Below are 225,956 nucleotides of genomic sequence, written 5' to 3' on the forward strand. Positions count from 1 at the left end.
GGAGGAACGTCTGGTTGGGGGCGAGGACGATGCCCCTCAGCAGGGCCTTCCAGTGCAGGCGCGGGCCGACCGGGCCGGGCGGCGGGGCGGCCGAGCCGGCGCGGTAGGTGTCGCCCTGGCTGTAGGGGTCCTCGCCGACCGAGAAGGCCTGGGTGTGGCCCGGGTTGTTCGCCGCGTACGGGTCGTGCGGGCCCTGCGGGCCGGGCGGGTACGCGCCGTCGCCGAAGTACTCCGGCTCGCCCTGGTCGCCGTAGCCGCCGCCCGGCCGCCCGGCGTTCGGCTGCGGCCAGGTGGGGCCGCCGCCGTTGCCGTAGGGCGGCTGCTGCGGGTACGGCTGCGGCGCCGGCGGGTAGCCGTACGACGGTCCGTGCGGCGTCTGCTGCCCGTTCGGAGGGTTGTGCGGTCGCGTCTGAGGAGCGCCGTTGTTCCGGCCGCGTCCGATCCTGAATCCAGCCACGTCTTCGAACGTACCTGGTCCCGGGCGGTGGCGTGCCGGGCCCGGGCTTCCGGGCCCGGCTTTGCGGCCGAGCTGTGACATCCCCTAGGGGGTAAGGGCCTTTGGGTGTCCGTGGGTTGTAGGGGTTCGGCCGTACGGGTATCTCGCCCCGACCTCACCCGGGCGTCAGCCCGCGAGCACCTCACCGAAGTACGCGTCGCCCGCCGGGCCACCCACGGTCGCGGCGCCGAAGGACTTGGACCCGGTGGCCGTGACGCCGGACGCGGTGGACTTCAGCAGCCAGACCGCGCCGTCAGCGGTGTTCTCGGCGGAGGCGCTCGCCGCCAGCTCCGCGCGGCCGTCGCCGCTCGCGTCGGTGAGCCGCACGGCGTAGCCGAAGGAGTCGTACGCCTCGACGGTGCCGGGGACGCCCGCGGTGTCCTGGGAGAAGGACTTGGCGCCGCTGCCGGTCAGGCCGGAGGCCGAGCCGCGCAGCACCGTGACCGTGCCCGCCTGCTTCAGCGAGCCGATGACCTCGTACGGGGCGCCGACCGCGATGTCGGCGTAGCCGTCACCGTTGGTGTCGCCGGCCGACAGGCTCCAGCCGAAGCGGTCGTTGCGCTCGGCGGCGCCGGGCACGCCCGTGGTGTCCTGGGTGATGCGGACGGGGGTGCGGGTGCTGAGGCCGCCGGCCGCGCCGTACGTCACCGTGATCGCGCCGCCGGGGCCGCCGTTCGGCTCGCTGGTCGACTTCTCCATGAAGTTGCCGGTGACGATGTCGCCGAAGCCGTCCTTGTTCACGTCCGCGATGACGGCCGCGTAGCCTCCGGCGAGCTTGCCGCCCGCCGTCAGGCCCGTCGCCGTGCCCTTGTACAGCACGCTACGGGTGCGGTAGCCGTCGCCGGCCTCCTCCTGGCCCATGACCAGCAGGTCCGCCTTGCCGTCGCCGGTCACGTCACCCGCGACGAGGTTGTCGGTGTTGATGCCGGTCTGGCCGGCGGTGTCGATGCCGACGAGCTCGGTGGCCTTGCCGGTGCGCGAGACCGGGCCCTTGAAGACGTTCAGCTCGGGGTAGGCGAGGTTGGCGGCGGCCAGGTCGGTGTCGCCGTCGCCGTCGAAGTCGCCGGTGGTGACGGACCAGCCCAGCTCGTTGCGGTTCTCGGGGAGCGGCGCGGACAGGTCGGTCGCGGTCTTCAGGCCGCTCGCTCCGCCCCAGACGACGGTGAGTACGCCGGAGTCGCCGGTGGAGCCGATCTGCTCGGCATGTACGCCGACGATCAGGTCCGTGTAGCCGTCGTCGTCCAGGTCGCCGGTGGTGAGACGGTCGCCGAAGTAGTCCTGCGATTCCGGGACGCCCGGGATGCCGTCGGTGGCCTGGCTGATGATCTGGTGCTTGGAGCTGTCGAGGCCGTTCGCCGTGCCGTAGACGACGGCGACGTAGCCGGCCGCGGTCTTGCCGCCGATCTTGCCGAGCGGGGCGCCGATCGCGAGGTCGCGGTGGCCGTCGCCGTTGAAGTCGCCGGAGAGGCCGGAGGGCGCGGCGGTGGCCGGTGTCGCGGGCAGGGCGGTGAGGAGGCCGGTCGTGAGGGTCGCGGCCAGGAGGAGGGTGCGCTTGCGCATCTGTCGAGTCCCAGGTGTCGTGATCAGGAGTTGAGTGCCGTGCCGTAGCCCGGCGTGCCGGCCGTGGAGACGCCGGTCGTGCCCGGGCCGAAGCTGACGGAGCCGGTGGCCGTCGGGCCGGTGGTGGTGGAGCGCAGGGACCAGACCGCGCCGTCGCCGGCGTTCTCGCCCGGCGCGGAGACGGACAGGTCGGCGCGGCGGTCGCCGGTGTGGTCGGTGAGGGTGACGCGCTCGCCGAAGCGGTCGCCCTTCTCCGAGCCGCCGGGCACGCCCGCGGTGTTCTGGGTGTATGACGTCGCGCCCTTGGTGGTCAGGCCGGACGCCGAGCCGTACAGCACGGTGACGGCACCGGCGGCGGAGTTCTCGCCCGCCGTGCCGATCGCCAGGTCGGCGAACCCGTCGCCGTTGATGTCGCCGAGGCAGACGTCGCTGCCGAAGCGGTCGCCCTTCTCGGCGGCGCCGGGCACACCGGCGGTGTCCTGGGTGAGGACGAGTGGGGCGCGGCTGGTGTCGCGGCCGCCGGGGCCGCCGTAGACGACGGTGACCTTGCCGCCGAGGGCTCCCGCCGGGTCGGCGGAGGTCTCGCGGTCGTTGCCGACGGCGATGTCGGCGTAGCCGTCCTTGTCGATGTCGCCCACGGACGAGACGTGTCCGGCGGGCAAGTCCTGGAGCCAGTCGTTGTAGTTGCCGATCTCCAGGTCGGCCAGGGAGGTGGTCGCGTCGTCGGTGCCGGCGGTGCGGCCGTGCAGGACCACCCGGGGGTGGCCGTCGCCGGTGATGTCGCCGGACGAGACGTGGGTGATCCCGTACGAGGTGGACCACGAGTCGTTGCGGGAGCCCGAGCCACCGTTGTGCGGGCCGGACTTGGTCAGCGGTCCGGCGACGAGGGAGAGGGTGACCGGGCCGGTGGAGCCGACGGCCACGTCGAGGTCGCCGTCGTGGTCGAAGTCGCCTGCGGCCAGGGACTGGCCGTAGCGGTCGTAGTCGGTGCTGAAGAAGCTGAACAGCGAGCGGGTGCCGGACAGTCCGGACTTGGACCCCCAGACGATGGTGACGGTGCCGTCGTTGGTGTCGCTGCCGTCCTCGCCGGGCGTGCCGATCAGCAGGTCGGCGTAGCCGTCGGTGTTCAGGTCGGCGGAGGCGAGCGCGGAGCCGAAGGCGTCGTCGGCCTCGGCGGCGCCGGGCAGGCCGGCCGTGTCCTGGGTGAGGAGCGTGCGCGTCGAGCTCTTCGGCCCGCTCGTGCTGCCGTAGACGACGGACACGGCACCCGCCTTCGCCTTCCCGGCGACCGTGGCCCCCGGCGCACCGATGGCCAGGTCGACGCGGCCGTCGCCGTTGAAGTCGTACGGGGCGGCGGCGGTGGCGGCGTGGGCGCCGGGTGCGGACAGGGTCAGGGCGAGCGGGGTGAGGGCCGCCGCGAGGACGGCGGCGGTGACACGGGTGCGCATGAGGGCTCCGCGAGTGAGCTGGAGGGAGGTCACTGGGCGATCACCGAGCCGAAGCCGTTGCCGTGCTTCAGCGAGACGCCGGCGGCGGTCAGGCCCGTGGAGCCCTTGGTGGTCGGGCCGGTGGAGGTGCCGCGCAGGGTCCAGACGCCGCCGGAGCCGTTCTCGCCGTCGACGCCGATGACCAGGTCCGCCTTGCCGTCCTTGGTGAGGTCGGTCAGGTCGACGGCGGAGCCGAAGCGGTCCCAGGCCTCGGCGGTGCCGGGGACGCCGCTGGTGTTCTGCGTGTAGGACGTGGCGCCGCTGGTCTTCAGGCCGGAAGCGGAGCCGAACAGGACGGTCACGGAGCCCGCCTCCGCCACGTTGCCGAGGTCCTCGCCGTGAGCGGTGACCGCGACGTCGGCGTAGCCGTCGCCGTTGATGTCGCCGGTGCTGACGGCCGAGCCGAAGGCGTCGTCGGTCTCGCCCGCGCCGGGCACGCCGGTGGTGTCCTGGTGCACGACGGTCGGCGTCTGCGCCGGGGCGGGGCCGTTCGGGCCGCCGTACCAGACGGTGATCTGGCCGCCCTTGTGGCCGCCGGGCTTGTGGCTGGACGGGTCCGTGGGGTCACCGAGGACGAGGTCGCCGTAGCCGTCGCCGTTGATGTCGCCGACCGAGCCGGGGAAGCCGTCGGCGTTCGGCAGCTCGGCGAACTTGTAGCTCGTGCCGGTCCAGCGGTAGTACCAGATCTGGCCGCCGGAGTCGCCGTCCACGGCGTGCGGGTGGATGCGCTCGGCAGCGCCGTCGCCGGTCATGTCGCCCGCGATCACCTCGTACCCGCCGCCGAGCTCGCCGGCGCGGTAGTGGCTCAGGGGGCCGCCGGTGCGGGTGAAGGGGCCCAGGTACAGGCGGATGTGGCTCTGGCCGGTGAGCGTCACGTCCGTGTCGCCGTCGCCGTCGAAGTCGCCGGTCGCGATGCCCCTGGAGAAGCCGCCCCACTCGGAGAGATCGGTCGGCTGCGGCAGGCCCTTGCCGCCGGACAGGCCGGACGCGCCGCCCCACAGGACGGTGCCGGAGCCCACGCCGTCCCGGTCGCCGATGCTCTCGCCGGTGGCGCCCACGACGAGGTCGGAGTAGCCGTCGCGGTCCAGGTCGGCGGCGGCGAGGGCGGAGCCGAACAGGTCGGTCGACTCGGCGGTGCCCGGGACGCCGGGTGAGTTCTGGGTGATGATCGCCTTACGGGTGGCCGAGACGCCGGACGACGAGCCGTAGAGCACGACGACGGCGCCGGCGCAGGACATCGTGCCCACGTCGGTGCACGGGGCGCCGACGGCGACGTCCCGGTACCCGTCGCCGTTGAAGTCCCCGGCGAGGCCCGAGGGCGCGGCGGCGGCCGGGGTGACGGTGAGCAGGCCGGTGGTGAGCGTGGCGGCCAGGAGGAGGGTGCGCTTGCGCAAGAGGAGGCTCCGGGTGGGAAGGGGCCGGACCTGGAAGGCCCGCCCCGGGGATGCGGGGTGGCTCAGTCGGCGAAGTTCGCGCCGAAGTTCGGGTAGCCCGTGGTCGAGACGCCCGAGGCGCTGGGGGAGACGGTGCGGGAACCGGTCGCGGTGATCTTCGTGCCGCTGGACGGCAGGTAGAGGACCGCGCCGTTGCCGTCGTTCTCGTACGAGCCGGCCATCAGGTCGGCTCGGCCGTCGCCGGTGACGTCGTCGAGCTTGACGTCGGTGCCGAGGAAGTCGCCCTTCTCGTCGGAGCCGGGGACGCCCGCGGTGCTCTGCGCGAAGGACTGGGCGCCGGTGGAGGTGTTGATGCCCGAGGCCGAGCCGTACAGCACGACGAGCTGGCCGGCGTCGGCGACCGACCCGATGTTCTCGCCCGCCACGCCGACCACGAGGTCCTGGTAGCCGTCGCCGTTGATGTCACCCAGGTCCAGCTCGTAGCCGAAGTAGTCGTTGCGCTCCGAACTGCCGGGGACGTTGCCGGTGTTCTGGGTGATGCCGGTGGTGGAGCCGACGCCGTCCGGGGCGCCGTAGGTGACCCACACCTTGCCGCCGTCGGAGGCCTCGGGGAAGGACACCCCGTCGTCGGTCCGGTTCCAGTGCATGCCGGTGACGATGTCGCCGTAGCCGTCGCCGTTGATGTCGCCGATGCCGGTGATGACACCGGCCTTCAGCGGCCGGGCGCCGGCGGCGGACAGTCCCGAAGACGTGCCGGAGAGGAGGTAGTTGGCGTTCCAGTACCGGCCGGTCGCGGTCTCGAAGCCGTCGACGACCAGGTCGGTGCGGCGGTCGCCGTTGACGTCGCCGGCGGTGAGGTTGAGCGGGCCGGATCCGTCGCCCGACGCCTGGATCGGCGCCTTGACGCTGTACCGGCCTTTGACCGCCGCACCGGAGGCGCTGATGCCGCCCTTGTACACGTGGATGACGTCGGAGGTGGCGCCGACGGCCAGGTCAGCCTTGCCGTCGCCGTCGAAGTCTCCGGCGGCGAGGTTCCTGCCCCAGCGGTCGTGCCGGGTGGGGGCGGGGTCCGCGATCGAGACGCCCTTGCCGGTGATGCCCTGGGCCGAGCCCCACAGGACGGCGACACCGCCGCCGTCCTTGTCGCTGCCCACGTCCTCCAGCGGGGAGGAGACGGCGAGGTCGTCGTAGCCGTCGCCGTTGAAGTCGGCGTAGGCGCTGTCGGCGCCGAACACGTCACCGCTCTCGGCCGTGCCCGGGTTGCCGGCGGTGTTCTGGCTGATGACGGACCGCTTCGCGGAGGACACCCCGGTCTTCGTGCCGTACAGGACGACGAGCTGCCCGGCGTCCTTCTTGCCGCTCACGTACGCACCGGAGGCGGAGAACGCCACGTCGCCGAAGCCGTCGCGGTTGAAGTCGGCCCGCGGGGCCTGCGTCGGGTCCGCGGCCGCCGCGGTACCGGCCGTGACCGTGAGCAGCGTGCCGGTGAGGGCGGCCGCGACGGCGGTGGCCAGGGCGAGGCGCAGGCGGGGGCGGGGGTGGAGGCGGGGGCGGCGGAACGGGTGCGTGTGCGGGTGCGCGTACGAGGGCGCGTGCGCGTGCGGGCGCCCGGAGGGGCGCTCGTGCTGATGCATGCGAGGTCTCCTGCTGCATGCGGGGATGCCTGGCGGACATCCACAGTCGATGAAGAGCCGTACTGTCCGTGTTCGCCGGGGGTTGTCCGGGCGTTCACGGGCGGTCGGCGATCAGGAGACCTGTGTCGGGACGTAAGGGTTGTACGTGAGTTCGGTTAATTTCCGAGGCCGCGGAGCTCCGCCCCAAAACCCGTTGGCGGGCGAGGGCGGCCGCTGCTACGTTTCCGGAGGCCGTGCGAGAGATCGAGGAGGTGGTACCCGTGAACGCAGTATCGACATGGGTGCTCCCCTCCGGGGTCACGGTCGGGCGATAGGCAGGTCGTCCGGGAGCGCCGTTCCGGTGCACTCCCGAAAGGCACGACCATGCATGTCATTTCCGAGCAACGCCTCGACGACGGCGTCCTCGAACGCGAATTCACCCTCGGTGAGATCCCCGGGATCCTGTGGACACCCGCGTCCGCGTCCGCATCCGCACGGGTGCCGCTGATCCTGCTCGGCCACCCTCCCCTCGGGCTGCGCAAGATGTACCCCCGGCTGGTGGCCCGGGCCCGGCACTCCGCCGCAAAGGGCTTCGCCACGGCCACCATCGAGCTCCCCGGAAGCGGCGACCGGCCCCGTTGGCCGGCCGTCGAGCAGGCCCGCGCCGACCTGCGCCGGGCGATGGAGGCCGGCGAGCCGGTCGGCGACGAGATCGTCGACGCCCTCGTCCTCCCGCTGGTCGAGAAGGCCGTCCCGGAATGGCAGGCCGCGCTGGACGCCCTCCTGTCGCTGCCCGAGATCGGCGGCCCGGTCGGGTACTCGGGGGGAGTGATCTCCATCGGCATCCGGCTGGCGGTGGTCGAGCCGCGCATCGTGGCCGCCGGTCTCTTCGCCGGGAGTTTCGTGCCTCGCGCCATGTTCGAAGAGGCCCGGCAGGTCACCATTCCGCTGCATGTCCTGCTGCAGTGGGACGACGAGGGGAACGACCGGCAGGCGGCCCTGGACCTGTTCGACGCCTTCGGCTCCAAGGAGAAGTCCCTGCACGCCAACATGGGGGGCCACACCGGCGTCCCCCAGTCCGCGGCGGACGCCGCGGTCCAGTTCTTCACCCGGCATCTGAAGTGAGGCCGGGCCGTTAGAAGTCCGTTGTGCCTGTTCGGCACCGGGTCACCGGACATGGAACCGCAGCAGGTGGTTCAGCCGTTTTGTGCTCACAGAGCATCGCGAATTCCTACGCTAGGTCACCCCGCAGAAGCGCGGTGACCCGTAGTGGCGCACAGTCAGGAGCCCTCGTGAGCACGGAGATTGTCGAGCTGGTGGAGCGGGCGACACCGTATGTGTCGGCCGCGCACACGGCTGCCGAGGAGCCGGGCGACACGGACGCGACAGGGGCGTTGCGGCATCAGCTCAAGAGCGCGCTGTGGGAGGACGCGGATTTGGTGCGGGAGCTGGCGGTGCTGCTGCCGGGGCAGGGCGCAGTGACAGTGCACGTGTCGGGGACCCGGGCCATCGGCGCGCAGCACATCGGCATCGCGGCTTCCGGCGACAACGCCACCATCCACCCGCCGCAGCGGTGAACGCGCAGGGCCCGCAGGAGCGGGTGCGGGTCGAGGTGACCGGTGACCGGCCGATGGGGGCCGGGTCGATCGGGGTGGCCATCAGCGGTGACAACGCGCGGCTCGTGGTGCTGCCGAAGGAGGCCGTGCACTGGGCCCACACCGTTCAGGCCCCGCCGGAAGCCGGGTTCCTGCCGACGTCGGCGTCGGGAGTCTTCGTCGGCCGCGAGCAGGAGCTGACCGGGCTGCGGGAGATGCTCACGGGCGAGGGGTCGGCTGCGGTGGTGCAGCCGGCCCAGGCACGGGCGCGGGCGATCCACGGGCTGGGTGGCGTGGGAAAGAGCGCCCTGGCCCTGCACTACGCCGACCGCTACCGCAGCGCGTACACGCTGGTGTGGTGGATCACCGCCGAATCCCCCGAAGCGATCGTGAACGGCCTCGCCGGCATCGCGGTGCAGCTGTGCCCGGAATGGGCGCGGACCGCCGGGCCGGACGAGCGCGCGGCGTGGGCGATCACCTGGCTCCAGGCCCACCCCGGCTGGCTGCTGATCTTCGACAACGTCGAGGATCCCGCTCACTTGCGCCCCTACCTGGGCACCCTGAACCGCGGCCACCACCTCGCCACCAGCCGGAGAGCCACCGGATGGCACAAACTGGCTCCCAAGATGGCCCTGGGCCTGCTCCCCCTGGAGGAGGCCACCGACCTGCTGTGCGCCATCGCCTTCCAGGACTGCGCCCCCACCGGTGAGCAGCGGGACGCGGCGCGGAAACTCGCCGAGGACCTCGGATGCCTGCCACTGGCACTGGAACAGGCCGGCGCCTACGCCTACCGGACCGGCACCGACCTCGACACCTACCGCCAGTCCCTCGGACTCGTCCTGGACGAACACGATGACGTCGACGACCCCGAACGGACCATCGCCCGTATCTGGGGCCAGACCCTCACCGCGATCAGAACCCGAAAGCCACTGGCGGTCACCCTCCTGCACACCATGGCGTGGCTCGCCCCCGACGACATCCCGCGCAGCCTCCTCGCCCCGCTGGCCCCCGACACGATCGCGTTGGCCAGCGCCCTGGGCGAACTCCACGCCTACAACATGATCGCCTTCACCGACGACCGCCAGGGCATCAGCGTCCATCGCCTCGTACAGACCGTCCTCCGCACGAGCACGACACCCGAATCGGACACCGGCGTCCCTGGGCCGGCCCCCGGTCGTGCCGAGGCGGAAGAGGTGGTGAAGCAGGCTTTACCCGTCCCACCCGACAACGCCCAGCCCGAACCGACCGCTCCATGGGAGCGCCTGCTCCCTCACATCCTGGCCCTGGCAGAGTCCATACCACCCCAACACCCCGCCACCGCCGAAGCGGTCGACACCTATTACCAGGCCGCGCAGTACCTCTACCGGCAAGGCCGCGACGCGCACACCATCATGCTGCGCACCACCACCCTCACCCTCTCCGAACAGGCTTTCGGAGGCACTCACCCCGACACCCTGACCCACCGCCACAACCTCGCCAACGCCTACCAGGCGGCGGGTGACCTGGGCCGAGCCATTCCCTTGTACATGACCACCCTCGCCCAGGGCGAGGAGGTCCTGGGGGACACCCACCCGCACACCCTCGCCAACCGTCACAACCTCGCAAGTGCCTACCAGGCGGCGGGTGACCTGGGCCGAGCCCTTCCCTTGTACATGGCCACCCTTGCCCAGCGTGAGGAGATCCTGGGGGACACTCACCCCGATACCCTCGCCAGCCGCAGCAATCTCGCCACCGCCTACCTGGGTGCCGGGGATTTGGGTAAGGCTATTGCGCTGATGGAGGCCACCCTTGCCCAGCGTGAGGAGATCCTGGGGGACACTCACCCCGATACCCTCGCCAGCCGCAGCAATCTCGCCACCGCGTACCGGGAAATCGGGGATCTGGGCAAGGCTGTTCCGCTGCTGGCGACCACCCTTGCCCAGTGCGAGGGGGTCTTGGGGAGCACTCACCCCGATACCCTCGCCAGCCGCAGTAAACTCGCCACCGCCTACCTGGGTGCCGGGGATTTGGGTAAGGCTATCCCCCTGATGGAGGCCACCCTTGCCCAGCGCGAGGAGATCCTGGGGGACACTCACCCCGATACCCTCGCCAGCCGCGGCAATCTCGCTGTCGCCTATCGGGGTGCCGGGGATTTGGGTAAGGCTGTTCCGCTGCTGGCGACCACCCTTGCCCAGTGCGAGCGGGTTCTGGGGGACACCCACCCTCACACCCTCACCAGCCGAAACAACCTCGCAAGCGCCTATCAGGCAGCGGGTGACTTGGGTAAGGCCATTCCGCTGCTGGCTGCCACTCTTGCTCAGCGCGAGGAGATCCTGGGGGACGCTCACCCTCACACCCTCGCCAGCCGAAACAACCTCGCCACCGCCTACCTGGGTGCCGGGGATCTGGACAAGGCTATTCCCCTGCTGGAGGCCACTTTTGCCCAGTGCGAGCGGGTTCTGGGGGAGACCCACCCTCACACGCTCAGCAGCGGAAACAACCTTGCCAGCGCCTACGGGGACATGGGGGACTTGGGTAAGGCCATTCCCCTGATGGAGGCCATCCTTGCCCAGCGTGAGCGGGTCCTGGGGGAAAGCCACCCGCACACCCTCGCCAGCCGCAACAACCTCGCCGCCGCCTATCGTCACGCCGGGAAACTCGGTAAGGCCATTCCCTTGCTGGAGGCCATCCTTGCCCAGCGTGAGCGGGTCCTGGGGCAGAGCCACCCGCACACCGTCACCAGCCGCAACAACCTCGCCGCCGCCCGTCAAGAGGCCGAAGCGCAGCAAGGAAGTACAGCCACCGAAGTGCCCAAGGCCGTACCTCAAAAGCCGTCCACGACCACTTGAACAGCCTGAGGTGCCTCGATGACCTTCAGCCCGGAGCCGCGGGCGGGCGTAGGGCCCCGCCCATGGCGGTTGGGTCCCGGGCTGGTTACCGGCCGCTCCCGACAGATCCGGACACGGCCCCAACTGCCGTGCTGAGCAAGGTGATCCCCTGCATAGTAGGGATCATGACAACGCCGTTACCGCACCCCACCGGCCTTGCCTACCACCGCATGGGCCACTCCACCGGCCATCACCGCTGGTGGCGGCCCCTGCTCGGCACCCTGCTGTTTCTCGGCGCCTACGCCGTACTCAACGTCGTGCTGTTCGCCCTGTCCTACGGCATCGGCGCAGCGGCCGGGCTCCGTGAACTCCCCGACGGAGGCCACGACTTCGGACCGCTCCTCGACACGGCCCTGGCCCTGACGTCCATCGCGGTCGCCCTGCCCCTGATCCTGTCGGCCGTGTGGTGGCCGGGGCGGCGACCGCCCGGCACCCTGTCGTCCGTCGAGGGACGGCTGCGGTGGCGCTGGCTGGCCTGGTGCCTGCTCGCCGCGGTGCCCCCCGTGGCCGTGCTGGCGCTGACCGCCGCCCTCCTGCCCGACGACGGAGCCGACTCGGGGGAGCTCGGCGCGTGGGTGGGCTGGCGATCGTTCCTCGGCGCGCTCGCCGTGCTGGCCGTCCTCGTCCCGGTGCAGGCCGCGGCCGAGGAGTACGTCTTCCGGGGCTGGCTGACACAGGCGGTCGGCGCTTTCGTCCGTTCTCCGTGGTTCGCGGTGCTCCCGCAGGCCGCGCTGTTCGCCGTCGCCCACGGCTGGGGCACCTCGTGGGGTTTCCTCAGCCTGCTGTTCTTCGGCCTGGTCGCCGGGTGGCTGACCATCCGTACAGGTGGCCTGGAGGCTGCCGTCGCCCTGCACGTCCTCAACAACCTGCTGGCCTTCGGCGTCGCCGCCGCGGTCGTCGACGGGCTGTCGTCCGACGAGACCGCCGCCGACTCGCCCTGGCAACTCGCCCTCGCGGACATGGCGACGACCCTGATCTACGCCGTACTCGTGCTGTGGCTCGCCCGGCGCCGCCGGCCTCAGCGCCTCGCACCGCCGGCGGCCGCGCCCACCCCATGGCCCGCACCGCACCTGCCACCGCAGAGCGCTGCGACGCCCGGGATCATGTCCGCTCCTGGACTTGCCTCGTCTTCACCAGGCGGCGCGGACGACCTGCCCGGACGCGGACCGCACTCGGGCGGGCCCACGGCCTGAGAGGAGCGAGGATCCCCGCCCATGCGATACGTACGCCATGTCAAAGGCGCCGTCACCGTCACCGCCGCGACCGTGGCCTGCCACACCCTCATGTCCGCCGGCTTCGCGGGAGCACGCGACATCGCAGCCGAGAGCGACGACGACATGTGGGCCGGCAGCTTCGAGTTCCTGCTCACCACAGCCGCTTCCTGGGTTCTCATGCCCCTTTTGCTGTGGGCCGGCATGCGGATGATGGGGGAGACCCACAACGCCGTGCTGGTGGCCGTCGGTGGGTTGTTCTGGTCGGGGGTCTCCGGGTATTTCACCGACGACATCGACAGGGCGGGCGGGCACATACCGTTCCTGGCCCTCGCGGCCTACATCCTTCTCGGGACGGGGCTGGCGGGGGTCGGCTCCGGCCACCGCGACTGAGACCCCCTCCCGGCGGCTGAGACCCCCTCCCGCGCTGACCGGCGGCGTCCGGCGGCATCCGGCGGGGGAACGCCGACGCCCCCCGCCCGACAACTCGGACAGGGGGCGTCGAGAACAACCCGTGGTAACCGGCTACTTCACCGGCTCCGGCTCCGGTGCGTTCTCCGAGTCCGTCGTGCCCGCCGGCGGCTCGTCGTCATCGTCCTCGCCCTCCGCGGGGACCGGCGTCTTCACCGAGTCCAGCAGGAGCTGGGCGACGTCCACGACCGTGATGGACTCCTTCGCCTTGCCGTCGTTCTTCTTGCCGTTGACGGAGTCCGTGAGCATCACGAGGCAGAAGGGGCAGGCCGTCGACACGATGTCGGGGTTCACCGACAGCGCCTCGTCGACACGCTCGTTGTTGATGCGCTTGCCGATGCGCTCTTCCATCCACATCCGCGCACCACCCGCGCCACAGCAGAAGCCCCGCTCCTTGTGGCGGTGCATCTCCTCGTTGCGGATGCCGGGGACGCTGGCGATGATCTCGCGCGGGGGCGTGTAGATCTTGTTGTGGCGGCCCAGGTAGCAGGGGTCGTGGTACGTGATGATGCCCTCGACCGGGGTCACCGGGATGAGCTTGCCCTCGTCCACCAGGTGCTGGAGCAGCTGCGTGTGGTGGATGACCTCGTAGTCGCCGCCGAGCTGCGGGTACTCGTTGCCGAGCGTGTTCAGGCAGTGCGGGCAGGTCGCGACGATCTTCTTGGAGGACTTCGGCTTGGCCGACTCGGGCGTCACCTTGCCCTCGTCGTCCATCTCCTCGCCGAACGCCATGTTCAGCGCCATGACGTTCTCCATGCCGAGCTCCTGGAACAGGGGCTCGTTGCCGAGACGCCGGGCGGAGTCACCGGTGCACTTCTCGTCGCCGCCCATGATGGCGAACTTGACGCCCGCGATGTGGAGGAGCTCGGCGAAGGCCTTCGTGGTCTTCTTCGCGCGGTCCTCCAGGGCGCCCGCGCAGCCGACCCAGTACAGGTACTCGACCTCGGACAGGTCCTCGATGTCCTTGCCGACGACCGGGACCTCGAAGTCGACCTCCTTGAGCCACTCCAGGCGCTGCTTCTTCGCCAGGCCCCAGGGGTTGCCCTTCTTCTCCAGGTTCTTGAGCATCGTGCCCGCCTCGGACGGGAACGCGGACTCGATCATCACCTGGTAGCGGCGCATGTCGACGATGTGGTCGACGTGCTCGATGTCCACCGGGCACTGCTCGACGCAGGCACCGCAGGTGGTGCAGGACCACAGGACGTCCGGGTCGATGACGCCGTTGTCCTCCAGCGTGCCGACCAGGGGGCGCTCGGCTTCCGCCAGCGCCGACGCCGGAACATCCTTGAGAGCCTCGGGAGACGCCTTCTCCTCGCCCTCCATCGTCTTGCCGCCGCCGGCCAGCAGGTACGGCGCCTTGGCGTGCGCGTGGTCGCGCAGCGACATGATCAGCAGCTTGGGGGAGAGCGGCTTGCCCGTGTTCCACGCCGGGCACTGCGACTGGCAGCGGCCGCACTCGGTGCACGTGGAGAAGTCCAGCAGGCCCTTCCAGGAGAACTGCTCGACCTGGGAGACACCGAAGACGTCGTCCTCGCCCGGGTCGGTGAAGTCGATCGGCTCGCCGCCCGACGTCATCGGCTGGAGGGCGCCCAGCGCCGTCCCGCCCGACGCCTCGCGCTTGAACCAGATGTTCGGGAACGCCAGGAAGCGGTGCCAGGCGACACCCATGTTGGTGTTCAGGCTGACCGTGATCATCCAGATCATGGTCGTGCCCAGCTTGATCATCGCGAAGAAGTAGACGAGGTTCTGCAGCGCCGCCACGCTCAGGCCCTTGAAGGCCAGGACCAGCGGGTACGAGGCGAAGTACGCGGCCTCGTAGTGGTCCACGTGGTGGAGCGCGCCCTCCAGGCCCCGCAGGACGTAGATGGCCAGGCCGATCGTGAGGATGACGTACTCGACGAAGTACGCCTGGCCCATCTTCGAGCCGGCGAAGCGGGACTTGCGGCCCGGCCGCGACGGCAGGTTCAGCAGGCGGATGACCATCAGGGTCGCGATGCCCAGGGTCGTCATCGCGGCGATGAACTCGATGTAGAGCTCGTAGGGGAGGAAGCCGCCGAGCACCGGCAGCGTCCAGTCGGCCTGGAACAGCTGGCCGTACGCGGTGATGATCGTGGGCGGCAGCGTCAGGAAGCCGATCGCCACGAACCAGTGGGCGATACCGACGATGCCCCACCGGTTCATCCGGGTGTGGCCGAGGAACTCCTTCACCAGCGTCACGCTGCGCTGGTAGGGGTTGTCGGTCCGGGTACCGGCGGGCACGGGCTGGCCCAGCTTGAAGTACCGGACGAACTGGCCGATCGCGCGTGCGAGCAGCGCGACGCCGACCACGGTCAAGACCAGCGACACGATGATCGCGGCGAGTTGCATGGGGGCTCCTCGGGCCTGCGAGGGTTTGTCGGGGGAACCGGTCGTTCTTCAGGGTTCCCCGAGATTACTAAGCGGTAACTTATGCAGTCCGTCTGAGACTACCCCTATCTTCCGCCGCACTGTAGCCGGGTGGGCAGTGATCTGAATCGCTGAGGGTTGCCTCAGAAGCGGTGCGGAATCCGGTCGCGATCCCGTCGTGTTATTCGTACCGAATTGTCATAGTGACGCCTAACTTATATCCGTGCTCTACGGGATCGCTGCCGCCGCCACCGCCCTCCTCCTCACCGCCCTGCTCGCGGCCGTCCTCCGGGGCCCCGCGCTGCGGCTGCGGCTGGTCGGGCGGCGGCGGCAGCGGGAGGTGCCGTTGTCCGGGGGTGTGGCCGTCGTGGTCGTCACCGCAGCGGTGGTGGGTTTCGAGGAGTGGGGCTCGGCCGGGGGCGGGATCGGCGGGCTGCTCGTCGCCGGCGGTGTCGTCGCCCTGCTCGGGCTCGTCGACGACGTGTGGCGACTGCGGCGGCGGGTGCTGGCCGCCGGTACCGCTGTGGCGGCCGCGTGTGTCGTGCCGTACGCGGAGGCCGGGGTGGGGACCGGGCTGCTCGGGGTCCTGTGGATCGTGGGGGTGACCCTCGCCTTCCGGGGCATCGATCACGCCGACGGACTCGCGGGTGCGGTCGGGGTCGTCACCGCCTTCGGGGTGGCGGCCTGTGCCGCCGTGGACGTGATGGACGGGATCGCGGGGCTGATGAGCGTGCTGGCCGCCGCGCTGACCGGGTTCCTGCTGCACAACTGGCACCCCGCGCGCGTGGCGCTGGGCAGTTGCGGGGCCATGTCCGCGGGGTTCGTGATCGCCGTGGCCGCCGTGCACGTCCGCGCCGGGTTCGGCCTGGGGGAGAGCGCCGGGGTGCTGTTCGCGCTGACCGCCGTGGTGTGTGCCGACGCCGTACTGGTGCTGTGGTCGCGGCGGTCGGTCGGGCGGGTCCTGCTGCGGAGCGGGCCGGATCATCTCGCGCACCGGCTGCGGCGGCTCGGGCTGACCGTGCCGGGGGTCACCCTGCTGCTGGGCTTCGGGGCGTTCTCCGCCGTCCTCGCAGGGGTACTCGCGCACGCCGGCCGGGTCGGGGGCGACGCCCTGTGGTGGGTGGCGGGTGGGGCGCTCGTGGTCGTGTTCGCACTCTCCCGTGTCCCTGTGTACGCCGATCGACGCTCAGTACCTCCGCAGGTCAGAGCCTCATTGCGTGTAAGGAGCAGATAAGAGTTGAGCCTGTTCGACTCAGGTCTGTTGACCGCTGGGGAGCCGTCGTGCACACTTGAGTCCGTTCCACTCAAGTCAGCTGGAGGAATCAACCATGGCACGTGCGGTCGGCATCGACCTGGGCACGACTAACTCCGTCGTCAGCGTTCTGGAGGGCGGCGAGCCCACCGTCATCACCAACGCCGAGGGCGCCAGGACCACGCCGTCCGTCGTCGCCTTCGCCAAGAACGGTGAGGTGCTCGTCGGAGAGGTGGCCAAGCGTCAGGCGGTCACCAACGTGGACCGGACCATTCGCTCGGTCAAGCGGCACATGGGCACCGACTGGAAGATCGAGCTGGACGGGAAGCCCTTCAACCCGCAGCAGATCAGCGCCTTCGTGCTCCAGAAGCTGAAGCGGGACGCCGAGTCCTACCTGGGCGAGAAGGTGACCGACGCGGTCATCACCGTCCCGGCGTACTTCAACGACTCCGAGCGCCAGGCCACCAAGGAGGCCGGCGAGATCGCCGGCCTGAACGTGCTGCGCATCGTCAACGAGCCCACCGCGGCCGCGCTGGCGTACGGCCTCGACAAGGACGACCAGACCATCCTGGTCTTCGACCTCGGTGGCGGTACGTTCGACGTCTCGCTGCTGGAGATCGGCGACGGTGTCGTCGAGGTGAAGGCCACCAACGGTGACAACCACCTCGGTGGTGACGACTGGGACCAGCGCATCGTCGACTACCTGGTCCAGCAGTTCCAGTCCGGCCACGGCGTGGACCTGGGCAAGGACAAGATGGCGCTGCAGCGTCTGCGCGAGGCCGCCGAGAAGGCGAAGATCGAGCTGTCCTCGTCCACCGAGACCTCGATCAACCTGCCCTACATCACCGCCTCCGCCGAGGGCCCCCTGCACCTCGACGAGAAGCTCACCCGCGCCCAGTTCCAGCAGCTGACCGCGGACCTCCTGGAGCGCTGCAAGACGCCGTTCCACAACGTCATCAAGGACGCCGGCATCTCCATCAGCGAGATCGACCACGTCGTCCTGGTCGGCGGCTCGACCCGTATGCCCGCCGTCGCCGAGCTCGTCAAGGAGCTGACCGGCGGCAAGGACGCCAACAAGGGCGTCAACCCGGACGAGGTCGTCGCCATCGGCGCCGCCCTGCAGGCCGGTGTCCTCAAGGGCGAGGTCAAGGACGTCCTGCTCCTCGACGTCACCCCGCTGTCCCTCGGCATCGAGACCAAGGGCGGCATCATGACCAAGCTCATCGAGCGCAACACCACGATCCCGACCAAGCGGTCCGAGATCTTCACGACGGCCGAGGACAACCAGCCGTCCGTGCAGATCCAGGTCTACCAGGGCGAGCGCGAGATCGCGGCGTACAACAAGAAGCTCGGGATGTTCGAGCTGACCGGTCTGCCGCCGGCGCCGCGCGGCGTCCCGCAGATCGAGGTCTCCTTCGACATCGACGCCAACGGCATCATGCACGTGACCGCGAAGGACCTGGGCACGGGCAAGGAGCAGAAGATGACCGTCACCGGCGGCTCCTCGCTGCCGAAGGACGAGGTCGACCGCATGCGCCAGGAGGCCGAGCAGTACGCGGAGGAGGACCACAAGCGCCGCGAGGCCGCCGAAGCCCGCAACCAGGGCGAGCAGCTCGTCTACCAGACGGAGAAGTTCCTCAAGGACAACGAGGACAAGGTCCCCGGCGACATCAAGACCGAGGTCGAGGAAGCCGTCGGTGAGCTGAAGGAGAAGCTCAAGGGCGAGGACACGGCCGAGATCCGCACCGCCACGGAGAAGGTCGCGGCCGTCTCGCAGAAGCTCGGACAGGCGATGTACGCCGACGCGAACGCCGCGCAGGCCGCCGGTGGCGACTCCGCCGGAGCCGGCGCGGGTGCCGGTGCCGGTGACGCGAAGGCCGACGACGACGTCGTCGACGCCGAGATCGTGGACGAGGACCGGAAGGATGGTGCCGCGTGACGGAGGAGACCCCGGGCTTCGACGAGCAGCAGCCCGACGTCCCTTCCGGCGCCACCTCCGACGACGCCGAGCCGAAGGCCGCCGACTCCCCCTCGCAGGAGGAGGGGGCGGCCCCGGCCGGGGACACGGGCCAGGACGTGGCTCTGGTGGCACAGCTGGACCAGGCCCGCACGGCGCTGGGCGAGCGCACGGCGGACCTCCAGCGCCTCCAGGCCGAGTTCCAGAACTACCGCCGCCGGGTCGAGCGTGACCGGATCGCGGTCAAGGAGATCGCCATCGCGAACCTCCTGACCGAGCTCCTGCCCGTGCTCGACGACATCGGCCGCGCGCGTGAACACGGCGAACTCGTCGGCGGCTTCAAGTCCGTCGCCGAGTCGCTGGAGAGCACGGCGGCCAAGATGGGCCTTCAGCAGTTCGGCAAGGAGGGCGAGCCCTTCGACCCGACGATCCACGAAGCCCTGATGCACAGCTACGCACCGGACGTCACCGAGACGACGTGCGTCGCGATCCTGCAGCCCGGGTACCGGATCGGCGAGCGCACCATCCGCCCCGCGCGGGTGGCGGTGGCCGAGCCCCAGCCGGGGGCGCAGACGGTCAAGGCGGACGAGACCGCCGAAGCCGACGACAAGGAGAGCGGTGGCCCGGAAGAGGGCTGACGTCATAGCGGACGAAGGGAAGGAGGGGCGTCGAGGATGAGCACCAAGGACTTCATCGAGAAGGACTACTACAAGGTCCTCGGCGTCCCCAAGGACGCCACCGAGGCCGAGATCAAGAAGGCGTACCGGAAGCTCGCCCGCGAGTACCACCCGGACGCCAACAAGGGCAACGTCAAGGCGGAGGAGCGCTTCAAGGAGATCTCCGAGGCCAACGACATCCTCGGCGATCCCAAGAAGCGCAAGGAGTACGACGAGGCACGCGCCCTCTTCGGCAACGGCGGCTTCCGCCCGGGGCCCGGCGCGGGCGGCGGCTCCTTCAACTTCGACCTGGGCGACCTCTTCGGAGGCGCCCCGGGCGGCCAGGGAGCCGGCGGTTTCGGCGGTGGACTCGGTGACGTCTTCGGGGGCCTGTTCAACCGTGGCGGCGCGGGCGCGGGGACGCGCACGCATCCGCGGCGCGGCCAGGACATCGAGTCCGAGGTCACGCTGAGCTTCACGGAGGCGATCGAGGGCGCGACCGTCCCGCTGCGGATGTCCTCGCAGTCGCCCTGCAAGGCCTGCTCGGGCACCGGCGACAAGAACGGCACACCGCGCGTGTGCCCGACCTGCGTCGGCACCGGGCAGGTCGCCCGCGGCAGCGGCGGTGGCTTCTCCCTCACCGACCCCTGCCCGGACTGCAAGGGCCGCGGCCTGATCGCGGAGAACGCCTGCGAGGTCTGCAAAGGCAGCGGCCGGGCCAAGTCCTCGCGGACCATGCAGGTGCGCATCCCCGCGGGGGTCAGCGACGGCCAGCGGATCCGGCTGCGCGGCAAGGGAGCACCGGGCGAGCGCGGCGGCCCGGCGGGCGATCTGTACGTGGTCGTGCACGTCGACTCCCACCCGGTGTTCGGCCGCAAGGACGACAACCTCACCGTCACCGTCCCGGTGACCTTCGCCGAGGCGGCCCTCGGCGGCGAGGTCCGGGTGCCGACGCTGGGCGGCCCGCCCGTCACGCTGAAGCTGCCGCCCGGCACGCCGAACGGCCGTACGATGCGCGCCCGGGGCAAGGGCGCGGTCCGTAAGGACGGCACCCGCGGCGACCTTCTGGTCACCGTCGAGGTGAGTGTTCCGAAGGACCTGACGGGGAAGGCTCGTGACGCGCTCGAGGCGTATCGCGAGGCGACCGCGGGTGAGGATCCGCGGGCGGAGCTGTTCCAGGCCGCGAAGGGAGCATGACTCAGATGGACGGTCGTCGACGCAACCCGTATGAACTGACCGAGGAGACCCCGGTCTACGTCATCTCGGTGGCGGCCCAGCTGTCCGGCCTGCACCCGCAGACCCTGCGCCAGTACGACCGCCTGGGGCTGGTGTCTCCGGACCGCACCGCGGGCCGGGGCCGGCGCTACTCGGCGCGCGACATCGAACTGCTGCGCACCGTCCAGCAGTTGTCGCAGGACGAGGGCATCAACCTGGCGGGCATCAAGCGCATCATCGAACTGGAGAACCAGGTCGCCGCGCTCCAAGCCCGGGTGGCCGAGCTGGAGGACGCCCTCGACGGCGCGGCGGCGGCCATGCGGCAGCGCGAGGCGGCGGTGCACGCTTCGTACCGCCGTGACCTGGTGCCGTACCAGGAGGTCCAGCAGACCAGCGCGCTGGTGGTGTGGCGGCCGAAGCGGCAACAGCAGTCGGACTGAGTCGGACTGTCGCGCATACGCCTGTGAAGGGGCCGGGAGGAGACTCCCGGCCCCTTTCACGTGTCTTGGGCGGTCTTGGGGCGCTTTCGCCGAGCCCCCTGTGGATGACCGGATGGTGCATGTCACTTGGAGGTGATTCCGCAGAGTCTTCACAACTGCTGCGGAGCGTGGTGTTGTCATCTCGTTAAGTGGTTCCGCTTGACGCTGGGGGCGCACCCGCGTTGGCTTTTCAGTCACATGGGCCACAAAGTGCGCCCACGTCCGAATCACACGCGAAGTGAGCTCCCGCATGCGCCGTCGTATCTCCATATCCGTGGCCGCGGCCGCGATGTCCGTCACGCTCGCCGGCTGCGGCGTGCTCAACGCGACCGGGAGCAGCGACGAGGCGAGCCCGACCAAGGGCAACGACATCACCGTGGGCCTGCTGCTCCCCGAGAAGGCGAACACCCGGTACGAGAACTTCGACTACCCCATCATCAAGAGGAAGGTCGAGTCCCTCACCAACGACCGGGGCCGCGTCGAGTACGCCAACGCCGAGGCGAGCGCGGACACGCAGGCGGCCCAGCTGCAGCAGATGATCGACGACCGGGTCGACGTGATCCTGCTGGACGCCGTCGACTCGCACGCCATCGCCGACGAGGTGCAGAAGGCCAAGGACGCCGGCATCCCGGTCATCGCCTACGACCGGCTGGCCGAGGGCCCGATCGACGCGTACATCTCCTTCGACAACGAACTGGTCGGCGAGGTCCAGGGGCGCACCCTGCTGGAGGCGATCGGCGAGAAGGCGAGCCTCTCCGACAAGATCGTCATGATGAACGGCTCGCCGACCGACCCGAACGCCAAGCAGTTCAAGGCCGGTGCGATGTCCGAGCTGAACGGCAAGGTGACGATCGCGAAGTCCTTCGACACCAAGGACTGGAAGCCGGAGAACGCCGAGGCCAACATGGTCGAAGCGATCCGGAAGATCGGCAAGGACGACATCGCCGCGGTGTACTCCGCCAACGACGGCATGGCGGGCGGCATCGTCAAGGCGCTTCAGGCCGCGGGCGTCACCGACCTGCCGCCGATCACCGGCCAGGACGCGGAGCTCCCGGCGGTGCAGCGGATCATCGCCGGTGACCAGTACATGAGCGTGTACAAGTCGTATCCGCAGGAGGCCGAGAACGCGGCGGAGATGGCCGTGGCCAGGGTCCAGGGCCGTGACATCCAGTTCGCCGCCCTCACCCGCGACAAGGTCGACAGCCCCACCCACAAGGGCATCCCCGCCCAGCTCGTGCCGGTGGTCGCCCTGACCAAGGAGAACATCAAGGACACGGTGGTCGCGGACGACGTCTACAAGCTGTCGGACATCTGCACCGCGAAGTACGAGGCGGCTTGCGAGGCGATCGGGCTGAAGTAGGCGGGCCCATCGCCACGGGGCTGACGTGCGGACAGAAACGAGCGTGACCGACCGGACCGGTGCCGGCCAGCCGGCCCCCGGCCCTTCATAGAGGCGCGGGAGACGGTCACCCGGCGGCTCCGGGCGATCGTCGACGTCAAGGAGGCCGAGGACCCCGGTCCCGGTCCGTCACTGCTCGCGCCCGACGGCGACGGCGCTTGGCCCCGCCCAGCCGCCGGCCGGGACTGCGGCGGCCTCGGTGGAGCCGTGTTGCGGAGCCGGAGCAGGCCGCGCATAGTTGCCGCTGCGGCAAGGCGGCGAAACCGGGGGTGGGCTGGGCGATGGCCGGGCACGGGGCGGAGGAGCATCCACATGGTGCCGACCGACTGTGCGAGGCCGGGGATCGCGTGTATTCCCGGGCCGTACGGCGGGGCCGCGTGCCGCGCCGGGACGCGGATCCGGTGCCGTGCCTGCTGGAACTCGCCCTGCTGCACCCTGACCCCGACGACATGGACTGGCTGGTGCCGACCGCCCCGCAGGAGGTCATGACCCGGCTGCTGCGCGGGATGTACGACGAGGTCAGCGCGAGCCAGCGGCGGGTGGGTTCGGCCGTGGCGGCGTTCGAGTGGTACGCCGGGCTGGGACGGCACGTACAGTCGGCCCCCTCGGCGGCCGAGGGCTCGGCGATCCGGGTGCTGGACGGCCTCGCCCGGATCCAGACCGCGATGGACGAGGCGACCCAGGCGTGCACGACCGAGGTGCTCACGGTGCAGCCGGGCGGCATCCGGCGCGAGGCGGAACTCTCCGAGGGGCTGCACCGGGCGCTGGCGCTGCGCGGCCGGGGCGTGCGGATGCGGGACCTGTACACGCATGTCGCCCGGCACGGGCAGGGCCTGTTGAACTATCTGGAGCTGATGGGCGACGCGGTGGAGGCGCGCACGCTGGACGAGGTGATCGACCGGCTGATCCTCTTCGACCGGACGGTGGCCTTCATCCCCGCCAACACCGACCGCACGATGGCCCTGGAGCTACGGCACCCGGCGATCGTCGAGTACCTGGTCACGGTGTTCGAGCGGCTCTGGCGCCTCGCCATCCCGCTGACCGCGCCGCTGCCCGACACCGGCATCGAGGGCATCTCCCACCGGGAGCAGTCGATCGCGGCCCTGCTGGCGGAAGGGCACCAGGACGCGGTCATCGCGGAACGCCTGGGCATCAGCGTGCGGACGTGCCGGGCGCACATCGCCCGGCTGTCGGAGACGCTGGGGGCGGCGAGCCGTACGCAGTTGGGAGTGCGGATCGCCCAGGCGGGCCTGGACGGCCGGCCGCACTCGCCGGCACCCCTCAGCATCCCTGGTCAAGAATCCCCGAGCGCGCGATGAGAAACCCGAGCTGCGCCCGGCTCTGACTGCCCAGCGTCGCGGCGAGCTTGGCGATGTGGACGCGGGCGGTGCGGATGTTCATGCCGAGGCGATCGGCTATGACGGCGTCGGTGTGGCCTTCGGTGAGGAGGGCGGCTATGGCTCGTTGGCGGGGGGTGATGCCGTTGTGGGAGGGCTGAGGGGCGGCATCGGGGTACATGGGCGTGGCCAGGCGCCAGAGGCGGTCGAAGGCCGTGGCCAGGTATCCGGCGATGGCCGGGTGCCGGATCTCCAGGGCGAGTTCGCCTTCCTTGTCGCCAGGGACAAAGGCCACTGTGCGGTCGATGAGGATGAGGCGGTCGGGGACTTCGTCCATGGAGCGCACCTCGACGTCGCCCTTCAGTCGCTCGCAGCGGGCGGTGATGGTCGGGAAGTGGCGCAACGTGTGCGGGTACAGGGTGCGTATGCGGCAACCGCGGTCCAGCGCGGCCTGGTCGCGGTCGAGCGACGTGGTATCGGCGACCTGGCCGCGTTCGCCGGTCAGTCCGGCGCGGGGCTGGACGGTGACCAGTTCCTCCGAGGCGTCGGCCATCGCGTCGGTGATGGCCCGGTTGATCTGCTTCGTGCCGGTGAGCAGCCGTATCGTGGGCGTGTCGGTGGCTGAGGTGCGTGGCCCGGCGATCCGCATGAGGGAACCGAACGTCTCGGCGAGCCGCGCCTCTCGCTGCCGTTCGCTCGCGATCCGCTCCTCGGAAGTCCGCAGCAGCCGGTGCAACGCGACGAGCGGAGCGACGGGCTCCCACCTGAGTGGGTCGTCGACGGCGGGGTGCAGCAGACCGAGGTCGACGAGGCACGGGACGGTCCGCGCGTCCCCGGCGGGCAGGTGCCCCTCGCGCAGGGCCCGTTCGTACAGCTCCATACCCGCGGAGCAGAGGTCCTCCACGCCGTGCTCGTGGTGCGGCGCGCTCACTGGGGCGCTCCCTCCCGCTCCAGAATCCCCGACTGTGCGATGAGGTAGCCGAGTTGGGCCCGGCTGCCACTGCCCAGGAGCGAAGCGAGCTTCGCGATGTGGGCCCGGCACGTGCGCACGTTCATGCCCAGGCGGCGGGCGATGGCCTCGTCGACATGACCCTCGACGAGGAGCTTGGCTATCGAGTACTGGATCTCCGTGATGCCGTCTTGCGCGATCTCGTAGGGAGTGGTCGCGCTCAGCGGAACGGCCCGGTTCCACATGAACTCGAACACCTTGATCAGGTACCGGATGATCCCTGGGTGCCGCAGCTCCAGCGCGACTTGCTGGTCGTCGCGAGTGGGGATGAAGGCGACGGTCTCGTCGCAGATGATCAGCCGTTCCACGAGTTCGTCGATCGTGCGGTACTCCGCCTTGCCGTCGGCGAGCCGGGCGGAGTAGGCCAGTTGCTCCGGGTTGTACCGGGCTGTGTGCTGGTACACCGTACGTATCCGCACACCGCGTTCTATCAACGGCCTGTCGCGCTTCATCCCTTGCAGGAGGCTCCGCTCGGACAAGCGATCGCTCGGCTGGAGCGTGAGCATCTCGTTCTGGCACTGGGACGTGGCCATGTTCAGCGCGGCGTTGATCCGCTCGCCGCCCTCCAGGACGGTGATGGAGTCGCTGGTGGTGGCCATCTGGGCGCCGAGGGCCATGAACGGCTGAAAGCTCTCCGCGAGATCGATCGCCCGTCGCCTGCGGTCCGCTATCTCTTGTTCCAGGGGGTTGAGCTGCCGGGAGAGGGCCACCACGGGAGGAACCGGGCGAAGCCAGGCCGGGTCGTCGGGATCGGGGTGGAGCAGCGCCAGCTCGATCAGGCAGGGTGCGGGGTCGGCGTCCTCGCGCGCCAGACGTCCGGCACGCAGTGCGATGGTGTAAAGGCGACCACCTTCCTCGCACAACTCCGTAATCGGATGGGGATGTGTCTCATTAGTCTGATTTGATCCCAAATCTCCACCCCCCAGGGTCCTGAACATGCAGGAACATGATGCATCGATTCTGTGGCCATGACGTGCCCGAATGAGCCATCGTCGTACTCGACGGGGGAAAAGGGGACCTTCAAGTGAGGACGAAGCCGACTATGTTCAGCAAAATGCTTCGCTCGGTGCTTGTCGCCGCCTTCTCCGTCGCCGCGACCCTGGGCGTGCTCGGGGGCTTCTCCGATGCGAAGGACGAGGTGCGGGCGAACAGTACCTGGCCTTCGGTGGCGGTGAACGCCGACGCCGGCAGCAGTGGAAGCTCCGCGAGTTCCGGTGCTGACGAGGTCGGGAGCTGACGTGACCACTCCACCCGACGACCGCTCCTTCCGCCGCGAAATGGCCACCGCCTACCGCTCCGGCTGGCACTTCATCGACCTGGTCACCGCCATCCCCCACAGCGGTGACTCGTTGATGGTGACCGTATTCGGCGAGCCGGTGGTCGTCACGCGGGACGAGGACGAGGACGTACGGGCTTACCGGTGTCTGCGGCGGCCTCGGGGGGCGCCGCAGCCCGTGCGGTGTGCCGTACGGTACGGAATGATCTTTGTGAACCTGGACCAGAGGGACCACGAGCAGGTGGAAGCCGAATCTCCCGTCCCCAGGGCCATCTCTGCCACCCCCCGCAGTGCCTGACGCGATTCCCCCGTCGTAAAAGATCGCTCAGGTGCTTCCCCCCGCAGCGGCGTCACCGTGACCTGAACACGGTGACGCCGCTGCAGTTTCTGGGGACATTTCCGGGTATCGCCCGAGTCACGCCGTGGCCGGATCCAATCGATCACCGGTGTGGATTTTCACTCCGCTCAACCTCTCTCACCCTCGCCCCATCGCGCGCGTCAGCTCGATCTCGATCACCACGCGCGCGGGATTCGGCGAAGGGGTCCGTCCGTAGCGCTCGGCGTAGCGGCGCTCCGCCTCCGCGACCCGGTCCGGTTCCGTGCGGACGAAGGCCCGGCCTTCCAGGGTCGCCCAGCGCTTGCCCTCCATCTGGCAGACGGCGACCGCCGCCCCCCGCTCCCCGGCGGCCAGGACGTGCCGCGCCTTGGCGCTCGCCTTGTTCGTGATCACCCGTGCGAGCCGGGCCTCGGGATCGTATGTGACCCCGACGGGAACCACGTGCGGAGTGCCGTCCGGGCGCGGAGTCGTCAGCGTGCACACGTGCCGCTCCCGCCAGAAGGCGAGATACGGCGGGTCCGGGGCACCCGGATCGACGGAGTACTTGGTCGCCATGCCCCGGAACTTAGCCCCTGTCTCCTCCCCGAACCGGCCTTGAGTGGACTAGACTCAACTTTGTGCAAGTCGTTCGGGTCAGTGCAAGGAGGAGAACGCGAACGTGGACGCCGAGCTGACCAACAGGAGCCGGGACGCCATCAACGCGGCCAGCAACCGGGCCGTGACCGAGGGCCACCCCGACCTCACCCCAGCCCACCTGCTGCTGGCGCTGCTCCAGGGGCAGGACAACGAGAACATCACCGATCTGCTCGCCGCGGTCGACGCCGACCAGGCGGCCGTACGCGCCGGAGCCGAGCGCGTGCTCGCCGGGCTGCCCAGCGTGACCGGGTCCACCGTGGCGCCGCCCCAGCCCAACCGCGAGATGCTCGCCGTCGTCGCGGACGCGCAGGCCCGTGCCAAGGACCTCGGGGACGAGTACCTCTCCACGGAGCACCTCCTCATCGGCATCGCCGCGAAGGGCGGCGCGGCCGGCGAGGTGCTGTCCCAGCAGGGCGCCGACGCCAGGAAGCTGCAGGACGCCTTCCAGAAGACGCGGGGCGCCCGGCGCGTGACCACGGCCGACCCCGAGGGGCAGTACAAGGCCCTGGAGAAGTTCGGCACCGACTTCACGGCCGCCGCGCGGGAAGGAAAGCTCGATCCCGTCATCGGGCGGGACCAGGAGATCCGGCGCGTGGTGCAGGTGCTGTCCCGGCGGACCAAGAACAACCCCGTCCTCATCGGTGAGCCCGGCGTCGGCAAGACCGCCGTCGTCGAAGGGCTCGCCCAGCGGATCGTCAAGGGGGACGTGCCCGAGTCGCTGAAGGACAAGCGGCTCGTCGCCCTCGACCTCGGGGCCATGGTCGCCGGGGCCAAGTACCGGGGCGAGTTCGAGGAGCGGCTGAAGACCGTCCTCGCCGAGATCAAGGAATCCGACGGGCAGATCATCACCTTCATCGACGAGCTGCACACCGTCGTGGGGGCCGGTGCCGGCGGTGACTCCGCCATGGACGCGGGCAACATGCTCAAGCCCATGCTCGCGCGCGGTGAGCTGCGCATGGTGGGCGCCACCACGCTGGACGAGTACCGGGAGCGGATCGAGAAGGACGCCGCCCTGGAGCGGCGCTTCCAGCAGGTGCTGGTCGCCGAGCCGAGCGTCGAGGACTCCATCGCGATCCTGCGCGGACTCAAGGGACGGTACGAGGCCCACCACAAGGTGCAGATCGCCGACAGCGCGCTGGTCGCCGCCGCCGCCCTCTCCGACCGGTACATCACCTCCCGCTTCCTGCCGGACAAGGCCATCGACCTCGTCGACGAGGCGGCCTCGCGGCTGCGTATGGAGATCGACTCCTCGCCCGTCGAGATCGACGAACTCCAGCGCGCCGTCGACCGGCTGAAGATGGAGGAGCTGGCGATCGGCAAGGAGACCGACGCGGCCTCCCGCGAGCGCCTGGAGAAGCTGCGCCGCGACCTCGCCGACAAGGAGGAGGAGCTGCGCGGTCTCACCGCCCGCTGGGAGAAGGAGAAGCAGTCCCTCAACCGCGTCGGTGAGCTGAAGGAACGCCTCGACGAACTGCGCGGCCAGGCCGAGCGCGCCCAGCGCGACGGCGACTTCGACACCGCCTCCAAGCTGCTCTACGGCGAGATCCCCGCTCTGGAGAAGGAGCTGGAGGCCGCCTCCGAGGCCGAGGAGGAGGTCGCCCGGGACACCATGGTCAAGGAGGAGGTCGGCGCCGACGACATCGCCGACGTCGTCGCCTCCTGGACCGGCATCCCCGCCGGGCGTCTGCTGGAGGGCGAGACGCAGAAGCTGCTGCGCATGGAGGACGAGCTGGGCAAGCGCCTCATCGGCCAGACCGAGGCGGTGCGGGCGGTGTCCGACGCCGTACGGCGGTCCCGCGCCGGGATCTCCGACCCCGACCGCCCCACCGGCTCCTTCCTCTTCCTCGGCCCGACCGGTGTCGGCAAGACGGAGCTGGCCAAGGCCCTCGCCGACTTCCTCTTCGACGACGAGCGGGCGATGGTCCGCATCGACATGTCGGAGTACAGCGAGAAGCACAGCGTGGCCCGGCTGGTCGGCGCCCCGCCCGGATACGTCGGCTACGAGGAGGGCGGCCAGCTCACGGAGGCCGTGCGCCGCCGTCCGTACTCCGTCGTCCTGCTGGACGAGGTGGAGAAGGCCCACCCCGAGGTCTTCGACATCCTGCTCCAGGTGCTCGACGACGGGCGTCTCACGGACGGCCAGGGCCGCACGGTCGACTTCCGCAACACCATCCTGGTGCTGACGTCGAACCTGGGCAGCCAGTTCCTGGTCGACCCGCTCACCAGCGAGGCGGAGAAGAAGGAACAGGTCCTGGAGGTGGTGCGCAGCTCCTTCAAGCCGGAGTTCCTCAACCGCCTGGACGACCTGGTCGTCTTCGCCGCCCTGACCAGGCCCGAGCTGGAGCGCATCGCCAAGCTCCAGATCGAGCGCCTGGCCAAGCGGCTCGCCGAGCGGCGCCTCACCCTGGACGTCACGCCGGAGGCCCTGGCCTGGCTCGCGGAGGAGGGCATGGACCCGGCGTACGGCGCCCGCCCGCTGCGGCGGCTCGTCCAGACCGCCATCGGCGACCGGCTCGCCAAGGAGATCCTCTCCGGCGAGATCAAGGACGGCGACACGGTCCGGGTCGACCGGGGCGGCGACGGACTGCTGGTGGGCCCGGCGACGGGCAAGACACTGTAGGACCGTCGATCACATCGGGGACCGTCGATCACATCGTGAACGCCGAGAAGCGCACCCGCGCCGTCTCGGCGTTCTCGTATTCCACGCGCACCTGCACCACGTGGGCCCCGGCCGTGGCGGGCAGGCCGTCCTCGTGGCTCACGTCGAGACACAGCGCCCCGCAGGAGGCGTCCGAGCGGGCCTCTGGCGCCTTCGGATACGTCTCGCGCAGCCAGTCGCGCACGTCCTCGCGCGGCATCCGCAGCACCGCCGTGTAGGCGGTGTCGATGCCCTGCTGCAGGGTGCAGTTCCCGACGTGGGCGTGCGCCGGGGCCGAGGCACCGCCGAAGGCCAGCGCCTCGGCGCAGGTCACCTTCTGCATGGCCCCGGCGCGCGGGTCGTCCTCGTCCGACAGGGCCCAGGCGAAGAGGCCGACGATCAGGAACCCGAGGACGAGCACCGGCACGGCCAGCACGGGCAGGATCAGCCGCCACCGCGTGTGACCCCTGCCCGGTTCCGCCACCGTGACCCCCTCCCGTCCGTCATGCAGGAGGACGGCGTGCGGCACCTGGAGGTTGCGGTTGACCGGATCGTGTCAGCCATGGGCTTAGCGGGGTAGTCGGGGCTTGCCACCCCCCTCCCCGCATGGGGGAGGATGGCGGGATCCGTACGAAGGGAAATTCACGGTGACCATCGACCCGTCCTCGATTCCGAACTTCGGGGGCCAGCCCGAGCCGCAGCCGCAAGGACCGGCGGGCCCCGTCGTCCCGGATCAGGACCTCGTGAAGCAGCTCCTCGACCAGATGGAGCTCAAGTACGTCGTCGACGACGAGGGAGACCTCGCGGCGCCGTGGGAGCAGTTCCGCACCTACTTCATGTTCCGGGGTGAGGGAGACCAGCAGGTCTTCTCCGTGCGGACGTTCTACGACCGGCCTCACGAGATCGAGGCCAAGCCGCAGATCCTGGAGTCCATCGACGACTGGAACCGCCGCACCCTGTGGCCCAAGGTCTACAGCCACACCCACGACGACGGCACGGTCCGCCTCATCGGCGAGGCCCAGATGCTGATCGGCATGGGCGTGAGCCTGGAGCACTTCGTCTCCTCGACGGTCAGCTGGGTGCGGGCCGCGATCGAATTCGACAAGTGGCTCATCGAGCAGCTGGGTCTCGAGGAGGAGATCAACGAGGCGGAGAAGCCCGAGGACGAGGAGTAGGACCGGCAGGCCTCCGCACCGGCGGCGCGTCGGCGCGTACGAACAGGTACGTGCTGTACGCGCCGTATGCCTTTTCCGGGGCCGCGTCGGCCTCCCCACCGGCAGTTTCCCGGAGGTGGGAATTCCGGGGGTGCGTTGGTATCAACGGTGATGGAATCGTGCAGGGCCTCGCTGAGGAGAATCGTTGAGCGCGCGCATCCTGGTCGCCGAAGACGACGAAAAACAATCTCGTCTCATCCGGATTTATCTGGAACGGGAAGGCAACGCCGTGCAGGTCGTGGCCGACGGCAGGGCAGCGCTGGACCGGGCGCGTTCGACGGGGCTGGATCTCATCGTTCTCGATGTGATGCTGCCGCTCGTCGACGGCCTCGACGTATGCCGCATTCTGCGGGCCGAGGGCTCCGAGGTACCGATTCTGCTGCTGACCGCCCGCAGCACCGAGGAGGACATGCTGCTCGGCCTCGATCTGGGGGCCGACGACTACCTCACCAAGCCCTACAGTCCCCGCGAACTCACCGCGCGGGTACGGGCGCTGCTGCGGCGCTCCAGGAAGGGCGGCGCGGCCGGCAACGAGGTGCTGCGGGTCGGCGCGGTCGAACTGGACACCGCACGCTTCGAGGTCCGGGTGGCGGGCCGTCCGGTGGCGCTGACCTCCAAGGAGTTCTCGATCCTGGAGGCTCTGGCCCGCAAGCCGGGGCGGGTGTTCACCCGGGCCCAGATCATCGAGTGCGCCTTCGGCTTCGACAGCGATGTACTCGAGCGCACGGTGGACGCCCATGTGCGCAACCTGCGCCGGAAACTGGGGGACGACCCGGCCCGGCCACGCCATCTGGAGACCGTGTACGGCCGGGGGTACCGCCTGCTGGACGGCTCGGCCCCCACCCGAGCGCTCCCGGGATCCTGACCGGGGTCGATCAGTCGGCGTCGGCCGGCGGCCGGGCCGTGGAGAGCGTGACGGTGAAGGTCGTGCCGACGCCGACGGCGCTCTCCACGTCGATCGTCCCCTGGTGATCGGTCACGATCTGGCGGGCGATGGACAGCCCCAGGCCACTCCCTCCGGTGGCGCGGCCCCGTGCCGCGTCCGCCCGCCAGAAGCGGTTGAAGAGATGCGGCAGGTCCTCGGCGGGTATGCCCTTGCCGGTGTCCCGCACCTGAACGATCGCGAGATCGCCGCTCCGGGCCAGGGCGAGTGTCACCGTGCCGCCCGGTGCCGTGGCCCTCAGGGCGTTGCCGACCAGATTGCCGACGACCTGGCGCAGCCGGTCGGCGTCGGCGACGACGTACACGGGTTGCGGCGCCTGAAGCCTCAGCGTGACACCCGCCGCGTCGGCCTGGGCGCGGTGGGCCGTGCCGGCGGCTTCGAGAAGCTCGCGCAGGTCGACGCGCGTGCGGTGGTAGGTGAGTGCGCCGGCCTCGGCCAGCGCGAGAACCTGCAGGTCGTCCACGATCCGCTGCTGCAGCAGTGCCTCCTCGTGGAGGGAATCGAGCAGCTCGGGGGTCGGTTCGACGATCCCGTCCCGCAGAGCCTCCAGATAGCCGCGCAGATTGGCCAGCGGGGTGCGCAGCTCGTGGGCGATGTCACCGGTGAGGCGGCGCTGGCGTTCCTCGCCGGCCTGTATGGAGTCCGCCATCCGGTTGAAGGCACGGCCGAGCTGGGCGATCTCGTCCCGGCCGGAGACGGGGACCCGCCGCCCCAGGTCCCCCTCGCCCAGCCCCCCGGCGGCCAGGGTCATGGCACGGACCGGGCGCAGCACGGCCCGGCTCAGGAGCAGGGCACCGGCCACGGCGGCGAGGGCGACGCCCCCGGCTACGGCCACCGTGGGTGCCGCGGCCAGGGTGGGAGGGGACTCGTCCCGCACGCCGAGACGGATCTCCAGGCGCGGCGGGGCGGCGGAGCCCACCCGCTCGTTGAACACCCGCTGCAGGCAGGCGATGAACTGCTGCTCGGACTCGCACGTCCTGATCGCCTCGAGGTCCTGCGAAGTCCGCGGGTCCGGTTCGCCTGTCGGCTCCTCGCACTGCTTCGGCCGGCGCTCCGTGCGGATCCGCGGCACGCCGGTGTCGTCCGGCCGGGCCGTCACCTCGGCCCCCGCCCGGGTCAGACAGGCCGCGTACGCCGCTTCGGCGCGGTACTGGGCGATCGCGCTCGCCGTCCGCTTCATCGAGGTCCGCGGTATCTGTCCCGCGGGGATCCGCAGGAGGGGACGCGGGTCGACCAGCACCGGCGGCTGGCTGCTCACCGGGCGGGGGGTGCGGCCCCGGAGCGCGTCGGAATCGGCGAGCAGGACGTCGTTCTCGGTGGCGACCCGGATGCGCTGGCCGGTGTCCTCGGCCAGGCGGCTCACCGTCGGTGAGAGGCCCTCCCAGGTGCCGTGCGCGACCCCGTACCTGCGGAGCTCGCCGGTGATCCGGGAGACCTCCTGCCGTCCCGCGGTGACACTCTCCTGGACCTGCCGGTTCGCCTGACGCAGAGTCAGCCAGGCGGTGGCGGCGGTTGCGGCCATCGCGACCAGCATCAGCAGGCCGAGTACCCGGAGCCGGAAGCTCATCGCGTGCCACCTCGGCTGCCTGGGGCGCCTTTGGCCAAAAAGACTGCAGAGCGGCGCATTTTCGCTCCTGACATTTTTCGGTCCCCCGTAGACAGGAATCGGACAGTTGCGGGCGGAATTCTTTCTTCAGGATTTTTGTGACTGCGATCGTACTGACGCCACTCGCACACCGATTGATGCAGTGGTCGCTGTTTTTGCTCAGGTGCCGAACAGTGCCCGGGGAAGCAGTGCCAACAGAAAAAAGTCTCGTGGGGGTACAGAAATGAAGCGTCGACTCGCGGCTGTCATACCCGCCCTCGCGGCGGTGGCCATGGCCGTCCCGCTCGCCCTCTCCACCCCGGCCTCCGCCGCCGCGTCCTGCGGCAGGACCGCCTCCGACATGGACAGCAGCTCCTGGGACAGGACGGCCAACGGCGCCAACCAGAGAAGCGGCTCCAGCACCGGCTGCGCCATCCTCGGCATCGCCTACAACACCCACAACCTCGACTACCACTGCTACACGCGCATCGGTAACACCAGTGAGACCTGGACGTACCTCCGGAACGACACGACCGGTACGACCGGCTGGGTCCGCGACGACCTGCTGAACGACGGCGGCAGCCTCACTTACTGCGGCTTCTAGTACGCTCGCCGGCACTCCCGCGGGGGTGCTGAGCAGGCCTGGATGACAGTGCGTCAGGGGCGGTCTCGTCGAGGCCGCCCCTGGACCGTACGACGGGCGGGCCGCTCAGGAGCCGGACAGGGCCTCCGTCGGTGACAGCCGGCTCGCCCGTACCGCCGGATACAGTCCGGCGATCATGCCGATGACGAGGGTGCAGCCGATCCCCGCCGCACTCGCCCACACCGGGACGACCGTCGGCCAGTCGCGGCTGAGGGCGTAGGCCGCCGTGATCACGGTCCCCAGCACCGTCCCCCCGAGGCCGCCGATGAGCGACAGCAGCAGCGACTCCGTCACGAACTGGGTCCTGATCTGGCCGCGGGTCGCCCCGAGCGCCCGGCGCAGGCCGATCTCCGGGCGCCGCTCCAGGACCGAGATGACCATCGTGTTGCCGACCCCCACGCCACCGACGAGCAGGGCCACGCCACCGAGGCCGAGCAGCAGCCCGGTCAGCGCCGACTCGGTGGCCTCGCGGGCGGCGAGCGCGTCGGAGGGCCGGGAGATGCGGACCTGGCCCGGTTTCTCCGGGTACGCCGTGGCCGGCAGCACGGCCCGTACCTCCGCGACCTGGCTGTCCTCGGCGCGGACGTAGACCGTCGACGGATGGCCGTCGAAGCGCAGGTACGTCCGGGCCGCCGGCCAGCCGACCAGCGCCGCGCTGTCGAGCTCCGGCGCGAGCGGTACGGGATCGAGGACGCCGACGAGGGAGAACCAGCGGCCGCCGAGCCAGACCCGGGTCCCCGGGGTGTACACGTCGAGCCGCCCCGCGGCCGTGGAGCCGAGCACGACCGCCGGGTACTTCTCGGTCGCGGAATCCAGCCAGCGGCCTCGGCGAACCTGGCCGCCGACTGCCGGCAGCAGATCCCTGTGGGCCGCGAGGACCTCGAGGGAGCCGGTGCGGCCGATGGCGATGTGCTCGTTGCGGTAGATGTGTGCGGCGGTCGCGCCGGTGGCGGCGACCTGCTGCACGGGCGGGATGCGGCCGATCATCGGGACGGCCTCGTGGGGCAGCTTGGCCTCGGTGCCGTCGAGCGCGTCGCCGGGGGCGACCCGCAGCAGGTTGGTGCCGAGCGCGTCGAGCCGGCGGTCCACCTCCGACCGGCCGGAGCCGGAGATTCCGACCACCGCGATCATGGCGGCGACGCCGATCGCGATCCCGAGCGCGGAGAGGAAGACCCGCAGGGGGCGAGTCCGCAGCCCGGTCCCGCCGAGTCGCACGATGTCCCGAGGACCGAGGCGGGCGGCCCGCAGCCCGCCGACCGTGCCGCCGACGGCACCCTTCGTCCGACCGCGGCCGCGGCCGGCCCGCCCGCGGGGGCCGGACGGCAGGATGGGTGGGGCGTCGTCCATGGGGAGGCCGTTCGTCGTACCGTCGGTCATCGGACCGCCTCGCTCGGCGCGCCCGTGGTCGTGGTGTCCGTGGTCGTCGCGCCCGTGGTCGTGGTGTCCGTGGTCGTGGTGTCCGCCACCACGCGGCCGTCGCGCATCTCGATACGGCGGGGCAGCCCGGCCGCGATCTCCCGGTCGTGGGTGATGATCACGACCGTGGTCCCGGCGGCGTGCAGCTCGCGCAGCAGCCCGAGTACGGCCTCCCCTGAAGCGGAGTCCAGGTTGCCGGTCGGCTCGTCCGCCAGCAGGACCGCCGGTTCGCCGATCACCGCCCGGGCCACCGCCACCCGCTGGCGCTCGCCGCCGGACAGCTGGTGCGGGAGGTGGTGGACGCGGTGGCTGAGGCCGACCCGTTCCAGCGCCACCGCCGCCCTGGCCCGGCGGCGGCGCAGCGGTACTCCGGCGTACAGCAGCCCGTCGGCCACGGAGTCCAGGACCGGAACCCCTACCGCCAGATGGAACTGCTGGAAGACGAAGCCGATCCGGGTGGCCCGCAGCGCTGACACCTCACGGTCCGTCAGCTTGGCCACGTCGTGGCCGTCGACCAGCACCCGTCCGGCGGAGGGCCGGTCGAGGCTGCCCATGAGGTTCAGCATGCTGGACTTGCCCGAGCCCGACGGGCCGACGACCGCGACGAGTTCACCACGCCCGATGCTCAGGCTCACGTCCCGTACCGCCGCCACACCGCCGGGGTACGTCTTGGAGACCCCGTCGAACTCCACGACCGCCGCCGCTCCGCTCACTCGGGGATCCTCACCTTCATGCCCTCGCGAACCGCGCTTCCGCTCACTTCCACCCGGCCGTCCGCGAAGAGCCCGGTCTTCACCGCGACGAACCGGCCGTCCGCGGTCTCCAGGCCGTGGCCGCCCTCGGCGAGGGCGACCAGCGCGGCGACCGGGACGGTGAGGACGTCCGCCCGTTCCCGCCCCACGTACTCGACGGTGACCGGCGCGCTCTCCAGCCTTCCCACGGACTTCTGGTCCTTGATGGTGATGGTCACCGGAACCGTCGGTGCCCCGGAGCCGCCCTCCCCGCCTCCCCCCTCGGGGGCGGCCGCCTTCTTCCCCACCGAGGCCACCTCGCCCTTCACGGATTTCCCGTCGGGCAGCCCGATCGTGACGGCGGCACCGCGCACGGCCCAGGAGTCCTCCGCCGCCGAGGCGTTGACGACGACCTTCCGAGACGTACCGGTGTACGTGAGGACCTCCTCGGTGACCCCCGAACCGAGCCGGACACCCGCGTGGCCGATCCGCACCTTGCCGGCGGAGTAGACGACGTCCCCGACGCCGACCGTGCCGGTCTGGGGAAGCCCGAGGGATTTCTGCCAGCGCTTGACTGCGCCGGCGGTGGCGTCGGTGAACTCCTCGTCGATCGTGAAGCCGGTGTAGCCGAGAGCGGCGAGATTGCTCTCGAACTGCAGGACGTCCATCCCGCGCAGAGTCCTCGCTGCCCCTCCTGCCCCTCCTGCCCCTCCTGCCCCTCCTGCCCCTCCTGCCCCTCCTGCCCCTCCTGCCCCCTCTGTCCCGGCGCCGCCCGGCGGCGGTGATCCGGAGGGAGCCGGGGCCTGGGAGGTGTCGTCCGTGACGCCCTGGTCACCCGTGCCCTGGGAGTCCTTCTTGTTCCCGGCGTCTTGCCGGGTGCCCTGTCCGGTCCCCGTGCCCGCGGTCAGGCCCAGATCCCGGTACATCGGCAGCGTCCCGTACAGCAGCACCACCGGCCGGTCGTCGACGCGCAGCAGAGCGCCGCCGCGCTCCACCGTCCGGCCCTCCGTGGGCAGCCAGGTCACGGTGCCCGTCGACTTGATCGGCAGCGGTATCTCGGTGCCGTAGCCCAACTGGCCGTCCACCGTGGTGCGTTCGGTCAGCGTTGCCCGGGTGACCGGGACGGTGGAGCCCGAGCGGGGCGGGGCGGAGGAGCCGTCCTCCGCCCCGCCTCCGCCGAGACCCAGCGCACCGACCACGGCGACGGCCGCCACGACGACCAGAGCCGAGGCCACCAGGACCGTACGCCGGCCGCGCCGGCCGCGCGGCGGCGGCGCGGGAGCCGCCCCGCGCTCGTGATCGGTCTGCATGACCGTCTCCGTCATCGTCAGCCCTTGCCCTCGGGCTGGTCCACCGGGTCGCCGATGATCGGAGCGCAGACACGGGTGGCACGCTTGGCTCCCGCCGACGTCTGGTCCCACTCGGAGCCCTGCGCGGTCCCGTCGGGGCCGGGATCGGGGAAGTCGGGCGCGCCGTTCTTCTGCATGCAGTCGGCGTAGTCGCGCTTGACCTTGATCTGCTCGGGGGTGAGCTCGGGCTGGTTGGCGTTCTCGAGGCTCTCGGGGACGGCCGCCACGAGCGAAGCGCACTTCTCCGAGGCGTTCAGGAACTTCGTGTCCTTCTTCAGCGCCGTCTTGTCGCCGAAGTCGACCTGCCCCTTGGCGTCCGGGTCGGGGGCGTCGACCCCGTTCTCCCGCAGGCACTTCACCCACTCGCGCTGGGCTTTCACGTACGCGGCCACGTCGTCGCCACCGCCCGGGGCGGCCGTCCGGCCGGACGCCGCGGACGTGTTGTCGCCGCCGGCCGTCGGGACCTTCGGAGCGTCGCCCTCGCCGCCGCATCCGGCCAGGGTGATCGCCATGACCGACGCCGTCACCACGGCCATCAGCACCCGGTTCGTCCTCATCGGTTCTCCCGCCTCCTGTCGGCCCGACCACGGGCGCGGCGGGCAGCCCGACCGTAGGCCGGAGGTGATGAAGAACCTTTGAAGAACCTGTTACCCGATCATGAGGGGGAAGGCGATGTCACGAAGCCAGGCGCCGCAGCCGAACGGCGGCCTCGTGGAGAACGTCGTCCCTCTTGCAGAAGGCGAAGCGGACCTGGCTGCGGCCGGCGGCCGGGTCGTCGTAGAAGACGGAGTTGGGGATGGCGACGACGCCGCAGCGCTCGGGCAGTGCGCGGCAGAAGCGGTGCGCGTCCTTCTCACCGAAAGGGGTGATGTCGGTGGTGATGAAGTAGGTGCCCTTGGGTTGGTAGACCTCGAACCCGGCCGTGCGCAGGCCGTCGCCGAGCAGGTCGCGCTTGCGGCGGAGGTCGGCGCGGAAGCCGTCGAAGTACGAGTCCGGCAGGCTCAGCGCCTCGGCGACCGCGTACTGGAACGGGCCCGCGCTGACATAGGTCAGGTACTGCTTGGCCGTCCGGACGGCGGTCACGAGTTCCGGGGTGCCGGTCACCCAGCCGACCTTCCAGCCGGTGAACGAGAACGTCTTGCCGCTGCTGGAAATGGTGACCGTACGCTCGCGCATCCCCGGGAACGTCGCCAGTGGGACGTGCTCGGCGTCGTCGAAGACCAGGTGCTCGTACACCTCGTCCGTCACCACCAGCAGGTCCCGCTCCACCGCCAGCTCGGCGATCGCGGCCAGTTCCGCGCGGGTGAGGACCGTGCCGGTCGGGTTGTGCGGGGTGTTGATCAGCAGCAGCCGGGTGCGGTCGGTGACGGCGTCGCGCAGTTCGTCGAGGTCCAGGCGGAAGCCGCCCTCGTGCGGGCGGAGCGTGACCGGCACGCGGCGCCCGCCCGCCATCGCGATGCACGCCGCGTACGAGTCGTAGTACGGCTCGAGGGCGATCACCTCGTCGCCGGGCTCGACCAGGGCGAGCAGCGAGGCGGCGATGGCCTCCGTGGCGCCCGCGGTGACGAGGACCTCCCTGTCCGGGTCGTACGACAGTCCGTAGCGCCGCTGCTGGTGGGCGGCGATCGCGGTGCGCAGCTCGGGGACGCCGGGGCCCGGCGGGTACTGGTTGCCGAGCCCGTCCCGCAGCGCCCGCACGGCGGCCTCCCTGACCTCCTCGGGGCCGTCGGTCTCGGGGAAGCCCTGCCCGAGGTTGATGGCGCCGGTGCTCAGGGCCAGGGCGGACATCTCGGCGAAGATCGTCGTCCCGAACTCGGCGAGCCGGCGGTTGAGGAGGGGGCGCGCACTGGAGGTCATGCGAGTCATCCTCCGCCGAAGCTCTGGAGTTCCTCAACTCTGCTTTGGGTCGTGCGGGGAGCGGGCATCCCCAGTTCACGCAAGAGCGAGGCGCCCACGGGGGGCCGCTTCGGGGGAAACGGAAGGAGGGTGACGCCATGGTTGTCGGCATCATCCTGGCGGTGATCGGAGTCGTCCTGGTCGGGGCGCTGGTGTCCAAGGCACGCGCGGGCGGTTCCGGGCAGCGGGCGCGTCGCGGGGCCGCGTCCTCCGGCGGCAGCAGCAGCGGTAGCGGCAGCTGGTGGGCCGGCGGGGGAGACTCCGGCTCGTCCGGCGGACACTCCTGCGGTGGCGGGTCGTCCTGCGGAGGGGGCGGTGGCGGCGGAGGTGGCTGCGGCGGTGGAGGCAGCTGACGCACGCCGTCGCCCTCCCGACGGGGAAGCCACAGACACCGACGCGGGGCCCGCACCTGGGGGCGGGCCCCGCGTTCGTGCGTGTGGTCGGAGTCCGGGGTTCCCGTCCGGCGTACGAGTCGAACCTCCGTCTGGTGGCTCCGAGTGTGTTCTGGCAACTTCGCATGCCTGTAGGGCAACCGGCGCCGCGGTGTGGCGGGGCGAGGGGTGACTCCGGCAACTGCGCGCGTCAAGTGGGGACTTCGGGAGCGCGGTCGTAGCCTGGGTGCCCGTTCCGTCCGGATCCCGGCGTGAGCCACGGCGCACCGGCGCACGCCTCCCCTGGTACCGGCGCACGCCGTAGTTGAACAGTTGAGCTGTGGAGCCCTCTGAGGGATGGAAACCCCACGAACTTGGGTAAAAACGCTGTGGCGGCGCCACAGTTCATGATTCCCTCTAAATCACCAACGCAGCCCCTCGGACGTCCTGCGGACACCTTCCTGAAACCGGCCGACTGGGCTGACCCGGGCCGAATCCCCCGGTGCGACCGGGGCGCAGCGGACCCACCTCCCTCTCCTTGTGTGCTTGCGGAGCCGATCCATGCTCACGACCCTGAACACCTCCTACACCGACACGCGCGCGGCCGATCTCGCCTGGGCCCTGGGGCGCGAGCCGCTTCCCGCACTGGCCACGCTCGACCTCGAACTGACAGGCATCAGACTTCAGTTGCGACTTCTCGGCGCGTCCCACCAGGTCCTGCTGGAGGAGGAGCGGGGCACCTGCTCGGAGACGGTGGCGTGCATCCCGGGCAGCAGCACCCCGCTCCCGCTCGGCGTCGCCAAGCGCGTGGGCGACTGGGAGTACGAGTTCGCCGCCCGGGTCGAGGTCCTCTCCCCCGGCTCCTTCGCGGGCCGCGCCCAGGAGCTGCTGGCCCTCGTCTCCGACCACCCGCACGGTCTGGTCGGCGTCTTCCCCGGCAGCCCGCACGCCTTCACGGCACTGCTGGCCCAGCACCACGAGGGCCAGGTGCACTGGCGGACCTGGCACGCGTACCCGCAGGACGGCCAGTTGGTCGCGACCCGCACGAAGGTGGGCGTACGGATGCCGGCGGCCGCCACCACCCCCTGAATCCGCCCCGCACGGCACGCACGCGGCAAACCGGATCTCGTAGCGTGATCCGCCTTCTGTAGACCAGCACCACACGTGTGGGTGACGAACCGCAGTGGAGCCGTGACGTAACGTCGCAGCGTGATCGAGCCGCACGCGCCCGCCCCGCCCGGTTCCCCGCCGCCCTGGAGCACCCCCGGCGGCCTCGGTGGCCCGGCGCGGCTGCCCGTCCGGCCCGGCACCGGACGGTTCCTGGTCCTCGCCGGCGTGTTCGTCTGCGCGGCCTGCGGACTGGTGTACGAACTGGAACTCGTCGCCCTCGCCTCCTACTTGATGGGCGACTCCGTCACCCAGGCGTCCGTCGTGCTGTCCGTCATGGTCTTCGCGATGGGCATCGGCTCCCTCGCCGCGAAGCGGCTGCGCGGGCTCGCCGCCGCCGGCTTCGGCGCGGTCGAGGCGACCCTCGCCCTCGTCGGCGGGTGCAGCGCGATGGCCCTGTACGCGGTCTTCGCCTGGACCGGCGACTGGGGCGGGATGTGGGCCAGCGGGCCGCGCTGCCTGCTGGTCGCCTTCTCCCTCGCGACCGGCCTGCTCATCGGCGCCGAGGTCCCGCTGCTGATGGAGCTCATCCAGCGCATCCGCCGCCAGGACGCGGGCGGCGCGGTGGCCGACCTGTTCGCCGCGGACTACGTCGGCGCGCTCGTGGGCGGACTCGCCTTCCCCTTCCTGCTGCTGCCGTTCCTCGGCCAGCTGACCGGAGCGCTGCTCACCGGCGCCGTCAACGCGGTCGTCGGGGGCGCGCTGGTGCTCGGCCTGTTCCGCCGGGACCTGACCCGGCGCGCCCGCTGGCTGCTGCTGTCCGCCAACGTGTTCGTGCTGGCGGTCCTCGCCTCGGCCGCCGTCCTCGTCGACGACTTCGAACGGGCCGCGCGGCAAGCGGTGTACGGCGGGGACGTACGCGTGGCGCTCCAGACCGGCGTGCAGGAGGTGGTCCTCGCCGGCGGTACGGACGGCCGGCCCCTCGGCCTGTTCCTCGACGGCCGGCTCCGGGTCAGCGGGCGCGACGAACTGCGCTACCACGAGGCCCTCGTCCACCCGGCCATGACCGGGCCGCACGCGCGCGTGCTGGTCCTCGGCGGCGGTGACGGACTGGCGGCGCGGGAGGTGCTGCGGCATCCCGGGGCGGAACGGGTGGACGTCGTCGAACTCGACGGGGAGGTGCTGCGGCTGGCCCGCACCGACCCGGCCCTGTCCGCGCTGAACAAGCACGCGTTCGGCGACCCGCGCGTGCGGGTGACCACGCAGGACGCCTTCGGCTGGCTGCGCGGAGCGCCCCCGGGGACGTACGACGTGGTCGTGTCGGATCTGCCGGACCCGGGCATCACGGCCAGTACGAAGCTGTACTCGCAGGAGTTCTACGGCCTCGCGCGGCGGGTGCTCGCCCCCGGCGGTCGGCTCGTGGTGCACGCCGGCCCCCTCGCGGCCGGCCCGCGGGCGTTCTGGACGGTGGAGGCGACCGTGCGCGCGGCCGGTTTCCGCACCGCCCCCTACGGCACAGGCGGCCGCCACGCCGGTTTCGCCGCCGGCCCCGACCGCACCCCCGCCGACCGCTCCCGGGCGCCCCGGGACTGGGGTTTCGTCCTGGCCGCCCGTACGGAGCCGCGACCGCGCCTCGACCCGGACGGCCCGCGCCCGTACCTCCTCGACGACGCGTCCCTCGCGGCGGGGGAGCGGGCGGCACGGGCCACGCGGATCGCGGGGCTGCCCGCGTCGACGCTGGTGCATCCGCGCTACTGAGCGGGCCCGGGTGGCCTGGTGAGGGCGGATGAGGCGGGACAGGGGCGCGGAGGATACGCCTGGCGGGGGGCGGATCAGGGGGGAATCCCGAAGGCGGGGGTGCGTTTCGGCGCGTGCTGGGTAGAGTCCGTCCACATGGAGCACGAGGTGTTCGTTCCGGTTCCGGCCGAGCGGCTCAGGGAGGTGCTGGACGACCCCGCGCTGGTCGCCCGGGCGGTTCCGGGGCTCCAGCAGGACGCCGGCGCCGAGCCCGTCGCGGGGCGGCTGAAGATCAGGGTCGGCAGCCACTCGGTCACGTACCGGGGTGCCGTACGGGTGTCCCGGGGGGACGACGGGGCGTACGCCGTCGAGGGCGGCGCCACGGAGGCCCGTGGCACCGGCTCGGTGAAACTCGCGCTGCGGATCGCCCTGCGGGACGCCGAGGACGGCACGACGGTCGTCTTCGACGGTACGGCCGCCGCGGACGGACGGATCAAGGACCTCCCGTCCGACGCGGTCGAGAGTGCCGTCACCCGCCTGCTGAACCGTTTCGCGGAAGAGCTGGCCGCGGCAGCCCCGGACACGACGGCGCCCCTCGTCACCCAGGACTTCGAACCCCGGGCCACGACCGACTACGAGACGACCCCGGACGCGGACGACGCGCCACCGCCGCCGCCTCCGGCGGGGGCCGAGGGGGGTGTGATGGCCGAGGCCGACGAGGAAACCGGGTCATCGGCCGGCGATGCGGGCGACGCGGACCGGACGCCCGGGACCGCCGACAAGGCATCGACGACCGCCGGGGAGGCTTCCGTTCCCGGACCCGACGACAAGACGCCGCCCCCCGGCTCCGCCGCCCACGACGAGCCCGCGGCTCCGGGCGATGCCGGCGAGCCCGCGGCTCCGGGCCTCGCCGGCCAACCCCCTGCCCCCGCCGCCGGTGACGACGCTCCCGCCTCCACCCCCGCCGAGCAATCCCCCGCCCCGGCCCCCGAGCCCCCCTCCGCCTTCGGCGCCGACCTGCCGCCGTCTTCTCTCCGGCCCTCGAACGAGGCCGACGGGGAGGACGAGGACGACGACGACATCGCCGAGGCGGCGCACGCGCGGCGGACCATGATCGGGCGGAGCGCCGAGGAGGTCGATCACGCGCCGCCGCGCGGGCGGTACGCCCCGGTGCCCGCGCCGCAGACCGTGATGCCCTCCGCCCCGCTGCGCTGGGCGGCCCCCGCGGCCGCGCTCGCGCTGGCGTCGGCCGTCGTGGCGGTCCGCGCCCTGCGCCGGCGCCGCTGAAAACGCCCCGTACCGCACGAGGCCCTCTTGATCACCCCAGTAGGGTCGTCCCGTGAGTGACGAAGACATCACGCTGACCGCGGGCGACGCGGAGGTGACCGTGCAGCCGGGCAACGGCGGCCGGGTCGGAGGGCTGCGGATCGGCGGCGTGGAGCTGCTCCGGCAGGGGCAGCGGTTCGGCTGCTTCCCGATGGTGCCCTGGTGCGGGCGGATCCGGGACGGGCGCTTCCTGGACGGGGCCGTCGTACGGCAGATGCCCCTCAACGCCCCGCCGCACGCCATTCACGGCACCGCCCGTGACAGCGCCTGGCGCACCGCCCGCACGAGCACGGCCGAGGCCGTCCTCACCTACGAGCTCGCCGACCCCTGGCCCCACCCGGGCCGCGTCACCCAGGTCGTCGCCCTCACCGAGGACGCGCTGACACTGACCATGTCCGTGGAGACGTACGAGTCGTCGTTCCCGGCGCAGATCGGCTGGCACCCGTGGTTCAACCGGAACCTCGGAGGCGAGGACGTGACCCTCGGCTTCGACCCGGCGTGGCAGGAGGAGCGCGGCGACGACCACCTGCCCACCGGCAACCGGATCGACCCGAAGCCCGGCCCCTGGGACGACTGCTTCGCGATGCCCGGCGGCGTCGACGTGACCCTCACCTGGCCCGGCCAGCTGGAGCTGAAGGTGACCAGCCGCGAGGAGTGGGTCGTCGTCTACGACGAGCAGGAGGCCGCCGTGTGCGTGGAGCCGCAGACCGGACCGCCCAACGGGCTCAACACCGCGCCGCGCCTGGTCACGCCCCTGGAACCGCTGGAGGCCACCACGACCTGGAGCTGGCGCCGCCTCTAAGCTGGGCGGCATGACGGACACACGCGGCGCGCTGCTGCAGCAGATCAAGGACAAGGCCGTGGTGCACGGCAAGGTGACCCTGTCGTCGGGTCTGGAGGCCGACTACTACGTCGACCTGCGGCGCATCACGCTCGACGGGGAGGCCGCGCCGCTGGTCGGGCAGGTGCTGCTCGACCTGACCGCCGACCTGGAGTTCGACGCGGTGGGCGGGCTCACCATGGGCGCCGACCCGGTGGCCGCCGCGATGCTGCACGCCGCCGCCGCGCGCGGCAAGCGCCTGGACGCCTTCGTCGTACGGAAGGCCGCCAAGGCGCACGGCCTGCAGCGGCGCGTCGAGGGCCCGGACATCGCGGGCCGCCGGGTGCTGGTCGTCGAGGACACCTCCACCACCGGCGGCTCCCCGCTCACCGCCGTCGAGGCCGTGCGCGAGGCCGGGGCCGAGGTCGTCGCCGTCGCGACCATCGTCGACCGGGCGACCGGCGCCGCGGAGAAGATCCAGGAGGGCGCCGGGGTGCCGTACCTCTTCGCGTTCTCGAAGGACGAGCTGGGCCTGGACTGAGCCGGGAGCGACCAGGGCGTGGACGGTGGCCTGGACCTTCCGGCCAAGTCTGGAAAGATGGGGCCGACGATGACGTCGCACCCCAAGGTCTAGGTCAGGGCCGACAACGCAGTACGCCAACCCGCAGATACAAGGAGCGGACGCATGCCCATCGCAACTCCCGAGGTCTACAACGAGATGCTGGACCGGGCGAAGGCAGGAAAGTTCGCCTACCCGGCCATCAACGTGACCTCCACCCAGACCCTGCACGCGGCACTGCGCGGTTTCGCCGAGGCGGAGAGCGACGGCATCGTCCAGATCTCCACGGGCGGGGCCGAGTTCCTGGGCGGCCAGTACAGCAAGGACATGGTGACCGGCGCGGTCGCCCTGGCCGAGTTCGCGCACATCGTCGCCGAGAAGTACCCGGTGAACATCGCGCTGCACACGGACCACTGCCCCAAGGACAAGCTCGACGGGTACGTACGCCCGCTGCTGGCGCTGTCCAAGAAGCGCGTCGAGGCCGGCCTGAACCCGCTGTTCCAGTCCCACATGTGGGACGGCTCCGCCGAGACCCTCGCCGACAACCTCTCCATCGCGCAGGAGCTGCTGGAGCAGGCCCGCGCCGCGAAGATCATCCTCGAGGTGGAGATCACCCCGACCGGTGGCGAGGAGGACGGCGTCTCCCACGAGATCAACGACTCCCTCTACACCACGGTCGACGACGCGATCCGCACCGCCGAGGCCCTGGGCCTGGGCGAGAAGGGCCGCTACCTGCTGGCCGCGTCCTTCGGCAACGTGCACGGCGTGTACAAGCCGGGCAACGTCGTCCTCCGTCCCGACCTGCTGAAGGAGCTGAACGAGGGCGTCGCCGCGAAGTTCGGCAAGGCCTCCCCGTTCGACTTCGTCTTCCACGGCGGCTCGGGCTCCTCGGAGGAGGAGATCCGCACCGCGCTGGAGAACGGCGTGGTCAAGATGAACATCGACACGGACACGCAGTACGCCTTCACGCGCCCGGTCGCGGACCACATGTTCCGCAACTACGACGGTGTCCTGAAGGTCGACGGCGAGGTCGGCTCCAAGAAGACCTACGACCCGCGCACCTGGGGCAAGCTGGCCGAGGCCTCCATGTCCGCGCGTGTCGTCGAGGCCTGCGGCCACCTCCGCTCGACCGGCACCAAGATCAAGTAAGTCCGTTCCGGACCACGCGTTCGAGCCCGGCACCCCTCCTGGTGCCGGGCTCTTCCGTATGCTCCCTGCATGCCCGATGTGCGGATCGCCTCGCCCCAGGGCCGGTGGATCCTGCTCACCACCGTCCTCGGCTCCAGCATGGCCCTGCTGGACTCGACCGTGGTCAACATCGCGCTGCCCCGCATCGGCCGTGACCTCGACGCGGACCTGGCGGCCCTGCAGTGGACCGTCAACGCGTACATGGTCACGCTGGCCGGGCTGATCCTGCTGGGCGGGGCGCTGGGCGACCGGTTCGGGCGCCGGAAGGTGTTCGTCGTCGGTGTGGTGTGGTTCGCGGTGGCGTCCCTGCTGTGCGGGATCGCGCCGAACGCCGGGGTGCTGATCGCCGCGCGCGCCCTGCAAGGGGTGGGCGGTGCCCTGCTCACCCCGGGGTCGCTGGCGCTGATCCAGGCGTCCTTCCACCCCGACGACCGGGGCCGCGCGGTGGGTCTGTGGTCCGGCTTCGGCGGGATCGGGGCGGCGGTCGGGCCCTTCGTCGGCGGCTGGCTGGTGGACGGGCCGGGCTGGCGGTGGGTGTTCCTGCTGAACGTTCCGCTGGCGCTGCTGTGTGTGCCGGTCGCCTTGCGGCACGTGCCCGAGTCGGGGGACCAGCGGGTGCACGGGCGGTTCGACGTGCTCGGGGCCGTGCTGGGGGCGCTGGCGCTCGCACTGGTGACCTACGCGCTGATCGAGGCTGGTGGGGGCGGTGCGGTGGTGGCGGTCTCGGCGGTGGCCGGGCTGGCCGCGGCCGCCGCGTTCGTGGTCGTCGAGCGGCGCCGGCCCGATCCGATGATGCCGACCGACATCTTCGCGTCCCGGCAGTTCACGGCCGTCAACCTCGTCACGCTGTGCGTGTACGCCGCCCTCGGCGGGTTCTTCTTCCTCGCCGCGCTCCAGCTCCAAGTGGTGGTGGGGTACTCCGCCCTCGCGGCCGGTACGGCGCTGCTGCCGACGACCGTGCTGATGCTGCTGCTGTCCGCGCGGTCCGGGGAACTGGCCGACCGGATCGGACCGCGGATCCCGCTGACGGTGGGACCGCTGCTGTGCGCCGCGGGGATGCTGTTGATGCTGCGGGTCGGGCCGGGGGCGTCGTACCCGGCCGATGTACTGCCGGCGCTGCTGGTGCTCGGGCTGGGCATGGTCACGCTGGTGGCGCCGCTGACGGCGACCGTGCTCGGGTCGGTGGACGTGTCCCGGGCGGGGCTGGCCAGCGGGATCAACAACGCGGCGGCCCGGGCGGCGGGCCTGGTGGCGGTGGCGGCGTTGCCGCTGCTGGCGGGGATGGGGGAGGAGGCGTACCGGGAGCCGGGGGCGTTCGATGTCGCCTTCGGTAAGGCGATGGCGTGGTGTGCGGGGGCGCTGGTGGTGGGGGCGGTGGTCGCGGCGGCGGTGGTACGCAGGCCGCCGCCGGGGTGCAAGCGGCCGGAGTGTCTGCGGCACGGAGGTGTGACGGCACCGCCGCTGGAGGGGGAGCCGGTGCGGAAGCGGTTGGCGTAGGGGTCCGGGGGGTTGGTGCTGAGGCCGAGGGCGTTGCGCAGCCCGGCGCGTCGGGGTGCCGCTGCGCCCACGCGTGCCGCCCGGGGGTAGCTCCCAGGCCCTTAAGGCACTGGGGGAGGCACGATTGCCCGCAGCTGGGTCGGCACGACTGCCCGCAGCTCACGCCTGCGGCAGACTTGGGGCATGTCCATTCACGAGAACCTCCTCGGGGGCCCGCCCCCGACCCACCTCCCCGACGACCCCGGGCCACGGGAAATGCTCGCGTCGGGTACCGCGCCGGTCGACGTCGCCGCCGCACACCCCACCTCCTCGCTCGCCTGGGCGCAGCTCGCCGACGAAGCGTACGAGCGGGGCGCCACCGTCGAGTCGTACGCGTACGCCCGCACGGGCTACCACCGCGGTCTGGACGCGCTGCGCCGCAACGGCTGGAAGGGTCACGGCCCGGTCCCCTGGGAGCACGAGCCGAACCGCGGCTTCCTGCGTGCCCTGCACGCCCTCGCCCGTGCCGCACAGGCGATCGGCGAGCAGGAGGAGTACGAGCGCTGCTCCCAGTTCCTCAAGGACTCCTCGCCCGAGGCGGCGCAGGTCCTGGGCTGACGGCGGTCCGTGTGCGTGAGGTCCGTCCGCCGAGCGGGCGGGCCTTGCGGTTTCGGGGGACGATTGCGGAGTATGCCCGTGGGGACCGGGGCCCCCGTGCCGGCATCGGCAGGGGCGGACCGCTACCCGGAGTTACAAAGCAGGAGACAGCGATGTCCCACGAGGCTCACGAGCCCGAGACCCCGCATCTCGATTTCAACGGCACGACGCCGTACGAGGACTACGTCAAGGCGGACGTCCTCACCCACCTCCAGCACACCCTCTCCGACGACCCCGGAGAGATGGTCTTCCTGGTCACGACCCAGGTGATGGAGCTGTGGTTCACCGTCATCGTCCACGAGTGGGAGACGGCGGCCCACGCGCTGCGCGGCGACGACGTCCCCACCGCGACCGCCGCGCTGAAGAGGTCCGTGCGCGAGCTGGAGGCGCTGAACGCCTCCTGGAAGCCGCTCGGCCAGCTCACGCCGGCCCAGTTCAACTCGTACCGGTCCGCCCTCGGCGAGGGCTCCGGGTTCCAGTCGGCGATGTACCGGCGGATGGAGTTCCTGCTCGGCGACAAGTCCGCGTCCATGCTGGTCCCGCACCGGGGTGCGCCGCGTGTGCACGCCGAGCTGGAGAAGGCGCTGCACGAGCCGAGCCTCTACGACGAGGTGGTGCGGCTGCTCGCGCGGCGCGGGTACGACATCCCGCAGGCCGTGCTGGGGCGTGACGTGTCGCAGCGCTACGAGCCGTCCCCGGAGGTGGAGGCCGCCTGGACGGCCGTCTACTCGGGCGACGAGAGCGACGAACTCGCCCGGCTCGGCGAGGCGTTGAGCGATGTCGCCGAGCTGGTGTGGCGCTGGCGCAACGACCACCTCGTCGCCACCCGCCGCGCGATGGGCGCCAAGACCGGCACGGGCGGCTCCGCCGGAGTGGCCTGGCTGGAGAAGCGGGCGCAGAAGCAGGTGTTCCCCGAGCTGTGGACGGCGCGGTCCCATGTCTGAACTGGAGATGCGCGCGGAGAAGCTGGACGCCGCCGACGACCTGCGCGGCAAGCGGGACGCGTTCGTCCTCGATGACGTTGTGTACCTCGACGGCAACTCGCTCGGCGCGCTGCCGGCCGTCGTCCCCGGGCGGGTCGAGGACGTCGTACGCCGCCAATGGGGCGAGCTGCGCATCCGGTCCTGGGAGGAGAGCGGCTGGTGGACCGCGCCCGAGCGGATCGGTGACCGGATCGCCCCGCTGGTCGGGGCGGCGCCGGGGCAGATCGTGGTGGGCGACTCGACCAGTGTCAATGTCTTCAAGGCACTGGTGGGCGCCGTGCGGATGGCCGGGGAGGGCCGCGACGAGATCCTCGTCGACGCCACGACCTTCCCCACCGACGGGTACATCGCCGAGTCCGCCGCCCGGATGACCGGCTGCGCGCTGCGGCCGGTGGCGCCGGCGGACGTGCCGGGCGCGCTGGGCCGCCGTACCGCCGCCGTCCTCCTCAACCACGTCGACTACCGCACCGGCCGGCTGCACGACCTGCCGGCGCTGACGGCCGCGGTGCACGAGGCGGGCGGGTACGCCGTCTGGGACCTGTGCCACAGCGCGGGCGCGCTGCCCGTGGGGCTGGACGAGCACGGAGTGGATCTCGCGGTCGGCTGCACCTACAAGTACCTGAACGGCGGGCCGGGTTCACCGGCGTACCTGTACGTGCGCCGGGAGCTCCAGGACCGCTTCGACTCCCCGCTGCCCGGCTGGAACTCACACGCCGAGCCGTTCGGGATGCGCAGCGGGTACGAGCCGGCCCCCGGTGCCCTGCGCGGCCGGGTCGGCACGCCGGACATCCTCTCCATGCTCGCCCTGGAGGCGGCCCTGGAGGTGTGGGACGGGGTGCCGGTCGAGGCGGTGCGGGCCAAGTCGCTCGCGCTGACGGACTTCTTCCTGGAGTGCGTGGCCGCGTACGTGCCCGAGGGCAGGGTCGAGTGCCTGACGCCGGTGCCGCACGCGGAGCGGGGCAGCCAGATCGCCCTGCGCTGTGACGACGCCGGTGACGTGATGAAACGGCTCGTCGAGCGGGGTGTGGTCGGCGACTTCCGGGCGCCGGACGTGCTGCGCTTCGGCTTCACGCCGCTGTACGTGGGCTTCGCCGACGTGGAGCGGGCGGCGCGGGTGCTGGCTCGGACACTGGGGTGAGGTCCCGGGACGAACGGCCCCTGCCGCCGCAGGGGCCGTTCGGTCCTCACCCAGCGTGACATCCGCGTGTCCGCCCACGTCACCTGCCTGATACCGTCCCGGCCAACGGCCGGATCCCCACCTGGTCCGCCATCTACGTTTGATCGCTGAGAGGTTGGAGCATGACGGACGACGTCGCAGCAGCACGGGCCGCCGCGGAAGAGAAGTCGGTGTTCTCGCACGCGCCCGTCGACCCCGACGTGACCGCTGCCTACGGTGACCATCCCGACCAGGTGATCGACTTCTACGCCCCGCGTCGGCAGGGCGGCCCGGGCGGGCCCGCCCCGGTCGTCCTCGTGCTGCACGGCGGTGCCTGGCGGGCTCCGTACGACCGGCGTCACATCAGCCCGTTCGCGGCCTTCCTCGCCCGGCGCGGGTTCGCCGTGGCCAGCGCCGAGTACCGGCGCGGTGGCGGTGACGACTCCGTCGCGGGCCGCTGGCCCGAGACCTTCGACGACATCGCGGCCGCGCTGGACGCCCTTCCGGCGCTCGTCCGGGAACACCTGCCGCAAGCCCACCCGCGCCGTACGGTCCTCACCGGTCACTCGGCGGGCGGGCACCTCGCACTGTGGGCCGCGTCCCGGCACGTCCTGCCGGCCGGCTCGCCCTGGCACAGTGACAGCCCGGCGGCCCTGCGCGGTGTGGTCGCGCTCGCCCCGATCGCGGACCTCGCGGTCGCCGACAAGCTCGACGTGTGCGGCGGTGCCGTACGGCAACTGCTGGGCGGGGACGAGCACTTCGCCGAGCGGCAGCCGTACGCGGACCCGGCGCTGCTGCTGCCCACCGGCATCGCCACCACCCTCGTCCAGGGGCGCACGGACCTCGTCGTGCCGCAGGCGGTCGCCGAGTCGTACGCGGACGCGGCGGCTAAGGCCGGGGAGATGGTGGGAGTGACGCTGCTGGAGGACGTGGGGCACTTCCCGCTCATCGACCCGGCGGCGGACGCGTGTGCCGTGGTCGTGGAGGAGATCGCCCAACTGGCGTGGTGAGCGGGCCTCCCCCTCAGGTCATACCCGTAGTACCTGAGAGCCAGGCCGCAGGTGAGCTCCCCGGTGTGACGCGAACGACGAGTCCTGATCCGTAACTTCCCTTCCGAGCGGACCCGATGGCCGGGTGCGCCGGAGGGGACGACCATGGGAGCGAAGTACCGCCGTGGGGACGGCGGTCGGCACCGCGGCGGCCGATGGCGTCGGGCCGCGCTCGCCGTTCTCATCACCGGCGCGGTGGTGTTCCCCCTCTCCGCGGCGGGACGCCCGGAGATCCCCGCGCCCGCCCCCGCGTCGCTCCCACCGCTCAGCGCGTCGACGCTCGACGAGGCGTACGCGGCCAACCGCGCCAACGCCGCCGAAGCGGCCAGGACTGCCGCCGCCCACCACGACCGGGACCGAGCCGCGAGGGACCGTCGACTGGCCGCCCGGGCCCGGCATCTCCTCCGCTTCGACGGCCGCGGCTCGGGCCGGGTGACGGAGGTCCTGGGCGACCTCGCCCGCGCCGACCGCATCGCCGTCCTGGTCCCCGGCTCCGACACGAGCCTCGACACCTACGGCCGGTTCCACGCGGCGGCCGCCGCCCTGTACGGGCAGCTCGCACGGGAGGCCCCCGAGGGCACGGGCACGGCGGTCGTGGCCTGGCTGGGCTACGAGACGCCGGGCACGGTCAGCGCGACGGTCACGACGACCGGCAGGGCGGAGCAGGCGGCGCCGCGGCTGCGCGCGCTCGTCGCCGACCTGCGGGCCATAGCGGGCGGCGCACCGCGCGTCTCGCTGCTGTGCCACTCGTACGGTTCGGTCGTCTGCGGCCGGGCCGCCGCCGGGCTCGCCGTCGACGACATCGCGCTCGTGGGCAGCCCCGGCACCGGCGCGGACTCCGTGGCCGCCCTGCACACCCGCGCCCGTATCTGGGCGGCCCGCGGTGGCGACGACTGGGTGGAGAACGTCCCGCACGTCAGCGCGGACCTGTTCGGCACCACCGTCGGCTTCGGCACCGACCCCGTCTCCCCGGCCTTCGGCGCCCGGGTCTTCGCGGCCGGCGACGGCGGCCACAGCGACTACTTCAGGCCCGGCTCGACCTCCCTGACCAACCTGGCCCGGATCGTCCTGGGCGAGACGAAGGCGGTGACCCATGACTGACGCCGGAGTACGCGACGTACGCGACGTGCGCGAAGTGCGCGAAGTGCGCGAAGTGCGCGAAGTGCGCGAACTGCGCGAAGTGCTCGGAGTGCGAGGTGTCCGGCATGCGGTGCTTCGCGGCGCCGAACGCGTCGGTGCGGCCACCCCGGCCGGCCGCGACCGGGCCGTGGACGCCCTGCGCGCCGCCGCGGTCCTCGGTGTGGTCCTCGGGCACTGGCTGGTCACGGCCCTGGTCGCCGACAGCGGCACCCTGCGCACGGCGAGCCCGCTCCAGCACATGCCCTGGCTGACGCCCGTCTCCTGGCTGTTCCAGACGCTCGCGGTGTTCTTCCTGGTCGGCGGCCATGTCGCCACGCGCAGCCTGGCCTCGGCCCGGGCCCGCGGCATCCCGTACCACCGCTGGCTGACGGCCCGCCTGACCCGGCTGTTCGCGCCGGTCGCCGCCGTCCTCACCCTGTGGACGGTCGCCGCGCTCGCCCTGCTGCTGTCGGGCGCCGAGTTCGGGACGGTCCGGACGCTGGTGAAGCTGGCGCTGTCCCCGCTGTGGTTCCTGGTGGTGTTCGCGGGCCTGACGGCGGCGACCCCGCTGCTGACCCGGCTCAACCCTCTCTGGCCGCTGGCCGTCGTACTCCATGTGGATCTGCTGCGCTTCGGCCGCGGCGGCCCCTCCTGGCTGGGCTGGGTGAACGTGGCCGCGGGCTGGCTGGTGCCCTACACGCTGGGCGCGGCCTGGACCCGGGGCGAGCTGGAGCGCCGCCGCGCGGGCTGGATCCTGCTCGCCGGCGGTGCCGTGGTGACCGCGGGGCTCGTCGCGTGGGCGGGCTACCCGGCGTCGATGGTCGGCGTCCCGGGCGAGGGCATGTCCAACCTGGACCCGCCGACGCTGGCCGTGGTCACCTTCGGGCTGGCCCAGTGCGGTCTCGCCCTGCTGCTGCGCGAGCGGCTGCGGCGGGCGATGCGCCGGCCCGTGGCGTGGGCGGCGGTGGCCCTCGTCAACCTCTTCGTGATGACCGTCTTCCTGTGGCACCAGACGGCCCTGATGGCCACGACGGCAACCGGCCTCCTCGCGGGCCGGCTCCCCGGCCTGCACACGGTGCCCGACAGCCTCGGGTGGGTCGGGGCCCGGCTGCTCTGGCTGCCGGTGTTCGCCCTGGCCCTCGCGGTCTGCTGGGCCGCCTTCCGGTCCTTCGAGCGGGGCGCGGGCGGCCGGGGCCGCGGTACGCGGGTGGTGCGGGCGCATCGTCCGTCGTCCGACCGGGGGACGGCGGTGAAGGCCCGCCATGTCTAGGCTGGGGCGCGTGACGGACAGGGGGGTGGGCCGCGCGCAGCGGGCGCGCGTCGGGGGCTGGCTGCGGGTGGTGCGCCAGGATCTGTGGACCGCCCGGGTGGACCCGTTGCCGCCGTCCACCTGGCTGCGCTGGCTGCCGCACGGTCTGCTGTGCCTGGCGGCGTTCGGGATCACGCTCGGCGGCACGGCCCAGCTCAACGACAACGGACATCTGGACGCCGGATACGCCTTCGTGCTGGCGTTCGGGCAGGGCGGCGCGGTACTCCTCGCGATGTGGCGGCCGGTTCCGGCCTGGTGGCTGTCGACGGTGGCGACCGTGGTGGGCGCGGTCGCGGTGTACGTCCGGATAGAACCCGACTACTCATTCACCTGGCCATGGACCGCGGCCGGGATCATCGCCCACCTGCTGGTCCTGCTGCTGCTCGCGCTGCGGGTGCCCACCCGCGTCGCCGTGGAGGCGCTGGCCCTGACCGCGCTGGCCACGTGGGTCCTGGAGGGGCTGACGGTCTCCGGGGTCCACTACCAGCCCACCGGGGTGCTGGCGCTCATCCTGTTCGCCGTCGTCGTGGTCGTCGGCACCGCCCTGCGCGGCCGCCGCGAGGCCCGCGCGCAACTCGTCGAGCAGACGACGCTCACCGCCGAGGAGCGCACCCGGCGCACCCTGCTGGAGGAGCGCAGCCGCATCGCGCGGGAGCTGCACGACGTGGTGGCCCACCACATGTCGGTCATCTCCATCCAGGCGCAGGTCGCCCCGCATCTCGTCGAGAACCCGCCCGACGAACTCAAGGAGAACCTCGCCGGCATCCGGCAGAACGCCCTGGAGGCGCTGACCGAGCTGCGCCGGGTGCTGGGCGTGCTGCGCTCGGAGCACACCGGGCCGGGGCAGCCCGCCGGCCCGGACGGCGAGGCCGCCGGCCACGCCCCGCAGCCCACGCTCGACCGGCTGGACGCGCTCGTGGAGAACACCCGGGCCGCCGGCCGCGAGGTCATCACGGAGATCAACGGCGAGCGGCGGCCGCTGCCGCCCGGCGTGGAGTTGTCGGCGTACCGGATCGTGCAGGAGGCGCTGAGCAACGTCCTGCGGCACGCGCCCGGCGCGCGAGCCACGGTCCGTCTCACGTATCAGCCGGACGGGCTGGAGGTGGAGGTCGTCAACGGCCGCCCGACCGGGCCCGCGCCGCCGTCGACGGGAGCGGGACACGGGCTGCTCGGCATGCGCGAGCGGGTCGCGATGCTCGGCGGCACCATGACGGCGCACCCGTGGCACTGGGACGGCTTCAAGGTCACCGCGTTCCTCCCGGATGTCCCGCCCGCCGACGCCCCGGGCACCCATCACCCCACGGCCCCTTAGGAGGGACCTCATGACGAGCGGTACCGGCAAACCCATCCGGGTTCTCATCGTCGACGACCAGGCGATGGTCCGGCAGGGCTTCACCGTGCTGCTCGGCACCCAGCCCGACATAGAGGTCGTCGGCGAGGCGAAGGACGGCGAGGGCGGTGTCGCGGTGGCCGCCGAGACCGCACCGGACGTCGTCCTCATGGACATCCGCATGCCCGGGATCGGCGGCATCGAGGCCACCGAGCGCATCACGTCCGCGGACCCGGACATCCGGGTGCTGGTGCTCACCACGTTCGACCTCGACGAGTACGTGTACGACGCGCTGCGCGCCGGAGCCTCCGGGTTCCTGCTGAAGGACGCCTCGTCGGAGCAGCTCGCCGAGGCGGTCCGGGTGATCGCGGCCGGTGACGCGCTGCTCGCCCCGGTCATCACCCGCAAGCTGATCGCCGAGTTCTCCCGGCTGGACGACCGGCCCCGCGCCCCGCTCAAGGAGCGGATCGGTGACCTCACCGAGCGGGAGACGGAGGTGCTCGCCCTGATCGCGCAGGGCCTGTCGAACGCGGAGATCTCCCAGCACCTGTTCGTCGCCGAGCAGACCGTGAAGACCCATGTGGGCCGGATCCTGGTGAAGCTGGGCCTGAGGGACCGCACGCAGGCGGCGGTGTTCGCGTACGAGTCGGGGCTGGTCCGTCCGTCGGGGTACTGAAGCCGGGCCCGTGGTACCCCGTAGTACCTGAGAGGGACGCTGTGGAACCCCTCTCACTGGGGACGACCGCGTCCCGGGGGGCGCATACCGTTCTGTACGTGACCGAGACGACTCACTCGCAGACCACGCCACCAGGGGGCGGGGCCAAGCCGCGCAGCCCGGAGTACCGGCTGGCCGTGGACGCCCTGCGCGGGCTGCGGCAGGACCTCATCCACGACGCGTTCGCCTACCGCCAGCTGCCGCGCATGCGCGTCGACGGCCCCCTGACCAGGAGGCTGCCCGGCCGTCTGCGGGAGCTCGCGGCCTGGACGCCGCACGCCGTGATCTGCACGGCCGCCCTGATCGCCCTGTCCATCGCCACGGTCGACCAGGGCATGGCCCTGGTGCTGGGCCTGCTCGCCGCGGTCCCGGTCCTGCTGACCCTGGTCCGGCCGGTCGGCGCGTTCTGGGTGTCCATGGCGGCCACCCCCCTGGCTCTCCCGTTCGGTGACGACTGGGGCGACTGGCCCTGGCTGCCGGGCAGCTTCGCCTGTCACCTGACGGTGCTGACGATCGTGGCCATACGCACCAGGCCGCGCACGGCCGCCTGGATGTGGGCGCTCACCGCGGCCTACGGCATCCTCGCGGAGACGCTCTTCGGCACGGCGGGCCGCTACAGCACCAATACCGGCCCCATGCTGGTCGTCTCCGCGTTCATCCTCCTCGCCGTCACCGTCTGGCACATCCGCCGCCACGCGGAGCAGGAGGTCACCGCCCAGCAGACGGTCACCGCGCACGAGCGCTCCCGTCGCACCCTGCTGGAGGAGCGCACGACGATCGCCCGCGAGCTGCACGACGTGGTCGCCCACCACATGTCGGTGGTCGCCATCCAGGCGGAGGCCGCGCCCTACCGGGTGGAGAACCCGCCGCCGGAGCTGGAGAAGGCCTTCGCCACGATCAGGGAGAACGCGGTGGCGGCCCTGACGGAGCTGCGCCGGGTCCTGGGCGTCGTCCGGGCCGAGGACTACGAGGCCCCGGACGCCCCGCAGCCCACGCTCGCCGACCTGGAGGGGCTGCTGGCCAATGTGCGGGAGGCCGGTCTGGGCGTCGAGAAGGTGGTGACCGGCGCGGTGCGCGAGCTGCCGCAGGGCGTGGAACTGTCGGCGTACCGGATCGTGCAGGAGGCCCTGAGCAACACGCTGCGGCACGCGCCGGGGGCGAGCGCCCGCGTCGAGATCGGGTACGTCCTCGGCGGCCTGGGCCTGCGCATAGTCAACGGCCCGCCCCCCAACCCCAGCCTGATCAAGCCCTCGCCGGGCGCCGGGCACGGCATCACGGGCATGCGGGAGCGCGTGACGATGCTGAACGGCGAGATGACGGCGGGCGGCACGGACGACGGAGGTTACGAGGTGGCGGTGTTCCTGCCGGTCGCCCTGCCGGACGAGGACGACGCATGACCATTCGCGTGCTGATCGCGGACGACCAGATGATGGTGCGCGAGGGCTTCTCGGTCCTGCTGAACGCGATGCCCGACATCGAGGTCGTCGGCGAGGCGGTGAACGGCCGGGAGGCCGTCGCGAAGGTCCGCGAGCTCGCCCCGGACGTCGTCCTGATGGACATCCGCATGCCCGAGCTGAACGGCATCGAGGCGACCCGCGAGATCGTCGCCGCCGACGGAGCGGCCAAGGTGCTGGTGCTGACCACCTTCGACCTCGACGAGTACGTCTACCAGGCGCTGCGCGCGGGAGCCTCCGGGTTCCTCCTCAAGGACGCCTCGGCCCGCCAGCTCGCCGACGGGGTGCGGGTCGTGGCCGCCGGTGAGGCCCTCCTGGCTCCCTCGGTGACCAGGCGACTGATCACCGAGTTCTCCAAGCTCTCCGAGACCCCGCGGCTGATGCCCTCCGCGCAGGCGGCGTACGGCGACCTCACCGACCGGGAGACGGAGGTGCTGGTCCTCATCGCGCAGGGCCTGTCGAACGCGGAGATCGCCGAGCGGCTGGTGGTCGCCGAGTCGACGATCAAGACGCATGTCAGCCGGATCCTGGTGAAGCTGGGGCTCAGAGACCGGACGCAGGCGGCGGTGTTCGCCTACGAGGCACGGCTGGTGACGCCCGGCTAGCCGGGAGGCGTCGCCCCGCAGGCCCTCGGGCCCGGGGGCGACGGTCCGGATCAGTCCAGCTGCATCGGCACGCAGTCGCTCACGTACGACTTGGAGACCCAGCCGGTGGTGCCCTTGGCCAGGCCGCTCCTGGACTTCTGGCCCAGCTTCAGCTTGATCCAGGAGCCCTTGGTGCCGACCTTCTTGCCCCAGTCGTCCTTGTGGAGGATGCCCTTGGACTTGTAGCCGGTGCCGGGGCCCGTGCGGAAGTTCACGCCGCTGCTCTTGTAGACGGAGTAGTAGACGCGCGGCTTGCACGGCATCTCGGCGGCGGTGGCGGCCGGGGCGGTGGCCGCGACCGCGCCGGCGGTCAGCGACAGGGCCAGGACGGCCGAGGCGGCCAGACGTGCGGGGACGCGGGTGCGGAGCTTGGCTCGCTGCTGTGTCATGACGTTCTTTCGTTGGGAAGCAGATGCCGCTCGGGCGGCGCGCCCAGCTTAACGATCTTGGTCGGCCCTGGTCAGACAGGGGGATGTGGAGCTAGCGTCCGTCCATGGCAGCTGCTTCCGACCTCGCGTTCGACCCCTGGGACCCGGCGTTCCTCGCCGACCCGTACCCCGCCTACGCCGAACTGCGTGCGCGGGGCCGGGTGCACTACTTCGCGCCCACGAACCAGTGGCTCGTCCCGCATCACGCGGACGTCTCCGCGCTGCTGCGCGACCGGCGCCTGGGCCGGACGTACCAGCACCGGTTCACGCACGAGGAGTTCGGCCGGACCCCGCCCCCGCCGGAGCAGGAGCCGTTCCACACGCTCAACGACCACGGGATGCTCGACCTGGAGCCGCCGGACCACACCCGGATCCGGCGCCTGGTGTCGAAGGCGTTCACACCCCGCACGGTGGAGCGGCTGAAGCCGTACGTGCGGGGCCTCGCGGACGAGCTCGCCTCGGCCCTGGCCGAAGCGGGCGGCGGCGACCTGCTGAAGGACGTCGCCGAGCCCCTCCCGGTGGCGGTGATCGCGGAGATGCTCGGCATCCCGGAGTCCGACCGGGCCCCGCTGCGCCCCTGGTCGGCGGACATCTGCGGGATGTACGAGCTGAACCCGTCCGAGGAGACGGCGGCCAAGGCGGTCAGGGCGTCGGTCGAGTTCTCCGACTACCTGCGCGAACTGATCGCGGCCCGCCGCAAGGAGCCCGGCGAGGACCTGATCTCGGGCCTGATCGCGGCCCACGACGAGGGCGACCGCCTCACCGAGCAGGAGATGATCTCGACGGCGGTCCTCCTCCTCAACGCCGGCCACGAGGCCACGGTGAACGCCACGGTCAACGGCTGGTACGCCCTGTTCCGCAACCCGGCCCAGCTGGAGCTGCTGCGCGCGGACCCCTCGCTCATCCCCTCCGCCGTCGAGGAACTGATGCGCTACGACACCCCGCTCCAGCTCTTCGAGCGCTGGGTCCTGGACGAGATCGAACTCGACGGCACGACGATCCCCCGGGGCGCGGAGATCGCCCTGCTCTTCGGCTCCGCCAACCACGACCCGGCGGTGTTCGAGAACCCGTCCGCGCTGGACCTGACCCGCCCGGACAACCCCCACATCTCCTTCAGCGCCGGCATCCACTACTGCATCGGCGCGCCCTTGGCCCGCATCGAACTGGCGGCGTCGATGGGGGCGCTGCTGAAGCGGACGCCGACCCTGCGCCTGGCCGCCGAGCCGACACGCAAGCCGAACTTCGTGATCAGGGGGCTGGAGGGGCTGGCCGTCGAGGTGGGGTGATCGGCGCGGGCGGCTGGAGGGGCCGGCCGTCGAGTGGGATGAACGGCGCGGGCGGCTGGTCCGGCAGTACGCCGGCTGCTCACGTGGTCACGTCCCGCCTCCGCAACCCCGCGAGCCCTCCAGCCACCAGCACCACCGCCAGCCCGGTCAGCACCACCACCGGCCCCCACTCCATGGATCCTCCCGGCAGCTTCGGCAGGTGCCCGAACGGTGAGAGGTCCAGTACCGCCTGCGGAACGTCCAGCGCGGGGCCGACCCAGCCGATCAGCAGGGCCGCCCCTGCCACGCCCCATGCCGCCGCGGCTGCGCGGGGCAGCACCCCGTGCAGCAGCACCGCCACCCCGCCGATCGCCCAGATCGCCGGCAACTGCACCAGGCACGCGCCCAGGATCGGGCCTGTCTCCTTGCCGTAGCCGGCGGCCAGGCCGAGGCCCGCCAGGAGCATGAGGAGCGCCGAACCGCCGAAGGCGATCACCAGATGGCCCGCGGCCCACCGCAGGCGGCCCACCGCGTTCGCCAGCACCGGTTCCGCCCGGCCGGAGGTCTCCTCGCCGTGCAGGCGGAGCACCGACGCCACGATGTACAGCGCCGCGACCAGGCCGAGCATGCCGGTCATCGAGGCGAGGAACGTGTCCGTCAGGCCGGACCGGCCGCCCATCCGCTCGAAGATCCGCCGGGCGTTGTCGTTGTCGCCGACCAGGTCGGCCGCGCCCTCGGTCATGCCGCCGTAGACGACCCCGGCCAGGAGGAAACCGGCGCTCCAGCCCAGCACGCTGCCCCGCTGCAGCCGCCAGGCCAGCGCGCCGGCGCTGCTCAGGCGGCCGGACGCCGAGCCCGGCCGGGTCGGCAGGAAGCTCATGCCGATGTCCCGGCGGCCGGCCAGTCCGTACGCCACCGCGCCCTGGAGCAGGACCGCTCCGGCGAACAGCGCCAGCACCCACCAGCGTTCGTCCGCGTAGGGCCGCAGGTTCTCCAGCCAGCCCAGCGGCGACACCCACGTCAGGACGGACGAACCGTCGTCCGTCGCCGAGTCGCCCGCGGCGCGCAGCACGAACGCGGCGCCCAGCACCGCCGCCGTCAGCCCCCGGGCCAGCCGCGCGCTCTCCGTGAGCTGGGCGACGATCGCCGCCATCGTGGCGAAGACCATCCCCACTCCGGCGATGCCGAGGCCCAGGGCCAGTGCCCCGGTCGTGCCCTGGCCGGCCAGGCCGGCGGTGAGCAGCAGCGCCAGCACCCCGTTCGCGACCGCCGCCGCCAGCAGGGCCGCCGTGAGGGAGGCCCGGCGGCCCACCATCCCGGACGCCACCAGCTCCTGACGGCCGCTCTCCTCCTCGTCCCGGGTGTGCCGGACGACGACCAGCAGGCTCATGACGGCCGCCAGGGCGCCCGCGTAGACGCCGGCCCGCCAGGCCGTCAGGGCGCCCAGCGAGTCGCCGAAGACCGGGCCGACCATCGCGCGCAGCGAGGAGTTGGCCTCCATCTGCCGGATCAGGTCGGCGCGTTCGGCCGAGGTGCCGTAGAGGCCCTCCAGGGTGTTCGGCATGGAGAGGACCATCAGGGCGTTCACCGCGATCCACACCGGGATCATCAGCCGGTCGCGGCGCAGGGCGAAGCGCAGCAGCGTGCCCGTACCGGCCAGTTGGCGTGAGCTGCCGGGCCGCACGGCGAACGTCGTCATCGGGCTACCGCCTCGTCCTGGTAGTGCCGCAGGAACAGCTCCTCCAGCGTGGGCGGCGTCGACGTCAGCGACCGCACGCCCGACTCGCTCAGGGACCGCAGGACGGCGTCCAGCCCGTCGGTGTCGACCTGGAGCCGGACCCGGCGCCCCTGCACGTCGACGTCGTGGACACCGGGCAGGTTCGCCAGCCCGTCGGGCGGGCCCGCGAGTTCGGCGACGACACTGGTGCGGGTCAGATGGCGCAGGTCGGCGAGTGAACCGGACTCGACCGTGCGGCCCTTGCGGATGATGCTCACCCGGTCGCACAGTTCCTCGACCTCGCTCAGGATGTGGGAGGAGAGCAGGATCGTGCGCCCCCGGTCGCGCTCCTCGGCCACACAGCGCTGGAAGACCTCCTCCATCAGCGGGTCCAGGCCCGAGGTCGGCTCGTCCAGGATCAGCAGGTCCACGTCCGAGGCGAACGCGGCGACCAGGGCGACCTTCTGCCGGTTGCCCTTGGAGTAGGTGCGGCCCTTCTTGGTGGGGTCGAGCTCGAACCTCTCGATCAGCTCCGCCCGGCGCCGGGGGTCCAGGCCTCCGCGCAGCCGGCCGTACAGGTCGATGACCTCGCCGCCGGAGAGGTTGCGCCACAGCGTCACGTCCCCGGGGACGTAGGCGATCCGGCGGTGCACCTCCACCGCGTCCGTCCAGGGGTCGCGGCCGAGCACCTGCGCGGCGCCCGCGTCGGCGCGCAGCAGGCCGAGCAGGACCCGGATGGTGGTGGACTTGCCCGAGCCGTTGGGGCCGAGGAAGCCGTGGACCTCGCCGGTGGCGACGTCCAGGTCCAGCCCGTCGAGTGCGTGCGTCCGTCCGAAGGACTTGTGCAGTCCGGAGACGGTGATGGCCTTCGTCATGCTTCGGAACGTACGCTTCTTTCAGAAATTTGTGAAGTTAAGGAAGCGTATGAAGCACGGATAGGATGAACCGCATGACGGAATCAGCCAGGGCCGGGCGGGGCGCGGAGGCGGTGTCGAGGTTCGTCGAGTCCTTCGCGGCGCATCTCGTCGAGGCCGGGATGCCGCGGATGCCCGCCCGGGTCTTCGCCGCGCTCCTCTCCTCGGACGAGGGCTCCATGACCTCGGCCGAGCTGGGCGAACAGCTCCGGATCAGTCCCGCGGCGGTGTCCGGGGCGGTGCGCTACCTGGCCCAGACGCACATGGTCTCGCGGGAACGGGAGCCCGGTTCGCGCCGGGAGCGCTACCGGGTGCGCGGCGACCAGTGGTACGAGGCCCTGACCAACCGCGACGCCGTCCTCAAACGCTGGGGGGAGGCCCTGCGCGAGGGCGTCACCAGCCTCGGCGCCGACACCCCGGCCGGCCGCCGCATGTCCGAGACGCTGGCCTTCTTCGAGTTCCTGGAGAGCGAACTCGCGGCGCTGATGGAACGCTGGCGCGTGCACCGGGAGAAGACGTTCGGCCCGGAATGACGCGCGGGTGCGGCTCACGGTGCCGCCGGCACCGTCAGCCCCCAGGCCCCTTCCCGGACCACCCACGTCCGGGTCCGTACCGGCCCCGACACCACCGTGTCCGCCCGGTAGCGGAAGTGGGCCCCCGACACCGTGACGGTCCGGCCCCGCGCGAGCAGGGGCGAGGCCTCCGCGCCCACCGACACCGGGCGGACCTCCACGGCCGCCACACCGGAGGCCGAGGGCGACACCGACACCGCCTCGACCGGCTGGTCCAGGTCGACGAGGGTCTCCCCGTCGACCTCGACCCGCAGCCGGGAGGGGCCGGGCTCCGGTGCGGAGGCGAGCCGGGACGGGCGGGCGGCCGGGACCAGGGTGCGCACCAGGGACTGGCAGGTGCGCAGCCAGAGGCGGCCCGGCGCGTCCTCGGTATCCGGCGCCCGGGCGTCGGCCGTCACCGGCGGTATCCGCAACGCGCCCAGCACCACCCCGTCGCTGTCGTCCACCATCAGGTCCATCCGCCGCTCGACCCCGTCGAGCACCGCCCGCGCCGCCGCCACCGTCCCCGTCGGCACCCCCAGCGACCGCGCGAGGGACAGCGCGCCCCCGACCGGCACCACCGACAGCGCGCATCCGGACAGCTCCCGATGCCGGTGCAGCAGCGACACCGCGCGGATCAGGGCCCGGTCGTCACCCACCACCACCGGGCGCCGCGAACCCCGCCGGCGCAACGCCCGGGCGAACTCCTCCGGCCCCTCCGGCAGGCACAGCTTCACGGTCGCACCCGCTCCGAGCACGTCTTTCGCGATCCGTACGGACTCGCCGTCGGACCGGCGGGCGACCGGGTCGATGACCACCAGCAGCTGTTCGGACGTCGCGAAAGTCGCCACCTCGGCCATGCCTCGCTTCCTCGGGTAGCATCTTTGTGCAAGAGCCCCTTGCGCTATTGCGCCAGGGGCTTCGTCTATTCCGGGGCATCCGGTCCGACGGTTGGCGGCCAACGGCGGTCGCGGTGTACGCGGCGTGCTACCTCCGCGTTCGCCCTCGACCATGGACATGCCCCGCCCGGAAGGGGTGTACGCGCGTGCCCGCACTTGTGCTGCTCGGTGCTCAGTGGGGTGACGAAGGCAAGGGAAAGGCCACCGACCTGCTCGGTGGATCCGTGGACTATGTAGTGCGCTACCAGGGCGGCAACAACGCCGGCCACACGGTGGTCGTCGGAGACCAGAAGTACGCACTGCACCTCCTCCCTTCCGGAATCCTGTCCCCCGGCTGCACGCCGGTCATCGGTAACGGTGTCGTCGTCGACCCGTCGGTCCTGCTCTCCGAGCTGAGCGGTCTGAACGAGCGTGGTGTCGACACCTCCAAGCTCCTCCTCAGCGGAAACGCGCACATCATCACGCCGTACAACGTCACGGTCGACAAGGTGACGGAGCGCTTCCTCGGCAAGCGGAAGATCGGTACGACCGGGCGCGGCATCGGCCCGACCTACGCCGACAAGATCAACCGCGTCGGTATCCGCGTGCAGGACCTGTACGACGAGTCGATCCTCACGCAGAAGGTCGAGGCGGCCCTCGACGTCAAGAACCAGATCCTCACCAAGCTCTACAACCGGCGCGCGATCGCCGTCGACCAGGTCGTCGAGGAGCTGCTGGGCTACGCCGACAAGCTCGCGCCGTACGTCGCCGACACCGTCCTGGTCCTCAACCAGGCGCTGGAGGAGGACAAGGTCGTCCTGTTCGAGGGCGGCCAGGGCACGCTCCTGGACATCGACCACGGCACGTACCCCTTCGTCACCTCCTCCAACCCGACCGCGGGTGGCGCCTGCACGGGCGCGGGCGTGGGCCCGACGAAGATCAGCCGGGTCATCGGCATCCTGAAGGCCTACACGACCCGCGTCGGCGCGGGCCCGTTCCCGACGGAGCTGTTCGACGAGGACGGCGAGGCGCTGCGCCGGATCGGCGGCGAGCGCGGTGTCACCACCGGCCGTGACCGGCGCTGCGGCTGGTTCGACGCGGTCATCGCCCGTTACGCGACCCGCGTGAACGGCCTGACGGACTTCTTCCTCACCAAGCTCGACGTCCTCACCGGCTGGGAGCAGATCCCGGTCTGCGTGGCGTACGAGATCGACGGCAAGCGCGTCGAGGAGCTGCCCTACTCCCAGACCGACTTCCACCACGCGAAGCCGGTCTACGAGATGCTCCCGGGCTGGAGCGAGGACATCAGCAAGGCCAAGTCCTTCTCCGACCTGCCGAAGAACGCCCAGAGCTACGTCAAGGCGCTGGAGGAGATGTCCGGCGCCCCGATCTCCGCGATCGGCGTGGGCCCGGGCCGGGACGAGACGATCGAGATCAACTCGTTCCTTTAGCCGGACTGAGCGGCAGACACCTGCGTCCCGGTGACCCTCGTGGTCACCGGGACGTCCTGCTGTCTGCTCCCGATGGAGCAGTCAAAGGAGGCTTATCGGGTAAATCGGGTCATACGCTGTGCTTGCCGAACGCGGCAGTCACACCCCGACGGGACACAAGGAGTGAGAGCCATGCGTGTGATGCTCAAGGCGACGCTGGACACGGAAAAGGGCAACGAGGCGATCCGGGGCGGCAAGATGCCGCAGATCGTGCAGGAGGCCATGGAGAAGCTCAAGCCGGAGGCGGCCTACTTCGGCCCGGCCGGCGGTCGCAGGACCTGCTTCCTCGTCTTCGACATGCAGGAAAGCTCCCAGCTGCCTCCCGCGCTGGAGCCGTTCTTCACCGACCTCAACGCCGAGGTCGAGGTGTTCCCGATCATGAACGGCGACGACCTGCAGAAGGGGCTGTCCCAGCTGCGCTGACCCTCAGCTGAACACGATCATCGACCCCTGGGCCAGACTCCGCGTCACTGCCGCGTGCAGGCCGAGCCAGACGTGGCGTTCCCGGGCGAAGGGGCTCGGATCGTACGGGGCCGGGACGGCGGGTTCCTCCAGCTCCGTGGGCACGAGCGGCGGTTGCGGCGCGGCCGGCGGGTTGGCCGGGTCGATGCCGATGGCCGGGGCGACCAGCTCCAGCTCCCGCAGCAGGGCGTGCGAGGAGCCCAGCGGACCGCCGCCCGCGAGAAGGTCGTCGTCGGCGAGCGGACTGGGGAAGTCGACGGGGACGTACGCGCCCGCGTGGTCGTAGTGCCACACCAGGTGCGACTGCTGGGCCGTCGACTCGAACATCTCCAGCAACTGCTCGTAGTCGCCGCCGAGTTCGTCCACGGGCGTCACCGGCAGGCCGCACACCTGCAGCAGGTAGGCGCGGCGCAGGAAGTGCAGCGCGTCGTAGTCGAAGCCCGCCACCGGGGCGACGTCGCCCGACAGTCCCGGCATGTACTGGTACACCGGCACCGGCGGCAGCCCGGCCTCGGCGAGCACCTTGTTGTATTGCGCGAGTTCCTCGGCGAACGGATTGTCCGGCGTGTGGCACAACACGTCGACGAGCGGTACCAGCCACAGGTCACAGGCCAAAGAAGGCTCCTCGCTCAGCTCGGTGGGTCGGTGGCGCGGTGGTCAGGGAAGGGTATCGGTGCGGCACGGAAAGCGGCTCCTGCCGTGCATGTCCCATACCCATACGGACAGCTGCGACGCAGGTCATCCTGAGGCGAGGCGCTCGATCAGGGCGATGGAGTGGGCGTTGTAGTCGGCGATGATCGACCGTGCGGTGTCGGTGTCACGGGTGCCCAGGGCGTCGACCAGCTCGGTGTGGCCGGCCCACAGCTCGCCCCGCAGGTCCCTGAGCCGGCGCAGGTGCTGCACCGCGCAGACCCAGGTCTGCACGCGCAGCCGGTGCAGGAAGTCGGCGAGGTAGGGGTTGCCGAAGAGGGCGGCGAGCTCGCGCCAGAAGCGCAGGTCGTAGCCGATGAGGACGGTGAGGTCACCGGCCGCCGCGGCCCGCTGCGCCTCCTCGCCGCGCCGCCGGACCCCGGCGAGTACGGCGGCGACCCGGGGGTCGCCGGGCTGCCCGGAGGCGTGCTGCCCGGTGGTGAGGGCGTGGAACATTCCCTCGATGACCAGGTCGCGGGCCTCGATCATGCCGCGGAAGTCCTCGGCCGAGTACTCGTGGACGCGGAAGCCGCGGTGCTGGTCGGCGTCGAGGAGTCCCTGCGCGGAGAGGTCGACCAGCGCCTCCCGGACCGGCGTGGCGGACACCCCGTACTGGTCGGCGATCTCCTTGACCGTGAACTCCTGCCCCGGCTGGAGCCGTCCCGCCAGTACCTCGTCACGGAGCGCGTCGGCGATCTGCTGTCGCAGGGTGCTGCGCGTCACGGCGCCGTTGCCGGAGCTGCGGGGCATGGTCAGGGCGTCTCCCTCGTCGCGTTCGGGTGGCGTGCACGTGTATGTCTACGGCCACGCCACCTTACGCGTTCGAACGAGGTGTGAGGTTGGTCAGCTACTGACGGGTTGTGGTCGTTTTCTGGTCGGTTTACAGCTGTTTACTTCGTGTACTCGTCCGCCACCGAGAGCGCCGCGTCCAGCACCGCGAGACCCTCCTTCAGCTCCGCCTCGGTGACGGTGCAGGGCGGCACCACATGCGTCCGGTTCATGTTCACGAACGGCCACAGGCCGCCGTTCTTCGCGGCGGAGGCGAAGGCGGCCATCGGCGCGTTCGCCTCCCCGGCCGCGTTGTAGGGCACCAGCGGCTCGCGCGTCTCGCGGTCCCGGACCAGCTCCAGCGCCCAGAACATGCCGACGCCGCGCACCTCGCCCACGCTCGGGTGCCGCGCGGCCAGCTCGCGCAGCTGCGGACCGACGACGTTCGCGCCCAGCCGGGCCGCGTTCTCGACGACGCCCTCCTCCGCCATGACGTTGATCGTCGCGACGGCGGCCGCGCACGCCAGCGGATGCCCGGAGTACGTCAGACCTCCCGGGTACGGCCGCTTGCCGAAGGTCTCGGCGATCGCACCGGAGATCGCGACCCCGCCCAGCGGCACGTATCCGCTGTTCACGCCCTTGGCGAAGGTCAGCAGGTCGGGCGTGACGCCGAACAGGTCCGCCGCGAACCACTCACCGGTCCGCCCGAACCCGGCCATGACCTCGTCCAGGACGAAGACGATCCCGTACTTGTCGCACAGCTCCCGCACCCCGGCGAGGTAGCCGGGCGGCGGGACCATGATCCCGGCCGTGCCCGGGATCGTCTCCAGGATGATCGCCGCGACGGTCGAGGGCCCCTCGAAGGCGATCGTCGTCTCCAGGTGCTCCAGCGCCCGCGCGCATTCCTGCTCCTCGGTCTCCGCGTAGAAGCGGGAGCGGTAGAGGTAGGGCGCCCAGAAGTGCACGACCCCGGCGGTGCCGCTGTCGGAGGCCCAGCGGCGCGGGTCGCCGGTGATGTTCACGGCCTGCTGCGTACCGCCGTGGTACGAGCGGTACGCCGAGAGCACCTTCGGGCGGCCCGTGTGCAGCCGGGCCATCCGGATGGCGTGCTCGACGGCGTCGGCGCCGCCGTTGGTGAAGAAGATCTTGTCCAGGTCGCCCGGGGTCCGCTCGGCGATCAGCCGGGCCGCCTCCGACCGGGCCTCGATCGCGAACGCGGGCGCGAAGGTCGTCATCCTCCCCGCCTGCTCCTGGATCGCCGCGACGACCCTGGGGTGCTGGTAGCCGACGTTCGTGTAGACGAGCCCGCTGGAGAAGTCGAGGTAGCGCCGGCCGTCGTAGTCCCAGAAGTACGACCCCTCCGCCCCGGCGACGGCGAGCGGGTCGATGAGCTCCTGGGCGGACCAGGAGTGGAACACGTGGTCGCGGTCGGCGGCCTTGACGGCGGCACCGGCTTCGGGGTTCGGCTGAGGGGTCATGCGGGCGAGCGTAGGTGCGGGGGAGAGGGCGGTGGAATCGGCGGCCTGTCTGCCGTCGGCGGCATTCCGCGACAGGTTGTCCAGAAGGCCCGGAGTGCATTGACAGCGTGCTGTCTAAATGTCAGGATGCTGTCATAGCCCTTCGGGGTGGAGCCCGGGTCCCAGGAGGAGCCATGAACGCCATCGCAGACCGCAAGCCCGTCCATCTCGCCGTCTACGACACCCTCGCCGACTGGGAGACGGGCCACGCCACGGCCCATCTCGCCCGCGCCGGGTACCGCATCCGGACCGTCGGCCCGTCCACGGACCAGGTCACCAGCATCGGCGGACTGCGCATCCAGCCCGACACGGCCCTGGACGACGTACGGCCCGAGGACAGCTCCCTGCTGATCCTCCCGGGCGCCGACCTCTGGGACACGAGCGATGACCTGGCGCCCTTCGCCCACAAGGCCCGGGCGTTCCTGGACGCGGGCGTGCCGGTCGCGGCGATCTGCGGTGCCACCGCCGGGCTCGCCCGCGAGGGCCTGCTCGACGACCGCGACCACACCAGCGCGGTCTCCTTCTACCTGGCCGCGACCGGCTACGCGGGCGGCGGACGCTACGTCGAGACCGACGCCGTCACCGACCGGAACCTGGTCACCGCGGGCCCGACCGAGCCCGTCGCCTTCGCCCGCGAGATCCTCCGGCTGCTCGGGGTGTACGAGGGCGAGGTGCTCGACGCCTGGTACCGGCTGTTCCACGACTCCGACGCGGCGGCCTACGCCGTGCTGGAGAAGGCCGGGGCGGCATGAGTCGGGAGCGTCAGGACCTGCTCAGCCGCAGCGCCCTCGGGGTGTTCAAGCTGAACGGCCAGTTCCTCGCCGTGGCCGAGGAACTGGCCCGGCCCGCTGGGCTGACCGCCGCCTGGTGGCAGGTGCTCGGCGCGGTCCTGGGGGAGCCGCTGCCCGTCTCCGGCATCGCCCGCGCCATGGGCATCACACGGCAGAGCGTGCAGCGCATCGCCGACCTGCTGGTGGAGCGCGGGCTCGCCGAGTACCGGCCGAACCCCGCGCACCGCCGCGCCAAGCTCCTCGCGCCGACCGGGCAGGGGCGGGCGGCGATCGCCCGGATCGACCCCGGCCACGCGGCCTTCGCCGACCGGTTGGCGCAGGCGCTCGGGGAGGCGGACCTGGCGGAGGCGGTGCGCGTACTGGAACGGCTGTCGAAGGTGCTCGACGAGGTGGGACCGCCTGTTACGGAACCGTAGACATCGTTCGGGCCTGCCCCGCCCGGGCCCCGCACTATTCTCGATCTGTTGCTCACGTGTGGGGGGAAGGCGGCTGAGCGATGGAGGAGCTGGGGTCCGGGGATCCGCCGCGCATCGGTGCGTACCGGCTGTTGGCGCGGCTCGGTGCGGGCGGCATGGGGCACGTGTATCTGGCGCGCTCGGAGCGGGGCCGTACGGTCGCCGTGAAACTCGTGCGCGAGGAGCTGGCCGCGCAGGAGGAGTTCCGGGAGCGCTTCCGGCAGGAGGTGAGGGCCGCGCGGCGGGTCGGCGGGTACTGGACGGCGCCGGTGCTGGACGCGGACACCGAGGCGGCGGTGCCGTGGGTGGCCACCGGATACGTCGCCGGGCCGAGCCTCCAGCAGGTCGTCGGGCACGACCACGGCGCCCTGCCCGAGCGGACGGTCCGCATCCTCGCGGCCGGGCTCGCGCACGCGCTCAAGGACATCCACGCGGCCGGCATCGTCCACCGCGACCTCAAGCCGTCCAACGTCCTGGTCACCATCGACGGCCCGCGCGTCATCGACTTCGGTATCGCCCGGGCCCTGCAGACCGTGACGGACGGCGGGCTCACCCGCACCGGCGCGCTCGTCGGATCGCCCGGTTTCATGGCGCCCGAGCAGGTGCGCGGCGACCGCATCACCCCCGCGTGCGACGTCTTCTGCCTCGGCTCCGTCCTCGCCTACGCCGCCACCGGCGCCCTGCCCTTCGGCACCGCCAACAGCGGCGTGCACGCCCTGATGTTCCGCATCGCCCAGGAGGAACCGGACCTGGAGGGTGTCCCCGAGGGCATCGCCGACCTGGTCCGCGACTGCCTGCGCAAGGACCCCGCCGCACGCCCGTCCCTCGACCGCGTCCTGGAACGCACGGGCGCGGACGACACCGTCTCCGACGGCCGCGCCCTCGACCCGTGGCTCCCGAGCGCCCTGGTCGCCCAACTCGGGCGGCACGCCGTGCGGTTGCTGGACGCGGAGGATCCGGAGGGGGCCGGCTCCGCCGAGGGAGCGGATTCTGCCGAGCCGTCCGCCGGGCAGCGGGGTTCCGGCCCCGACGCGAACCCCGGCCCCGGCCCCACCCCCGAACACGCCCCCGCCGCCGACGAGTCGTCGCAGCGCCCCGCGCTGCCCCCGGCCCCCGTGGCGGCGCCCGCCGCAGCCCTGGGCCCGCCCCCGCCGGGCCCGCCGGGCGAGGGCGCGCCGGTGAACCATCTGCCCACCATGGTCGCCGGTCAGAGCGCACCCCCGGCACCCCGGCAGCCCCCGGGCACAGGCGCCCCCATCCCGTCCCAGCCGCAGCCGCAGGTGCAGCCGCCCCCGCAACCGCACCCGGCGTACGGCTACCCCCAGCAGCACCCCCAGCCCGGCGCCCCCGGCACTCCGGGCGCCGCCTCGCCGTACCACCCCGGCTACGGCGGCCTCGGCTCCACTCCGCCCTACGGTCCGCCGCCCTACGGCACGACTCCGCCCTACGGCCCCCCGCAGGACCCGGGGCGGAGAAACGGCCGCTCCACCGCGCTGCTCGTCGTGATCGCCCTGGTCGTCGCGTTGGCCGCGGGCGGCTCGGTGTACGCGCTGATGCGGGGCGGTGACGGTGACCAGGCGGGCGGTGACCCCACCCCCACGCAGAGCACCGGTGCGCCCCCGACCACGCCGGGCCCATCGCCGACGACCTCGCAGCCGGATCCCTCCGCCTCTCCGGCGGACGGCTCGATCCCGACGGCGTACCTGGGCACCTGGACCACGACCATCGACAACGCCGACGGTCGGCACACCCGCTCGCTGACCATCCAGCAGGGCGAGCCCGGCGACACGGTCCTGTCCCTGGTGGCCGACGGCCCCACGGACGGCGGCGGCAGCTACCACTGCGTGTTCGAGGGCGACTTGGCCGACGCGCCGGACGCCGGCGGCCCGGTGAAGATCGGCCCGTCCACCGTGACCGTCGGGCAGCCGCGCACCGCCTGCACCCCGGGCGCCGCCACCGAGATCACCGTCCTGTCGGACGGCACGCTCCAGCGCGTCAACACGGGCAGCGGGGAGCGGCTGACGTACACGAGGCAGTGACCGACTCCGCGCGGACGGGACGTCGTTGAACGTCCGGCGAATTCGAGCCGACGAATCCCGGATACCCGCTCGTACAGCCGTACGGTGACCGGACGATCGCATTCGTCCGGCGGCGGGGGCACCGACGATGGAGTGGCTGAGCGCGGAGAACCTCGTGGCCGTGGCGACGGCCGTCCTCGGCATCATCGCCTCGGGCGTGATGGTCTGGTACGAGCGCCGGGTACCGCGCCGCAAACGCATCGGCTACCGGGTGCAGATGGACAACCCCATCGGCGACGACGTGCGCTCGGGCCGCGCCAACCGCCGGCTGGGGCTGTTCGACGAGGCGCCCGACATGACGGACGCGACGCTGGTTCTGCTGCGCATCGAGAACGACGGCTCACTGGCCATCGACCGTGACGACTACACCGGCCCCGAAGTCCACGGTCTCACCGCGGTGTTCACCGACCGCACCATCCGCGGGGTCTCGGTCACCCAGCCCTCCGACACCGACCACCTCATGGACCACTTCACCGCGGCCCGGGGCTTCGGCTACGAGGACAACACGCTGCGCATCCCGCGCGTCCCGCTCAACCGCGGTGACTACTTCAAGCTTCTCGTGCTGCTGTCCGGCGGCGACGTGGGCCGGGAGGTGCGGCTGACCGGGGGCCTGCGGGAGGGCGAGGTGCGCCCCAACCGCGCGGCCGCCCCGGACGACAAGCCACCGCTGTTCGGCCGGCCCGCACGGCTGATCACCATCATGCTCACGCTGTGCGTGGTCACGCTGGCCGCGATCGTCGTCGCCCAGGACGACACCCCGCCGCCGATCGGCTGCGCGAGCGGCAGGCTCACCCTCACCGGCTCGACCGCGTTCGCGCCCGTCCTGCGCGAGGTGGCCAGGAAGTACGAGCGGGACTGCGGCGGCGACCCGGACATCGACGTCGACCCGCACGGCTCGACGGCCGGGATACGGGAACTCGCGGCGGCCGGCGCGCAGGCGGCTCGGGACGGGCAGGGCTCGCCGCCGGTGGTCGCCCTGTCGGACGGCCCCAAGCCGGCCGGCCTGCCCGAACTGCGCGAGAACCGGGTGGCGGTGTCGGTCTTCGCGCTCGTGGTCAACGACGACGTACGCCTGACGAACCTGTCCACGGACGACGTACGGCGCCTCTACCGGGGCGAGATCCGCAACTGGCGGCAGCTCGGCGGCCCGGACCTGCCCGTGCACCTGGTCAGCCGCGACGCCAACTCCGGGACGAGACAGGTGTTCCAGCGCCGGGTGCTGGGACGGGGCGAGATCGCCAACTCCTCCGTCGACTGCGTCCACAAGGACGACCCGACGGCAGCCGTCATCCGCTGCGAACTCGACTCGACGGACCAGGTGCTGACCACGGTCGCCGACCTGCCGGGCGCCATCGGCTACAGCGAACTCAACCTGGCCGCCCGCGCCAAGGGCCTGCACGCCCTGCGCCTGGACGGCGACCCGGCCTCCGCCGACGCCCTCGAACACGGCACGAGCGACTACCCCTACCGCGAGATCGAGTACGCCTACACCTACGGCCGCCCCCCGGCCGACTCCCTGGCGTCGAGCTTCCTCACCTACCTCGCCCGCGGCAACGGCCAGGACGTCATCCGCACGCACGGCCACCTGCCGTGCTGGACCCCGCAGGGCCTGACCCTGTGCGCGCAGGACTGACCTTCCGTCCGTCCGCCTAAGCTGCGGGCAGTCGTGCCGCTAGGGGCGACACGGGTGGGCGCAGCGGCACCCCGCAGCGCCGGGCTGCGCACCCACCCGACCTCAGCACCAACCCCGAGCACCAGCAGACCAGGCCCCGCTCACCGAGGCTCCGGCGGCCGCTGCCGGGGCATGTTCGGCCGCGCGCCCCCCGCCGGGGGCACGGAGAACCGCCCGTTGAAACCCCCCGCCTCGCTCCCGCGCCCACCCCCGGGGAACGCCACCGCCTGCAGTCCCACAGGCGCACCCCCGCTCCGGAATTCCCCCACCCACTCCGCCGTCTCCCCCCGCACCAGCTCGCTCACGTCCTCGGAGAACCTCCGCAGCACCCCGAGACACCGCTCGGCCGCCTCACTCGCCGTCCCCTCCGCCGGGCCGAGAACCTCCCGCACGCACTCCGCCGCCCAGTCGAACTGAAGCGCCTGCAACCGCCGCTGCACGGCCTGCGCGGTGGCCACGTCCCGCATCCAGCCCGACGTCACCCCGAAGTACCGGTCGACGGCCACACAGGCCACCCCCAGCAGCAGTGCCAGGCACCCCCAGGGCGCGATCCCGGCCGCGACCCCGGTCAGATCGAGCAGGGGCAGCGCGACCCCGGTGACCGCCCCCGCCGCGGCCCCGCAGCGCAGCACCCGCGCGCACCGCCGCTTCCACACCCGGTCCTCCAGGTACCAGGCCGCCGTCCGCAGCGCACCGCGCTCCACCCACCGGTACAGCTCGTCGAGCCGGACCGCCGGCTCCCCCCAGTCCCCGAGCGGGAAGGCCCGCCCGGTCAGATCGCCCGGCCGCAGCCGGGCCGCCCCCTCGCCCCGTCCGTCCTGAGGCGGCCTCTCGGGCTGCATCTCCGGCTGACCCACCCGGCACTCCCTACTGACCACGCTGCGTGACAAGTGACACACACGACGCACACGCGCCGGACCCTTCCTACCCCCCAACGGGTGGCGAAGATGCAGCTTTCGCCGCTTTTCCGCCCGGAAGTATTCCTTGATCGGTTATAGGGCGCGAGGGGAACTCACTCGAAAGAGTGCTGGGGCGACGGCAGGCCCGACCACGTAGGCTCGTGCCGAACGGGAAAACCCGTACCGAGCAAGGAGCTGATCGTGATCCCCGGTGGTGGCCAGCCCAATATGCAGCAGCTGCTCCAGCAGGCCCAGAAGATGCAACAGGACCTGGCACAGGCGCAGGAGGAACTGGCGCAGACGGAGGTCGACGGCCAGGCGGGCGGTGGCCTCGTGACCGCGACCGTCACCGGCGCCGGCGAGCTGCGCAACCTGAAGATCGACCCGAAGGCGGTGGATCCGGAAGACACCGAGACCCTCGCCGATCTGGTCGTGGCGGCTGTGCAGGCGGCCAACGAGAACGCGCAGGCGCTCCAGCAGGAGAAGCTGGGCCCGCTCGCACAGGGTCTGGGCGGCGGCGGCATCCCCGGACTGCCGTTCTGAGACGCCCGCCGCCTTCCTCGGACAGGCGGCTGACAACTACGGTACGTACGGGAAGGCCGTACGGCGCGAACGACCTCGATGACCCAGGAAAGGCAGTCCGTTGTACGAAGGCGTGGTCCAGGACCTGATCGACGAGCTGGGGCGGCTGCCCGGCGTCGGTCCCAAGAGCGCCCAGCGGATCGCCTTCCACATCCTGCAGGCGGAGCCCACGGACGTGCGGCGGCTCGCCCAGGCCCTCATGGAGGTCAAGGCGAAGGTCCGCTTCTGCGCGACCTGCGGCAACGTCGCGCAGGAAGAGCTGTGCAACATCTGCCGCGACACCCGCCGCGACCCCGCCGTCATCTGCGTCGTCGAGGAGCCGAAGGACGTCGTGGCGATCGAGCGCACGCGTGAGTTCCGGGGCAGGTACCACGTCCTGGGCGGCGCGATCAGCCCGATCGACGGGGTCGGGCCGGACGACCTGCGGATCAGGGAACTCCTGGCCCGCCTGGCCGACGGCACGGTCACGGAGCTCATCCTCGCCACGGACCCCAATCTCGAAGGCGAGGCGACCGCCACGTACCTCGCCCGCATGATCAAGCCCATGGGCCTGAAGGTCACCCGCCTGGCCAGCGGCCTCCCGGTGGGTGGCGACCTGGAATACGCGGACGAGGTGACCCTCGGTCGCGCCTTCGAGGGGAGACGACTCCTAGATGTCTGACGCCACGCTGCACGCGACCGACCAGAACCCGGACGACTTCGCCGTCCAGATCGCGGACCAGGTCGAGAGCTTCCTGGTCGCCGTCACGGAGATCGCGAAGGGCGCCGAGCCGGAATCGGCCGTGCCCTTCCTGCTCCTGGAGGTCTCCCAGCTCCTCCTGGCCGGCGGCCGTCTCGGCGCGCACGAGGACATCGTGCCCGACGAGCGCTACGAGCCCGACCCGGGCCCCGAGCCGGACGTCGACGAACTCCGCGAGAACCTGGCCCGCCTCCTCGACCCCGTCGACGTCTACTCGGAGGTCTTCGACCCCTACGAGCCCCGCAAGGCGCCGGTCCCGGCCCGTATCTCCGACGACCTCACCGACGTCATCACCGACCTGCGTCACGGCATGGTCCACTACCGGGCCGGCCGCACCACGGAGGCCCTGTGGTGGTGGCAGTTCTCCTACTTCTCCAACTGGGGTTCCACCGCCTCCGCGACCCTGCGCGCCCTCCAGTCGGTCCTCGCCCACGTCCGCCTCGACCAGCCCCTGGCCGAACTCGACGGCCTCGACACGGACCAGGACATGGGCGACGACACCCTGGAGATCGAGGCGGGCCGGGTGATGGCGGAGGAGATCGCGGGCCCGCTGGGCCTGCGCCCGGCCAAGTAACCGCCCGCGCCTCAACGGCTTTTCGCACCACAGCCCGGCCCCGAGCGCGATGATGGCCGTATGACCGGTCAGTCGAAGGCATTGATGTGGACGGGTATCGGGCTGTGCGCCGCCGGGGCCCTGGGGCTCGTCGTCGGAGCCGTCCTGGACGTCGAGGCGGCGGATCCCTGGGCCAGCGTGGCAGGCGGTGTCGCGGCGCTGATCGGCCTGGCGCTCGCGGTGTACGCCGGGTTCCAGGGCTCGACGGGGACGTCCGGTACGTCCGGTGGTGGTACTGGTACCCCTGGTACTCCCGGTTCCCCTGGTTCCCCTGGTCCTACTGGTACGACGGTGAACGCGAGCGGCGTGAGGTCCGTCGCCGCCGGCGGGAACATCGGTACGGCGTCGACCGGCGACGGCCCGGGCACCCCCGCGCCCGCCCCGCCGGCGAACCCCTCGGCCCCGCCCCCGCCCCCGCCTGCTTCCACGCCTGCGCAGCCTCGGAACGTCACCGCCTCCGGCGAGCGTTCCATCGCCGCGGGCGGTGACATCGACTCCGCCTCCACGGGCGACACATGAGCACGTCGGCGGAGGCAACTCGCCCTGGAGCGGGTCAGCGTCGGCTCGCTGTACCACCTGAGCGGCCGGACACACAGACTCACGAACCGCCCTCTCAGAGCTCGACGGCCGTGCCGGTCACGCCGATGCCCGTGTCCAGCTCCGCCGGTACCGTCACCGTGATCGTGCTCGGGCGTCCCATGTCCGCGCCCTGGTGGATCGTCAGGGTTGTCGGCGGGGAGACGAGGCCGAACTCCCGCAGGTAGCCGCCGAACGCGGCCGCCGCCGCCCCCGTGGCCGGGTCCTCGACCACACCGCCGGGCGGGAACGGGTTGCGGGCGTGGAACACCGTGGGGGACTCCCGCCAGACCAAGTTGACGGTGGTCCAGTCCCTGTGGGCCATGAGGGCGCCGAGCGCGGCCATGTCGTAGTCCAGGTCGGCCAGCCGGTCCCGGCTCGCGGCGGCGATGACCGGGTGCCAGGCTCCGGCGAAGGCCGCGCGGGGCGGCAGCGCCGGGTCCAGTTCCCCGGCGGACCAGCCCAGGACGGCGAGCAGCTCGGCCAGATCGGCCTCCTCGATCGGTGCCGTACGCGGTGCGACGCTCACCAGGGTCGCCACGAGGGTGCCGTCCGCCGCCCGGTCGGTGGTGACGGTGACAGGGCCCGCCGCCGTGCGCAGCCGCAGGCGTCCGGTGCCGTGCCGCTGCGCGTGGGCGACGGCCGTGGCGATCGTCGCGTGGCCGCAGAACGGCACCTCGGCGAGCGGGCTGAAGTACCGGACGTCCAAGGCCCCGTCGCCGGATGGCACCACGAACGCCGTCTCCGAGTAGCCGACTTCGGCCGCTGTCGCCAGCATCGCCGTGTCGGCGGCCCCGGTCGCGTCGAGCACGACACCCGCGGGGTTGCCGCCCTTGGGATCCGTGCTGAATGCCACGTAGCGCAATATCTCCATGCCCAGACGGTAGCGTCCGGCTCCACGTCACGCTTCGTGATTTGGGGGCTCCTTGTACACCCCCTGTACGTCGGCTGCACGGCCCCTAACCGGTGAACCACGAACCTGGAGTCACTTCCACCGCAGAGGAAGCGGAGGCAAGTCAACTCCCCTCGATGTCACTGGAGATGTCATGAACCGCCACCCCGTACGCCGTCGCATAGCCGTCGTCACCGCTGTCGCCGCCTTGGCCGCCGGCACCTTCGCCGTCGGTGCCGGTGTCGCCGGAGCCGACTCGCGCGGCGCCTCCGGGAAGACGTCCGCCAAGACGGCCACCAAGGCCCAGGTGCTCGGGCTCTTCGACCAGTGGAACGCGGCGCTGCAGACCGGCGATGCGCAGAAGGTCGCCGACCTGTACGCGAAGGACGCGGTGCTGCTGCCGACCGTCTCCAACAACGTCCGTACGGACAGAGCCGAGATCGTCGACTACTTCGAGCACTTCCTCAAGAACAAGCCGGTCGGCACGAAGGTCGAGTCGGTCGTCAACGTCCTCGACCGGGACACCGTCATCGACACCGGTGTGTACGAGTTCGCGCTCACCGACCCCGGGACGGGCGCGAAGAACACCGTCAAGGCCCGCTACACGTACGCCTACGAGAAGCAGGCCGACGGCACGTGGCTGATCGTCAACCACCACTCCTCGAAGATGCCCGAGAGCTGACCGCCCGGAGGGTGATGGTCACGCACAGACCACCCCCGGGAGCGTCCGTCAGGGCCACGGTTCCGCCGTCGTCCGTCGCCAGTTGCCTGACGACGGCGAGACCGAGACCGGAACCGCCCTTCCCGGTCAGGCCCTGGCCGCGCCAGAAGCGGTCGAAGGCGCGGGACTTCTCGGCGTCCGACATGCCGGGCCCCTCGTCCAGGACCGACACCCCCACCACATCGCCCCGGGGGTCCACCCGCACGGTGATCGTCCCGCCGTCCGGTGAGACCTCCAGGGCGTTGGAGAACACGTTGTCCAGCATCTGGTCCAGATGACCCGGGCTGGACAGCACGGACGGCCGGCCGTCGGTACTCCCCCTGAGCGCGACGGTGACTCCGCGCTCGTCGGCGGCCGGTCTCCACACGGCGAGCCGCTCCCGCACGATGTCCAGCAGCGGGAGCGGCTCGGCCGCCGTCACCTTCGCCTCGGCCCGGGCCAGCACCAGCAGGCCGTTGACCAGGCGGTTCATCCGGACCACCTCGGCGGTGGCCTGTTCCACGTCCTCCCGGACGAACTCGTCGTCCACACCGTCCGCGATGTTGTCCAGGGACAGCCGCAGGGCCGTGAGCGGGGTGCGCAGCTGGTGCGAGGCGTCCGCCACGAAGTTGCGCTGGGCCCCGATCAGGGTGTCCAGGCGTTCCGCGCCCTGGTTGAGGGTGCGTGCCAGCGTCTGGGTCTCCGGCGGGCCCGTCACGGGGGAGCGGGCGGTCAGGTCGCCGTCGCTGAACTTGCTCGCCATGTCGTTGAGCTGGCGCAGCGGGCGGGTGAGGCGCCGCGCCACCCCGACACCGAGCAGGGCGGCCACCACGAGGACCAGCACCGCGAGGATCGCCCGGAAACCCCAGATCGTCCACAGGCGGTCGGTCATCTCGTCCGTCGAGTACACGATGCGCACGGCGCCGACCTGGCGGTCCTCCCCGGCCTTCTTGGCGGGGACCGTGATCACCAGGTCGGGGCCCCAGATGAAGGAGGAGCCCCAGTCGGTCGTCGCACGGTTCCGGTCGAGGGCCGCGGTCAGGGCCGCGTCCTCCCGCGCGCGGAGCAGGCCCGGGGCGCAGCCCGCAGCTCCGGTCACCTGGACGTCGCCGGGCGTCTCGGCGGCGTACGCGGTGGCCATCTTCTGGAGTGCCTCGCACGAGGTGGAGTCGCCGTTGGCCAGCAGCAGCGCCATGGTCTTGGCCTCGCGCAGCACGGAGTCCGCGGTGTCGCCCCGCAGCTGGGAGGTGAGCGAGAAGGCCACCGGCACCGTGAACAGGGCGATGGCGATCGCGACGAGGAAGATGTAGCTGCGGACGAGCTGGCGGATCATGAGGCGCCGCTGCCCGTTGTGGTGCTCGGGCCGCCGCCGTCCGTTGCGGTACGAGGCTCGCCGCCGCCGTCCTCGACGATCTCCAGCCGGAAGCCGACACCGCGCACCGCCTCGATCGTGATCGCGCCGGCCAGCTTCCTCCGCAGTGCGGCCACGTGCACGTCCAGCGTCTTCGTCGGCCCGAACCAGTTCGCGTCCCAGACCGCTTCCATGATCTGTTCCCGCGACATCAGCGCCCCGGGCTCCTCGGTGAGGAAGGCCAGCAGGTCGTACTCCTTGGGGGCGAGGGCCACCTCCGCGCCGTCGAGCCGCACCCGGGCCGCCTTGCGGTCGACGGTCAGGCGGGGGCCGTAGCGGTCGGGGCCGTTCCCGGCTGCGGGGCCGCGGGGCTGCGCGCGGCGCATGACCGCGCGGATCCGTGCGATGACCTCGCGGACGCCGAACGGCTTGGAGACGTAGTCGTCGGCGCCGATCTCCAGGCCCACCACCCGGTCCGTCTCGTCGCTGCGGGCGCTGATCACGATGATCGGGACGTCGCCGCGCTCGCGCAGCGCCTTGCAGACGTCGAGGCCGTCGGTGTCGGGCAGGCCGAGGTCGAGCAGGACCACGTCGTAGGGGCTCGTGTGGTCCAGCGCCGCCCGGCCCGTGGTGACCCACTCCACCTCGAAGCCGTAGCGCTTCAGGCCGCGTCTGAGGGACTCGGCGACCGGTTCATCGTCTTCCACCAGGAGTACGCGCACAGGCGAACCCTAGTGCTTGAAAGTTGAGGCACAGCGGACGGCCCGTGTGCGATTGTGACGCCGGGCACTTTCTCGCGTGGCCTGTGCCCAGGTGGGCATGAGCAGACCTGAACGAGTACCCCGGGAAGTCTCACCATGCGATATCGCGGAGGGGTTTTTCGGACGCTCGTTAGACTGAGCCGACCGCAGTACGAATGCGTATGAGCGGATAGAGACGGATTGAGCGAGGAGCGCACGTGGGCCTTGTCGTGCAGAAGTACGGAGGCTCCTCCGTAGCCGATGCCGAGGGCATCAAGCGCGTCGCCAAGCGGATCGTGGAAGCGAAGCAGAACGGCAACCAGGTGGTTGCCGTCGTTTCCGCGATGGGCGACACGACGGACGAGCTGATCGATCTCGCCGAGCAGGTTTCCCCGATGCCTGCCGGGCGCGAGCTCGACATGCTGCTGACCGCCGGAGAGCGGATCTCCATGGCACTGCTGGCCATGGCGATCAAAAAGCTGGGCCACGAGGCCCAGTCGTTCACCGGCAGCCAGGCAGGTGTCATCACCGACTCGGTCCACAACAAAGCCCGGATCATCGACGTCACGCCGGGCCGGATCAAGACCTCGGTGGACGAGGGCAACATCGCGATCGTGGCGGGCTTCCAGGGTGTCAGCCAGGACACCAAGGACATCACCACGCTCGGCCGCGGCGGCTCCGACACCACCGCGGTGGCCCTCGCCGCCGCCCTCGACGCCGACGTGTGCGAGATCTACACCGACGTCGACGGCGTGTTCACCGCCGACCCGCGCGTGGTGAAGAAGGCCCGGAAGATCGACTGGATCTCCCTCGAGGACATGCTCGAGCTGGCGGCATCCGGGTCGAAGGTGCTGCTCCACCGCTGCGTGGAGTACGCCCGCCGGTACGACATCCCGATCCACGTCCGGTCCAGCTTCAGCGGACTTCAGGGCACGTGGGTCAGCAGTGAGCCGATTCAGCAAGGGGACAAGCAGGTGGAGCAGGCCATCATCTCCGGTGTCGCGCACGACACCTCCGAGGCCAAGGTCACGGTCGTCGGCGTGCCGGACAAGCCGGGCGAGGCGGCCGCGATCTTCCGGACGATCTCGGACGCCGAGATCAACATCGACATGATCGTGCAGAACGTGTCCGCCGCCTCCACGGGTCTGACGGACATCTCCTTCACGCTCCCCAAGGCCGAGGGCCGCAAGGCCATCGACGCCCTGGAGAAGAACAAGGCCGGCATCGGCTTCGAGTCCCTGCGCTACGACGACCAGATCGGCAAGATCTCCCTCGTCGGCGCCGGGATGAAGACCAACCCGGGTGTCACGGCCGACTTCTTCAAGGCGCTGTCCGACGCCGGTGTGAACATCGAGCTGATCTCGACGTCCGAGATCCGCATCTCGGTCGTCACGCGCGCCGACGACGTGCCCGAGGCCGTCCGCGCCGTGCACACCGCGTTCGGGCTCGACTCCGACAGCGACGAGGCCGTCGTCTACGGAGGCACCGGCCGCTGATGGCAGGCCTCCGACGGGCCGACGGGTCCGGCCGGTCCGGGCGGCCGACGCTCGCCGTCGTGGGAGCGACCGGGGCCGTCGGCACGGTCATGCTCCAGATCCTGTCCCAGCGGGCGGATGTCTGGGGCGAGATCCGACTGATCGCCTCCCCGCGCTCGGCCGGCCGCAAGCTGGCCGTGCGCGGCGAGGAGACCGAGGTCGTGGCCCTCACCGAGGAGGCCTTCGACGGGGTCGACGTCGCCATGTTCGACGTCCCCGACGAGGTCGCCGAGCGGTGGGCGCCCCTGGCCGCCGCCAAGGGCGCGGTGGTGGTCGACAACTCGGGCGCGTTCCGGATGGACCCGGAGGTGCCCCTCGTGGTGCCCGAGGTCAATCCGCACGCCGTGCGGATGCGCCCGCGCGGCATCATCGCCAACCCCAGCTGCACGACGCTCTCCATGATCGTGGCCCTGGGCGCGCTGCACGCCGAGTTCGGGCTGCGCGAGCTGGTGGTCTCCTCGTACCAGGCGGTCAGCGGCGCCGGCCGCGCCGGCGTGGCGACGCTGCGCCAGCAGCTGTCCCTGGTCGCCGGCACGGAACTGGGGACCAGCCCCGGTGACGTACGGCGGGCCGTGGGGGACGGCACCGGGCCGTTCCCGGAGCCGGTCGCGCTGAACGTCGTGCCGTGGGCCGGGTCGCCGCGCGAGGACGGCTGGTCGTCGGAGGAGCTGAAGGTCCGGGACGAATCCCGCAAGATCCTCGGACTGCCGAGCCTGCCCGTGGCCGTCACCTGCGTCCGCGTACCGGTGATCACCACGCACTCGCTGACCGTGCACGCCCGCTTCGAGGGCGAGGTCACCGTCGACAAGGCCCGCGAGATCCTCGCCACGGCGCCCGGTGTCGTGCTGTTCGACAACCCGGCCGCGGGCGAGTTCCCCACCCCCGCCGACGTGGTCGGCACCGACCCGACGTGGGTCGGGCGGGTCCGGCGGGCGCTGGACGACCCGACGGCGCTCGAACTGTTCGTGTGCGGGGACAACCTGCGCAAGGGTTCCGCGCTGAACACCGCGCAGATCGCCGAACTGGTGGCCGCCGAGCTCTCGTGAGGTGCCGAAACCCTCGCGGGTTTTCGGGAAGTTTCGCCGCGCCGAAATCCCCCGCCGCCTGTCATAGGCGGTTTGTAGGATCTGTGTACGACATGTGAGCCGATCGATGGTCCGGACCACTTGTCCAGGAGCCCATCGGCGTCCGAGGATTTACCTCCCCGCCCTCCGCAACCGCGCGGAGGGCGGGGAGCGTCTTTGCGGTCGCCCTTCCGGGCCGCGGGACGTGCATTCAGGCGTGGGGACGCCTGGAACCGGGCGTGGGGACGCCCGTTCACATATGGACATAGGGGAAGAGCGGGACGCATGAGGGCATTTGATGCACCACCGGTTGTGCTGCCTGACGCGGGTAGACCGTCGACGGCCGAGGTCGGCGTGAAAGTGATGCCCGGCACGTACAACCCTCACGGGGGGGAGCGTGTCCAACAGGCGTGGCAGAGGTACTCGACTTCAGCGCGGCACGCGGCACGGTCATTCGACCGCCCCGTCCGGCGGCTCTACGACCCCGCATGTCCGGTACTGCCGGTGGCATGCCGGTGATCGCGCCCGTGCCCGCAGCGCGGCCGGCCCGCATCCCGAACCAGCGTGACGGCGCCGAGGACGGTGTCGCGGCCGGGACCACCGTCGACCACCTCACCGAGACCTACCGGGCGCACTACCGCTCGCTGCTCGGTCTCGCCGCCCTCCTCCTCGACGACACGGCCTCCTGCGAGGACGTCGTCCAGGAGGCCTTCATCCGTGTCCACTCGGCCCGCAAGCGGGTCCGCGACCCCGAGAAGACCCTGGCCTACCTGCGTCAGACGGTCGTCAACCTGTCGCGCTCGGCGCTGCGCCGCCGCATCCTCGGCCTCAAGCTGCTGTCGAAGCCCATGCCCGACATGGCGAGCGCCGAGGAAGGCGCGTACGACCAGCTGGAGCGCGACTCCCTCATCAAAGCGATGAAGGGCCTCCAGCGCCGCCAGCGCGAGGTGCTGGTGTTGCGCTACTTCGCGGACATGACCGAGGCTCAGGTCGCCGAGACCCTCGGCATATCCCTGGGCTCGGTCAAGGCCTACGGCTCGCGCGGCATCGCGGCGCTCCGGCTGGCCATGGAGGCGCCGGCATGAGCGACGGCAACGGCGCGCCCCGCGACGGGCGCGACCGGCACGAACCTTTCGAGTGGCACGAGCCGACAAGGCTGCACGGGCAAGATCCGAAGCAATCGCACGCTGGGAACGGAACTGTGAACCACGGCCTGGACGACCCGAGCCCCGAGGGGTTCGACTCGGACGAGCTGGACCTGCGCACGATGCTGCACCAGGTGGTGCAGGAGGTGGAGCCGCGCGACGGCACCCTGGACTATCTGCGCAAGGCGGTGCCCCAACGCCGGGCCCGCAAGCGGCAGGCCGTCGTCGGCATGGCCGCCGCCGCGCTGTTCATCGGCACCGCCGTACCCGCCCTGGTGCACGTCTCCAACTCCACCGGCTCCGAGGCCAATCCCTCCGCGATCGGCCACGCCTCCGAGACCCAGGGCAGCGCCGGCCAGGGCAAGGGCCCGGACGGCGGCGAGAGCACCGCGGGCAGCTCCCCCGGCAAGACCGAGGGCAAGGGCAAGGGCGACAAGAAGGAGAAGGAAAAGGAAGGCAAGGCCACCGGCGGCGCCTCGACCGGCGCGTCCCAGGGTGCCGGCCCGTCCGCCACCACCGCCGTCGGCATCCCGGCGTGCACCGCCGCCCAGCTCGGCCCCGCCTCCGGCAGCAGCGTCGCCCCCGACTCCACCGGCGCGGTCTACGGCACCTTCCGTGTCACCAACGTCTCCGCGGCGAGCTGTACGGTCACCGACCCGGGGTCAGTGGGCGCGCTGGCGCAGGGTTCGGCCGACGCCACCAAGATCGGTGCGGCCCGGCACACGGCCGGGGACGCGGCGGCCGGCCTGCCCGACCCGTCTCTGGAGGCCGCCCAGCTGGAGCTCGCGCCGGGCGCCGCCTACGACGTGAAGTTCGCCTGGGTCCCCACGGAGACCTGCCCCACCCCCGGCGGCGACCCGGACCCCGACCCGACTCCCGACCCCACGCCGACGCCGGACAGCGGCACCACGGGCGGCACCACCACCGGCGACACGGGCACGGCCCCGCAGCTGGCCACGGAGGACGGCACGGCCGACGGCAGCGTGGCGGTGACGTACACCCCGGCAACAGGCTCGGGCGGGACCTCGGTGACGGTGCCCAACGCGTGCGCGGGCACGGTGTACTGGACGGGCGTACTGGCGGCCTCCTAGCCGCGCTGAGCTGCGGGCAATCGTGCCGCTGGGGCGGCTCCCGCCCCCAAGAAGATGGCACCTCGCCTGAGGCCTTGAGCTGCGGGCAATCGTGCCGCCAAGGGCGGCACGGGTGGGCGCAGCGGCACCCCGCACCGCCGGGCTGCGGACCCACCCGGCCTCAGCAGCGACGCCGAGTCACTTCACTCCGGCGTCCGCAGCGACAGGCTCCTCCTCCGCCACCAGCCCAAGCTCCGCATCCCGCGCGAACTCGATTTCCCGCCGCAGCAACCGGAACCACATGAAGATCACAAACCCCACGAAGGCGAACCACTCGGCGGTGTAACCGAGGTTCTGGAACGCCTTCAGATCCAGCCCCGTGTCCGGCGGCGCACTCGCCGGCACCGCCTTCATCCCCGAGTCACCCTCCGCCAACGTGACCCACGCGTCGTACACGTCGTACGGCACCAGATTCACCAAAGACGCCGCACTGATAGCCCCGGTCTGCCCGGCCGGCAGACCGCCCTGCGCGCTGACGCCGTTGTCACCCGGCGTCTCGGACGCCTGCAGCGCCCCCGTGACCGTGACCTCACCGGCGGGCGGCGCGGGCGCCTTCCCCGCGTCGGCGCCCCCGGGCAGCCAGCCCCGCACCACCGGCAGCGCCTCACCCGAGTCGGTGCGCAGCAGCGTCAGGACGTAGAACCCCTGCTTGCCGTCGAGCTCCCGGCCGGGCACCAGCAGCTGCTTGCCGTAGCGGCCGGTCGCGGTGACCAGCTTGCCGGACGTCGCCTTGGTCACCGGCAGCATCTCGCCGAGCGGCCGGGGCGCCTCGTGCCGCGCCTCGGAGACCTGCTCGGTCGCCGTGCGGTGGTCCTGCACCCGGTCCTCGAACCGGCCCAGCTGCCAGGACCCCATGAAGATGCAGAAGGGGATGGACAACAGCACGAAGACGTTGATCCCCCACCATCGGGGCGTCAGCAGAAACCGGTACACACCCTTACGGTACGGGGCAGCCGGGCCGGCCCGGCCTGCGGGGTCGGCCGTCAGTCCTTGCGGGCCCGGACGGAGTACATCAGCGGGATCCGCGGCCGGTCCGCCGGATAGCGGAAGTAGCCGTCCCGCCGCTCGAAGCACCCGAACCGCCGGAACAGCGACACGTCGTGCTCGTGCAGGAACTCGATGCGCAGCCCGGCCGCCGCCAGCGCCGAGACGACCTCGCCGACCGGATGCTGCCACTCCACGCGCCGGTTGTGGACGAACTCGGCGCCCTCGGCCGCGTAGGAACCCGGACTCTCCTCGATCCAGGCGTCACGGGCGAAGTAGTCGTATGTGATCCGCGAGCCGGTCTCGTCGTCCAGGACGTCGGTGAGCGGGTGGAACTCGGACAGGTACAGGAACCCGCCGGGCGCCACCAGCGAGGCCGCCGTCTCGGCCCAGCGCCCGATGTCGGGCAGCCAGCACAGCGCGCCGACGCCGGTGTAGACGATGTCGTACGAGGTGTCCGGGACCGCCGTGGCCGCGTCGTACACGTCCGCCGCGACGAACGCGGCCCGGTCCTGGCCGAGACCGAGATCGCGCGCGAGGCCGCGGGCGAGGTCGACCGCGGGAGCGGAGAAGTCGAGGCCGACGACGCGGTCGGCACCGTGCCGGGCCCAGGACAGGGTGTCGAGACCGATGTGGCACTGGAGGTGCAGCAGCGAGCGGCCGGAGACGTCGCCGACCTCGGCGAGCTCGAAGTCCCGCAAGGGGTCTTGCCCGGCCCGGAAGGCGTCGAGGTCGTAGAAGTCGCCCGCGGCGTGCAGCGGGGCGCGTTCGTCCCAGTGGGCGCGGTTGGCCTCGTGCCAGTCGGCCGGGGTGGGGGAGTACATGGGGTGCTCCTGACCTGCTCGGAAGGGGGACCGGTGGAGGTTATCCACAGGCTGAGGACCTCGCCAGCGAATTGTCGGTGAGGGCGGGCAGTATGGGGCCATGACTGAGAGCAACGGATCCGACGCGCGGGATCAGCGGGACCAGCACGAGCAAGAGGTACAGGCGGCACAGCAGGAGCGGATGCCGGACTGGGAGAAGCGCTTCCGGGCGCCCCGGGTGTCCCTGCCCGACTGGGCGGAGGACGCTCCGGACCGCTCCCTGTTCGTGTCGAACGCGACGGGGACGTACGAGCTGTACGCCTGGGACCGGAAGACGGGCGAACAGCGCCAGGTGACGGACCGGCCGAACGGCACGACGGACGGCGTGCTGTCCCCGGACGGCGCCTGGATCTGGTGGTTCGACGACAAGGACGGCGACGAGTTCGGCGTCTGGCGCCGCCAGCCCTTCGCGGGCGGCGCGGACGAACTCGCCGCCGAGGGCCTGGACCCCTCCTACCCGGCGGGCCTCGCCCTCGGCCGTGACGGGCGCACGGCGGTCATCGGCCGCTCCACCGACGAGGACGGCACCACGATCCACCTCGTCCGCACGGGCGAGCAGCCGGTGGAGATCTACCGCCACCGCGAATCGGCCGGCGTCGGCGACCTCTCCCACGACGGCTCGCTCATCGCCATCGAGCACACCGAGCACGGCGACGCCATGCACTCCGCCCTGCGCGTCCTGCGCACCGACGGCACGCCGGTCGCCGACCTCGACGACACCGAGGGCGGGACGCGCGAGCTGGGCCTTGAAGTCCTCGGCTTCGCCCCCGTCGGCGGCGACACCCGCCTCCTCATCGGCCACCAGCGCCGGGGCCGCTGGGAGCCCCTGGTCTGGGACGTCGCCTCCGGCGAGGAGACGGACCTGGCGCTGGAGCTGCCGGGTGACGTCAGCGCCGAGTGGTATCCGGACGGCACGGGCCTGCTCATCGCGCACAGCTTCGAGGCCCGCAGCGAGCTGTTCCGCTACGACCTGGCGAGCCGCGCCCTGACCGAGATCCCGACCCCGCCCGGCACGGTGTCCGGCGCCACGGCCCGGCCCGACGGCAGCGTGGAGTACCTGTGGTCCTCGGCCGCCGAACCGTCGGCGGTCCGCTCCACGTCCGGCGGTGTCGTGCTCGACCCGCCCGGCATGAAGTCGCCCGGCTCGGTGCCGGTGGAGGACGTGTGGGTGGAGGGACCGGGCGGCCGCATCCACGCCCTCGTCCAGAAGCCGGAGGGCAGCACCGGCCCGCTCCCCACGGTCTTCGACATCCACGGCGGCCCGACCTGGCACGACAGCGACTCCTTCGCGGCGGGCCCGGCGGCCTGGGTCGACCACGGCTACGCGGTGATCCGTGTCAACTACCGTGGCTCCACGGGCTACGGCCGTGCCTGGACGGACGCCCTGAAGCACCGCGTGGGCCTCATCGAACTGGAGGACATCGCCGCGGTCCGCGAATGGGCCGTCACCTCCGGCCTCGCGGACCCCGACCGCCTCGTCCTGACCGGCGGTTCCTGGGGCGGCTACCTCACCCTCCTCGGCCTCGGCGTCCAGCCCGATGCGTGGGCCCTGGGCATCGCGGCGGTCCCGGTCGCCGACTACGTCACGGCGTACCACGACGAGATGGAAGCGCTGAAGGCGATGGACCGCACGCTCCTCGGCGGCACCCCCGAGGAGGTCCCCGACCGCTTCGAGGCCTCCTCCCCCCTCACCTACGTCGACCGGGTCAAGGCCCCGGTCTACATCTCGGCCGGCGTCAACGATCCCCGCTGCCCGATCCGCCAGATCGAGAACTACGTCAAGCGCCTGGAGGCGAGGGGCGCGGTCCACGAGGTGTACCGCTACGACGCGGGACACGGCTCACTGGTGGTGGACGAACGGATCAAGCAGGTAAGGCTGGAACTGGAGTTCGCGGAGAGGCACCTCAAGGGGCAGCCGAACGCCCAATAGCTCGGGATGGCCTGTGGTGTGGCGGCTGCGGGCACATCGTGGCCGATCGCGCAGTTCCCCGCGCCCCTAGGGCGCGGGCAGTCGCCCAGCCCGCGGGCAGTCGTGCCTCCCCCAGTGCCTTAAGGGCCTGGGAGGTGCCCCCAGCCGGCACGGGTGGGCGCGGGCGGCACCCCGCTGCTCCGGGTTGCGCCACGCCCCGGCCTAGCTGCAACGCGAGCACCTCGCAACGCCGGGCTGCCCAACCCCGCGCCTCGACCCCCGAGTACCTCGTGATCGCCGGGCAGCGAAGCCCGCCGCTCGGCGATCACGCCCCCGCCCGCTCCCGCCGCCTGCGCCCCAGCAACTCCGCCAACCCCCGCCGCGTAGCCGCCAGCACCACCCGGTCACCGGCCCCCAGCACATACGTAGGAGGCAGATCCCACACCAGCCCCGAAGCCGGCGCCCCTTCCTCCTCCGGACTCTCGCCCTCACCCCGCCGCCCCCCCAGGAGGTGCCGTATTGAGCGCCAGCACCCGCCACGCCCCCGCCCGGAAGGCCTGCCCCACCGTCCGCCCCTCCAACTGCGGATGCCCGGCCACCTCCACCTCGGCGAACAGCAACACCCGCCGCTCCACCGGAATCGCCCCCAGGATCTGTCGCCCCATCATCGCCCCGGCGAACGCGGGTGCGGCCAGATGGGACACACTCCGGCTCCGCGTGAGGGCCGACGGATGCGCGGCCCGCAGCGTCCGGTACACGGCAGTCGCGAAGTCGTCGTCGTACAGCCGCAGCACCACCCGCAGATCGGGCCGCACGGACCGGGCGTACAGCGCGGCCTCCAGGTTCGTCGTGTCCGCACTGGTCAACGCGAGCAGCGCATGCGCCCGATGGATCTTCGCGGCCTCCAGCACCCCCTCCTGCGTGACGTCCCCGAGCACCACCGGCACCCGCAGCCGCCGCGCCGTGGCCATCCCCCTGGCCTCGGGATCGGACTCGACGCACACCACGGGAATGTGCAGTTCCCGCAGTCGCGTCAGCACCCGCGTGCCGATCTTGCCGAGCCCGAGCAGCACCACATGCCCGCCGAGCCCCCGCGGCGGCTTCCGCAGCGCCGACGCGCTGCGGAACGTGCCCAGTGCCTCCAGCACCGCGGCCAGCAGCACCGGCAGCAGCAGCAACCCGACCAGTCCGGACAGCAGTTGCAGCACCTGCCGCCCGGTCGACGCGTGGTACGCGGGATCGTTGATGCCGAACAGGTCGAGGAGCGTGACGTACGTGGCGTACAGCGGATGCTGCCCGGTCACGAACATCAACGCGACGGCGAGCGCGAGCACACACCCCACCAACCCGGCCAGCGACCACCGCAGCCGCCGCGAGAACAGCGAGGCGAACGGCGGCACGGCACCCCGCCCGGAGGGCAGGGACGGCCCGGTGTACGACACCTGCTCCAGGACGACGGTCCCGCGCCCGGTCGCCGACGCCACCGCCGTCTCGTCCGGCAGCAGTCGCGGCCCCTGCTCCCCGCTGCCCTCGGAACCGTCCGCTCCGGCCGGGTCGTTGCTGGTGGCGGACAGCAGCGCCAGGGTGCACAGGCCGGGGTCGGCCACCTCGCCCGGCCGCGGCGGCTGCCGCTCCACGGCACGCAGGACGAGCCCTTCGGTCTGGACGACCTTGCTGGTGCCGACGAGGGCGGTCGCGGCCAGCGCGGGAGCGGCCGTGTCGGCGTCGGACAGCACGGTCGTCGACGCGTCCAGGCCACCGCCCGTGCCCGGCCCCGTGCCGGAGGCCACCGCCGCCGTCTGGTCGAGCAGTTCCTCGATGTGCTGGCCCAACCGCCGGTTGTACAGCCGGAGCACCAGCCTGATGCGGGGGTTGAGCCGGCGGGCGGTGAGTGCGGCGCGGATGTTGGTCTCGTCGTCGTCGTACACGAGCGCCAGGGCCGCCGCCCGGTCGGCGCCCACATCGGTGAGCACGGCCTCGGTGACCTCGGGAGCTTCCACGATCTGCTCGTTCGCGGCCGGTTCGGCCCCGGCCGTGCCCGTCCGGTTGACGGCCGCGCTGACCCGGTCGAGCAGGGCGGCCGAGGCGGCCCGGGCCCGTCCGACCACCGGTTGCCGTACCCGGCGCCCCGAGGGCGGCACCACGAGCGTGACCTGCTCGCCGTACACACCGCGCAGTTCGGCGGCCAGCCGGTGTGCGAGTCCGTCGTCCCCGCACACGATCATGTGCGTGGCCGGATCACCTGGCAGACCTTGGTTCGGAACGCTCCCCACAAGGGAGAAGACTGCCTCACCGGGACGGCCGGTTCCAGAAGGGAACCGCGGTGGCTGAACGCCCGGAGCGGCCCGGCCGTACAGAAGGGGAGGCAATGCCCGTGCGCACGACCGGAGGTACCGGGCCCGTGGCCACCACGAAACCCGCCCCGCAGGAGACCGACGAGACGGTCGGGAACGAGACCACGGTCGCCGACAAGGTCCCGGGCCCGGACGACACCCGCCACCCCAGCCCCGACGACACCCGCCCCCCGAGCCCCGACGAGGCCCGCCACTTCAACTCCCCCCTCCTGCTCACCCTCTTCCTCCTCACGGCGGTGATGCTCCAGGGCCCGATCCGCGGGGCCCTGTCCGCGCCGGTGATGCAGAGCTGGATGACGGTGTTCGTCGCGGTCATGGTCCAGGCGCTGCCGTTCCTGGTGCTCGGCGTGCTGCTGTCGGCGGCGATCGCGGTGTTCGTGCCGCCGTCCTTCTTCGCCCGGGCCCTGCCGAAGCGCCCGGCCCTTGCGGTCCCGGTCGCGGGCGTGGCTGGCGCGGTGCTGCCGGGCTGCGAGTGCGCGTCGGTGCCGGTGGCCGGGGCGCTGGTCCGCCGCGGGGTCACACCGGCGGCGGCGCTGGCGTTCCTCCTCTCGGCTCCCGCCATCAACCCCATCGTGCTGACGGCGACGGCGGTGGCCTTCCCCGGCAACCCGGAGATGGTCCTGGCCCGTTTCGTTGCGAGCCTGCTGGTGGCCTGTGCGATGGGCTGGCTCTGGCACCGCGTCGGCCGCGCGGACTGGCTGCGCCCGCCGGACCGACCGTCGTACGAGGGGCAGGGCAAGGGCGCGGCCTTCTGGGGCTCGGTGCGCCACGACGTGACGCACGCGGGCGGTTTCCTGGTGATCGGTGCGATGGCCGCGGCGACGCTGAAGGCGGTGGTGCCGGAGGAGTGGCTGCGCGCGGCGGCCGGGAACCCCGTGTTCTCGGTGCTGGCCCTCGCGGTGCTCGCCGTCCTGCTGTCCATCTGCTCGGAGGCGGACGCGTTCGTGGCGGCGTCCCTGACCCAGTTCTCGCTGACGGCCCGTCTGACGTTCCTCGTGGTGGGGCCGATGATCGACCTGAAGCTCTTCGCGATGCAGGCGGGCACCTTCGGCCGGGCCTTCGCCCTGCGCTTCGCCCCCGCGACGTTCGCCCTGGCCGTCGTCGTGTCGGCCCTGACCGGAACGGTCCTGCTGTGAACCGCCTGGCCCAGACGGCCCTCCTCTTCCTGCTCGGCGCGACCCTTCTGCACGCCGGCCTGACCGACCTCTACCTGCGCTACGTCAAGGCAGGCCTGCGCCCGCTGGTGCTGCTGGCGGGCGTGGTGCTGATCGCGACGGCGGCGGCGACGCTCTGGTACGAACGCCGGGCACGCGGGCAACAGCACCACCACCACGAGCCCCGTATCTCCTGGCTCCTCACCCTGCCCGTCCTCGCCCTGATCCTGGTCTCCCCGCCGGCCCTGGGCTCCTACAGCGCGGCCCACACGGGCACGGCCCTGACGAAGCCCTTCGGTTTCCCGGACCTCCCCGCCGGCGAACCCCTCCGCCTCGGCGTGGCCGACTACGCGGGCCGAGCGGTGTACGACGACGGCCGCTCCCTCCGCGGCCGCCAGCTGAAGATCACCGGCTTCGTCACGCTGGACCGGGCGGGCACGCCCTACCTGGTCCGCATGGGCCTCAACTGCTGTGCGGCGGACGCCCAGCCGGTCAAGATCGCCCTGACCGGCAGTATCCCTCCGGTCCTGAGCCCGGACACCTGGCTGGAGATTACCGGCCGTTACACACCCGACCGGACCAAGGACCCGGTCAACGACGGCCCGATCCCGTACCTCGACGTCACCAGCGCCAGACCGGTACCGGCACCGGCCGACCCGTACGACGAGACGTGGAACACCTGACACCCGCGTACGAGCTGTCACCACGCCGCGTACTAGAAGCACCACTTCCGGGTACCCGGGAATCTCGCTGATCAGCGAGGGGGAGGCATGACCACATCGACTCGCGGGACCGCAACCGGGAGGCGGCCCGACCGTGCGGCGGAACCCGCCCCGGACCTGTTGACCGAGGCCCGTGAGCAACTCGCGAAGGCCGACAGCAAGGCCGGACTGACCCTGGCGACCCTGGGCGCGGCCCTGACCGCCCTGCTCGGCGCGATCACCGGCGGCCTCATCGTGCCGGCCCAGTACACCGTGGTCCCACAACTCCTGGTCTGGTCCGGCTGCGCCGCCTGCGCCCCGTCCCTCGTCCTCCTGGGCCTGGCCGTATCCCCCCGACGCACTGCCCAGGCCTCCTCTGCCCCGGACGACAGGCAGGTGGAGGTCCTGTCCCGCACCGTCCGGCTCAAGTACCGCTGCATACGCCGGGCGATGGCCTGGGGCGCGGCCTTCCTCACCCTCACACTGGCGGGCACGCTGGCCGGGGTGCTGTCCTGACAGCCCACTCGGATCACTTCGCGGACCGCTGACGATTTCACGCTCTGATTAACTCGCCAGTAATAATCCTGGGCCGTCTTCTTGCAAAGAACGCCCGTTCGGTCAATTCCGGCTGCAAGGCAAGAAGAACAGGCCATATCCCGTCCTGTCCGTGTACCGGGGCACGGCTCGGCGGCAGCATGGTCGGACGCTTGAACGGTGCGTTGTGCCGCGGAGTGAGATCGTCGGGGGTGCTGGTGAATCACGTGTGGCCGCCGTCCACTTTTCTTGGCCGGCTGCGGAACACGACACGCGAAGAACTCCTGGGACAGGGCACCCCCATCGCCTATCCGACGCATCGCGCGCTGCTGCAGCAGGGCGACGACAGCAGGCACGTCCTGCTGGTCACCAGTGGTGTCGTGAAGGTCGTCGCCAGCGCGGAGAGCGGCTACGACATGCTGCTCGCCGTCCGGATAGCGGGCGACCTGGTGGGCGAGATGGCGGCTTTCGAGGAGCGTCCCAGGTCCGGCACGGTGGTCGCGTGCAGTGACGTGACCGCGCGGATCATCCAGGTGCAGGCGCTGGAGACCTTCCTCACCCGGCACCCGGACGCCATGCGGGCCATCCTGCAGATGCTGTGCGCCCGGCTGCGCTGGGCCAACCGGCGCCGCGTCGACTTCCAGGCCTACGACTCGCTGACCCGCCTGGCCCGGGTCCTGGCCGAGTTGTGCCAGGCCTACGCCCAGCCCGCGCGGGACGGTGACGGCAGGCGCTGCGCCCTCGGAGTGACGCTCACCCAGAAGGAACTCGCGTCGCTGGCAGGCCTGAAGCTCAACACGGCCGAAAAGAGCCTGGCCGCACTGACAGCCCAGGGGCTGGTGGAACGCAGTTACCGAAACATAACCATCTGTGACGTTCCGAAGCTGATGGAATTCGCCAAAGTCGTTGCCGACAACCCGTACTGATACGGAATCACTTCGCGCTCTCTCTCCTAGCCTCTCGGGCAGCACATTCGTGGGCAGTGTCTGCCCATCGCCTGCCCAGAGAGGAATGATCGGGTGGCTGCGTGGCCTGACTTCTATCCCTGCACCTGCATAGCCGTGGACGCCCAGTCCTACGGAAGCAAGAACGACCGTAGGCAGTCCGAAATCCAGCACGATCTGCCGAGGCTCCTCGACCGTGCCGCCAGAGGCGCCGGACTGGACCGCGCGCAGTGGCACATCCAGCACAAGGGCGACGAACAGCTGGCGGTCCGGCCCGTCGACGGCAAGGAACCCCGCCTGGTCGACGACTACGTCCGTCATCTCGTCGCCGAGCTGCGCGAGTACAACGCCCAGCGAGTTCCCGAGGCCCGGATGCGGCTGCGGGCCGTCGTCCACCAGGGACTGGTGGAGCTGGCCGACAACGGCTTCGCCGGCACGGCCGTGGTGGCCACGGCCCGCCTGCTGAACGCGCCCGCGCTCTACGACGCCCTGGCCGCGCACCCGGAGGCCGACCTGGCGCTGCTGCTGTCCGACGACGTCTTCCGGTCCACGGTGGCGGGCGGTCACACGACCCTGGCGACGGAGGCCTTCACCCGCGTCACCGTCCATGTGAAGGAGTACGAGGCCACGGCCTGGCTGTGGGTGCCCGCGTCCGGCGCACCGGCCGGGGCCTCGCATGAGCCCGGGGCCGCGCAGTGGGGGAAGCACGCGGCCCCGGTGCCGGGGGAGCCCGCGGCGGACCGGCCCGAGCGGGCCGCCGCGGGCGGGACGGGGATCAGCAACGCCTACCAGGGCGACAACATCAATGTCACCAACATCGCCGGCCCGGTGGACGCCCGGGGTGCCGTCTTCGGCTTCGGGAGCAACGGTGGCTGACGACACGGACCCGGACGGCGGGCTGGACACAGCGCCGCCCGCCCCCGAACCCGACCAGGACCCCGAGCCTTCCGAGCCGGAGGACGACGGCGGCGCGCCGCAGGCCGGGGACGAGGACCCGGGCCCGGACAAGGCCCCCGAGCAGCGCACGGAGCCGGACGAACGCGAGGAGGACGACCGCGGCTACGACGACCTGCGCCGCGTCCACCAGCTCGTCAACAACAACTTCTACGGCGTCGTCGACGCGGCCGGGGCGGCGTTCGGCTTCGGCCCCGCCTCGTCCCCGGGCCTCGCCCCCGGCACCATCGAGCCCGAGGAGGCGGACCGGGCACTGCGGTACTACCTGCCCCCGCAGCCCTGCTTCGACGAGGCACTGGGCAGGCTGCGCGCGGACGGCCTGGTGGTCCTGACCGGTCAGGACGGCTGCGGCCGCGGCGCGGCATCCCTCGCCCTGCTCAGGGACGTCCTGGGCGAGCAGGCCACACTGCGCAGCCTGTCGCCCGCCAACGCCCTCGCCGAGCTGGCGGCATCACGGGACCTCAAGCCGGGCCGGGGCTACGTCATCCTCGACTACGTCGGCGAGCTGCCCGACCAGGCCGTGCAGGCGTACGAGGTCGGGCGGCTGAGCGAGGAACTGCACCGCAAGGGGTCGTACCTGGTGATCACGGCGGGCGACACGACCCGCCGCCGGCTGGCGCTGCGGGACCGCTGTGTGCCCTGGCAGTCCCCGGACCCCGTGGAGCTGTTCGAACACTGCCGGGAGCAGCTGCCGCACGCCGCCCTCACGCCGGACACGGAGCAGGAGCTGCTGGAGCGGGTCGGCGAGCAGCGGCGGCCCGCGGACGTCGTCGCGGCGGCCGTGGCCCTGTCCCAGGAGGGCGCGGACCAGGCGCTGGAGACCCTGCGGGACCGGTATCGGGAGCGCGTCCAGGAGTGGTTCCGCAGGCAGCCGCCCGCGGGCGACCTGCTCCCGCTCGCGGCGCTGGCCTTCCTGGAGGGCGTCCCGGAGCGGACGTTCGAGCAGGAGTGCGCCGCGCTCACCGCCCACGTGCGCAACTGGGAGCAGAGCGGCGAGACGCCGGTCGCCGAGCCGGACGACGAGACGAGGACACCGCCGGGCGGCGCGGTGGCCCAGCAGTCCAGGGCCCGGTGGAGGGAGCGGGCGGTGGGACTCGTGGCCACCGAGCACCGCCCGGGCCCGGGCCGGGACGCCGGGCGCAGCGAACGGCGCCTGGTCTTCACCTCGCCGCGCGTCCGCGAGCTCGTCATCGCGGAGCTGCACGACCTGTACGGCTACGAGCTCTGGTACCCGCTGCGCCAGTGGCTGGGCGAGCTGGCCCTGCGGGGAGACCTCGACACCCGGACGGAGGTGGCCCGGGGTGTCGCGCTGCTGGCGCGGTACGCCCTGGTCGAGGTCGACGAGAACCTGCTGAAGGTGTGGTCCGAGGGCATCACCAGCCAGCGGGTGACCGCCGCGCTGACGCTGCAGTTCATGTGCGATGTGGAGCATCTCGCCCCGCAGGCCCTGAACATCGTCCTGAGCTGGACCGACAACAGCGGCCAGGGCCGTGCCGTGACGGCGGCCATGGCGCTGACGGGCCGCCTGGGCTCCCTCTACCGCTTTCAGGCGCTCAGCCTGCTGTGGTTCCTGATGCAGCGCGGCGAGCGGATCGCGTTCTCGGCCCGGCGTTCTCTGGTCCTCCTGCTGCAGACCGCCGAACAGGACCCCGAGCGCGTCCTGTTCACCCTCCGGTACGTGCGGACGGTGATCGCCAGGACGGCGCCCCGCTCCCGGGAGCGGTCGATCGCCCTGCGCACCGCCCTGCAACTGCTGGAGGCCACCCGGCTGGAGGTCCCCGAGCCCGTCACCGCCGCCCTCCTGCGCGGCGTCCCGGACAGCGCCCGCCAGCTCGGGGCGCTGTGGGCGGACGTCCTGCACAGCAGCAACCGGAGCCGGGCGGTCAGCGCGCTGTGCCGCACGCTGGTGCAGTTGCGGGACGACCCCTCCGTCACCGGCGCCGTACGCGAACTCGGCGAGGCCATGCGCAACGCCATGAGCGGGCGCCAGTGGGCCGCCCTGTGCCACCACCTGTCCATCGCCCTGAAGCACCCCGACTACGCGATCCCCGGCGCCCGCCAACTGGCGCGGATCCTCCTCGGATCGCTGCTCGGTCGGCCACCGGCCGAGCCCCGGCGCTCCGCCGCGCCCCTGATGTCCACCGCTCCCGTCCCTTCCTCTCCTGGAGGTCGAAGCAAGTGAACTACCCGGTCATCGCCGAGCACATACTGGCCACGGTCCAGGGCACCTGGTGGTCTCGGCGTCGTCGCCGCGAGGACGTACCGCCGCTGCCGCCCGGCGCGGCCTACGTCTTCCGGGTCGGCGGGAACTACCGCATGTTCCCCGAGGGCATGGTGTTCGACCCGTCCCACCCCGACGTGCTCGACGCCTCCTCGGTCAGCCTGGTCGACACCCGGGCGCGCCTGGTCGATGTGGAGCGTCCCCTGCCGTCGATGAGCGAGGCGGACAACTTCACCATGCGGGCGTCCTTCACCTGCCAGGTGACCGACCCGATCGTCATCGCCCGGCAGGGCATTCTCGACGTCACCGTTCCCCTGCGCGCCTACCTGATGGGCGACAGCGACCTGCCGAGGGTGAGCGCCGGGCACCGCGTGGAGGAGGTCAACGCGGTGCGCACCGAGGCGAGTCATCGTATGACCGCCTACAGCGCGATCGTGCCGCCGCGTGTCGCGGGCATGAGCGTCGAGTTCGTCAGCGCCGAGGTGCACGCCTCGGACGACCTGCGCGACTGGGAGCAGAAGCTGCGCGACGAGCGGCGCTCCTGGGAACTGCAGCGTGGCCAGCGCGACTTCGAGACCGAGGACGCCCGGCGGATCGCGGAACTGCTCTCCCAGGGATCCGACCACGTGGATGCCTTCGGCATCGCCCGCAAGGAGATGGACGTCACCGAGGTGGCGGCCCGCATCCACCGGATCACCGACGAGGAGTCGGCCCGCCGCCACACGGCGGAGACGGCGGAGCGGTCCCACGCGCACGCGCGTGAGACGGCGGAGGCGCAGATGCGCCGCGACATGCTGCTGACGCTGCTGCGGCAGATGGGGGGCAGCGAGTACGTCGACTATCACCAGGTCCTGGAACAGGTCCTGCGCGAGACGGGCGGCCAGGCCGCGCCGGGCCTCTCGGCCGCCGCCGACAGCGTCCGCATGGTCGAGTCGGGACAGGGACGCCCCGGTGGCACGGCAGCGGGCCGGGAGGGGGCGCGCGACGCGCAGGCGGGCTTCATCAGGGACGAGGACGATCTCGTTGACTGACGTCCCGACGAACCGTGTGACGGCCACCGGCACGCCGGACGGCCACAGAACCGGCGACAAGGCCGCACGACGGTTGCGCGCCCTCACCGGTGTCGACGAGGAACTGCTGGCCAGGGTCCGGTACGAGCGAAGCAAGTACACGGCCCTCGGCGGGGTGGTGCTCGGCACGTCCGTGATAGCGGCGTTCTCCATGTGGAACTTCGCGACCCAGGCGCTCGGCAGGGTCTCCTTCCTGGCCCTGGTCCCGACAGTCATCTGGATGCTGTTCGTCCTCAACCTCGACCGCTGGCTGGTCACTCCTCAGCCCAACGCCCGGCGACGGGCCGGCCCTCTCGTCACACGCCTGCTGATCGCCCTGATGCTCGGTGTGGTGATCGCCGAGCCGCTGGTGCTGCGCATCTTCCAGACGGCCATCGAGGAACGCGTCGCGGACGAACGTACGGACGCCCTCGACCGGTTGCGCACGAACCTGGTCCGCTGCAACCCCGTCCCGTCCACCACGCAGGCCGTCACGCCGAAGGGCTGCGGCAGGACGTACGTCCTCTCCTTCGGCGCGACGCCCGGCGAACGGGGCGAGGAACTGGACGCCTTGCGCTCGGACGCCGCCGCCCTGCAGAAGCGGGTGGACCAGGACACCGCCAGGCTGGAGTCGATCGACTCCGAGGTGCGGGACGAGTGCCGCCGGCTGATCCGCATCGCCGCCACCGGCCTCTACCAGCGGACCTCCGAGTGCCTGCGCCTGCGCGACAAGGCACAGGACTACCGGACCACCCACCGCACCAGTGAGAACGAGAAGCGGCTCGCCGGCATGAACAACCGCATCTCGAAGATCGAGGCGCAACTGACCGCGTCACGCGGCGCGTTCCTCAAGGACCGGGCCGACGGCATCGAGCGGCGGCTGGACGAGGAACGGGCCAAGCAGAAGGAGATCGGGGTCCTGGAACGGATCCGGGCGCTCGATGAACTCGCGAGTGGCAACGCGGTGCTGTTCGTCGGCGTCTGGCTGATCCGCCTGCTGTTCGTACTCCTCGACATGCTCCCCGTACTGGTGAAATACCTGAGCGGCGACACCGCGTACGACCGGATGCTCACCAGCGAGAGCAACAGCGCGGTCAAGATCCACGGCGAGGAGGTCCGCCTCACCGAGCGGCGGGCCATGGCGAACCTCGAGATCGCCCAGGACGCCATCGAACAGGAGGTCCGGCGCCACCGCGCGGAGTCGGAGGCGGCGGCCCGGGAACACACGGCGGCGATGAACATCCGGGTCCGGCAGGCGGTGAACGCGCTGGAGGACGAGATCCGCCGCTCGTCCACGGTCTGACACACCCGCCCGCACCACGGACACAGCTCTACGGCCGCCCCGCACGCCGGGGCGGCCGCCCCGGCACCGACGGAAAGGAGGGGCAGGCATGACCACACCCGCAAGCACCCCCGGCACAGGTCCGGGTCCGGATACCGACACCGACACCGACGCTGGTATGGGCACCGCGACCGACCGCGCCGCGAAGCTCGCCAGGGTGCTGCTGTCCGAGGTCCGTGAGGAGCTCGTGAAAGCCGACAACAAGGCCGGTCTCATGCTGGCGTCCCTGGGCGCGGTCCTGACCGCCCTGCTCGGCGCGATCGGCGGCGGCGTCATCACCCCGCGCCAGTACCCGGTCGTCCCGCAGCTGCTCCTCTGGGTGGGCTGCGCCGCCTGCGCACCGGCCCTCGTCCTGCTCGGTCTGGCGGTGACCCCACGGCTGGGAAACCCCCACCGCTCCCGCACGCACTACTTCGGCGACGCGAGGCTGGCGACGTCGGCCGCACACCTGGAGCGGACGGTCCGCCGCACCGACCCCGTGACCCGGGACCTGTGCCAATTGGCGGCCCTGTCCCGGACCGCCTGGACCAAATACCGCTGCATACGCCACGCACTGGCCTGGAGCACGGCTTTCTTCGTGCTCACTTTGCTGGGCATAGTGACGGGAGCGTCGGTTTAGGCCGCAGTGAGGGGTGGGTCAACAGATGACTGATCAGTCGGTATTCGTCCTGGGGAGCGCCTTGCAGGCCCTGGAGCCGACCGCGTTCGAGACCGAGGCGGAGTTCCAGGAGCTTCTAGCGCGCCATCCGCGGGTGCTGGACTTCGGCTCGCTCGCCGACGGTCAGCGGTTGCGGCTGGTGCTGGTGGCGCGGGAGATGGGTGTGTCGACGAGCGCGGAGAGCGGTCCCGCGTACTGGCTGGACCACCTCTTCGTCGACGCCGACGGCGTGCCGACGCTGGTGGAGGTCAAGCGGGCGAGCGATACGCGCATCCGGCGCGAGGTGGTGGGCCAGATGCTGGATTACGCAGCGAACGGCGCTCGCTACTGGCCCGGAGCGCTGCTCCAACGCTCGTTCGAAGAGACCTGCGCCGCGGACGGCCGGCCGCTGGAAGAGGCGTACGGAGAACTCATCGGCGACCGCTCCCCGGAGGAGTTCTGGTCGACGGTCGAGGAGCGGCTGACCGCCGGGCAGATGCGGCTGCTGTTCGTGGCGGACCGGATCCCGCTGGAGCTGAGGGCGATCGTCGAGTTCCTGAACCGCCAGATGCGGCAGACCGACGTGTACGCGGTCGAGTTGACCCAGTACCGGGGCGACGGTGACCTCCGCGTCCTCGTCCCACGCATCCACGGGGAGGTCGCCACGGCAGCGAAGTTCCCGTCCGGACGCCGCACCGCGCAGCGGACCACGCGGGCGGACATGGACGCGGTGATCCGCTCCCGGCTCGCCCCCGAACCGAGCCGGACGGCAACCGCACTGCTCGACCACGCGGCGGCCCGGGGCCGACTTGAGGGCGGAACGGCCAAGTACCCGAGCATGTCCGTCTACTACCCCGTCGCCGGCCGGCAGGTGCCGATCTGGACCCTGTCCCTCTACGACAACCCCGCAAAGGAGGAACTCGCCTTCAGCTGCGGCTCCATCACCCACCACCTCGGCCTCGACTGCGCGACGGCCTTCGCGCAGTCCCTGCCGCCCGTCCCCGAACTGGAGAGAAAACTGGAGACGCAACGGGAGAAGGGATACAAAGGCTGGCCGTCGGTCTCACTCTCCGCCTTGGCGGCCGAACCCGGCGGGCTGGAAGGCATCCTGGCGGCAATCCAAGACCTCATGGACGGCGGCCGGGAAGCCACTGCCTGAGTGACCTGGCGACAGGCGCCGGGAGCCGTGAATTCGACGGCCGTCACTTTGCGAGCGTGGCGGCGGCATCTTGAGCGGGACCTCTTCGTGGTCAGGCCGAAGGACGACCCGGGTGGCCTCCCTCTGGGAGTGGGTAGCGGTACGCAGTGGCGACGAGCTCTTCCCGCCTTGGCGTCCACTCAGTCCACGTTCGCCAACGTCCGCCATGGCAGCGAAGATCGTCGTCGAGTTCGATCTGGTCTATCACTCCGTCGACTGCCTCTGCGAGGTGATCCCGCAGCGCGCGGATGGTCGGTTCGATCTCACGCAGGCGTGCCTGCGTGACTGGGTGCTTCAACCGCCGATACCCGCCCAGGGGTGCCTCCCAAGCGGGCTCTGGGCCCGATGTCCTCCGCTGCCGGCCATAGGTGCCTCGGCTCTGCCAGGTGATCGTGGATGCGAAAGCCTCACCCCGAACGTGGGAGTACCCCACCACTCCAGGGCCGTGGTTCTTGTCCCAATGGAGAACGAGGTCACCGGGCCGTGCCTCACGGACGAGTGCGTAGGACCAATACTCCTCGCCCCGGTCATTGACTTGGGGTGCGAGCAGGTTGGTGCCGATGTCATCGCGGTTCGTAATCTCCAGCCAGAAACGTTCGAGCGGGTCGTGTCGCCACCACCTGTTGACGGGCATGGTCCCCCTTGACTAGCAGCCTTTGTCTTCCGCTGATCTTGTCAGGGTCATGTGGATCCGTGCCGCGGCTCGCTGCTGGCGACGAGTGGGGCTGCTCTCCGACCGGGGCGTTTTGCTGGAGGAGACCTCCCGGCTCGCAACGCAAACAGGTCCGGCAGGTACTCACGTGAGTACCTGCCGGACCTGGTGTTTCTCTGTCGGGGTGGCGGGATTTGAACCCACGACCTCTTCGTCCCGAACGAAGCGCGCTGCCAAGCTGCGCTACACCCCGATATCGCTGCTGTCGCGGCGACGACGTTTACTTTAGCCCACTGGTGGCTAGAGACGAAATCCGGTTTTCCAGGGATGGCGGAGGGGGTTCGGGCGGGCGTGGTCGAGGGCCACGAGGAGGATCGCCAGGGCGTAGAAGGAGAGGCCCAGGAGGAGCGCGTTGCCGAGGACCTTCTTGTAGCCGTCCTGGTCGACGTCCAGGAAGGGGTAGAGGTAGCGGTCGGCGCTGCCCGGGAGGAGCAGCTCGCCTCGGATGAGGGAAAAGGCCAGGTAGGCCAGGGGGTAGAGCAGCCATGTGCTGGCCTGGCGCAGGTGCAGGCGGCCGGGGGTCGTGAGCAGGAGCCAGTCCACTGCGGCCGCGATCGGGGTCAGCGTGTGGAGGGTGTGGTGGGCGACGGCCTGCCAGCCCGTCGGAGCGGCCGCGGCCTCGCCCGTGGGGGAGAAGGGGCTCGCCTCGTTCGCCAGGAGCAGGTGGTGCACCAGGGCCGCGATGACGAGGTAGAGCAGGGTCGCGCCCAGGACGGCTCCTGGCAGCGGGCGGGCGGCCGTCCACGCGCGGCGGGCCGAGAGGGCCATGACCAGTGCGAGGAGAATGTTGCTCTGGATCGCGAAGTAGCCGAGGGTCCGGGACGGGTCGCCCAGGAGTATTTCCAGCGCCACACCCGCGGTCGCCGCGAGGGCGACCAGCAGGCGGAAGGCCGCGGCCGCCGGGCGGCGCACCGGCGTGACGACGGCCGTGGCGGGGACGGGGGACGGCTTCAGCGCGGGCTTGCCCGGAATCGCGGGGAGATCCGGTATGTCCCGGGGTATCGGGGCGGTCATGCCCTCACGCTGACAGAAGCGGACAGAGAGGGCGATTTTGGGCGGGCTGTGTGGGTTAACGGGGCGGCGCAGGTCCGCCCCGGGTTCTGCCGATGGGCAGACGCGCCTCGCTACTCCCGCCCCACCAGCGTGAGCAACGTCGCTTCCGGCGGGCACGCGAACCGTATCGGTGTGTAGCGGTTCGTGCCGCAGCCCGCCGAGACGTGCAGGTACGACGTACGACCCTCCGCCGTGTGCGTGGACAGGCCCTTCACGCGGTCCGTGTCCAGGTCGCAGTTGGTGACCAGGGCGCCGTAGAAGGGGATGCACACCTGGCCGCCGTGGGTGTGGCCGGCCAGGATCAAGGGGTAGCCGTCGGCCGTGAAGGCGTCCAGCGTGCGCAGGTACGGCGCGTGGACCACGCCCATGGAGAAGTCGGCGGAGTCCGACGGGCCGCCGGCCACCTGCTCGTAGCGGTCCCGCTTGATGTGCGGGTCGTCCAGGCCCGTCAGCTCCAGCGAGACGCCGTCGACCTTGAGCGTGCCTCGCGTGTTGGTCAGGTTCAGCCAGCCCGCCGCGTCGAAGGCGTCCCGCATCTCCTCCCACGGGATGTGCGGCACGCCGACGGCCGGCGGGTTGCCGTTCAGGCCGTGGCGGCCCTGCACCTTTTCCCACAGGTAGCGGGTGGGGTTGCGGAACTTCGGGCCGTAGTAGTCGTTGGAGCCGAAGACGTACGCGCCCGGGAACTCCATCAGAGGGCCGAGCGCGTCCAGGACCTCCGGGATGCCCTCCGCGTCGGAGAGGTTGTCACCCGTGTTGATCACGAAATCGGGGCGCAGGCCCGCCAGGGAACGCAGCCAGCGCTGCTTCTTGCGCTGGCCGCTGACCATGTGGATGTCGGAGACCTGCAACACGCGCAGCGGGCGCATTCCCGAGGGCAGGACCGGGACCGTGACCCGGCGGAGGCGGAAGGAGCGGGCCTCGAAGCCCGCCGAGTACAACAGACCGGCGGCACCAGCCGCCGCGATTCCCAAGGGGACTCCGTATCGCGCGCGCATGCGTCCATCGTGTCAGACCGCGCGGGTCGTCTCCGCCCGGCGGTGCCCGAAATCCCCTGACGCCCCCGGCCCTTCGGTCATCCTTTGAAGCACGGCCCCGCAAATCTAGGGGCGCCTGCCCGCCCGCACCTGCGACAATCAACCTCATGACCACGCTCAAGTCGAAGCTGCAGGACGACCTCAACGCCGCGATCAAGGAGCGCGACGAGCTCCGCTCCTCGACGCTCCGGCTGACCCTCGCCGCGATCACCAAGGAGGAGGTCGCGGGCAAGGAGAAGCGCGAGCTCTCCGACGACGAGGTGCAGAAGGTGATCACCCGGGAGGCGAAGAAGCGCCGTGAAGCGGCCGAGGCCTTCGCACAGGGGGGTCGCGCCGAGAGTGCGGAGCGGGAGAAGGCGGAGGGCGAGGTGCTCGCTGCGTACCTGCCGAAGCAGCTCAGCGACGACGAGCTGAACCGGATCGTCGCCCAGGCCGTCGAGGAGGCCAAGGCGGCCGGGGCGGAGGGTCCGCGCGCCATGGGTGCGGTCATGAAGATCGTGAACCCGAAGGTCGCGGGCCAGGCCGAGGGCGGCCGCGTCGCCGCGGCCGTGAAGAAGATCCTCGCGGGCTAGGGGAGACCCGCAGACCCAGAGATCCGGAGACCCTCCGGCCGGGCGGCGACGCGGACGCCCTGTGACGCAACGCCCTGTCGCGGACCCCGGTCGCCTGGTCGCGCGGTCGCTCGGCCCCCGGTCGCCCGGCCTCCCGGACGCCCGTCGCGGAAGCGTACGACTCGATCGGCCGGCAGCACTGCGGCTGACAAACACGCGGCTCCTTCCCGCCGTACGAAGATCTTCGTACGGCGGGAAGGAGCCGCCCGCGTTCAGGACGCCGCCTCGGCCGCCTCAGCCGCGCCAGGAGTCAGCCGAGTCAGGCGAGTCAGCCACGCCCCCCGTTCCCGTTCCCCCCGTTGCCCTGGCCCCGGAAGAACCCCTCCGGGATGGAGAACGAAGGCGTCGGGAAGGTCTCGTCGCCCCCGCCGCCGTTGTTGCCGCCGACCAGACCGCCGATGAAGCCGCCGTTGTCGTTGTCGCCGTTGTCCCCGTCGCCGCGACCCTCGTCGCCGTCACCGTCGCCGCGGTCCCGGTCCCGGTCGACGCCGGGGGGGATGTGGACGGTGTTGAAGTTCTCGACGGGCTTGCCCTCCAGCGCGCCGGTCATCATGTCGCCCCAGATCGGCCCGGGGACCTCGCCGCCGAACACCTTGTCGTGCGGGACGCCGCCGATGGTGATGTTGACCATCTTCCGCTTGTGCGCGGGGTCGCCGACCCACACGGCACCGGCCAGGTTCGGTGTGTAGCCCACGAACCAGGCCGCGTAGCGCTCGTCCGTCGTACCGGTCTTACCGGCGCTGGGGCGGCTGCCGAGGCCGGCCTTCTTGCCCGTACCGTCCTCGACGACGCCCTGCAGCAGCGTGTTGATGGTGTCGGCGGTCTTCTCCGACATCGCGCGTGAGCAGGTCGACTTCGGGACCGGGAGCGACTTCTTGCTGTCGCCGACGCGCTGGCTGATCGACTCGATGGCGACCGGCGTGCAGTACATGCCGCGCGAGGCGAACGTGGCGTACGCGTTCGCCATGGTCAGCGGGGACATCTCCTGGGTGCCGAGGGCGAGGGAGGGCACCTGGGGCATCTTCTTGCCGTCGGCCCGCTCGACGCCCATCTTCTTCGCCATCTTCGTCACCGGGCAGATGCCGATGTCGCTGATCATCTCGACGTAGTAGGTGTTGACCGACTTGGCGGTCGCCTCCCTCATGTCGTACGGACCGACCTCGGACCTGTTCTCGTTGGCGACCTCGGCGGGGTTGGTCGGGTCGTTCTTCCAGGTCCTGCCGTTGCAGGCCGAGACCGGGCTCGGGTACGGCATCTCGTACGGCGAGCGGTACACCTTGTTCGCCGGCATGCCGTCCTCGAGGGCCGCGGCGGCCACGATCGGCTTGAACGTCGAACCGGGCTGGTAGCCGACACCGCCGCCCATGTCGCCGTTGACGGACAGGTTGAGGGTCGTCTGGCCCTTCTTGATGTCGACGCCGTACGGACGCGACTGGCCCATCGCGACGATCTTCCCGGTGCCGGGTTCGACGAGGGTGGCCGCGGTCGCCACGTCGTCGCTCGTGTAGACGTGCTCCTTGATCGACCGCTGCGCCGACTCCTGCGCCTGCGGGTCGAGGGTGGTGCGGATCGTCAGGCCGCCCTGGTTCCAGACCTTCGCCCGCGCCTCCTGGGTCTTGCCGAAGACCGGGTCGTTCAGGAAGACCTCGCGCACGTAGTCGCAGAAGAAGCCCGCGCCCTTGACCGCCGTGATGCAGCCGTTCTTGGGCTTGCTGACCTTCAGGCCCAGCGGCGCCTTCATCGCCTCGGCGGCCTGCGCCCGGGAGATGTCGCCGACATCGGCCATGCGCCGGAGCACGGTGTTGCGGCGCTTGGTGGCCTCCGCCTCGTCGTTGACCGGGTCGTACCGGCTGGGCGACTGGACGATGCCGGCGAGGAGGGCCGCCTCCTGGACGTTCAGGTCCTTGGCTGACTTGGAGAAGTAGCGCCGGGCCGCGGCCTCGACGCCGTAGGCCTGCTGGCCGAAGAACGTGATGTTCAGGTAGTTCTCGAGGATCTTCTTCTTCCCGAGCTCCTCCTCGACCTGGATCGCGTACTTCAGTTCGCGGATCTTGCGGCCGATGGTCTGCTGGGTGGCCTGCGCGACCTTCGTCGGGTCGTCGCCGGCCTCCTCGACGAAGACGTTCTTCACGTACTGCTGCGTCAGGGTCGAGGCACCCTGGGCGACCTCACCGCTGCGCGCGTTCTTGTTGAGGGCGCGCAGCACGCCCTTCAGGTCGACCGCGCCGTGCTGGTAGAAGCGCGAGTCCTCGATCGCGACGATCGCCTTCTGCATGTACGGCGAGATGTTCTTGAGGGGCACCACCGTGCGGTCACGCGAGTAGACCGTGGCGATCTGGCCGCCGTCGGCGTCGAGGATCGTGGTGCGCTGGCTCAGGGGCGGGGTCTTCATGGTGGCCGGGAGTTCGTCGAAGCTCTCGACCGATCCCTTCGCCGCCAGCCCCAGCGCACCCACCGCGGGCAGCGCGATGCCGGCCAGCACGGCTCCCGCGAGAACACTGACACCGAGGAACTTGGCGGCCTGCTGCGTGGGAGACAGACCACCGCCCGAGCGCTTCTTTGGCATGAGGGCAGCCTACGTTCTCATTCGCCGGACAGGCGTATAGGCCTTGGCCTAAGCTGCTCTCAACTGTCACAGCAGTGAGGCCACGTATCAATACGTCCGGCGACCCCGAATCGTTCCGGGTGTTCCCCAACTTTTTTGGTGGGGTCGTGTCCGAATCCGCCTTGTGTGTCATACGGCGTCCGTTGTGGCGCATGCGAACTGTCCTGGTTTGCCGGGAAGGTTACGTATGTCGCCAGCTCACTCCCCCGGGTGATCTGCCGCTTACCCATAGTCCGTTCGGACCATTCAAGATTGGGCCCGCTGGGGGTGTTGCGCTGTGCCCACCTTCCGTAACGTCCTCAACTGGCGGCGGTGAATATGCCGCTGCCGCCGTGGGGGAGCCTCGATTCGGGAGAGGACGGCGCCGGTATGGGCTGGGTAGTCGACTGGAGTGCGCAGGCGGCCTGCCGCACTACCGATCCGGATGAACTGTTCGTTCAAGGAGCGGCACAGAACAGGGCCAAGGCGGTGTGCACCGGATGCCCGGTGCGCACGGAGTGCCTGGCCGACGCGCTGGACAACCGCGTCGAGTTCGGCGTGTGGGGAGGCATGACGGAGCGGGAGCGTCGCGCACTGCTGCGCAGGCGGCCCACCGTGACCTCCTGGCGCCGGCTGCTGGAGACGGCGCGTACGGAGTACGAGCGCGGCACGGGCATCGTGCCCCTCGACGACGAGGTCTACGAGAACTACGCGGCGGTGAGCTGAGGGGTTCCCTCCGGGAGCTCCGAAGGTCCGAGGGCCCTGTACCGGGCCCTTCGCCATCACCGGGTTGCCCGCAGGCACTTACTCAGGCGCTCCGCCCAGGGGCTCGCCTCGGGCAGGCACTTGCCAGGCTCGCGCCCCGGGCAGGCACTTGCTCAGGCGCTCGCCTCGGGTCGGGTGTTCGCGTCCGGCAGCTCGGAGTCGTCGGCGGGGTCGGGAAGCTCGCGCGCGTCCGCCGCGAGCCGGTCACCGATGTCGCGCAGTCCCGCGAGGTCATGCACATCGCCGGGCAGCGCGCCCACTTCCGTCACGGCCACCTCGGGGTGGAGCGCGGTGAAGCGGTCACGCGTGCGCTGCTCACGGGAGAGCAGCTGCATCCGTTCGGCGTGCAGCCTCAGCAGGCCTGCCGTGAGCTGGTCGACGGACCGCTCGGTGTCGTCGGTGTTCTCGGTGTCCTCAGTGTTCTCGGCGTCCTCGGCGGGGGAGCCACCTTCAGAAGCCTCAGCAACATCCTGAGCTGGTGTTTCGGATGTGGGAGAGCCTGAACTGCCATACGTGTCGGGGGAGTTACGAAGTACTGCTTTCCCGCCCTCCTGATCCACAATGCGGGGCTCTTCAAGATTTTCCGCAGCGGCGAGCGCCCGCTCGGCCGACAGCCGGCCGGCGCCGCTGCCGTGGACCCGGTTGAGCACCAGCCCGGCGAGCGGCATGTCCTCCGCGGCCAGCCGCTCCACGAAGTACGCGGCCTCGCGCAGTGCGTCCCGCTCCGGGGCCGCGACCACGAGGAACGCCGTGCCGGGCGCCTGGAGCAGCTTGTACGTGGCGTCCGCACGCGTGCGGAACCCGCCGAAGGTCGTGTCCATCGCGGACACGAACGTCTGGACGTCCTTGAGGAGCTGGCCGCCGAGCAGCTTGCCGAGGGTGCCGGTCATCATCGACATCCCGACGTTCAGGAACTTCATGCCGGCGCGGCCGCCCAGCTTCGCCGGCGCGGTCAGCAGCCGGATCAGCCGCCCGTCCAGGAACGACCCGAGCCGCTTGGGCGCGTCCAGGAAGTCCAGCGCCGAGCGGGAGGGCGGGGTGTCGACGACGATCAGGTCCCACTCGTCCCTGGCCCGCAGCTGCCCGAGCTTCTCCATCGCCATGTACTCCTGCGTGCCCGCGAAGCCCGCCGAGAGCGACTGGTAGAAGGGGTTGCCCAGGATCGCGGCGGCCCGCTCGGGATCCGCGTGCGCCTCGACGATCTCGTCGAAGGTGCGCTTCATGTCGAGCATCATCGCGTGCAGCTCGCCGCCCGCGGAGTCGTCGATGCCCTTCACCCGGCGCGGGGTGTTGTCGAGGGAGTCGATGCCCATGGACTGGGCGAGCCGGCGGGCCGGGTCGATGGTGAGGACGACGACCTTGCGGCCCCGCTCGGCCGCGCGCAGCCCCAGGGCCGCCGCGGTCGTGGTCTTGCCGACGCCGCCCGAGCCGCAGCACACCACGATGCGGGTCTTCGGGTCCTCCAGCAGCGGGTCGATGTCGAGCACGCGCGCGGGGGACAGGTGGTGGCGGGCCGGGTCGTGGGTGTGGGCCGGGTCCGGACGACTCATGACATCCCCTGCTTCCGACTCATGACGGGCCTTGCCTGTGTGCTGTTCCCGGGTCCGGGGGCTGTGCCGTTCCCAGGGCCGGGGCCTGTGCCGTTCCCGGGGCCGGTGCCTGCCCGGCTCATGACACGCCCTGCTCGCGCAGCTCGCGGGCCAGCTCGTACAGCCCCGCCAGGTCCATGCCCTCGGCGAACAGCGGCAGTTCGTGCAGCGGCAGGCCCAGCTCGGTGAGCACCGCGCGCTGCTCGTGCTCCAGCGCGTACCGCTCGGCGTACTCCTCGGCCTGCCTGAGGAGCGGATCCACCAGCCGCTCCGCGCGCCCGCCGCGCCGCGCCCCGCCGAGCCCGGCGGACGACAGCGACCGCGCAACCGTGGAACGCGGGACCGTCCGGACGAGTTCCAGGTCGTCCGAGTCCAACACCTCCGGCCGCACCATGTTCACGATGATCCGCCCCACCGGCAGCCGCGCCGACCGCAGCTCGGCGATGCCGTCCACCGTTTCCTGGACGGGCATCTCCTCCAGCAGCGTCACCAGGTGCACGGCCGTCTCCGGCGACTTCAGCACCCGCATCACGGCCTGGGCCTGATTGTGTATCGGGCCGATCTTGGCGAGCCCGGCGACTTCGTCGTTGACGTTGAGGAAGCGCGTGATGCGACCCGTGGGCGGGGCGTCCATGACGACGTAGTCGTAGGCGAACCGCCCGCTCTTGTCCTTGCGCCGTACCGCCTCGCACGCCTTGCCGGTGAGGAGTACGTCCCTCAGGCCGGGCGCGATGGTGGTGGCGAAGTCGATCGCGCCGAGCTTCTTCAGGGCCCGCCCGGCGCCCCCCAGTTTGTAGAACATCTGGAGGTAGTCCAGAAGGGCCAGTTCGGGGTCGATGGCCAGCGCGTACACCTCCCCGCCCCCGGGAGCGACCGCGATCTTCCGTTCCTCATAAGGCAGCGCCTCCGTTTCGAAGAGCTGCGCGATTCCCTGGCGGCCCTCGACCTCGACGAGAAGCGTCCGCTTCCCCTCCGTGGCCAGGGCCAGCGCTAGGGCCGCGGCCACCGTGGTCTTGCCGGTACCGCCCTTGCCGCTGACGACCTGGAGCCTGCTCACGTATTCGAGCCTAACCAGTCCGTGCCCGGGCTACGCGGGAGGCTGTGGATAACCGTCGGCGAGGCGGGCGGACGCCCGGGGCGTGGTCGGCCGCGTGACCCCTCTCCGGCAGCGGCTAGAGTCGGCCGCATGACCAAGTGGGAATACGCAACCGTGCCGCTGCTCGTCCACGCCACGAAGCAGATTCTGGACACCTGGGGCGAGGACGGCTGGGAGCTCGTCCAGGTCGTGCCCGGGCCGAACAACCCCGAGCAGCTCGTGGCCTACCTGAAGCGGGAGAAGCAGTAATGGGCGCCGTCGAGGCGAAACTGGCCGAGCTCGGCCTGACCCTGCCCGACGTCGTCCCGCCGCTCGCCGCCTACCAGCCGGCCGTGCAGTCCGGACCGTACGTCTACACCGCCGGGCAGCTTCCGATGGTGGAGGGCAAGCTTCCGGTCACCGGCAAGGTCGGTGCGGAGGTCACCCCGGAGGAGGCCAAGGAGCTGGCACGCACGTGCGCGCTGAACGCCCTGGCCGCCGTCAAGTCCGTCGCCGGTGACCTGGACCGCATCGCGCGCGTGGTGAAGGTCGTCGGCTTCGTGGCCTCGGCCTCCGACTTCACGGGCCAGCCCGCGGTGCTGAACGGCGCCAGCGAGCTGCTCGGCGAGGTCCTCGGCGACAAGGGCGTGCACGCGCGCAGCGCGGTCGGCGTGGCGGTGCTGCCGCTGGACGCACCGGTGGAGGTCGAGATCCAGGTGGAGCTCGCGTAGTCCCCTTTCGGGGGTCCTAGCTGCGGAATCCGTCCCCGGGGCCACTCGAACATCCGCCCGTCACGGGATAGCCTCGCGCCCATGGCGAACGGTCAGTGGTACCCCCCGGAGTGGCCGGACCGCATACGCGCACTCGCGGCCGGCACCCTCACCCCGGTGACCCCCAAGCGCGCGGCCACCGTCATGCTCCTGAAGGACACCGGCACCGGCCCCGCCGTCCACATGCTGCGCCGACGCGCCTCCATGGCTTTCGCCGGAGGCGCTTACGCCTATCCGGGCGGCGGCGTCGACCCTCGGGACGACGACCACCACGTCCGCTGGGCGGGCCCCACGCGCGCGTGGTGGGCGGACCGGCTCGGTGTCGACGAGACGGCGGCCCAGGCGATCGTCTGCGCGGCCGTCCGGGAGACGTACGAGGAGGCGGGCGTGCTGCTCGCCGGCGAGACGCCCGATTCGGTCGTCGGTGACACCACCGGCGCCGGCTGGGAGGCCGACCGTGCCGCCCTGGTCGCCCGGGACCTGTCCTTCGCGGAGTTCCTGGACCGCCGCGGCCTGGTCCTGCGCTCCGACCTGCTCGGTGCCTGGACCCGCTGGATCACCCCGGAGTTCGAGGCGCGCCGCTACGACACCTGGTTCTTCGTGGCCGCCCTCCCCGAGGGGCAGCGCACCCGCAACGCCTCGACGGAGGCCGACCGCACGGTGTGGATCGCGCCGGGCGAGGCGGCGGCCGGGTACGACAAGGGCGAGCTGCTGATGATGCCGCCGACCATCGCGACCCTGCGTCAGCTGACGGCGTACGGGAGTGCGGCCGAGGCGCTCGCGGCCGCCCCAGCCCGGGACCTCACGCCCGTCCTGGCCACCGCCCGCCTGGTGGACGGCGAGATCGTGCTCTCCTGGCCGGGCCATGACGAGTTCACCAAGCACATCCCGAACGCCCCGACCGGTGGAGCCAGCGCATGACGGACGCAGCAGCCCTTCCCGGCCAGCCCCGCGGCGGGGTCCTCTCGGGGCCCGCCACCGCGCGGGCCGTCAACGTCCTGGCTCCCAACCCGTCGGCGATGACCCTGGACGGCACGAACACCTGGATCCTGTCCGAGCCCGACTCGGACCTGGCGGTGGTGGTCGACCCGGGCCCCCTCGACGACGGACACCTGCGCCGTGTCGTCGCCACGGCCGAGCAGGCCGGCAAGCGCGTCGCCCTGACCCTGCTGACCCACGGTCACCCCGACCACGCGGCGGGCGCCGCCCGGTTCGCGGAACTGACCGGCACGCGCGTGCGTGCGCTCGATCCGGCACTGCGGCTGGGTGACGAGGGTCTGGCCGCCGGAGACGTGATCACCACCGGCGGTCTCGAACTGAGGATCGTCCCCACTCCCGGCCACACCGCCGACTCCCTGTCCTTCCATCTCCCGGCGGACCAGGCCGTCCTGACGGGCGACACGATCCTGGGCCGCGGGACGACGGTCGTGGCCCACCCCGACGGCCGTCTCGGCGACTACCTGGACACCCTGCGGCGCCTCAGGTCCCTCACGGTCGACGACGGTGTCCACACGGTGCTTCCGGGTCACGGCCCGGTCCTGGAGGACGCCCAGGGCGCCGTCGAGTACTACCTCGCCCACCGCGCCCACCGACTGGCCCAGGTCGAAACGGCCGTCGAGGACGGCTACCGCACCCCCGCGCAGGTCGTCGCCCACGTCTACGCCGACGTGGACCGCTCCCTGTGGCCGGCGGCGGAACTGTCGGTGCGGGCGCAGTTGGACTACCTGGAGGAGCACGGGCTCATCTGACCGTGCCCCGTACGACGTCGGGCCCCGTCTCGCGAGGAGACGGGGCCCGACGTCGTACGGCCAGGGTGCCTGCGCGTCAGCGCGAGCGCTTGGCGAGGCGTTCCACGTCCAGGAGGATCACCGCGCGGGCCTCCAGGCGCAGCCAGCCGCGCTGGGCGAAGTCCGCCAGTGCCTTGTTGACCGTCTCGCGGGAGGCGCCGACCAGCTGGGCCAGCTCCTCCTGCGTGAGGTCGTGGACGACGTGGATGCCCTCCTCGGACTGCACGCCGAACCGGCGCGAGAGGTCCAGCAGGGCCCGGGCGACACGGCCCGGGACGTCCGAGAAGACGAGGTCGGACATCGCGTCGTTGGTCTTGCGCAGCCGGCGAGCGACCGCGCGCAGGAGCGCCGTGGCCACCTCGGGGCGGGCGTTCAGCCAGGGCTGGAGGTCGCCGTGGCCGAGGCCGAGCAGCTTGACCTCGGTCAGCGCCGTGGCGGTCGCGGTGCGCGGGCCCGGGTCGAACAGCGACAGCTCGCCGATGAGCTCGCCGGGGCCGACCACGGCCAGCATGTTCTCGCGGCCGTCGGGGGACGTGCGGTGGAGCTTGACCTTCCCCTCCGTGACCACGTACAGGCGGTCGCCGGGGTCACCCTCGTGGAACAGCGAGTCACCGCGCGCGAGGGTCACCTCACTCATGGAGGCGCGGAGCTCCGCGGCCTGCTCGTCGTCGAGCGCCGCGAAGAGCGGATTGCGCCGCAGAACGTCGTCCACGAGTTCTCTCCTTGTCGACCTGCTCAGGGGCTGTTGCCCCCGCGTACCAAGGCACCGTGGTGCCCATTTTGCCGGACGGTCCAAACAGTGTGATCTGTCACAAGGATGCCGCACACGTGTCCCGGGGTACGCGGCAGGGGTCCAATTGGACGCCGATCTTCGGGGTCCGGGGCGGATGTCGGTGCCGGGCCTTAGGCTGGCCGGGTGTCCAAATCGCCGGTGAGAGCACAGGCCGAGGGGGCTGGGCGGGTGGTTGTACGTCGCGATTCCGCTGTGGGCGAACAGGGCCCCGATGGCGGTAGGAAAACGGCGAAAGCGACAGGGGAGGCCGCGCCTCCCGGGAAGTCGACGCCGGCGAAGAAGGCCCTTGCCAGTAGGGCCGGGGCCGCGAGCAAGCAGGCATCCGCGATGCAGGCAGCGGCTGTGAAGAAGACCGCGTCCGCGAAGAAGGCGGCGTCTGCGAAGAAGGCAGCGGCTGCGAAGAAGGCCGCGCCTGCGAAAAAGACCCCCGCCGCCAAGAAGGCCACCACTGCCAAGAAGGCCCCTGCCGCCAAGAAGGTCACCGTCGCACCCAAGAAGGCCACGGCCCGCATCAAGGGCACCGCCCCGGCCAGGACCGTCGTCCACCCTCCGAGTGGCGAGTCGCGTGCCGCCCTGGTCCGCCGGGCCCGCCGTATCAACCGCGAGCTCGCCGAGGTCTACCCGTACGCCCACCCCGAACTGGACTTCACCAACCCCTTCCAGCTGGTGGTCGCCACGGTCCTGTCCGCCCAGACCACCGACCTGCGCGTCAACCAGACGACCCCCGCCCTCTTCGCCAAGTACCCCACCCCCGACGACCTGGCCGCCGCCAACCCGGAGGAGGTGGAGGAGATCCTCCGCCCGTGCGGCTTCTTCCGGGCCAAGACGAAGTCGGTCATAGGGCTGTCCAAGGCCCTGGTGGAGAACTTCGGCGGTGAGGTCCCCGGTCGGCTGGAGGACCTGGTCAAGCTGCCCGGCGTCGGCCGCAAGACCGCGTTCGTCGTGCTCGGCAACGCCTTCGGCCGGCCCGGCATCACCGTGGACACGCACTTCCAGCGCCTGGTGCGCCGCTGGCAGTGGACCGCCGAGACCGACCCGGACAAGATCGAGGCCGCGGTCGGCGCGTTGTTCCCGAAGAGCGACTGGACGGACCTCTCGCACCACGTGATCTGGCACGGCCGCCGCATCTGCCACGCCCGCAAGCCCGCCTGCGGCGCCTGCCCGATCGCCCCGCTTTGCCCGGCGTACGGCGAGGGCGAGACGGACCCGGAGAAGGCGAAGAAGCTGCTCAAGTACGAGAAGGGCGGCTTCCCCGGCCAGCGTCTGAACCCCCCGCAGGCCTACCTGGACGCGGGCGGCAAACCGGCTCCGCCCCTGGGGGCCGGATGAGCTGCTCCACGAGCCCCTCGATCAGGGGATCGCGGCCGTTCGCGGAACGATCTCAGGGGTGCCGCGCGTTGGATGCGGCAGGACGACGGGGGTGGCGATGACACGGGCGAGCGACACACAGGGCGGACCGGTGACGGTGAGCAAGGAGGGCCTGCCCGGCTGGCTGGACCCGGTGGTGCACGCCGTGGAGACGGTCAGGCCGCGGCAGCTGAGCCGCTTCCTGCCCCCGGAGGACGGCGCCGGGCGCCAGTCCGCCGTGCTGATCCTGTTCGGGGAGGGCGAGCGCGGGCCGGAGCTGCTGCTCATGGAGCGTGCGAGCTCCCTGCGCTCGCACGCGGGACAGCCCTCCTTCCCCGGCGGCGCCCTCGACCCGGAGGACGGCGACCCGCGGGGCGACGGCCCGCTGCGGGCGGCCCTGCGCGAGGCGGAGGAGGAGACCGGCCTCGACCCCTCGGGTGTCCAGTTGTTCGGCGTCCTGCCCAGGCTCTACATCCCGGTCAGCGGCTTCGTCGTCACGCCGGTGCTGGGCTGGTGGCGTGAGCCCAGCCCGGTCGGGGTCGTCGATCCGAACGAGACCGCCAGGGTCTTCACCGTCCCCGTGGCGGATCTCACGGATCCCGTGAACCGCGCCACCACCGTCCACCCCAGCGGCCACCGAGGACCGGCATTTCTGGTCGAATCGGCACTTGTCTGGGGTTTCACGGCCGGAATCATCGACCGGTTGCTGCACTACGCGGGCTGGGAGCGGCCCTGGGACCGCGAGAAGCAGGTCCCGCTCGACTGGCGCGCATGACAGGGTGGCCTCCGTGAACGTGCTGGACATCTTGTTGCTGGTCGCCGCCGTGTGGTTCGCGGTCGTGGGGTACCGCCAGGGGTTCGTCGTCGGCATCCTGTCGGTGACCGGCTTCCTGGGCGGCGGTCTCGTCGCGGTCTACGCGCTGCCCGTCATCTGGGACGCGATCACGGACAACGCGGAGGTGAGCACGACCGCGGCCGTCGTCGCGGTCGTCGTCGTCATCGTCTGCGCCTCCGTCGGCCAGGCCCTCACCACCCACCTCGGCAACAAGCTGCGCCGGCACATCACCTGGTCCCCGGCCAGGGCCCTGGACGCCACCGGTGGCGCCCTGGTCAACGTCGTGGCGATGCTCCTGGTCGCCTGGCTGATCGGCTCGGCCCTCGCGGGCACCACCCTGCCGACGCTCGGCAAGGAGGTCCGCAACTCCAAGGTGCTGCTCGGCGTCTCCCAGGCGCTGCCCGACCAGGCCGCCACCTGGTTCGCGGACTTCTCCTCGGTCCTCGCGCAGAACGGCTTCCCGCAGGTCTTCAGCCCGTTCTCCAACGAGCCGATCACCGACGTCCAGCCGCCCGACCCGGCCCTGGCGGGCAGCCCGGTGGCCACCCGCGCCCAGCGCTCCATCGTCAAGGTCATGGGCACGGCCCCGAGCTGCGGCAAGGTCCTGGAGGGCACCGGCTTCGTCTTCGACGACCGTCGCGTCATGACCAACGCGCATGTGGTGGGCGGCGTCGACGAGCCGACCGTGCAGATAGGCGGCGAGGGCAGGAAGTACGACGCCACGGTCGTGCTCTACGACTGGCGGCGCGACATCGCCGTACTCGACGTGCCCGACCTCAAGGCGCCCGTGCTGCGGTTCACCACCAAGGACGCGGGCAGCGGCGACGGCGCGATCGTCGCGGGCTTCCCGGAGAACGGGGCGTACGACGTGCGGGCCGCGCGCGTGCGAGGACGCATCACGGCCAACGGCCCGGACATCTACCACCGCGGCACGGTCCGCCGCGACGTCTACTCCCTCTTCGCGACCGTCCGCCAGGGCAACTCCGGCGGCCCGCTGCTCACCCCCGACGGCAGGGTCTACGGCGTGGTCTTCGCCAAGTCCCTCGACGACGCCCAGACGGGGTACGCGCTCACCGTGGACGAGATCCAGGAGGACATCACCAAGGGGCGCACCGCGAACCAGCAGGTGGGCAGCGACAGCTGCGCGCTCTAGGAGCAGTCCCTGGGGCGAGGTGGTCGGGGCGTCACTCGCGCGAGTGACGCCTCAGTCGCGTGTGTGGCGCAGACGTACGGAGACCCAGCGGGCCCGGCGGCGGAGGATGCGCGGGATCCCGACCCTGGGGTCCGCGGTCGCCATCTGCGGTGCACCGCCTCGCTGGTGGGGGTTCGCACCGCCCGCCGAGCGGCGATTGCGGCTTGCGTCACTGTAGTCGTGCGTCCAGCCCATACCCCGACGTGTGCCCCTGCCCCATGGTCGATAACCGCCCCGGGAGCGCCCAATTGGCCTATGCGCCAGGCAATTGGCCGTTCGTCGGACAGGCGTTCACGCGCGGACACCGGCCGCGGTCACCCGGTCACCGATCGGGTTCGGGATCCTTCAGCCAGTTGATGAGTTCCGAGGAGAACGCCACCGGATCCTCCTCGTGCGGGAAGTGGCCGAGGCCGTCGAACAGGCGCCAGCGGTACGGGGCTTCGACGTACTCGCCGGACCCGGCGGCGCTGCGCGTGCGCATCACGGGGTCGAGCGAGCCGTGCAGGTGGAGCGTCGGCACACGCACGGGCCGCTTCATCCGGCGGTTGAACTGGATGCCGTCCGGGCGGGCCAGGGAGCGCACCATCCAGCGGTACGGCTCGACCGCGCAGTGCGCCGCGGAGGGGATGCACATGGCCCGGCGGTAGTTCTCCAGAGCCTCGTCCTCCGGCGGGCGCGGCCCAGACCAGTCCTGGATCAGTTCGGCCACGAGCGCCCCGTCGTCGGCGGTGAGCTGCCGCTCCGGGATCCAGGGCCGCTGGAAGCCCCAAATGTGCGAACCGGCGCGGGTCTGCTTGACGTCCCGCAGCATGGCCGCACGCCAGCGCCGCGGATGCGGCATGGACGCGACCGCCAGCCGTCGCACCAGCTTGGGGCGCATCGCGGCCGCCGTCCACGCCAGGTATCCGCCCAGGTCGTGGCCGACCAGCGCGGCGTCCGGCTCGCCGAGCGAGCGGATGACGCCGGTGACGTCGAGCGCGAGGTTGGCGGGGTCGTAACCGCGCGGCGTACGGTCGCTGCCCCCGACGCCCCGCAGGTCCATGGCCACGGCCCGGAAGCCGGCGTCGGCGAGCGCCACCAGCTGGTGCCGCCAGGTCCACCAGAACTGCGGGAAGCCGTGCAGCAGCAGGACCAGCGGCCCGTCGCCCAGCTCGGCGATGTGGAAGCGGGCGCCGTTGGCGGCGACGTCGCGGTGGCTCCAGGGTCCGTCCAGCCGCACGGCCGAGGCCGGTTGTGCCGAAGGTGTGGCGGGATCGGTCATGACGACGAGCGTGCCACAGCCTCGATGGCCTCGGGGACCCGGTCCTTCGGGAGCTCGGGCCGCGGGTGCGGCTTGGCCTTCTGGAAGACGCCCGCGGTCTCCTTCATGGAGGCGGCGACCTTCTGCGGGCCCTTGCTCTTCTTCGCCTTCTTCGCGAAGGCCACACCGATCAGCGCGAGCACGACCGCGACGAGCACGTTCGCCGCGAAGGACAGCAGGAAGCAGATCGCCAGGTTCCAGTCGGTCCAGGTGCGGATGCCGTAGGCCAGCGCGAAGTTCAGCATCGGCAGGGAGAACACCAGCACGGCGCCCGCCATCGAGAAGGCGCCGCCGCTGGTCGCGCCGCGCTTCACATCCTGCTTGAGCTGCGCCTTGGCCAGCGCGATCTCGTCGTGCACCAGCGCCGACATTTCAGCCGTCGCCGAGGCGAACAGCTGGCCGATGGTGCGTTCGGCGCCGACCGGGCTGCCGTCGGGTGCGCTCATCGCGGTCTCCCTCTTCTGCGTACGGTCCGATGTCCGCGTCTTGTGCCTGACTCGCCACAGTCGTCCCACTGCGTACGGCCTGACTGCGTACGGTCCCGTCTTTTGTACCGTCTCGTCAGATCATGCCGGACGGTGGTGGTCGTCGCCTGCCCCGCCCGGTACTTCGGCAAGCCCGTGGCGCGCGGCCGCCTTCTCCTCGGCGATCCGGCGGTGTTCGGCGGCCTTGCGTTCGTAGATCTCGGCCAGGCGCTCGTGGTACGCCGGGTCGTCCTCCTCGTAGACGTCCGGGATGCCGTCGGCGTCCTCGTCGCGCTCCTCGCTCTCCCACAGGCGACGGTACTTGGCGTTGCGCATCTTCAGCAGCACGGTCGCGAGTGTCGCGGCGATGAGCGAGCCCAGCAGCACCGCGGCCTTGACCTCGTCGGTCAGCGCCTGGTCACCCTCGAAGGCGAGCTCCCCGATCAGCAGCGAGACGGTGAAGCCGATGCCGGCGAGACTCGCCACCGCGAACACATCCGCCCAGGCGAGGTCGTCGCTGAGCGACGCCCGGGTGAAACGGGCCGTCAGCCACGTCCCGCCGAAGATGCCGAGCGCCTTGCCGACGACCAGTCCGAGGACGACGCCGAGGGTCTCGGGCTGGGTGAACACATCGGCCAGAGCGCCGCCGGAGACGACGACACCGGCGCTGAAGAGCGCGAACAGCGGTACGGCCAGCCCCGCCGACAGGGGCCGTACGAGGTGCTCGATGTGCTCGCCGGGGGAGTGCGCCTCGCCCTCGTGCCGGTGGCAGCGCAGCATCAGGCCCATGGCGACGCCGGCGATGGTGGCGTGGACGCCGCTGTTGTACATCAGCGCCCAGATGACGAGCGCGAGCGGAACGTACACGTACCAGCCGCGTACGCCGGCCCGCAGCAGCAGCCAGAAGAGGACCAGGCCCGCCACGGCGCCGCCGAGCGCGGCGAAGTTCAGGCCGTCGGTGAAGAACACCGCGATGATCAGGATCGCGAAGAGGTCGTCGACGACGGCGAGCGTGAGCAGGAACGCCCGCAACGCGCTCGGCAGGGACGTGCCGATGACCGCGAGCACGGCGAGCGCGAAGGCGATGTCCGTGGCGGTGGGCACGGCCCAGCCGGCGAGCGAGCCGCCGCCGGTGACGTTGGTGAGGACGTAGACGAGCGCCGGTACGGCCATCCCGCACAGCGCGGCGACGACCGGCAGCGCGGCGGCCTTGGGGTCGCGCAGATCACCGGCGACGAGCTCCCGCTTGAGCTCGATCCCGGCGACGAAGAAGAAGATCGCCAGCAGCCCGTCGGCGGCCCAGTGCGCGACCGACAGGTCCAGGCCGAGAGAGGCGGGGCCCAGGTGGAAGTGGGCGACGCTCTCGTAGCTGTCGTGCAGCCCGGGGATGTTCGCCCACAGCAGCGCGGCGACCGCGGCGGCGAGCAGCAGCACACCGCCGACGGTCTCGGTGCGCAGGGCGTCGGCCACGTAGGTCCGCTCGGGGAGCGAAAGCCGGCCGAGGACCTTGCGGGGGGTGTCGGGGCGGGGCGCGGTCACGGGGAGACCTCCGGTCGGTGGGCAGGGCTGTACGCATGCCGACCAGACTTCCCGGCGCACCATGGAGCAGTTGTTTTTCTTAGTCTAGGTAAACATATAGCCGGGCGCATCCCGATGATCACCACCGGGGGTACCGAGGGGCACCCGGCGTACCGACCGCCGGGTGCCCTTCGTCCGCTGCGCTATGCCCGTGCCGTGATCAGTCCTCGCTGGGCGCGGCCGGCAGCTTGGCCTGGATGAGCTCCATGACCGTGGAGTCGGTCAGCGTGGTGACGTCACCGAGCTGGCGGTTCTCGGCGACGTCCCGCAGCAGACGCCGCATGATCTTGCCGGAGCGGGTCTTGGGCAGCTCGGCCACCGGCAGGATCCGCTTGGGCTTGGCGATCGGGCCGAGCGCGTTGCCGACGTGGGCGCGCAGCTCGGCGACCAGGGTCTCGGTCTCGGAGGCCGTGCCGCGCAGGATCACGAAGGCGACGATCGCCTGCCCGGTCGTCTCGTCCGCCGCGCCGACCACGGCCGCCTCGGCGACCGAGGGGTGGGAGACGAGCGCGGACTCGACCTCCGTGGTGGAGATGTTGTGCCCGGAGACGAGCATGACGTCGTCGACCCGGCCGAGCAGCCAGATGTCGCCGTCGTCGTCCTTCTTGGCGCCGTCACCGGCGAAGTACTTGCCCTCGAAGCGCGACCAGTACGTGTCGATGAACCGCTGGTCGTCGCCCCAGATGGTGCGCAGCATCGACGGCCACGGCTCGGTCAGCACCAGGTAGCCGCCACCGCCGTTGGGCACCTCGTTGGCCTCGTCGTCGACGACCGTCGCGGCGATGCCGGGCAGCGGCGTCTGCGCGGACCCGGGCTTGGTCGCCGTCACACCCGGCAGCGGGGTGATCATCATCGCGCCGGTCTCGGTCTGCCACCACGTGTCGACGATCGGGGTGCGGTCGCCGCCGATGTTCTTGCGGTACCAGATCCACGCCTCGGGGTTGATCGGCTCGCCCACCGAGCCCAGCACCCGCAGGCTCGACAGGTCGAACTTGGCGGGGATGTCGTCGCCCCACTTCATGAAGGTGCGGATCGCGGTGGGCGCGGTGTAGAGGATCGTCACGCCGTACTTCTGGACGATCTCCCAGAAGCGGCCCTGGTGCGGCGTGTCGGGCGTGCCCTCGTACATGACCTGCGTCGCGCCGTTGGCGAGCGGGCCGTAGACGATGTACGAGTGGCCCGTCACCCAGCCGACGTCGGCGGTGCACCAGTAGACATCCGTCTCCGGCTTGAGGTCGAAGACGGCGTGGTGGGTGTAGGCGGTCTGCGTGAGGTAGCCGCCGGAGGTGTGCAGGATGCCCTTCGGCTTACCCGTGGTGCCCGAGGTGTAGAGGATGAACAGCGGGTGCTCGGCGTTGAACGCCTGCGGGGTGTGCTCGGCGCTCTGCCGCCCGACGAGGTCGTGCCACCACACGTCGCGGCCCTCGGTGAAGGCGACCTCCTGGCCCGTGCGGCGCACGACCAGGACGTGCTCGACGTTGCCCGCCTTCTCGACGGCCTCGTCCACGGCCGGCTTGAGCGCGGACGGCTTGCCGCGCCGGTAGCCGCCGTCGGAGGTGATGACCACGCGCGCGTCTGCGTCCTGGATGCGGGTGGCGAGCGCGTCCGAGGAGAAACCGCCGAAGACGACGGAGTGCGCGGCGCCGATGCGGGCACAGGCCAGCATCGCGATCGCCGTCTCGGGGATCATCGGCATGTAGACGGCGACCCGGTCGCCGGCCTGAACTCCCAGTTCCAGCAGGGCGTTGGCGGCCTTGGAGACCTCGTCCTTGAGCTCGGCGTAGGTGAGGGCGCGGCTGTCGCCGGGCTCGCCCTCGAAGTGGATCGCGACACGGTCGCCGTGTCCGGCCTCCACATGCCGGTCGACGCAGTTGTAGGCGACGTTGAGCTCGCCGTCCTTGAACCACTTGGCGAACGGCGGGTTCGACCAGTCGAGCGTCTCGGTGGGCTCCTTGGCCCAGGTCAGCCGACGGGCCTGCTCGGCCCAGAAGCCGAGCCTGTCAGCCTTGGCCTGTTCATACGCCTCCGCGGTGACGTTGGCGTTGGCGGCCAGGTCGGCGGGGGGTGCGAACCTGCGTTCTTCCTTGAGCAGGTTGGCCAGGCTTTCGTTGCTCACGGCATCTGCCTTTCCCAGGGTGTCCGTTGTGTCCCAGGCCACAGCTCATCAGACCCGGGGGTGCGATGACAAGGGCCGACCGCCGATTGGTTTAGACCTGTCGGGCGGTGGGTCGGCAGCCGGCGTCATCCGTACCCACGGACGCCGACCAGGGAAAGTTCAGCCTGTGTAACGCGGGTCACTCCGTGGGGCGGGGGCGTGGCTGGCGGGGTGCAGTGTGCGGGGGCGGGGCATGGGGCGGCGGGGCGTGTCGGCGGTGTGGCATGTGCGGCGGTGGGGTGGGCGGCCGGGAGGCCGTCCGGGCCGCACACCCCTGCGCGAGCCGGGCTCACGCCGTAAGGTCCGCCTCGCGTACGCGGTCGAAGACGCTGCCGCCGTCCCTTTCGGTGAGCAGGTAGGCCTGGGCCTCGCCCACGTGGAAGTACATCCCGTGCAGCTCCAGGGAGCCCTTGGCGAGGGCCCGGGCCACCGAGTCGTGGGCGCGCAGGTGCTCCAGCTGCTGGACCACGTTGGTCAGGCAGAGCTGCTCGACCGCGTCCTCGGGAGCCCGTCCGGCCAGCCTGCCCCACGGCCCGCTGTCGTCGGCCATGCGCTCCAGGCTCGGCAGCCCGTGCCGCAGCCACCGCTTCAGCGGTGTCCGGGCGCCGCCGGGCTCGGAGTTGAGCAGCGCCTGCATGGCGCCGCAGCCCGAGTGCCCGCACACCGTGATGGACCGCACCTGGAGCACGTCCACGGCGTACTCGATCGCGGCCGCCACGGAGTCGTCGCCGCTCTCCTCGCCCGGCCGTGGGACGAGATTGCCCACGTTGCGCACGACGAACAGGTCGCCGGGACCACTGGAGGTGATCATCGACGTGACCAGCCGCGAGTCGGCGCAGGTCAGGAAGAGCTGCGACGGCCGCTGCCCCTCACGCGCCAGCCGGGCGAGCTCGCTGCGCACCAGGGGCGCGGTGTTGCGCTGGAACGCGCTGATGCCACGCGCCAGTTCGTGCCCACTGGTTCCGCCGGTGCCCTTCGGGTCCGGGCCGGTGCGGTCGGTCCCGCCCGGGTCCTTCCGGGAAGAGGGAGCGTATTCGGGCCGGTCGCACTGGTGGTTGAGCCAGGGCGTCCAGGGCCGGCAGCGGCAGCCGGTGACGGCCTGGGGCTCGGAGATGCGGACGCCGGGGTGCCGCCCCGTGATCTCGACTGTGCCGCCCTGCGCGGTGTGCGTCTTCTGCCAGTCCTGCAGCGTCTCGTACGCCGCGTGGTCCATGAACGACCCGTCCAGCTCGACGACGGTGTCCGCACCGTGGGGCACGAGGTGCAGGGCCCGGCTGAGCCGTGGCACCGCGAGGAACGTCAACTGTCCTCTGACGTGTACGTGATGGACTCCCTCCCTCTCCTCGTGCGTGATACGGGTGCGGGTGAGGCGGTGCAGGGCGACGCCGACGGCCATGGCGATGCCCAGGGCGACGCCCTCCAGGACGCCGAGGGCCACGACGCCGAGCGTCGTGACGGCGTACACCCACACTTCTCGGTGGCGGGTCACCGTGCGGATGTGGTGCAGGGACACCATCTGGATGCCGACGGCCATCACCAGGGCGGCGAGCGAGGCGAGCGGGATGAGCTCCAGGATCGGGACCATCAGCAGCGCGGCGATCACTACGAGAACGCCGTGCAGCATCGTGGAGTTCCGGCTCACCGCTCCCGCGTGCACATTCGCCGAAGTCCGCACGGCCACGCCCGCGATGGGCAGTCCGCCGAGCGAGCCGGACACGATGTTCGCGGCGCCCTGCCCGAGCAGTTCGCGGTCGAGGTCGGAGCGCCGGACGCGGGCGGACAGGCCCGGGCGGCCGGCCACCAGCTTGTCCACGGCGACCGCGCCGAGCAGTGACTGCACGCTGCACACCAGCGTGGTGGTGAGCACCGCGGCGACGAGGCCGAGCACGGGGCCCTCGGGCAGTCCGGCCAGGGCGTGGTTGCTCCAGGACGGCAGGTCGACCTTGGGCAGGCGGAGGCCGGTGAGGGCGGCGGCGACGCTGGCTCCGGCGACGGCGACGAGCGCGGCCGGGACCTTGCGCAGCAGGTGCCCGGCCCGGCCGGGCAGTTTCGGCCAGAGCAGCAGCAGCGCCAGCGTCAGCGCGCTCACCGACACGGCCGCGAGGCGCATGTCCGCCAACTGGGCGGGCAGGGCGCGGAGGTTGTCCGGGACGGAACTCTGCGGTGTGCCGCCGAGCACGATGTGCAGCTGGGCGACGGCGATGGTGACACCGATCCCGGCGAGCATGCCGTGCACGATGGCGGGGCTGACGGCGAGGGCGCCACGGGCCACGCGCAGACAGCCGAGGCCCAGTTGGGCGAGGCCGGCGAGGACGGTGATGGCGCAGGTCGTCCGCCAGCCGTAGCGCTGGATGAGGTCGGCGGTGACGACGGTGAGTCCGGCGGCCGGTCCGCTCACCTGGAGCGGGGAGCCGCCGAGCCGTCCGGCGACGAGCCCGCCCACGGCGGCGGCGACGAGGCCGGCCTGGAGCGGTGCGCCGGTGGCCAGGGCGATGCCCAGGGAAAGGGGCAGGGCGATCAGGAAGACCGCGATCGAGGCCGACACGTCGGCACCCGCGATCCGGAAGCGGCGGGGGCCATGGGACGGCGGGCTGTGGGGTGGATGGGTGCGCTCGGTCCGGTTCGGATCGTCGGCGCGGGTAGGGACGCAGGCTGACATGTGTTTCCCGTCTCCTCCGGGGCTGCGCGGTCGCATAACGGGCTCTCCGCTCGGGGCGGGGGCCGGTCGTGGCCGTGGTCACGGTGTAATTCGGCGGGATGAATCAACGCTCGGTAAACGAATCGTAATGCAGAGTAAAGGGCAAGCATGGACTTTACGGGCAAATGGGCTAATAAATCACCCTGAAGGGTGAAGTGGCCATGTGATCGGCTTGTCGTACTAATTCCTTCTCGGTCTCGTGCGAATTTGGCGGCGCTGTCTGCATCCGAGAGAAGGAAGAAGGTGGGCGGAACATGGCCGCCAGCCACAGGATCGTCGCGGGTTCCGTGATCGCCGCGGTCTGCGCCGCATCGCTCGCCGGTTGCGGAACCGACACATCGAGACACGAGAGCCCCGCCCCGCGGAAGGCGAAGCCGGCTCACGCGCCCAGGAGCGCGGTCCGGCTGATCGGAGACGGTTCCACCGCCTACACCGGCGCCCAGCCCCACCTGCCCAGGCCCGAGCGGCTGCGGCCCGGTCAGAAGCCCCCGCAATTCGTCGTCTTCTCCTGGGACGGCGCGGGCGAGGACAGTCAGAAGCTGTTCTCGCACTTCCGCAAGGTCGCCAGGGCGAACAACGCGACCATGACCTACTTCCTGAGCGGCGTGTACCTGCTGCCGGACGAGAAGCGCGACCTGTACCGGCCGCCGCAGCATTCCCCGGGCCGCTCCGACATCGGCTTCAACGACCGCCGCGGCATCGCCGCCACGGTGCAGCAGCTGCGTCTGGCGTGGCTGGAGGGCAACGAGATCGGCACTCACTTCAACGGCCACTTCTGCGGCAGCGGCGGCGGGGTCGGCGAGTGGTCCGTGCAGGACTGGAAGGACGAGATCGCCCAGGCCAAGCAGTTCGTGAAGACCTGGAAGACCAACGCCGGCCTGAAGGACGCGTCCCCGCTGCCCTTCGACTACGACAAGGAGCTCATCGGCGCCCGCACGCCCTGCCTGGAGGGCCAGCGGAACTTCCTGAAGGCAGCCCGCGACCTGGGCTTCCGCTACGACACCAGCGGCGTCAACGACCAGGTCTGGCCGAAGAAGAAGCAGGGCCTGTGGGACGTGTCCATGCAGCTCGTGCCGTTCCCCGGGCACTCCTACGAGCAGCTGACCATGGACTACAACTTCATGGTCAACCAGTCGGGCACCACCACCCAGGGCAACCCCGCCCTGCACGACTTCTGGGGCGACCAGATGCGCGACGGCCTGCTCAAGGGCTTCCACCGCGCCTACGACGGCAACCGCGCGCCCCTGATCATCGGCAACCACTTCGAGTCCTGGAACGGCGGCACCTACATGCGGGCCGTCGAGGAGGTCATCGAGACGGTGTGCACCAAGGAGGAGGTGCGCTGTGTCTCGTTCCGGCAGCTCGTGGACTGGCTGGACGCCCAGGACCCGACGACGCTGGAGAAGCTGCGCACACTGAAGGTCGGCGAGGCGCCGAAGCAGGGCTGGGCGTCCTTCCTCGCGGGCGGGCCCGCCCCGGCCCCGAAGGGAGTTCCCGGTCCTCCGGCGGCGAAGTAGCGGCCGGAGTGAAGATGGCCACTCCGCCGCGGAGCGGGTCCCCGGGGTGCGTAGGGTCGTACTCATGAGTACAGCAGGCGCGACCGCCGACCCTCTCGCGGCCCTGGGGGCGCTGCCCGGTGTGGCCGAATCCGTGGAGTCCGTACGCAAGTCCGTGGACCGTGTCTACGGGCACCGGATCATGCGTCGCCGCAGCAACGCGATCACCTCCGAGGCGGCCCTGCGCGGCGCCCGCGGCTCGGCGGCGCTGGCCGGTGCGGACTGGGCCCTGGAGGAGGTCCGCCGGCGTACGGACTTCAGCGGCGACGACGAGGCGCGCACCGTGGGTGCCGCTCTACGGCTCACCGCCGAGGCGGGCCAGCTGCTGTCCATCTGGCGGCAGTCGCCCCTGCGGGTGCTGGCCCGGCTACACCTGGTGGCTGCGGCCGACAAGGCCGACCAGGTGGGACGGCCCCGGCAGGAGGGCGAGCCGGTCGACGAGCCGCTCGTCGGGCTGCCGCTGCCGAGCGCGGCCCAGGCGCACGGCCGGCTGGAGGGGCTGGCGGAGCTGATCATCGCGGGCGGCACCGCGCCTGCGCTGGTGACGGCCGCCGTCGTGCACGGCGAGCTCCTCGCGCTACGTCCTTTCACGTCCTACAACGGCCTGGTCGCGCGCACGGCCGAACGCATCGTCCTGATCGGCAGCGGCCTGGATCCGAAGTCGGTCTGCGCGGCCGAGGTGGGCCACGCCGAGCTGGGCCGCGAGGCCTACCTGGAGGCCCTCGACGGGTACGTTTCCGGCACTCCGGAGGGCATGGCCGCCTGGATCGCCCACTGCGGCAGGGCGGTCGAACTGGGGGCGCGCGAGTCGATGGCGGTGTGCGAGGCGCTGCAGCGCGGAGCGGCGTGACGGCTGGACCGGTCCGTCAGAGAAATGCGGCGGTACGAGAACTCGTACCGCCGCTGGCATGAGCATCGGGGTACCAAGCGTCCTCGATATATGCCCATCAGGTCGGGAACTTTGCCCGTCCCTGGTGCGGCTGGCCCGTAATCGACGGGTCGACGTCGCGTGGGTGCCCGGTGTTCATGCTCGGTCCGTGGGGCCAAATGCGTAATTAAGGTGATCCTCTCGGATGTCCTTGGTCTCGCGGGCCGTTGACTCCTTTGTACTCCTGCCCCGGAGTAAGCGGAAGTCCACGCAGCACTTCTTTACTTTTGCGTTCAAATAGGACTTCGGGTCGCTCCGGCTCAAGCGACGGTGGCCCGGCGCCGGTTCGCGTACCAGACGAGGCCGGCCGTGGCCGCGGCGGCGCCTATGGCGGCCATCGCGACGAGCGCCGGACGCGGCGGTACGGAGAACCCGGGGAGGCGCTGCTTGAGCCGGACCGGACGGTGGAAGTCCAGAATCGGCCACCCGCGCGCGAGGGCCTCGCGGCGCAGCGCCCGGTCCGGGTTCACGGCGTGGGGGTGGCCGACGGACTCCAGCATGGGCACGTCGGTCGCCGAGTCGCTGTAGGCGTAGCAGCGGCTGAGGTCGTACCCCTCGGACGCGGCCAGTTCCCTGATGGCCTCGGCCTTGGTCGGGCCGTAGGCGTAGTACTCCACCTCGCCGGTGAAGCAGCCGTCCTCGCCCACGACCATGCGGGTCGCCACCACCCGGTCCGCGCCGAGCAGCTCGCCGATCGGCTCGACCACCTCCGTGCCCGACGTGGACACGATCACGACGTCGCGGCCGGCGGTGTGGTGCTCCTCGATGAGGGAGGCGGCCTCGTCGTAGATGATCGGGTCGATCAGATCGTGCAGCGTCTCGGCGACGATCTCCTTGACCTGCTGCACGTTCCAGCCGCGGCACAGCGCGGACAGGTAGGCGCGCATGCGCTCCATCTGTTCGTGGTCGGCGCCGCCGGCCAGGAAGACGAACTGGGCATATGCAGTTCGCAAGACGGCCCTGCGGTTGATCAGACCGCCTTGGTAGAACGACTTGCTGAACGTGAGCGTGCTCGACTTCGCAATGACCGTCTTGTCCAGGTCAAAGAAGGCCGCTGTGCGGGGCGACAAGTGGTTTTCCACATCCTTGAGCATAGGGGCAGCCCATTCGGCGTAAGGTGGGGCGCGTGGGTTTGCCTGAGAGGGCCTTCGGGTACACCATGGAAGTCACGGATCGTTCGCGACCGTGCTAACCCGGCCCGACTCCTCCCCCCCCGAGTCGGCCGTGGGGACGACCCCCGCTCTCCCCCCCGGCGGGGGTCGTCGCATGTCCGGATGCATTTTCTCCCTCTTCGCGCGACCGGAAAGCCATTCTGACGCCGCATCGGCGGCGTTCTTGACATGACCATGATCTGTCACGGAGCGTAATCATCGGACTGCTCTGTGGAAGTCGCACTGAGGCCCTGCGGGCGTCACCGGTATGAGTGACGGCGATATTCACAACCATCGAGGCGTCCACAGTTATCCACCAAGATCCACACGATTTCCGGGATCGCTGCACCGTGATTCCAGCGCACCCCGCTCGCGGCGGGTTCATGACCCGGCTCCGATTGCCGGGGGCGCTCGGCCGGTTTGTGCCGGCCGTTCAAAGGGAGGCCGCGTTGCCGGTTCTTCCCACGTTTGGGATTCGCGGGGCCGCAGGGGCCGTGCGAGTCGTGCAGCGAAGGGGGATGGAGACCGTGGCAGGAGCCGTCACACATGATCCGCCGCCGGCCACCGGAGGGCGGCAGGGCGGGCCGCTGATCGTCACCGAGGACACCGAACTCCTCGACGACCTGCTGCGCCTGTGCGCGGCGGCGGGCGCCACACCCGAAGTGCACCACGGGGTGCCCGACCGCAGAGGCGGCTGGGAGACCGCGCCCCTCGTCCTCGTGGGTGACGACGCCGCGCGGCGGGTGCGCGGGGCCGCGCGGCGAAGGGGAGTCGTCCTCGTCGGCCGGGACCAGGACGACTCCGGGGTGTGGCGGCGGGCCGTCGAGATCGGCGCCGAGCACGTCCTGATGCTGCCCGACGGTGAGCAGTGGCTGGTCGACCGCATCGCCGACGTGGCCGAGGGCGTCGGCCGGCCCGCCCTCACCGTGGGCGTCATCGGCGGCCGGGGAGGGGCTGGAGCATCCACGCTCGCGTGCGCGCTCGCCGTCACCTCCGCGCGCGAGGGCCTGCGCACACTCCTCGTGGACGCCGATCCGCTGGGCGGCGGACTCGACGTACTCCTCGGCGGCGAGACGGCCGACGGACTGCGCTGGCCCGCCTTCGCCTCCTCACGGGGGCGGGTCGGCGGGGGCGCGCTGGAGGAGTCGCTGCCCGAGCTGCACTCGCTGCGGGTGCTCAGCTGGGACCGCGGCGACCGGATCGCCGTCCCGCCCCAGGCGGTGCGCGCGGTGCTCGCCGCGGCCCGGCGCCGGGGCGGCACCGTCGTGGTCGACCTGCCGCGCCGCATCGACGACGGCGTCGCCGAGGTCCTCACCCAGCTCGACGTCGGCGTGCTGGTGGTGCCCGCAGAGTTGCGCGCCGTCGCGGCCGCCGGGCGGGTGGCCTCCGCGGTCGGCATGGTCCTGCGGGACCTGCGGGTGGCCGTCCGCGGGCCGTACGCGCCCGGGCTCGACGACCGGGAGGTGGCCCGGCTGCTCGGACTGCCCCTGGTCGGCGAGGTGCCGGCCGAGCCGCAACTGCTGCGCCCGGACGAGGGCACGGCACCCCCGGGCGCCGCCCGGCGCGGACCGCTCGCCCGGTTCTGCAAGGAGTTCTGGGAGCGGGCGCTCGTCGAGGCGGGTGCGGCATGAGCACCCTGGCCGGACCGGAGGGCGCGGAACTGCTCGACGGAGTACGGCGGTGGCTGGCCGAGAGCGGGGCCGAACCGACCCCCGCGCGCGTGGCACAGGCCCTGCGGGAACAGGGCCGGGTGCTCGGAGATGCCGAAGTCCTGGGGGCCGCCGCGCGGTTGCGGTCCGAGCTGGTCGGCAGCGGGCCACTGGAGCCCCTGCTCGCCGACCCGTCGGTGACCGACGTGCTGGTGTCGGCCCCGGACCGGGTCTGGGTGGACCGGGGCGGCGGACTGGAGCTCACGCCGGTGCGTTTCGTGGACGCGGCGGCCGTGCGCAGGCTCGCCCAGCGCCTCGCCGCCGTGGCCGGGCGCCGGCTGGACGACGCCCGGCCCTGGGCCGACGCCAGGCTGCCCGACGGGACCAGGCTGCACGCGGTGCTGCCGCCGGTCGCCGTGGGCTGTGCCTGCCTGTCGCTGCGGGTCGTGCGGCCGCGTGCCTTCACGCTCGGCGAGCTGGTCGCGGCGGGCACCGTGCCGCCGGGCGGGGACCGCGTGCTGCGTGCGCTGCTCGACGCGCGGCTGTCCTTCCTCGTCAGCGGCGGCACGGGCAGCGGCAAGACGACCCTGCTGAGCGCCCTTCTGGGGCTGGTGAGGCCGGACGAGCGGATCGTCCTCGCCGAGGACTCGGCGGAACTGCGGCCGGACCATCCGCACGTGGTGCGGCTGGAGACCAGACCTGCCAACCAGGAGGGCGCGGGCCTCGTCACCCTCGAGGACCTGGTGCGCCAGGCGCTGCGGATGCGGCCCGACCGGCTGGTCGTGGGCGAGGTGCGCGGACCCGAAGTGGTGCATCTGCTCGCCGCGTTGAACACCGGCCACGAGGGCGGGTGCGGAACCGTGCACGCCAACGCCGCCGCCGACGTACCGGCCCGGCTGGAGGCGCTGGGTACGGCAGCCGGGCTCGACCGGGCCGCGCTGCACAGCCAGGTGGCGGCCGCCCTCTCCGTGGTGCTGCACCTCGTGCGCGACCGGACCGGGCGGCGGCGGATCGCCGAGGTGCATGTGCTGGAGCGGGACCCGTCCGGGCTGGTGCGGACGGTGCCGGCGCTGCGGTGGGGAGCGCGGGCCTTCGTGCGCGAGCGGGGGTGGGAGCGGCTGCGGGGGCTGCTTCGGGGTGAGGGACGCGAGGGCGAGCCGGGTGAGGCCGCGGTGACGGGGGCGAGTGATGACGGGAGCGGCTGAGATGTCCATGGGTGCGGCCGTGGCGTGCATGGGGGCGGCTGTCTGGCTGCTGGGTGAGCGTCACTCGGCGGCACGGCGGGCGCGGTTGCTGCTCGCGGGCGGCGGGACGCTCGGGAGCGGGCCGCCTGGGCGGCGGCGGGTGGCCGATGGGCTGCGGCGGGCCCGGGGGCGGCTGCGGGCCGAGTGGTGGGCGCCGGTGGCCGGGCTGGTGCTCGCGGTGCTCGGGGCGTCGGTGCTGCCGGCCGTCCTCGGAGCGGCCGGCGTGCCGCTGCTGAGGCGGATCAGGCTGGCCGGCCGGGCGCGGCGGGACCGGGAGCGCCGGGCCGACGCGGTGATCGCGTTGTGCGGGGCGCTCGCCGGGGAGGTCCGGGCCGGGTGCCAGCCGGGAGAGGCGTTGCTGCGGGCCGCGCGGGACTGCGGCGGACTCGCGGACGCACAGCCGACGGTGCTGGCGGCGGCACGGTTCGGCGGTGACGTGCCGGACGCCCTCTCGACCGCCGCCAGGCAGCCGGGTGCGGAAGGGCTGCGGGGACTCGCGGCCTGCTGGCGGGTCGCCGTGGACCAGGGCGCGGGACTCGCGGCCGGACTCGACCGGCTCGCCGCCGCTCTGCGCGCCGAGCGGGACCAACGCTCCGACCTGCGCGCCCAGTTGGCGGGCGCGCGGGCCACGGCGGTGCTGCTCGCCGGGCTGCCCGCCCTGGGCCTTCTCATCGGCACCGCCCTCGGTGCCGACCCCCTCCAGGTCCTGCTGCACACCACGGCGGGCCTGGGCTGTCTGGTGACGGGCGGTGTGCTGGAGGGCCTCGGGCTGTGGTGGGTGCGGCGGATCGTGCGGGGAGCGGAGGAGGCGGCATGAGCGGAGAGGTTTTCCACAGGCTGGGGGTGACGGTGGGGGTGTTACTGGGCCTCTGCTGGTCGGTGCGCAGGCTGAAGAGGGCAGGGCGCCGCCGGAGGTTGCGGCGCCGGCTGGCCGAACTGTCGCCCCGGGAAACGGTCACTCGGGCTCCGCGCCTCATCTTGGGACGCGCCGCGCGGAGATGGCCGGCCCCTCTGGGCGTGGCCTGCGCCGGGTGGGCGCTGATCGGCGGCCCGGTCGGTGTCGCCGTCGGACTGGCCGGCGCGGTGGGGATGTGGCGGTGGCGGCTGCGGCGGGAGGCCGGTACGGACCCACGGGCACCCGACCTCGCCGAGGCGGCGCGGCAACTGCCCCTGGCCGCAGATCTGCTGGCGGCCTGCATCGCGGCGGGCGCCGGCCCGGTGATCGCCGCGCAGGCGGTGGGCGAGGCCCTGGGCGGCCCGGTGGGCGACGCTCTCGCCCAGGGCGCGGCGGAGGTACGGCTGGGCGGTGAACCGGGCGCTGCCTGGCGGAGGTTGGCCGCCCTCCCCGGCGCCGGAGGCCTGGCCCGGCTGCTCGAACGGGCCGACGTCTCCGGACTGCCCGCCGCCACGCCGGTCGCACGACTCGCCGCGGAAGCCCGTGCCGACTGGGGGCGTGCCGCGACGGCCAGGGCACGCCGAGCGGGCGTCATGGTCAGCGCGCCGGTCGGACTGTGCTTCCTGCCCGCGTTCATCGCGGTCGGCGTGCTGCCCGTGGTGATCGGGCTCGCGGGCGGGGTGCTCGGAGGGGGTGGTGCGTGAGACGGAGACCTGGATCGGCGGCGGAACAAGTCAGCGACAACCAAGAGAAGTTCGGACTCTTTCCTACGGGGGTTGAGATGTATCAGGCGGTACGGGCACGACTGGGTGCCCTGATGTGCGGGGCGCGTGCGGCGCGGAGGGACGCGGGGATGGTCACGTCCGAGTACGCGATGGGAATCGTCGCGGCCGTGGCGTTCGCGGTGGTGCTCTACAAGGTCGTCACGAGCGGCGCGGTCAGCGCGGAGCTCCAGAACATCGTGAAGGAAGCCCTCAATGCGCGGATGTGAGCGGGGCGCGGACCGGGGGTTCGTCACGGCGGAGTCGGCCGTGGTGCTGCCGGTGCTGGTGATGTTCGCGATGGGGCTGGTGTGGGGGCTGCTGGTCGTGGCCGCGCAGATCCAGTGCGTCGACGCGGCACGGACGGGCGCCCGCGCGGCGGCCCGCCAGGACCCGCCCGACGCGGTCGTGCGGCTGACCCGTGAGGCGGCACCGCCCGGCGCGAAGGTGACTGTCGACCGGGGCGCGGAACACGTCCGGGTGGTCGTCGTCGCCGAGCCGCCGATGCTGCGCGGCCTGTCCTTCGCCGTGCGGGAGGAGGCCGTGGCGTCGGTGGAGGAGACGGTGGGGGTGGGCACGTGAGGAGGGTGCCGGGGGTGCGGTCCCGGCGCCCGGGGTGTCGGGACCGGGGGCGCCAGCCGATGCGAGGTGCTGCCTCGGACCAGGGGTCCGCAACCGTCTGGAGTGTCGGGGCGATCGCCATGCTGTGCGTGGTGTTCGGCGTCGTCCTCGCGCTGGGGCAGGCCGTCGTGATCCGGCACCGTGCGGCGGGCGGTGCGGATCTCGCGGCGCTCGCGGCGGCGGACCACTGGGCCGAGGGCGGTACGGCGGCCTGTGCCCGGGCCGGCCGGGTGGCGCGGGCACAGGGCGTGCGGCTCGTGCGGTGCGAGGTCGTCGGGGAGATCTCGGACGTGACGGCGGCGTCGGGCCGGGGGCCGTTCACGGCGGAGGTCAGGGCGCGGGCGGGGCCTCCTTCGGCTCCCTCGGGACTTCCCTCGGCTGCTGTTGGGTTTCGGTCGGCTGCCGTTGGGCCTCCGAGTCCGGTGAGGCTTCCGTCGGCTCCCGTGGGGCCTCCATCGGCTCCTGTGGGGCTTCCGTCGGCTCCGGAGGCGCTTCCGCCGGCCGCTCCTCCGCCTCCGCCTCCGCCTCCTTCTCCTCGGGAGCCCCCTCCAGCAGCACCGTGAGCAGCCGGACCGCCCCTCTCTTGTGCAGCGGGTCGTTGCCGTTGCCGCACTTGGGGGACTGGATGCACGACGGGCAGCCGGCGTCGCACTCGCAGGAGGCGATGGCCTGGCGTGTGGCGGTCAGCCAGGTGCGGGCGGTGTGGAAGGCGCGCTCCGCGAAGCCCGCGCCGCCGGGATGGCCGTCGTAGACGAAGACCGTGGGCAGGAGCGTGTCGGGATGGAGCGGGATCGACACACCGCCGATGTCCCAGCGGTCGCAGGTCGCGAAGAGGGGCAGCAGGCCGATCGAGGCGTGCTCGGCGGCGTGCAGGGAGCCGCCGAGGATCTCCGGGTTGATCCGGGCGCGGTCGAGCTGGTCCTCGGTGACGGTCCACCACACGGCCCGGGTGCGCAGCGTACGAGGCGGGAGATCGAGTTTCGTCTCGCCCAGCACCTCGCCGGTCATCAGCCGTCTGCGGAGGAAGGAGACGACCTGGTTGGTGACCTCGACGGAGCCGTAACACAGGCGGCCGTCGCCCCAGGGCACCTCGACGTCCGTCTCCAGCACGGAGATCGACGTCGTGTCGCGGGCGACCGTGGAGTAGGGCGGCGCGGCCTCCTCGACGAGGGCGACGGAGTCCTCCAGGTCCAGCGACCGCACCAGGTACGTGCGGCCCTGGTGGAGGTGGACCGCCCCCTCATGGACGGTCGAGTGCGCGGCGCCCGCGTCGACCGTGCCGAGCAGCCGGCCCGTGCCGGCCTCGACGACCTGGACCGGCCGCCCGCCCTCACCGCGGATGTCGGTCAGATCGGCGGCCCGCTCGCGGCGGGTCCAGTGCCAGGCTCTGGTGCGGCGGCGCAGCAGCCTGGCGGCCTCGAGCTGGGGGAGGAGGTCCTCGCAGGCCGGGCCGAACAGGTCGAGGTCCTCGTCCGTCAGGGGCAGTTCCTCGGCGGCCGCACACAAGTGCGGGGCCAGCACGTAGGGGTTGTCCGGGTCGAGGACCGTCGACTCGACGGGCTGGTCGAACAGGGCCTCCGGGTGGTGGACGAGGAAGGTGTCCAGCGGGTCGTCCCGTGCGACCAGGACGGCCAGCGCCCCCTGCCCGGACCGTCCGGCCCGGCCCGCCTGCTGCCACAGGGAGGCGCGGGTGCCCGGGTAGCCGGCGATGACGACCGCGTCAAGGCCGGAGATGTCGATGCCGAGTTCGAGGGCGTTCGTCGCGGCGAGGCCCAGCAGTTCACCCGAATGGAGGGCCTGTTCGAGTGCCCGGCGTTCCTCCGGGAGATAGCCGCCCCGGTACGCCGCGACACGCCGGGCCAGTGACCGGTCGACCTCGGCCAGTCGCTCCTGGGAGATGACGGAGATCAGCTCGGCCCCGCGCCGGGACCGTACGAAGGCGACCGAGCGGACGCCCTGCACGGTGAGGTCGGTGAGCAGGTCGGCGGCCTCGGCGGTGGCCGTGCGGCGGACGGGGGCGCCCTTCTCGCCCTGCAGCTCGGTCAGCGGCGGTTCCCAGAGGGCGAACACCAGTTCACCGCGCGGGGAGGCGTCGTCGGCGACCTCCACCACCGGCAGGCCGGTGAGGCGGCGGGCGGCCACCGCGGGCTCCGCGGCGGTCGCGGAGGCCAGCAGGAACACGGGCGAGGAGCCGTAGCGGGCGCACAGGCGGCGCAGCCGGCGCAGCACCTGGGCGACGTGCGAGCCGAAGACGCCGCGGTAGGTGTGGCACTCGTCGACGACCACGTACTTCAGCGACTTCAGGAAGGAGGACCAGCGGGGGTGGGAGGGCAGGATGCCGCGGTGCAGCATGTCCGGGTTGGTCAGGACGTAGTTGGCGTACTGGCGGATCCACTCGCGCTCCTCGAAAGGAGTGTCGCCGTCGTACACGGCGGTGCGCACCGAATGGCCCAACGGATGTGAAAGTTCCTTCACGGAGCGGCACTGATCCGCCGCAAGGGCCTTGGTGGGGGCCAGGTAGAGGGCGGTCGCGCCGCGGCCGTTCGGGGCCTCGGCGCCGTCCAGGAGGGTGGACAGGACCGGCGCGAGGTAGGCCAGGGACTTGCCGGAGGCCGTGCCGGTGGCGACGACGACCGATTCGCCGTCCAGCGCGTGCTCCGCCGCGCGCGCCTGATGGGCCCAGGGATGCTCGATCCCCGCGGCCTGCACGGCCGCCACGACCTCCGCTCGGATCCGGTCCGGCCAGACGGCATGCCGACCCTCGCGCGGGGGCAAGTGCTCCGTATGAGTAATGCGCGAAGCCCTGCTCGGACCGGACGCGAGGCGGTCCAGGACCGCGCCCGGCGCGGGTCGGGAGGCGGGGTCCGTCGGGGTTCGATCGGATCGGTGATTCTTGGCCATCGGCACCGAGTGTGTCACTGGCGTGACGGACAATGGAGCCAAGGCGTCGTGCACGCCTGCCCGTAAGTGATTGAATGCCATCGCGGCTGGCGAACCGTCCAGGGGACGAAGCCGAGGTGCCCCAAGGGCGACCGCTCGATAGCAAGGTGCTGGAGGATCCGTGGACCTGTCCCTGTCGACCGAGACCATGGGCGATCGCACGATCGTCAGGGTCGGTGGCGAAATCGACGTATATACCGCGCCCAAGCTGCGCGAGCAGTTGGTCGAGCTGGTGAACGACGGCAGTTTCCACCTTGTCGTCGACATGGAGGGCGTGGACTTCCTCGACTCCACCGGGCTCGGCGTGCTGGTCGGCGGCCTGAAGCGTGTGCGGGCCCATGAGGGCTCCCTGCGCCTGGTCTGCAACCAGGAGCGCATTCTGAAGATCTTCCGTATCACCGGCCTGACCAAGGTGTTCCCGATTCACACCTCGGTCGAGGAAGCGGTGGCGGCGACCGACTGACCACCGGGCCCGGGCCTCGCGCCCGGGCCGGCCGAAGTCGCGGCAAGAGTTCGGCAGAAGTGAAGACCGAGGGGGCCCGGGCTTTCGGCGGCCCGGAGCCTCTCGACAGCACGCCCGTAGTTGCGAGGGGGATGCATGGCCACCGTTGAGCTCCGCTTCAGCGCGCTGCCCGAGCACGTCAGGACCGCCCGGCTGGTGGCGGCCGCGGTGGCGCGCAGGGCCGGAGTGGACGAGGCCGTCCTCGACGAGGTCAGGCTCGCCGTCGGCGAGGCCTGTACGCGGGCCGTCGGGCTGCATCAGGCCGGCGGGATCTCGGCACCGGTGAAGGTGCTGCTGATCGAGGAGGAGAAACAGTTCTCCATCGAGGTCGGCGACGAGGCCCCGCACGCGGTCCCCGGCGAGCGCGCAGGCGCCGGATCCGGCGACCTCGACAGTGAGGCCGAGGAGGACGAGATGGGCCTCGCGGTCATCAGCGGACTCGTCGACGACGTCGAGGTCAGCGCGGGGGAGCACGGCGGGTCGATCAAGATGACCTGGCCGACCACCCCACCGCCGACCATCCTGGCCTGACAAACCACCGCGCACACCGTTCTCGACGAAGGGCCCCACACCCGTGGGGCCCTTCGTCATGTGCGGGTGTCAGTGGTCGCCTTTACAGTAGTTCCTGTGCCGTTCAGCGCGTGAATTCGTTCACGATCATTCGCATGCTCCCGGGCCGTCCGAGAATGCTTTCAGGGCATTACCTCAGAAGGCCAATTCCACTTATCGCGCTCTGTTTTGATCAGGTTCCGGTACCTACAATCCCGTCCACATCTTGAGCTCAGCCCAAGCGTCAAGGAGGACGAATGGCGGGGCTTTCTCTCTCACCACAGTCGGGCCATCCCACAGACCTCGCAGCCGCCGTACTGACCGATGACAACCGCGTTCTCGTCGTGGTCATCGCGGTCGTCGCGCTGGCGGCACTCGTGGTCGCGGGCGTCCTGGTACGCCAGGTACTCGCGGCCGGCGAGGGCACCGACAGCATGAAGAAGATCGCCGCGGCGGTCCAGGAAGGCGCGAACGCCTATCTGGCACGTCAGCTGCGCACGCTCGCGGTATTCGCCGTGGTCGTGTTCTTCCTGCTCATGCTGCTGCCCGCGGACGACTGGAATCAGCGTGCCGGTCGGTCGGTGTTCTTCCTGATCGGAGCGGCGTTCTCGGCAGCCACGGGCTATATCGGCATGTGGCTCGCCGTGCGCAGCAATGTGCGTGTCGCCGCGGCGGCGCGTGAAGCCACTCCGGCGGCAGGCGAGCCGGAAAAAGATCTCACCACCGTTTCGCACAAAGCGATGAAGATCGCATTTCGCACGGGCGGCGTCGTCGGCATGTTCACGGTGGGCCTCGGCCTGCTGGGCGCCTCCTGTGTGGTGCTGGTGTACGCGGCCGACGCGCCGAAGGTGCTCGAGGGCTTCGGCCTCGGGGCCGCGCTGATCGCGATGTTCATGCGTGTCGGCGGCGGCATCTTCACCAAGGCCGCCGACGTCGGCGCCGACCTGGTCGGCAAGGTCGAACAGGGCATTCCGGAGGACGACCCGCGCAATGCCGCGACCATCGCCGACAACGTGGGCGACAACGTCGGCGACTGCGCGGGCATGGCGGCCGACCTCTTCGAGTCGTACGCCGTGACCCTCGTCGCCGCGCTGATCCTCGGGTCTGCGGCCTTCGGCGACGCCGGGCTCGGCTTCCCGCTGCTCGTGCCGGCGATCGGTGTGATCACCGCCATGATCGGGATCTTCGCGGTGGCGCCCCGGCGCGCCGACCGCAGCGGCATGAGCGCCATCAACCGCGGGTTCTTCATCTCCGCGGTGATCTCGCTCGTGCTGGTGGCCGTGGCCGTCTTCGTCTACCTGCCCGGGAAGTACTCGGAGCTCGACGGCGTGACGGACGCGGCGATCACGGGCAAGGACGGCGACCCGCGGGTCCTGGCGCTCGTCGCGGTGGCCATCGGCATCGTGCTCGCCGCCCTGATCCAGCAACTGACCGGCTACTTCACCGAGACCACCCGGCGTCCCGTCCGGGACATCGGCAAGACCTCGCTCACCGGCCCGGCCACCGTCGTCCTCGCCGGTATCTCCGTCGGTCTCGAATCGGCCGTCTACACCGCGCTGTTGATCGGCCTCGGCGTGTACGGGGCGTTCCTGCTCGGCGGTACGTCGATCATGCTGGCGCTGTTCGCGGTGGCGCTGGCGGGTACCGGCCTGCTCACCACGGTCGGTGTGATCGTCGCGATGGACACCTTCGGGCCGGTCTCCGACAACGCGCAGGGCATCGCGGAGATGTCCGGCGACGTCGAGGGCGCGGGCGCGCAGGTGCTCACGAACCTGGACGCGGTCGGCAACACCACCAAGGCGATCACCAAGGGCATCGCGATCGCCACGGCCGTGCTCGCGGCGGCGGCGCTGTTCGGGTCGTACCGCGACGCGATCTTCACCGGCGCGCGGGACGTGGGCGAGAAACTCAGCGGGGACGGAGCCCCGCTGAGCCTGATGATGGACATCTCGCAGCCCAACAACCTCGTGGGTCTCGTCGCAGGCGCGGCGGTCGTCTTCCTCTTCTCGGGGCTGGCGATCAACGCCGTGTCGCGGTCGGCCGGTGCCGTGGTCTTCGAAGTGCGGCGCCAGTTCCGCGAGAAGCCCGGGATCATGGACTACAGCGAGACCCCGGAGTACGGCAAGGTCGTCGACATCTGCACCAAGGACGCGTTGCGCGAGCTGGCCACGCCCGGTCTGCTCGCCGTGATGGCGCCCATCTTCATCGGGTTCACGCTCGGTGTCGGCCCGCTCGGCGCGTTCCTGGCGGGCGCGATCGGGGCGGGCACGCTGATGGCGGTGTTCCTGGCCAACTCCGGTGGCGCCTGGGACAACGCCAAGAAGCTCGTCGAGGACGGCCACCACGGAGGCAAGGGCAGTGAGGCCCACGCGGCGACCGTGATCGGCGACACCGTCGGCGACCCCTTCAAGGACACCGCCGGTCCCGCGATCAACCCGCTGCTGAAGGTCATGAACCTGGTGTCGCTGCTCATCGCGCCCGCAGTGATCAAGTTCTCCTACGGCCCGGACAAGAGCATCGGGGTGCGGATCCTGATCGCGGCCCTCGCGTTCGTCGTCATCGCCGGTGCGGTGTACGTGTCAAAGCGGCGCGGAATCGCCATGGGTGACGAAGACAACGCCGAACCGGAGCCCAAGTCGGCGGACCCGGCGGTGGTTTCGTAGGGAGGTCGACCGAGCCCCAGCTCAAGGTGCGGGCGGGCGGCGCGCGTTGCGCGTCGCCCGCCCGCTCTGTGTGTGTGCGCCATCGCGCCGTGAGGCTTCTCTCGCTTGGTGCAAAAGGTTACAAAAAGGTCTTAATAGACTCTCGCCGTGCGGTTGCCGTGCATCTGGCGTGTATGTTCCGGGGCCGAGAGCCATGGAAGGGACCAAACCGGTGAACAAGAAGCTCGCGGCCGCACTGTCCGGCGGTGCGGTACTGGTACTGGCGCTGTCGGGATGCGGCGGCGACGACAACGAGAAGCTGGACTCCTGGGCCAAGGAGGTCTGCGACGCCGTACAGCCGCAGGCCAAGAAGATCGAGTCGGCCAATGCCTCGATCCAGAAGGAAACCTCGGACAACAGCAAGCCGGAGGACGTCCAGAAGACCGACGCAAAGGCCTTCCAGGACATGTCCGACGCCTACAAGGCCATCGGGGCCGCGGTGACCAAGGCCGGGGCGCCGGACGTCGAGAACGGCGAGAAGAAGCAGCAGGACGCCGTCAAGGAGCTCAACACGATCTCCACCTCGTACGCCTCCCTGAAGAAGCAGGTCGACGGGCTCGACACCAAGGACCAGGGCAAGTTCGCGGACGGCCTGAAGGACATCGCCACGGAGCTCGACAAGCTGGGCAAGAGCGGCAACGACGCGCTGCGGACCCTGGAGGAGGGCGAGGTCGGCCAGGCGATGGCACGGCAGGACAGCTGCAAGGCGGCCACGGCGCCGGCGACCCAGAGCTGAGCGAGGAGCACTTCCGGGGCGGGCTGGACCGCCGAGTTCCAGAGTGACTGCCGGGTCCTGAGGGACTGCCCACCTCCAGTGTGACTGCCCGGGCGGTCCGCCGAGCCGCGCCCGTTGCCCGGCACGGGCACGTGCGATACCGGTGCCGGCGGCCACAATGGGGGGCGTGAGTAACGCCAGTCAGTCCCCCCTGTCCCCGCTGCCCTCCTCCGACCGTCCCGATGTCGCCGCCCGGCTCCGGGACGCCCTGCTCGGAGCCACCTTCACCGCCGACGGGCTGCTCGAACTGCTCGGCGCCCCCGCGTACGCGGCCCTGGCGCGGAGCGAGACCGTGCCCGCGCTCCGGGCGACCCGCGGGGACTCGCCGCTGGAGCTGCTCGTCCGGCTGTTCCTGCTGCAGCAACCGGTGCCGCACGCGCGCGTGGCGGACGTCCTGCCCGTCGAGGTGTGCCTGGAGAGCGGCTGGCTGGCGCGCGCCGGCGACGACGAGCTCGCCGCCACGGTGGACGTACGGCCGTACGGCGGGCCCGACGGCCAGGACTGGTTCATCGTGTCGGACCTGGGCTGCGCGGTCGGTGGCGCCGGCGGGATCGGCCGGCGTGACGAGGGGGTCGTCCTGGGGGTCGGCGGCGCCTCCACGACCCTCGCCGGCATCACCGTCCGTACGCCGGTCGCCGCCGCACTCGATCTCGGCACCGGCTCCGGCATCCAGGCGCTGCACGCCGCGCAGCACGCCACGCGCGTGACGGCCACCGACCTCAATCCGCGCGCGCTGCACATCACCGCCCTCACGCTGGCGCTGTCCGGCACCCGGGCCGCCGATCTGCGCGAGGGCTCCCTCTTCGAGCCGGTGCGGGACGACGAGACGTACGACCTGATCGTCTCGAACCCGCCGTTCGTGATCTCTCCCGGAGCCCGCCTCACCTACCGTGACGGCGGGATGGGCGGGGACGATCTGTGCCGCACGCTCGTTCAGGAGGCGGGGGAGCGGTTGAACGAGGGCGGGTTCGCGCAGTTCCTCGCCAACTGGCAGCACGTGGAAGGGGAGGACTGGCAGGACCGGCTCCGGTCATGGGTGCCCCGGGGCTGCGACGCGTGGATCGTGCAGCGCGAGGTGCAGGACGTCAATCAGTACGCCGAGCTGTGGCTGCGGGACGCGGGCGACCACCGCGAGGACGCGGCGGAGTACCAGGCGCGGTACGACGCATGGCTCGACGAGTTCGAGGTGCGCAAGGTGAAGGCCGTCGGCTTCGGCTGGATCACCCTGCGCAGGACGGGCGCCGCCGTGCCCTCCGTCACGGTGGAGGAGTGGCCGCATCCGGTGGAGCAGCCGCTCGGGGACACCATCCGGGCCCACTTCGACCGGCTGGACTACCTGCGCGACCACGACGACGCCGCCCTGCTCGAAGGACACTTCCGGCTCGGCGCCGAGGTCGTGCAGGAGCAGGTCGGGCTGCCCGGCGCGGAGGACCCCGAGCATGTCGTGCTGCGGCAGAACCGCGGCATGCGCCGGGCGACCCGGGTGGACACGGTCGGCGCGGGCTTCGCGGGCGTGTGCGACGGCACGATGAGCGCCGGTCGCATCCTCGACGCCATCGCCCAGCTGATCGGCGAGGACCCGGTGCTGCTGCGCGACCGCACTCCGGCGCAGATCCGGCTGCTCGTCGAGCAGGGCTTCCTGGAGCCGGTCCGCTGAGGGGATCAAGGGATCGTCGGGGTGGTGCCTGCCGGCTCGCCAACAAATTCGAGTCGATTTGAACACCTCGTCCGAAACGGTCCGTGAGGGGCCGGAAGCCCCGATCCGCAGCCGTGTCGCCCCGGCGTTCACCTCCGGTTCGCCTGCCCGCCGCCCACAGGTGACAGCCTCCCGTGGCTGGGGAGACGAGGACGGGAACAAGGGGGCACGGCGAGCCATGGAGAGCGAACCGGCGATCTTCGCGGGAGCGGTGTTCTCCCTGTTCGGAGGCGCACTGCTGGCGTGGACCGTGACACGCGTCCGCCGGCACCGGCCCGTCGCCCAGGGCGTGAGCCCCGTCGCGTCGGCGACCCTCGCGAGCGTCGCCGCGGTGCTCGCCCTGGCGGCCGGAACCTGGTGCTTCACCCGCCTCTGAGGAGCGTGTCGGCGGTGTGTCTGTGGGTAACCGGCAGGTGGCACTCCGCATGGGGCCGGGCCGGCTCCGGGTACTCCGGGCGGCAGGAATGGTGGTAGTCGGGTTACCGTTCGAGTGGCCGTTGCGGGCTTTTCCCGTTTGACACGGGGGCGGGATGTACCGTCACACTCCGCAGCGTCACCACGACCCGACCCCGGGAGACGAACCCTGGGGAGGCCCCAGCGTCGACCGGAGAGAAGAGCGAAGTTGTCCCCGACCAGCGAGACCGCACAGGGCGGCCGCCGACTCGTCATCGTCGAGTCGCCTGCCAAGGCGAAGACGATCAAGGGCTACCTGGGCCCCGGCTACGTAGTCGAGGCGAGCGTCGGGCACATCCGCGACCTTCCCAACGGCGCTGCCGAGGTGCCCGAGAAGTACACCGGCGAGGTCCGCCGCCTCGGTGTGGACGTCGAACACGACTTCCAGCCGATCTATGTGGTCAACGCTGATAAGAAAGCGCAGGTCAAGAAGCTCAAGGACCTGCTGAAGGACTCCGACGAGCTCTTCCTCGCCACCGATGAGGACCGCGAGGGCGAGGCCATCGCCTGGCACCTCCAGGAGGTCCTCAAGCCCAAGGTCCCGGTCAAGCGGATGGTCTTCCACGAGATCACCAAGGCCGCGATCCAGGCCGCCGTGGCCAACCCGCGCGAGCTGAACCAGAAGCTCGTCGACGCCCAGGAGACGCGACGCATCCTCGACCGCCTCTACGGCTACGAGGTCTCGCCGGTCCTGTGGAAGAAGGTCATGCCGCGGCTGTCCGCGGGCCGTGTCCAGTCGGTCGCCACGCGACTCGTGGTGGAGCGGGAACGCGAGCGCATCGCCTTTCGTTCGGCTGAGTACTGGGACCTGACGGGCACCTTCGCGACCGGTCGCGCGGGAGACCAGTCGGACCCGTCGTCGCTGGTCGCGCGCCTGCAGACCGTCGACGGCAGGCGGGTCGCGCAGGGCCGCGACTTCGACTCTCTGGGACAGCTGAAGAGCGCGAACACCCTCCACCTCGACGAGGCGAACGCCCGGGCCCTGGCCGCCGCCCTGGAGAACACGAGCTTCGCGGTCCGGTCCGTCGAGTCCAAGCCGTACCGCCGCTCGCCGTACGCCCCGTTCCGTACGACGACGCTGCAGCAGGAGGCGAGCCGCAAGCTCGGCTTCGGCGCGAAGGCGACCATGCAGATCGCCCAGAAGCTGTACGAGAACGGCTACATCACGTACATGCGTACGGACTCCACGACCCTGAGCGACACGGCGGTCGCCGCCGCCCGCGCCCAGGTCACGCAGCTGTACGGCGCCGACTACCTGCCGCCGCAGCCGAGGACGTACGCCGGGAAGGTCAAGAACGCGCAGGAGGCCCACGAGGCGATCCGCCCCTCGGGTGATCGTTTCCGCACTCCCGCCGAGACCGGACTGACCGGCGACCAGTTCAAGCTGTACGAACTGATCTGGAAGCGGACCGTCGCCTCCCAGATGAAGGACGCGACCGGCAACAGCGTCACGGTGAAGATCGGCGGCTCGGCGGCCGACGGCCGGGACGTCGAGTTCAGCGCGTCCGGCAAGACGATCACCTTCCACGGCTTCCTCAAGGCCTACGTCGAGGGCGCCGACGACCCGAACGCCGAGCTCGACGACCGTGAGCGCCGGCTGCCCCAGGTCTCCGAGGGCGACGCCCTGAGCGCCGAGGAGATCACGGTCGACGGGCACGCCACCAAGCCCCCGGCCCGCTACACCGAGGCCTCCCTGGTCAAGGAGCTGGAAGAGCGCGAGATCGGCCGCCCGTCGACGTACGCGTCGATCATCGGCACGATCCTGGACCGCGGCTACGTGTTCAAGAAGGGCACGGCGCTCGTCCCGTCCTTCCTGTCCTTCGCCGTGGTCAACCTCCTGGAGAAGCACTTCGGGCGGCTCGTCGACTACGACTTCACCGCCAAGATGGAGGACGACCTCGACCGCATCGCCCGCGGTGAGGCGCAGTCCGTGCCGTGGCTGAAGCGGTTCTACTTCGGCGAGGGCACGGGCGGGGGCGGTGCCGCCGACGCCGGCAACGGCGACGGGGACCACCTCGGTGGTCTCAAGGAGCTGGTGACCGACCTGGGCGCGATCGACGCGCGCGAGGTGTCGTCGTTCCCCGTGGGCAACGACATCGTGCTGCGGGTCGGCCGCTACGGGCCGTACATCGAGCGCGGCGAGAAGGACACCGAGCAGCACCAGCGCGCCGACATCCCGGACGACCTGGCGCCGGACGAGCTGACCGTCGACCTCGCGGAGGAACTGCTCGCCAAGCCGAGCGGCGACTACGAACTGGGCACGGACCCGGCCACCGGCCACACGATCGTCGCCAAGGACGGCCGCTACGGCCCGTACGTGACGGAGATCCTCCCCGAGGGCACCCCGAGGACGGGCAAGAACGCGGTCAAGCCGCGTACGGCGTCCCTGTTCAAGTCGATGTCGCTGGACACGGTGACCCTCGACGACGCCCTGAAGCTGATGTCGCTTCCGCGTGTCGTCGGCAGCGACGCCGAGGGCCAGGAGATCACCGCGCAGAACGGCCGCTACGGCCCGTACCTGAAGAAGGGCACGGACTCGCGCTCGCTCCAGTCCGAGGAGCAGCTCTTCACGATCACGCTGGAGGAGGCGCTGGCGATCTACGCCCAGCCCAAGCAGCGTGGCCGGGCGGCCGCCAAGCCGCCGCTGAAGGAGCTGGGCACCGACCCGGTGAGCGAGAAGCCGGTCGTCGTCAAGGACGGCCGCTTCGGGCCGTACGTCACCGACGGGGAGACCAACGCGACCCTGCGCTCCGGCGACAGCGTCGAACAGATCACCCCGGAGCGCGGCTTCGAGCTGCTCGCCGAGAAGCGCGCCAAGGCGCCGGCGAAGAAGACCGCGAAGAAGGCGGCCAAGAAGGCTCCGGCGAAGAAGACGACGGCGGCCAAGAAGACCGCGGCGAAGAAGACCACGACCGCGAAGAAGACGACGGCCAAGAAGACCACCACCGCGAAGAAGACGGCCGCCAAGACGGCGGCCGCCTCGGAGCCGGCGGAGGACTGAGGCCCGTTCAGGGCCGGTTCGGGATTCGTGCGGGACCGTTCGGGATCCCGCGGGACCGTTCGGGATCTTTCGTGGGATCCCGTTCGGTATCCGGACCATCAAGGTCCGGATCTTCGCCCGAGGTTCGGAAAGCGAACGCCCCGGCAACACTTCGGTGTCGGGGCGTGCGCATGCCAGGCCGGGCACCCCGGGGTGTCGGTGGCTCCCGATAGGCTGAACGCATGACGCGAGCCGAGCATCCAACGGCCTCTCAGCCGGCCCCTGACGACGCCCTTGTCGCGGACTCCCGCGAGCGTGCCGTCCGCGCCCTGCTGCGCCGTCCGCAGTTGAAGCGGTTGTGGAGCGCGCAGCTCGTGGGGGGCGTGGGCGACACGCTCGCCCTTCTCGTGCTGGTCGTCCTCGCCCTCCAAGCGGCCGTCGCCGAGGGTTCCTTCGGGGGCGGCTACCGCGGCGTGGCGTTCGCAGTGGCGACCGTTTTCGGGGTGCGCATCCTGGCCACGCTCCTGTTCGGTGCCGTGCTCCTCGGCCCGCTCACCGCGCTCACCTCCCAGGACGGCCCGCTGGACCGCCGCTGGACCATGGTGGGCGCGGACGGGCTGCGCGCGGCGCTGCTCATCGTCGCGCCGCTGTGGATCGACTGGACGCCCGATGACGCGCTGGCCGTCCTCCTCGTCACGGCCTTCGTGACCGGGGTGGCCGAGCGGTTCTGGACGGTGTGCCGCGAGAGCGCGGCCCCCGCGCTGCTGCCGCCCCCGCCGCCGGAAGGCGCGACCGTCCGGCCGCTGCCGGACCACATGGACGCCCTGCGCCGCCTGTCGCTGCGCACCGGATTCGTCGCGATCCCGCTCGCGGCCGTCGCGCTCGTCGTCGCCTCCCTGTTCAACAACCTGCTGGGCGCCGGGATCGACTGGTTCGGCCAGCACCAGGCGGCTCTCGCCTCCTACGTGGCGGCGGGGCTGTTCGCCGCCTCCCTGTCCGTGCTGACCTTCCTGGAGCTGCCCGCCACGCGCACCCCGCGCGCGCGGTCGCCGCTCGAGGGGCTGCGCCGCCCGAAGACGACCGCCGGCGCCGACAAGGGACGCACCGGCGTGATACCGCTGCTGGTGCTGGCCTGCGCGGCCGTCGCCGCCGCGGTGTCCGCCGCCGTCGCCGTGGCCGTGCTGCACGCCAAGGACCTGGGCGGCGGCCCGGTGCTCTACGGGCTGTTCGTGGCCGCGCTGACCGGCGGTGTCGTCGTCGGCATCCGTACGGCGCCCGCGCTGCTGCCCGCTCTGTCGCGTCGCCGGCTCCTCGCGCTGGCGATCGCCTTCACCGGTGTCGCGCTGCTGGCCGCCGGGCTCGTCCCGGACGTCACCAGCGTGCTGCTGATCCTCGCGCTGGCCGGCGTCGGCGCGGGCATGTCCGCCAACATCGGGCACACCCTGCTCGACCAGGAGACCGAGGAGTACCGGCGGTCCCGTACGACGGAGCACCTGCACGCGGTCGTCCGCGTCTGCGTCGCGCTCGGCGCGGTGATCGCCCCGGTGGTGGCGGCGGGGATCGGGCCGCACCGGCTGGAGAGCGGCAAGTTCGTCTTCGCGCACGGCGGCGCTGCCTTCACGCTGATGCTGGCCGGCGCCCTGCTGCTGCCGGTGGCCGCGCTGGTACTGGCCAAGGTCGACGACCGTTCCGGAGTCCCGCTGCGCCAGGACCTGCGCGACGCGCTGCTGCGCGGCGACGACCCCGAGCAGGCGCCCGCCGCCTGCGGTTTCTTCATCGCCCTGGAGGGCGGCGACGGGGCCGGGAAGTCGACGCAGGCCGAGGCGCTCGCCGAGTGGATCCGCGGCAAGGGCCACGAGGTCGTGCTGACGCGCGAGCCGGGGGCGACGCCGGTGGGCAAGCGGCTGCGGTCGATCCTGCTGGACGTGTCGAGCGAGGGGCTGTCGCACCGCGCGGAGGCACTGTTGTACGCGGCCGACCGGGCCGAGCACATCGACACCGTCGTACGGCCCGCTCTGGAGCGCGGCGCGGTCGTCATCTCCGACCGGTACATCGACTCGTCCGTGGCCTACCAGGGGGCGGGCCGTGACCTGTCGCCGACCGAGATCGCCCGGATCAACCGCTGGGCCACGAACGGACTGGTGCCGCATCTGACCGTCCTGCTGGACGTCGCGCCGGAGACCGCGCGCGAGCGGTTCACCGAGGCGCCGGACCGGCTGGAGTCGGAGCCGGCCGAGTTCCACGCGCGCGTGCGGGCCGGTTTCCTGACCCTGGCCGCGGCCGACGCCGGACGGTACCTGGTGGTGGACGCCGGCCAGGAGCCCGAGGCGGTCACGACCGTCATCCGGCACCGGCTCGACCAGGTGCTGCCGCTGTCCGAGGCCGAGATCAAGGCCCAGGAGGAGGCTCGGAAGAAGGCCGAGGAGGAGGCCCGCCGGAAGGCCGAGGAAGAGGCGGCCCGCAAGGCGGAGGAAGAGCGCCTGGAGCGCGAGCGCCAGGAGCAGCTCGCCCGGCTGCGCGCCGAGGAGGAGGAGCGCAAGCGGCGCGAGCTGGAGGAGGCGCAGCGCCGCGAGGCCGAACGGCAGGCGGAGGAGGCCCGGCGACGGGCCGAGGAAGCGCGGAAGAAGGCCGAGGAGGAGCGGGCCCGGCTCCTCGCGGAGGAGAAGGCCCGCGCCGAGGAGGAGGCCCGCCGCAAGGCCGAGGAGGAGCGGCGCCGCAAGCAGGCCGAGGAAGAGGCGCGGCTGCGTGCCGAGGCCGAGGCGCTCCGCCTGGAGAAGCAGCGCAAGGCCGAGGAGGCCCTGTTGCGGGCAGAGGAGGCCCGGCGCCTGGCGGAGGCGGCTGCCGCCGCCGCGGAGGCCGGCCCGAAGAGCGCCGCCCCGCGGGGTGCCTCCGGTCCGACGGCCGGTCAGGACGCGGCGACGGTGCCCACGCCCGTGGTGAAGCCGCGGAACACCCCGGGCGGCTCAGCGGACGAGACGACCGTGCTGCGCCGGGTACGCGACGAGGAGCAGGGGCGGGGCCGGACTTCCGGTGGGTCCGACGCCGAGGTGACAGCCGAGCTGCCCAAGCCGCCGGTCCCGCCGGGGGCGGGGGAGGAGACGGAGGTACTGCCTCCGGTCCGCCCCGGTTCGGGTTCCGGGTCCGGATCCGGTTCCGCTTCCGGTTCCGGGGACGAGACCGAGGTGCTGCCCCAGGTGCCCTCCGGTGCGGGCGACGAGACGGCCGTGCTGCCGCCGGTCCGGCCCGGAGACGCCGATGAGACGGCCGTGCTGCCGCCCGTACGCGGGGACGAACCGGCGGACCGTGTTCCGCCCGGGTACTTCCGGGAGGGCGCCCCGGTCGCCCGGCCCGACGGGACCGAGGACCGTACGCGGGAGATGCCCCAGCTCGATGCCGAGGGCCGGCCTCGCCGGCGGTCCGACTGGGCCGAGGAGACGCCGCTGGACGACCTGCCCTCGCTGGCGGACGAGCTGCTCGGACCGCACGACGAGGACGGGCCGGACGAGGGCCGGGGGCGCCGGGGGAAGGGCGGCCGGGGCCGCTGAGGCTCCGGCGGTCTGCCAGGGGGCGTTGTTGTCAGTGGTCACCCCCACAATGGATCTCGCACCGTAGAACGTGATGAAAGGGCGGCGTGACCCATGACCGTGTGGGACGACCTCGTCGGGCAGGAGAGGGTGAGCGCGCAGCTGGACGCCGCCGCCCGGGATGCCGACGCCCTGGTCACCGCGGCCGGGACCGACGTTCCCCCGCCCGAGGCGTCGAAGATGACGCACGCGTGGCTGTTCACGGGCCCGCCCGGGGCCGGGCGGAACCAGGCGGCGCGGGCGTTCGCGGCGGCCCTGCAGTGCGTCAGCCCGGACCGGGCCCTCGGCGGCTCCCCGGGCTGCGGCTTCTGCGACGGATGTCACACGGCGCTGATCGGCACGCACGCCGACGTCACCACCGTTGCCGCCGTCGGCACGCAGATCCTCGCCGACGACATGCGTGACACCGTCCGCAAGTCGTTCACGTCACCCGCCAACGGCCGCTGGCAGGTCATCCTCGTCGAGGACGCCGAGCGGCTGAACGAGAAGTCGGCCAACGCCGTCCTCAAGGCCGTGGAGGAGCCCGCCCCGCGCACGGTCTGGCTGCTGTGCGCCCCCTCCACCGAGGACGTCCTGCCGACCATCCGCTCCCGCTGCCGGCACCTGAACCTGAGCACGCCGTCGGTCGACGCCGTCGCCGACATGCTCGTACGCCGCGAGGGCATCGAGCCCGCCGTCGCCGCCGCGGCGGCCCGCGCGACGCAGGGTCACGTCGACCAGGCCCGCCGCCTGGCCACCGACCCGGCCGCGCGCGAGCGCCGTGCCGCCGTGCTGAGGCTGCCGCTGCGGGTGGAGGACATCGGCGGTGCGCTCAAGGCCGCCCAGGAGCTCGTCGACGCGGCCGCCGAGGACGCCAAGCAGCTCGCGGAGGAGACGGACGGCAAGGAGACCGAGGAGCTGAGGGCCGCCCTCGGCGCGGTCCAGGGGGGCCGCATGCCGCGCGGTACGGCGGGCGTGATGAAGGACCTGGAGGACAAGCAGAAGCGCCGCAGAACGCGCACGCAGCGCGACAGCCTCGACCTCGCCCTGACCGACCTCACGGCCTTCTACCGCGACGTCCTCGCCCTCCAGCTCGGCTCCCGCGTGGCCATCGCCAACGCCGACGCCGAGGAGGCCCTGGAGCGTCTTGCCCGCGGCAGCTCCCCGGAATCCACGCTCCGCCGCATCGAGGCGATCGCCGCCTGCCGCGACGCCCTCGACCGCAACGTGGCCCCGTTGCTCGCGGTGGAGGCCATGACGATGGCGCTCAGAGCGGGCTGAGCCGGCACCGGCAGGGCGCAGCGCGGGTCCTGCCCACGAGACGGACGCGGTGTTGACGCCGTAACTCGTACGAGGCACGACACGCACGCAGGGCATCCATTTCGTCGCTCAGAGTTACGCTCGCTGGATGGACACAAGGCGCACTCCCCGCTCCGCCGACCGCTCCGTCTCCCGTCCCGGCGGCCTGCACCGCCGGACCCGCAGCGGAGCCAGGACCGCGGCAGGCATCCTCGCCACGGCCGCGCTGCTCGTCTCCGCCTGCTCCTCCGGGAGCTCGACGACGTCCGCCTCTGCGGCGGCGGAGGCGGCGGCACTGGTCGCGCTGCCGCGGTCCACCCCCGCGGCGCTCACGTCGTACTACGCCCAGAAGCCGGCCTGGCGCGGCTGCGGCGTCCCCGGCTTCGAGTGCGCCACGATCAAGGCACCGCTCGACTACGCCGAGCCCTCCGCCGGAGACGTCCGGCTCGCCGTCGCCCGCAAGAAGGCCACGGGCCCGGGGAAGCGGCTGGGCTCGCTGCTCGTGAACCCCGGCGGGCCGGGCGGCTCGGCGATCGGCTACGTACAGGCGTACGCCGGCATCGGCTACCCGGCCGAGGTCCGGGCCCGGTACGACATGGTGGCGGTCGACCCGCGCGGCGTGGCCCGCAGCGAGCCCGTCGAGTGCCTGGACGGGCCGGGGATGGACGCGTACACGCAGACGGACACCACACCGGACGACGCCAAGGAGACCGACGGGCTGGTCACGGCGTACCGGACGTTCGCCGAGGGCTGCGGCGCGGACGCGCCCCGGCTGCTGCGCCATGTGTCCACCGTGGAGGCGGCCCGCGACATGGACATCGTGCGGGCGGCGCTCGGCGACGAGAAGCTGAACTACGTCGGAGCCTCCTACGGGACGTTCCTCGGGGCGACGTACGCCGGGCTCTTCCCGGACCGGGCGGGCCGGCTGGTGCTGGACGGCGCGATGGACCCCTCGCTGTCCGCGCGTCGGCTGAACCTCGAACAGACGTCGGGCTTCGAGACGGCGTTCCGGTCGTTCGCGAAGGACTGCGTCCGGCAGACGGACTGCCCGCTGGGCGGCGCGGGCACCTCGCCCGAGCAGGTCGGCGAGAAGCTCAAGGCGTTCTTCGAGAAGCTGGACGCGCGCCCGGCCGCCACCGGCGATCCCGACGGCCGCCGCCTCACCGAGTCGCTCGCCACGACCGGTGTGATCGCGGCCATGTACGACGAGGGCTCCTGGGAGCAGTTGCGCGAGGCGCTGACGTCCGCCATGAAGGAGAACGACGGCTCCGGGCTCCTCGTCCTGTCCGACGGCTACTACGAGCGGGACGCCGACGGCGGCTACAGCAACCTGATGTTCGCCAACGCGGCCGTGAACTGCCTCGACCTGCCGCCCGCCTTCGACACCCCCGAGGAGGTGCGCAGGGCGCTGCCCGCGTTTGAGAAGGCGTCCCCGGTCTTCGGCGAGGGACTGGCGTGGGCCGCCCTGAACTGCGCGTACTGGCCGGTGCACGCCACGGGTGAGCCGCACCGCATCGAGGCGAAGGGCGCCGCCCCGATCGTCGTGGTCGGCACCACCCGCGACCCCGCGACCCCCTACCGCTGGGCGCAGGCCCTGGCCGGCCAGCTCTCCTCGGCCCGCCTGCTCACCTACGACGGTGACGGCCACACGGCGTACGGCCGCGGCAGCTCCTGCATCGACCGCACGATCAACGCCTACCTGCTCCGCGGCACTCCTCCCACGGACGGCAAGCGCTGCTCATAGGCCTGCGCCCGGCCCCGGGGGGCCCGCCTCCGGGGCCGGTACGGAGCACCCTCGGAAACTGTGTAGACTTACCGTCGTTGCTGATCGCACCATAGTGCGGACAGCGCGCCGCCTTAGCTCAGATGGCCAGAGCAACGCACTCGTAATGCGTAGGTCTCGGGTTCGAATCCCGAAGGCGGCTCCAGCTCGGACCAGGCCAGATTTCATCTGGCCTGGTCTTTTGCGTTGCGCTCCCGATGGTCGTCCCGGACGCAACTCGACTTTTCCACAGCGGATTTCAGTCATCTGGTCATCCTGTGCGGCAGATCGTAATTTCAGCGCACCGGACGCCGGGATGCCCTTACCGTGCTGAGGACGAGGGGGCTGTGCTGCCTCCCGCGGGTCCCGACACCGACAGGGAATGGACGTCATGACGAGTGTGACCAAGACGGGCGACCTGCCCCTCTCCGTGCGCGACTACGGGGGCAGCGGCCAGCACGTGCTCCTGCTGCACGGCGGGGGACGGACGGCCGAGGACTGGGACCCCTTCGCCTCCGTGCTGCTGGAGAACGGGCTGCGGCCGGTGGCGATGGACCTCAGGAGTCACGGTGCCTCGGGGTCCGCTCCCTGGTCGTGGAGCGCGGCGGCGGACGATGTGTCGACCGTCGTGGACGCGCTGGGGCTGTCGAAGCCCATCGTCATCGGTCACTCGCTCGGCGGCATGCTCGCGGCGGTCTGGGCCACGGAGCACCCGGAGTGCCGGCTCGCCGTGAACCTGGACGGGCACGGCAACCCCACCCGCCCCGACCAGCTGCTCGGCATGGACGAGGTGTCGGCCGACTGGGCCTTCGCCCATCTGGCCGAGGAGCTGGAGGACATGGCCAAGGGCATGGACGACGAGCTGCGCGAGATCATGCGTCAGATCGACGCCCTCGACCTGTTCGCCACCTACCGCGCAGTCCAGTGCCCCCTCCTCGTGGTCACCGGCGACCTGGGCAGCGAGTACGCGATGCTGTTCAGGGAGCCGGCGGGGCAGGCGTGGAGCGCGGGGTTCGCCTGGCTCAAGGAGCAGCTGGCGCAGCTGGACGCCGAGTCGCCGCTGGTCACCACCGCCTCCATGCCCACCGGCCATGATCCGCACCGTGAGGACCCCGAGGGCCTGGTGCTGCTGATCGCCGAGCACTTCGAGGGCTTCGCCGGTCTGCGGTGACCCGGGACGGCTCAGAGGCCGTCCACGATGACGAGGTCGAGGTCCGCGTGCCCTTCCCGCAGGGCCGCGGCCCGACGGTACTCGGGGGACTCGTACCACTGCCGGGCCTGGGCCATCGAGGGAAACTCGATCACCACGCGGCTCGTCGCCGCGGGCCACCAGGTCGGCCAGGGACCGGTGCGGGGTGCTCGCCTCCGGGTCCCCGTCGAGGACGAGGACGTCGTCCGCGGCCCAGCCCTGCGACGCGCACAGCGGAACGGAGCCGGCGACCAGGGCGGACTCGGTGAACAGCAGCCGGGCTCCGGAGTGCTTGAGCTGCCGGCTCACCTCGGCGTCGGTGGCGGAGGGGCTGAGCAGTGTCACGGTGGCACCGGCCCGCAGGGCGCCGTGCACGGCGGCCGCGTACTGCCAGTTGTTGCGTGAGCGCACGGCGACGACGTCGCCGTGTCGTACCCCGCGGCGCTGCAGGGCGCCCGCGGTGGCGGTCACGGTGTCGGCGAGATGCCGGTAGGTGATCTCGTGTCCGCTGGGTCCGTCCACCAGGGCGGTGCGGTCCGCGCGCGGGCCGAGGTCGCCGAGGACGAAGTCGGTGAGGGGAACGTCGGGTATCTCGGCGTCGGGCCAAGGGCTTCGCAGCGTCATGTACCGGCTCCTCATCGGGGTCCGGCCGAGGGCCGGAGTGCGGGACGGGGCCGGGACGGCGGTGAGCCGCCGTCCCGGCCCGGCTACGTCAGGGCAGCGTGCTGACGAACTCCAGGGTGTCGAGTTCGCGTACGTCCTCGGCGGTCAGCCGGATGTCGGCCGCCTTGATGTTGTCCTCCAGGTGTGCGAGGGAGGACGTGCCCGGGATCGGCAGGATCGCCGGGGAGTGGTGCAGCAGCCAGGCGATGGCCACCTGCTGCACGGTGACGCCGTGGCGCTCGGCCACCGCGTCCACGCTGGGGTGTTCCTGGACCATGGGGTGGCCCTTGGTGAACGTGCCCGCGCCCAGCGGGAAGTAGGGCACGAAGGCGATGCCCTGCCGCTCGCACTCCCGCAGCACGCCGCCGCCGCGCCGGTCCAGCACGTTGAACCGGTTCTCGACCGCGGCGACCGGGGCGATCTGCTGGGCCTGCGCCAGCTGCTCGCTGTCGACGGTGCTCAGTCCGAGGTGCCGGATGAGGCCCTTGTCGCGCAGCTCGGCCAGCGCCTGGAAGGACTCGAGCATCGGGGTGCCGTCCGCCGGGAGCAGGAAGTCCCCGCCGACGCGCAGGTAGACGATGTCGATGTAGTCGCGGCCCAGACCCCTGAGGTTCTCCTCGACCTGCTCGCGCAGCTGGGCGGGGGACGCGGCGGCGGGCCAGGTCATGTCCTCGCCGCGCACGACGCCGACCTTGGTGCCGATGACCAGGTCGTCGCTGTACGGATGCAGAGCCTCGCGGATGAGCTCGTTCGCCACGTGCGGGCCGTAGTAGTCCGCCGTGTCGATGTGGTCGACGCCGAGCTCGACGGCCCTGCGCACCACGGCGATGGCGTTGTCACGGTCGGCCGGCGGTCCCCAGACTCCCTGACCGGGCAGCTGCATGGCGCCGAACCCGATCCGGTTGACACTTAATCCGGATTCGTGCGTCCAGCGGCCCGAACGGGCCGCGTCGGGCGCGGAATTCTCTGCTTCAGCCATTCTGAATCCCAATTCCTCGCGGGGCTCTTGAAGTCGAGCCCGGGCTTCATAGTTTCGGCGAGCATTCTTTCAGAGTGATCGCCGGCTCTTCCGTGGTTTTCATGACTGACGCTGAAGCGTCCGAATCGCGCGCGTCACGGTGCGCGAGGCGCGTGCCGTGACGGTCAGGGCCGGGGTGACGGCCCCGGTCGACCCGGGGATGAGCGAACTGTCGACGACGAAGAGGTTCGGGTGCCCGAGCACCGTCCCGTCGGAGCCGCAGGTGTGGCCGAGAACCGCGCCGCCGAGCGGGTGCGAGGTGTACGCGGCGGTGGTGCTGTACGTGCGTGTGCCGGGGTTGGCGGCGTTGAGCCGGTCGAGCACGCCGCCGAGGACCGTGTCGAGTCCGGCGTCGTCGTTGGGGTAGGTCAGATGGACGGAGTCGCTCGCGGAGTCGTAGGCGAAGGAGCCGTCGGGCTCGGTGATCTGCATGGCGAACGTGCCGGAGACGCCTTCGCCGGGCGCCGGGGAACTGCCGCCGGGGAACTCGGCGAGACTGATGGCCGTGGCCGGATCCCGCCAGTCGGTGGCCACGATGTGGGCGGGTCCGCCGGTGCTGGGCGGGCCGGGCATGCCCACCCGGATGGCGAGCCGGTCCGCGTTGTCACCCCAGAACCGGCCGATGCCGTCGGGCAGGTCGGGCAGGCTGCCCCGGCCCTTGGCCCGCACCAGCAGTTTCGAGGTGCCCATCGAGCCGGCCGCCAGGAAGACGTACTGACCCGGCGAGACCGTGCTGATCAGCACGGTTCGCGGCCGCACCTCGCGCAGCAGGCCGATCCAGCGGGCGCGGGCCGTGTCGTCCCAGACCCGGGGGTCGAACACCGTCTGGTCGGTGTTCGGCAGCTCGCCGTAGGGCCGGAAGCCGTCGCCGCCGGCCGACAGCCGGTACTCCTTGCCGGGGAAGCGGGTCCACTCGGGGGCGAGGTCGGTGTAGTGCGACGCCTTCTCCAGCGGGCCGGCGTCCGCCACCGCCCGGTGGACGGCGACGCTCAGCGCCGCGTAGAGGCACATCGGGTCGCCGGGGTAGGTGATCTCTCCCTCCGACTGGGTCATCACGGGCGCCAGGGCCGAGAGAACCGGGAAATAGCGGGTCTCTTCGCCGGATCTCTCGAGCCGCTCTCCCAGTTCCTTTCTCCGGGCTTGTCTGCGCTCGCGGAACAGTGTCAGATCCGAGGCATTTCCCGGCTCATGTATTCGGGTTTCCCCGTTCCTGCCATACACCTGCTCGACAGCGTGCGTGACCACCAGTCCTCCGGATTCCGAGCCATCACTCCTGGGTGCCGGTGCCCCAGCGTCCAGGAAAAGACGACCCGGAAACGCGAGCTGTCCATAAGCTGACAATGAACCTGACTACGTGTTCCGGTGACCGCGCACAGCCGAGTCCATGCGCTCCAGAATCTCCTCGAGAATCCGCGGGGAGGTACCGAAGTTGAGGCGTACGAACCCCTCGCCCTCGGGTCCGAAGGACGGCCCGGAGAAGAGCAGCACCCCGGCCTCGTCGCGGAAGAACCGCATCGGGTCGTCCCCCAGGCCGAGCGCCCGGCAGTCCAGCCAGGCCAGGAAGGTGGCTTCCGGGGTGTGGCACCGCACGCCGCGCGGAAGGCTCTCCAGGAGCCGGCCGCGGTTGTGTGCCAGCACCTGGAGGACCTGGTCGAGCCAGTCGTCGCCCGCCGTCCACGCCGCCTTCAGTGCCTCCACCGCGAGCACGCTCACCTGGCCGTAGAGCAACCCCTGTTGGGCGTCGACGGCGTCCCGCACCGCCCGCGGCCCGATGTGCGCCACGGCGCAGCGCACGCCCGCGAGGTTGAACGCCTTGCTGCCCGAGGTGAGGGTGATGGTGCGGGCGGCCACGTCGGGGCCGAGCGAGGCGAAGGGAATGTGCCGGTGCGGTGCGTGGACCAGGTCGGCGTGCACCTCGTCGGAGACGACGAGCAGATCCCGTTCGAGGGCGAACGCGGCGAGCTCCTCCAGCTCGGCCCGGCGCAGCACCCGTCCCGTGGGGTTGTGCGGGTTGACGAGGAAGAGCACCCGGGTGCGGCCCTCGGCGTCGGCCGCCTCCTTCATCGGCGCGAGCGGGAACTCCCAGCCGTGCTCCGACTCGTGGACCGGCACGGTCAGCGGCCGTCTGCCGACGCGGGCGATGACGTCGACGAAGGGCGGGCAGGCCGGGGTGTGCAGCAGCACTCCGTCACCGGGGTCCGTGGCCGACCTCAGCATGGCCAGCAGGGCCTGGTTGACGTCGGTGAACAGGCGTACGTGCGTCGGGTCGGGTGCATGGCCGTGACGGCGCAGCATCCGGTCGGCGAAGGCCTCGCCCAGGGGCCCGCCCCGGCTCTCGTCGAACCACACGGGGTATCCGAGGTCGCCCCGCGTGCGCCGCAGCACGGCCTCCCGGATCACGTCCGCCACGGGAAAGTCCATGTCCGCGACCCAGGAGGCGAGCATGCCCTGCCTCGCGACGGCCCATTTCTCCCCGTCGCGGCGCCGCAGGTCGGCGGCGTCGGGAAAAGCGGTGAGGGGCAGTGCAGCACCCCGCCTCGTGTCCATGACCATCGTGCCGCCCCTTCGCGTCGAGTTCGTGGAGCCCCGGCCTCGGGGGCCGACCGCAGGGCATGGCACCACACGCCCGCCGGGCGCCGGCGACCTTGGCCGGAACATGCCGACTTGGTGGCGGCACCACCGGCCGGCCTGCCGGAGCCGGAGACATCGGTCCGGGCCCGTGGTCCCTGCGGATAGCATCGAAGCTCCGGCATGGCTCCCAGCAGAGGCGACGATCATGGATCCGGCCGCAATGTCCCCCGCCGCAGCCGGCATCGGCCTGCGTCAGTTGCTGATGGTGCTGGGTGACTCGTTGGTGGAGGTGCAGGCCGCTCCCGCCGGGCTGGACGTCGAGATCCGCGGGGTCTCGCTGCTCGATCCCGAGGATCCGCCGACCGCGCAGCCGGGCGAGCTGGTCCTGGTGATCGGAGCGCGTGGCCGGGCCGCTTTTCCCGCGCTGCGGGCCGCCGGGCGGGACGGAGCCGCCGCTGTCGTGGTCAAGCTGGACGGGCCCGGTCAGGCCGCTGCGCTCAGCGAGACCGCCGCCGAGGCAGGGGTCGCCCTGCTCTCGCTGCGCAGCGAAGCACGCTGGGAGCAGGTGAACGCGCTGGCCCGGGCCGCCCTCGACGACGCACCGCCGGGGGAGCCCGGCATGGGGGCCGAGGAGGGCGACCTGTTCTCACTCGCCCAGACCACCGCCATCCTCACCAGCGGCATCGTCAGCATCGAGGACGCCGCGAACCGGGTGCTGGCCTACTCCCGCACCACCGACTCCGACGAGGCGGACGACCTGCGCCGGCGCTCCATCCTCGGCTGGCAGGGGCCGGAAGGCTATCTGGCGAAGCTGCGCGAGTGGGGCGTGTTCCAGCACCTGCACTCCAGCGACGAGGTGATCGGCATCGACAGCCACCCCGAGCTGGGCATCCGCCGCCGGCTCGCGGTGGCCATCCGGTCCGGGGACCGGCAGCTGGGCACCATCTGGGTGCAGGAGGGCTCGATCCCGCTGTCCGAACGCTCGCGCCAGGCACTGCTGGGTGCCGCCCGGGTCGCGGCCCTCCATCTCGTACGCCGTCGCCGGGAACTCTCGGACGACGTGACGCTCACCCGGACCCTGCTGGCCGGGCTCCTGGACGGCAGCACCGGACCGCAGCCGCTGGCCACGCACCTGGGCTTCGACGCCACCCGCCCGGCCGCCGTGCTGGGTTTCTCCTACGGAACCAAGGATGCATACGGGAACACGGAGGCCTACGAGGCCCCCGGGGGCGTCGCCGCACCGGAACTGACCCACTCCGAGGTCACCAACCTGGTCTCCGTGCACATCGCCGCCCGGCACCGCAGCGCCCTGGTCACCCAGGTCGATCCCCGCATCTACGTGCTGCTGCCCCAGCTGCCCCGCGGCGTCGACACGGACACGCTGCGCGGCTGGACCCAGGAGATCACCGACGCCGCGCGCCGCCACCTGGGCCTGCCGCTGCGCGGCTCGGTCGGGTGCCTGGTGCCGGGGCTCGGGGACGTCCCCGAGTCCCGCCGGGAGGCCGACCGCATCCTCGACGCCATGGTGAGCGCCGGTGTGAGCGTCGCGGTCGCCGCGCTGCCGGACATCCAGGCGGAGGTGCTGGTCAGCGAGATACTCACGCTGCTCGCCGCCCGCCCCGAGATACGGGATCCCCGGCTGACCGCCCTGCTCTCGCACGACAGCCGGCACCAGGGCCGGCTCGCCGAGACGCTCCTGACGTACCTGAACTCCTTCGGTGACATCCGGGCGGCGGCCGCACAGCTCCATGTGCACCCCAACACGCTGCGGTACCGCCTGCGCCGGGCCGAGCAGCTGACCGGCCTCGACCTCAGCCGTCCCGACCAGCGACTGCTGGCCATGCTCCAGCTGCGGTTGCCGCCCACCGGCTGAACCGGTTCCGCATTGGCCGGTCGTACAGCCATCGAGGTCGAGTTTGTTCAGCCTTCACAAACATTTGGCCCCATGAGCCCCCATACGCTTGCGCAAATCCATTTCCGCAAGTGATGCGGCCCACCTCCCACGAGGAGACGGAGCGAAACGCGGACGTGCGGTGACGACCCCATCACCGGCACGACATCCGGATTCCGCGAACCGCACCGTGAACGCTTCCGGGAATCGTCGGTGCCCCGACCGTCCCTCCTGACGCACAGCACGGCACTCCCAACGACCCCATGGATGTCGAACATGACTACACGTCCCCCCGGCTCACTGGCCCCTGACACCGCTCCATCCACCAGTGGTCAGCCCCCGGAGCAGCAGGCAGGTCTGCAGGCTGGTCTCAAGAACCGCCATCTGTCCATGATCGCCATCGGCGGGGTGATCGGGGCGGGTCTCTTCGTGGGCTCCGCCTCCGGCATCACCGCCGCCGGGCCCGGGATCCTCGTGTCCTACGCACTGGTCGGCGCCCTCGTCGTCTTCGTGATGCGGATGCTCGGCGAGATGGCCGCGGCCAACCCGACCTCCGGGTCCTTCTCGGCCTACGCGGACCGGGCGCTCGGCCGCTGGGCCGGGTTCTCGATCGGCTGGCTGTACTGGTTCTTCTGGGTCGTCGTCCTCGCCGTGGAGGCGACCGCGGGCGCCGTCATCCTGGAAGGGTGGGTGCCGGCCGTACCGCAGTGGGCCTGGGCCCTGATCGTGATGACGGTCCTCACCGCCACGAACCTGGCCTCGGTCGGCTCCTTCGGCGAGTTCGAGTTCTGGTTCGCCGGCATCAAGGTCGTCGCCATCACGGGCTTCATCGTCCTCGGCGGGCTGGCCATCTTCGGTGTGCTGCCCGGCTCCGACCACGCCTCCACGGGATTCGGGAACCTCACCGAGCACGGCGGCTTCCTGCCGAACGGGCCGGGGGCGATCCTCACCGGCATCCTGCTGGTCGTCTTCTCCTTCATGGGCAGCGAGATCGTCACCCTCGCCGCCGGTGAGTCCTCGGACGCGCGGCGGGCGGTGGCCAAGGCGACCAGGAGCGTGATCTGGCGGGTCGGTGTCTTCTACGTCGGCTCGATCCTCGTCGTGGTCGCCCTGCTGCCGTGGAACGACCCCGCGATCGAGAAGAAGGGCTCGTACGTCGCGGCCCTCGACTCGATCGGCATCCCGCACGCCGGCGAGATCATGAACTTCATCGTGCTGACCGCCGTGCTGTCCTGCCTCAACTCCGGCCTCTACACCGCCTCCAGGATGGCCTTCTCCCTCGGGCAGCGCGGCGACGCCCCGCGGTCCTTCGCGCGGACGAACCCGCGAGGTGTCCCGCAGGCCGCGATCCTGGCCTCCGTGGTCTTCGGCTTCGTGGCGGTCGCCTTCAACTACCTGTGGCCGGACACGGTCTTCCAGTTCCTGCTGAACTCCTCGGGCGCCGTCGCGCTCTTCGTGTGGCTGGTCATCTGCTTCTCGCAGCTGCGGATGCGGGGGATCATCCTGCGCGAGAGCCCGGAGAAGCTCGTCGTCCGGATGTGGCTGTTCCCCTATCTGACCTGGGCGACGATCGCGATGATCACGTTCGTCCTGCTCTACATGCTCACCGACGACAAGGAGGGCGGCGGCCGCAGCCAGGTGCTGCTCTCGGTGCTCGTCGCCGCGCTGGTGATCACGATCTCGCTGGTCCGCGAGCGGGCTCGCCGGAAGGACACCGCCGAGCCGGTCGCGCCGCGGTAGTCCCGGCTCCGCTGGAACCCCGGGCCGGATCGACTCCGGCCCGGGGTTCGGCGTTCAGCGGCTGGACTCCCGTTCCACCGGCAGCCACAGCTCGGCGTCCGCCGTCGTCCCGTCCGCCGAGAGGACGGTCCGCAGGATCTCGGGGCCGGGGCGGCTGCGGTACGGGTTGGACGGGAACCACTCCGTGAACACGTCCCGCCACAGTTCCTGGATGGCCCGCGGCGCCGGGCCGGTCGTGGTGAAGACCGCCCAGGTGCCGGACGGGACGGGCAGGGTGGTGACGCCCGAGGGGGCGGCGGCCGGGGCGGAGGCCGTGGTGATCACCGCCTGGTAGTAGTCGAGTTCGGTGCCCTCGGCGCGGCTCGGATCCAGGTCGTCGCAGACCGCGACGATGCCGTGCGGCTCCTGGTCCGACAGCTTTCCGAGCTGCTCCAGGGCCTGTTGGTCGAGCCCCCGGACGAAGTCGATGATCGCCTGGTTCGGGCCCGAGTGCACGAGCGGTACGCGGGTCTTGAAGCCCGCGACGGTGAAGGCCGGGCGGTCCACTACTCGGTAGTGCATGCTGCTGCTCCCTTCGACGGTGAGGCGGAAGGTCAGCCGGGGCTGGGAGACGAGCGCGGCGCCGGTGCGCCGGGCCTCGCCCGGACCCACGCCGTGCATCGAGCGGAACGCCCGTGCGAACGCCTCGCCCGAGCCGTAGCCGTAGCGCACCGCGATCTCCAGCAGCGTCTCGTCGCCCGCGAGCACCTCCGCGCCCGCGACCGTCAACCGCCGGCGGCGGATGTACTCCGACAGGGGCATCCCTGCCAGCGCGGAGAACATCCGGCGCAGGTGGTACTCCGTCGTGGTCGCGATCCGCGCCAGTCCGGCGCCGTCCACCGACCCGTCGAGGTGGCGCTCGATGTGCTCCATCGCCTGGTTGAGCCGCTCCAGCACGCCCGGTTCCTTCCTCTTTCGTGATCACCACGCTAGGCAGCGCGCACCCTGCCGCACCCGACATTCTGTGCCCGATCCGGTCGGGTGCCGCCTGACCCGGACGGCGTGGGCGCACCGCCGTCCGGCAGGCGTACTTAAAGGGTCTTTACCGTGAACGGCTAGCATCGCCCGTCAACCGTCAGTTGCCGACCGGGACGAGGTGAGGACATGGGGGCGCCCAGGATCGCCGTCGCCGTGGTGACGATGGGCAACCGGCCCGAGGAGGTCGACGCGCTGCTGCGGTCCGTGGCCAAGCAGGACGTGCCGCCCGAGCGGATCGTGATCGTCGGCAACGGCTGCCCGCTGCCCGAGTTCGCCCGGCGGCTGTCACTGCCCGGCGAGGTCACCCCGATCGAGCTCGACGAGAACCTCGGCTGTCCCGGCGGGCGGAACGCGGCCCTCGCGCGGCTGCGGGAGTTCGGCGACATCGACGTCGTCGTGGAGCTCGACGACGACGGGCTGCTCGTCGACGCCGATGTGCTGCGCCGCGTGCGGGAGCTGTACGCCGCCGACGACCGGCTCGGCATCGTCGGCTTCCGCATCGCCGACGAACTGGGGGAGACGCAGCAGCGGCACGTGCCCAGGATCGGCAACTCCGACCCCCTGCGGGGCGGTTACGTCACCGGGTTCCTCGGCGGCGGGCACGCGCTGCGGACGGCCATGCTCGACGAGATCGGCGACTGGCCCGCCGAGTTCTTCTTCGCGCACGAGGAGACCGACCTGGCCTGGCGCGCGGCCGACGCGGGATGGCGCATCCTGTACGCGCCCGAACTACTGCTCCAGCACCCGAAGACCTCGCCCGCCCGGCACGCCATCTACTACCGCGTGAACGCCCGCAACCGGGTCTGGCTGGCCCGCCGCCGGCTGCCGCTCGCGCTCGTCCCCGTCCACCTGGGCGTCTGGGTGCTGCTCACCCTCGTGCGCAACCGGTCGCGTGCGGGGCTGCGCGCATGGTTCGGCGGGTTCGTGGAAGGTGTACGGGAGCCGGCGGGTGAGCGGCGGCCCATGCGCTGGCGGACGGTGTGGCGGCTCACGCGGCTGGGGCGTCCGCCGGTCGTCTGACGCCGAAAGGCGCCCGGCGGGAAGCTTGGTGGGGCCCCGGCCGTTCACCTCCGCCGACCGGGACCCGGACCCGGCCGCGGCGGCGACACTCCCCCGAGTTGCGCGTCCAGACGCGCGCGCCGCCGGGCCAGATCCGACGTAGTGATCACATCAGGGTTTGCCAACCGATCGCTAACATGTGGCCAACGGTTCGCCGTTGCGTCGTCTGCCGATTGGCGCGAAGTCGCCGAACCGGGGCGGATGACGGCCTGTGCGGGGGCGTTCCGGCGGAGAACGTGAGGACGAAGGTGGCGGAAAACCGCTGCCCCGGGGGTGGAAACCCGTCAAGGGCGGTGGCGCGGGGAGACGGGGGCGTGATGGAGGCATCTGCCTGTTCGGGCAGCGAGGAGGGTTCCGGCGGACGGCGCGGGCTGCGCTTCGGCCTGCTCGGACCACCGGTGCTGTACCACGACGCCGACGGGGGCGGCCGGAGTGAAGTACGCGACGTCGCGAGCCCCAAGTCCCGTGTGCTGCTGGCCGCGTTGCTGCTCGACGCCGGACGGGCCGTCTCCGTCGAGTCGCTCAAGGACGCGCTGTGGGGCGGGGTGCCGCCCGTTTCGGCCCAGGCCTCGCTGCACAACCACGTAGCCCGGCTGCGGCGGTTGCTCGACGATCCCGAGCGGCTGCGGACCGTGCCGTCCGGGTACGTGCTGCGGGTCGACGAGGGGGAGCTGGACGTCCACGTCTTCGAGTCCCGTGTCGCCGCGGCGCGGGCCGCGCACGCCGGGCAGGAGTGGGAGCGCGTCGTGCGTGAGTGCGGCGCCGCGCTCGCACTGTGGCGGGGCGCGCCGCTCGCCGGGCTGCCGTCCGAGGTGGGCGGGTACGCCTTCGCACGGCGGTTGCGCGAGGCCCGGCTGCTGCTTCTGGAGTGGCGCTACGACGCCGAGTTGGCGCTGGGCGGCCCCCGTGTGGACGGGCTGGTGCCGGAGCTGGCGGCGTTGACCGCCGAGCATCCGCTGCGGGAGGTGTTCCACCGCCAGCTCATGCTCGCCCTGCACCGGACCGGCCGCCAGGCCGAGGCCCTGGCCGTGCACCGGGATCTGCGCACTCGGCTGGTCGACCAGCTCGGCATCGAGCCCGGGCCGGGGGTGCGGGAGGCGCACGTGGAGGTGCTGCAGGTCGCCGCGCCGCCCTCGTCCGATCAGCCGCGGCCCGCCCAACTCCCCCCGCCGCCAGCGCATTTCACGGGCCGTGCCGCAGAACGCGACGCCCTGCGCCACACCCTGACGACACCGGGAGCGTCCGCTTCGACCGCCCCAGCTGCCCCCTTCTCCGCCGCCGTCCCCGCCACCGCCGTCATCAGCGGCATGCCCGGCGTCGGCAAGAGCGCACTCGCGCTGTACGTCGCACACGAGTTGGCGGAACGTTTCCCCGATGGGCAGCTCTACCTCGACCTGCACGGCGCGACCCCCGGCATGGCCCCGCTCACCCCAGGTCAGGCGCTCACCGCCCTGCTGCGTGACCTAGGGGCCGAGCCCTGCCGCATCCCCGAACACCCCGACGCGGCATCCGCGCTGCTGCGCTCGCTGCTCGCGCCGACCCGCACGCTCCTGGTGCTGGACGACGCCGCGAGCGCCGCGCAGATCCGGCCGCTGCTGCCGGGCGGCGCCGGGTGCGCGGTGATCGTCACCAGCCGCTCCCCGCTCACCGCCCTCGACGGCGTCGCCCGCTTCCCGCTCGGCCCGCTGTCGGACGAGGAGAGCGCGGCGCTCCTGGTCGCGGCCTCGGGCCGGGCCGGACTGGACGGCTCGGACGCCGCCCGCCGCCTCGTCGACCTCACCGGCCGCCTCCCCCTGGCCCTGCGCGTCGTCGCCGCGCGGCTCGCCGCCCGGCAGGCTCTCACCCCGGACGTCCTCGCCGGGCAACTGGCCGGGACGCGAGGGCGGCTGCGCCACCTCGAGTACGACGACCTGAGCGTGCGCCGCTCCCTGGCCGTCGCCCATGACGCGCTCGCCGCTTCCGAGCGCGAGGCCGACCGGGACGCGGCCCTCACCCTCCGCCGTATCGGGGCGCTCGATCTGCCCACGTACGGCGCACCCCTGCTCGCCCGCCTCACCGGCACGGGCGAACGCCGCACCGAGGCCGCCCTGGACCGCCTCGTCGACGTGGCCCTGCTCCAGGAACCGGCGTACGGCCGCTACGCACCGCACGACCTCGTCCGCCACTTCGCCCGCGAGCTGGCGGGGGAGCTGGTGGGGGAGCGAGGTGGGACGGATATCGGCGGTTCCGGTGGTGCCCGTGAAGGCGGCGGCGTACGGAACGCGAACGACACCGGCGCAGACCAGACCGGCGCCGACAACACCGGCGCCGACGACACCGGCGCCGACGACACCGGTGCCTGTGAAACCGCCCTCCGCTGGTACGCCGCCGTCGCCGAGCGGGTGCTCGTCGCGATCGTCGAGCCCGGCCCCGATCAGGACGACCGCCGTCGCCCCACCGCGGCCCAGCCACCCGGGCACGCGGCGCACGTCGACACCGTCGCCCCCTTCGGCACCCCCGAGGAGGCCTTCGCCTGGGGCGACAGCGAGCTGGCGAACATCGTCACCCTGGTCGAGCGGTACGCGGACGACCCGTGCCCGCGGCGCGCGGGGCTCGTCTCCACGCTCGTGCGGCTGATCCTTCCCTACGCGCACCGCAGGGGACGCCTCGCCGAGATGGAGGTGCTCGGCCGGGCCGGCCTGCGCGTGGCGCGGCGGCTCGGGGACGAGGCGGCGCAGGCGTACGCGCTGGTCGACCTCGCCGGACTGCACTTCCTGACCGGCCGGCAGGGCGACGCCCTCGACCTCAACGACCGCGCGCTGGCCATCTGGCAGCGGCTCGACGACCCGTCCTGGATCCGCCGCTGCCTCAACAACCGCGGCCTGCTGCTCGACGGGCTCGGCCGGCCCGCCGAGGCGTGCGAGGCGCTGACCCGGAGCGTGGAGTACGCACGGCAGCTGAACGACCCGTACGGCGAGGCCGTCACCCACAGCCACCTCGGCAACCTCTACGAGCACACCGACCCGCGGGCCGCCATCGAGCAGCACCGGCGTTCGCTCGCCATCGGGGACGAGATCGGTGCCGTCATCGTGCGGCACACCGCGCACTGCAACATCGGGTACGCCCATCTGCGGCTCGGTGAACCGGCCGCCGCCGTCGGGCACTTCGAGGAGAGCCTGCGCATCCTGGGCGGGCACGGCGACTGGCACGGCGAGTCCCAGACCCGGCTCGGCCTGGTCCGCGCGCTGCGGCTGCTGGGCCGCACGGGGCGGGCCGCCCGCGAGTGCGCCGAGCTGCTGGACCGGGCCGACGCGCGCGCCGACCGCTACACCGGAGGCCTCGCCCGCCACCAGCACGGGCTGCTGCTACGGGAACAGGGGCGGGCCGCGGCGGCACGCGAGGAGTGGGGCGCGGCCCTCGCGGCGCTGGAGGGGACCGACGCGCACGCGGTGGTCAGGGAACTCCGCGAGCTGCTGGCTATTTGGCGTCCGCGTAGCACTCCACCACCGCCGTCGTGAACGGGAACCGCACCGGCGTCTCCCCGAAGGTCAGCCGGCCGGCCAGGGCCGCCGCCTCGCGGATCGCGGCGACGACCGTCTCCGTCTCCTCCTCGGGGCAGTGCACGATCACCTCGTCGTGCTGGAAGAAGACCAGCTCGGCCGCCAGGTCCGCGCAGGATCTGCGCAGCGCGGCGAGCAGCAGCAGGGCCCAGTCGGCCGCGCTGCCCTGGACGACGAAGTTACGGGCGAAGCGGCCGCGGGCGCGGGCGTTGGTGGAGGCGTACCCGGGCACCCACGGTCCGCTGTCGGGCTGCTCCGCGTCGGGGGCCGGGATGCCGGCCTCCTCCGCCGCGTCGTCCGTCCCCCGGGCCGCCGGTGGGCAGGTCCGGCCGAGCCACGTCCGCACGAGCCGGCCCTCCTCGCCGGCGCGGGCCGCCTCGTCGACGTATGCCACTGCCCGGGGGAAGCGGCGTCTGAGCGCGGCGAGGTTCTTCAGGCCGTCGCCGGAGGTCTGGCCGTAGACCGCGCCGAGCACGGCGAGTTTGGCCTGGGCGCGGTCACCGGAGAAGGCGCGGTCGGACACGGACTGGTAGAGGTCGCTCTCCCGCCCGGCCACCTCCATCAGCCCGGGGTCGCGGGAGATCGCCGCCAGCACGCGCGGTTCCATCTGGTCGGCGTCGGCGACGACGAGCCGCCAGCCGGGGTCGGCGACCACGGCCCGCCGGATCACCTTGGGGATCTGCAGGCCGCCCCCGCCGTTGGTCACCCAGCGCCCGGTCACCGTCCCGCCCGCGAGGAACTCGGGCCGGAACCGCCCGTCGCGCACCCAGTCCTGGAGCCAGGACCAGCCGTGGGCGACCCAGATGCGGTACAGCTTCTTGTACTCCAGCAGGGGTTTCACGGCCGGGTGGTCGACGGACTCGATCTCCCAGCGGCGGGTGGAGGCGACCTTGACCCCGGCCTGCGCGAAGGCCTTGACCACGTCGGCGGGCAGATCGGGCCGCACCCGGCGGCCGAACGCCGCGGACACCTCGTCGGCCAGCTCGGCCAGGCGGCGCGGCTCGCCACCGCCCGCGTACCGCTCGCCCAGCAGGTCGTGCAGCACCGCGCGATGCACTTCGGCGCGCCAGGGCAGCCCGGCGCGGTTCATCTCGGCGGCCACCAGCATGCCGGCCGACTCGGCGGCCGTCAGCAGGCGCATCCGCTCGGGGTGCTCGGCCTGCGCATGCCGCTTCTGCTGCTCGGCGTAGACCGCGAGGAGGTCCGCCAGGGGCAGGTGGACGCCCTGGGGTTCGAACAGGGAGGACTGGGAGCCCGGTTCGGCGGAGCGCTGCGGCGGATCGGGCGGTACGGGGCCGCCGCGCAGCCGGGCCAGGGCGGCCGCGGCCGAGCGTGGTTCCCCGTACCGCCCCTCGTGGCCGAGGAGGAGCGTCTCGGCGGCCTCGATGTCGTAGCACCGCTCGACTCGCACCCCCGTGGCGAGCAGGCGCGGGTAGACCTCGGCGGTGGACCGCCACACCCACCGCGCGACGCCGGGACGGCTCCGTACGGCCTCGGCGGCATCGGCCTCCCGCTGCACCGGCCCGACGGGCAGCCCGTCCGGACCGAGGGGGGCGACGTCCACGCCACCGCCCTCGCCCACAGCAAGCGCCCACCGATCGGCCATGCTGCGAGTGTGCCAGGAGGGTCTGACACCGCCCCCTGGCCGCGCCCCGGCACGGCACCCGCCCCGGGCCCGGCCGCGGTGACCGCCCCGGCCGCGAAGGCCGGCCGCGGTCGCTGCCTCGGTCCCGCTCCGGGTCGCGTTGGTCGACTCAGTCCGGGTTGCGTCACGTTCCCCGTCTCGGTGCCGGTGCCGGTGCCGGTGCCGGTCCCGGGCGCGGGCGCCGTCCCGGCCACGGAGGCCGGTCGCGGTCTCGGTCGCGGTCCCGGTCATGGTGGCCGCCCCGGCCATGGTCGCCGTCCCGGTCATGGTGGCCGTCGCGGTTCGGTCGCCGTCCCGGTCATGGTGGCCGCTCCGGATATGGTTGCCGTCCCGGTCATGGTGGCCGTCACGGTCTCGGTCGCCGCCCCGGCCATGGTGGCTGTCACGGTCCCGGTCATGGCGCTGCCGCCGGGCACGGTGGCCGCCTGGTCCTCGCCCCGGCAGGGGGTGCCGTCCCAGCCGCGATGGCCGTCCTGCCCCGGTCCTGGTCACCGCTCGGCGGGCTCAGGAACCGTCCGTCGCGTCCTTCTGGGCCTGCACGATCTTCTCCAGCACCTCGGCCACGTACCGCTCGGTCCGCTCCTTGTCGATGCCCAGGCCGCTGAGGACGCCCTCGCCGTTCTCGTGTTCCAGCAGGGCGAGCAGGATGTGCTCCGTGCCGATGTAGTTGTGGCCGAGGCGCAGGGCCTCGCGGAAGGTGAGCTCCAGGACCTTCTTGGCGGCCTGGCCGTACGGCACGAGCTCCGGGGCCTCCTCGACGGCCGGCGGCAGTGCGGCGGTCGCCGCCTCGCGGACCGCGTCGAGGGACACGCCCTGCTCGACGAGCGCCTTCGCGGCGAGTCCGTCGGGCTCCGCCAGCAGACCGAGGACGAGGTGCTCGGGCACGCCCTCGGCGTTGCGCGCGGACTTGGCCGCGTTGTGCGCGGCCATCACCGTGTTGCGGGCCCTGGGCGTGTAGCGGTTGAAGCCCTGGCTCGGGTCGAGGTCGGCCGACTCCTTCGGCACGAACCGCTTCTGCGCGGCCTGCCGCGTGACTCCCATGCTCTTGCCGATGTCCGTCCAGGAGGCGCCCGAACGCCGGGCCTGGTCCACGAAGTGGCCGATCAGGTGGTCGGCCACCTCACCGAGGTGATCGGCGGCGAGCACCGCGTCCTGGAGCTGTTCGAGGGGTTCATGGTGAACCGTCTTGATCGCCGCGATCAGATCGTCGAGGCGCACCGATGACGTGATGGTGGGGTTCGTCGTCATGTGTCAACCGTAGGTTGCGCCCCGGCGGGTGTCAACCGCGAGTTGACACTCCGCCGTCAGGCGCCGCCGTCTACTTCGGAGAAGTCGCCACCAACCGCACCGCCAGCCCCGTGAACACCGTCCCGGAGACGATGTTCAGCCAGCGGTTCACGCGCGCACTGCGCTTCAGCAGAGCCGCCAGCCGCCCCGCGAGCAGGCCGACGCTGCCGTCCCACAGGAAGCCCATCACGACGATCGTGATCCCGAGCAGCATCAACTGCCCCTGGACATGGCCGAGCGACGGGTCCACGAACTGGGGCAGGAACGCCACGTTGAAGAGGATCACCTTGGGGTTGAGCAGGTTGGTGATCGCGCCCTGCCAGAACGCCCGCCGCATGCCCGGACCCGTGCTGCCGGTCCCCTCCTCGCCCGGCACCGAACGGTCGCGGAACGCCTTCACCGCCAGGTAGAGCAGATAGGCCGCGCCCGCCCAGCGCAACACGTGGTACAGCGTCGGCAGCGCCGTGAACAGGGCCGACAGGCCGAGCGCCGCCGCGACCGCGTGCACGAGCATCGCGCACGCCACCCCGAACGCCGCCATCACCCCGGCGGTGGGCCCGCCCCGGCCGCCCATCGCCACGATGAACATCATGTCCGGGCCGGGGGTGATGCAGAGCGCGAAGGCGGCGACGAGGAACGCCGCGTACAGAGACATGTCCACCATGAGAGCCATGCTCGAAGCCCCGCCGCGCACGGACGACCCAATTCCGCGGAGTGAGACGTACGAGGTCGCGCATGCCGGACCGCCCGTGACGGCGTGGCACCATCGGCCCCGTGAGTACGCCCACCACCGTCGACCGCGCGTTCGAAGCCGCCCTGTACGACACCAGCGAGACGGCCCTCGACACCGGCGCGTCCCTGCTCGCGTCCGACCCGGCGGCGGACGCCGAACTCGCCCGGCGCGGTACGGAGTTCGTGGCGGCGGCCTGGCGGCGCGGCTGGCAGCCGGCCGACGTCGTACGCATCGTGCGGCGCGAACTGGACGACGTACACGTCCACCTGGTGGCGGAACTGATCCGCGCACAGGCGCGGCACGACCGCCCGCAAGGCCGCTCGCACGACCGTCCGCAAGACCGCCCGCGCGGCCGCCGCTGGAACGCGCAGCTCGCGGAGCTCCCCGCCGACGCCCCGCCCCGCACCGACCGCTTCTCGCACGCCACCGCCGTACTGGAGCTGTACCGCCTGCTGCTGCGCCTGCCCGCCCTGGAGTCCCTCGACGGATCCCACGACGACTCGTCCGGTGAGCCGAGGACCGAGTCCCGGATGCTCGGCCGTATCCGCGCCCTGCTCGCCAAGGCCGAGGCCACCGGGTTCCCGGAGGAGGCGGAGGCGCTCAGCGCCAAGGCGCAGGAGCTGATGGCCCGGCACAGTGTCGACGAGGCGCTGCTCGCGGCCCGGTCCCCCTCGCCCGAGACGCCCGGGGCCTGCCGGATCGGTGTCGAACCGCCCTACGAGCAGGCCAAGGCGGTGCTGCTGGACGCCGTCGCCGCCGCCAACCACTGCCGTGCGGTGTGGAACGAGCCCCTCGGCTTCTCCACCGTGGTCGGCTTCGAAACCGACCTGGAAGCGGTCGAACTCCTCTACACCTCACTCCTCGTGCAGGCCACGACCGCGATGACGAAGGCGGAGGCGGCCCAGCGGGCGGGTGGCCGCAAACGCACCAAGACGTTCCGGCAGTCCTTCCTCGCGGCCTACGCCCACCGCATCGGCACCCGCCTGGCGGCTGCCGCCGAGACCCAGGTGACTCAGGACCTGCTCCCGGTTCTCGCCTCCCGCGACGTGGCGGTCACCGGCCGGCTGGACCGGATGTTCCCGGAGACGACCACGACCCGCCTGCGCGGCGTGCGCGACGCGGCGGGCTGGGCGGAGGGCGCCCAGGCGGCGGACCGCGCCCAGGTGGACCACCGCCCGCCGCTGCGCTGACCTGCCGTGCCGACCTGCCGTCAGTCGCCCGGGGACTCGAAGCCGCTCACCGAGGCCTCCGCCGCGCCGCCGCTGCTGCTCCCGTCCCTCCGGGCGACCTCACCGTACGACCAGGGCAGGTCGTGTGCGTCCGTCGTGGCGCCCGGCAGGGCGAAGGACGCCTTCCGCACGGGAAGGCTCTTCGAGGAGTTCGCCTCGCCCCGGACGTAGGTGATCGTGAAGGACGTGGTGCCGCCCTTCCCGAGGGTGAGCGACCGGGCCTTCGCGGTCTGCTCCGGGGACACCGATGTCGTGCTGTCCTCCGCCAGGAGGTCGACGGCGGGGAAGCCCTTCAGGGTGCACGCGCCGCCCTTGTTGGTGAGGGTGACGGTCACATTGCCCGTGTCCCCGGCCGCCGGGGCCGCACCGGCCCCGACCTCCACGCCCAGATCACCGATCGCACAGGCCGAACTACCTGGCCGGTCGGCGTTCTTGACGTCGTCGCCACCGGTCTTGCCGTCGTCGCAGGAGGTCAGCAGGAGCGTCGTCGCAAGAGCGGCGGCCAGGGCGAGGGGAGGAAGGGTGCGCATGAAGTCCTCTGGTGCGTGACGGCGATGGGTGCGTAATGGCGACGGGTGTGTGACGACGATGGGTGCGTGACAGCGATGAGTGGTCCCGACGCATGGATCATCCCGGACGCGGGGCCCGTCACGCACCCGGGCAGGCCACCCGCCCGGGCGGTCTCCCCGAATCCCCGCCCGGTGAAAAGCGCGCTCCCTACCCGAGGCCCGCCGTCGGCAGCCCGGTCGGCAGCTTCCCGCCCTCCGCCTTCTGGTACGTCTCCGCCCCGAGGCCGCCCTCCCAGGTGACCTTCAGGCTCCTCCCGTTCACGGAGTCGACCATGCCGGTCGTCCGGTCCTTGGAGCCGTCCGTGCACTTCAGGCGGATCATCCGCATCCCGGACTGCTCGCCCGCGGTGCCGCTGCACACGCTGCCGCCGGTGGCGAAGAGCGCGGCCTGCTTGCCGGTGATCACCAGGGCCACGGCCTTGCCGCCGGTCGTGGCGAGCCAGCTGCCCGCGAGCTCGCCGGCGCCCGACCCGTCGGAACCGGAGCCGGAGCCGGAGTCGCCGCCCGTTCCCGCGGACGCCGTGGCGGACGGGGCAGGGCTGGACGCCGAGTCGTCCCCGGAGCCGCCGTCACCGCTGCACGCGGACAGCACGAGCACGCCCGCCAGTCCCGCGGCCGCCGCCGCGACCCGCACCGGCATCCGCCGACTCGCTCCCGGGCGACGCGAGAAGATCACCGAAGTCACTGCAAGCCCCCAACCTGTAGCCGTCCGACCGGCCCCGGCGAAGCCCGCCGGCCCATGCCGGAACCCGCAGCAAGCTACCAGGACGGGTCAAGAGGCCCCGGGGTGAACCCCCGAGGGCCTCTTACCGGCAAGCCCCCACCTCACCAGGACGACTTGCGCACCCCCGGCAGATACCCCGCATGCGCCTGCACCCGCAGACTCACCCGGGACAGCCCGAACGCCCGGAAGTACCCGCGCGGACGCCCGTCCACCTGGTCTCGGTTGCGTACCCGCGTGGCGCTCGCGTCGCGCGGCTGCCGGCGCAGTTCCGCCTGCGCGGCGAGCCGTTCGGCGTCCGTGGACGACGGGCGCCGGATGATCTCCTTCAGCTCGGCCCGCCGGGCGGCGTACCGCGCGACGACCTCCTGCCGCTTGTCGTTCTTCGCGATCTTGCTCTTCTTCGCCATCAGACCTTCACTCCCCGGGCGCGGATCCGGGCGACGGCCGCCTCGACTCCGATCGTGTCGACGGTCTTGATCGCCCTGGCGCTCAGCCGCAGGCGTACGTACCGGCCCTCGCTCGGCAGCCAGTAGCGCTTGGACTGGATGTTGGGGTCGAACCGGCGTGACGTGCGCCGGTGGGAGTGCGAGATGCGGTTGCCGAAGCCGGGCTGGGTGCCGGTCAGCATGCAGTGCGCGGACATGTGGTGACGTACCTCTCTGACTCAGGAGATGTAAATGGAATTCATTTTCAGTAGCATAGCGGCATGGCACGCAATGAACTCCGGCCGGTCATCAAGCTCCGGTCCACGGCCGGGACCGGCTACACCTACGTGACCCGCAAGAACCGTCGCAACGACCCGGACCGACTGACCCTGCGCAAGTTCGATCCGGTCGTCGGCCGCCACGTCGACTTCCGAGAGGAGCGCTGACCATGCGCGAGGGAATCCACCCGGACTACGGTCCCGTCGTCTTCCGCGACCGTGCCGCGAACTACGCGTTCCTCACCCGCTCGACCATGACGAGCGAGAAGACGATCGAGTGGGAGGACGGCAACACCTACCCGGTCGTCGACGTCGAGATCTCCGACGTCAGCCACCCCTTCTACACCGGCACCGCCCGCGTCCTGGACACCGCGGGACGCGTCGAGCGCTTCGAGCGCCGGTACGGAAAGAAGGGCTGAACCCGTGGCTGTCCCTTCTGGGCTTCCCGTCGTGATCGTCGGCGGCCTGCACGCCGACGCCCGCAGGGCGGCCGTGGCCCGGCTGCTCGCCGACGTGCCCGGCAGCGTCGCGCTCCACCACGACCTGGCGACGGCCGCGGCCGGCACGGTCGTACGGACCGTCCGGGACGCCACCGGCGTCCTGGACGCGGGGCAGGCGCCGCTCGTCAACGACTGTGCCTGCTGCGCCCTGCGCGAGGACCTGGTCCCGGAGCTGGAGCGACTCGCGGACGCCGGGGGCACGCCCCTGGCCGTCGTCGAGCTGTGGGACTCCGTCGAGCCCAAGGCCATGGCCGAGGTCGTCACGGCCGGCGGGCTCACCGTCACCGGCGTGATCACCGCCGTCGACCCGGCCCTGGTCCTGCCCTACCTCGGCAACGGCGACGACCTGGCCGACGGCGGTCTCGCCGCCGCCACCACCGACCAGCGCACGGTCGCCGACACCTTCGCCCGTCAGCTGGAGTACGCCCCCGTCCTCGCGATCGCCGAGTCGCCCGAGGCCGACGACGAGGACCGCGAGCTGCTCGCGCAGCTGCACCCGACGGCCCGCCAGGTCCCGATCGGCCACGGCGACCTGGCGGGCGCACCCGCGCCCGGCGTCTTCGCGGCGGACACGGCCGACGGCCTGACCGTGCCGGCCCCGCGGCGCCGCCCGCTCTCCCCGCTGGCCGAGGCCGCCCTGGCCGGCTTCGACGTGGAGTCGGCGGCGGCCGCCCAGCACCCGGCCTGCGCCCTGCTCCCCGCCGAGGCCGACGCGCACGGCGTCTCCACCCTGGTCTGGCAGCAGCGCCGCCCCTTCCACCCGGAGCGGCTCTACGCGGCCCTGGAGGACCTGACCTGCGCGGCCGCCCGCAGCCGGGGCCGGTTCTGGCTCGCCGACAAGCCGGACACGCTGTTCCACTGGGACGCCGCGGGCGGGGCCCTGTGCGTGGAGAGCGCGGGACCGTGGCTCGCCTCCCTGCCGGACGCGGCCTGGGAGATGGTCCCGCCGGTGCGCCGCGCCGCCGCCGCGCTGGACTGGCACCCCGAGCACGGCGACCGCGGCCAGCACCTGGTCTTCACCTCGCCCGGCCTCGACCGGGACGGCCTGGAACGGCTGCTGGAGTCCTGCCTGCTGACCGACGCCGAGTACGCGGCCGGGCGCGACGCCTGGCAGCGGCTGCCGCATGCCTTCGACACCCTCCTGGAGGTCTGACCCGATGCCCCGCAAGATCGACCGCAAGCCCGTCAAGAGCCGCCCCAACCCGCTGGACCAGGCCGGGATCGAGTACATCGACTACAAGGACACCGACCTGCTGCGGAAGTTCATCTCCGACCGCGGCAAGATCCGCAGCCGCCGGGTCACCCGCGTGTCGGCCCAGCAGCAGCGGCAGCTGGCCCGGGCGATCAAGAACGCGCGCGAGATGGCGCTGCTGCCCTACGCCAGCCGCTGACCCCCAACCCGCGTGAGGTTCACCACGCTTGACGGGTGGGGAACCCCATGCATCTGTCCCGAGGCCCACGGGGCGCACGCCGGGCGGTCCGTCAGGGCCGGACGGCCGACCGCCGGTCCGGCGATGGTCGGAGCCCGGCACCGGCCCCGCGGAGGACGTCACCGTCCTCCGCACGGCCCATTTCTCCCTGCTCCCGCAGGCGGCGGTCGTCTTCCGCATGGAGGCCGTACGGTCCCGCCCCAGGCCCTGGATCCCACGCCCCAGCTCCCGCTTCTCCGGTCTCGCCGCCGCACCGGTGCCCGTCCCCGCCGCCGAGCGGATGCTCCGCCTCCACGACACCTTCGCCGAACCCGCCGACTTCGCCGCCGGTGGCCGGGAACGCGCGGCCGGGCAGTCCCGTCAAACAGGCAAGAGCTTTCGGTAAAGCGGTCGTCAAAGCTGTAACCGGAGGACCACCCGCCGTGCACGTGCATCTGCCCATGCATCTGCACATGAACAGGGCTATGATCCGGGTCAGTTGACCGCTGCATCAATGGCCACACCAGCCAGTGCACCACCGGGGAGCGACCTGTGGACCACGACGTGTACAACGGTATGGCGGCCGCCGGGCTGCGGGGTGTGGCCTGGCAGAAGAGCCGGCACAGCAACTCGCAGGGCTCGTGCGTGGAGTTCGCCCGGTTGCCGGGCGGTGACGTGGCCGTCCGCAACTCGCGCTTTCCCGACGGCCCCGCACTGGTCTACACCCGTGCGGAGATCGAGGCCATGCTGCTGGGCGTGAAGGACGGCGAGTTCGACCACCTGGTGGGGGGTTGACGCCCCGGCATCACCTTCACGGAACGGGGCAATCGGTACTCAATGCGCGGCGACGCGCGTAGAACCGCGGCGCGAGGAAGCGCCGCGGTTTCTCATTCCGCGTGCGGCCCCGCGTCGGCCCGCGGCAGCCGGAACAGCGCCCAGACCACCTTGCCGCTGAGCGCGCCCGCGAGCGGATGCCAGCCCCAGCTGTCGCTGAAGGAGTCGACGAGGAACAGCCCCCGGCCCGACTCGGCCGAGAAGTCGTCGGTCTCCCGGGCGACGGGGCTGTCGTGACTGGGATCGCGCACCGCGCACACCAGGCGCTCGGTCCACCGCATCAGGTGCAGCCGCACCGGCGGCTCCTGGCCGGTGACGCGGTGGGCGCTCGCCGGCAGGCCGTGCCGCAGGGCGTTGGTGACCAGTTCCGAGACCACCAGGCAGACGTCGTCGAAACGGTCGCCCATGTCCCACTGGTCGAGGGTTCTGCGGGTGAACCGCCGTGCTTCGCGCACCGCTTCGTAGCGGGCGGGCAGAGCGCAGGAGGCGGCGTCGGACACGGCCGCGGGATCCAGCGGCGGAAGGCCCTGCCGTAAAGGCTCGAGCATGGTCGATCCATTCGTCCCCATGCGAGGCACTCCCGGGAATTCGCGGTCGGTGCGATGCGGCGGTGGTGCGGGACCATGGTTTCGGATGCGTACAGCAGATGCAAGGGCAGATGCACGTGCAGGTGACCGGAATGAGTCGTCCCGTACCGCTTGTTGGTCAATTTTTCCGTCATCTTCACAGCCCTGTCTGCCCGTTCTCTTGCGTCCTTCTTGGAACCGCGCGCGTGCGTCCCCTGTCTCGATTCCGTTTCCGTAACCGGACGAGTACTGCTCGGAGTGATTTAGTGGCAGACTTCGGCCCCTGAAGAGGTTGGGGAGGCTGGCGAACGTGAGCGCGGGAGAGCCGGGATCGGTGGTGCGGCGCATGCTGCTCGGATCACAACTCAGGCGACTGCGTGAGGCTCGGGGCATCACGCGCGAGGCGGCGGGCTACTCGATCCGCGCCTCCGAGTCGAAGATCAGCCGCATGGAGCTGGGCCGGGTGAGCTTCAAGACCAGGGACGTCGAGGACCTGCTCACGCTGTACGGCATCACGGACGAGCAGGAGCGCGCCTCCCTGCTGTCCCTGGCGAAGGAGGCCAACGTCGCGGGCTGGTGGCACAGTTACTCGGACGTGCTGCCGAGCTGGTTCCCCACCTACGTCGGCCTGGAAGGCGCCGCCTCGCTGATCCGGGCGTACGAGGTGCAGTTCGTGCACGGCCTGCTCCAGACCGAGGCGTACGCGCACGCGGTGGTCCGGCGGGGCATGCAGGGCGCCAGCGAGGCCGACGTCGAGCGGCGCGTGGCGCTGCGTCTGGAGCGGCAGAAGTACCTCGTCGACGAGCGTGCGCCCGACTTCCACATCATCCTGGACGAGGCCGCCCTGCGCCGTCCGTACGGCGACCGCGAGGTGATGCGCGGCCAGCTCCAGCACCTCATCGAGGTCTCCGAGCGGCCCAACGTGCGGCTCCAGGTCGTGCCGTTCAGCCTCGGCGGCCACTCCGGCGAAAGTGGCGCGTTCACGATCCTCAGCTTCCCGGAGTCGGACCTCTCGGACGTCGTCTACCTGGAGCAGCTCACCAGCGCGCTGTACCTGGACAAGCCCGAGGACGTCGCCCAGTACGAGAAGGCGCTCAAGGAGCTCCAGAGCGACAGCCCGGGCCCGTCGGAGAGCCGGGATCTCCTCCGAGGGCTCCTCCAGCTCTCCTGAAGCCCCCAACTCGCCTTAAACATCAGTACGATGACGTGTGATCAGATCGTGAAGACGCGATCGAGGGTCTGCTAGGGATCGAGGGATCACATGTCGTCGTCCTATTTCACCGACCTTGCACAGCAGTACATCGACGGTGAGTGGCGCCCGGGTACCGGCTCCTGGGACATCATCGACTTCAACCCGTACGACGACGAGAAGCTGGCGTCGATCACCATAGCCACGGTCGACGAGGTCGATCAGGCGTACCGGGCGGCCGCCCGGGCCCAGAAGCAGTGGGCCGCGACCAACCCCTACGCCCGGCGTGCCGTCTTCGACAAGGCCCTGCGGCTCATCGAGGAGCGCGAGGCCGAGATATCCGAGGCGATCACCGCCGAACTCGGCGGGACGCGCCTGAAGGCCGCCTTCGAACTGCACCTCGCCAAGGAGTTCCTGCGCGAGGCGGTCCAGCTGGCGCTGCGCCCCGAGGGCCGGATCCTGCCCTCGCCGGTGGACGGCAAGGAGAACCGCGTCTACCGCGTGCCGGTCGGTGTCGTGGGCGTGATCAGCCCCTTCAACTTCCCGTTCCTGCTCTCGATCAAGTCCGTCGCCCCGGCGCTCGCGCTCGGCAACGCCGTGGTGCTCAAGCCGCACCAGAACACGCCGGTCGTCGGCGGCTCCCTGGTCGCGAAGCTCTTCGAGGACGCGGGGCTGCCCGGCGGTCTGCTGAACGTCGTCATCACCGACATCGCGGAGATCGGCGACGCCTTCCTCGAACACCCGGTGCCCAAGGTCATCTCCTTCACCGGCTCCGACCAGGTCGGCCGGCACGTGGCGACCGTCTGCGCCCGGCAGTTCAAGCGCTCCGTCCTCGAACTGGGCGGCAACAGCGCGCTGGTGGTCCTCGACGACGCCGACATCGACTACGCGGTCGACGCGGCCGTCTTCAGCCGGTACGTCCACCAGGGCCAGGTCTGCATGGCCGCCAACCGCGTCCTGGTCGACCGGTCCGTCGCCGACGAGTTCACCGAGAAGTTCGTCGCCAAGGTGAAGACCCTCAAGGCGGGCGACCCGCGCGACCCGGAGACCGTCATCGGCCCGGTCATCAACTCCTCGCAGGCGGACGCCGTCGCGGGTGTCGTCGAGCAGGCCCTCGCCGAGGGCGCCACGGCCCTGGTGCGCGGCGGGCGGACCGACAACCTCGTCGAACCGTCCGTGCTGACCGGCCTGCCCGCCGACTCGGCCCTGCTGCGGCAGGAGGTCTTCGGCCCGGTCGCGTTCCTCGTCCCGTTCGACGGCGAGGAGGAGGCCGTCCGCCTCGTCAACGACACCCCGTACGGCCTGAGCGGCGCCGTGCACACCGCGGACATCGAGCGCGGTGTGAACTTCGCCAAACAGATCGACACGGGCATGTTCCACGTGAACGACGGCACCGTCCACGACGAGCCGATCGTCCCCTTCGGCGGCGAGAAGCACTCGGGCCTCGGCCGGCTCAACGGCGACACGATGCTGGACTCCTTCACCACGCTGAAGTGGATCTCCGTGCAGCACGGCCGGAGCGGCTTCCCGTTCTGAGGGTGTTCGGGCCATGAGGGCCGACCTTGTCAGTGGCCTGAAGCCGCCTCGCTCCAGGCGACGAGAGCCGCGCCCAACTCGGTCCCGAAGGTGAGCTCCCCCATGGCGGGTGTTCGCGCCCGCCGCAGGAGTGCGCGTAGGACGTCTCCGAATGGCTTGTCAAGGAGCGCCGCCGCCGTCGGGGTTGCAGTCGAGGGCCTGGATACCGGTGTGGCGGTTGGGGCTGTTCAGCGGGTGGTAAGGGTGCGGTCCGGGGAGGTCGACGGGTCGGGCGAGGCAGGACGCGGCCGCGAGCCAGGACCCGGGCCCGGCCCCGCCCGACGCAGCACGGAAACGCCGCACAGTGCCGCGCCGTGCCGCGCCGTTCGACGCCAAGTGGCAGGGCGACACAGGACTTTGACGGAAAGCCAGACATGGCCGCGCCGACTTGATCTTGTCTTGGCCCCGATGAAAGGATTCTTTCATCCTGTATCCCCCCCACATTCCCGCAGACAGGAGCTTCTGTCATGAGAACTCTCGGGTTCGCTGGAAAGTCATGCGCCGCCGTCGCTCTGGCCTGCGCGGCCACGCTACTGATGCCGGCCACACCGGCCTCCGCCGAGGACTGGGACCGGAGCTGCTACAAGATCTCGGCCCCCTACAAGGGCATCAGTGAGATCATCGGCGCGGCCAGCAAGACCAGCAGCAAGTGCAGGGACGCCACGATATCCCTGCTGCGCCACCGCTGGTACGGCTGGGAGGAGATGGACTGGACCCCGCTCGAGAGCGGCTCCAAGATCGCGTATTGGAAGTGCACGGGTTCCGGCACCTACACCTACAAGACCGTCGTGGGCGTCGACTCCAACCTCGCCACCTACGAGAGCGCCGAGCGCCGCTTGACCTGCTGAGGACGGACCGGCGGGGCCGGCCCGGGGTGGCCGGCCGCGTTCGTCACCTCACGGGGCCGTACACGGCGCCGTCACCACAGGCCTCCCACATACCGGACATGGCGGGCCGCTCACACCCGCGCTTCGACTGCCGTCGGCGGCATGTCCAACCAGTTGGATTCCGCCGGGCACGACCTGAGCGACGAGCTGTGGCCGACGCGGCTGCTCGCCGAGCGGCCCGAGGCGATCGCCGAGGCGCATCTCGCCTGGTGTGAGGCTGGCGTGCGCGGGCGGCCGAGCAATCGCCGCGAGCGTGGGCATGGTTCGCGAGAGCGCGCACCGGGTCCAGGCAGAGCCCCGCTGTGGGGGGCGGCGCCCGTCGGCCCCTACGGGGCGATGCTCGCCGACGGCTCCGAGTACTGCGGCCGGTACGGCCTGATCTCGGCCTGCGAGCCGCGGTCGCTGTGATGGATCAGCTGGAGTCCTTCTTGATCCGGCGTCATCCACAGCGCTATCTCCGGCGCGTCCAGCGGAACAGGCCACCGCGAGGACCTAGGGGGCTTCTGATGCCCAGTCCCTCCAGAGCCGTGCGCGGTTTCGGGCTGCCCGACAGCAATCCGGATGGGCACTTCCAGGAGCGCGGGATGTACAGCTCTCGGTCCACCGCCGCGTGTCCCCGCTCGTCGGCGTAGACGAGGTGGACGGCGACCCGGGAGTTCTCGATCCGCCCGGCCGTTCCGGTGTGCTGGTGCTGGTGCTGGACCCCGACCGTGTCGGCGCCCTTCTTCACGTCGCCGGTCTCGTCGACGACCAGCATCGCTGCCTCGTCATGGAGGTGCTCGACGATGTATTCGCGCACGTCGTCGCGGACGGCGTCGGCATCCCAGACGACGGGCGGGCCGGGCGGTTGGTGCTCGGCCCGCTGTCGGACTGGAGGGCTCTCTCGCTAAGAGCGGCTGTCCTTGCGGACAGAAACTGACCGCAAGGGTGCGTAGCTTCGTCGGTGTCAGGGGGAAGAGGCCCCCGGTCCGACGAAAGGCGGCGGTCATGGTCACTCACGTTCCCGCGGAGGCACACGGCGACGAGCGCGGAGCGCTGCTTTCCTTCATCGAGGAGCAGCGCGGCGGCATCCGGCGGGCGGTGCTGGGTCTGACCGACGAGCAGGCCATGAGCACGCCCAGCGCCAGTGAGCTGTCGCTCGCCGGGCTGCTCAAGCACGTCGTCGAGGTCGAGCAGTTGTGGCTCGCCCTGGCCAAGGGCGAGCCGCCGGCCGTCGAGCGGGACCAGAGCAACTGGCACGAGTGCTTCCGGCTGGTGAGGGACGAGACCGTCGAGTCGCAGCTGGCGTACTGGGAGAAGGTCGCCGCGGAGACGGAGGCCTTCATCCGCTCGGTGCCGAGCCTCGACGACACCTTCGCGCTGCCGCCCCAGCCCTGGTTCCCGCCGGACGGGCGGGTCTCCATGCGCTGGCTGTGCCTGCACCTGATCCGCGAGACGGCCCGGCACGCCGGCCACGCCGACGTCATCCGCGAGTCGCTCGACGGCCGGACGGCTTTCGAGCTGGTGGCCGAGGAACAGCGGGGGGTGGCCGAGGCATAACCTTGGCCGCATGTCAACGATCCGCCTCCTCGTGCTCGGCGCGGTCCGCATGCACGGCCGCGCCCACGGCTACCAGGTGCGCAACGACCTGGAGTACTGGGGCGCGCACGAGTGGTCCACGGCCAAGCCCGGCTCGATCTACCACGCCATGAAGCAGATGGCGAAGCAGGGCCTGCTGCACGCGCACGAGACCGCCCCGTCCACGGCCGGCGGCCCGCCGCGCACCGAGTACGAGGTCACCGGGCCGGGCAGCGAGGAGTACTTCCGGCTGCTGCGGGAGGCGCTGGTCACCTATGACCAGCGCGCGGACGCGAAGACGGCGGCCGTCGGCTTCATCGTCGACCTGCCGCGCGCCGAGGCGGTCGCGCTGCTGAAGGAGCGCACCCTGCGGATCGAGCAGTGGCGGGCCTCCGTCCTGGAGCACTACGTCCCCGAGGAGGGGCCCGGCCGGCTGGGCCACATCGGCGAGATCATGAACATGTGGGTCCACACGGCCGACTCCGAGGCCGAGTGGACCCGCGGTCTCATCGAGCGCATCGAGGGCGGCGCCTACACCTTCGCCGACGAGGGCGACCCGTTCGTCGGGATCCTGGCCGAGGGTGAGGAGAACCCGTACGCCACGGGGGAGCCGCACCCCGGGGACGCGCTCTAATCAAATTTGACGAATGGCTCGGGCGGGGTTACGTTCGAGCATGTAGTCAAGTTTGACTAGCGAGGGAGTCCCTGTGGCCGACACGGCGATCACCGTCGAAGGCGCGGAGAAGAGATACGGCGACAAGAAGGCCCTGGACGGGCTCGACCTCACGGTCGCGCGCGGCACGGTGCACGGGGTGCTCGGCCCCAACGGCGCGGGCAAGACCACCCTGGTGAGGATCCTGTCCACCCTGCTGCGCCCCGACGCGGGCCGGATCGAGGTGGCCGGACACGACGTGGTGCGCGAGGCGTACGCCGTGCGGCTGCGCATCGGCCTGCTCGGCCAGCACGCCGCGCTCGACGAGGAGCTCGGCGGCCGGCAGAACCTGGAGCTGTTCGGCCGGCTGCACCACCTGGGCGCGCGGCGGGCACGCGCGCGTGCCGACGAGCTCCTGGAGCGCTTCGGCCTGGCCGACACCGGCCGCAAGGCGGTCCGGCAGTACAGCGGCGGCATGCGGCGCCGACTGGACCTCGCGGCCTCCCTGATCACCGAACCGGAGGTGCTGTTCCTGGACGAGCCGACCACCGGCCTCGACCCGCGCGGCCGGGCCGAGGTGTGGGACTCCGTCCGCTCCCTGGTCGGCGGCGGTACGACGGTCCTGCTCACCACGCAGTACCTGGAGGAGGCCGACCAGCTCGCCGACCGCATCTCGGTCGTCGACGCCGGCCGGGTCATCGCCGAGGGCACGGCGGACGAGCTGAAGGCCGAGACCGGCGGCGACCGCATCGACGTGGTCCTGCGCGACGCCGGCCAACTGGGCGCTGCCGTCGCCCTGCTGCCCCTCGGCGGGGTCAGCGTCGACACCGACCGTCGCCTGCTGAGCGCCCCGGTGACCGACCGCATGGAGGCCCTCTCCGGGGTCGTCCGGGCCCTTCAGGAGGCCGGGATCGAGGCGGAGGACATCGCCCTGCGCCGCCCGACGCTGGACGAGGTGTTCCTGCACCTCACCGGAGACGACCGCCGAGTGAAGGAGGCCGCGTGACCGTCCACGCCCTGACCGACTCCTGGACCATGACCCGCCGCGAACTCGCCCGCTGGGGACGGCAGCCGGTCCAGCTGGTCGTCAACCTCGTCTTCCCGGTGATGCTGCTGCTCATGTTCGGCTACCTGGTCGGCGGCGGCCGGGGCGTGGGCGGCGAGTACCGCGACTACCTGATCCCCGGCATGCTCGCGCTCACCATGGCGTTCGGCCTGGAGGGCACCATGATCGCCGTCACCCGGGACCTCGACAAGGGCGTCATCGACCGCTTCCGCTCCATGCCCATGACCAGCGGAGCGGTGCTGGTGGGCCGTTCGGCCGCGGACATGCTCCAGTCGGCGATGGCCCTGGTGGTCCTCATCGGCGTGGGCGCCGCCCTCGGCTGGCGGACCCACGGGACCGCGGCGGCCTTCCTGGGCGCCGTGGGCCTGCTGCTCCTGTTCCGGTTCGCCATGCTGTGGATCGGCATCCACCTGGCGCTGGTGGCCGGGAAGCCGGAGATGGTCCAGGCCGTGCAGATCCTGGTCTGGCCGGTCGGCTTCCTCTCCAACGCCCTGGCCCTGCCCGACACCATGCCCGGCTGGCTCGGCACGGTCGTCGAGTGGAACCCGATGTCCCACACGGCCACGGCCGTACGGGACCTGTTCGGCAGCCCCGGCGCGGAGCCCGGGCACGTGTGGGCGGCTCTCGTCTGGCCCCTGGCCCTGCTGGCGGTCTTCTTCCCGCTGGCGGTACGGAGGTTCGGGCGGCTGAGCCGCTAGTGATGGAACCCGGTCGCCGCGCCCTTGTCCTGCGTGAAGGGGCGCGGCTGCCGGCGCAGCTCCGGCAGCAGGCGTTCCAGGTCCTGTGTGAGGAGCTCGGCGAGGTCCGCCGAGAACCCGTTGCGGCACACCACCCGCAGCACGGACAGGTCCTCGCGGTTGGCCGGGAAGGTGTACGCGGGCACCAGCCAGCCGCTCTCGCGCAGCCGCCGCGAGACGTCGAAGACGTCGTACGACGTCACGTCCGGCGCGGTCGTGAAGGCGAACACCGGCAACTCCTCGCCCCGGGTCAGCAGCCGGAAGTCGCCCAGCGCCTCGATCCGCGCGGCCATGCCCGTGGCCACGTCCCGCGCGGCCTGCTGCACGGCCCGGTAGCCCTCCCGGCCCAGCCGCAGGAACGTGTAGTACTGCGCCACGACCTGCGCGCCCGGCCGGGAGAAGTTGAGCGCGAACGTCGGCATGTCGCCGCCCAGGTAGTTCACCCGGAACACCAGCTCCTCCGGCAGCGCCTGAGCGTCCCGCCACAGGGCCCAGCCGACGCCCGGGTAGACGAGCCCGTACTTGTGCCCCGAGGTGTTGATCGACGCCACCCTCGGCAGCCGGAAGTCCCACACCAGGTCCTCGTCGAGGAACGGCGCGACCATGGCGCCGGACGCCCCGTCGACATGCACGGGGATGTCGAGCCCCGTCCGCTCCTGCACCGCGTCCAGCGCCGCGCACAGCTCGGCGACCGGCTCGTAGGACCCGTCGAAGGTCGAGCCCAGGATGCCGACGACCCCGATGGTGTTCTCGTCGCACAGCTCGGCCGCGGCCTGCGGGTCCAGGTGGAACCGCTCGCCCTCCATGGGGACCAGCCGGGCCTCGACCTCCCAGAAGGTGCAGAACTTCTCCCAGCAGACCTGCACGTTCACGCCCATCACCAGATTGGGCCGCGCCCCCGGGTACCGGTCGGCGTTACGCCGCGCCCAGCGCCGCTTCAGCGCCATCCCGGCGAGCATGCACGCCTCGCTCGACCCGGTCGTCGAACAGCCCACGGCCGCTGCCGGATCGGGCGCGTGCCACAGGTCGGCGAGCATCGCCACGCACCGCCGCTCCAGTTCGGCCGTGCGCGGGTACTCGTCCTTGTCGATCATGTTCTTGTCCCGGCACTCCGCCATCAGCACCCCGGCCTCCGGCTCCATCCAGGTGGTGACGAAGGTGGCGAGGTTCAGCCGCGCGTTGCCGTCGAGCATCAGCTCGTCGCGCACCAGCTGATGGGCCGTCATCGGCGCCATGGGCTGGTCCGGGAGCCGGTGCGTGGGCGGGGCCTCGGCCATGTCGCCGACCGGATTGGCGGGGCCGTAGAAGGGGTTGACGGACAGGCGGCGTTCGCCGGTCTGGCGGGGGCCTTCGTTCAGGGGCATGAGGGACTCCAGAAGGGGTGGTGGGGGAGAAGGCGGGTCATCGGACCGGCGTCCCGTCCGGCCGGAGCTGCATCTGCGGGCGGCCCGTCACCAGCAGCCAGGCCGGCAGCGAGGCGATGCAGAGCAGGGCGAGGATCTCCGGCGCGTCGATCAGCACCGCGGCGACGAACAGGCTGATCCAGCCCTGCCGGGTGATGGCCAGCAGCATCCCGAGCACACCGGCGGACACTCCCACCGACGGATGCACCCCGGACACCAGGGCGTGCGCGCACAGCCCGAGGGCCGTGCCGGCGAACACGGCCGGGAAGATGCGCCCGCCGCGGAACCCGCAGGACGCGGCGACGAGCAGCGCGGCCAGCTTCACCACCGTCATGACGGCGAACTCCCCGGCCGACCAGCCGTCCGGGTCGTGTGCCAGCTCGGCGACCTCGTCGAGCCCCTTGAACAGCGTCAGATGGCCGCCCAGGGCCGCGAGAGCACCCAGCACGACCCCGCCCGCCGGGAGCATCAGCATCGGGTGCCGCAGCCGGCGGAAGACACCGTGGACGTACGGGAGCGCGCGCACGGCGCACATGCCGAGCAGCGCGCCCGCCGCGGCGACCACGACGGCCGCCAGCAGGTCCGCCCAGCCCGGCCGGCCGAAGGGCGGCAGGTCCAGGTCGAAGCTCGGGCGGTCGATCAGCGTGGCGGTCAGAGCACCGGCCGCGGCGGCGGTCAGCGGCGCGAAGAGGTTGTCCCAGAGCAGACCGCGCGTCTCCTGCCGGGACAGCACCTCGGAGATCACCAGGGCGGCCGCCACGGGCGTGCCGAACAGCGCGCCGATCGTCGCCGCCTCCGCCAGGGCCGGCCAGATCCGGCCCGGCGCCTGGGGAACGGCCCGGCTGCCCAGCCAGACCGCCAGGCCGACGTTCACGGCGATGATCGGGTTCTCGGGGCCCAGGCTCGGCCCGCCGGCCAGCGTCAGCGCGGTCGCCAGCAGCAGCCCCGGCAGCACCACGGGCGGCAGGACCGGCGCGTCCAGCCCCAAGGTCGCTGGATCCGGTCCCGCGTGCCCCGGCACCTTCCACACCACCAGCCCGACGGCGACACCGGTCGCGACGAGCATCGCGAACATCCACGTCACGGAGTACCGGCCGATGCCCAGGGCGTCCGGCACGGTCGTCCACAGCACGCCCTGGAGTTCCTCGGCGGCGACCTCCACCCCCACCAGGAGCAGGCTGGACATCACACCGACGGCCACGGCGGGCAGGACCGACGGCAGCAGCACGCACGCGGGGGTCGACGGAGTGACGGAAGGTGCCTGCTGCTCGGTGTCGACCACGGGCACACGATAAAGGGATCAAACGCCACAAACCGGAAACGCGCGGGCGCGGGGGTCTCACTCCCGGGCCAGGACCACCGCCGTGCCGTACGCGCACACCTCGGTGCCCACGTCCGCCGCCTCCGTCACGTCGAAGCGGAACGCGAGCACGCCGTTGGCTCCACGCGCGCGTGCCTGTTCGACGAGTCGTTCCATGGCCTGGTTGCGGGTCTGCACGAGCGTCTTGGTGAGCCCGCGCAGCTCGCCGCCGACCATCGACTTCAGCCCGGCGCCGATCTGGCTCCCCAGGTGCCGGGAGCGCACGGTCAGTCCGAAGACCTCGCCGAGTACTTCCTGCACGCGGTGGCCGGGTACGTCGTTCGTGGTGACGACGAGGACGTCGGGCCGAGGGCCTTGTCCGCCGCCGTATTCATCGATGCCCATGGTTCACAGCTTTGACCGGGACCGCGCACAGTGCATCCTGAGTACGCCCATGGAACCTGGTCCATGACGGCTGCGTTGATACTTTGAAGCAGTCAGTCCCCAGCCCGTACCCCCAGCAGCAGGAGCCACATCCCCGTGACCACGCTTGCGCTCGGCCCCGAGTGGCTCAGCCCGGACTACCTGATCTCGACGTTCAGCCTGCCGGGCATCCTGCTCATCGTCTTCGCGGAGTCGGGTCTCTTCGCGTTCCTGCCCGGCGACTCCCTGCTGTTCACGGCGGGCCTCTTCGTCGCCGAGGGCACCTACATCACGCAGCCCCTGTGGCTGGTCTGCACGCTCATCGTGATCGCCGCGGTCGCCGGCGACCAAGTGGGCTACATGATCGGCAAGTTCCTGGGCCCGAAGCTCTTCAACAGGCCGAACTCCAAGCTCTTCAAACAGGAGAACCTGGACAAGGCCCACGAGTTCATGGAGAAGTACGGCCCCAAGGCGATCGTCCTGGCCCGCTTCGTCCCGATCGTGCGCACCTTCGCCCCCATCGTGGCCGGCGCCGGCCGCATGAAGTACCGCACGTTCGTCACGTACAACGTCATCGGCGGCATCGCCTGGGGCACCGGCGTCACCCTGGCGGGCTACTGGCTCGGCCAGATCGACTTCATCAAGAAGAACGTCGAGTCGATCCTCATCCTGATCGTCCTGCTCTCGGTCGTCCCGATCATCGTCGAGTACCTCCGCGACCGTTCCAAGAAGAAGCGCGCCGCGTCCGAGGCCCCGGCGGCCCAGCCCCATCCCGTCATGGACGACGCGACGACCCAGCTCCGCCGCATCACCCCGCACGACCAGCCCCCCCAGCAGCCCCACCAGCAGCCGCAGCAGCCCCCGTACGGCAGCCCGAACGGTTACAACGACCAGCAGTACTACGGCCAGAACCCCCAGGCCCCGGGCTACGGCCAGCAGCAGCCCTACGGCACCCAGCAGGGCGGGGGCCAGCCCCCGTACAACGGGGGTTACTGACAGACGACTCGCGGCCGCCAACGGACAGGAAGCCCGAGCACAGGCAGAGGCGCTAGAAACCCCTGGTCCGCTTGGCGGCCCGCCGCTTCTCGGCAGACCCGATCCGTAGGAATAGCCGCGAGATTTCCGTTCCCAGGTTCACTCCGATCGCGATGGCCATCGCCAGCGCCGCGGCCTTCGACAGCCACACCAGCCCCGCGTCGACATTGTTCTGCGAGATCGACAACAGCCCGAAGTACGACGCGGAACCGGGCAGCAGGGGCCCGATGGCCGCCGTCGTGTACGGGAGCGCCGACGCGAACCGGTACCGGGACAGCAACTGCCCGAACAGCCCCACCAGCCCCGCCGCAACCGCCGTCGAGGCAACCGGCGAGAATTCGCCCGTGTAGTGCATCGCGCCGAACACCGACCACGCGACACCGCCGTTCAACGTCACCGCCAGCACGGTGGATCGTTCCTGCTGAAGCAGTATCGCGAAGGCCAGGGACAACAGCATCGACGCGCCGATCTGCAACAGCGGCCGTGGATCGGTATTCAGAGCCGCCTCGGGGGTGAGGCGGGCGCCCAACTGGACGCCGACGTAGAGCATCACCAGCACTCCGACGACGATGCCCACGAAGAAGTACATGACTTCCAGCAGCCGTGCGGACGCCGTGATGTAGTAGCCGGTCAGACCGTCCTGCACGCCCGCCACCAACGCCCGCCCGGGCAGCAGCGCGAACAGCCCACCAGTGATCACCGCGGACGCCTCGACATCCACGTGCGCCAGCGCCAGCGCGATCCCGATCGCGGCCGGAGGCGTCGCGGCGACCGTGAACTGGTAGAACTCCGGCAGCCCGCGCCCTGCGCACAGCCAAGCCAGCCGGTCGCCGAGCATCGCGCCCAGCACAGCCGCGAAGAAGACGATCAGGTCACCACCGACCAGCACCGATGCCGAGCCCGCCAGCAGCCCGCTTGCGGCGGTCAGTACCCAGCCGGGATAGGGGTGCCGGTTGCGGCGGATCTCGGCGAGTCGCCCGTAGGCCTCCTCCAGGGAGATCTGCGCCTCCGGGTCGCTGAGGTCGTCCACCAGCTGGTACACGGCCGCCAGACGCGTGTAGTCGGTGCCCCGGCGGCGTACCGTCCGGGACGCCGTCACGGGGTCGTCGACCAGGGACGGCTGGTGGGAGATCGACAGCAGGGTGAAGGTGACGTTCGGCTCGCAGCGGTCCAGGCCGTAGGACCGGCAGACGGCGAACATCGCCGCCTCCACGTCCTCGGCGCCCTCGCCGCCCGCCAGCAGCAGTTCACCGATACGCAGCGTCAGGTCGAGCACACGCGGAACAGCCGGACCCTCGTCCTCCTCCGCCTTGTGCGCGGGCTCCGGCGCGGGCCGCTCGGCCACCGGCATCCGCAGCATCGTGCGCATCCGGTCCTGCCAGGGCACGTCCTTGGTCAGACTGATCACGGGGATGCCGGTCGGCGGCGTGAAGGCGGGCGGGGCGTTTTTGGCGCTGTAGGTCCTCGGCGGGTTGAACGCCGAACCCTCCGGCTCCGCCGCGGGCGCCTGCGGGACGTCGAGTCCCTTGGGGAAGACGAACTCGGACGTCGTCTCCGACTCCGTACCGGTCGTTCGGGGCACGGCCAGCCCCTCCGGGATCGCGAACTCCGACGTCGTCGACATGTCCCCGTCGACGGCGGCCCCGGCCGGAGGCAGGAACGCACTCCTCGCCTCGTCCGACTTCGGCTTGCGGTCCTCCGCGTCCGTCACTGCCTGGCGCTCCCTGTACGACACGTAAGCCTCAGTACCCCCAGCCTCAGTATGCGCACATACAGGCCAACGGGCCGCACGGCAGGCGTACGGCCCGTGAGCATCAGAAGGGGTCAGTGACCGCCCTGCTCCTTGAAGCGCTTGTAGGACCGCTCGATCTCGGCCTCGGCGTCCGTCCGGCCCACCCAGTTGGCGCCCTCGACCGACTTGCCGGGCTCCAGGTCCTTGTAGACCTCGAAGAAGTGCTGGATCTCCAGGCGGTCGAACTCCGACACGTGGTGGATGTCCCGCAGGTGCTCCACACGCGGGTCGTGCGCCGGCACGCACAGCAGCTTGTCGTCGCCGCCGGCCTCGTCCGTCATCCGGAACATGCCGATCGCACGGCACTGGATGAGGCAGCCGGGGAACGTCGGCTCGTCCAGGATGACCAGCGCGTCCAGCGGGTCGCCGTCCTCGCCGAGGGTGTTCTCGACGAAGCCGTAGTCGGCCGGGTAGCTGGTCGAGGTGAAGAGGCGCCGGTCCAGGCGGATCCGACCGGTCTCGTGGTCCACCTCGTACTTGTTGCGCGAACCCTTCGGAATCTCGATCGTGACGTCGAACTCCACCGGTGGCTCCTCCATGATCAACACATAGTTCTGGTGGTTAAGTGTCCCTCACGCAGGTGTGTGATCGCGAAAGGGGCTGGTGGTCGTGCCGGAGCTGCGTCCTTGGCGGGCCGCGAGGCCGCACGTGGTGCGGATCTCGCAGGCCCTGCGACCGCGCCTGGCCAGGGCCGCCGCGGCCGCGAAACCACGGGTCGCGCGGCTCGTCCGAACCGGGAAACCGCAGGTCACGCGGGCCACGCCGAAGAACTGGCAGTACACCGCGGGCGCCGCCACCGCCGGCCTCGCACTGGCCGCCGGTGTGGTGACCGCCGCCGGCCCCTGGGACTCCTCGGGTCAGCGTACGGCCGAGCGGGACCGCGCCGCGGTCCTGGGCCGCACGGGTGGCACAGATCACGGCAGGGCCCCCGGCGCGCCCGCGCAGCCCCGGCCGGCCCCCAGCGCCGGGCCCGTGCTGACCGGCCTCGGCGGCGTCAGCACCGTGAAGTCCGCCCCGGACGGCAAGGCGCTGACGAAGACCCTCACGCCCCTGCTGAAGGACCCGGCGCTCGGCCCCCGGCCGGCAGCGGCCGTCGTGGACGTCACGACCGGCAGGCGCCTGTACGGCACGAACCCGGACGCCGCGCTCACCCCGGCCTCCACGACGAAGATCGCCACGGCGGTCGCCGCGCTGTCCGCGATGGGCGCCGACCACCGCCTCACCACCCGCGCCGCGCTCGAACCCGACACGAACGAAGTCGTCCTGGTCGGCGGCGGCGACCCCACCCTCACGGCCCGCGAGGCCTCCGACGGCTCGGCGAGCCTGCGCACCCTGGCCGACCGGACGGCCGCGGCCCTGGCCCAGCGCGGCCCCCGCGACGTGACGCTCTCCTACGACACGACCCACTACGCGGGCAGCCAGAAACACCCGATCGGGGTCAACCCCAATCTCGCCCCCGTCAGCCCCCTGATGGTGGACGAGGGCCGCACGGACGACACGACCAGCGGCCCGGTCACCCGCGTGACCGACCCGGCCGCGGACGCGGCCCGCCGCTTCGGGGACCTCCTGAAGTCCCGCGGCATCAAGACCACGGCCCCCGGCCCGTCGAAGGCCACGGCCCGCGCGAAGACCCTGGCCACGGTGTCCTCACCCCCGCTCTCGGCCCTCGTCGAACGGATGCTGACCAACAGCGACAACGACATCGCCGAGGCCCTCGCCCGCCAGACGGCGATCGCCACGGGCCACCGGGCCGACTTCGCCGGCGCCGGCCGCGCGATCGACGCCCGGCTCGGCAAGCTCGGCCTGCCCCTCAAGGGCGCCGCCTTCAAGGACGGCAGCGGCCTGGACCGCGGCGGCAGACTGACGGCCGGCCTCCTCACGGCCCTCCTGGCCAAGGCGGCCGACCCCGCCCACCCCGAACTCCGCCCGGCCCTCACCGGCCTCCCCGTGGCCGGTTTCACCGGCACCCTGACCACCCGCTACGCGGACGGCGCAGCCGGCGTCGTCCGCGCCAAGACAGGCACCCTGACCGGCGTGAACACCCTCGCGGGCACGGTCGTCGACCAGGACGGCCGCCTGCTGGCCTTCTCCTTCATGGCCAACGACACGACCGACCCGGCAGCGGCCCAGAGGGCCCTGGACAAGGCGGCAACGACCCTGGCGGCCTGCGGCTGCCGGTAACGACCGCCTGGCCGTGGGGAGCCGTTCCGCCCAGCCGTGGGCAGTCGTTCCGCTGGGGCGGAACGGGTGGGCACGGCCGACAACGCCGAGTGCCGGCCGAGAGACCCCAGCCCCTGCCGACCCCATACGCCGGCCACACCGCCGAGCACCCGAGAAACGAACCCGGCGACCCCCAACCCTCGCCGCCCTGCCCCAGCGGCCAGCGCTCACGTACGGTTGACGCATGACGAGCATCGGTGGTGCTTCAACCGGCATGGTCGACTGGAACCTCGCGGTCGCGACCGCGACCCGGCTCGTGCGGCCGGGCCCCGACGTCAGCCGCGACGAGGCCCGGGCCGTCGTCGCGGAGCTGCGCCGGCATGCCAAGGCCTCGGAGGGACACGTCCGGGGCTTCACTCGTCTGGGCACGGAGGAGGGACAGGACACCCCCGTCCTGGTCGTCGACCGCCCGGGCTGGATCCGGGCGAACGTCGCCGGCTTCCGGGAACTGCTGAAGCCCCTGCTCGACAAGATGCAGGACCGGCGCGGCAACACACCCGGCGGCGCGGTCATGAGCGCCGTCGGCGGCAAGGTCACCGGCGTGGAGCTGGGCATGCTCCTGTCCTTCCTGGCCTCCCGCGTCCTCGGCCAGTACGAGACCTTCGCCCCGGCCACGCGCCAGCTCCCGGCCGGGGAGAACGGCGGCGGCCGGCTCCTGCTCGTCGCCCCGAACATCGTGCACGTGGAGCGCGAACTCGACGTCGACCCGCACGACTTCAGGCTCTGGGTGTGCCTGCACGAGGAGACGCACCGCACGCAGTTCACGGCCGTGCCCTGGCTGCGGGACCACCTGGAGGGTGAAATCCAGTCCTTCCTGGGCGAGACCGACGTCGACCCCATGACCGTCCTGGAACGCGTACGGGAGGCCGCGCAGAGCCTCGCCGGGGGCCGCCCCGAGGCCGAGGAGGACGACGGCGGCCGCTCCCTCGTCGAGATCGTGCAGACGCCCGCCCAGCGCGAGATCCTCGGCCGCCTCACGGCCGTGATGTCCCTGCTGGAGGGCCACGCCGACTTCGTGATGGACGGCGTCGGACCGGACGTCGTGCCGACCGTCGGGGAGATCCGCGAGAAGTTCCAGCAGCGCCGTGCCAAGGGCGCCTCCCGCCTGGACCTGGCCCTGCGCAAGCTGCTCGGCCTGGACGCCAAGCTCCGCCAGTACCGGGACGGCGAACGCTTCGTACGGGCCGTCGTCGACGAGGTCGGCATGGACGGCTTCAACCGCGTGTGGACCTCGCCCAACACCCTCCCCACCAAGACGGAGATCGCCAAACCGGCGGACTGGATCGCGCGGGTGCACCGCAGGACCGAGTAGTGAACTACGGCGGGAAGTCGTGAAAGGAAACGGGCCGACGGCAGGCGAACGCCCCTCCAATCACCCGTCCGAGGGACCGTGAGCGAGGGGTAGGCGTGCAATGCTCGGGGAACGGCCCGGTTCTGTCACCATCTACACACTCTGCGTGACCGACACTCGGGTTCACCCCCCGAAAACTTCATGAAGGGAACCGGACATGGGTCCCCATCCTGCGGTCGCGGCGATACGCCTGGCGGTCCGCCGCGTCCTCCACGACCTCCTCACCGAACACCGCACCACCGCCGCACTCCCGCACGCCCTCTCGCACGAGCCGCCGCCCCCGCCGCTCGTGCTCGTGGCATGCTCCGGCGGCGCCGACTCCATGGCCCTCGCCTCCGCCCTCGCCTTCGAGTCCCCCAAGCTCGGCATCAGAGCCGGCGGCGTGACCGTCGACCACGGCCTCCAGCCCGGCTCCGACGTACGGGCCGCGGAAGTCGTCCTGCGCCTGCGCGAACTCGGCCTCGACCCGGTCGACTCCGTCGCCGTGACCGTCGGCCGCGCGGGCGGGCCCGAAGCCGCCGCCCGCGACGCCCGCTACGCCGCACTCGACACCGCCGCCGAACGCCACGGCGCCGCCGCGGTCCTGCTCGGCCACACCCGGGACGACCAGGCCGAAACCGTCCTGCTGGGTCTCGCCCGGGGCTCCGGGGTCCGCTCCCTGTCCGGAATGGCCGCGGTCTCGGGGGCCGGCGGCCGTTACCGGCGGCCCTTCCTGGAACTCGACCGGCAGACCGCCCGCAAGGCCTGCATGGTCCAGTCCCTGCCCGTCTGGGACGACCCCCACAACGCCGACCCGGCCTACACCCGCTCCCGGCTGCGCCACGAGGGCCTGCCCGCCCTGGAGAAGGCCCTCGGCAAGGGCGTCGTCGAGGCCCTCGCCCGTACGGCCCAGCTCTCCCGCGACGACGCCGACGCCCTCGACTCCTGGGCGACCCAGGCCGAGGCCACCGTCCGCGACGCCGCCGGGCAACTGGAGTGCGCCAAGCTCTACGCCCTGCCGCCCGCCGTACGCCGCCGAGTGCTGCGCCGGGCCGCCATCGCAGCCGGTGCCCCGGCCGGTTCGCTGTTCGCCCGGCACCTCGAGGAAGTCGACCGGTTGATCACCGGCTGGCGCGGTCAGGGTGCCATCAACCTCCCCGGCAAGGTCGTGGCCCGGCGGCAGGGTGGCAGACTGGTGATTCGGCAAGGCTGAATCACGTCCTCCTCCGAGCATTCGGTGGAGGGGCCGCTCAGTCAGGGACGACCGAAAGTGATGCGGGTGGACGCGAAAGACATGGGTGCCGACCTTCAGCAGGTACTCATCACCAAGGAAGAGATCGACGCCAAGCTGGCCGAACTGGCCGCGAAGATCGACGCGGAGTACGCGGGCAAGGACCTGCTGATCGTCGGCGTCCTCAAGGGCGCGGTGATGGTCATGGCCGATCTCGCCCGGGCGCTGTCCACCCCCCTCACCATGGACTGGATGGCCGTATCCTCGTACGGGGCGGGCACCCAGTCCTCCGGTGTGGTGCGGATCCTCAAGGACCTCGACACCGACATCAAGGGCAAGCACGTCCTCATCGTCGAGGACATCATCGACTCCGGCCTGACCCTGTCCTGGCTGATCTCCAACCTCGGCTCGCGCGAGCCCGCCTCCCTCAAGGTGTGCACGCTGCTGCGCAAGCCCGAGGCCGCGAAGGTCGCCATCGACGTGGAATGGGTCGGCTTCGACATCCCCAACGAATTCGTCGTCGGATACGGGCTCGACTACGCCGAGAAGTACCGCAACCTCCCGTTCGTCGGTACGCTCGCGCCCCACGTGTACGGCGGCTGACATTCCGGCCGGGGTGCCGTGCCGGTGATCGGGAACCCCAGCGGGCTTCCCGCCGTTGGAGCATGCGTAGACGGATCGCCAGTCGTCCCACGCGGCTTCAGGTGACAATGCTGGGGTACCGTCCGAAGAACAGCCTTTATCAAACTCACTATGGCAGGAGGGACGGGGCGGCACCGCTCCGTATGGATGGACGTGAAGCGATACTTCCGTGGGCCGGTCATGTGGATCGTGCTGGCCGTCCTTGCCGTGGTCGTGTTGATGCAGGTCGTCGGCTCGTCCGGCGGCTACAAGACGGTGGACACCGGCCAGGTCGTCCAGGCGATCAATGACAACAAGGTCGAGTCGGCCAAGCTGACCACCGGCGACGAGCAGACCATCAAGGCCTCGCTCAAGGACGGCGTAAAGATCGAGGGCAGCTCGAAGATCCAGGCGAGCTACATCGGCGACCAGGGCGTGACGATTGCCAACACGCTCCAGGCGAAGTTCCAGGACAAGCAGATCCCGGACGGCTACACGGTCTCGCCGTCCAAGCAGAACCCGTTCGTCGGGATCCTGCTCTCGCTGCTCCCCTTCGTCCTCATCGTGGTCGTCTTCCTGTTCCTGATGAATCAGATGCAGGGCGGCGGCTCCCGAGTCATGAACTTCGGGAAGTCCAAGGCGAAGCTCATCACCAAGGACACCCCCAAGACGACGTTCTCGGACGTCGCCGGTTCGGACGAGGCCGTCGAGGAGCTCCACGAGATCAAGGAGTTCCTGCAGGAGCCGGCCAAGTTCCAGGCCGTCGGCGCCAAGATTCCCAAGGGCGTACTGCTGTACGGCCCGCCCGGTACCGGCAAGACCCTGCTCGCGCGTGCCGTCGCGGGCGAGGCCGGGGTGCCGTTCTACTCGATCTCCGGTTCCGACTTCGTCGAGATGTTCGTCGGTGTCGGTGCCTCCCGGGTCCGTGACCTGTTCGAGCAGGCCAAGGCGAACGCCCCGGCGATCGTCTTCGTCGACGAGATCGACGCGGTCGGCCGCCACCGCGGCGCCGGCCTCGGCGGTGGTCACGACGAGCGCGAGCAGACTCTGAACCAGCTGCTCGTCGAGATGGACGGCTTCGACGTCAAGGGCGGCGTGATCCTCATCGCCGCGACGAACCGGCCCGACATCCTCGACCCGGCGCTGCTGCGCCCCGGCCGCTTCGACCGGCAGATCGCCGTCGACCGCCCGGACATGCAGGGCCGTCTGGAGATCCTCAAGGTTCACCAGAAGGGCAAGCCGGTCGCCCCGGACGTCGACCTGTCGGCCGTCGCCCGCCGTACGCCCGGTATGACGGGTGCCGATCTGGCCAACGTGCTGAACGAGGCCGCCCTGCTGACGGCCCGCAGCGACCAGAAGCTGATCGACAACCACATGCTGGACGAGGCGATCGACCGTGTGGTCGCGGGCCCGCAGAAGCGGACCCGGATCATGTCGGACAAGGAGAAGAAGATCACCGCGTACCACGAGGGCGGACACGCCCTGGTCGCGGCGGCCTCACCGAACTCCGATCCCGTCCACAAGATCACGATCCTGTCGAGAGGCCGTGCCCTCGGCTACACGATGGTGCTGCCGGACGAGGACAAGTACTCGACCACGCGCAACGAGATGCTGGACCAGCTGGCCTACATGCTGGGCGGCCGCGCGGCCGAAGAGCTCGTCTTCCACGACCCGACGACGGGTGCCGCCAACGACATCGAGAAGGCCACGGGCCTGGCCCGGGCGATGGTCACGCAGTACGGCATGACCGAGCGTCTCGGCGCGATCAAGTTCGGTGGGGACAACACCGAGCCCTTCCTCGGACGTGAGATGTCTCACCAGCGCGACTACTCGGAAGAGGTCGCCGCGCTGGTCGACGAAGAGGTCAAGAAGCTCATCGAGACGGCGCACAACGAGGCCTGGGAGATCCTGGTCGAGAACCGCGACGTCCTCGACAACCTCGTACTGCAGCTGCTGGAGAAGGAGACGCTGGGCAAGGAGGAGATCGCCGAGATCTTCGCCCCGATCGTCAAGCGCCCGCCCAGGCCCGCCTGGACCGGCTCCTCCCGCCGTACGCCGTCCACCCGCCCGCCGGTCCTCTCCCCCAAGGAGCTGGCCCTGACGAACGGGGCGAACGGCGCGACGCCGGCCATCACCACCGCGAAGAGCACCGCGGCGGAGCCCGCCCCGGCGCCCGAGCGAACCCCGGAGGACCGCCCCGAGAGCTGACACGCTCTCCCGGTGGCCCCACCGGCCCGGAATGGATGCCGCGCCCCCCAGGTTTTAGCCTGGGGGGCGCGGCTTTCTGCCATGTGTGCACGCCGCCCCGTGATGGACACAGGAACGAGGCACCAGATGACCGACCCCGTGATGCTGGACGGCGAGGGCCAGATCGGCGAGTTCGACGAGAAGCGGGCCGAGAACGCCGTACGGGAGCTGCTGATCGCGGTCGGCGAGGACCCTGACCGGGAGGGGCTTCGGGAGACGCCGGCGCGGGTGGCGCGGGCGTACAGGGAGATCTTCGCGGGGCTGTGGCAGAAGCCGGAGGACGTGCTGACGACGACGTTCGACATCGGGCACGACGAGATGGTCCTCGTGAAAGACATTGAGGTGTACTCGACATGTGAACACCATCTGGTGCCGTTCCGAGGCGTCGCCCATGTGGGGTACATCCCCGCCCACAGCGGAAAGATCACAGGGCTGTCCAAGCTGGCCCGGCTCGTGGACGTCTACGCCCGGCGCCCGCAGGTGCAGGAACGACTCACCACGCAGATCGCGGACTCGCTGATGGAGATCCTGGAGCCGCGCGGTGTCATCGTGGTCGTGGAGTGCGAGCACATGTGCATGTCGATGCGCGGGATACGCAAGCCTGGCGCGAAGACACTGACGTCGGCCGTGCGGGGGCAGCTGCGGGACGCGGCGACGCGGAACGAGGCGATGAGCCTCATCATGGCGAACTGACGCCGGACGTCACACGGTCGGGGCCGCGCCCGTGCCCTCGTGTTCGTCGTCGTCCGGGAGCTTGCAGACGCGTTCCAGGAAGATGGCCGCCGCTATGACGCCGATGCCCGCGAGGACGGAGAAGCCGGCGTAGATGGCCTGGTCGCGGCGGGCGGGGATGTCGAGGGACTCCAGCAGGAAGACGCCGGTGCCGCCGTACATGCCGGCGACGAGGGCGGCGACCAGGGCGCTGGCCTGGCCGAAGACGACCGCGCGGGCCGCCATCATGGGGTCGACGCCCTTGGCGTCGGGCTGCCGCTCGCGCTGGGCCCTCAGCCGGGCGCGCAGCGAGAGCGCCGTGGCGAGCAGCACCACGGCGATCAGTGCCAGGACGATGGGGGCGGCCAGGGGGACGCTGGGGAGCGTGCCGATCGAGTTCCACAGGCGGGCGCCCGCCCAGGACAGGACCCCGGCCACGACGAAGACGCCGACCAGCACCCTGATGCGCAGCTCTTTCACAGTGTCCCTTCGGTTCCCCGGCTCGGGCCCGGTGTGTACAGCCGTCTCGACCTTAACGGCTACTCGGGCAGCCGGAGTTCCAGGTCCGCGCGCGGCGCCACGCCCTCGCGGGTGACGGAGTCCAGCAGACCGGCGACCGGACCGCGGCCGGGCAGCTGCGCCTCGGGGTCCAGGTCGTGCCAGGGGGCCAGGACGAAGGCGCGCTCGTGGGCGCGGGGGTGGGGGAGGGTGAGCTGCGGGTCGTCGGAGACGACATCGGCGTAGGACACGATGTCGACGTCCAGGGTGCGCGGGCCCCAGCGCTCGTCCCGGACGCGGTGGAAGGCCTCCTCGACCGCGTGCGCGCGCTCCAGGAGCGAGGAAGGCGGGAGGGTGGTCTTGAGGACCACGACCGCGTTGAAGTAAGCGGGCTGGCTGCCGGGGTCCACGCCCCAGGGCTCGGTCTCGTAGACCGGGGAGACGGCCTTGATGCGGACGCCGGGGGTGTCCTCCAGGGCGTCGATGGCTCCCTGGAGGGTCTCCAGGCGGTTGCCGAGGTTGGAGCCGAGGGCGACCACGGCCCGTTTGGGGTTGCTGAGCGTGGTGTCGGCGGCGTCGACCTTCTCGACGACGGAGGCGGGCACCGGCTGTACGGTCGGGTCGCTGGGACCCTTGAGGAAGGGCGCGGTCATACTCGGCTCCGGGTGATCGTGACGGTCACGTCGTCGAAGGGGACGGTGATCGGGGCGTCCGGCTTGTGGACGCAGACCTCGACCTGCCGCACCCCGTCGTGCTTCAGACATACCTGGGCGATGCGCTCGGCGAGCGTCTCGATGAGGTTGACGGGCTCGCCCTGGACGACGGCCACGACCTCCTCGGCCACGATGCCGTAGTGCACGGTCTTCGCCAGGTCGTCGTCGGCCGCGGCCGGGCGGGTGTCCAGGCCGAGGACGAGGTCCACGATGAAGGTCTGGCCCTCCTCGCGTTCCCTCGGGAACACCCCGTGGTGCCCGCGGGCCTTCAGGCCGCGCAGCGCGACACGATCCACGCGAATCACTCCTGCAATCGTCGGTGCCGGCCGGTCCGTGCCGTGTGCGGGCGGCACACCGGCCTCAGTCGAATCTACCTGCGAGCCCGGGCGGGGCCGGGCCTCGGGGGCGTGGGCCCGGACGGGACCCGGCAGGATTCACCCGGCGTTTTCCCTGGGGAACCCGGCGGCTCACGGGTTGGTAGCCGCCCATACCCGCGGGTCCGTGATTCCAACCACTTCCTGGCACGTACCCACTCACGCGGGGGGTTCGTCCTGCTCGTCCTCGTCGTTTTCGGCCAGAACGGGGGAAGCGTGGTGCGACCAGAGTTTCCACCCCGCGGGCGTGCGCCGGAACACGTTCGTGGCGACCACGAGCTGTCCGACGAGCGGGCCGAGCTCCTCGTCCTCGCCCTGGGGGGCGGGGCCGCCGCTGAGGATGTTCTCCGTGCAGGTCACCAGGGCGGTGTCGCCGGTGACGGAGACGTGCACGTCGGTCAGGAAGAACTGGATGTAGTCGGTGTTGGCCATGATCAGCGCGTACGACCGGAGGACCTCGCCGCGTCCGGTGAGCACGGGCCAGCCGGGGTGCACGCAGGAGACCACGCCGCTGTCGGCCGGGTCGTGGTACGTCTCGTCGACGCCCAGGTCGGAGGGGGTCAGCCAGAGCGACGCCAGTTCTTCGAAGTCGCCCTGTTCCAGTGCCTCGTAGAAGGCGGTGTTGGCGGCCTCGACCTGCTCGACGTCGGTGTGCGGGGCGCTCACCGGGTTCCTTCTGCGCCGGTGCGTGCCGCTGTGATGGCGCGGGCGACGCGTACGGCGTCCGCGGTGGCGCGTACCTCATGCACGCGGACCGCCCATGCGCCGGCGTGCGCCGCGAGCGCGGAGACGGCGGCGGTGGCGGCGTCGCGTTCGCGGGCGGGCGGTGGCGGGCCGTCCGGGCCGGCCAGGACCCGGCCGAGGAAGCGTTTGCGGGAGGCGGCGACGAGCAGCGGATGGCCGAGGGCGAGGACCCGGTCGAGGCCCGCGAGGAGCGCGAGGTCGTGCTCGGCGTCCTTGGAGAAGCCGAGCCCCGGATCGACGACGACGCGGTCGGGGGCGATGCCGCCCGCCAGGACGGCCTCCACGCGCGCGTGGAGTTCGTCGACGACCTCGGTGACGACGTCGGCGTACTCGCCGCGCACGTTGCCGCCCTGGAGGAAGCCGCGCCAGTGCATGACGACGAACGGGGCGCCGGCGTCGGCGACGGCCGGGATCATGCGGGGGTCGGCGAGGCCGCCGCTGACGTCGTTGACGAGGGCGGCGCCCGCCGCGAGGGCCCGTTCGGCGACACAGGCGCGCATGGTGTCGACCGAGACGGTGACGCCCTCGGAGGCCAGGCCGCGGACGACGGGGACGACGCGGCGGAGTTCCTCGGCCTCGTCCACCCGGGTGGCGCCGGGGCGGGTCGACTCGCCGCCGACGTCGACCAGGTCCGCGCCCTCGGTGACGAGGTCGAGGCCGTGTTTGACGGCGGCCGTCGTGTCGAAGAAGCGGCCGCCGTCGGAGAAGGAATCGGGGGTGACGTTCACGACTCCCATGACCGCGCAGCGGTCCCATTCCGGTAGGCCCGCCACGCGCCCGCGTCCGCTCTGGTTGCTCATATGTTCAGCGTAGGCCCAGGGGACGGCCGTCAGGCGCTGCGGCCCGGCTCTGTCCGGACAGGTCACGCCGCTCTGACGCTCCGTTCCGTCGTCGTGCCGTGGGCGCAGGGGCGGCGGCCGGCCGGGCGACGGCGGCGCAGGAAGTGCGGCAGCGGCAGCGCCAGGTTGACGAAGCCCTCGGCCTGCATGGCGGCGAAGCCGATGCGGGGCAGGTCCGCGGAGGCCCGGTAGACGACGAAGCGGGGCTCCCAGCGCGGCTGGAACTTCGCGTTGAACTTGTACAGCGACTCGATCTGGAACCAGCGGGAGAGGAAGACGAGCAGTCCGCGCCAGGCGCGCAGCACCGGGCCGGCGCCGATCTTCTCGCCGCGGGCCAGCGCCGAGCGGAACATGGCGAAGTTGAGGGAGACGCGGGCGATGCCGAGCTTCGGGGCTGCCTGGAGGGCGGCCACGATGAGCAGTTCGTTCATGCCGGGGTCGGCCGAGCGGTCGCGGCGCATGAGGTCGAGGGAGGCACCGTCGGTGCCCCAGGGCACGAAGTGCAGGATCGCCTTCAGGTCGCCGTAGGCGCCGGGGCGGTCGTCCTGTTTGTGGGCGGTGGCGATGAGGCAGTCGCCGTCGGCGGGGTCGCCGACGCGGCCCAGGGCCATGGAGAAGCCGCGCTCGGTGTCGGTGCCGCGCCAGTCGTCCGCGGCGCGCCGGATGCGCTCCAGCTCGGCCTCGCCGACGTCACGGACACGTCGTACCCGGGTCTCGTAACCGGCGCGCTCGATGCGTTTGACCATCTGGCGCACGTTGCGCATCGCGCGGCCGGCGAGGGAGAAATCCGCGACGTCCACCACCGCCTCGTCGCCCAGTTCGAGGGCGTCGAGCCCGGTCTCGCGGGTCCACACCTCGCCGCCGGTCTCGGAGCAGCCCATCACGGCCGGTGTCCAGGAGTGGGCCTTGGCCTCGTCCATGAACCGTTCGATGGCGCCGGGCCAGGCCTCGACGTCGCCGATCGGGTCGCCGCTGGCGAGCATCACGCCGGAGACCACGCGGTACGTCACCGCCGCCTTGCCGCTGGGGGAGAAGACGACGGCCTTGTCGCGGCGCAGCGCGAAGTGGCCGAGGGAGTCGCGGCGCCCGTGCTTCTCCAGCAGGGCGCGCAGCTTGGCCTCGTCCTCCTCGGTGAGGTGTGCGGCCGGGTGTTCGGGGCGGAAGGCCAGGTAGATGGTGGTGACGGCGGTGAGCAGGCCGAGGGCGCCGAGCGAGAAGGCGACGGTCCAGGAGGTGTTGCCCTGGTAGTCGACCGGGCCCTCGAAGCCGAACAGGCCGTAGATGACGTGGGTGATGCGGTCGGCCAGGCTGGGGTCGCCGACCATGCGCTCGGTGTGGACGCTGACGATGAGCAGGCCCAGCAGGAGCGAACCGGCGCTCATCAGGACGAAGTTGGCCAGGGCCCGCCAGCGGCTGCGCGGGTCGGGCAGGGCGTCGAACTGGTCGCGGTGGCGCAGCAGGGGGGCCAGCAGGGCCAGGGAGATCAGCACGCCCACGATCGAGTGCCGGTAGGTGAACTGCGCGACGGCACCGGCCGGCAGCAGGGCCACGGCCGCCCGCCAGGCCCGGCGCTTGCCGCGCTTGAGGCCGTGGGCGAGCAGCAGCAACAGCACGCCGGTGCTGAGGGACAGGGCGGCCGCGAACGGGCCGAGCGCGCCGGGCAGCACCTCGGCGATGGCGTGCATACGGCTGTGCCGGAAGCGCGGGAAGACGCCCGCGGCGATGTCCAGGGCGCCCACCAGGGCGCAGGCTCTGCCGACCAGGAGGGGGACGGCCTCGGGGCGTGGGCCGCGCAGCAGGTGGCGTACACGGCTCATCCGGCCGGTTCCCGCCGTGGCGTTGCCACGACTCGGAACCTCGCCCGACATTTCCTCATCTGTCCTGACAGACATCGCATCCCGTAGTTCTGCGAGAGACCTTGGATCCGGTGCCGATTCGGGCATCCGGCGACATTGCGCCCTCTAGGACGGTGTCCAGGGGGAAGAGGTTCACTCCCGTCGTCAAAGCCGTTTCAAAGGCAAAGGAAAGTCTGGGACAAGCCCGCGCGAAGGTGTGAGCGCGCGGGGCGGCCCCGGACGGGAAGCGCGGACAGGTAACCATCGATGGGTCTGGGTCTGACGAGCAACAAAGTGCTGGTGCTGGCGGTGCTGTCCGCCGTGCTGCTGTTCGCCGGCACGGTCTGGCTGTGGCCACGCCTGGCCCGGCGGAGCCTGCGGGCCGTGAGCGGGCGGGTCGGCCTGCTGTTCGCCACGCAGGTGGCGCTGTTCGCCGCGGTGGGGCTGGCCGCCAACCAGTCCTTCGGTTTCTACGCGAGCTGGGCGGACCTGTTCGGGCAGGAGAAGGACCAGGGCGTGGTCGTCGACCACACGCCGGACGGCAGCCCGTTGCGGGTGGTCGACTCGCGCCGGGTGCCGGGCGCGGCCGGGGTGAGCGCCCGGGCGGGCGGCCGGATCCAGCAGATCGACATCGTGGGCCATGCGACGCACATCGCCACGCCCGCGTACGTCTATCTGCCGCCGGAGTACTTCCAGCCGCGGTACCGCACTCGTACGTTCCCCGCGGCCGTCGTGCTGACCGGTTATCCGGGCACGGCGTCGGCGCTGGTGGAGAAGCTCCACTACCCGCGCACGGCACTGGAACTGACCCGGGCGGGCCGGATGCGGCCGATGATCCTCGTGATGCTGCGGCCGACGGTGGCGCCGCCCCGGGACACGGAGTGCGTGGACGTCCCAGGCGGTCCGCAGACCGAGTCGTTCTTCGCCAGGGATCTGCCCGACGCGTTGCGTACGCACTACCGGGTCACCGAAAAGCCGGGCGGCCTCGGCATCATCGGCAACTCGACGGGCGGCTACTGCGCCTTGAAGATCGCCATGCACCATCCCGGTGTGTATGGCGCCGGGGCGGGTTTGTCCGCGTACTACAAGGCGCCGATCGACGCCACCACGGGTGATCTCTTCCAGGGCGACAAGGGGCTCCGCAATCGCGCCGACCTGTGGTGGTACCTCAAGCACAGGCCCGCTCCCGATACTTCACTGCTCGTCACCAGCAGCAGGTCCGGCGAGTCCAACTACAAGGACACGCTGCGGTTCATAGAGCGGGTGGAGGCCACCGGGCGGACGCGGATCTCGTCGATCATCCTGGAGAGCGGCGGGCACAACTTCAACACCTGGCGGCGCGAGATTCCGGCGACGCTGGAGTGGATCGGCGAGCGGCTGAACGGCCGCTGAAAACGATCTTGGGAATGGAAAGAAGGGCCGATTCCACTTCTTCCCGGGTAACGATGCCGTGTGAACGCTTCGCATCGCTTTGTTTTTGCGGGGTGGCTCACCAAGATTCGCCTACGCGCGGTAAGTTTCTGGCCATGCCACGTGGACGTCACCGCCATTCCCCGCCCTTGCATAGGCTGCTGCCCCCGTCGGCGATCGCAGGCGTCTCCCTCGTCTGCGCCCTGGGGCCCTGGGTGTTCACGGAGCCGACGGTGCTCCGTGGTCTGGCCGCGGCCGCCGCGGCGACGGCGGTCGTCGGCGCGGTCGTGCTCCGCCGCTGGGACATCCAGGCGGGCAAACGCGTCGCCGACCTCACGCGCGCGCGGGCGAGCGACGAGTGGCGCTTCGAGGAGCGGGTCGCCGAACTGGAGGCCGACCTCGAGGAGTCCCGCGAGCTGCGCGCCAAGCTGGAGCAGCGGCTGCGCGCCAAGCGCACCGAACTGGCCGGGCTGCGCAACGAGCACGCCTCTCTGCTGCGCCGGTACGCCACAGCCGAGACCGAGCGGGCGAGCGTCCTGGAGGAACGCCGCGTGCTCGAGATCGAGGCGACGGCTCCGGTACGGGCCGCGCTGCCCGCGGGGGCGGTCCAGGCGGCGGACGCTCCGGCGGAGGGGGACGAGGCGGCCGGCACCACCGCGGCCGAGGGCCTCACCGTCGACGAGCAGACGGCGATTCCCGCCGTGTTCTCGCCGGAGGGCTCCCGGCTGTTCCTGCGGGCCGCGGCGGCGCTCGCCCGGCTCGACAGCGACTCCGCCCCGGACCCGGACGGGGGCGGCGACGGCGACGGCACGCCGAAGGGCGACGACGCGGAGCCCGCGGGGGACGACCGGAAGGACGACCAGCGGGAGCAGGCGGAGGAGGCCGAGGAGGACCAGCCGCAGGGGCAGTCCGAGGCGGTCGCCGGGCACGAGCGGGCGACCGCCGGCACCTCCGCGGCGGCCGGCACTTCCACGGCCCCCGGGACCGAGGCCGAGCGCCCCGTGCAGCCTGCCTCCTCGGGGCACTACACCGTGCCGACCGCGGTGGCCGTGGCACCGCAGACGCCGGTGCGGCGCCCCCTGTCCGAAGGCGGGTTCGACTTCTTCGGTACCAAGCAGGAGACGTCACGGGCGGCCCTGGAGGCCGTGCAGAACGAGGACTTGGCCGATGTCGTCGGCCAGGAGGCCCTCGCGCTGCACAAGGCCGAGGCGGAGGCCGGGTACAAGCCCGCGGACGAGGAGTCGCGCGGGATCGGCCAGGTCATCGACCTGACGGCGCATGACGAGACGGAGCAGATCGATGTGCAGGGGCTGCGGAGCGCGGTTTCCTGACACAGCACTTCAGGTTCCTGACATGACGGGGAAGGGCCCCCGGCTACGGCCGGGGGCCCTTCCCCGTCATGTCACGCCATCCAGCGGTCCGGCCGCGCGTCCCTGCGTCCCGTCCGTGACCGCTCCGCCTGTGCCGCCAGCAGCTCGCGTGCCTCGGTCGCGTCCCGCAGCCGTGCGCTCACCGTCTTGTTCGCGCCCGTGTCCACGCACACGTCGGCCACGCCCCTGGCCCGCTCCCACGGCCCCTGCGTCATCCGTACGCTCTGCACCTTCGCGTGCGGTACCAGCGCGAGGCTGCGCCGCAGCAGCCCGGACCGCGCCGCGAACACCGCGTCCGTGACGGCGAGTCCGTACCCGCGCCACCACACCGGCACGCACCACCGGGCCCGGCGCGGCGACGGCGACAGGGCCGCCTGCTCCGGCACGGTCACCCCGGGCAGCACGCGCGCGACGACCACCTCCGCGATCTCGCGCGGGGCGACCGGCACCAGCACCGAGTTGGAGGACCCCGCCACGTCCAGCTCCACGCGCACCCAGCCGCGCCGCCGCCACAGCAGCGGCTCCACGATCCGCACGGTCTGCACCCGCCCCGGCGGCACCGTCTCATGGGCCCGGTCCAGCAGGCCGTGGTCGATGCGCAGCCCGTCGGGCGACTCGGCCACCGTCCAGTCGTACTCGCCGACGAACCGCCCCACGCTGCTCGCGCCCGCGGCGCCCAGCAGCGGAAGGGCGACGGCCAGGACGGTCCACACGCTCTCCGTGGCCAGCCACAGCACCGGCGGCACGACGAGCGCCGCGGCAAGCGACCCCCACGTCGCCCCGCTCAGCAGCAGCGACACGGCCAGGACGCCGGGCGGCACCCGCAGCATCTGCCGGGACGGGGCCTCCCCGACCTCGTGCGCGGTCTCCGGCGCGAATCCCGCCGCCCGGGCGAGCAGTTCGGCCCGCAGCGCACGCGCCTCGTCCGCGCCCAGGAAGGCCAGCTCGTCCTTCTTGTCGGTGCCTATGACGTCGAGTTTGAGCTTGGCGACGCCCGCGACCCGCGCGAGCAGCGGCTGGGTGACGTCGATGGCCTGGATCCGCTCCAGCCTGATGTGCGCGGTGCGGCGGAAGAAGAGGCCCGTGCGGATGCGCAGTTCGGTCTCGGTCACCGCGAAGTGCGTGAACCACCAGGAGCAGAAGCCGTACAGGGCCGCGGCCGGGACGAGCACGGCGAGGCCGATGAGGAGCGTGGTCGTGGTCAGCCGGGTCAGATGGCGCTGCGCCCCGTCCGGGTCGTGCACGGCCCAGCCGATGAGGACGGCGACGGGGGCCCAGGCCCGCCTCAGCGGCGTGACGGGGTGCAGCCGCCGCTCGACGATCCCGTTCCCGGCCTCGGCGGGCTCGGCGGCCTCAGCGGCGTCGGGCGCTGTCACAGCCCCGCCGATCGGGCCTCGCCCAGCTCGGTGAGCCGGTCGCGCAGCCGTTCGGCCTCGGCCGGGTCCAGGCCCGGGATGGTCGCGTCGGTCGCCGCGGCGGCCGTGTGCAGCTGCACGCTGGCCAGCCCGAAGTGCCGCTCCACGGGCCCGGAGGTGACCTCGACCAGCTGCATCCGCCCGTACGGCACGACCGTCTCCTCGCGCCACAGCACACCGCGGCTGATCAGCAGGTCATCGGCGCGCTCAGCGTACCGCCAGGAGCGCCAGTTGCGGCCGACCATCACCCAGCCCCAGGTCATCAGCGCGAGGGGCGGCAGGGCGAAGGCGGCCCAGGCGGGCCCGGCCAGCAGGCCCGGCACCAGCCCGGCGGCCATGCTGATCAGCCCCAGCCACACCACCAGCAGCAACCGCCGCATCTTCAGCAGCCCGGGCGGCAGCGCGATCCACACGGGCCCGTCTTCGACGGCTTTCGCCACGCCCTGCGCTTCCGTGGCGCTCGGTGTCCCCGCCGCGCCCTCTGTCCCCGTCGGCCCCGTGTCCCGCGGGCTCCCCGTCTCCATGAGGCCAGCGTACGTAGGAGAGACTGTCTCCATGACTCCTACGACGGAGACCATGGTCGGAATCGGCGGCGCCGCGGAGAGCACCGACATGGTGCTCAACATCGGGCCGCAGCACCCTTCCACGCACGGCGTGCTGCGGCTGAAGCTCGTGCTGGACGGCGAGCGCATCACGCACGCGGAGCCCGTGATCGGCTATATGCACCGCGGCGCGGAGAAACTGTTCGAGGCGCGCGACTACCGCCAGATCATCATGCTCGCCAACCGCCACGACTGGCTGTCGGCCTTCTCCAACGAGCTGGGCGTGGTCCTCGCCGTGGAGCGGATGCTCGGCATGGAGGTCCCCGAGCGCGCGGTGTGGCTGCGTACGCTGCTCGCCGAGCTGAACCGAGTGCTCAACCACCTGATGTTCCTCGGCTCGTACCCGCTGGAGCTCGGCGGGATCACCCCGATCTTCTACGCCTTCCGGGAGCGCGAGGAGCTCCAGCACGTCATGGAGGAGGTCTCCGGCGGGCGGATGCACTACATGTTCAACCGCGTGGGCGGCCTCAAGGAGGATCTGCCGGCCGGCTGGACCACGCGCGCGCGTGCCGCCGTCGCCGACGTCCGTTCCCGGATGGACCGGTTCGACGACCTGGTGCTCGGCAACGAGATCTTCCGGGGCCGCACCCGCGGCGTGGGCACGCTCTCGCCGGAGGCCGTGCACGCGTACGGGGTGAGCGGGCCGATCGGCCGGGCCTCGGGCGTCGACTTCGACCTGCGCCGGGACGAGCCGTACCTCGCCTACGGGGAGCTGGGCGACGTCCTGAAGGTGGTGACCCGGCAGGAGGGCGACTGTCTCGCCCGCTTCGAGTGCCTCCTGGAGCAGACGCACAACGCGCTGGACCTGGCCGACGCCTGCCTCGACCGGCTCGCCGAACTGCCGCCCGGGCCGGTCAACCAGCGGCTCCCCAAGGTCCTGAAGGCGCCCGAGGGCCACACGTACGCCTGGACCGAGAACCCGCTCGGCATCAACGGCTACTACTTGGTCAGCAAGGGCGACAAGACCCCGTACCGGCTGAAGCTGCGCTCCGCCTCGTACAACAACATCCAGGTGCTGACGGAGCTGCTGCCGGGGACGCTGGTCGCGGACATGGTGGCGATCCTGGGGTCGATGTTCTTCGTCGTGGGCGACATCGACAAGTAGCCGTCACGCGGCGAGCATGTCCCCGATCCCGACCGGCTGCACCAGCCACCCGAAGTCGCCGAGGCCCCCCGCCGCGGTGAGCTCGGCGGCCTCTCCGGCGCTCGCGAGGGCGCGTACGTAGGCGGCGGGGTCGGTGGACGCCAGCATGAGCGGGGGGCGTGCGCCGGTCACGCCGAGGGCGCGCAGTGCCTCGCGCTGCGGGAGCAGCCGCCCGCCGGGCAGCGCGCACGCGTCGAGTGCCACATGGGCCGTGATGTCGCAGGAGCCGTCCGGCACGGCCGCCGTCTCGCGACCCTCCCGGAAGCCGGTGAGCGTGCCGAACGGCGGCCGCGTGTCCGCCGTGTGCGCGTAGTCCACGGCGACCGCGAGCCCCCGGTCGAGCGTGCCGACCGCCGAGGCCCAGGCCTCGTCCCTGGGCAGGCCGATCTCGGCCCGCAGCCCCGGCTCGCCGGGCAGCGGCCACCAGCGCGCCAGCCACCGTGCCTGCGCCCCGTCGACCGGCTCCCCGAGCCGTTCGGCCCCGTCGTCCCGGACCAGCACCAGCCGGGCCACGCCCGCGGGGTCCACCTCGGCGACCTCCACCGGTACGTTGTCCAGCCACTCGTTGGCGAACAGCAGCCCGGTCACGCCCTGCGGCGGCTCGGCCCGCCACTCGATCCGGTGATCCAGGCCCGTGGGCCGCCCGGCGACTTCGACGGCGTACGCGCGCGTGCGAGCCGCGACGTCGGCCGGGAGTGCGGCGAGCACCCCGGCGGCCAGCTCGCCCCGTCCGGCCGCCATGTCGACGAAGTCCAGCGTCGCGGGCCGTCCCAGCGCCTCGTCGACCCGGCACATCAGCTCCGCCACGGCCCCTGCGAACAGCGGCGACGCGTGCACGGACGTACGGAAGTGCCCGGCCGGCCCCTCGGCCCGGCGGTAGAAGCCGCCCGGCCCGTACAGGGCCTCCTGAGCCGCCGCACGCCACCCGCGCCACCGGGGCCCCTCCGGTCCCTCGCCCCTCGTCACTGCTGTCACGGGGCCAGGCTATGCGGACACAACGAACGCAACTCCACCTTGCGGAGTACACGCGCCCGGTGCGGATCGGCCCTCCGGTTGACCCCTGCACCTATCCCGCTTCCCTACGCTGGGTTACGTGCAGCGCCTCTATGACTTCCTCCGCAGGCACCCGATGTGGGTCGACGGCTCGTGGGCCGTGGTCCTCCTCGGGATTTCCGTGGTCGGCGGAGCGGCGGGCGAATTCGGCCCCCCGGCCGTCGCCGTTCCGCTCGCGCTGCTGCTGTGCCTGGTGGTCGCGCTGCGCCGCCGCATGCCGGAGAAGATGCTGCTGCTCGCGACCGCGGTCGGTGTGGCCCAGCTGATCACCGATGTGGAGATGGGCCCCCACGACTTCGCCATGCTGGTGATCGTCTACACGGTCGCCGCGGAGGGCGCGCGCTGGGCCTCCCGCTTCGCGCTGGTCGCCGGCCTGTGCGCGGCCCCCGTGGCCCACCTGCGCTGGCCGAACGACCAGACGAGTACCGCCACCGGCATCGCCGCGGCGGTCTTCATGACCGTGCCCTTCGCCCTCGCCTGGGTGCTCGGCGACTCCATCCGCACCCGCCGCGCCTACTTCGCGCAGTTGGAGGAGCGGGCCGCCCGCCTGGAGAGGGAGCGCGAGGCACAGTCCAAGGTCGCCGTCGCCGCCGAACGCGCCCGCATCGCCCGCGAGTTGCACGACGTCGTCGCGCACAACGTCTCGGTGATGGTGGTGCAGGCCGACGGCGCCGCCTACGTCCTCGACGCCGCCCCCGACCAGGCGAAGAAGGCCCTGGAGACCATCTCCTCCACCGGCCGTCAGGCCCTCGCCGAGATGCGCCGCCTGCTCGGCGTGCTGCGCACCGGGGAGCACGAGGAGGGCGGCGAGTACGTGCCGCAGCCCGACGTCCAGCAGATCGAGGACCTCGTCGAGCAGTGCCGCGGGCACGGACTGCCCGTCGACTTCAAGGTCGAGGGCACCCCCCGCCCGCTGCCCAGCGGCGTCGAGCTGACCGCCTACCGCATCGTGCAGGAGGCGCTCACCAACACCCGCAAGCACGGCGGGCCCAACGCGGGCGCGAGCGTGCGCCTGGTCTACTTCGACGACGGCCTCGGCCTGCTCGTCGAGGACGACGGCAAGGGCGCCCCGCACGAGCTGTACGAGGAGGGCGGGTTCGACGGCCAGGGCCACGGCCTGATCGGCATGCGGGAACGGGTCGGCATGGTCGGCGGCACCCTGGACGCCGGCCCGCGCCCGGGCGGAGGATTCCGCATCAGTGCCCTGCTGCCGCTCAAACCCGCCGGCTGACCTCGGCACACGCCCCTCGCTGACACCTGTAACGCTCCCACCTGCAACGCTCCGACCTGTAACAGAGACTGGAAGAGGCTCCGATGACGATCCGCGTGATGCTCGTCGACGACCAGGTGCTGCTGCGCACCGGGTTCCGGATGGTGCTCGCCGCCCAGCCGGACATGGAGGTCGTGGCGGAGGCGGGCGACGGTGTCGAGGCCCTCCAGGTGCTGCGCTCGACCGACGTCGACGTGGTGCTGATGGACGTGCGCATGCCGAAGCTGGACGGGGTGGAGGCGACCCGCCGGATCTGCTCGGACACCGACCCGCCGAAGGTGCTCATCCTGACCACGTTCGACCTCGACGAGTACGCCTTCTCCGGGCTGAAGGCGGGCGCCTCCGGCTTCATGCTCAAGGACGTCCCGCCGGGGGAGCTCCTCGCCGCGATCCGCTCCGTGCACAGCGGGGACGCGGTCGTCGCGCCCTCCACCACCCGGCGGCTCCTGGACCGCTTCGCGCCGATGCTGCCGAGCACCGCGAAGGAGCCCCAGCACCAGGAGCTGGAGCGGCTCACCGGACGCGAGCGCGAGGTCATGGTGCTGGTCGCGCAGGGCCTGTCCAACGGCGAGATCGCGGCCCGGCTGGTGCTGTCCGAGGCGACCGTGAAGACGCACGTGGGCCGCATCCTGACCAAGCTGGGCCTCAGGGACCGGGTGCAGGTGGTGGTGCTCGCCTACGAGACGGGGCTGGTGCGGGCCGGCGGGCACGCCTGAGCCGTCCGCCAGGGGGCTGCTACCTGAGGATCCCCTCCAGGAACTCGCTGCCGAGCCGGGCCACCACCGTCACGTCCAGCTGGTGCAGGACGTAGCGCCCGCGGCGGCGGGTGGTGATCAGGCCCGCCTTCTTCAGCACGGCCAGATGCCGGGATATCTCCGGGGCCGTCATGCCGTGCGCCTGCGCCAGCTCACCGGTGGTGTACGCGGTGCGGGCCAGATTGCGGCAGATGCGCATGCGCACGGGGTGGGACAGGGCGGTCATGCGCAGGGCCAGCTGCTCCAGCGTGGGCGGGGCGGCGATCTCCGGGGAGCCGACCGGGTAGTGCAGCACCGGCTGCCAGCCGTACCGGTGCAGGACCGCCAGATGGGGCCAGCCCAGACTCGTCGGGACGAGCAGCAGGCCGCCGTCGCCCGTCGTCGTGCGGCCCTCGCCCAGCTTGTCGACCGCGATGTCGGCGGCGGCCTCGTCGAGCGTCAGAGCCGGGGACACCGCGGCGAGCGCCTCGGCCAGGCCCTTGTGCCTGAGCAGATCCGTCTTGTGGCGGGCGTCCGCGGCGAGCTGGTGGCGCAGCCGGGACCAGGCCTCCGCGAAGAACGCCTCGTCGCAGTCCTGCAGGAACTGCCGCAGCCAGGCCCGGATCCTGGGCGGGTCGGCCAGCAGCCGCTCGCTGAACCGCAGCTGCTGCGGCCCGCGCGCGGCGGCCAGGTCCAGCGACCGGCGGCGCAGCTCCGGGTCGGACAGCGCGGTGGGCCCGCACGAGCCGTACCCGACGGCACAGGTGAACTCCAGGGCCGCGTCCACGAACTGCTCGTCCGTCAGCTTGTCCAGCAGGTCCAGTTCCTCGGCGAGCGTGGCGCCCGGCAGCGTGCTGCGGCCCGGGATGCCGGCGAAGGGCATGAACAGGTCCGAGAACGTCGTCCGCCACAGGAAGTCGGCCTCGCACATCCGGTCGGCCAGATGCGGGTCGAGCCGGGCGGTCACGCCCGTCACCCAGCCCTGCAGGCCCGGGTGGTGTCCCGGCTCGGACAGCGCGTGCAGCGCCATGCCCAGCTCGGCCAGGGGCGAGGGCACGACGGCGACCTGTTCCGGCCGCAGCCCCGCGATGTCGATGTGCACGCTCATGACCTCATGGTGCACCCCGCCACCGACAACGCCCCGGTCGATTGACGGGCCTCGTCAATCGGCGCGACGCCTGCCTCGGCACGGGCGCACTGTGGGACCACCGGGGCAGCCGCGGAGCCTTCGGACCTCCATCACCCCGTCCCGCAGAGGCGATCCACCATGAGCATCACGCAGCAGTACCTCCTCGACAGCTACCGCGCCCACTCCCTCGGGGAGTCCGCCCGGCCCGCGCCGGGCACGCACGACTGGCAGGTCGTACGGGAGTGGCGCGACGAACGGCACTTCCGGGCGGTCCTCGCCGGGCGCCCGGCCCGGGAGCGGAAGCGGGTCCGGCACGCCCTGGGCCGGTGGCTGCCCTCACGGCGTCGCGCTACGGGCTGATCGGCCCGGGCAGCCGGGCGACGAAGTCGGTGACGGCCGTCTTCACGTCCTCGGCGCTCCACTCGAGACCGGCGGACCGCACCTGCACCTCCGTGCGGGCCAGGCCCGGGCCGCTCCGGTCCCAGGCGAAGGAGAACAGGATGGTGCCGGTCTCCTCGGCCGTCCGCACCGCCGCCTCCGAGAGGACGTCGGCGTCGTAGGGCAGCCACACCTGGAAGTCGTGGGTGTGCGGCACCTCCGGGTGCACGCGCGCCCACGGCACCCCGGCCGCCGCGAACCCCTCGCGCAGGGCGGCGGCCACCACGCGCGCGTGGGCGACGAACTCCGGCAGGCGGGGCAGTTGCCGCTCTAGCCCGGCCAGCGCCGACAGGGCCGCCGGGAACTGCTGGAAGACCAGGCCGCCGTAGCGGTGCCGCCAGGCCTTCGCCTCCTCCACGAGCTCCCCCGGCCCGGCGAGCGCCGCACCGCCGAAGCCCTCGAGGGACTTGTAGAACGACACGTAGACGCTGTCGGCCAGGCCCGCGATCTCCTCCAGGGGTCGGCCGAAGTGGACTGTGGACTCCCACAGCCGGGCCCCGTCGAAGTGCACCACCGCGTCCCGATCCCGGGCTGCCGCCACCACCTCGGTGAGCTCCTCCCAGGAGGGCAGCACGAAACCGGCGTCCCGCAAGGGGAGTTCCAGCATCAGCGCCCCGAAGGGCTCCTCGAAGTCGCGCACCTCGGCGGCGGTGGGCAGTCGCGGCTCGCCCGTCACGCGCACCGGCCGCAGGCCGCCGACCTCGCTGAACGCGTTGCGCTCGTGCACCTCGGGATGGCTGAGCGCGTGCAGGGCGACGGTCGGGTTGCCGGTGCGGCCCGCCCAGCAGCGCAGCGCCACCTGCTGCGCCATCGTGCCCGTCGGGAAGAACGCGGCGGCCTCGGTGCCGAGCAGCCCGGCGACCTTCGTCTCCAGTGCCTCGACGACGCCGTCGCCGTACACGTCGGACCGCTCGTCCAGGTCGTACAGGTCCTGCACCCCGTCCAGCTCCGCCAGCCGCTCCCGGAGCGTCTTGTGGAAGGCGAAGCGCGCGAAGACGCGCTGTGCGCCGCGGTGGGCGGCCAGGCGCCGCTCACGGAGCTGTGACCTGAGGTCCTCGTCCGAGGGTTTCCCGGTCGCCTGCTCGTCCTGTTCTGCCTGTCCTGCTTGTTCCGCCGTGTCACTCATGGTCCGGATCATCCCGCGCGCAGATGCGGGCGGGCACCCGGTTTTTTCCCGCCTGAACGCACACCCTGTGGACAACCGAACGCCCCTCGAACCGATCGCGTTAACATGACGAGAAATCGTCCGGTACCCGGAGCGGACTGGAACGGGAAGGCCGCCGTCGAGTGAACACAACCCCACAGCCAGACCCCAGGGACCGCCCCGCGCGGCTCACCGTCGGCGTCGTCGGCGCCGGCCGCGTGGGACCCGCACTGGCCGCGTCCCTCCAGCTCGCCGGGCACCGCCCGGTCGCCGTCTCCGCGGTCTCGGAGGTCTCCCGGCGCCGCGCCGCGCAACTGCTGCCCGACGTGCCGGTGATGCCGCCCGCCGAGGTCCTCCAGCGGTCCGAGCTGGTCCTGCTGACCGTCCCGGACGACGCCCTGCCCGAGCTGGTCGCGGGCCTCGCCGACACCGGGTCCGTACGGCCGGGACAACTGCTCGTCCACACCTCCGGGCGGTACGGCGCGCGGGTGCTCGACCCCGCCCTGCGCGCGGGCGCCCTGCCGCTGGCCCTGCACCCCGCGATGACCTTCACCGGCACGCCCGTGGACGTCCAGCGGCTGGCCGGCTGCTCCTTCGGCGTCACCGCGCCCGAGGAGCTGCGGCTGGCCGCCGAGGCCCTGGTCATCGAGATGGGCGGCGAGCCGGAGTGGATCGCCGAGGAGAACCGGCCGCTCTACCACGCGGCCCTCGCGCTCGGCGCCAACCACCTGGTCACCCTGGTCGCCCAGTCCCTGGAGCTGCTGCGCACGGCCGGTGTCGCGGCCCCCGACCGGATGCTCGGCCCGCTGCTCGGCGCGGCCCTGGACAACGCCCTGCGCTCCGGCGACGCGGCCCTCACCGGCCCGGTGGCGCGTGGCGACGCGGGCACGGTCGCCGCGCATGTCACCGAGCTGCGCCGGCACGCCCCGCAGGCCGTCGACGGCTACCTGGCGATGGCCCGCGCGACCGCCGACCGGGCCCTGGCCCACGGCCTGCTGAAGCCGGAGCTCGCCGAGGACCTCCTCGGGGTACTCGCCCACGGGACCGACGGCACCGAAGGGGACGCCCGATGACCACGACCCTGCTCAGCACCGCCGCCGAACTGCACGCACGCGCGCGTGCGGGCCGCCGCGCCGTGGTGATGACCATGGGCGCGCTGCACGAGGGCCACGCCACGCTGATCCGCACCGCACGGGCCCTCGCCGGACCCGACGGCGAAGTCGTCGTCACCGTCTTCGTCAATCCGCTCCAGTTCGGCGCGGGCGAGGACCTCGACCGCTATCCGCGCACCCTGGACGCCGACGTGAAGCTGGCCGGGGAGTCGGGCGCCGACGTCGTGTTCGCCCCGGCCGTCGACGAGGTCTACCCCGGCGGCGAGCCCCAGGTCCGCATCACCGCGGGTCCCATGGGCGAGCGGCTGGAGGGCGCCTCCCGCCCGGGCCACTTCGACGGCATGCTCACGGTCGTCGCCAAGCTGCTCCACCTCACCCGCCCCGACATCGCCCTGTACGGCCAGAAGGACGCCCAGCAGCTCGCCCTGATCCGCCGCATGGTGCGGGACCTGAACTTCGGCGTGGAGATCGTCGGCGTCCCCACCGTGCGCGAGGAGGACGGCCTGGCCCTGTCCAGCCGCAACCGCTACCTCTCGCCCGCCGAGCGGCGCACCGCCCTCGCGCTGTCCGGCGCCCTGTTCGCGGGCCAGGACCGGCACGCCGCGCAGGAGGCGCTGCGCGCCCGGGCCCGCGAGGTGCCCGCCACACGCGCGCGTGCCGAGGCCCTCAGCGCCATAGGCGAGTCCCGCGCGGCAGCGGACGCGCACGCCGTCGCGACGGCCGTCCCGGGCAGCCCGGCCGCCGTCCGCGCGGCCGCCCGCCAGGTCCTCGACGAGGCGGCCCGCCTCGACCCGCCGCTCGAGCTGGACTACCTCGCCCTGGTCGACCCGTCCGACTTCACCGAGATCGGGGACGACTTCACCGGCGAGGCGGTCCTCGCCGTCGCCGCCCGGGTCGGTACGACCCGGTTGATCGACAACGTTCCTCTCACCTTCGGAGCCGCCTCGTGACCAGCACAGGCATACGACTGCACGCGCCCGCCCCCGGGTGGTCCATCTCCGCGGACGTGGTCGTCGTCGGCTCCGGCGTCGCCGGCCTCACCGCCGCCCTGCGCTGCGAGGCGGCCGGCCTCACCACCGTCGTCGTCACCAAGGCCCGCCTGGACGACGGCTCCACCCGCTGGGCCCAGGGCGGCATCGCCGCGGCACTCGGCGACGGTGACACCCCCGAGCAGCACCTGGACGACACCCTGGTCGCGGGCGCGGGCCTGTGCGACGAGGAAGCGGTCCGCATCCTCGTCACCGAGGGCCCCGACGCCGTACGCCGCCTCATCGAGACCGGCGCGCACTTCGACGAGTCGTCCGAAGGACAACTGGAGCTCACCCGCGAGGGCGGCCACCACCGCCGCCGCATCGCCCACGCCGGCGGCGACGCCACCGGTGCCGAGATCTCCAGGGCCCTGGTCGAGGCGGTACGCGCGCGTGGCATGCGCACGGTCGAGAACGCGCTCGTCCTGGACCTCCTCACCGACGCCGAGGGCCGCACGGCGGGCGTCAGCCTGCACGTCATGGGCGAGGGCCAGCACGACGGCGTGGGCGCGGTCCACGCCCCCGCGGTGGTCCTGGCCACCGGCGGCATGGGCCAGGTCTTCTCGGCGACGACCAACCCGTCGGTCTCCACGGGCGACGGCGTGGCCCTGGCGCTGCGCGCGGGCGCCGAGGTGAGCGACCTGGAGTTCGTCCAGTTCCACCCGACGGTCCTCTTCCTGGGCTCCGACGCGGAGGGCCAGCAGCCCCTGGTCTCCGAGGCGGTCCGCGGGGAGGGCGCCCACCTGGTCGACGCCGACGGCGTGCGCTTCATGCAGGGGCAGCACGAACTGGCCGAACTCGCCCCGCGGGACATCGTCGCCAAGGGCATCACGCGCCGCATGCAGGAGCAGGACGCCGAGCACATGTTCCTCGACGCCCGGCACTTCGGCGCCCACATGTGGGAACACCGCTTCCCGACGATCCTCGCCGCCTGCCGGGCCCACGGCATCGACCCGGTCACCGAGCCCATCCCGGTCGCCCCGGCCGCCCACTACGCCTCCGGCGGCGTCCGCACCGACTCCCACGGCCGTACGACCGTCCCCGGCCTGTACGCGTGCGGCGAGGTCGCCTGCACCGGCGTGCACGGCGCCAACCGCCTGGCCTCCAACTCCCTCCTCGAAGGCCTCGTCTACGCCGAGCGCATCGCGGCCGACATCGCCGCGAACGGACTCGAAGCGCGCGTGCCGCAGCCGGTGCCGCACCCGGAGACCCCCGAGCACCCGCTGCTCACCCCGGAGGCCCGCTTCACGATCCAGCGGATCATGACGAACGGGGCCGGTGTCCTGCGCTCGGCGGAGTCCCTTACCAAGGCCGCCGACCAGCTCCAGCAACTGCACACCGACGCCCGCGACGCCCTCGCCGAGAACGGCAAGACGGCCGAGGCCGGCGTCGACACCTGGGAGGCCACCAACCTGCTGTGCGTGGCCCGCGTCCTGGTCGCCGCCGCCCGGCTGCGCGAGGAGACCCGGGGCTGCCACTGGCGCGAGGACCACCCCGAGCGCGACGACACCGCCTGGCGGCGCCACATCGTCGTACGCCTGAACCCCGACCGCACGCTGGCCGTGCACACCACGGACACCACACACTTCCCTACGACCCTCCCGCCCCAGGCCCCCCAGGAGCAGTGACCGACGTGAGCACCCCCGACCTTCCCCTCGCCTCGTCCGGAGGCTGCGGCGACGGCTGCGCCTGCGGCGCGGACGAGGAGGCATACCTGGAGTGCGGGCTGGACCCCGCACTCGCCCAGCTCCTGGCCGACGCCGGCCTCGACCCCGTCGAGGTCGAGGACATCGCCAACGTGGCCCTCCAGGAGGACCTGGCCCACGGCGTGGACGTGACGACGGTGGCGACGATTCCCGAGGACGCGGTGTCCACGGCCGACTTCACGGCCCGCGAGGCGGGCGTCGTGGCCGGCCTGCGCATCGCCGAAGCGGTCATCTCGGTCGTCTGCGAGGAGGAGCTCGAGATCGAGCGCCACGCGGAGGACGGCGACCGCGTCGAGGCGGGCCAGAAGCTCCTGTCGGTCACCACCCGCACCCGCGACCTCCTCACGGCCGAGCGCAGCGCGCTGAACATCCTGTGCCGGCTGTCGGGCATCGCGACGGCCACGCGCGCGTGGGCGGACGCCCTGGACGGCACGAAGGCCAAGGTCCGCGACACCCGCAAGACGACACCCGGCCTGCGCTCCCTGGAGAAGTACGCCGTCCGCTGCGGCGGCGGCGTCAACCACCGCATGTCCCTCTCGGACGCGGCCCTCGTCAAGGACAACCACGTGGTCGCCGCGGGCGGCGTCGCCGAGGCCTTCAAGGCGGTCCGCGAACGCTTCCCCGACGTCCCCGTCGAGGTCGAGGTCGACACCCTGCACCAGCTCCGCGAGGTCCTGGACGCCGGCGCCGACCTGATCCTCCTGGACAACTTCACGCCGGCCGAGTGCGCCGAGGCGGTGGCCGTCGTCCAGGGCCGCGCCGCCCTGGAGGCCTCGGGCCGCCTGACCCTCGACAACGCCAAGGACTACGCGGACACCGGCGTCGACTACCTGGCCGTCGGAGCCCTCACCCACTCCTCGCCGATCCTGGACATCGGCCTGGACCTGCGGCCGGCGGAGTAGGGAGCGGGTACGGGCCATGCTGCTGACGATCGACGTAGGCAACACCCACACCGTCCTGGGCCTGTTCGACGGCGAGGACATCGTCGAACACTGGCGCATCTCCACGGACGCGCGCCGCACCGCGGACGAACTGGCGGTCCTCCTCCAGGGCCTGATGGGCATGCACCCGCTCCTCGGCGACGAACTGGGCGACGGCATCGACGGCATCGCCATCTGCGCGACCGTCCCCTCGGTCCTGCACGAGCTCCGCGAGGTGACGCGCCGCTACTACGGCGACGTCCCGGCGGTGCTCGTCGAACCGGGCGTCAAGACGGGCGTCCCGATCCTCATGGACAACCCCAAGGAGGTCGGCGCGGACCGCATCATCAACGCGGTCGCCGCGGTCGAGCTCTACGGCGGCCCGGCGATCGTCGTCGACTTCGGCACGGCGACGACGTTCGACGCGGTCAGCGCGCGCGGCGAGTACGTCGGCGGGGTCATCGCCCCCGGCATCGAGATCTCCGTCGAGGCCCTCGGCGTCCGCGGCGCCCAGCTCCGCAAGATCGAGGTGGCCCGGCCGCGCAGCGTCATCGGCAAGAACACGGTCGAGGCGATGCAGTCGGGCATCATCTACGGCTTCGCCGGCCAGGTCGACGGGGTCGTCAACCGCGTGGCCCGCGAGCTGGCGGAGGACCCGGAGGATGTCACGGTCATCGCGACGGGCGGTCTGGCGCCGATGGTCCTGGGCGAGTCGTCGGTCATCGACGAGCACGAGCCGTGGCTGACGTTGATCGGCCTGCGACTGGTGTATGAGCGGAACGTGTCGCGTATGTGAGCCGGCGTTGTAGCTGGGGCCGGGTGGGTCCGCAGCCCGGCGGAGCGGGGTGCGTGCTGCGCCCACCCGTGCCGCCTGGGGGCACCTCCCAGGCCTTTAAGGCACTGGGGGAGGCACGACTGCCCGCAGCTAAGGCGCACCCGCGTACGCACGGAAGGGGACGTGTCGGGGGGTGTCCGCCCGCAGCGGTTGGCGCGTCAACGGACAGTCAGTCGGCGTCCGACCCCATCGCGCCGTTCCGAGGACGGACACCCCCCGGCGCGGCCCCGACCCACCGCACCCCGGTAGGCGCTACGCGCACCCCGCCCACCCGGGTGGTCCCCCACGCCACACCCATCCGATATGCGGGATTTGTCTGATTAGCGAGTATCGTCGCAGCATGCCCACGCCATACGGATCCCGCGGCGGCATGGCGTTCGGCGTGGAGGAGCTGCGTGTGCTCCGCCGCGCTCTCGCCCTCGCCCTCCACCCCACCTCCGCCTCGGCCGACGACGTCCAGGACTGCCTCCGCCTCGCAGAGTCGCTCGACGAGGCGATGCGGGAGGGGGCCAGGCTGCGTGCCTTCCTCGTGGCCGACCTGGGCCGGTACCGCGCCGCCCTCCCCGGCGCCGCCGCCGGCTACCTCACGCTCCTGGACGAGGCCCTGGGCGCCGGATACCACCCCCAGTCGGACGACCTCGCCGCCCTCGGCGCCCTGCGCGGCAACCCCACCGCGGCCGCCCTCCTGGAGCGCTGCCATCGGCCCACCGGGCAGCAGCCCGTGAGTGCCACCCGCTCGCGCATCCCCTCGCCGCTCGCCCAACCGCCCACCCGACCGACCGCTCCCACCGTCCCCGCCTCCCGCACGCGCCTCCGTCTCCTGCCCCTCCCCGGCGGCCTGTCCACCGCCGAGGACGCCCCGGAAAAGCAGCCCGAGAAGAAGCCCGAACGGAAGCCGGCGGCTCCGAAGCCCGCCCCCAAGCCCACCCCGGCCCCCGCCCCGGGCACCCCCAAACCCGGCCGCCCGATCCCCACCCCGGGCGAGGTCTTCCCGCGCCGCAAGCCCACCCCGCCGCCGCCCCCGGGCAACCCCCAGCAGCTCGCCGCGGGCTGACGTGGCTACTCTGGATCCATGGACTACGTCTCCGCGCTCCTGCCCCCGGTCGTCATGGCCATCTTCTTCATCGGCGTGATCCGGGTGATCGTGAAGACACAGGGCGGCGCCAACAAGGCCAAGGAGGACGCGGCCGTCGACGCCGCCCTCGCGCGCGTGGAGGGCGCCCGGCAGTCCTCCGCGACGCCCCCGAAGGCCGAAGCCTGACCCAACCGCTGCCGCCCCCGGGCGCAGCGTTCCGACGGCGTACGACTCCGTGCGGCCGGCCCCCGGCGAGGCCCGCACTTTCGAGTCGTACGCCCTTTTTGCTCCCGTTCGCCGGTGAAGCGCACGTCCGCCACGCCATTACCCAGATCTCCCACTATTGTTCTGAGGTGTGCCTCGCCCATTGGGAGAACTCGAAGACGCGGTCATGTCGCGGGTGTGGAAGTGGAACCGCCCGGTGACCGTTCGAGAAGTCCTGGAAGATCTTCAGAAGGAGCGGTCCATCGCGTACACCACCGTGATGACCGTTTTGGACAATCTCCATCAGAAGGGCTGGGTGCGCCGCGAGGCGGAAGGCCGTGCCTATCGATATGAGGCGGTCTCCACACGCGCCGCCTACGCCGCCGCCCTGATGAACGACGCCTGGTCGCAGAGCGACAACCCCGCCGCGGCTCTCGTCGCCTTCTTCGGCATGATGAGCGAGGAACAGCGAGAGACTCTCCGCGATGCCGTACGCATCGCCCAGGTCCCGGAAACCCAGAAACCGACCGGACCGTCGGAACTGGCCCAACCGCCGGAACGAAGCCAACCGCCGGAACGAAGCCAACCGCCGGAACGA

204 protein-coding genes, 2 tRNA genes and 5 pseudogenes (2 of these 211 only partly in view) are annotated in these 225,956 nt (G+C 71.7%); 134 read left to right on the top strand and 77 right to left on the bottom strand.

What is annotated here, in order from left to right:
• The 5 genes from ABZ192_RS00950 to ABZ192_RS00970 form a co-directional block, all read right to left on the bottom strand.
• Positions 1–538, bottom strand: the 5' portion of a protein-coding gene (locus tag ABZ192_RS00950) for a Yip1 family protein (protein ID WP_356922403.1). Its footprint begins 476 nt before the window's first position; the window shows 538 of its 1,014 coding nt (coding positions 1–538); the start codon lies at positions 536–538; the stop codon falls past the left edge of the window.
• 84 nt (positions 539–622) lie between these two features.
• A complete protein-coding gene (locus tag ABZ192_RS00955; protein WP_356922404.1) occupies positions 623–2,056 on the bottom strand; it encodes an FG-GAP-like repeat-containing protein in 1,434 nt (477 codons plus the stop codon).
• A gap of 23 nt (positions 2,057–2,079) precedes the next feature.
• The gene (locus ABZ192_RS00960) at positions 2,080–3,504 is read right to left on the bottom strand and encodes an FG-GAP-like repeat-containing protein (protein ID WP_356922405.1); all 1,425 of its coding nucleotides are present in this window, start codon (positions 3,502–3,504) and stop codon (positions 2,080–2,082) included.
• 29 nt (positions 3,505–3,533) lie between these two features.
• Entirely contained in the window at positions 3,534–4,937 is a 1,404-nt protein-coding gene (locus ABZ192_RS00965; RefSeq protein ID WP_356922406.1) for an FG-GAP-like repeat-containing protein, read from the bottom strand.
• A gap of 62 nt (positions 4,938–4,999) precedes the next feature.
• A complete protein-coding gene (locus tag ABZ192_RS00970; protein ID WP_356922407.1) occupies positions 5,000–6,571 on the bottom strand; it encodes a VCBS repeat-containing protein in 1,572 nt (523 codons plus the stop codon).
• A 363-nt stretch (positions 6,572–6,934) separates the two neighbouring features.
• Here ABZ192_RS00970 and ABZ192_RS00975 point away from each other — a divergent pair, with 363 nt between their 5' ends.
• The 5 genes from ABZ192_RS00975 to ABZ192_RS00995 all read left to right on the top strand — a co-directional run bounded on the left by ABZ192_RS00975 (position 6,935) and on the right by ABZ192_RS00995 (position 12,616).
• The gene (locus tag ABZ192_RS00975) at positions 6,935–7,675 is read left to right on the top strand and encodes an alpha/beta hydrolase (protein WP_356922408.1); all 741 of its coding nucleotides are present in this window, start codon (positions 6,935–6,937) and stop codon (positions 7,673–7,675) included.
• A gap of 167 nt (positions 7,676–7,842) precedes the next feature.
• Entirely contained in the window at positions 7,843–8,127 is a 285-nt protein-coding gene (locus ABZ192_RS00980; RefSeq protein ID WP_356922409.1) for a hypothetical protein, read from the top strand.
• The gene (fxsT, locus tag ABZ192_RS00985; protein WP_356922410.1) at positions 8,124–10,973 is read left to right on the top strand and encodes an FxSxx-COOH system tetratricopeptide repeat protein; all 2,850 of its coding nucleotides are present in this window, start codon (positions 8,124–8,126) and stop codon (positions 10,971–10,973) included. The genes ABZ192_RS00980 and fxsT overlap by 4 nt, the downstream gene beginning before the upstream one ends.
• Positions 10,974–11,137: 164 nt before the next feature.
• Positions 11,138–12,205 carry a type II CAAX endopeptidase family protein gene (locus ABZ192_RS00990; protein WP_356922411.1) on the top strand — a complete coding sequence of 356 codons (1,068 nt, stop codon included), beginning with the start codon at positions 11,138–11,140 and terminating at the stop codon, positions 12,203–12,205.
• Positions 12,206–12,226: 21 nt separating this feature from the next.
• Positions 12,227–12,616 (top strand): hypothetical protein, encoded by a 390-nt coding sequence (locus tag ABZ192_RS00995; protein WP_356922412.1) that lies wholly within the window; start codon positions 12,227–12,229, stop codon positions 12,614–12,616.
• 132 nt (positions 12,617–12,748) lie between these two features.
• Here ABZ192_RS00995 and ABZ192_RS01000 read toward each other — a convergent pair whose 3' ends face one another.
• On the bottom strand, positions 12,749–15,061 hold the full coding sequence (locus tag ABZ192_RS01000) for a (Fe-S)-binding protein (RefSeq protein ID WP_356922413.1): 2,313 nt from the start codon (positions 15,059–15,061) through the stop codon (positions 12,749–12,751).
• Between the two features lie 241 nt (positions 15,062–15,302).
• Here ABZ192_RS01000 and ABZ192_RS01005 point away from each other — a divergent pair, with 241 nt between their 5' ends.
• The 7 genes from ABZ192_RS01005 (at position 15,303) to ABZ192_RS01035 (ending at position 23,356) form a co-directional block, all read left to right on the top strand.
• Positions 15,303–16,313 (top strand): MraY family glycosyltransferase, encoded by a 1,011-nt coding sequence (locus ABZ192_RS01005; RefSeq protein ID WP_356922414.1) that lies wholly within the window; start codon positions 15,303–15,305, stop codon positions 16,311–16,313.
• Between the two features lie 94 nt (positions 16,314–16,407).
• Positions 16,408–18,270, top strand: a complete 1,863-nt coding sequence (gene dnaK / locus ABZ192_RS01010) for a molecular chaperone DnaK (protein ID WP_356922415.1) — start codon at positions 16,408–16,410, stop codon at positions 18,268–18,270.
• Positions 18,267–18,926 carry a nucleotide exchange factor GrpE gene (gene grpE / locus ABZ192_RS01015; RefSeq protein WP_356922416.1) on the top strand — a complete coding sequence of 220 codons (660 nt, stop codon included), beginning with the start codon at positions 18,267–18,269 and terminating at the stop codon, positions 18,924–18,926. The genes dnaK and grpE overlap by 4 nt, the downstream gene beginning before the upstream one ends.
• A 36-nt stretch (positions 18,927–18,962) precedes the next feature.
• On the top strand, positions 18,963–20,141 hold the full coding sequence (gene dnaJ / locus ABZ192_RS01020; RefSeq protein WP_356002366.1) for a molecular chaperone DnaJ: 1,179 nt from the start codon (positions 18,963–18,965) through the stop codon (positions 20,139–20,141).
• A 5-nt stretch (positions 20,142–20,146) separates the two neighbouring features.
• The gene (locus ABZ192_RS01025; RefSeq protein ID WP_031142455.1) at positions 20,147–20,599 is read left to right on the top strand and encodes a helix-turn-helix domain-containing protein; all 453 of its coding nucleotides are present in this window, start codon (positions 20,147–20,149) and stop codon (positions 20,597–20,599) included.
• Between the two features lie 277 nt (positions 20,600–20,876).
• Entirely contained in the window at positions 20,877–21,998 is a 1,122-nt protein-coding gene (locus ABZ192_RS01030; protein ID WP_356922417.1) for a substrate-binding domain-containing protein, read from the top strand.
• A 320-nt stretch (positions 21,999–22,318) separates the two neighbouring features.
• Positions 22,319–23,356, top strand: a complete 1,038-nt coding sequence (locus tag ABZ192_RS01035; RefSeq protein WP_356922418.1) for a LuxR C-terminal-related transcriptional regulator — start codon at positions 22,319–22,321, stop codon at positions 23,354–23,356.
• Here ABZ192_RS01035 and ABZ192_RS01040 read toward each other — a convergent pair.
• On the bottom strand, positions 23,319–24,305 hold the full coding sequence (locus tag ABZ192_RS01040) for a LuxR C-terminal-related transcriptional regulator (protein ID WP_356922419.1): 987 nt from the start codon (positions 24,303–24,305) through the stop codon (positions 23,319–23,321). The genes ABZ192_RS01035 and ABZ192_RS01040 overlap by 38 nt on opposite strands.
• Positions 24,302–25,321 carry a helix-turn-helix transcriptional regulator gene (locus tag ABZ192_RS01045; protein ID WP_356922420.1) on the bottom strand — a complete coding sequence of 340 codons (1,020 nt, stop codon included), beginning with the start codon at positions 25,319–25,321 and terminating at the stop codon, positions 24,302–24,304. The genes ABZ192_RS01040 and ABZ192_RS01045 overlap by 4 nt, the downstream gene beginning before the upstream one ends.
• A gap of 116 nt (positions 25,322–25,437) precedes the next feature.
• On the opposite strand from ABZ192_RS01045, the gene ABZ192_RS01050 reads away from it, so the two are divergent.
• Both ABZ192_RS01050 and ABZ192_RS01055 read left to right on the top strand, forming a co-directional pair.
• A complete protein-coding gene (locus ABZ192_RS01050; RefSeq protein WP_356922421.1) occupies positions 25,438–25,620 on the top strand; it encodes a hypothetical protein in 183 nt (60 codons plus the stop codon).
• 1 nt (position 25,621) lies between these two features.
• The gene (locus tag ABZ192_RS01055) at positions 25,622–25,957 is read left to right on the top strand and encodes a hypothetical protein (RefSeq protein WP_356922422.1); all 336 of its coding nucleotides are present in this window, start codon (positions 25,622–25,624) and stop codon (positions 25,955–25,957) included.
• Between the two features lie 177 nt (positions 25,958–26,134).
• Here ABZ192_RS01055 and ABZ192_RS01060 read toward each other — a convergent pair whose 3' ends face one another.
• Positions 26,135–26,551, bottom strand: coding sequence for a TIGR03618 family F420-dependent PPOX class oxidoreductase (locus ABZ192_RS01060; protein WP_356922423.1), 417 nt, complete (start codon positions 26,549–26,551; stop codon positions 26,135–26,137).
• Between the two features lie 103 nt (positions 26,552–26,654).
• Between ABZ192_RS01060 and clpB the strand changes: the two genes are divergently transcribed.
• Positions 26,655–29,252, top strand: a complete 2,598-nt coding sequence (gene clpB / locus ABZ192_RS01065) for an ATP-dependent chaperone ClpB (RefSeq protein ID WP_356922424.1) — start codon at positions 26,655–26,657, stop codon at positions 29,250–29,252.
• A 28-nt stretch (positions 29,253–29,280) separates the two neighbouring features.
• On the opposite strand, the gene ABZ192_RS01070 is transcribed toward clpB, so the two are convergent.
• The gene (locus ABZ192_RS01070; protein ID WP_356922425.1) at positions 29,281–29,754 is read right to left on the bottom strand and encodes a hypothetical protein; all 474 of its coding nucleotides are present in this window, start codon (positions 29,752–29,754) and stop codon (positions 29,281–29,283) included.
• A 163-nt stretch (positions 29,755–29,917) separates the two neighbouring features.
• On the opposite strand from ABZ192_RS01070, the gene ABZ192_RS01075 reads away from it, so the two are divergent.
• Entirely contained in the window at positions 29,918–30,445 is a 528-nt protein-coding gene (locus tag ABZ192_RS01075) for a YbjN domain-containing protein (protein WP_010032094.1), read from the top strand.
• Between the two features lie 184 nt (positions 30,446–30,629).
• On the top strand, positions 30,630–31,349 hold the full coding sequence (locus ABZ192_RS01080; protein WP_356922426.1) for a response regulator transcription factor: 720 nt from the start codon (positions 30,630–30,632) through the stop codon (positions 31,347–31,349).
• A gap of 10 nt (positions 31,350–31,359) precedes the next feature.
• Here the strand turns inward: ABZ192_RS01080 and ABZ192_RS01085 are convergent, their stop codons facing one another.
• Complete coding sequence (locus ABZ192_RS01085; RefSeq protein WP_356922427.1) at positions 31,360–32,994, bottom strand: ATP-binding protein; 1,635 nt, start codon at positions 32,992–32,994, stop codon at positions 31,360–31,362.
• Between the two features lie 262 nt (positions 32,995–33,256).
• Between ABZ192_RS01085 and ABZ192_RS01090 the strand changes: the two genes are divergently transcribed.
• Positions 33,257–33,616, top strand: coding sequence for an SH3 domain-containing protein (locus ABZ192_RS01090; protein ID WP_356922428.1), 360 nt, complete (start codon positions 33,257–33,259; stop codon positions 33,614–33,616).
• A 105-nt stretch (positions 33,617–33,721) separates the two neighbouring features.
• Here ABZ192_RS01090 and ABZ192_RS01095 read toward each other — a convergent pair whose 3' ends face one another.
• The 5 genes from ABZ192_RS01095 to ABZ192_RS01115 all read right to left on the bottom strand — a co-directional run bounded on the left by ABZ192_RS01095 (position 33,722) and on the right by ABZ192_RS01115 (position 39,017).
• Complete coding sequence (locus tag ABZ192_RS01095) at positions 33,722–35,032, bottom strand: ABC transporter permease (protein WP_356922429.1); 1,311 nt, start codon at positions 35,030–35,032, stop codon at positions 33,722–33,724.
• Complete coding sequence (locus ABZ192_RS01100) at positions 35,029–35,784, bottom strand: ABC transporter ATP-binding protein (RefSeq protein ID WP_356922430.1); 756 nt, start codon at positions 35,782–35,784, stop codon at positions 35,029–35,031. Before ABZ192_RS01100 ends, ABZ192_RS01095 begins: the two co-directional genes overlap by 4 nt.
• Positions 35,781–37,112, bottom strand: coding sequence for a peptidoglycan-binding domain-containing protein (locus ABZ192_RS01105; protein WP_356922431.1), 1,332 nt, complete (start codon positions 37,110–37,112; stop codon positions 35,781–35,783). The genes ABZ192_RS01100 and ABZ192_RS01105 overlap by 4 nt, the downstream gene beginning before the upstream one ends.
• 17 nt (positions 37,113–37,129) lie before the next feature.
• The gene (locus ABZ192_RS01110) at positions 37,130–37,708 is read right to left on the bottom strand and encodes a hypothetical protein (protein ID WP_356922432.1); all 579 of its coding nucleotides are present in this window, start codon (positions 37,706–37,708) and stop codon (positions 37,130–37,132) included.
• A gap of 118 nt (positions 37,709–37,826) precedes the next feature.
• Entirely contained in the window at positions 37,827–39,017 is a 1,191-nt protein-coding gene (locus ABZ192_RS01115; protein WP_356922433.1) for a pyridoxal phosphate-dependent aminotransferase, read from the bottom strand.
• Between the two features lie 128 nt (positions 39,018–39,145).
• On the opposite strand from ABZ192_RS01115, the gene ABZ192_RS01120 reads away from it, so the two are divergent.
• The 18 genes from ABZ192_RS01120 (at position 39,146) to ABZ192_RS01205 (ending at position 58,008) form a co-directional block, all read left to right on the top strand.
• Positions 39,146–39,400 carry a hypothetical protein gene (locus ABZ192_RS01120; protein WP_356922434.1) on the top strand — a complete coding sequence of 85 codons (255 nt, stop codon included), beginning with the start codon at positions 39,146–39,148 and terminating at the stop codon, positions 39,398–39,400.
• A 579-nt stretch (positions 39,401–39,979) separates the two neighbouring features.
• A complete protein-coding gene (locus tag ABZ192_RS01125) occupies positions 39,980–40,507 on the top strand; it encodes a DUF2617 family protein (RefSeq protein ID WP_356922435.1) in 528 nt (175 codons plus the stop codon).
• Positions 40,508–40,627: 120 nt separating this feature from the next.
• A complete protein-coding gene (locus tag ABZ192_RS01130) occupies positions 40,628–42,283 on the top strand; it encodes a polyamine aminopropyltransferase (RefSeq protein ID WP_356922436.1) in 1,656 nt (551 codons plus the stop codon).
• 135 nt (positions 42,284–42,418) lie between these two features.
• Positions 42,419–43,549 carry an SRPBCC domain-containing protein gene (locus ABZ192_RS01135; protein WP_356922437.1) on the top strand — a complete coding sequence of 377 codons (1,131 nt, stop codon included), beginning with the start codon at positions 42,419–42,421 and terminating at the stop codon, positions 43,547–43,549.
• Between the two features lie 52 nt (positions 43,550–43,601).
• On the top strand, positions 43,602–44,390 hold the full coding sequence (locus ABZ192_RS01140) for an aldose 1-epimerase (RefSeq protein ID WP_356922438.1): 789 nt from the start codon (positions 43,602–43,604) through the stop codon (positions 44,388–44,390).
• A 10-nt stretch (positions 44,391–44,400) separates the two neighbouring features.
• Entirely contained in the window at positions 44,401–44,949 is a 549-nt protein-coding gene (pyrE, locus tag ABZ192_RS01145; protein ID WP_184560759.1) for an orotate phosphoribosyltransferase, read from the top strand.
• A gap of 144 nt (positions 44,950–45,093) precedes the next feature.
• Positions 45,094–46,116 (top strand): class II fructose-bisphosphate aldolase, encoded by a 1,023-nt coding sequence (gene fbaA, locus ABZ192_RS01150; RefSeq protein WP_356922439.1) that lies wholly within the window; start codon positions 45,094–45,096, stop codon positions 46,114–46,116.
• A gap of 69 nt (positions 46,117–46,185) precedes the next feature.
• Positions 46,186–47,652, top strand: coding sequence for an MFS transporter (locus ABZ192_RS01155; RefSeq protein ID WP_356922440.1), 1,467 nt, complete (start codon positions 46,186–46,188; stop codon positions 47,650–47,652).
• Between the two features lie 183 nt (positions 47,653–47,835).
• The gene (locus tag ABZ192_RS01160; RefSeq protein WP_279544306.1) at positions 47,836–48,249 is read left to right on the top strand and encodes a DUF3151 domain-containing protein; all 414 of its coding nucleotides are present in this window, start codon (positions 47,836–47,838) and stop codon (positions 48,247–48,249) included.
• A 152-nt stretch (positions 48,250–48,401) separates the two neighbouring features.
• On the top strand, positions 48,402–49,232 hold the full coding sequence (locus ABZ192_RS01165; RefSeq protein ID WP_356922441.1) for a tryptophan 2,3-dioxygenase family protein: 831 nt from the start codon (positions 48,402–48,404) through the stop codon (positions 49,230–49,232).
• On the top strand, positions 49,225–50,409 hold the full coding sequence (gene kynU, locus ABZ192_RS01170; protein WP_356922442.1) for a kynureninase: 1,185 nt from the start codon (positions 49,225–49,227) through the stop codon (positions 50,407–50,409). Before ABZ192_RS01165 ends, kynU begins: the two co-directional genes overlap by 8 nt.
• 161 nt (positions 50,410–50,570) lie before the next feature.
• Positions 50,571–51,437 carry an alpha/beta hydrolase gene (locus tag ABZ192_RS01175; protein ID WP_356922443.1) on the top strand — a complete coding sequence of 289 codons (867 nt, stop codon included), beginning with the start codon at positions 50,571–50,573 and terminating at the stop codon, positions 51,435–51,437.
• 144 nt (positions 51,438–51,581) lie between these two features.
• A complete protein-coding gene (locus ABZ192_RS01180) occupies positions 51,582–52,577 on the top strand; it encodes an alpha/beta hydrolase (RefSeq protein WP_356922444.1) in 996 nt (331 codons plus the stop codon).
• On the top strand, positions 52,570–53,865 hold the full coding sequence (locus ABZ192_RS01185) for an acyltransferase (protein WP_356922445.1): 1,296 nt from the start codon (positions 52,570–52,572) through the stop codon (positions 53,863–53,865). The genes ABZ192_RS01180 and ABZ192_RS01185 overlap by 8 nt, the downstream gene beginning before the upstream one ends.
• On the top strand, positions 53,858–55,216 hold the full coding sequence (locus ABZ192_RS01190; RefSeq protein ID WP_356922446.1) for a sensor histidine kinase: 1,359 nt from the start codon (positions 53,858–53,860) through the stop codon (positions 55,214–55,216). Before ABZ192_RS01185 ends, ABZ192_RS01190 begins: the two co-directional genes overlap by 8 nt.
• 10 nt (positions 55,217–55,226) lie before the next feature.
• The gene (locus tag ABZ192_RS01195; RefSeq protein ID WP_356922447.1) at positions 55,227–55,910 is read left to right on the top strand and encodes a response regulator transcription factor; all 684 of its coding nucleotides are present in this window, start codon (positions 55,227–55,229) and stop codon (positions 55,908–55,910) included.
• Positions 55,911–56,008: 98 nt separating this feature from the next.
• A complete protein-coding gene (locus ABZ192_RS01200) occupies positions 56,009–57,346 on the top strand; it encodes a histidine kinase (RefSeq protein WP_356922448.1) in 1,338 nt (445 codons plus the stop codon).
• Positions 57,343–58,008, top strand: a complete 666-nt coding sequence (locus ABZ192_RS01205; RefSeq protein ID WP_020270365.1) for a response regulator transcription factor — start codon at positions 57,343–57,345, stop codon at positions 58,006–58,008. Before ABZ192_RS01200 ends, ABZ192_RS01205 begins: the two co-directional genes overlap by 4 nt.
• Before the next feature lie 50 nt (positions 58,009–58,058).
• On the opposite strand, the gene ABZ192_RS01210 is transcribed toward ABZ192_RS01205, so the two are convergent.
• Positions 58,059–58,436: an SH3 domain-containing protein gene (locus tag ABZ192_RS01210; RefSeq protein ID WP_356922449.1), complete on the bottom strand. Its 378-nt coding sequence runs from the start codon at positions 58,434–58,436 to the stop codon at positions 58,059–58,061.
• Between the two features lie 104 nt (positions 58,437–58,540).
• On the opposite strand from ABZ192_RS01210, the gene ABZ192_RS01215 reads away from it, so the two are divergent.
• Positions 58,541–59,761, top strand: coding sequence for a cytochrome P450 (locus tag ABZ192_RS01215; protein WP_356922450.1), 1,221 nt, complete (start codon positions 58,541–58,543; stop codon positions 59,759–59,761).
• A 79-nt stretch (positions 59,762–59,840) separates the two neighbouring features.
• Here ABZ192_RS01215 and ABZ192_RS01220 read toward each other — a convergent pair whose 3' ends face one another.
• Together ABZ192_RS01220 and ABZ192_RS01225 are read right to left on the bottom strand one after the other, a co-directional pair.
• The gene (locus ABZ192_RS01220) at positions 59,841–61,439 is read right to left on the bottom strand and encodes an ABC transporter permease (protein WP_356922451.1); all 1,599 of its coding nucleotides are present in this window, start codon (positions 61,437–61,439) and stop codon (positions 59,841–59,843) included.
• Positions 61,436–62,332, bottom strand: coding sequence for an ABC transporter ATP-binding protein (locus ABZ192_RS01225; RefSeq protein ID WP_356922452.1), 897 nt, complete (start codon positions 62,330–62,332; stop codon positions 61,436–61,438). Before ABZ192_RS01225 ends, ABZ192_RS01220 begins: the two co-directional genes overlap by 4 nt.
• Before the next feature lie 74 nt (positions 62,333–62,406).
• Between ABZ192_RS01225 and ABZ192_RS01230 the strand changes: the two genes are divergently transcribed.
• Complete coding sequence (locus ABZ192_RS01230; RefSeq protein WP_356922453.1) at positions 62,407–62,904, top strand: MarR family transcriptional regulator; 498 nt, start codon at positions 62,407–62,409, stop codon at positions 62,902–62,904.
• Between the two features lie 14 nt (positions 62,905–62,918).
• Here the strand turns inward: ABZ192_RS01230 and ABZ192_RS01235 are convergent, their stop codons facing one another.
• A complete protein-coding gene (locus tag ABZ192_RS01235; RefSeq protein ID WP_356922454.1) occupies positions 62,919–63,782 on the bottom strand; it encodes a diacylglycerol kinase family protein in 864 nt (287 codons plus the stop codon).
• A gap of 185 nt (positions 63,783–63,967) precedes the next feature.
• Between ABZ192_RS01235 and ABZ192_RS01240 the strand changes: the two genes are divergently transcribed.
• On the top strand, positions 63,968–65,251 hold the full coding sequence (locus ABZ192_RS01240; RefSeq protein WP_030245733.1) for an adenylosuccinate synthase: 1,284 nt from the start codon (positions 63,968–63,970) through the stop codon (positions 65,249–65,251).
• Between the two features lie 171 nt (positions 65,252–65,422).
• Positions 65,423–65,713: a DUF3303 family protein gene (locus ABZ192_RS01245; RefSeq protein WP_356922455.1), complete on the top strand. Its 291-nt coding sequence runs from the start codon at positions 65,423–65,425 to the stop codon at positions 65,711–65,713.
• Between the two features lie 3 nt (positions 65,714–65,716).
• Here the strand turns inward: ABZ192_RS01245 and ABZ192_RS01250 are convergent, their stop codons facing one another.
• From ABZ192_RS01250 to ABZ192_RS01260, 3 genes are all read right to left on the bottom strand, one after another.
• On the bottom strand, positions 65,717–66,367 hold the full coding sequence (locus tag ABZ192_RS01250) for a hypothetical protein (RefSeq protein ID WP_356922456.1): 651 nt from the start codon (positions 66,365–66,367) through the stop codon (positions 65,717–65,719).
• 123 nt (positions 66,368–66,490) lie between these two features.
• The gene (locus ABZ192_RS01255) at positions 66,491–67,192 is read right to left on the bottom strand and encodes a GntR family transcriptional regulator (RefSeq protein ID WP_356922457.1); all 702 of its coding nucleotides are present in this window, start codon (positions 67,190–67,192) and stop codon (positions 66,491–66,493) included.
• A 140-nt stretch (positions 67,193–67,332) separates the two neighbouring features.
• Positions 67,333–68,688 (bottom strand): aspartate aminotransferase family protein, encoded by a 1,356-nt coding sequence (locus ABZ192_RS01260; protein WP_356922458.1) that lies wholly within the window; start codon positions 68,686–68,688, stop codon positions 67,333–67,335.
• Positions 68,689–68,861: 173 nt separating this feature from the next.
• Between ABZ192_RS01260 and ABZ192_RS01265 the strand changes: the two genes are divergently transcribed.
• The 4 genes from ABZ192_RS01265 (at position 68,862) to ABZ192_RS01280 (ending at position 73,684) form a co-directional block, all read left to right on the top strand.
• On the top strand, positions 68,862–69,479 hold the full coding sequence (locus tag ABZ192_RS01265) for a type 1 glutamine amidotransferase family protein (protein ID WP_356922459.1): 618 nt from the start codon (positions 68,862–68,864) through the stop codon (positions 69,477–69,479).
• On the top strand, positions 69,476–69,934 hold the full coding sequence (locus tag ABZ192_RS01270; RefSeq protein WP_356922460.1) for a MarR family transcriptional regulator: 459 nt from the start codon (positions 69,476–69,478) through the stop codon (positions 69,932–69,934). The genes ABZ192_RS01265 and ABZ192_RS01270 overlap by 4 nt, the downstream gene beginning before the upstream one ends.
• Positions 69,935–70,014: 80 nt before the next feature.
• On the top strand, positions 70,015–72,012 hold the full coding sequence (locus tag ABZ192_RS01275; RefSeq protein ID WP_356922461.1) for a serine/threonine-protein kinase: 1,998 nt from the start codon (positions 70,015–70,017) through the stop codon (positions 72,010–72,012).
• A gap of 127 nt (positions 72,013–72,139) precedes the next feature.
• Positions 72,140–73,684, top strand: coding sequence for a substrate-binding domain-containing protein (locus ABZ192_RS01280; RefSeq protein ID WP_356922462.1), 1,545 nt, complete (start codon positions 72,140–72,142; stop codon positions 73,682–73,684).
• Between the two features lie 140 nt (positions 73,685–73,824).
• Here the strand turns inward: ABZ192_RS01280 and ABZ192_RS01285 are convergent, their stop codons facing one another.
• Positions 73,825–74,580 (bottom strand): SLATT domain-containing protein, encoded by a 756-nt coding sequence (locus ABZ192_RS01285; RefSeq protein ID WP_356922463.1) that lies wholly within the window; start codon positions 74,578–74,580, stop codon positions 73,825–73,827.
• A 243-nt stretch (positions 74,581–74,823) separates the two neighbouring features.
• Between ABZ192_RS01285 and ABZ192_RS01290 the strand changes: the two genes are divergently transcribed.
• The 4 genes from ABZ192_RS01290 (at position 74,824) to ABZ192_RS01305 (ending at position 77,075) form a co-directional block, all read left to right on the top strand.
• Entirely contained in the window at positions 74,824–75,165 is a 342-nt protein-coding gene (locus ABZ192_RS01290; protein WP_078945132.1) for a YbaB/EbfC family nucleoid-associated protein, read from the top strand.
• 100 nt (positions 75,166–75,265) lie between these two features.
• Complete coding sequence (gene recR / locus ABZ192_RS01295; RefSeq protein WP_003991835.1) at positions 75,266–75,865, top strand: recombination mediator RecR; 600 nt, start codon at positions 75,266–75,268, stop codon at positions 75,863–75,865.
• The gene (locus tag ABZ192_RS01300) at positions 75,858–76,517 is read left to right on the top strand and encodes a DUF5063 domain-containing protein (RefSeq protein ID WP_356922464.1); all 660 of its coding nucleotides are present in this window, start codon (positions 75,858–75,860) and stop codon (positions 76,515–76,517) included. The genes recR and ABZ192_RS01300 overlap by 8 nt, the downstream gene beginning before the upstream one ends.
• Positions 76,518–76,577: 60 nt before the next feature.
• Positions 76,578–77,075 (top strand): hypothetical protein, encoded by a 498-nt coding sequence (locus tag ABZ192_RS01305; protein ID WP_356922465.1) that lies wholly within the window; start codon positions 76,578–76,580, stop codon positions 77,073–77,075.
• Between the two features lie 94 nt (positions 77,076–77,169).
• Here the strand turns inward: ABZ192_RS01305 and ABZ192_RS01310 are convergent, their stop codons facing one another.
• The gene (locus ABZ192_RS01310) at positions 77,170–78,006 is read right to left on the bottom strand and encodes a PhzF family phenazine biosynthesis isomerase (protein WP_356922466.1); all 837 of its coding nucleotides are present in this window, start codon (positions 78,004–78,006) and stop codon (positions 77,170–77,172) included.
• A 172-nt stretch (positions 78,007–78,178) separates the two neighbouring features.
• Here ABZ192_RS01310 and ABZ192_RS01315 point away from each other — a divergent pair, with 172 nt between their 5' ends.
• Positions 78,179–78,706 carry an SgcJ/EcaC family oxidoreductase gene (locus ABZ192_RS01315; RefSeq protein WP_356922467.1) on the top strand — a complete coding sequence of 176 codons (528 nt, stop codon included), beginning with the start codon at positions 78,179–78,181 and terminating at the stop codon, positions 78,704–78,706.
• Here the strand turns inward: ABZ192_RS01315 and ABZ192_RS01320 are convergent.
• Positions 78,672–80,057: a HAMP domain-containing sensor histidine kinase gene (locus tag ABZ192_RS01320; RefSeq protein WP_356922468.1), complete on the bottom strand. Its 1,386-nt coding sequence runs from the start codon at positions 80,055–80,057 to the stop codon at positions 78,672–78,674. The two genes, ABZ192_RS01315 and ABZ192_RS01320, sit on opposite strands and share 35 nt — an antisense overlap.
• Positions 80,054–80,797 carry a response regulator transcription factor gene (locus ABZ192_RS01325; RefSeq protein ID WP_356922469.1) on the bottom strand — a complete coding sequence of 248 codons (744 nt, stop codon included), beginning with the start codon at positions 80,795–80,797 and terminating at the stop codon, positions 80,054–80,056. Before ABZ192_RS01325 ends, ABZ192_RS01320 begins: the two co-directional genes overlap by 4 nt.
• A 236-nt stretch (positions 80,798–81,033) precedes the next feature.
• Between ABZ192_RS01325 and ABZ192_RS01330 the strand changes: the two genes are divergently transcribed.
• The 4 genes from ABZ192_RS01330 (at position 81,034) to ABZ192_RS01345 (ending at position 85,650) form a co-directional block, all read left to right on the top strand.
• On the top strand, positions 81,034–82,311 hold the full coding sequence (locus ABZ192_RS01330; RefSeq protein ID WP_356922470.1) for an aspartate kinase: 1,278 nt from the start codon (positions 81,034–81,036) through the stop codon (positions 82,309–82,311).
• Complete coding sequence (locus ABZ192_RS01335; protein WP_356922471.1) at positions 82,311–83,396, top strand: aspartate-semialdehyde dehydrogenase; 1,086 nt, start codon at positions 82,311–82,313, stop codon at positions 83,394–83,396. Before ABZ192_RS01330 ends, ABZ192_RS01335 begins: the two co-directional genes overlap by 1 nt.
• Positions 83,397–83,923: 527 nt before the next feature.
• Positions 83,924–84,499 (top strand): SigE family RNA polymerase sigma factor, encoded by a 576-nt coding sequence (locus ABZ192_RS01340; protein WP_010032008.1) that lies wholly within the window; start codon positions 83,924–83,926, stop codon positions 84,497–84,499.
• A gap of 116 nt (positions 84,500–84,615) precedes the next feature.
• Complete coding sequence (locus ABZ192_RS01345; protein WP_356922472.1) at positions 84,616–85,650, top strand: hypothetical protein; 1,035 nt, start codon at positions 84,616–84,618, stop codon at positions 85,648–85,650.
• A 177-nt stretch (positions 85,651–85,827) separates the two neighbouring features.
• Here the strand turns inward: ABZ192_RS01345 and ABZ192_RS01350 are convergent, their stop codons facing one another.
• Together ABZ192_RS01350 and ABZ192_RS01355 are read right to left on the bottom strand one after the other, a co-directional pair.
• Entirely contained in the window at positions 85,828–86,622 is a 795-nt protein-coding gene (locus ABZ192_RS01350; protein ID WP_356922473.1) for an SURF1 family protein, read from the bottom strand.
• Positions 86,623–86,672: 50 nt separating this feature from the next.
• Positions 86,673–87,497: a class I SAM-dependent methyltransferase gene (locus ABZ192_RS01355; protein ID WP_356922474.1), complete on the bottom strand. Its 825-nt coding sequence runs from the start codon at positions 87,495–87,497 to the stop codon at positions 86,673–86,675.
• A 100-nt stretch (positions 87,498–87,597) separates the two neighbouring features.
• Here ABZ192_RS01355 and ABZ192_RS01360 point away from each other — a divergent pair, with 100 nt between their 5' ends.
• On the top strand, positions 87,598–89,466 hold the full coding sequence (locus tag ABZ192_RS01360; protein WP_356922475.1) for a prolyl oligopeptidase family serine peptidase: 1,869 nt from the start codon (positions 87,598–87,600) through the stop codon (positions 89,464–89,466).
• Between the two features lie 304 nt (positions 89,467–89,770).
• Here ABZ192_RS01360 and ABZ192_RS01365 read toward each other — a convergent pair.
• Positions 89,771–91,670 (bottom strand): annotated as a pseudogene (locus tag ABZ192_RS01365) (NAD-binding protein).
• Positions 91,671–91,846: 176 nt separating this feature from the next.
• Between ABZ192_RS01365 and ABZ192_RS01370 the strand changes: the two are divergent.
• The 10 genes from ABZ192_RS01370 to ABZ192_RS01415 all read left to right on the top strand — a co-directional run bounded on the left by ABZ192_RS01370 (position 91,847) and on the right by ABZ192_RS01415 (position 102,494).
• Positions 91,847–92,935 (top strand): permease, encoded by a 1,089-nt coding sequence (locus tag ABZ192_RS01370; protein ID WP_356922476.1) that lies wholly within the window; start codon positions 91,847–91,849, stop codon positions 92,933–92,935.
• Positions 92,932–93,636: a TIGR03943 family protein gene (locus ABZ192_RS01375; protein ID WP_356922477.1), complete on the top strand. Its 705-nt coding sequence runs from the start codon at positions 92,932–92,934 to the stop codon at positions 93,634–93,636. The genes ABZ192_RS01370 and ABZ192_RS01375 overlap by 4 nt, the downstream gene beginning before the upstream one ends.
• An 87-nt stretch (positions 93,637–93,723) precedes the next feature.
• Positions 93,724–94,170 carry a hypothetical protein gene (locus ABZ192_RS01380; protein WP_356922478.1) on the top strand — a complete coding sequence of 149 codons (447 nt, stop codon included), beginning with the start codon at positions 93,724–93,726 and terminating at the stop codon, positions 94,168–94,170.
• A gap of 230 nt (positions 94,171–94,400) precedes the next feature.
• Complete coding sequence (locus ABZ192_RS01385; protein ID WP_356922479.1) at positions 94,401–95,114, top strand: Crp/Fnr family transcriptional regulator; 714 nt, start codon at positions 94,401–94,403, stop codon at positions 95,112–95,114.
• A 93-nt stretch (positions 95,115–95,207) separates the two neighbouring features.
• A complete protein-coding gene (locus ABZ192_RS01390) occupies positions 95,208–96,008 on the top strand; it encodes a hypothetical protein (protein ID WP_356922480.1) in 801 nt (266 codons plus the stop codon).
• Positions 96,001–98,268: a hypothetical protein gene (locus tag ABZ192_RS01395; protein WP_356922481.1), complete on the top strand. Its 2,268-nt coding sequence runs from the start codon at positions 96,001–96,003 to the stop codon at positions 98,266–98,268. The genes ABZ192_RS01390 and ABZ192_RS01395 overlap by 8 nt, the downstream gene beginning before the upstream one ends.
• Positions 98,265–99,338 (top strand): hypothetical protein, encoded by a 1,074-nt coding sequence (locus tag ABZ192_RS01400; RefSeq protein ID WP_356922482.1) that lies wholly within the window; start codon positions 98,265–98,267, stop codon positions 99,336–99,338. The genes ABZ192_RS01395 and ABZ192_RS01400 overlap by 4 nt, the downstream gene beginning before the upstream one ends.
• Complete coding sequence (locus ABZ192_RS01405; RefSeq protein ID WP_356922483.1) at positions 99,331–100,659, top strand: DUF4407 domain-containing protein; 1,329 nt, start codon at positions 99,331–99,333, stop codon at positions 100,657–100,659. The genes ABZ192_RS01400 and ABZ192_RS01405 overlap by 8 nt, the downstream gene beginning before the upstream one ends.
• Positions 100,660–100,747: 88 nt before the next feature.
• Positions 100,748–101,317 (top strand): Pycsar system effector family protein, encoded by a 570-nt coding sequence (locus tag ABZ192_RS01410; RefSeq protein WP_356922484.1) that lies wholly within the window; start codon positions 100,748–100,750, stop codon positions 101,315–101,317.
• Between the two features lie 25 nt (positions 101,318–101,342).
• Positions 101,343–102,494, top strand: coding sequence for a hypothetical protein (locus ABZ192_RS01415; protein ID WP_356922485.1), 1,152 nt, complete (start codon positions 101,343–101,345; stop codon positions 102,492–102,494).
• A 91-nt stretch (positions 102,495–102,585) separates the two neighbouring features.
• Here ABZ192_RS01415 and ABZ192_RS01420 read toward each other — a convergent pair whose 3' ends face one another.
• The 4 genes from ABZ192_RS01420 to ABZ192_RS01435 form a co-directional block, all read right to left on the bottom strand.
• Entirely contained in the window at positions 102,586–103,167 is a 582-nt protein-coding gene (locus ABZ192_RS01420) for an EVE domain-containing protein (RefSeq protein WP_356922486.1), read from the bottom strand.
• A gap of 197 nt (positions 103,168–103,364) precedes the next feature.
• Positions 103,365–103,438: transfer RNA gene (locus ABZ192_RS01425), tRNA-Pro, on the bottom strand.
• 47 nt (positions 103,439–103,485) lie between these two features.
• Positions 103,486–104,259, bottom strand: coding sequence for a Pr6Pr family membrane protein (locus tag ABZ192_RS01430; protein ID WP_356922487.1), 774 nt, complete (start codon positions 104,257–104,259; stop codon positions 103,486–103,488).
• Positions 104,260–104,369: 110 nt separating this feature from the next.
• Entirely contained in the window at positions 104,370–105,296 is a 927-nt protein-coding gene (locus ABZ192_RS01435) for a metallophosphoesterase (protein ID WP_356922488.1), read from the bottom strand.
• Between the two features lie 146 nt (positions 105,297–105,442).
• Here ABZ192_RS01435 and ABZ192_RS01440 point away from each other — a divergent pair, with 146 nt between their 5' ends.
• On the top strand, positions 105,443–105,907 hold the full coding sequence (locus tag ABZ192_RS01440) for a GatB/YqeY domain-containing protein (RefSeq protein ID WP_020271803.1): 465 nt from the start codon (positions 105,443–105,445) through the stop codon (positions 105,905–105,907).
• Between the two features lie 307 nt (positions 105,908–106,214).
• Here ABZ192_RS01440 and ABZ192_RS01445 read toward each other — a convergent pair whose 3' ends face one another.
• Positions 106,215–108,512, bottom strand: coding sequence for a transglycosylase domain-containing protein (locus ABZ192_RS01445; RefSeq protein WP_356922489.1), 2,298 nt, complete (start codon positions 108,510–108,512; stop codon positions 106,215–106,217).
• A 408-nt stretch (positions 108,513–108,920) separates the two neighbouring features.
• Between ABZ192_RS01445 and wblA the strand changes: the two genes are divergently transcribed.
• A complete protein-coding gene (wblA, locus tag ABZ192_RS01450; RefSeq protein ID WP_356922490.1) occupies positions 108,921–109,256 on the top strand; it encodes a transcriptional regulator WblA in 336 nt (111 codons plus the stop codon).
• 152 nt (positions 109,257–109,408) lie between these two features.
• Here wblA and ABZ192_RS01455 read toward each other — a convergent pair whose 3' ends face one another.
• Both ABZ192_RS01455 and ABZ192_RS01460 read right to left on the bottom strand, forming a co-directional pair.
• A complete protein-coding gene (locus ABZ192_RS01455; RefSeq protein WP_356922491.1) occupies positions 109,409–110,845 on the bottom strand; it encodes an ArsA family ATPase in 1,437 nt (478 codons plus the stop codon).
• Between the two features lie 118 nt (positions 110,846–110,963).
• On the bottom strand, positions 110,964–111,941 hold the full coding sequence (locus tag ABZ192_RS01460) for an ArsA-related P-loop ATPase (protein WP_356922492.1): 978 nt from the start codon (positions 111,939–111,941) through the stop codon (positions 110,964–110,966).
• A 129-nt stretch (positions 111,942–112,070) separates the two neighbouring features.
• On the opposite strand from ABZ192_RS01460, the gene ABZ192_RS01465 reads away from it, so the two are divergent.
• The 4 genes from ABZ192_RS01465 (at position 112,071) to ABZ192_RS01480 (ending at position 114,477) form a co-directional block, all read left to right on the top strand.
• Positions 112,071–112,229, top strand: a complete 159-nt coding sequence (locus ABZ192_RS01465) for a DUF4177 domain-containing protein (RefSeq protein WP_003991873.1) — start codon at positions 112,071–112,073, stop codon at positions 112,227–112,229.
• Positions 112,229–112,690 (top strand): Atu1372/SO_1960 family protein, encoded by a 462-nt coding sequence (locus ABZ192_RS01470; RefSeq protein WP_010031952.1) that lies wholly within the window; start codon positions 112,229–112,231, stop codon positions 112,688–112,690. The genes ABZ192_RS01465 and ABZ192_RS01470 overlap by 1 nt, the downstream gene beginning before the upstream one ends.
• Positions 112,691–112,771: 81 nt before the next feature.
• Complete coding sequence (locus ABZ192_RS01475) at positions 112,772–113,650, top strand: NUDIX hydrolase (RefSeq protein ID WP_356922493.1); 879 nt, start codon at positions 112,772–112,774, stop codon at positions 113,648–113,650.
• The gene (locus ABZ192_RS01480; RefSeq protein WP_356922494.1) at positions 113,647–114,477 is read left to right on the top strand and encodes an MBL fold metallo-hydrolase; all 831 of its coding nucleotides are present in this window, start codon (positions 113,647–113,649) and stop codon (positions 114,475–114,477) included. The genes ABZ192_RS01475 and ABZ192_RS01480 overlap by 4 nt, the downstream gene beginning before the upstream one ends.
• A 76-nt stretch (positions 114,478–114,553) precedes the next feature.
• Here the strand turns inward: ABZ192_RS01480 and ABZ192_RS01485 are convergent, their stop codons facing one another.
• A complete protein-coding gene (locus ABZ192_RS01485) occupies positions 114,554–115,228 on the bottom strand; it encodes a Crp/Fnr family transcriptional regulator (protein ID WP_010031945.1) in 675 nt (224 codons plus the stop codon).
• A gap of 408 nt (positions 115,229–115,636) precedes the next feature.
• Between ABZ192_RS01485 and nth the strand changes: the two genes are divergently transcribed.
• The 3 genes from nth to ABZ192_RS01500 all read left to right on the top strand — a co-directional run bounded on the left by nth (position 115,637) and on the right by ABZ192_RS01500 (position 118,644).
• Complete coding sequence (nth, locus tag ABZ192_RS01490; protein WP_356922495.1) at positions 115,637–116,638, top strand: endonuclease III; 1,002 nt, start codon at positions 115,637–115,639, stop codon at positions 116,636–116,638.
• 97 nt (positions 116,639–116,735) lie between these two features.
• On the top strand, positions 116,736–117,431 hold the full coding sequence (locus tag ABZ192_RS01495) for a CoA pyrophosphatase (protein WP_356922496.1): 696 nt from the start codon (positions 116,736–116,738) through the stop codon (positions 117,429–117,431).
• A 13-nt stretch (positions 117,432–117,444) separates the two neighbouring features.
• Positions 117,445–118,644 (top strand): MarP family serine protease, encoded by a 1,200-nt coding sequence (locus tag ABZ192_RS01500; protein ID WP_356922497.1) that lies wholly within the window; start codon positions 117,445–117,447, stop codon positions 118,642–118,644.
• A gap of 51 nt (positions 118,645–118,695) precedes the next feature.
• Here the strand turns inward: ABZ192_RS01500 and ABZ192_RS01505 are convergent, their stop codons facing one another.
• From ABZ192_RS01505 to ABZ192_RS01530, 6 genes are all read right to left on the bottom strand, one after another.
• Positions 118,696–118,878, bottom strand: a complete 183-nt coding sequence (locus ABZ192_RS01505; protein ID WP_356922498.1) for a hypothetical protein — start codon at positions 118,876–118,878, stop codon at positions 118,696–118,698.
• A 127-nt stretch (positions 118,879–119,005) separates the two neighbouring features.
• Positions 119,006–119,944, bottom strand: a complete 939-nt coding sequence (locus ABZ192_RS01510; RefSeq protein ID WP_086561036.1) for an alpha/beta hydrolase — start codon at positions 119,942–119,944, stop codon at positions 119,006–119,008.
• On the bottom strand, positions 119,941–120,429 hold the full coding sequence (locus ABZ192_RS01515; RefSeq protein WP_356922499.1) for a phage holin family protein: 489 nt from the start codon (positions 120,427–120,429) through the stop codon (positions 119,941–119,943). Before ABZ192_RS01515 ends, ABZ192_RS01510 begins: the two co-directional genes overlap by 4 nt.
• Before the next feature lie 120 nt (positions 120,430–120,549).
• Positions 120,550–121,986, bottom strand: a complete 1,437-nt coding sequence (gene nhaA / locus ABZ192_RS01520; protein ID WP_356922500.1) for a Na+/H+ antiporter NhaA — start codon at positions 121,984–121,986, stop codon at positions 120,550–120,552.
• Between the two features lie 199 nt (positions 121,987–122,185).
• Positions 122,186–124,141, bottom strand: coding sequence for an acetate--CoA ligase (acs, locus tag ABZ192_RS01525; RefSeq protein ID WP_356922501.1), 1,956 nt, complete (start codon positions 124,139–124,141; stop codon positions 122,186–122,188).
• A 328-nt stretch (positions 124,142–124,469) separates the two neighbouring features.
• Positions 124,470–126,839 carry a SulP family inorganic anion transporter gene (locus tag ABZ192_RS01530; protein ID WP_356922502.1) on the bottom strand — a complete coding sequence of 790 codons (2,370 nt, stop codon included), beginning with the start codon at positions 126,837–126,839 and terminating at the stop codon, positions 124,470–124,472.
• A gap of 293 nt (positions 126,840–127,132) precedes the next feature.
• Here ABZ192_RS01530 and ABZ192_RS01535 point away from each other — a divergent pair, with 293 nt between their 5' ends.
• Positions 127,133–128,395, top strand: a complete 1,263-nt coding sequence (locus ABZ192_RS01535) for a hypothetical protein (protein WP_356922503.1) — start codon at positions 127,133–127,135, stop codon at positions 128,393–128,395.
• A 64-nt stretch (positions 128,396–128,459) separates the two neighbouring features.
• Positions 128,460–129,284, top strand: a complete 825-nt coding sequence (locus tag ABZ192_RS01540; protein WP_356922504.1) for an oxidoreductase — start codon at positions 128,460–128,462, stop codon at positions 129,282–129,284.
• 338 nt (positions 129,285–129,622) lie between these two features.
• Here ABZ192_RS01540 and ABZ192_RS01545 read toward each other — a convergent pair whose 3' ends face one another.
• Positions 129,623–130,456, bottom strand: a complete 834-nt coding sequence (locus tag ABZ192_RS01545; protein WP_356922505.1) for an HAD-IB family hydrolase — start codon at positions 130,454–130,456, stop codon at positions 129,623–129,625.
• Between the two features lie 575 nt (positions 130,457–131,031).
• Between ABZ192_RS01545 and ssd the strand changes: the two genes are divergently transcribed.
• The 7 genes and pseudogenes from ssd to ABZ192_RS01580 all read left to right on the top strand — a co-directional run.
• Positions 131,032–132,144 carry a septum site-determining protein Ssd gene (ssd, locus tag ABZ192_RS01550; protein ID WP_356922506.1) on the top strand — a complete coding sequence of 371 codons (1,113 nt, stop codon included), beginning with the start codon at positions 131,032–131,034 and terminating at the stop codon, positions 132,142–132,144.
• Positions 132,141–133,367 carry a TadA family conjugal transfer-associated ATPase gene (locus ABZ192_RS01555; RefSeq protein ID WP_356922507.1) on the top strand — a complete coding sequence of 409 codons (1,227 nt, stop codon included), beginning with the start codon at positions 132,141–132,143 and terminating at the stop codon, positions 133,365–133,367. Before ssd ends, ABZ192_RS01555 begins: the two co-directional genes overlap by 4 nt.
• A gap of 7 nt (positions 133,368–133,374) precedes the next feature.
• The gene (locus tag ABZ192_RS01560; protein ID WP_356922614.1) at positions 133,375–134,223 is read left to right on the top strand and encodes a type II secretion system F family protein; all 849 of its coding nucleotides are present in this window, start codon (positions 133,375–133,377) and stop codon (positions 134,221–134,223) included.
• A complete protein-coding gene (locus tag ABZ192_RS01565; protein WP_356922508.1) occupies positions 134,220–135,005 on the top strand; it encodes a type II secretion system F family protein in 786 nt (261 codons plus the stop codon). Before ABZ192_RS01560 ends, ABZ192_RS01565 begins: the two co-directional genes overlap by 4 nt.
• Before the next feature lie 77 nt (positions 135,006–135,082).
• Positions 135,083–135,292 (top strand): DUF4244 domain-containing protein, encoded by a 210-nt coding sequence (locus ABZ192_RS01570; protein WP_356922509.1) that lies wholly within the window; start codon positions 135,083–135,085, stop codon positions 135,290–135,292.
• Positions 135,279–135,644, top strand: coding sequence for a TadE family type IV pilus minor pilin (locus tag ABZ192_RS01575; RefSeq protein WP_356922510.1), 366 nt, complete (start codon positions 135,279–135,281; stop codon positions 135,642–135,644). The genes ABZ192_RS01570 and ABZ192_RS01575 overlap by 14 nt, the downstream gene beginning before the upstream one ends.
• Positions 135,645–135,703: 59 nt before the next feature.
• Positions 135,704–136,039 (top strand): annotated as a pseudogene (locus ABZ192_RS01580) (Rv3654c family TadE-like protein); the annotation flags it as partial.
• Here the strand turns inward: ABZ192_RS01580 and ABZ192_RS01585 are convergent.
• Positions 136,014–138,665 carry a DEAD/DEAH box helicase gene (locus ABZ192_RS01585; RefSeq protein ID WP_356922511.1) on the bottom strand — a complete coding sequence of 884 codons (2,652 nt, stop codon included), beginning with the start codon at positions 138,663–138,665 and terminating at the stop codon, positions 136,014–136,016. The pseudogene ABZ192_RS01580 and the gene ABZ192_RS01585 overlap by 26 nt on opposite strands.
• Before the next feature lie 79 nt (positions 138,666–138,744).
• Between ABZ192_RS01585 and bldG the strand changes: the two genes are divergently transcribed.
• From bldG to ABZ192_RS01645, 12 genes are all read left to right on the top strand, one after another.
• Positions 138,745–139,086, top strand: a complete 342-nt coding sequence (gene bldG / locus ABZ192_RS01590) for an anti-sigma factor antagonist BldG (RefSeq protein WP_003991900.1) — start codon at positions 138,745–138,747, stop codon at positions 139,084–139,086.
• Positions 139,087–139,221: 135 nt separating this feature from the next.
• A complete protein-coding gene (locus ABZ192_RS01595) occupies positions 139,222–139,656 on the top strand; it encodes an ATP-binding protein (protein WP_356922512.1) in 435 nt (144 codons plus the stop codon).
• Positions 139,657–139,931: 275 nt separating this feature from the next.
• Positions 139,932–142,337, top strand: coding sequence for a sodium-translocating pyrophosphatase (locus ABZ192_RS01600; protein ID WP_356922513.1), 2,406 nt, complete (start codon positions 139,932–139,934; stop codon positions 142,335–142,337).
• 193 nt (positions 142,338–142,530) lie between these two features.
• Positions 142,531–143,112, top strand: a complete 582-nt coding sequence (locus ABZ192_RS01605; RefSeq protein ID WP_356922514.1) for a small secreted protein — start codon at positions 142,531–142,533, stop codon at positions 143,110–143,112.
• A 157-nt stretch (positions 143,113–143,269) separates the two neighbouring features.
• A complete protein-coding gene (locus tag ABZ192_RS01610) occupies positions 143,270–144,808 on the top strand; it encodes a methyltransferase (protein ID WP_356922515.1) in 1,539 nt (512 codons plus the stop codon).
• Between the two features lie 217 nt (positions 144,809–145,025).
• Positions 145,026–145,223 carry a hypothetical protein gene (locus ABZ192_RS01615; protein WP_356922516.1) on the top strand — a complete coding sequence of 66 codons (198 nt, stop codon included), beginning with the start codon at positions 145,026–145,028 and terminating at the stop codon, positions 145,221–145,223.
• 246 nt (positions 145,224–145,469) lie between these two features.
• Positions 145,470–148,301, top strand: a complete 2,832-nt coding sequence (gene topA / locus ABZ192_RS01620; protein WP_356922517.1) for a type I DNA topoisomerase — start codon at positions 145,470–145,472, stop codon at positions 148,299–148,301.
• A 221-nt stretch (positions 148,302–148,522) separates the two neighbouring features.
• A complete protein-coding gene (gene tmk, locus ABZ192_RS01625; RefSeq protein ID WP_356922518.1) occupies positions 148,523–151,825 on the top strand; it encodes a dTMP kinase in 3,303 nt (1,100 codons plus the stop codon).
• Between the two features lie 93 nt (positions 151,826–151,918).
• Positions 151,919–153,124, top strand: a complete 1,206-nt coding sequence (locus ABZ192_RS01630) for a DNA polymerase III subunit delta' (protein WP_356922519.1) — start codon at positions 151,919–151,921, stop codon at positions 153,122–153,124.
• 127 nt (positions 153,125–153,251) lie between these two features.
• Positions 153,252–154,886: an alpha/beta hydrolase gene (locus ABZ192_RS01635; protein ID WP_356922520.1), complete on the top strand. Its 1,635-nt coding sequence runs from the start codon at positions 153,252–153,254 to the stop codon at positions 154,884–154,886.
• Between the two features lie 107 nt (positions 154,887–154,993).
• Positions 154,994–155,070 (top strand) — tRNA-Thr (locus ABZ192_RS01640).
• 225 nt (positions 155,071–155,295) lie between these two features.
• The gene (locus ABZ192_RS01645) at positions 155,296–156,075 is read left to right on the top strand and encodes an alpha/beta hydrolase (protein ID WP_356922521.1); all 780 of its coding nucleotides are present in this window, start codon (positions 155,296–155,298) and stop codon (positions 156,073–156,075) included.
• A gap of 11 nt (positions 156,076–156,086) precedes the next feature.
• Here ABZ192_RS01645 and ABZ192_RS01650 read toward each other — a convergent pair whose 3' ends face one another.
• From ABZ192_RS01650 to ABZ192_RS01670, 5 genes and pseudogenes are all read right to left on the bottom strand, one after another.
• A complete protein-coding gene (locus ABZ192_RS01650) occupies positions 156,087–156,209 on the bottom strand; it encodes a DUF1330 domain-containing protein (RefSeq protein ID WP_356922522.1) in 123 nt (40 codons plus the stop codon).
• A gap of 64 nt (positions 156,210–156,273) precedes the next feature.
• Positions 156,274–156,732 (bottom strand): annotated as a pseudogene (locus tag ABZ192_RS01655) (AMP-binding protein); the annotation flags it as partial.
• A gap of 73 nt (positions 156,733–156,805) precedes the next feature.
• Positions 156,806–157,735, bottom strand: a complete 930-nt coding sequence (locus ABZ192_RS01660) for an aldo/keto reductase (protein ID WP_356922523.1) — start codon at positions 157,733–157,735, stop codon at positions 156,806–156,808.
• Positions 157,736–157,834: 99 nt separating this feature from the next.
• Entirely contained in the window at positions 157,835–158,827 is a 993-nt protein-coding gene (locus tag ABZ192_RS01665) for a GMC oxidoreductase (protein ID WP_356922524.1), read from the bottom strand.
• Positions 158,828–159,124: 297 nt separating this feature from the next.
• Positions 159,125–160,321, bottom strand: coding sequence for an aminotransferase class I/II-fold pyridoxal phosphate-dependent enzyme (locus tag ABZ192_RS01670; protein ID WP_356922525.1), 1,197 nt, complete (start codon positions 160,319–160,321; stop codon positions 159,125–159,127).
• Positions 160,322–160,550: 229 nt separating this feature from the next.
• On the opposite strand from ABZ192_RS01670, the gene ABZ192_RS01675 reads away from it, so the two are divergent.
• Both ABZ192_RS01675 and ABZ192_RS01680 read left to right on the top strand, forming a co-directional pair.
• Positions 160,551–162,218: a helix-turn-helix domain-containing protein gene (locus tag ABZ192_RS01675; RefSeq protein WP_356922526.1), complete on the top strand. Its 1,668-nt coding sequence runs from the start codon at positions 160,551–160,553 to the stop codon at positions 162,216–162,218.
• Between the two features lie 294 nt (positions 162,219–162,512).
• Positions 162,513–163,976 carry an amino acid permease gene (locus ABZ192_RS01680; protein WP_356922527.1) on the top strand — a complete coding sequence of 488 codons (1,464 nt, stop codon included), beginning with the start codon at positions 162,513–162,515 and terminating at the stop codon, positions 163,974–163,976.
• Positions 163,977–164,030: 54 nt separating this feature from the next.
• On the opposite strand, the gene ABZ192_RS01685 is transcribed toward ABZ192_RS01680, so the two are convergent.
• Positions 164,031–164,912 carry an AraC family transcriptional regulator gene (locus ABZ192_RS01685; RefSeq protein ID WP_356922528.1) on the bottom strand — a complete coding sequence of 294 codons (882 nt, stop codon included), beginning with the start codon at positions 164,910–164,912 and terminating at the stop codon, positions 164,031–164,033.
• Positions 164,913–165,119: 207 nt separating this feature from the next.
• On the opposite strand from ABZ192_RS01685, the gene ABZ192_RS01690 reads away from it, so the two are divergent.
• On the top strand, positions 165,120–166,013 hold the full coding sequence (locus ABZ192_RS01690) for a glycosyltransferase (protein ID WP_356922529.1): 894 nt from the start codon (positions 165,120–165,122) through the stop codon (positions 166,011–166,013).
• Positions 166,014–166,369: 356 nt separating this feature from the next.
• Positions 166,370–169,549, top strand: coding sequence for a BTAD domain-containing putative transcriptional regulator (locus ABZ192_RS01695; RefSeq protein WP_356922615.1), 3,180 nt, complete (start codon positions 166,370–166,372; stop codon positions 169,547–169,549).
• On the opposite strand, the gene ABZ192_RS01700 is transcribed toward ABZ192_RS01695, so the two are convergent.
• From ABZ192_RS01700 to ABZ192_RS01710, 3 genes are all read right to left on the bottom strand, one after another.
• Positions 169,509–171,197, bottom strand: coding sequence for a bifunctional 3'-5' exonuclease/DNA polymerase (locus tag ABZ192_RS01700; protein ID WP_356922530.1), 1,689 nt, complete (start codon positions 171,195–171,197; stop codon positions 169,509–169,511). The two genes, ABZ192_RS01695 and ABZ192_RS01700, sit on opposite strands and share 41 nt — an antisense overlap.
• Before the next feature lie 543 nt (positions 171,198–171,740).
• A complete protein-coding gene (locus ABZ192_RS01705; RefSeq protein WP_356922531.1) occupies positions 171,741–172,484 on the bottom strand; it encodes a Clp protease N-terminal domain-containing protein in 744 nt (247 codons plus the stop codon).
• Between the two features lie 70 nt (positions 172,485–172,554).
• The gene (locus ABZ192_RS01710) at positions 172,555–173,187 is read right to left on the bottom strand and encodes a LysE family translocator (protein WP_356922532.1); all 633 of its coding nucleotides are present in this window, start codon (positions 173,185–173,187) and stop codon (positions 172,555–172,557) included.
• Positions 173,188–173,297: 110 nt separating this feature from the next.
• On the opposite strand from ABZ192_RS01710, the gene ABZ192_RS01715 reads away from it, so the two are divergent.
• Complete coding sequence (locus ABZ192_RS01715) at positions 173,298–174,446, top strand: DUF2786 domain-containing protein (protein ID WP_356922533.1); 1,149 nt, start codon at positions 173,298–173,300, stop codon at positions 174,444–174,446.
• 20 nt (positions 174,447–174,466) lie between these two features.
• Here ABZ192_RS01715 and ABZ192_RS01720 read toward each other — a convergent pair whose 3' ends face one another.
• The 4 genes from ABZ192_RS01720 to rpmB form a co-directional block, all read right to left on the bottom strand.
• Entirely contained in the window at positions 174,467–175,015 is a 549-nt protein-coding gene (locus tag ABZ192_RS01720; RefSeq protein ID WP_356922534.1) for a DUF4232 domain-containing protein, read from the bottom strand.
• Positions 175,016–175,202: 187 nt separating this feature from the next.
• Positions 175,203–175,694: a hypothetical protein gene (locus tag ABZ192_RS01725; RefSeq protein ID WP_356922535.1), complete on the bottom strand. Its 492-nt coding sequence runs from the start codon at positions 175,692–175,694 to the stop codon at positions 175,203–175,205.
• 185 nt (positions 175,695–175,879) lie between these two features.
• Complete coding sequence (gene rpsN, locus ABZ192_RS01730; protein ID WP_356922536.1) at positions 175,880–176,185, bottom strand: 30S ribosomal protein S14; 306 nt, start codon at positions 176,183–176,185, stop codon at positions 175,880–175,882.
• The gene (gene rpmB / locus ABZ192_RS01735) at positions 176,185–176,421 is read right to left on the bottom strand and encodes a 50S ribosomal protein L28 (RefSeq protein ID WP_086561587.1); all 237 of its coding nucleotides are present in this window, start codon (positions 176,419–176,421) and stop codon (positions 176,185–176,187) included. The genes rpsN and rpmB overlap by 1 nt, the downstream gene beginning before the upstream one ends.
• 63 nt (positions 176,422–176,484) lie before the next feature.
• On the opposite strand from rpmB, the gene rpmG reads away from it, so the two are divergent.
• The 6 genes from rpmG (at position 176,485) to ABZ192_RS01765 (ending at position 179,185) form a co-directional block, all read left to right on the top strand.
• A complete protein-coding gene (rpmG, locus tag ABZ192_RS01740) occupies positions 176,485–176,649 on the top strand; it encodes a 50S ribosomal protein L33 (RefSeq protein WP_010044249.1) in 165 nt (54 codons plus the stop codon).
• 2 nt (positions 176,650–176,651) lie between these two features.
• The gene (locus ABZ192_RS01745; RefSeq protein WP_010044251.1) at positions 176,652–176,900 is read left to right on the top strand and encodes a type B 50S ribosomal protein L31; all 249 of its coding nucleotides are present in this window, start codon (positions 176,652–176,654) and stop codon (positions 176,898–176,900) included.
• A 4-nt stretch (positions 176,901–176,904) separates the two neighbouring features.
• Positions 176,905–178,134, top strand: coding sequence for a GTP-binding protein (locus ABZ192_RS01750; RefSeq protein ID WP_356922537.1), 1,230 nt, complete (start codon positions 176,905–176,907; stop codon positions 178,132–178,134).
• A gap of 4 nt (positions 178,135–178,138) precedes the next feature.
• A complete protein-coding gene (gene rpsR / locus ABZ192_RS01755; protein ID WP_356922538.1) occupies positions 178,139–178,372 on the top strand; it encodes a 30S ribosomal protein S18 in 234 nt (77 codons plus the stop codon).
• A 28-nt stretch (positions 178,373–178,400) separates the two neighbouring features.
• Entirely contained in the window at positions 178,401–178,796 is a 396-nt protein-coding gene (locus tag ABZ192_RS01760) for a hypothetical protein (RefSeq protein WP_356922539.1), read from the top strand.
• Between the two features lie 170 nt (positions 178,797–178,966).
• Complete coding sequence (locus ABZ192_RS01765; RefSeq protein ID WP_050810297.1) at positions 178,967–179,185, top strand: DUF397 domain-containing protein; 219 nt, start codon at positions 178,967–178,969, stop codon at positions 179,183–179,185.
• Positions 179,186–179,277: 92 nt separating this feature from the next.
• Here the strand turns inward: ABZ192_RS01765 and ABZ192_RS01770 are convergent, their stop codons facing one another.
• Positions 179,278–179,793 carry an ATP-binding protein gene (locus tag ABZ192_RS01770; protein WP_356922540.1) on the bottom strand — a complete coding sequence of 172 codons (516 nt, stop codon included), beginning with the start codon at positions 179,791–179,793 and terminating at the stop codon, positions 179,278–179,280.
• A gap of 343 nt (positions 179,794–180,136) precedes the next feature.
• On the opposite strand from ABZ192_RS01770, the gene ABZ192_RS01775 reads away from it, so the two are divergent.
• The 4 genes and pseudogenes from ABZ192_RS01775 to ABZ192_RS01790 form a co-directional block, all read left to right on the top strand.
• Positions 180,137–180,961, top strand: a complete 825-nt coding sequence (locus ABZ192_RS01775) for a helix-turn-helix transcriptional regulator (protein ID WP_086847631.1) — start codon at positions 180,137–180,139, stop codon at positions 180,959–180,961.
• Between the two features lie 90 nt (positions 180,962–181,051).
• Complete coding sequence (locus ABZ192_RS01780; protein WP_356922541.1) at positions 181,052–182,515, top strand: aldehyde dehydrogenase family protein; 1,464 nt, start codon at positions 181,052–181,054, stop codon at positions 182,513–182,515.
• Between the two features lie 506 nt (positions 182,516–183,021).
• Positions 183,022–183,402, top strand: coding sequence for a hypothetical protein (locus tag ABZ192_RS01785; protein WP_037668137.1), 381 nt, complete (start codon positions 183,022–183,024; stop codon positions 183,400–183,402).
• Positions 183,403–183,537: 135 nt separating this feature from the next.
• Positions 183,538–183,819 (top strand): annotated as a pseudogene (locus ABZ192_RS01790) (homocysteine S-methyltransferase family protein); the annotation flags it as partial.
• Between the two features lie 187 nt (positions 183,820–184,006).
• On the opposite strand, the pseudogene ABZ192_RS01795 reads toward ABZ192_RS01790, so the two are convergent.
• Positions 184,007–184,267: pseudogene (locus ABZ192_RS01795) on the bottom strand (transposase); the annotation flags it as partial.
• Positions 184,268–184,428: 161 nt separating this feature from the next.
• On the opposite strand from ABZ192_RS01795, the gene ABZ192_RS01800 reads away from it, so the two are divergent.
• The 4 genes from ABZ192_RS01800 to ABZ192_RS01815 all read left to right on the top strand — a co-directional run bounded on the left by ABZ192_RS01800 (position 184,429) and on the right by ABZ192_RS01815 (position 187,414).
• A complete protein-coding gene (locus ABZ192_RS01800; RefSeq protein ID WP_355851839.1) occupies positions 184,429–184,980 on the top strand; it encodes a DinB family protein in 552 nt (183 codons plus the stop codon).
• Positions 184,981–184,990: 10 nt separating this feature from the next.
• Entirely contained in the window at positions 184,991–185,632 is a 642-nt protein-coding gene (locus ABZ192_RS01805; protein ID WP_356922542.1) for a PadR family transcriptional regulator, read from the top strand.
• 73 nt (positions 185,633–185,705) lie between these two features.
• On the top strand, positions 185,706–186,656 hold the full coding sequence (locus ABZ192_RS01810; RefSeq protein WP_356922543.1) for an ATP-binding cassette domain-containing protein: 951 nt from the start codon (positions 185,706–185,708) through the stop codon (positions 186,654–186,656).
• Positions 186,653–187,414: an ABC transporter permease gene (locus ABZ192_RS01815; RefSeq protein WP_356922544.1), complete on the top strand. Its 762-nt coding sequence runs from the start codon at positions 186,653–186,655 to the stop codon at positions 187,412–187,414. The genes ABZ192_RS01810 and ABZ192_RS01815 overlap by 4 nt, the downstream gene beginning before the upstream one ends.
• Here the strand turns inward: ABZ192_RS01815 and ABZ192_RS01820 are convergent.
• The 3 genes from ABZ192_RS01820 to ABZ192_RS01830 are packed head-to-tail and all read right to left on the bottom strand — an operon-like array spanning position 187,411 to position 190,561.
• Complete coding sequence (locus tag ABZ192_RS01820) at positions 187,411–188,817, bottom strand: glutamate decarboxylase (protein WP_356922545.1); 1,407 nt, start codon at positions 188,815–188,817, stop codon at positions 187,411–187,413. The two genes, ABZ192_RS01815 and ABZ192_RS01820, sit on opposite strands and share 4 nt — an antisense overlap.
• 37 nt (positions 188,818–188,854) lie before the next feature.
• Positions 188,855–190,138, bottom strand: a complete 1,284-nt coding sequence (locus ABZ192_RS01825) for an ion channel protein (protein WP_356922546.1) — start codon at positions 190,136–190,138, stop codon at positions 188,855–188,857.
• A gap of 57 nt (positions 190,139–190,195) precedes the next feature.
• Positions 190,196–190,561, bottom strand: coding sequence for a YbjQ family protein (locus ABZ192_RS01830; RefSeq protein ID WP_010044286.1), 366 nt, complete (start codon positions 190,559–190,561; stop codon positions 190,196–190,198).
• A 135-nt stretch (positions 190,562–190,696) separates the two neighbouring features.
• On the opposite strand from ABZ192_RS01830, the gene ABZ192_RS01835 reads away from it, so the two are divergent.
• A complete protein-coding gene (locus ABZ192_RS01835) occupies positions 190,697–191,575 on the top strand; it encodes a VTT domain-containing protein (RefSeq protein WP_356922547.1) in 879 nt (292 codons plus the stop codon).
• A gap of 52 nt (positions 191,576–191,627) precedes the next feature.
• Here the strand turns inward: ABZ192_RS01835 and ABZ192_RS01840 are convergent, their stop codons facing one another.
• Together ABZ192_RS01840 and ABZ192_RS01845 are read right to left on the bottom strand one after the other, a co-directional pair.
• Complete coding sequence (locus tag ABZ192_RS01840; RefSeq protein WP_356922548.1) at positions 191,628–193,325, bottom strand: threonine/serine exporter family protein; 1,698 nt, start codon at positions 193,323–193,325, stop codon at positions 191,628–191,630.
• Between the two features lie 113 nt (positions 193,326–193,438).
• The gene (locus tag ABZ192_RS01845) at positions 193,439–193,930 is read right to left on the bottom strand and encodes an inorganic diphosphatase (RefSeq protein ID WP_003991985.1); all 492 of its coding nucleotides are present in this window, start codon (positions 193,928–193,930) and stop codon (positions 193,439–193,441) included.
• Positions 193,931–194,009: 79 nt separating this feature from the next.
• On the opposite strand from ABZ192_RS01845, the gene dacB reads away from it, so the two are divergent.
• From dacB to folE, 6 genes are all read left to right on the top strand, one after another.
• Positions 194,010–195,587, top strand: a complete 1,578-nt coding sequence (dacB, locus tag ABZ192_RS01850; RefSeq protein WP_356922549.1) for a D-alanyl-D-alanine carboxypeptidase/D-alanyl-D-alanine-endopeptidase — start codon at positions 194,010–194,012, stop codon at positions 195,585–195,587.
• Between the two features lie 223 nt (positions 195,588–195,810).
• Positions 195,811–196,938: a zinc-dependent metalloprotease gene (locus ABZ192_RS01855; protein ID WP_356922550.1), complete on the top strand. Its 1,128-nt coding sequence runs from the start codon at positions 195,811–195,813 to the stop codon at positions 196,936–196,938.
• 196 nt (positions 196,939–197,134) lie between these two features.
• Positions 197,135–198,169 carry a tRNA lysidine(34) synthetase TilS gene (gene tilS / locus ABZ192_RS01860; RefSeq protein ID WP_356922551.1) on the top strand — a complete coding sequence of 345 codons (1,035 nt, stop codon included), beginning with the start codon at positions 197,135–197,137 and terminating at the stop codon, positions 198,167–198,169.
• 60 nt (positions 198,170–198,229) lie between these two features.
• Entirely contained in the window at positions 198,230–198,790 is a 561-nt protein-coding gene (gene hpt / locus ABZ192_RS01865; RefSeq protein ID WP_020270244.1) for a hypoxanthine phosphoribosyltransferase, read from the top strand.
• A 186-nt stretch (positions 198,791–198,976) separates the two neighbouring features.
• On the top strand, positions 198,977–201,016 hold the full coding sequence (gene ftsH / locus ABZ192_RS01870; protein ID WP_356922552.1) for an ATP-dependent zinc metalloprotease FtsH: 2,040 nt from the start codon (positions 198,977–198,979) through the stop codon (positions 201,014–201,016).
• A 126-nt stretch (positions 201,017–201,142) separates the two neighbouring features.
• Entirely contained in the window at positions 201,143–201,748 is a 606-nt protein-coding gene (gene folE / locus ABZ192_RS01875; protein WP_356922553.1) for a GTP cyclohydrolase I FolE, read from the top strand.
• 9 nt (positions 201,749–201,757) lie between these two features.
• On the opposite strand, the gene ABZ192_RS01880 is transcribed toward folE, so the two are convergent.
• From ABZ192_RS01880 to ABZ192_RS01905, 6 genes are all read right to left on the bottom strand, one after another.
• Positions 201,758–202,246 carry a DUF3180 domain-containing protein gene (locus tag ABZ192_RS01880; protein WP_356922554.1) on the bottom strand — a complete coding sequence of 163 codons (489 nt, stop codon included), beginning with the start codon at positions 202,244–202,246 and terminating at the stop codon, positions 201,758–201,760.
• A 59-nt stretch (positions 202,247–202,305) separates the two neighbouring features.
• Positions 202,306–202,917, bottom strand: coding sequence for a 2-amino-4-hydroxy-6-hydroxymethyldihydropteridine diphosphokinase (gene folK, locus ABZ192_RS01885; protein WP_356922555.1), 612 nt, complete (start codon positions 202,915–202,917; stop codon positions 202,306–202,308).
• Positions 202,914–203,273: a dihydroneopterin aldolase gene (gene folB, locus ABZ192_RS01890; protein ID WP_010044305.1), complete on the bottom strand. Its 360-nt coding sequence runs from the start codon at positions 203,271–203,273 to the stop codon at positions 202,914–202,916. The genes folK and folB overlap by 4 nt, the downstream gene beginning before the upstream one ends.
• 237 nt (positions 203,274–203,510) lie before the next feature.
• Entirely contained in the window at positions 203,511–204,017 is a 507-nt protein-coding gene (locus ABZ192_RS01895; protein WP_356922556.1) for a nuclear transport factor 2 family protein, read from the bottom strand.
• Positions 204,014–204,895: a dihydropteroate synthase gene (gene folP, locus ABZ192_RS01900; RefSeq protein WP_356922557.1), complete on the bottom strand. Its 882-nt coding sequence runs from the start codon at positions 204,893–204,895 to the stop codon at positions 204,014–204,016. The genes ABZ192_RS01895 and folP overlap by 4 nt, the downstream gene beginning before the upstream one ends.
• Positions 204,896–204,957: 62 nt before the next feature.
• Entirely contained in the window at positions 204,958–206,802 is a 1,845-nt protein-coding gene (locus ABZ192_RS01905) for a phosphatidylglycerol lysyltransferase domain-containing protein (RefSeq protein WP_356922558.1), read from the bottom strand.
• Positions 206,803–207,042: 240 nt separating this feature from the next.
• On the opposite strand from ABZ192_RS01905, the gene ABZ192_RS01910 reads away from it, so the two are divergent.
• Both ABZ192_RS01910 and ABZ192_RS01915 read left to right on the top strand, forming a co-directional pair.
• Complete coding sequence (locus ABZ192_RS01910; protein ID WP_356922616.1) at positions 207,043–208,161, top strand: alpha/beta hydrolase-fold protein; 1,119 nt, start codon at positions 207,043–207,045, stop codon at positions 208,159–208,161.
• 134 nt (positions 208,162–208,295) lie between these two features.
• Positions 208,296–209,510, top strand: coding sequence for a hypothetical protein (locus tag ABZ192_RS01915; protein ID WP_356922559.1), 1,215 nt, complete (start codon positions 208,296–208,298; stop codon positions 209,508–209,510).
• 71 nt (positions 209,511–209,581) lie between these two features.
• On the opposite strand, the gene ABZ192_RS01920 is transcribed toward ABZ192_RS01915, so the two are convergent.
• Complete coding sequence (locus tag ABZ192_RS01920; RefSeq protein ID WP_356922560.1) at positions 209,582–210,925, bottom strand: PH domain-containing protein; 1,344 nt, start codon at positions 210,923–210,925, stop codon at positions 209,582–209,584.
• Entirely contained in the window at positions 210,922–211,488 is a 567-nt protein-coding gene (locus ABZ192_RS01925; RefSeq protein ID WP_356922561.1) for a PH domain-containing protein, read from the bottom strand. Before ABZ192_RS01925 ends, ABZ192_RS01920 begins: the two co-directional genes overlap by 4 nt.
• Before the next feature lie 31 nt (positions 211,489–211,519).
• Here ABZ192_RS01925 and ABZ192_RS01930 point away from each other — a divergent pair, with 31 nt between their 5' ends.
• The gene (locus ABZ192_RS01930; RefSeq protein ID WP_356922562.1) at positions 211,520–212,671 is read left to right on the top strand and encodes an NADH-quinone oxidoreductase subunit D; all 1,152 of its coding nucleotides are present in this window, start codon (positions 211,520–211,522) and stop codon (positions 212,669–212,671) included.
• Positions 212,672–212,674: 3 nt separating this feature from the next.
• Here the strand turns inward: ABZ192_RS01930 and ABZ192_RS01935 are convergent, their stop codons facing one another.
• Complete coding sequence (locus ABZ192_RS01935) at positions 212,675–213,685, bottom strand: SAM-dependent methyltransferase (RefSeq protein ID WP_356922563.1); 1,011 nt, start codon at positions 213,683–213,685, stop codon at positions 212,675–212,677.
• Positions 213,686–213,803: 118 nt separating this feature from the next.
• Between ABZ192_RS01935 and ABZ192_RS01940 the strand changes: the two genes are divergently transcribed.
• Both ABZ192_RS01940 and ABZ192_RS01945 read left to right on the top strand, forming a co-directional pair.
• Positions 213,804–214,994 carry a sensor histidine kinase gene (locus ABZ192_RS01940; RefSeq protein WP_356922564.1) on the top strand — a complete coding sequence of 397 codons (1,191 nt, stop codon included), beginning with the start codon at positions 213,804–213,806 and terminating at the stop codon, positions 214,992–214,994.
• 83 nt (positions 214,995–215,077) lie between these two features.
• Positions 215,078–215,749, top strand: coding sequence for a response regulator transcription factor (locus tag ABZ192_RS01945; RefSeq protein WP_356922565.1), 672 nt, complete (start codon positions 215,078–215,080; stop codon positions 215,747–215,749).
• 19 nt (positions 215,750–215,768) lie between these two features.
• Here the strand turns inward: ABZ192_RS01945 and ABZ192_RS01950 are convergent, their stop codons facing one another.
• The gene (locus ABZ192_RS01950; RefSeq protein WP_356922566.1) at positions 215,769–216,875 is read right to left on the bottom strand and encodes a DUF5937 family protein; all 1,107 of its coding nucleotides are present in this window, start codon (positions 216,873–216,875) and stop codon (positions 215,769–215,771) included.
• A gap of 159 nt (positions 216,876–217,034) precedes the next feature.
• Between ABZ192_RS01950 and ABZ192_RS01955 the strand changes: the two genes are divergently transcribed.
• Positions 217,035–217,256 carry a hypothetical protein gene (locus ABZ192_RS01955; protein ID WP_356922567.1) on the top strand — a complete coding sequence of 74 codons (222 nt, stop codon included), beginning with the start codon at positions 217,035–217,037 and terminating at the stop codon, positions 217,254–217,256.
• On the opposite strand, the gene ABZ192_RS01960 is transcribed toward ABZ192_RS01955, so the two are convergent.
• The gene (locus ABZ192_RS01960) at positions 217,246–218,460 is read right to left on the bottom strand and encodes a beta-eliminating lyase-related protein (protein ID WP_356922568.1); all 1,215 of its coding nucleotides are present in this window, start codon (positions 218,458–218,460) and stop codon (positions 217,246–217,248) included. The genes ABZ192_RS01955 and ABZ192_RS01960 overlap by 11 nt on opposite strands.
• 161 nt (positions 218,461–218,621) lie before the next feature.
• Here ABZ192_RS01960 and ABZ192_RS01965 point away from each other — a divergent pair, with 161 nt between their 5' ends.
• The 8 genes from ABZ192_RS01965 to ABZ192_RS02000 all read left to right on the top strand — a co-directional run.
• Positions 218,622–219,551, top strand: a complete 930-nt coding sequence (locus ABZ192_RS01965) for a DUF2520 domain-containing protein (protein WP_356922569.1) — start codon at positions 218,622–218,624, stop codon at positions 219,549–219,551.
• On the top strand, positions 219,548–220,540 hold the full coding sequence (panC, locus tag ABZ192_RS01970; protein ID WP_356922570.1) for a pantoate--beta-alanine ligase: 993 nt from the start codon (positions 219,548–219,550) through the stop codon (positions 220,538–220,540). Before ABZ192_RS01965 ends, panC begins: the two co-directional genes overlap by 4 nt.
• Positions 220,537–222,246, top strand: coding sequence for an L-aspartate oxidase (locus ABZ192_RS01975; RefSeq protein ID WP_356922571.1), 1,710 nt, complete (start codon positions 220,537–220,539; stop codon positions 222,244–222,246). Before panC ends, ABZ192_RS01975 begins: the two co-directional genes overlap by 4 nt.
• A gap of 5 nt (positions 222,247–222,251) precedes the next feature.
• The gene (nadC, locus tag ABZ192_RS01980) at positions 222,252–223,226 is read left to right on the top strand and encodes a carboxylating nicotinate-nucleotide diphosphorylase (RefSeq protein ID WP_356922572.1); all 975 of its coding nucleotides are present in this window, start codon (positions 222,252–222,254) and stop codon (positions 223,224–223,226) included.
• Positions 223,227–223,242: 16 nt separating this feature from the next.
• A complete protein-coding gene (locus ABZ192_RS01985; protein WP_356922573.1) occupies positions 223,243–224,040 on the top strand; it encodes a type III pantothenate kinase in 798 nt (265 codons plus the stop codon).
• Positions 224,041–224,419: 379 nt separating this feature from the next.
• The gene (locus ABZ192_RS01990; RefSeq protein ID WP_356922574.1) at positions 224,420–225,133 is read left to right on the top strand and encodes a hypothetical protein; all 714 of its coding nucleotides are present in this window, start codon (positions 224,420–224,422) and stop codon (positions 225,131–225,133) included.
• 18 nt (positions 225,134–225,151) lie between these two features.
• A complete protein-coding gene (locus tag ABZ192_RS01995) occupies positions 225,152–225,340 on the top strand; it encodes a hypothetical protein (protein ID WP_338782107.1) in 189 nt (62 codons plus the stop codon).
• Positions 225,341–225,509: 169 nt separating this feature from the next.
• A protein-coding gene (locus ABZ192_RS02000; protein ID WP_356922575.1) for a BlaI/MecI/CopY family transcriptional regulator crosses the window boundary here: on the top strand, positions 225,510–225,956 show its 5' portion. The gene runs 60 nt beyond the window's last position; 447 of the gene's 507 nt are visible here — the first part of the coding sequence; its start codon is at positions 225,510–225,512; its stop codon lies off the right edge, out of view.

The sequence above is a fragment of the Streptomyces sp. NPDC006235 genome, assembly GCF_040613735.1.
In the GTDB taxonomy this organism is placed as follows: domain Bacteria; phylum Actinomycetota; class Actinomycetes; order Streptomycetales; family Streptomycetaceae; genus Streptomyces.

Bases quoted from the DNA above. Each gene is read 5' to 3' on its own strand.
- ABZ192_RS01710 (WP_356922532.1), bottom strand. From the start codon at position 173,187: ATGGTGGACATGTCTCTGTACGCGGCGTTCCTCGTCGCCGCCTTCGCG.
- ABZ192_RS01595 (WP_356922512.1), top strand. From the start codon at position 139,222: ATGGCCACCGTTGAGCTCCGCTTCAGCGCGCTGCCCGAGCACGTCAGG.
- ABZ192_RS01260 (WP_356922458.1), bottom strand. From the start codon at position 68,688: ATGACCCCTCAGCCGAACCCCGAAGCCGGTGCCGCCGTCAAGGCCGCC.
- ABZ192_RS01180 (WP_356922444.1), top strand. From the start codon at position 51,582: ATGGGAGCGAAGTACCGCCGTGGGGACGGCGGTCGGCACCGCGGCGGC.
- ABZ192_RS01745 (WP_010044251.1), top strand. From the start codon at position 176,652: ATGCGCGAGGGAATCCACCCGGACTACGGTCCCGTCGTCTTCCGCGAC.
- ABZ192_RS01670 (WP_356922525.1), bottom strand. From the start codon at position 160,321: ATGGACACGAGGCGGGGTGCTGCACTGCCCCTCACCGCTTTTCCCGAC.
- ABZ192_RS00970 (WP_356922407.1), bottom strand. From the start codon at position 6,571: ATGCATCAGCACGAGCGCCCCTCCGGGCGCCCGCACGCGCACGCGCCC.
- ABZ192_RS01700 (WP_356922530.1), bottom strand. From the start codon at position 171,197: ATGGCCGATCGGTGGGCGCTTGCTGTGGGCGAGGGCGGTGGCGTGGAC.
- ABZ192_RS01230 (WP_356922453.1), top strand. From the start codon at position 62,407: ATGACGGAATCAGCCAGGGCCGGGCGGGGCGCGGAGGCGGTGTCGAGG.
- ABZ192_RS01830 (WP_010044286.1), bottom strand. From the start codon at position 190,561: ATGGGCATCGATGAATACGGCGGCGGACAAGGCCCTCGGCCCGACGTC.
- folE (WP_356922553.1), top strand. From the start codon at position 201,143: ATGACCGACCCCGTGATGCTGGACGGCGAGGGCCAGATCGGCGAGTTC.
- rpmB (WP_086561587.1), bottom strand. From the start codon at position 176,421: ATGTCCGCGCACTGCATGCTGACCGGCACCCAGCCCGGCTTCGGCAAC.
- ABZ192_RS01110 (WP_356922432.1), bottom strand. From the start codon at position 37,708: ATGAGGACGAACCGGGTGCTGATGGCCGTGGTGACGGCGTCGGTCATG.
- ABZ192_RS01245 (WP_356922455.1), top strand. From the start codon at position 65,423: ATGCGTGTGATGCTCAAGGCGACGCTGGACACGGAAAAGGGCAACGAG.
- ABZ192_RS01955 (WP_356922567.1), top strand. From the start codon at position 217,035: ATGAGCATCACGCAGCAGTACCTCCTCGACAGCTACCGCGCCCACTCC.
- ABZ192_RS01280 (WP_356922462.1), top strand. From the start codon at position 72,140: ATGGAGTGGCTGAGCGCGGAGAACCTCGTGGCCGTGGCGACGGCCGTC.
- ABZ192_RS01300 (WP_356922464.1), top strand. From the start codon at position 75,858: ATGTCTGACGCCACGCTGCACGCGACCGACCAGAACCCGGACGACTTC.
- ABZ192_RS01155 (WP_356922440.1), top strand. From the start codon at position 46,186: ATGCCCGATGTGCGGATCGCCTCGCCCCAGGGCCGGTGGATCCTGCTC.
- ABZ192_RS01115 (WP_356922433.1), bottom strand. From the start codon at position 39,017: ATGACTCGCATGACCTCCAGTGCGCGCCCCCTCCTCAACCGCCGGCTC.
- panC (WP_356922570.1), top strand. From the start codon at position 219,548: ATGACCACGACCCTGCTCAGCACCGCCGCCGAACTGCACGCACGCGCG.
- ABZ192_RS01320 (WP_356922468.1), bottom strand. From the start codon at position 80,057: ATGATCCGCCAGCTCGTCCGCAGCTACATCTTCCTCGTCGCGATCGCC.
- ABZ192_RS01985 (WP_356922573.1), top strand. From the start codon at position 223,243: ATGCTGCTGACGATCGACGTAGGCAACACCCACACCGTCCTGGGCCTG.
- kynU (WP_356922442.1), top strand. From the start codon at position 49,225: ATGTCTGAACTGGAGATGCGCGCGGAGAAGCTGGACGCCGCCGACGAC.
- ABZ192_RS01495 (WP_356922496.1), top strand. From the start codon at position 116,736: ATGACACGGGCGAGCGACACACAGGGCGGACCGGTGACGGTGAGCAAG.
- ABZ192_RS01045 (WP_356922420.1), bottom strand. From the start codon at position 25,321: ATGTTCAGGACCCTGGGGGGTGGAGATTTGGGATCAAATCAGACTAAT.
- ABZ192_RS01085 (WP_356922427.1), bottom strand. From the start codon at position 32,994: ATGAGCTTCCGGCTCCGGGTACTCGGCCTGCTGATGCTGGTCGCGATG.
- ABZ192_RS01220 (WP_356922451.1), bottom strand. From the start codon at position 61,439: ATGACGACGTTCGCCGTGCGGCCCGGCAGCTCACGCCAACTGGCCGGT.
- tmk (WP_356922518.1), top strand. From the start codon at position 148,523: ATGACGCGAGCCGAGCATCCAACGGCCTCTCAGCCGGCCCCTGACGAC.
- ABZ192_RS01570 (WP_356922509.1), top strand. From the start codon at position 135,083: ATGTATCAGGCGGTACGGGCACGACTGGGTGCCCTGATGTGCGGGGCG.
- ABZ192_RS01950 (WP_356922566.1), bottom strand. From the start codon at position 216,875: ATGAGCGTGCACATCGACATCGCGGGGCTGCGGCCGGAACAGGTCGCC.
- ABZ192_RS01510 (WP_086561036.1), bottom strand. From the start codon at position 119,944: ATGACCGATCCCGCCACACCTTCGGCACAACCGGCCTCGGCCGTGCGG.
- hpt (WP_020270244.1), top strand. From the start codon at position 198,230: ATGCGGGTGGACGCGAAAGACATGGGTGCCGACCTTCAGCAGGTACTC.
- ABZ192_RS01210 (WP_356922449.1), bottom strand. From the start codon at position 58,436: ATGACACAGCAGCGAGCCAAGCTCCGCACCCGCGTCCCCGCACGTCTG.
- pyrE (WP_184560759.1), top strand. From the start codon at position 44,401: ATGACGGACACACGCGGCGCGCTGCTGCAGCAGATCAAGGACAAGGCC.
- ABZ192_RS01160 (WP_279544306.1), top strand. From the start codon at position 47,836: ATGTCCATTCACGAGAACCTCCTCGGGGGCCCGCCCCCGACCCACCTC.
- nth (WP_356922495.1), top strand. From the start codon at position 115,637: ATGCAGGCAGCGGCTGTGAAGAAGACCGCGTCCGCGAAGAAGGCGGCG.
- ABZ192_RS01480 (WP_356922494.1), top strand. From the start codon at position 113,647: ATGACGGACGCAGCAGCCCTTCCCGGCCAGCCCCGCGGCGGGGTCCTC.
- ABZ192_RS00975 (WP_356922408.1), top strand. From the start codon at position 6,935: ATGCATGTCATTTCCGAGCAACGCCTCGACGACGGCGTCCTCGAACGC.
- rpmG (WP_010044249.1), top strand. From the start codon at position 176,485: ATGGCACGCAATGAACTCCGGCCGGTCATCAAGCTCCGGTCCACGGCC.
- ABZ192_RS01515 (WP_356922499.1), bottom strand. From the start codon at position 120,429: ATGAGCGCACCCGACGGCAGCCCGGTCGGCGCCGAACGCACCATCGGC.
- ABZ192_RS01930 (WP_356922562.1), top strand. From the start codon at position 211,520: ATGACTCCTACGACGGAGACCATGGTCGGAATCGGCGGCGCCGCGGAG.
- ABZ192_RS01995 (WP_338782107.1), top strand. From the start codon at position 225,152: ATGGACTACGTCTCCGCGCTCCTGCCCCCGGTCGTCATGGCCATCTTC.
- ABZ192_RS01505 (WP_356922498.1), bottom strand. From the start codon at position 118,878: ATGGGCTGGACGCACGACTACAGTGACGCAAGCCGCAATCGCCGCTCG.
- ABZ192_RS01435 (WP_356922488.1), bottom strand. From the start codon at position 105,296: ATGCGCGCGCGATACGGAGTCCCCTTGGGAATCGCGGCGGCTGGTGCC.
- dnaJ (WP_356002366.1), top strand. From the start codon at position 18,963: ATGAGCACCAAGGACTTCATCGAGAAGGACTACTACAAGGTCCTCGGC.
- ABZ192_RS01780 (WP_356922541.1), top strand. From the start codon at position 181,052: ATGTCGTCGTCCTATTTCACCGACCTTGCACAGCAGTACATCGACGGT.
- ABZ192_RS01800 (WP_355851839.1), top strand. From the start codon at position 184,429: ATGGTCACTCACGTTCCCGCGGAGGCACACGGCGACGAGCGCGGAGCG.
- ABZ192_RS01120 (WP_356922434.1), top strand. From the start codon at position 39,146: ATGGTTGTCGGCATCATCCTGGCGGTGATCGGAGTCGTCCTGGTCGGG.
- ABZ192_RS01340 (WP_010032008.1), top strand. From the start codon at position 83,924: ATGCCGGTGATCGCGCCCGTGCCCGCAGCGCGGCCGGCCCGCATCCCG.
- ABZ192_RS01675 (WP_356922526.1), top strand. From the start codon at position 160,551: ATGGATCCGGCCGCAATGTCCCCCGCCGCAGCCGGCATCGGCCTGCGT.
- ABZ192_RS01360 (WP_356922475.1), top strand. From the start codon at position 87,598: ATGACTGAGAGCAACGGATCCGACGCGCGGGATCAGCGGGACCAGCAC.
- folP (WP_356922557.1), bottom strand. From the start codon at position 204,895: ATGAGCAACCAGAGCGGACGCGGGCGCGTGGCGGGCCTACCGGAATGG.
- ABZ192_RS01105 (WP_356922431.1), bottom strand. From the start codon at position 37,112: ATGCAGACCGATCACGAGCGCGGGGCGGCTCCCGCGCCGCCGCCGCGC.
- ABZ192_RS01540 (WP_356922504.1), top strand. From the start codon at position 128,460: ATGAGTACAGCAGGCGCGACCGCCGACCCTCTCGCGGCCCTGGGGGCG.
- ABZ192_RS00955 (WP_356922404.1), bottom strand. From the start codon at position 2,056: ATGCGCAAGCGCACCCTCCTCCTGGCCGCGACCCTCACGACCGGCCTC.
- ABZ192_RS01705 (WP_356922531.1), bottom strand. From the start codon at position 172,484: ATGACGACGAACCCCACCATCACGTCATCGGTGCGCCTCGACGATCTG.
- ABZ192_RS01000 (WP_356922413.1), bottom strand. From the start codon at position 15,061: ATGCAACTCGCCGCGATCATCGTGTCGCTGGTCTTGACCGTGGTCGGC.
- ABZ192_RS01720 (WP_356922534.1), bottom strand. From the start codon at position 175,015: ATGCGCACCCTTCCTCCCCTCGCCCTGGCCGCCGCTCTTGCGACGACG.
- ABZ192_RS01645 (WP_356922521.1), top strand. From the start codon at position 155,296: ATGACGAGTGTGACCAAGACGGGCGACCTGCCCCTCTCCGTGCGCGAC.
- ABZ192_RS00960 (WP_356922405.1), bottom strand. From the start codon at position 3,504: ATGCGCACCCGTGTCACCGCCGCCGTCCTCGCGGCGGCCCTCACCCCG.
- ABZ192_RS01680 (WP_356922527.1), top strand. From the start codon at position 162,513: ATGACTACACGTCCCCCCGGCTCACTGGCCCCTGACACCGCTCCATCC.
- ABZ192_RS01035 (WP_356922418.1), top strand. From the start codon at position 22,319: ATGGCCGGGCACGGGGCGGAGGAGCATCCACATGGTGCCGACCGACTG.
- ABZ192_RS01060 (WP_356922423.1), bottom strand. From the start codon at position 26,551: ATGGCGACCAAGTACTCCGTCGATCCGGGTGCCCCGGACCCGCCGTAT.
- ABZ192_RS01050 (WP_356922421.1), top strand. From the start codon at position 25,438: ATGCTTCGCTCGGTGCTTGTCGCCGCCTTCTCCGTCGCCGCGACCCTG.
- ABZ192_RS01185 (WP_356922445.1), top strand. From the start codon at position 52,570: ATGACTGACGCCGGAGTACGCGACGTACGCGACGTGCGCGAAGTGCGC.
- ABZ192_RS00995 (WP_356922412.1), top strand. From the start codon at position 12,227: ATGCGATACGTACGCCATGTCAAAGGCGCCGTCACCGTCACCGCCGCG.
- ABZ192_RS01905 (WP_356922558.1), bottom strand. From the start codon at position 206,802: ATGTCGGGCGAGGTTCCGAGTCGTGGCAACGCCACGGCGGGAACCGGC.
- ABZ192_RS01820 (WP_356922545.1), bottom strand. From the start codon at position 188,817: ATGCCCCTGAACGAAGGCCCCCGCCAGACCGGCGAACGCCGCCTGTCC.
- ABZ192_RS01455 (WP_356922491.1), bottom strand. From the start codon at position 110,845: ATGAGTCGTCCGGACCCGGCCCACACCCACGACCCGGCCCGCCACCAC.
- ABZ192_RS01630 (WP_356922519.1), top strand. From the start codon at position 151,919: ATGACCGTGTGGGACGACCTCGTCGGGCAGGAGAGGGTGAGCGCGCAG.
- dnaK (WP_356922415.1), top strand. From the start codon at position 16,408: ATGGCACGTGCGGTCGGCATCGACCTGGGCACGACTAACTCCGTCGTC.
- ABZ192_RS01660 (WP_356922523.1), bottom strand. From the start codon at position 157,735: ATGGCTGAAGCAGAGAATTCCGCGCCCGACGCGGCCCGTTCGGGCCGC.
- ABZ192_RS01315 (WP_356922467.1), top strand. From the start codon at position 78,179: ATGAACCGCCACCCCGTACGCCGTCGCATAGCCGTCGTCACCGCTGTC.
- ABZ192_RS01615 (WP_356922516.1), top strand. From the start codon at position 145,026: ATGGAGAGCGAACCGGCGATCTTCGCGGGAGCGGTGTTCTCCCTGTTC.
- ABZ192_RS01585 (WP_356922511.1), bottom strand. From the start codon at position 138,665: ATGGCATTCAATCACTTACGGGCAGGCGTGCACGACGCCTTGGCTCCA.
- ABZ192_RS01855 (WP_356922550.1), top strand. From the start codon at position 195,811: ATGACGAGCATCGGTGGTGCTTCAACCGGCATGGTCGACTGGAACCTC.
- ABZ192_RS01305 (WP_356922465.1), top strand. From the start codon at position 76,578: ATGACCGGTCAGTCGAAGGCATTGATGTGGACGGGTATCGGGCTGTGC.
- ABZ192_RS01235 (WP_356922454.1), bottom strand. From the start codon at position 63,782: ATGGCCGAGGTGGCGACTTTCGCGACGTCCGAACAGCTGCTGGTGGTC.
- ABZ192_RS01190 (WP_356922446.1), top strand. From the start codon at position 53,858: ATGTCTAGGCTGGGGCGCGTGACGGACAGGGGGGTGGGCCGCGCGCAG.
- ABZ192_RS01785 (WP_037668137.1), top strand. From the start codon at position 183,022: ATGAGAACTCTCGGGTTCGCTGGAAAGTCATGCGCCGCCGTCGCTCTG.
- ABZ192_RS01530 (WP_356922502.1), bottom strand. From the start codon at position 126,839: ATGTCAGCCTGCGTCCCTACCCGCGCCGACGATCCGAACCGGACCGAG.
- ABZ192_RS01575 (WP_356922510.1), top strand. From the start codon at position 135,279: ATGCGCGGATGTGAGCGGGGCGCGGACCGGGGGTTCGTCACGGCGGAG.
- ABZ192_RS01440 (WP_020271803.1), top strand. From the start codon at position 105,443: ATGACCACGCTCAAGTCGAAGCTGCAGGACGACCTCAACGCCGCGATC.
- ssd (WP_356922506.1), top strand. From the start codon at position 131,032: ATGGAGACCGTGGCAGGAGCCGTCACACATGATCCGCCGCCGGCCACC.
- rpsR (WP_356922538.1), top strand. From the start codon at position 178,139: ATGCCCCGCAAGATCGACCGCAAGCCCGTCAAGAGCCGCCCCAACCCG.
- ABZ192_RS01135 (WP_356922437.1), top strand. From the start codon at position 42,419: ATGGAGCACGAGGTGTTCGTTCCGGTTCCGGCCGAGCGGCTCAGGGAG.
- ABZ192_RS01415 (WP_356922485.1), top strand. From the start codon at position 101,343: ATGACTGATCAGTCGGTATTCGTCCTGGGGAGCGCCTTGCAGGCCCTG.
- ABZ192_RS01195 (WP_356922447.1), top strand. From the start codon at position 55,227: ATGACGAGCGGTACCGGCAAACCCATCCGGGTTCTCATCGTCGACGAC.
- ABZ192_RS01225 (WP_356922452.1), bottom strand. From the start codon at position 62,332: ATGACGAAGGCCATCACCGTCTCCGGACTGCACAAGTCCTTCGGACGG.
- ABZ192_RS01770 (WP_356922540.1), bottom strand. From the start codon at position 179,793: ATGGGGACGAATGGATCGACCATGCTCGAGCCTTTACGGCAGGGCCTT.
- tilS (WP_356922551.1), top strand. From the start codon at position 197,135: ATGGGTCCCCATCCTGCGGTCGCGGCGATACGCCTGGCGGTCCGCCGC.
- wblA (WP_356922490.1), top strand. From the start codon at position 108,921: ATGGGCTGGGTAGTCGACTGGAGTGCGCAGGCGGCCTGCCGCACTACC.
- ABZ192_RS01945 (WP_356922565.1), top strand. From the start codon at position 215,078: ATGACGATCCGCGTGATGCTCGTCGACGACCAGGTGCTGCTGCGCACC.
- ABZ192_RS01545 (WP_356922505.1), bottom strand. From the start codon at position 130,456: ATGCTCAAGGATGTGGAAAACCACTTGTCGCCCCGCACAGCGGCCTTC.
- ABZ192_RS01215 (WP_356922450.1), top strand. From the start codon at position 58,541: ATGGCAGCTGCTTCCGACCTCGCGTTCGACCCCTGGGACCCGGCGTTC.
- ABZ192_RS01915 (WP_356922559.1), top strand. From the start codon at position 208,296: ATGCCACGTGGACGTCACCGCCATTCCCCGCCCTTGCATAGGCTGCTG.
- ABZ192_RS01605 (WP_356922514.1), top strand. From the start codon at position 142,531: ATGGAAGGGACCAAACCGGTGAACAAGAAGCTCGCGGCCGCACTGTCC.
- ABZ192_RS01725 (WP_356922535.1), bottom strand. From the start codon at position 175,694: ATGCCGGTGCGGGTCGCGGCGGCGGCCGCGGGACTGGCGGGCGTGCTC.
- ABZ192_RS01960 (WP_356922568.1), bottom strand. From the start codon at position 218,460: ATGAGTGACACGGCGGAACAAGCAGGACAGGCAGAACAGGACGAGCAG.
- ABZ192_RS01445 (WP_356922489.1), bottom strand. From the start codon at position 108,512: ATGCCAAAGAAGCGCTCGGGCGGTGGTCTGTCTCCCACGCAGCAGGCC.
- ABZ192_RS01635 (WP_356922520.1), top strand. From the start codon at position 153,252: ATGGACACAAGGCGCACTCCCCGCTCCGCCGACCGCTCCGTCTCCCGT.
- ABZ192_RS01925 (WP_356922561.1), bottom strand. From the start codon at position 211,488: ATGGAGACGGGGAGCCCGCGGGACACGGGGCCGACGGGGACAGAGGGC.
- ABZ192_RS01775 (WP_086847631.1), top strand. From the start codon at position 180,137: ATGCTGCTCGGATCACAACTCAGGCGACTGCGTGAGGCTCGGGGCATC.
- ftsH (WP_356922552.1), top strand. From the start codon at position 198,977: ATGGACGTGAAGCGATACTTCCGTGGGCCGGTCATGTGGATCGTGCTG.
- ABZ192_RS01420 (WP_356922486.1), bottom strand. From the start codon at position 103,167: ATGCCCGTCAACAGGTGGTGGCGACACGACCCGCTCGAACGTTTCTGG.
- ABZ192_RS01095 (WP_356922429.1), bottom strand. From the start codon at position 35,032: ATGACCGACGGTACGACGAACGGCCTCCCCATGGACGACGCCCCACCC.
- ABZ192_RS01265 (WP_356922459.1), top strand. From the start codon at position 68,862: ATGAACGCCATCGCAGACCGCAAGCCCGTCCATCTCGCCGTCTACGAC.
- ABZ192_RS01380 (WP_356922478.1), top strand. From the start codon at position 93,724: ATGACCACATCGACTCGCGGGACCGCAACCGGGAGGCGGCCCGACCGT.
- ABZ192_RS01175 (WP_356922443.1), top strand. From the start codon at position 50,571: ATGACGGACGACGTCGCAGCAGCACGGGCCGCCGCGGAAGAGAAGTCG.
- ABZ192_RS01430 (WP_356922487.1), bottom strand. From the start codon at position 104,259: ATGACCGCCCCGATACCCCGGGACATACCGGATCTCCCCGCGATTCCG.
- ABZ192_RS00990 (WP_356922411.1), top strand. From the start codon at position 11,138: ATGACAACGCCGTTACCGCACCCCACCGGCCTTGCCTACCACCGCATG.
- ABZ192_RS01765 (WP_050810297.1), top strand. From the start codon at position 178,967: ATGGCGGCCGCCGGGCTGCGGGGTGTGGCCTGGCAGAAGAGCCGGCAC.
- ABZ192_RS01665 (WP_356922524.1), bottom strand. From the start codon at position 158,827: ATGACCCAGTCGGAGGGAGAGATCACCTACCCCGGCGACCCGATGTGC.
- ABZ192_RS01255 (WP_356922457.1), bottom strand. From the start codon at position 67,192: ATGCCCCGCAGCTCCGGCAACGGCGCCGTGACGCGCAGCACCCTGCGA.
- ABZ192_RS01270 (WP_356922460.1), top strand. From the start codon at position 69,476: ATGAGTCGGGAGCGTCAGGACCTGCTCAGCCGCAGCGCCCTCGGGGTG.
- ABZ192_RS01695 (WP_356922615.1), top strand. From the start codon at position 166,370: ATGGAGGCATCTGCCTGTTCGGGCAGCGAGGAGGGTTCCGGCGGACGG.
- ABZ192_RS01335 (WP_356922471.1), top strand. From the start codon at position 82,311: ATGGCAGGCCTCCGACGGGCCGACGGGTCCGGCCGGTCCGGGCGGCCG.
- ABZ192_RS01610 (WP_356922515.1), top strand. From the start codon at position 143,270: ATGGGGGGCGTGAGTAACGCCAGTCAGTCCCCCCTGTCCCCGCTGCCC.
- ABZ192_RS01310 (WP_356922466.1), bottom strand. From the start codon at position 78,006: ATGGAGATATTGCGCTACGTGGCATTCAGCACGGATCCCAAGGGCGGC.
- ABZ192_RS01475 (WP_356922493.1), top strand. From the start codon at position 112,772: ATGGCGAACGGTCAGTGGTACCCCCCGGAGTGGCCGGACCGCATACGC.
- ABZ192_RS01560 (WP_356922614.1), top strand. From the start codon at position 133,375: ATGGGTGCGGCCGTGGCGTGCATGGGGGCGGCTGTCTGGCTGCTGGGT.
- ABZ192_RS01465 (WP_003991873.1), top strand. From the start codon at position 112,071: ATGACCAAGTGGGAATACGCAACCGTGCCGCTGCTCGTCCACGCCACG.
- ABZ192_RS01535 (WP_356922503.1), top strand. From the start codon at position 127,133: ATGGCCGCCAGCCACAGGATCGTCGCGGGTTCCGTGATCGCCGCGGTC.
- ABZ192_RS01355 (WP_356922474.1), bottom strand. From the start codon at position 87,497: ATGTACTCCCCCACCCCGGCCGACTGGCACGAGGCCAACCGCGCCCAC.
- ABZ192_RS01690 (WP_356922529.1), top strand. From the start codon at position 165,120: ATGGGGGCGCCCAGGATCGCCGTCGCCGTGGTGACGATGGGCAACCGG.
- fbaA (WP_356922439.1), top strand. From the start codon at position 45,094: ATGCCCATCGCAACTCCCGAGGTCTACAACGAGATGCTGGACCGGGCG.
- ABZ192_RS01090 (WP_356922428.1), top strand. From the start codon at position 33,257: ATGAAGCGTCGACTCGCGGCTGTCATACCCGCCCTCGCGGCGGTGGCC.
- ABZ192_RS01990 (WP_356922574.1), top strand. From the start codon at position 224,420: ATGCCCACGCCATACGGATCCCGCGGCGGCATGGCGTTCGGCGTGGAG.
- ABZ192_RS01125 (WP_356922435.1), top strand. From the start codon at position 39,980: ATGCTCACGACCCTGAACACCTCCTACACCGACACGCGCGCGGCCGAT.
- ABZ192_RS01600 (WP_356922513.1), top strand. From the start codon at position 139,932: ATGGCGGGGCTTTCTCTCTCACCACAGTCGGGCCATCCCACAGACCTC.
- ABZ192_RS01410 (WP_356922484.1), top strand. From the start codon at position 100,748: ATGACCACACCCGCAAGCACCCCCGGCACAGGTCCGGGTCCGGATACC.
- ABZ192_RS01470 (WP_010031952.1), top strand. From the start codon at position 112,229: ATGGGCGCCGTCGAGGCGAAACTGGCCGAGCTCGGCCTGACCCTGCCC.
- ABZ192_RS01565 (WP_356922508.1), top strand. From the start codon at position 134,220: ATGAGCGGAGAGGTTTTCCACAGGCTGGGGGTGACGGTGGGGGTGTTA.
- folK (WP_356922555.1), bottom strand. From the start codon at position 202,917: ATGACCGCGCCCTTCCTCAAGGGTCCCAGCGACCCGACCGTACAGCCG.
- ABZ192_RS01805 (WP_356922542.1), top strand. From the start codon at position 184,991: ATGTCAACGATCCGCCTCCTCGTGCTCGGCGCGGTCCGCATGCACGGC.
- ABZ192_RS01555 (WP_356922507.1), top strand. From the start codon at position 132,141: ATGAGCACCCTGGCCGGACCGGAGGGCGCGGAACTGCTCGACGGAGTA.
- ABZ192_RS01205 (WP_020270365.1), top strand. From the start codon at position 57,343: ATGACCATTCGCGTGCTGATCGCGGACGACCAGATGATGGTGCGCGAG.
- rpsN (WP_356922536.1), bottom strand. From the start codon at position 176,185: ATGGCGAAGAAGAGCAAGATCGCGAAGAACGACAAGCGGCAGGAGGTC.
- ABZ192_RS01025 (WP_031142455.1), top strand. From the start codon at position 20,147: ATGGACGGTCGTCGACGCAACCCGTATGAACTGACCGAGGAGACCCCG.
- ABZ192_RS01165 (WP_356922441.1), top strand. From the start codon at position 48,402: ATGTCCCACGAGGCTCACGAGCCCGAGACCCCGCATCTCGATTTCAAC.
- ABZ192_RS01275 (WP_356922461.1), top strand. From the start codon at position 70,015: ATGGAGGAGCTGGGGTCCGGGGATCCGCCGCGCATCGGTGCGTACCGG.